This is a genomic window from Streptomyces sp. Ncost-T10-10d (assembly GCF_900091955.1).
Classification (GTDB): Bacteria; Actinomycetota; Actinomycetes; order Streptomycetales; family Streptomycetaceae; genus Streptomyces.
On sequence record NZ_FMDF01000218.1, the window covers coordinates 1 to 185646 of the forward strand.

At 70.3% G+C, this 185646-nt stretch carries 172 protein-coding genes and 12 pseudogenes; 93 read left to right on the forward strand and 91 right to left on the reverse strand.

Going from position 1 to position 185646, the window contains the following annotated elements; genetic code table 11:
• Positions 1–402 (reverse strand): annotated as a pseudogene (locus tag GA0115254_RS44985) (hypothetical protein); the annotation flags it as partial.
• Between the two features lie 487 nt (positions 403–889).
• Between GA0115254_RS44985 and GA0115254_RS37730 the strand changes: the two are divergent.
• Positions 890–1061, forward strand: a pseudogene (locus GA0115254_RS37730) (allophanate hydrolase subunit 2 family protein); the annotation flags it as partial.
• Positions 1062–1129: 68 nt separating this feature from the next.
• On the opposite strand, the gene GA0115254_RS37735 reads toward GA0115254_RS37730, so the two are convergent.
• A complete protein-coding gene (locus GA0115254_RS37735) occupies positions 1130–3412 on the reverse strand; it encodes a heavy metal translocating P-type ATPase (protein WP_093899765.1) in 2283 nt (760 codons plus the stop codon).
• A 253-nt stretch (positions 3413–3665) separates the two neighbouring features.
• Here GA0115254_RS37735 and GA0115254_RS37740 point away from each other — a divergent pair, with 253 nt between their 5' ends.
• Positions 3666–4355 carry a copper homeostasis protein CutC gene (locus GA0115254_RS37740; protein WP_093899766.1) on the forward strand — a complete coding sequence of 230 codons (690 nt, stop codon included), beginning with the start codon at positions 3666–3668 and terminating at the stop codon, positions 4353–4355.
• Positions 4356–4480: 125 nt separating this feature from the next.
• On the opposite strand, the gene GA0115254_RS37745 is transcribed toward GA0115254_RS37740, so the two are convergent.
• A complete protein-coding gene (locus GA0115254_RS37745; protein WP_093899767.1) occupies positions 4481–6553 on the reverse strand; it encodes a HelD family protein in 2073 nt (690 codons plus the stop codon).
• A gap of 362 nt (positions 6554–6915) precedes the next feature.
• Here GA0115254_RS37745 and GA0115254_RS37755 point away from each other — a divergent pair, with 362 nt between their 5' ends.
• Together GA0115254_RS37755 and GA0115254_RS44990 are read left to right on the forward strand one after the other, a co-directional pair.
• Positions 6916–7131 carry a hypothetical protein gene (locus GA0115254_RS37755; protein ID WP_093899911.1) on the forward strand — a complete coding sequence of 72 codons (216 nt, stop codon included), beginning with the start codon at positions 6916–6918 and terminating at the stop codon, positions 7129–7131.
• Positions 7132–7212: 81 nt separating this feature from the next.
• Positions 7213–7389: a hypothetical protein gene (locus GA0115254_RS44990; RefSeq protein ID WP_176740455.1), complete on the forward strand. Its 177-nt coding sequence runs from the start codon at positions 7213–7215 to the stop codon at positions 7387–7389.
• Between the two features lie 27 nt (positions 7390–7416).
• On the opposite strand, the gene GA0115254_RS37760 is transcribed toward GA0115254_RS44990, so the two are convergent.
• Together GA0115254_RS37760 and GA0115254_RS37765 are read right to left on the reverse strand one after the other, a co-directional pair.
• Positions 7417–9060 (reverse strand): DNA repair helicase XPB, encoded by a 1644-nt coding sequence (locus GA0115254_RS37760; protein WP_093899769.1) that lies wholly within the window; start codon positions 9058–9060, stop codon positions 7417–7419.
• A gap of 223 nt (positions 9061–9283) precedes the next feature.
• The gene (locus GA0115254_RS37765) at positions 9284–11743 is read right to left on the reverse strand and encodes a helicase C-terminal domain-containing protein (protein WP_093899770.1); all 2460 of its coding nucleotides are present in this window, start codon (positions 11741–11743) and stop codon (positions 9284–9286) included.
• A 75-nt stretch (positions 11744–11818) separates the two neighbouring features.
• Between GA0115254_RS37765 and GA0115254_RS37770 the strand changes: the two genes are divergently transcribed.
• A complete protein-coding gene (locus GA0115254_RS37770) occupies positions 11819–12883 on the forward strand; it encodes a chromosomal replication initiator protein DnaA (protein ID WP_093899771.1) in 1065 nt (354 codons plus the stop codon).
• A gap of 144 nt (positions 12884–13027) precedes the next feature.
• On the opposite strand, the gene GA0115254_RS37775 is transcribed toward GA0115254_RS37770, so the two are convergent.
• The 3 genes from GA0115254_RS37775 to GA0115254_RS37785 are packed head-to-tail and all read right to left on the reverse strand — an operon-like array spanning position 13028 to position 15965.
• Complete coding sequence (locus tag GA0115254_RS37775) at positions 13028–13882, reverse strand: ABC transporter ATP-binding protein (protein ID WP_093899772.1); 855 nt, start codon at positions 13880–13882, stop codon at positions 13028–13030.
• Positions 13879–14958: a FecCD family ABC transporter permease gene (locus GA0115254_RS37780; protein ID WP_093899773.1), complete on the reverse strand. Its 1080-nt coding sequence runs from the start codon at positions 14956–14958 to the stop codon at positions 13879–13881. Before GA0115254_RS37780 ends, GA0115254_RS37775 begins: the two co-directional genes overlap by 4 nt.
• On the reverse strand, positions 14955–15965 hold the full coding sequence (locus tag GA0115254_RS37785) for a FecCD family ABC transporter permease (protein WP_093899774.1): 1011 nt from the start codon (positions 15963–15965) through the stop codon (positions 14955–14957). The genes GA0115254_RS37780 and GA0115254_RS37785 overlap by 4 nt, the downstream gene beginning before the upstream one ends.
• A 117-nt stretch (positions 15966–16082) precedes the next feature.
• Here GA0115254_RS37785 and GA0115254_RS37790 point away from each other — a divergent pair, with 117 nt between their 5' ends.
• The 4 genes and pseudogenes from GA0115254_RS37790 to GA0115254_RS46960 form a co-directional block, all read left to right on the forward strand.
• Positions 16083–16709: an HAD family hydrolase gene (locus tag GA0115254_RS37790; protein ID WP_256102981.1), complete on the forward strand. Its 627-nt coding sequence runs from the start codon at positions 16083–16085 to the stop codon at positions 16707–16709.
• A 200-nt stretch (positions 16710–16909) separates the two neighbouring features.
• Complete coding sequence (locus tag GA0115254_RS37795; RefSeq protein ID WP_093899776.1) at positions 16910–18877, forward strand: transglycosylase domain-containing protein; 1968 nt, start codon at positions 16910–16912, stop codon at positions 18875–18877.
• Between the two features lie 23 nt (positions 18878–18900).
• A pseudogene (locus GA0115254_RS43570) lies at positions 18901–19032 on the forward strand (IS5/IS1182 family transposase); the annotation flags it as partial.
• 51 nt (positions 19033–19083) lie between these two features.
• Positions 19084–19242: pseudogene (locus tag GA0115254_RS46960) on the forward strand (HAD family hydrolase); the annotation flags it as partial.
• A gap of 45 nt (positions 19243–19287) precedes the next feature.
• On the opposite strand, the gene GA0115254_RS37805 reads toward GA0115254_RS46960, so the two are convergent.
• Positions 19288–19761 carry an ATP-binding protein gene (locus GA0115254_RS37805; protein ID WP_093899777.1) on the reverse strand — a complete coding sequence of 158 codons (474 nt, stop codon included), beginning with the start codon at positions 19759–19761 and terminating at the stop codon, positions 19288–19290.
• Positions 19762–19973: 212 nt separating this feature from the next.
• On the opposite strand from GA0115254_RS37805, the gene GA0115254_RS37810 reads away from it, so the two are divergent.
• From GA0115254_RS37810 to GA0115254_RS37830, 5 genes are all read left to right on the forward strand, one after another.
• Positions 19974–20825 (forward strand): helix-turn-helix domain-containing protein, encoded by an 852-nt coding sequence (locus GA0115254_RS37810; protein ID WP_093899778.1) that lies wholly within the window; start codon positions 19974–19976, stop codon positions 20823–20825.
• A gap of 11 nt (positions 20826–20836) precedes the next feature.
• Positions 20837–21025 carry a DUF397 domain-containing protein gene (locus GA0115254_RS37815; RefSeq protein ID WP_093899779.1) on the forward strand — a complete coding sequence of 63 codons (189 nt, stop codon included), beginning with the start codon at positions 20837–20839 and terminating at the stop codon, positions 21023–21025.
• The gene (locus GA0115254_RS37820; RefSeq protein ID WP_093899780.1) at positions 21018–21263 is read left to right on the forward strand and encodes a DUF397 domain-containing protein; all 246 of its coding nucleotides are present in this window, start codon (positions 21018–21020) and stop codon (positions 21261–21263) included. The genes GA0115254_RS37815 and GA0115254_RS37820 overlap by 8 nt, the downstream gene beginning before the upstream one ends.
• 32 nt (positions 21264–21295) lie before the next feature.
• Complete coding sequence (locus tag GA0115254_RS46965; RefSeq protein ID WP_370741014.1) at positions 21296–21487, forward strand: HAD family hydrolase; 192 nt, start codon at positions 21296–21298, stop codon at positions 21485–21487.
• A 201-nt stretch (positions 21488–21688) separates the two neighbouring features.
• Positions 21689–22093 (forward strand): toxin-antitoxin system YwqK family antitoxin, encoded by a 405-nt coding sequence (locus GA0115254_RS37830; RefSeq protein WP_093899781.1) that lies wholly within the window; start codon positions 21689–21691, stop codon positions 22091–22093.
• 29 nt (positions 22094–22122) lie between these two features.
• Here GA0115254_RS37830 and GA0115254_RS37835 read toward each other — a convergent pair whose 3' ends face one another.
• From GA0115254_RS37835 to GA0115254_RS37860, 6 genes are all read right to left on the reverse strand, one after another.
• The gene (locus GA0115254_RS37835) at positions 22123–23010 is read right to left on the reverse strand and encodes an alpha/beta fold hydrolase (RefSeq protein WP_093899782.1); all 888 of its coding nucleotides are present in this window, start codon (positions 23008–23010) and stop codon (positions 22123–22125) included.
• A 94-nt stretch (positions 23011–23104) separates the two neighbouring features.
• Entirely contained in the window at positions 23105–24511 is a 1407-nt protein-coding gene (locus GA0115254_RS37840) for a DUF6177 family protein (RefSeq protein ID WP_176740456.1), read from the reverse strand.
• A gap of 43 nt (positions 24512–24554) precedes the next feature.
• Positions 24555–25571: a hypothetical protein gene (locus GA0115254_RS37845; protein WP_093899783.1), complete on the reverse strand. Its 1017-nt coding sequence runs from the start codon at positions 25569–25571 to the stop codon at positions 24555–24557.
• Entirely contained in the window at positions 25568–27607 is a 2040-nt protein-coding gene (locus GA0115254_RS37850; protein WP_141720982.1) for a hypothetical protein, read from the reverse strand. The genes GA0115254_RS37845 and GA0115254_RS37850 overlap by 4 nt, the downstream gene beginning before the upstream one ends.
• 197 nt (positions 27608–27804) lie before the next feature.
• A complete protein-coding gene (locus tag GA0115254_RS37855; RefSeq protein ID WP_093899785.1) occupies positions 27805–28203 on the reverse strand; it encodes a DUF6507 family protein in 399 nt (132 codons plus the stop codon).
• Between the two features lie 303 nt (positions 28204–28506).
• Positions 28507–28731: a hypothetical protein gene (locus GA0115254_RS37860; RefSeq protein WP_093899786.1), complete on the reverse strand. Its 225-nt coding sequence runs from the start codon at positions 28729–28731 to the stop codon at positions 28507–28509.
• 210 nt (positions 28732–28941) lie between these two features.
• Between GA0115254_RS37860 and GA0115254_RS47295 the strand changes: the two genes are divergently transcribed.
• On the forward strand, positions 28942–29325 hold the full coding sequence (locus GA0115254_RS47295) for a cold-shock protein (RefSeq protein ID WP_093899787.1): 384 nt from the start codon (positions 28942–28944) through the stop codon (positions 29323–29325).
• A gap of 20 nt (positions 29326–29345) precedes the next feature.
• Here GA0115254_RS47295 and GA0115254_RS37870 read toward each other — a convergent pair whose 3' ends face one another.
• The 4 genes and pseudogenes from GA0115254_RS37870 to GA0115254_RS37885 all read right to left on the reverse strand — a co-directional run bounded on the left by GA0115254_RS37870 (position 29346) and on the right by GA0115254_RS37885 (position 32892).
• Positions 29346–30212 (reverse strand): 1,4-dihydroxy-6-naphthoate synthase, encoded by an 867-nt coding sequence (locus tag GA0115254_RS37870; protein ID WP_093899788.1) that lies wholly within the window; start codon positions 30210–30212, stop codon positions 29346–29348.
• Positions 30193–30918, reverse strand: a complete 726-nt coding sequence (locus GA0115254_RS37875; RefSeq protein ID WP_093899789.1) for a futalosine hydrolase — start codon at positions 30916–30918, stop codon at positions 30193–30195. The genes GA0115254_RS37870 and GA0115254_RS37875 overlap by 20 nt, the downstream gene beginning before the upstream one ends.
• Positions 30919–30958: 40 nt before the next feature.
• A complete protein-coding gene (locus tag GA0115254_RS37880) occupies positions 30959–31441 on the reverse strand; it encodes a DUF2771 domain-containing protein (protein WP_093899790.1) in 483 nt (160 codons plus the stop codon).
• A 27-nt stretch (positions 31442–31468) separates the two neighbouring features.
• Positions 31469–32892 (reverse strand): annotated as a pseudogene (locus tag GA0115254_RS37885) (MFS transporter).
• Positions 32893–33324: 432 nt separating this feature from the next.
• Between GA0115254_RS37885 and GA0115254_RS37895 the strand changes: the two are divergent.
• The 4 genes from GA0115254_RS37895 to GA0115254_RS37910 all read left to right on the forward strand — a co-directional run bounded on the left by GA0115254_RS37895 (position 33325) and on the right by GA0115254_RS37910 (position 40032).
• Complete coding sequence (locus GA0115254_RS37895; protein ID WP_093899791.1) at positions 33325–34260, forward strand: DUF3027 domain-containing protein; 936 nt, start codon at positions 33325–33327, stop codon at positions 34258–34260.
• Between the two features lie 316 nt (positions 34261–34576).
• Positions 34577–37783: a sacsin N-terminal ATP-binding-like domain-containing protein gene (locus GA0115254_RS37900; RefSeq protein WP_093899792.1), complete on the forward strand. Its 3207-nt coding sequence runs from the start codon at positions 34577–34579 to the stop codon at positions 37781–37783.
• Positions 37784–37972: 189 nt separating this feature from the next.
• Positions 37973–38905, forward strand: coding sequence for a hypothetical protein (locus GA0115254_RS37905; RefSeq protein ID WP_093899913.1), 933 nt, complete (start codon positions 37973–37975; stop codon positions 38903–38905).
• Between the two features lie 245 nt (positions 38906–39150).
• Positions 39151–40032, forward strand: a complete 882-nt coding sequence (locus tag GA0115254_RS37910) for a DUF5707 domain-containing protein (RefSeq protein ID WP_093899793.1) — start codon at positions 39151–39153, stop codon at positions 40030–40032.
• A 138-nt stretch (positions 40033–40170) separates the two neighbouring features.
• Here the strand turns inward: GA0115254_RS37910 and GA0115254_RS37915 are convergent, their stop codons facing one another.
• A complete protein-coding gene (locus GA0115254_RS37915) occupies positions 40171–42651 on the reverse strand; it encodes an HAD-IC family P-type ATPase (RefSeq protein ID WP_093899794.1) in 2481 nt (826 codons plus the stop codon).
• Between the two features lie 156 nt (positions 42652–42807).
• On the reverse strand, positions 42808–43113 hold the full coding sequence (locus tag GA0115254_RS37920; protein WP_093899795.1) for a DUF2530 domain-containing protein: 306 nt from the start codon (positions 43111–43113) through the stop codon (positions 42808–42810).
• 221 nt (positions 43114–43334) lie between these two features.
• Between GA0115254_RS37920 and GA0115254_RS37925 the strand changes: the two genes are divergently transcribed.
• On the forward strand, positions 43335–44789 hold the full coding sequence (locus GA0115254_RS37925) for an NCS2 family permease (RefSeq protein WP_093899796.1): 1455 nt from the start codon (positions 43335–43337) through the stop codon (positions 44787–44789).
• Here GA0115254_RS37925 and GA0115254_RS37930 read toward each other — a convergent pair.
• Complete coding sequence (locus tag GA0115254_RS37930; protein ID WP_176740457.1) at positions 44782–44997, reverse strand: ribbon-helix-helix protein, CopG family; 216 nt, start codon at positions 44995–44997, stop codon at positions 44782–44784. The two genes, GA0115254_RS37925 and GA0115254_RS37930, sit on opposite strands and share 8 nt — an antisense overlap.
• Before the next feature lie 145 nt (positions 44998–45142).
• On the opposite strand from GA0115254_RS37930, the gene GA0115254_RS37935 reads away from it, so the two are divergent.
• Together GA0115254_RS37935 and GA0115254_RS37940 are read left to right on the forward strand one after the other, a co-directional pair.
• Positions 45143–45583 carry a MarR family winged helix-turn-helix transcriptional regulator gene (locus GA0115254_RS37935; RefSeq protein WP_093899797.1) on the forward strand — a complete coding sequence of 147 codons (441 nt, stop codon included), beginning with the start codon at positions 45143–45145 and terminating at the stop codon, positions 45581–45583.
• A 95-nt stretch (positions 45584–45678) separates the two neighbouring features.
• The gene (locus GA0115254_RS37940; protein ID WP_093899798.1) at positions 45679–47013 is read left to right on the forward strand and encodes an MFS transporter; all 1335 of its coding nucleotides are present in this window, start codon (positions 45679–45681) and stop codon (positions 47011–47013) included.
• A gap of 77 nt (positions 47014–47090) precedes the next feature.
• On the opposite strand, the gene GA0115254_RS37945 is transcribed toward GA0115254_RS37940, so the two are convergent.
• The gene (locus GA0115254_RS37945) at positions 47091–47675 is read right to left on the reverse strand and encodes a Uma2 family endonuclease (protein ID WP_093899799.1); all 585 of its coding nucleotides are present in this window, start codon (positions 47673–47675) and stop codon (positions 47091–47093) included.
• A 100-nt stretch (positions 47676–47775) separates the two neighbouring features.
• Here GA0115254_RS37945 and thpR point away from each other — a divergent pair, with 100 nt between their 5' ends.
• Positions 47776–48348 (forward strand): RNA 2',3'-cyclic phosphodiesterase, encoded by a 573-nt coding sequence (gene thpR / locus GA0115254_RS37950; protein ID WP_093899800.1) that lies wholly within the window; start codon positions 47776–47778, stop codon positions 48346–48348.
• A 273-nt stretch (positions 48349–48621) separates the two neighbouring features.
• Here thpR and GA0115254_RS37955 read toward each other — a convergent pair whose 3' ends face one another.
• The gene (locus GA0115254_RS37955; protein ID WP_093899801.1) at positions 48622–49398 is read right to left on the reverse strand and encodes an alpha/beta fold hydrolase; all 777 of its coding nucleotides are present in this window, start codon (positions 49396–49398) and stop codon (positions 48622–48624) included.
• Between the two features lie 87 nt (positions 49399–49485).
• On the opposite strand from GA0115254_RS37955, the gene GA0115254_RS37960 reads away from it, so the two are divergent.
• Entirely contained in the window at positions 49486–50016 is a 531-nt protein-coding gene (locus tag GA0115254_RS37960) for a PadR family transcriptional regulator (protein ID WP_093899802.1), read from the forward strand.
• A gap of 95 nt (positions 50017–50111) precedes the next feature.
• Here the strand turns inward: GA0115254_RS37960 and GA0115254_RS37965 are convergent.
• Positions 50112–50969: pseudogene (locus GA0115254_RS37965) on the reverse strand (aldo/keto reductase); the annotation flags it as partial.
• Positions 50970–51053: 84 nt separating this feature from the next.
• Here GA0115254_RS37965 and GA0115254_RS37970 point away from each other — a divergent pair.
• The 4 genes from GA0115254_RS37970 (at position 51054) to GA0115254_RS37990 (ending at position 56503) form a co-directional block, all read left to right on the forward strand.
• A complete protein-coding gene (locus GA0115254_RS37970; protein ID WP_093899804.1) occupies positions 51054–52703 on the forward strand; it encodes a recombinase family protein in 1650 nt (549 codons plus the stop codon).
• A 1214-nt stretch (positions 52704–53917) separates the two neighbouring features.
• Positions 53918–55024, forward strand: coding sequence for an NAD(P)/FAD-dependent oxidoreductase (locus GA0115254_RS37980; protein WP_093899805.1), 1107 nt, complete (start codon positions 53918–53920; stop codon positions 55022–55024).
• Positions 55025–55226: 202 nt separating this feature from the next.
• Positions 55227–55499 carry a hypothetical protein gene (locus GA0115254_RS37985; protein ID WP_093899806.1) on the forward strand — a complete coding sequence of 91 codons (273 nt, stop codon included), beginning with the start codon at positions 55227–55229 and terminating at the stop codon, positions 55497–55499.
• 170 nt (positions 55500–55669) lie between these two features.
• A complete protein-coding gene (locus GA0115254_RS37990) occupies positions 55670–56503 on the forward strand; it encodes a recombinase family protein (protein ID WP_218105608.1) in 834 nt (277 codons plus the stop codon).
• 300 nt (positions 56504–56803) lie between these two features.
• On the opposite strand, the gene GA0115254_RS37995 is transcribed toward GA0115254_RS37990, so the two are convergent.
• The 4 genes from GA0115254_RS37995 to GA0115254_RS38015 form a co-directional block, all read right to left on the reverse strand.
• Complete coding sequence (locus tag GA0115254_RS37995) at positions 56804–57031, reverse strand: DUF7848 domain-containing protein (protein WP_093899808.1); 228 nt, start codon at positions 57029–57031, stop codon at positions 56804–56806.
• A gap of 295 nt (positions 57032–57326) precedes the next feature.
• Positions 57327–58145 carry a helix-turn-helix domain-containing protein gene (locus tag GA0115254_RS38005; RefSeq protein ID WP_107451487.1) on the reverse strand — a complete coding sequence of 273 codons (819 nt, stop codon included), beginning with the start codon at positions 58143–58145 and terminating at the stop codon, positions 57327–57329.
• Positions 58135–58659: a DUF6879 family protein gene (locus tag GA0115254_RS38010; protein WP_093899810.1), complete on the reverse strand. Its 525-nt coding sequence runs from the start codon at positions 58657–58659 to the stop codon at positions 58135–58137. The genes GA0115254_RS38005 and GA0115254_RS38010 overlap by 11 nt, the downstream gene beginning before the upstream one ends.
• Positions 58643–58849 carry a hypothetical protein gene (locus tag GA0115254_RS38015; protein ID WP_093899915.1) on the reverse strand — a complete coding sequence of 69 codons (207 nt, stop codon included), beginning with the start codon at positions 58847–58849 and terminating at the stop codon, positions 58643–58645. The genes GA0115254_RS38010 and GA0115254_RS38015 overlap by 17 nt, the downstream gene beginning before the upstream one ends.
• Before the next feature lie 172 nt (positions 58850–59021).
• Here GA0115254_RS38015 and GA0115254_RS38020 point away from each other — a divergent pair, with 172 nt between their 5' ends.
• The gene (locus GA0115254_RS38020; RefSeq protein ID WP_093899811.1) at positions 59022–60011 is read left to right on the forward strand and encodes an aldo/keto reductase; all 990 of its coding nucleotides are present in this window, start codon (positions 59022–59024) and stop codon (positions 60009–60011) included.
• Positions 60012–60153: 142 nt separating this feature from the next.
• Here GA0115254_RS38020 and GA0115254_RS43580 read toward each other — a convergent pair.
• From GA0115254_RS43580 to pip, 3 genes and pseudogenes are all read right to left on the reverse strand, one after another.
• A pseudogene (locus tag GA0115254_RS43580) lies at positions 60154–60309 on the reverse strand (aldo/keto reductase); the annotation flags it as partial.
• Positions 60310–60449: 140 nt separating this feature from the next.
• A complete protein-coding gene (locus GA0115254_RS38025) occupies positions 60450–62735 on the reverse strand; it encodes a peptidoglycan recognition protein family protein (protein ID WP_256102982.1) in 2286 nt (761 codons plus the stop codon).
• Positions 62736–62932: 197 nt separating this feature from the next.
• A complete protein-coding gene (pip, locus tag GA0115254_RS38030) occupies positions 62933–63901 on the reverse strand; it encodes a prolyl aminopeptidase (protein WP_370741018.1) in 969 nt (322 codons plus the stop codon).
• Between the two features lie 73 nt (positions 63902–63974).
• Here pip and GA0115254_RS38035 point away from each other — a divergent pair, with 73 nt between their 5' ends.
• From GA0115254_RS38035 to GA0115254_RS38050, 4 genes are all read left to right on the forward strand, one after another.
• Entirely contained in the window at positions 63975–64475 is a 501-nt protein-coding gene (locus GA0115254_RS38035) for a hypothetical protein (protein WP_093899814.1), read from the forward strand.
• A gap of 174 nt (positions 64476–64649) precedes the next feature.
• On the forward strand, positions 64650–65108 hold the full coding sequence (locus GA0115254_RS38040; protein ID WP_093899916.1) for a MarR family winged helix-turn-helix transcriptional regulator: 459 nt from the start codon (positions 64650–64652) through the stop codon (positions 65106–65108).
• Entirely contained in the window at positions 65105–65977 is an 873-nt protein-coding gene (locus tag GA0115254_RS38045) for an ABC transporter ATP-binding protein (RefSeq protein ID WP_093899815.1), read from the forward strand. Before GA0115254_RS38040 ends, GA0115254_RS38045 begins: the two co-directional genes overlap by 4 nt.
• Complete coding sequence (locus tag GA0115254_RS38050; RefSeq protein ID WP_093899816.1) at positions 65937–66800, forward strand: ABC transporter permease; 864 nt, start codon at positions 65937–65939, stop codon at positions 66798–66800. The genes GA0115254_RS38045 and GA0115254_RS38050 overlap by 41 nt, the downstream gene beginning before the upstream one ends.
• A 118-nt stretch (positions 66801–66918) precedes the next feature.
• Here the strand turns inward: GA0115254_RS38050 and GA0115254_RS38055 are convergent, their stop codons facing one another.
• Genes GA0115254_RS38055 through GA0115254_RS38070 form a run of 4 tightly spaced genes read right to left on the reverse strand, consistent with a single transcriptional unit; the run spans position 66919 to position 70400 of the window.
• Positions 66919–67989: a tetratricopeptide repeat protein gene (locus GA0115254_RS38055; RefSeq protein ID WP_093899817.1), complete on the reverse strand. Its 1071-nt coding sequence runs from the start codon at positions 67987–67989 to the stop codon at positions 66919–66921.
• Positions 67986–69308, reverse strand: coding sequence for an ATP-binding protein (locus GA0115254_RS38060; RefSeq protein WP_093899818.1), 1323 nt, complete (start codon positions 69306–69308; stop codon positions 67986–67988). Before GA0115254_RS38060 ends, GA0115254_RS38055 begins: the two co-directional genes overlap by 4 nt.
• A 43-nt stretch (positions 69309–69351) precedes the next feature.
• Positions 69352–69591, reverse strand: coding sequence for a DUF397 domain-containing protein (locus GA0115254_RS38065; RefSeq protein ID WP_093899819.1), 240 nt, complete (start codon positions 69589–69591; stop codon positions 69352–69354).
• Positions 69588–70400, reverse strand: a complete 813-nt coding sequence (locus tag GA0115254_RS38070; RefSeq protein ID WP_370741015.1) for a helix-turn-helix domain-containing protein — start codon at positions 70398–70400, stop codon at positions 69588–69590. The genes GA0115254_RS38065 and GA0115254_RS38070 overlap by 4 nt, the downstream gene beginning before the upstream one ends.
• An 82-nt stretch (positions 70401–70482) precedes the next feature.
• Here GA0115254_RS38070 and GA0115254_RS38075 point away from each other — a divergent pair, with 82 nt between their 5' ends.
• Together GA0115254_RS38075 and GA0115254_RS44020 are read left to right on the forward strand one after the other, a co-directional pair.
• Positions 70483–70911 carry a hypothetical protein gene (locus tag GA0115254_RS38075; RefSeq protein ID WP_093899821.1) on the forward strand — a complete coding sequence of 143 codons (429 nt, stop codon included), beginning with the start codon at positions 70483–70485 and terminating at the stop codon, positions 70909–70911.
• Positions 70912–71074: 163 nt separating this feature from the next.
• Positions 71075–72109, forward strand: a complete 1035-nt coding sequence (locus GA0115254_RS44020) for a hypothetical protein (RefSeq protein WP_093899822.1) — start codon at positions 71075–71077, stop codon at positions 72107–72109.
• A gap of 267 nt (positions 72110–72376) precedes the next feature.
• On the opposite strand, the gene GA0115254_RS38085 is transcribed toward GA0115254_RS44020, so the two are convergent.
• Entirely contained in the window at positions 72377–73834 is a 1458-nt protein-coding gene (locus GA0115254_RS38085; RefSeq protein WP_093899823.1) for an MFS transporter, read from the reverse strand.
• A gap of 165 nt (positions 73835–73999) precedes the next feature.
• Between GA0115254_RS38085 and GA0115254_RS38090 the strand changes: the two genes are divergently transcribed.
• The 7 genes from GA0115254_RS38090 to GA0115254_RS38120 all read left to right on the forward strand — a co-directional run bounded on the left by GA0115254_RS38090 (position 74000) and on the right by GA0115254_RS38120 (position 79687).
• Positions 74000–74455 (forward strand): MarR family winged helix-turn-helix transcriptional regulator, encoded by a 456-nt coding sequence (locus tag GA0115254_RS38090; protein WP_093899824.1) that lies wholly within the window; start codon positions 74000–74002, stop codon positions 74453–74455.
• A 272-nt stretch (positions 74456–74727) separates the two neighbouring features.
• Complete coding sequence (locus GA0115254_RS46975; protein WP_256102983.1) at positions 74728–75543, forward strand: hypothetical protein; 816 nt, start codon at positions 74728–74730, stop codon at positions 75541–75543.
• A 27-nt stretch (positions 75544–75570) separates the two neighbouring features.
• On the forward strand, positions 75571–76746 hold the full coding sequence (locus GA0115254_RS38100) for a sensor histidine kinase (protein ID WP_093899825.1): 1176 nt from the start codon (positions 75571–75573) through the stop codon (positions 76744–76746).
• Positions 76743–77474 carry a response regulator gene (locus GA0115254_RS38105; protein WP_093899826.1) on the forward strand — a complete coding sequence of 244 codons (732 nt, stop codon included), beginning with the start codon at positions 76743–76745 and terminating at the stop codon, positions 77472–77474. Before GA0115254_RS38100 ends, GA0115254_RS38105 begins: the two co-directional genes overlap by 4 nt.
• Before the next feature lie 125 nt (positions 77475–77599).
• On the forward strand, positions 77600–78232 hold the full coding sequence (locus tag GA0115254_RS38110) for a cysteine hydrolase family protein (protein ID WP_093899827.1): 633 nt from the start codon (positions 77600–77602) through the stop codon (positions 78230–78232).
• A 154-nt stretch (positions 78233–78386) separates the two neighbouring features.
• On the forward strand, positions 78387–79025 hold the full coding sequence (locus tag GA0115254_RS38115; protein WP_093899828.1) for a TetR/AcrR family transcriptional regulator: 639 nt from the start codon (positions 78387–78389) through the stop codon (positions 79023–79025).
• A 35-nt stretch (positions 79026–79060) separates the two neighbouring features.
• Positions 79061–79687 carry a helix-turn-helix domain-containing protein gene (locus GA0115254_RS38120; protein ID WP_093899829.1) on the forward strand — a complete coding sequence of 209 codons (627 nt, stop codon included), beginning with the start codon at positions 79061–79063 and terminating at the stop codon, positions 79685–79687.
• A 30-nt stretch (positions 79688–79717) separates the two neighbouring features.
• Here GA0115254_RS38120 and GA0115254_RS38125 read toward each other — a convergent pair whose 3' ends face one another.
• Positions 79718–80347, reverse strand: coding sequence for a histidine phosphatase family protein (locus GA0115254_RS38125; protein ID WP_093899830.1), 630 nt, complete (start codon positions 80345–80347; stop codon positions 79718–79720).
• Positions 80348–80403: 56 nt separating this feature from the next.
• Positions 80404–81090, reverse strand: coding sequence for a GDSL-type esterase/lipase family protein (locus GA0115254_RS38130; RefSeq protein WP_093899918.1), 687 nt, complete (start codon positions 81088–81090; stop codon positions 80404–80406).
• 58 nt (positions 81091–81148) lie between these two features.
• On the opposite strand from GA0115254_RS38130, the gene GA0115254_RS38135 reads away from it, so the two are divergent.
• On the forward strand, positions 81149–82138 hold the full coding sequence (locus GA0115254_RS38135; protein WP_093899831.1) for an SdiA-regulated/phytase-like domain-containing protein: 990 nt from the start codon (positions 81149–81151) through the stop codon (positions 82136–82138).
• Positions 82139–82179: 41 nt separating this feature from the next.
• On the opposite strand, the gene GA0115254_RS38140 is transcribed toward GA0115254_RS38135, so the two are convergent.
• Positions 82180–82974, reverse strand: a complete 795-nt coding sequence (locus GA0115254_RS38140; protein ID WP_093899832.1) for a TetR/AcrR family transcriptional regulator — start codon at positions 82972–82974, stop codon at positions 82180–82182.
• A 93-nt stretch (positions 82975–83067) separates the two neighbouring features.
• Here GA0115254_RS38140 and GA0115254_RS38145 point away from each other — a divergent pair, with 93 nt between their 5' ends.
• The 3 genes from GA0115254_RS38145 to GA0115254_RS38155 are packed head-to-tail and all read left to right on the forward strand — an operon-like array spanning position 83068 to position 85469.
• A complete protein-coding gene (locus GA0115254_RS38145) occupies positions 83068–84075 on the forward strand; it encodes an ATP-binding cassette domain-containing protein (RefSeq protein ID WP_093899833.1) in 1008 nt (335 codons plus the stop codon).
• Entirely contained in the window at positions 84072–84899 is an 828-nt protein-coding gene (locus GA0115254_RS38150; protein WP_093899834.1) for an ABC transporter permease, read from the forward strand. Before GA0115254_RS38145 ends, GA0115254_RS38150 begins: the two co-directional genes overlap by 4 nt.
• Positions 84900–84941: 42 nt before the next feature.
• Positions 84942–85469, forward strand: a complete 528-nt coding sequence (locus GA0115254_RS38155; RefSeq protein WP_093899835.1) for a GNAT family N-acetyltransferase — start codon at positions 84942–84944, stop codon at positions 85467–85469.
• Here the strand turns inward: GA0115254_RS38155 and GA0115254_RS38160 are convergent.
• Positions 85444–86055: a Uma2 family endonuclease gene (locus GA0115254_RS38160; RefSeq protein ID WP_093899836.1), complete on the reverse strand. Its 612-nt coding sequence runs from the start codon at positions 86053–86055 to the stop codon at positions 85444–85446. The genes GA0115254_RS38155 and GA0115254_RS38160 overlap by 26 nt on opposite strands.
• Positions 86056–86164: 109 nt before the next feature.
• Positions 86165–86668, reverse strand: coding sequence for a DinB family protein (locus tag GA0115254_RS38165; RefSeq protein WP_093899837.1), 504 nt, complete (start codon positions 86666–86668; stop codon positions 86165–86167).
• 84 nt (positions 86669–86752) lie between these two features.
• On the opposite strand from GA0115254_RS38165, the gene GA0115254_RS38170 reads away from it, so the two are divergent.
• On the forward strand, positions 86753–87163 hold the full coding sequence (locus GA0115254_RS38170; protein WP_093899838.1) for a DUF4259 domain-containing protein: 411 nt from the start codon (positions 86753–86755) through the stop codon (positions 87161–87163).
• A gap of 67 nt (positions 87164–87230) precedes the next feature.
• On the opposite strand, the gene serC is transcribed toward GA0115254_RS38170, so the two are convergent.
• The 7 genes from serC to GA0115254_RS38205 all read right to left on the reverse strand — a co-directional run bounded on the left by serC (position 87231) and on the right by GA0115254_RS38205 (position 93828).
• Positions 87231–88349 (reverse strand): phosphoserine transaminase, encoded by a 1119-nt coding sequence (gene serC / locus GA0115254_RS38175; RefSeq protein WP_093899839.1) that lies wholly within the window; start codon positions 88347–88349, stop codon positions 87231–87233.
• Between the two features lie 118 nt (positions 88350–88467).
• A complete protein-coding gene (locus tag GA0115254_RS38180; RefSeq protein ID WP_093899840.1) occupies positions 88468–89676 on the reverse strand; it encodes a cytochrome P450 family protein in 1209 nt (402 codons plus the stop codon).
• On the reverse strand, positions 89673–90953 hold the full coding sequence (locus GA0115254_RS38185; RefSeq protein WP_093899841.1) for a cytochrome P450: 1281 nt from the start codon (positions 90951–90953) through the stop codon (positions 89673–89675). The genes GA0115254_RS38180 and GA0115254_RS38185 overlap by 4 nt, the downstream gene beginning before the upstream one ends.
• Positions 90950–91600, reverse strand: coding sequence for a GTP-binding protein (locus GA0115254_RS38190; RefSeq protein WP_256102984.1), 651 nt, complete (start codon positions 91598–91600; stop codon positions 90950–90952). The genes GA0115254_RS38185 and GA0115254_RS38190 overlap by 4 nt, the downstream gene beginning before the upstream one ends.
• Positions 91581–91943 carry a DUF742 domain-containing protein gene (locus GA0115254_RS38195; protein WP_093899842.1) on the reverse strand — a complete coding sequence of 121 codons (363 nt, stop codon included), beginning with the start codon at positions 91941–91943 and terminating at the stop codon, positions 91581–91583. The genes GA0115254_RS38190 and GA0115254_RS38195 overlap by 20 nt, the downstream gene beginning before the upstream one ends.
• A complete protein-coding gene (locus tag GA0115254_RS38200) occupies positions 91940–92386 on the reverse strand; it encodes a roadblock/LC7 domain-containing protein (protein ID WP_093899843.1) in 447 nt (148 codons plus the stop codon). The genes GA0115254_RS38195 and GA0115254_RS38200 overlap by 4 nt, the downstream gene beginning before the upstream one ends.
• Complete coding sequence (locus GA0115254_RS38205) at positions 92383–93828, reverse strand: sensor histidine kinase (protein ID WP_093899844.1); 1446 nt, start codon at positions 93826–93828, stop codon at positions 92383–92385. The genes GA0115254_RS38200 and GA0115254_RS38205 overlap by 4 nt, the downstream gene beginning before the upstream one ends.
• 292 nt (positions 93829–94120) lie before the next feature.
• On the opposite strand from GA0115254_RS38205, the gene GA0115254_RS38210 reads away from it, so the two are divergent.
• Together GA0115254_RS38210 and GA0115254_RS38215 are read left to right on the forward strand one after the other, a co-directional pair.
• The gene (locus tag GA0115254_RS38210; RefSeq protein ID WP_093899845.1) at positions 94121–96976 is read left to right on the forward strand and encodes an FAD-binding and (Fe-S)-binding domain-containing protein; all 2856 of its coding nucleotides are present in this window, start codon (positions 94121–94123) and stop codon (positions 96974–96976) included.
• Between the two features lie 369 nt (positions 96977–97345).
• Positions 97346–98293, forward strand: coding sequence for a MarR family transcriptional regulator (locus GA0115254_RS38215; RefSeq protein ID WP_370741016.1), 948 nt, complete (start codon positions 97346–97348; stop codon positions 98291–98293).
• A gap of 145 nt (positions 98294–98438) precedes the next feature.
• Here the strand turns inward: GA0115254_RS38215 and GA0115254_RS38220 are convergent, their stop codons facing one another.
• Together GA0115254_RS38220 and GA0115254_RS38225 are read right to left on the reverse strand one after the other, a co-directional pair.
• A complete protein-coding gene (locus GA0115254_RS38220) occupies positions 98439–98624 on the reverse strand; it encodes a DUF397 domain-containing protein (protein ID WP_093899847.1) in 186 nt (61 codons plus the stop codon).
• On the reverse strand, positions 98621–99508 hold the full coding sequence (locus GA0115254_RS38225) for a helix-turn-helix domain-containing protein (RefSeq protein ID WP_370741017.1): 888 nt from the start codon (positions 99506–99508) through the stop codon (positions 98621–98623). Before GA0115254_RS38225 ends, GA0115254_RS38220 begins: the two co-directional genes overlap by 4 nt.
• Positions 99509–99672: 164 nt before the next feature.
• On the opposite strand from GA0115254_RS38225, the pseudogene GA0115254_RS38230 reads away from it, so the two are divergent.
• A pseudogene (locus tag GA0115254_RS38230) lies at positions 99673–100130 on the forward strand (ATP-binding protein).
• Between the two features lie 129 nt (positions 100131–100259).
• Here the strand turns inward: GA0115254_RS38230 and GA0115254_RS38235 are convergent.
• On the reverse strand, positions 100260–101189 hold the full coding sequence (locus tag GA0115254_RS38235) for a LysR family transcriptional regulator (RefSeq protein WP_256102985.1): 930 nt from the start codon (positions 101187–101189) through the stop codon (positions 100260–100262).
• Positions 101190–101339: 150 nt separating this feature from the next.
• Here GA0115254_RS38235 and GA0115254_RS38240 point away from each other — a divergent pair, with 150 nt between their 5' ends.
• Positions 101340–102317 carry an EamA family transporter gene (locus GA0115254_RS38240; RefSeq protein WP_093899850.1) on the forward strand — a complete coding sequence of 326 codons (978 nt, stop codon included), beginning with the start codon at positions 101340–101342 and terminating at the stop codon, positions 102315–102317.
• A 368-nt stretch (positions 102318–102685) separates the two neighbouring features.
• Here the strand turns inward: GA0115254_RS38240 and GA0115254_RS38245 are convergent, their stop codons facing one another.
• The 3 genes from GA0115254_RS38245 to GA0115254_RS44995 form a co-directional block, all read right to left on the reverse strand.
• Positions 102686–103282, reverse strand: a complete 597-nt coding sequence (locus GA0115254_RS38245) for an HAAS signaling domain-containing protein (RefSeq protein ID WP_093899851.1) — start codon at positions 103280–103282, stop codon at positions 102686–102688.
• Complete coding sequence (locus tag GA0115254_RS38250; RefSeq protein ID WP_093899852.1) at positions 103279–103653, reverse strand: PadR family transcriptional regulator; 375 nt, start codon at positions 103651–103653, stop codon at positions 103279–103281. Before GA0115254_RS38250 ends, GA0115254_RS38245 begins: the two co-directional genes overlap by 4 nt.
• 114 nt (positions 103654–103767) lie before the next feature.
• Positions 103768–103992 (reverse strand): hypothetical protein, encoded by a 225-nt coding sequence (locus tag GA0115254_RS44995; RefSeq protein WP_176740458.1) that lies wholly within the window; start codon positions 103990–103992, stop codon positions 103768–103770.
• Between the two features lie 158 nt (positions 103993–104150).
• On the opposite strand from GA0115254_RS44995, the gene GA0115254_RS38260 reads away from it, so the two are divergent.
• The 10 genes and pseudogenes from GA0115254_RS38260 to GA0115254_RS38305 all read left to right on the forward strand — a co-directional run bounded on the left by GA0115254_RS38260 (position 104151) and on the right by GA0115254_RS38305 (position 115547).
• Entirely contained in the window at positions 104151–104963 is an 813-nt protein-coding gene (locus GA0115254_RS38260; RefSeq protein WP_093899919.1) for a TIGR03084 family metal-binding protein, read from the forward strand.
• A gap of 65 nt (positions 104964–105028) precedes the next feature.
• Positions 105029–106732 carry an acyclic terpene utilization AtuA family protein gene (locus GA0115254_RS38265; protein WP_256102990.1) on the forward strand — a complete coding sequence of 568 codons (1704 nt, stop codon included), beginning with the start codon at positions 105029–105031 and terminating at the stop codon, positions 106730–106732.
• Entirely contained in the window at positions 106729–108336 is a 1608-nt protein-coding gene (locus GA0115254_RS38270) for an acyl-CoA carboxylase subunit beta (protein ID WP_093899854.1), read from the forward strand. Before GA0115254_RS38265 ends, GA0115254_RS38270 begins: the two co-directional genes overlap by 4 nt.
• Positions 108337–108344: 8 nt before the next feature.
• Positions 108345–110299 (forward strand): annotated as a pseudogene (locus GA0115254_RS38275) (biotin carboxylase N-terminal domain-containing protein).
• Positions 110300–110331: 32 nt separating this feature from the next.
• Positions 110332–110940: an IS607 family transposase gene (locus tag GA0115254_RS38280; RefSeq protein WP_093899855.1), complete on the forward strand. Its 609-nt coding sequence runs from the start codon at positions 110332–110334 to the stop codon at positions 110938–110940.
• Positions 110937–112358, forward strand: coding sequence for a zinc ribbon domain-containing protein (locus GA0115254_RS38285; RefSeq protein ID WP_218105609.1), 1422 nt, complete (start codon positions 110937–110939; stop codon positions 112356–112358). Before GA0115254_RS38280 ends, GA0115254_RS38285 begins: the two co-directional genes overlap by 4 nt.
• A 16-nt stretch (positions 112359–112374) precedes the next feature.
• Entirely contained in the window at positions 112375–113535 is a 1161-nt protein-coding gene (locus GA0115254_RS38290) for an acyl-CoA dehydrogenase family protein (RefSeq protein ID WP_093899856.1), read from the forward strand.
• Positions 113536–113621: 86 nt separating this feature from the next.
• The gene (locus GA0115254_RS38295; protein WP_093899857.1) at positions 113622–114368 is read left to right on the forward strand and encodes an enoyl-CoA hydratase family protein; all 747 of its coding nucleotides are present in this window, start codon (positions 113622–113624) and stop codon (positions 114366–114368) included.
• The gene (locus tag GA0115254_RS38300; protein WP_093899858.1) at positions 114356–114949 is read left to right on the forward strand and encodes a TetR/AcrR family transcriptional regulator; all 594 of its coding nucleotides are present in this window, start codon (positions 114356–114358) and stop codon (positions 114947–114949) included. Before GA0115254_RS38295 ends, GA0115254_RS38300 begins: the two co-directional genes overlap by 13 nt.
• Positions 114950–114962: 13 nt before the next feature.
• Positions 114963–115547, forward strand: a complete 585-nt coding sequence (locus GA0115254_RS38305) for a hypothetical protein (protein ID WP_093899859.1) — start codon at positions 114963–114965, stop codon at positions 115545–115547.
• Positions 115548–115629: 82 nt separating this feature from the next.
• On the opposite strand, the gene GA0115254_RS38310 is transcribed toward GA0115254_RS38305, so the two are convergent.
• Positions 115630–116739 (reverse strand): citrate synthase 2, encoded by a 1110-nt coding sequence (locus GA0115254_RS38310; RefSeq protein WP_093899860.1) that lies wholly within the window; start codon positions 116737–116739, stop codon positions 115630–115632.
• Between the two features lie 221 nt (positions 116740–116960).
• Here GA0115254_RS38310 and pdxH point away from each other — a divergent pair, with 221 nt between their 5' ends.
• The 3 genes from pdxH (at position 116961) to GA0115254_RS38325 (ending at position 120512) form a co-directional block, all read left to right on the forward strand.
• Positions 116961–117587, forward strand: a complete 627-nt coding sequence (gene pdxH / locus GA0115254_RS38315) for a pyridoxamine 5'-phosphate oxidase (RefSeq protein WP_093899920.1) — start codon at positions 116961–116963, stop codon at positions 117585–117587.
• 564 nt (positions 117588–118151) lie between these two features.
• Positions 118152–118865: a DUF4232 domain-containing protein gene (locus tag GA0115254_RS38320; RefSeq protein WP_093899921.1), complete on the forward strand. Its 714-nt coding sequence runs from the start codon at positions 118152–118154 to the stop codon at positions 118863–118865.
• A gap of 291 nt (positions 118866–119156) precedes the next feature.
• The gene (locus tag GA0115254_RS38325) at positions 119157–120512 is read left to right on the forward strand and encodes a PAS domain-containing protein (protein WP_093899922.1); all 1356 of its coding nucleotides are present in this window, start codon (positions 119157–119159) and stop codon (positions 120510–120512) included.
• Between the two features lie 73 nt (positions 120513–120585).
• On the opposite strand, the gene GA0115254_RS38330 is transcribed toward GA0115254_RS38325, so the two are convergent.
• The 4 genes from GA0115254_RS38330 to GA0115254_RS38345 are packed head-to-tail and all read right to left on the reverse strand — an operon-like array spanning position 120586 to position 124179.
• Positions 120586–121815: an ABC transporter permease gene (locus GA0115254_RS38330; RefSeq protein WP_093899861.1), complete on the reverse strand. Its 1230-nt coding sequence runs from the start codon at positions 121813–121815 to the stop codon at positions 120586–120588.
• Positions 121812–122594, reverse strand: a complete 783-nt coding sequence (locus tag GA0115254_RS38335; RefSeq protein WP_093899862.1) for an ABC transporter ATP-binding protein — start codon at positions 122592–122594, stop codon at positions 121812–121814. The genes GA0115254_RS38330 and GA0115254_RS38335 overlap by 4 nt, the downstream gene beginning before the upstream one ends.
• On the reverse strand, positions 122591–123631 hold the full coding sequence (locus tag GA0115254_RS38340) for a peptidoglycan-binding protein (RefSeq protein ID WP_176740459.1): 1041 nt from the start codon (positions 123629–123631) through the stop codon (positions 122591–122593). The genes GA0115254_RS38335 and GA0115254_RS38340 overlap by 4 nt, the downstream gene beginning before the upstream one ends.
• A 14-nt stretch (positions 123632–123645) precedes the next feature.
• Positions 123646–124179 carry a hypothetical protein gene (locus GA0115254_RS38345; protein WP_093899864.1) on the reverse strand — a complete coding sequence of 178 codons (534 nt, stop codon included), beginning with the start codon at positions 124177–124179 and terminating at the stop codon, positions 123646–123648.
• Between the two features lie 127 nt (positions 124180–124306).
• Between GA0115254_RS38345 and GA0115254_RS38350 the strand changes: the two genes are divergently transcribed.
• Both GA0115254_RS38350 and GA0115254_RS38355 read left to right on the forward strand, forming a co-directional pair.
• A complete protein-coding gene (locus GA0115254_RS38350) occupies positions 124307–125071 on the forward strand; it encodes a response regulator transcription factor (protein WP_093899865.1) in 765 nt (254 codons plus the stop codon).
• A pseudogene (locus GA0115254_RS38355) lies at positions 125068–126253 on the forward strand (sensor histidine kinase). Before GA0115254_RS38350 ends, GA0115254_RS38355 begins: the two are co-directional and overlap by 4 nt.
• A gap of 24 nt (positions 126254–126277) precedes the next feature.
• Here the strand turns inward: GA0115254_RS38355 and GA0115254_RS38360 are convergent.
• Positions 126278–127033 (reverse strand): SIS domain-containing protein, encoded by a 756-nt coding sequence (locus GA0115254_RS38360; protein WP_093899866.1) that lies wholly within the window; start codon positions 127031–127033, stop codon positions 126278–126280.
• A 218-nt stretch (positions 127034–127251) separates the two neighbouring features.
• Here GA0115254_RS38360 and GA0115254_RS38365 point away from each other — a divergent pair, with 218 nt between their 5' ends.
• Together GA0115254_RS38365 and GA0115254_RS38370 are read left to right on the forward strand one after the other, a co-directional pair.
• Entirely contained in the window at positions 127252–127944 is a 693-nt protein-coding gene (locus GA0115254_RS38365; RefSeq protein ID WP_093899867.1) for a metal-dependent transcriptional regulator, read from the forward strand.
• Between the two features lie 675 nt (positions 127945–128619).
• Positions 128620–129513, forward strand: coding sequence for an alpha/beta fold hydrolase (locus GA0115254_RS38370; RefSeq protein WP_093899868.1), 894 nt, complete (start codon positions 128620–128622; stop codon positions 129511–129513).
• Positions 129514–129566: 53 nt separating this feature from the next.
• Here the strand turns inward: GA0115254_RS38370 and GA0115254_RS38375 are convergent, their stop codons facing one another.
• The 5 genes from GA0115254_RS38375 to GA0115254_RS38395 form a co-directional block, all read right to left on the reverse strand.
• On the reverse strand, positions 129567–131219 hold the full coding sequence (locus GA0115254_RS38375) for a transporter (protein WP_093899869.1): 1653 nt from the start codon (positions 131217–131219) through the stop codon (positions 129567–129569).
• A complete protein-coding gene (locus GA0115254_RS38380) occupies positions 131216–132055 on the reverse strand; it encodes an ABC transporter ATP-binding protein (protein ID WP_256102986.1) in 840 nt (279 codons plus the stop codon). The genes GA0115254_RS38375 and GA0115254_RS38380 overlap by 4 nt, the downstream gene beginning before the upstream one ends.
• 46 nt (positions 132056–132101) lie before the next feature.
• On the reverse strand, positions 132102–134063 hold the full coding sequence (locus tag GA0115254_RS38385) for a zinc ribbon domain-containing protein (RefSeq protein ID WP_093899871.1): 1962 nt from the start codon (positions 134061–134063) through the stop codon (positions 132102–132104).
• On the reverse strand, positions 134060–134686 hold the full coding sequence (locus tag GA0115254_RS38390; protein ID WP_093899872.1) for an IS607 family transposase: 627 nt from the start codon (positions 134684–134686) through the stop codon (positions 134060–134062). The genes GA0115254_RS38385 and GA0115254_RS38390 overlap by 4 nt, the downstream gene beginning before the upstream one ends.
• A 67-nt stretch (positions 134687–134753) precedes the next feature.
• Positions 134754–135410 carry a bifunctional DNA primase/polymerase gene (locus GA0115254_RS38395; protein ID WP_093899923.1) on the reverse strand — a complete coding sequence of 219 codons (657 nt, stop codon included), beginning with the start codon at positions 135408–135410 and terminating at the stop codon, positions 134754–134756.
• Between the two features lie 331 nt (positions 135411–135741).
• Here GA0115254_RS38395 and GA0115254_RS38400 point away from each other — a divergent pair, with 331 nt between their 5' ends.
• Together GA0115254_RS38400 and GA0115254_RS38405 are read left to right on the forward strand one after the other, a co-directional pair.
• Entirely contained in the window at positions 135742–137124 is a 1383-nt protein-coding gene (locus tag GA0115254_RS38400; RefSeq protein WP_093899873.1) for a transcriptional regulator, read from the forward strand.
• 173 nt (positions 137125–137297) lie between these two features.
• Entirely contained in the window at positions 137298–138734 is a 1437-nt protein-coding gene (locus GA0115254_RS38405) for a hypothetical protein (RefSeq protein ID WP_176740460.1), read from the forward strand.
• A 69-nt stretch (positions 138735–138803) separates the two neighbouring features.
• On the opposite strand, the pseudogene GA0115254_RS38410 reads toward GA0115254_RS38405, so the two are convergent.
• Positions 138804–140083, reverse strand: a pseudogene (locus tag GA0115254_RS38410) (ABC transporter substrate-binding protein).
• Positions 140084–140257: 174 nt separating this feature from the next.
• Here GA0115254_RS38410 and GA0115254_RS38420 point away from each other — a divergent pair.
• Positions 140258–140704 carry an SCO4402 family protein gene (locus GA0115254_RS38420; protein ID WP_093899874.1) on the forward strand — a complete coding sequence of 149 codons (447 nt, stop codon included), beginning with the start codon at positions 140258–140260 and terminating at the stop codon, positions 140702–140704.
• 28 nt (positions 140705–140732) lie between these two features.
• Positions 140733–141611, forward strand: a complete 879-nt coding sequence (gene purU / locus GA0115254_RS38425; RefSeq protein ID WP_093899875.1) for a formyltetrahydrofolate deformylase — start codon at positions 140733–140735, stop codon at positions 141609–141611.
• A 95-nt stretch (positions 141612–141706) separates the two neighbouring features.
• Here the strand turns inward: purU and GA0115254_RS38430 are convergent, their stop codons facing one another.
• Both GA0115254_RS38430 and GA0115254_RS38435 read right to left on the reverse strand, forming a co-directional pair.
• Positions 141707–143020, reverse strand: coding sequence for a zf-HC2 domain-containing protein (locus GA0115254_RS38430; RefSeq protein ID WP_093899926.1), 1314 nt, complete (start codon positions 143018–143020; stop codon positions 141707–141709).
• Positions 143021–143070: 50 nt separating this feature from the next.
• Positions 143071–143661 carry an RNA polymerase sigma factor gene (locus tag GA0115254_RS38435; RefSeq protein ID WP_093899876.1) on the reverse strand — a complete coding sequence of 197 codons (591 nt, stop codon included), beginning with the start codon at positions 143659–143661 and terminating at the stop codon, positions 143071–143073.
• Between the two features lie 334 nt (positions 143662–143995).
• Between GA0115254_RS38435 and GA0115254_RS38440 the strand changes: the two genes are divergently transcribed.
• Together GA0115254_RS38440 and GA0115254_RS38445 are read left to right on the forward strand one after the other, a co-directional pair.
• Entirely contained in the window at positions 143996–144364 is a 369-nt protein-coding gene (locus GA0115254_RS38440; protein ID WP_093899927.1) for an STAS domain-containing protein, read from the forward strand.
• 80 nt (positions 144365–144444) lie between these two features.
• Positions 144445–144966, forward strand: coding sequence for an EF-hand domain-containing protein (locus tag GA0115254_RS38445; protein WP_093899877.1), 522 nt, complete (start codon positions 144445–144447; stop codon positions 144964–144966).
• Positions 144967–145021: 55 nt separating this feature from the next.
• Here the strand turns inward: GA0115254_RS38445 and GA0115254_RS38450 are convergent, their stop codons facing one another.
• Positions 145022–146617 (reverse strand): class I adenylate-forming enzyme family protein, encoded by a 1596-nt coding sequence (locus tag GA0115254_RS38450; RefSeq protein WP_093899878.1) that lies wholly within the window; start codon positions 146615–146617, stop codon positions 145022–145024.
• A 157-nt stretch (positions 146618–146774) separates the two neighbouring features.
• Between GA0115254_RS38450 and GA0115254_RS38455 the strand changes: the two genes are divergently transcribed.
• The 4 genes from GA0115254_RS38455 (at position 146775) to GA0115254_RS38470 (ending at position 151173) form a co-directional block, all read left to right on the forward strand.
• On the forward strand, positions 146775–147968 hold the full coding sequence (locus GA0115254_RS38455) for an amidohydrolase family protein (protein WP_093899928.1): 1194 nt from the start codon (positions 146775–146777) through the stop codon (positions 147966–147968).
• Positions 147969–147975: 7 nt separating this feature from the next.
• Entirely contained in the window at positions 147976–149130 is a 1155-nt protein-coding gene (locus tag GA0115254_RS38460) for an acyl-CoA dehydrogenase (RefSeq protein WP_093899879.1), read from the forward strand.
• A 7-nt stretch (positions 149131–149137) separates the two neighbouring features.
• Positions 149138–150118 (forward strand): acyl-CoA dehydrogenase family protein, encoded by a 981-nt coding sequence (locus GA0115254_RS38465; RefSeq protein ID WP_093899880.1) that lies wholly within the window; start codon positions 149138–149140, stop codon positions 150116–150118.
• A 518-nt stretch (positions 150119–150636) separates the two neighbouring features.
• Positions 150637–151173 carry an ATP-binding protein gene (locus GA0115254_RS38470; protein ID WP_256102987.1) on the forward strand — a complete coding sequence of 179 codons (537 nt, stop codon included), beginning with the start codon at positions 150637–150639 and terminating at the stop codon, positions 151171–151173.
• 50 nt (positions 151174–151223) lie between these two features.
• Here the strand turns inward: GA0115254_RS38470 and GA0115254_RS38475 are convergent, their stop codons facing one another.
• On the reverse strand, positions 151224–152150 hold the full coding sequence (locus GA0115254_RS38475; RefSeq protein ID WP_093899881.1) for a cyclase family protein: 927 nt from the start codon (positions 152148–152150) through the stop codon (positions 151224–151226).
• Positions 152151–152233: 83 nt separating this feature from the next.
• Between GA0115254_RS38475 and GA0115254_RS38480 the strand changes: the two genes are divergently transcribed.
• The 3 genes and pseudogenes from GA0115254_RS38480 (at position 152234) to GA0115254_RS38485 (ending at position 154309) form a co-directional block, all read left to right on the forward strand.
• Positions 152234–153148: an SDR family oxidoreductase gene (locus GA0115254_RS38480; protein ID WP_093899882.1), complete on the forward strand. Its 915-nt coding sequence runs from the start codon at positions 152234–152236 to the stop codon at positions 153146–153148.
• Between the two features lies 1 nt (position 153149).
• Positions 153150–153263 (forward strand): annotated as a pseudogene (locus GA0115254_RS43590) (acyl-CoA dehydrogenase family protein); the annotation flags it as partial.
• Complete coding sequence (locus tag GA0115254_RS38485) at positions 153260–154309, forward strand: Zn-dependent alcohol dehydrogenase (RefSeq protein ID WP_093899883.1); 1050 nt, start codon at positions 153260–153262, stop codon at positions 154307–154309. The pseudogene GA0115254_RS43590 and the gene GA0115254_RS38485, both read left to right, overlap by 4 nt.
• 242 nt (positions 154310–154551) lie before the next feature.
• On the opposite strand, the gene GA0115254_RS38490 is transcribed toward GA0115254_RS38485, so the two are convergent.
• On the reverse strand, positions 154552–156444 hold the full coding sequence (locus GA0115254_RS38490; protein ID WP_093899884.1) for an amidohydrolase: 1893 nt from the start codon (positions 156442–156444) through the stop codon (positions 154552–154554).
• A gap of 116 nt (positions 156445–156560) precedes the next feature.
• On the opposite strand from GA0115254_RS38490, the gene GA0115254_RS38495 reads away from it, so the two are divergent.
• A complete protein-coding gene (locus GA0115254_RS38495) occupies positions 156561–157577 on the forward strand; it encodes a LacI family DNA-binding transcriptional regulator (RefSeq protein ID WP_093899885.1) in 1017 nt (338 codons plus the stop codon).
• Between the two features lie 38 nt (positions 157578–157615).
• On the opposite strand, the gene GA0115254_RS38500 is transcribed toward GA0115254_RS38495, so the two are convergent.
• The 3 genes from GA0115254_RS38500 to GA0115254_RS38510 form a co-directional block, all read right to left on the reverse strand.
• A complete protein-coding gene (locus GA0115254_RS38500) occupies positions 157616–157861 on the reverse strand; it encodes a hypothetical protein (RefSeq protein ID WP_093899886.1) in 246 nt (81 codons plus the stop codon).
• On the reverse strand, positions 157845–158096 hold the full coding sequence (locus GA0115254_RS38505) for a DUF6400 family protein (protein WP_093899929.1): 252 nt from the start codon (positions 158094–158096) through the stop codon (positions 157845–157847). The genes GA0115254_RS38500 and GA0115254_RS38505 overlap by 17 nt, the downstream gene beginning before the upstream one ends.
• Before the next feature lie 276 nt (positions 158097–158372).
• Positions 158373–159356 carry a GlxA family transcriptional regulator gene (locus GA0115254_RS38510; RefSeq protein WP_093899887.1) on the reverse strand — a complete coding sequence of 328 codons (984 nt, stop codon included), beginning with the start codon at positions 159354–159356 and terminating at the stop codon, positions 158373–158375.
• Positions 159357–159530: 174 nt separating this feature from the next.
• Between GA0115254_RS38510 and GA0115254_RS38515 the strand changes: the two genes are divergently transcribed.
• Both GA0115254_RS38515 and GA0115254_RS38520 read left to right on the forward strand, forming a co-directional pair.
• Complete coding sequence (locus GA0115254_RS38515) at positions 159531–160763, forward strand: MFS transporter (protein WP_256102991.1); 1233 nt, start codon at positions 159531–159533, stop codon at positions 160761–160763.
• A 32-nt stretch (positions 160764–160795) separates the two neighbouring features.
• Positions 160796–161215 carry a ribosomal maturation YjgA family protein gene (locus GA0115254_RS38520; protein ID WP_093899888.1) on the forward strand — a complete coding sequence of 140 codons (420 nt, stop codon included), beginning with the start codon at positions 160796–160798 and terminating at the stop codon, positions 161213–161215.
• Here the strand turns inward: GA0115254_RS38520 and GA0115254_RS38525 are convergent.
• On the reverse strand, positions 161163–161498 hold the full coding sequence (locus GA0115254_RS38525) for a hypothetical protein (protein WP_093899889.1): 336 nt from the start codon (positions 161496–161498) through the stop codon (positions 161163–161165). The genes GA0115254_RS38520 and GA0115254_RS38525 overlap by 53 nt on opposite strands.
• 188 nt (positions 161499–161686) lie before the next feature.
• Between GA0115254_RS38525 and GA0115254_RS38530 the strand changes: the two genes are divergently transcribed.
• On the forward strand, positions 161687–163018 hold the full coding sequence (locus GA0115254_RS38530; RefSeq protein ID WP_093899890.1) for an MFS transporter: 1332 nt from the start codon (positions 161687–161689) through the stop codon (positions 163016–163018).
• A gap of 131 nt (positions 163019–163149) precedes the next feature.
• Here GA0115254_RS38530 and GA0115254_RS38535 read toward each other — a convergent pair whose 3' ends face one another.
• The 5 genes from GA0115254_RS38535 to GA0115254_RS38555 all read right to left on the reverse strand — a co-directional run bounded on the left by GA0115254_RS38535 (position 163150) and on the right by GA0115254_RS38555 (position 167437).
• Positions 163150–164073, reverse strand: a complete 924-nt coding sequence (locus tag GA0115254_RS38535; RefSeq protein ID WP_093899891.1) for an RNA polymerase sigma-70 factor — start codon at positions 164071–164073, stop codon at positions 163150–163152.
• Positions 164070–165275, reverse strand: a complete 1206-nt coding sequence (locus tag GA0115254_RS38540) for an NAD(P)/FAD-dependent oxidoreductase (RefSeq protein ID WP_093899892.1) — start codon at positions 165273–165275, stop codon at positions 164070–164072. The genes GA0115254_RS38535 and GA0115254_RS38540 overlap by 4 nt, the downstream gene beginning before the upstream one ends.
• Positions 165276–165574: 299 nt before the next feature.
• Positions 165575–166189, reverse strand: coding sequence for a flavin reductase family protein (locus GA0115254_RS38545; RefSeq protein ID WP_093899931.1), 615 nt, complete (start codon positions 166187–166189; stop codon positions 165575–165577).
• 163 nt (positions 166190–166352) lie between these two features.
• Positions 166353–166562 (reverse strand): DUF397 domain-containing protein, encoded by a 210-nt coding sequence (locus GA0115254_RS38550; RefSeq protein WP_093899893.1) that lies wholly within the window; start codon positions 166560–166562, stop codon positions 166353–166355.
• Positions 166559–167437: a helix-turn-helix domain-containing protein gene (locus GA0115254_RS38555; protein ID WP_093899894.1), complete on the reverse strand. Its 879-nt coding sequence runs from the start codon at positions 167435–167437 to the stop codon at positions 166559–166561. Before GA0115254_RS38555 ends, GA0115254_RS38550 begins: the two co-directional genes overlap by 4 nt.
• A 155-nt stretch (positions 167438–167592) precedes the next feature.
• Between GA0115254_RS38555 and GA0115254_RS38560 the strand changes: the two genes are divergently transcribed.
• A complete protein-coding gene (locus tag GA0115254_RS38560) occupies positions 167593–168033 on the forward strand; it encodes an ATP-binding protein (protein ID WP_093899895.1) in 441 nt (146 codons plus the stop codon).
• 339 nt (positions 168034–168372) lie between these two features.
• Here GA0115254_RS38560 and GA0115254_RS38565 read toward each other — a convergent pair whose 3' ends face one another.
• Positions 168373–169065, reverse strand: a complete 693-nt coding sequence (locus GA0115254_RS38565) for an anti-sigma factor family protein (RefSeq protein WP_093899896.1) — start codon at positions 169063–169065, stop codon at positions 168373–168375.
• Positions 169062–169571, reverse strand: a complete 510-nt coding sequence (locus tag GA0115254_RS38570; protein ID WP_218105610.1) for a sigma-70 family RNA polymerase sigma factor — start codon at positions 169569–169571, stop codon at positions 169062–169064. The genes GA0115254_RS38565 and GA0115254_RS38570 overlap by 4 nt, the downstream gene beginning before the upstream one ends.
• A 513-nt stretch (positions 169572–170084) precedes the next feature.
• Between GA0115254_RS38570 and GA0115254_RS38575 the strand changes: the two genes are divergently transcribed.
• The 3 genes from GA0115254_RS38575 (at position 170085) to GA0115254_RS46980 (ending at position 173422) form a co-directional block, all read left to right on the forward strand.
• Positions 170085–170780, forward strand: coding sequence for a hypothetical protein (locus GA0115254_RS38575; RefSeq protein ID WP_093899897.1), 696 nt, complete (start codon positions 170085–170087; stop codon positions 170778–170780).
• Positions 170781–171456: 676 nt separating this feature from the next.
• Positions 171457–172719: a vanadium-dependent haloperoxidase gene (locus GA0115254_RS38580; RefSeq protein ID WP_093899898.1), complete on the forward strand. Its 1263-nt coding sequence runs from the start codon at positions 171457–171459 to the stop codon at positions 172717–172719.
• Positions 172720–173032: 313 nt separating this feature from the next.
• Complete coding sequence (locus tag GA0115254_RS46980) at positions 173033–173422, forward strand: hypothetical protein (RefSeq protein WP_256102988.1); 390 nt, start codon at positions 173033–173035, stop codon at positions 173420–173422.
• 86 nt (positions 173423–173508) lie between these two features.
• Here the strand turns inward: GA0115254_RS46980 and GA0115254_RS38595 are convergent, their stop codons facing one another.
• Positions 173509–174417: an aminoglycoside phosphotransferase family protein gene (locus tag GA0115254_RS38595; RefSeq protein ID WP_093899900.1), complete on the reverse strand. Its 909-nt coding sequence runs from the start codon at positions 174415–174417 to the stop codon at positions 173509–173511.
• Positions 174418–174842: 425 nt separating this feature from the next.
• Here GA0115254_RS38595 and GA0115254_RS38600 point away from each other — a divergent pair, with 425 nt between their 5' ends.
• Together GA0115254_RS38600 and GA0115254_RS38605 are read left to right on the forward strand one after the other, a co-directional pair.
• Positions 174843–175763 carry a helix-turn-helix domain-containing protein gene (locus GA0115254_RS38600; RefSeq protein ID WP_093899901.1) on the forward strand — a complete coding sequence of 307 codons (921 nt, stop codon included), beginning with the start codon at positions 174843–174845 and terminating at the stop codon, positions 175761–175763.
• 9 nt (positions 175764–175772) lie between these two features.
• Entirely contained in the window at positions 175773–176669 is an 897-nt protein-coding gene (locus GA0115254_RS38605) for an RpnC/YadD family protein (protein ID WP_093899902.1), read from the forward strand.
• 117 nt (positions 176670–176786) lie between these two features.
• On the opposite strand, the gene GA0115254_RS38610 is transcribed toward GA0115254_RS38605, so the two are convergent.
• The 5 genes from GA0115254_RS38610 to GA0115254_RS38630 all read right to left on the reverse strand — a co-directional run bounded on the left by GA0115254_RS38610 (position 176787) and on the right by GA0115254_RS38630 (position 182651).
• Positions 176787–177455, reverse strand: coding sequence for a class I SAM-dependent methyltransferase (locus tag GA0115254_RS38610; protein WP_093899903.1), 669 nt, complete (start codon positions 177453–177455; stop codon positions 176787–176789).
• A gap of 186 nt (positions 177456–177641) precedes the next feature.
• Positions 177642–178646, reverse strand: coding sequence for a HEAT repeat domain-containing protein (locus GA0115254_RS38615; protein WP_093899904.1), 1005 nt, complete (start codon positions 178644–178646; stop codon positions 177642–177644).
• A gap of 6 nt (positions 178647–178652) precedes the next feature.
• Positions 178653–179321 carry a HEAT repeat domain-containing protein gene (locus tag GA0115254_RS38620; RefSeq protein ID WP_093899905.1) on the reverse strand — a complete coding sequence of 223 codons (669 nt, stop codon included), beginning with the start codon at positions 179319–179321 and terminating at the stop codon, positions 178653–178655.
• Between the two features lie 203 nt (positions 179322–179524).
• Entirely contained in the window at positions 179525–180355 is an 831-nt protein-coding gene (locus GA0115254_RS38625; RefSeq protein ID WP_093899906.1) for an enoyl-CoA hydratase/isomerase family protein, read from the reverse strand.
• 67 nt (positions 180356–180422) lie between these two features.
• The gene (locus GA0115254_RS38630; protein WP_093899907.1) at positions 180423–182651 is read right to left on the reverse strand and encodes an acetate--CoA ligase family protein; all 2229 of its coding nucleotides are present in this window, start codon (positions 182649–182651) and stop codon (positions 180423–180425) included.
• A gap of 336 nt (positions 182652–182987) precedes the next feature.
• On the opposite strand from GA0115254_RS38630, the gene GA0115254_RS44025 reads away from it, so the two are divergent.
• On the forward strand, positions 182988–183266 hold the full coding sequence (locus GA0115254_RS44025) for a hypothetical protein (RefSeq protein ID WP_141720985.1): 279 nt from the start codon (positions 182988–182990) through the stop codon (positions 183264–183266).
• A 113-nt stretch (positions 183267–183379) separates the two neighbouring features.
• On the opposite strand, the gene GA0115254_RS38635 is transcribed toward GA0115254_RS44025, so the two are convergent.
• Both GA0115254_RS38635 and GA0115254_RS38640 read right to left on the reverse strand, forming a co-directional pair.
• Positions 183380–183799: a hypothetical protein gene (locus GA0115254_RS38635; RefSeq protein ID WP_093899908.1), complete on the reverse strand. Its 420-nt coding sequence runs from the start codon at positions 183797–183799 to the stop codon at positions 183380–183382.
• A 220-nt stretch (positions 183800–184019) separates the two neighbouring features.
• Positions 184020–184478, reverse strand: coding sequence for a carboxymuconolactone decarboxylase family protein (locus tag GA0115254_RS38640; RefSeq protein ID WP_093899909.1), 459 nt, complete (start codon positions 184476–184478; stop codon positions 184020–184022).
• Between the two features lie 86 nt (positions 184479–184564).
• Here GA0115254_RS38640 and GA0115254_RS38645 point away from each other — a divergent pair, with 86 nt between their 5' ends.
• The gene (locus GA0115254_RS38645; RefSeq protein ID WP_093899910.1) at positions 184565–185440 is read left to right on the forward strand and encodes a sigma-70 family RNA polymerase sigma factor; all 876 of its coding nucleotides are present in this window, start codon (positions 184565–184567) and stop codon (positions 185438–185440) included.
• Positions 185441–185646: the final 206 nt, after the last annotated feature.

Consider the following 185646-nt stretch of genomic DNA (forward strand, 5'->3'; position numbering starts at 1 on the left):
CGTGTCGGGCGGGGCCTTGGTCGCGGTGTCGATGTCCTTGGCGGAGGACTCCTTGCCGTCCGAGACCTTCCCGTCGACCTCGTCCTTGATCTTGTCGGCCTTGCCGGACTTGGAGAACTTGTCGGCGTCGTCGAGGTTCTTCGGCGCCTGCGCGTCGATCGCCTTGTTCACCGCGTCGATGAACGCCTGCTTGTTGAACTCACCCGGCTTCGCCGCGTTCATCTTCTCCGCGTTCGCCGCCTTGCCCTGCGCCTCCCTGTCGTCGGGGGGCGCGACCGCCGCGTCCTGCGCCGACTTCGACTCGGTGGCGGCCGGGGCGTGGTGGGCCAGGCGGACCTTTTTCGCCGCCACATCGGCCTTGACCTTGCGGAACCCAGGGGCCTGGGCCGGCGATGGCTTCACGGGGGCGGTATAGCGCTGTGCGACCAGCCGCGACACCGCCGCATTCCCCGCCACGCGTTGCAGGCGTTGCAGGCTGCGGGGGTCGGGGCGGGGCGGTCGCCCGGTGGGCGGTGGGGTGGGGGTGCCTGCGAACGTGACACTTCGGGCGTGAGTGTCACGTTCTCCTGACGGGGGGTGCCCCCGCGGCCGGACACGGAGGCATTGTCGGGAGAGTCCTTCACCGCAGCGTGCCCTAGTACCCGGGGTACGAGCGGACATCATCGATCTGACCGAGTGTCCCCACCATGTGGCAAGTGTGGGGGCGAGAACGGCCGGAAGCGCGGGCGCCGGTGTGGAGGCCCGGGCAACGAGAACTGCCCGATGGGGCAGGTGTCCGGGCCGGGAGCCGCCCGGTCGTTGCATGGGCGACGGTGCGCCGAACCGGTCAGTGGCCGGGCGCGGTGTCCAGGGCCAGTGCGGCGAAGGTGGCCGGTCAGTGGTCCGTGCAGGCGCAGTGCTCGGCGCGATTCAGTTGCCGCCGGACGGGCGCCCGGTGGTGTTCCTCAACGACCATCCGACGAGGGGGGTGCCCGGTTGTCGGTGTCGTGCACGAAACCGCACTCGCGGGTGCGGCACAGACGGTGCCGGGAACCGGGTGCGGTTTCGTGCGGCCGGGCTGAGGACCGGCCGGCCTCGGCCGCCGCAGCCCCGTGCGGCCGGGACCGTGCGGCTGCCCCACGCCACCGTCCTACGCCGCAGCCCTGAACCCCCGCAGCCGCAGCGAGTTGCCGACCACGAAGACCGACGAGAACGCCATTGCCGCGCCCGCGATCATCGGGTTGAGCAGGCCGGCCGCGGCGAGCGGCAGGGCGGCCACGTTGTAGGCGAAGGCCCAGAACAGGTTCGTACGGATGGTGCCCAGCGTCTTGCGGGAGAGCCGGATGGCGTCCGCTGCGGCCCGCAGGTCCCCGCGCACCAGCGTCAGGTCACCGGCCTCGATCGCGGCGTCCGTGCCCGTACCCATCGCCAGGCCCAGGTCGGCCTGGGCGAGGGCGGCCGCGTCGTTGACACCGTCACCGACCATGGCGACCGAACGGCCCTCGGCCTGGAGGCCCTTGACGACGTCGACCTTGTCCTCCGGCATGACCTCCGCGTACACCTTCTCGATCCCGACCTCGGCCGCGACCGCCTCGGCCACCGCCCGGTTGTCGCCGGTGAGCAGGATCGGGGTCAGACCGAGGGCACGCAGCCGCTCGACGGCCTCCGCGCTGGTGTCCTTCACCGCGTCGGCGACTTCGAGGACCGCCCGTGCCTCGCCGTCCCAGGCGACCGCGATGGCCGTCCGGCCGGCGGCCTCCGCCGCGGCCTTCTGCCGGGCCAGTTCCACCGGCAGGTGGATCTCCCACTCGGCGAGCAGCTGCTCACGGCCGACGAGGACGGCGTGCCCCTCGACGATGCCCTGGACACCGAGTCCCGCGACGTTGGCGAAGTCCTCGGGGGTGGGCAGGGCGGCGCCGGTGCGCTCGGCGGCACCGGCGGCGACGGCCTGGGCTATGGGGTGCTCCGAGGAGTGCTCCAGGGCGCCCGCGAGCCGCAGCACATCGCTCTCGTCCGTACCGTCCGCCGTGTGCACGTCCAGCAGGGTCATCCGGCCGGTGGTGACCGTGCCGGTCTTGTCGAGGACGATCGTGTCGACGCGGCGCGTGGTCTCCAGGACCTCCGGGCCCTTGATCAGGATGCCGAGCTGGGCGCCGCGTCCCGTACCGACCATGAGAGCGGTGGGAGTGGCGAGGCCCAGGGCGCAGGGGCAGGCGATGATCAGTACGGCGACGGCGGCGGTGAACGCCGCGGTCAGGCCGGCGCCGTTGCCGAGCCAGAAACCGAGCGTGCCGAGCGCGAGGGCGATGACGACGGGGACGAAGACGGCCGAGATCCGGTCCGCGAGACGCTGGGCCGCGGCCTTGCCGTTCTGCGCGTCCTCGACGAGCTTCGCCATCCGGGCCAGCTGGGTGTCGGCGCCGATGCGGGTGGCCTCGACGACGAGCCTGCCGCCCGCGTTCAGCGTGGCCCCGGTGACGGAGTCGCCGACGCCGACCTCCACGGGCACGGACTCACCGGTGAGCATCGACGCGTCCACGGCCGATGCGCCCTCCACGACGGTGCCGTCGGTGGCGATCTTCTCGCCGGGGCGGACCAGGAACCGGTCCCCGACCTGGAGGTCGGCGGTCGGCACGGTCACCTCACGGCCGCCGCGCAGCACGGTCACTTCCTTGGCGCCGAGCTCCAGCAGCGCCTTGAGGGCCGCGCCCGCCTTCCGCTTGGAGCGGGCCTCGAAGTAGCGCCCGGCCAGGATGAAGGCCGTGACTCCGGCCGCGGCCTCCAGATAGATGTTCCCGGCGCCGTCGCTGCGGCCGATGGTCAGCTCGAACGGGTGGGTCATGCCGACCATGCCCGCCGTGCCGAAGAACAGTGCCCACACCGACCACAGGAACGCGGCCGAGGTGCCGACCGAGATCAGGGTGTCCATCGTTGCCGCGCCGTGCTTGGCGTTGGTCCAGGCGGCGCGGTGGAAGGGCCAGGCGGCGTACGTGACGACGGGGGCCGTCAGGGTCAGCGAGAGCCACTGCCAGTAGTCGAACTGGAGCGCCGGGACCATCGACATGGCGATCACCGGCACGGCGAGTGCGACGGCGGTGAGCAGCCGCTGCCGCAGGGGCCGCAGCTCGTCGGCCTCCGCGGCCCCGGGGGCGTCGTCCTCGGTACGTACCGGGGGAGCGGGCTCGTGCGCGGTGTAGCCGGTCTTCTCGACGGTGGCGATCAGGTCCTGTACGGAGATGTCCTCGCCCCGGTAGCTGACCTTTGCCTTCTCGGTGGCGTAATTGACGGTGGCCTCGACGCCGTCCATCCGGTTGAGCTTCTTCTCGATACGGGCCGCGCAGGAGGCGCAGGTCATGCCGCCGATCGCGAGCTCGACCTCTGCGGTGGTGCCGACGGCTGTTCCGGTGCCGGTTGTGGCGGTGTGCGCGGACACGGTGTCCTCCCTGGCGGAGAGTTGATACCCCTAGGGGGTATGCATTGCTGGTTCAGGTATACCCCCCACCCCTATAAAACGCAAGGGTGATCCGCCGTCGGGGCCCGGAGTGTGCGCGTCCGATCGCCTGATATGCGTCTGACCTCACGTATCTTCACGTCACGTCGAGGCTGCGCCCTCGACCGGCCGCCCCGTAGGCTGGTCATTGGACTAGACCTATTTTCATCGCTGCTTCCTGGAGGATTGGGATCACATGAGCAACCGTGCAGTCCTGGAGGTGATCGCTCTCGACGCGGGGGACGCGGTCGCTGCCCAGGAGGGTGGTGCAGACCGGCTCGAGCTGGTCACCGACATGGCGGCGGACGGTCTGACCCCGTCCTGCGCGACCTTCGCGGAGATCCGGGCGGCAGTGGACATTCCGCTGCGGGTGATGCTCAGGCTGGCGGACGGCTTCGCGGCCGGTGACATCGATGTGCTCGTGGCCAGGGCGCACGAGCTGCGGGCGGAGGGCGCCGAGGAATTCGTCCTGGGCTTCCTGGACGCCGAGGGCCACCCGGACCTGGTCGCCGTCGAGCGGCTCGTCGCCGAGCTGGACGGCTGCCGCTGGACCTTCCACCGCGCGATCGACCGGGCCGCCGACCGGGACGCCCTGCGCAAGCAGCTGGCGGACATGCCGGGCCTGGACACGTACCTCACGGCGGGTTCGCCCAAGGGCGTCGACGACGGCATCCCGACGCTGCTGGCCGAGGCGGCGCGCAAGGGCGAGCCCGGCTACGAGCCGCAGATCCTGGTGGGCGGCGGGCTCCGCCTGGAGCACCTGCCGGAGCTGCTGTCCGCGGGCATCGACGCCGTACACATCGGCGGCGCCGCGCGCCCGCACGGCTGGTCGGGGCCGGTGGACGCGGCGGCGGTACGCGAGTGGCGGACGGTGCTCGACGCGTAGCGGGGCGGGGCGGTGCGGGGCGGGCGCCCCGCGACGGGCTTGTTCCCCGACCCGCCCCTTCCCGTAACCGGGGCCCCGCCCCGGACCCCGCTCCTCAAACGCCGGAGGGGCCGGAACGCGCCGCGCTACACCAGGTGAGCCGGCAGTTCCGCCGCATGCACCACCGTCAGCCCCGACACCGCACGCGTCAGCGCCACGTACAGCCGGCGCAGCCCCGTGCGCTCGTCCGGCTCGCCGTCCACCACCGCGGCCGGCTCGTCCAGTACCACGTAGTCGTACTCCAGGCCCTTCGCCAGTGACGCCGGGACCAGGGTCAGCCGGGACTCGGCGCTCGTCTCCTCACCGGGGGAGAGGAACGCGTGGCCCGCCGCGGCCAGCGCATCGGCCAGCGCCGGAATCCGCGCATCGGCCGCGATCAGCCCGATCGACCCCTCCTGCCTCAACGACTCCTCGCACGCCGCCACCACCGTCGCGTCCAGCTCCGCCGGATCGCCCACCTCCCGTACCTCCAGCGAACCCGGCGACTCACGCACCGACTCCACCGCCGCGAGGCCCGGCGAGATCACCGGCAGCAGCCGTGAGGCGTACGCGATCACCTCGCGCGGCACACGGAAGCCCGCCGTCAGCTCCTCCACCACCGCGTCCGACTTGCCCAGGTGGTGCAGCGCCTGCGCCCAGCTCTCCGTCGACCACGGCGTCGTGCCCTGCGCGAGGTCACCGAGAACCGTCGCCGAACCCGTCGAGCAGCGGCGGCCCACCGCCCGGTACTGCATGGGGGACAGGTCCTGCGCCTCGTCGAGCACCACATGGCCGAGCGAGTGCGTACGCGCCACCAGGTCGTTCGCCTCGTCGATCAGCACCGCGTCCGCCGCCGACCATTTCGCGGACTTCACGCTGCGGACCGGCCTGGTCCACAGGATCGTCTTCTGCTCGTCCTCGGTGAGCAGCCCCTCCGCGTGCGCGGCCAGGAACTCCGCGTCGACGAGCAGCCGCAGCACCAGCTTGGCCGGTTCGACGGCCGGCCAGATCGCCTTCACGGCCGCCTTCACGGCGGGGTTACGGGCCACCGCGTTCTGCACCCGGTCGTCGGGCGCCTCGCCGGCCTCCTCCATCCGGACCAGGACGGAGTGCGCGATGCGCTGCGGAAGCGCCTCATGGGCGGCCCCGTACCGCATGTCGCGGGCCAGCAGTTCGGTGACGATCTCCTCCAGCTCGTACGCCGGCACCCGCCAGCGGCGCGAACCGCGCACCACCATCACCGGCTCCGTCGGCAGCGTCACATGTGAACGGATCGCCCGCCGCAGCACCTCCGCCATCCTGGCGTCGCCCTTGACGACGGCGGCTGCCGCCGAGTCCGTGCCGCGCACCTCGATGCCCGCCGTCACCAGATCGTCGACGGTCGCCTGCTTCACCTCCAGCTCGCCGAGGGCCGGGAGCACCTGCTCGATGTAGTGGAGGAAGGACCGGTTCGGCCCGATGACCAGCGTGCCGGTCCGGGCCAGGCGCTCCCGGTGGGCGTAGAGGAGATACGCGACACGGTGCAGGCCGACGGCCGTCTTACCGGTGCCGGGCCCTCCCTGCACGCAGACCGTCCCGCCGAGACCGCTACGGACGATCTCGTCCTGCTCCGGCTGGATCGTCGCGACGATGTCACGCATCGGACCGACACGCGGCCGTTCGATCTCCGCCTGGAGGAGCTTGCTGGTCTGCGCGGCCTCGGTGGGGTCGCTGAGGTGCTCGTCCTCGTACGCGGTCAGCTCACCGCCGGTGTAGCCGAAGCGGCGGCGCTGGCCGACGTCCTGGGGGTCCTTCTTGGAGGCCCGGTAGAACGGCTGCGAGACGGGGGCACGCCAGTCGATGACCATCGGGTCGCCGTCGGCGTCATGGACGTGGCGACGCCCGATGTAGAACTGCTCTCCCTCGGCACCCTCGGCCTGCTCGGCGCCGACCCGGTGCAGATAGTCCAGGCGGCCGAAGAAGAGCGGGGTGTGGGCGAGATCGGCGAGGGACTTGATGCGCTCGTCGATCTGGGCCTGCAGGACGGCCGCGTTGACCCAGTTCGCGGTGACATCGCGGATGTCGAGGGCCTGGGCGTCCTCGCGCATGGCGCGCAACGCGGAGCGGGACGCGGCGAGATGGGCGCGTTCACGAGCCAGGGGATCGGTGGTGGTGTCGCTTTCGTGTTCGTGCGCGGGCACGGTGTTGCCTCCGGCTTTTCAACGCAGGACGGCGGACCGCACCTCGCCCCCGGTTACGGCTCGGGGGTGACGCGGTCCGCTCGGGGATCGATCACGGGGTACGCACGCGGGTGTACGTACAGCTGTCGGCCGGTTTCCGTCCGGTCGGCGGCGCTCCCCCGGCTGCCGGCGATGGCCGGTACCACGGTGCGGGAGGCGGGCAGACCGGCGATTGTATCGACCGTCCTCGTCACGGTCGAACGGTTTTGATGCCGGGTCCGTCCCGTAGGGGACGCCGTGCGACCGGAGACCTACGCGCACCCCTTCAGGGTTCCGTCCGCAGGTCGATGCCTTCACGGGCCGGGCGCAGGACCATGGAGTACATGAGCACCGTCTCTCTGAACCCCCGCAGGACCGGCCCCGCGCACGGCGCGACCGCGGCCACCGGTCACCCGCACACCCATCGCGTCGGCGACGCCCTGCGTGCCGTCAAGGTCTACGCCCGCGCCGCGTTCGGCGTGCTCGTCCTCGGCGAGTACGCGGAAGAGGCGGGCGTCCACCGAGGCGTCCACCGAGGCGTTCACCGCCGCGAGCACTGAGTACGCACAACCTCCCCGGTGTGAGTATCCGACCGGAGGCGTCGCGGCCCTGCCCCGGGGCGCCAGGGCCACCCGAACATCATGTGGACCGCCGCCCGGGCGATTCCGTACATGACACCTCCGGGCCTGTTCGTCACCCGGGTTCTGCCGTGGCGCTCGCGCCGGACCGCGGCCCGTCGACGGGCCGCGGCCTTCGCGCCGCTGCCGCACGCGGCGATCGCGGCGGACCTGCTGCCGCTGTTGATCTTCCGTCACTGACCGGCGTACGCGGGCCGTTCACCGGCCTCAGCTGTCGGCCAGCAGCTCGTCCGCGTCCACGATCCGGTACGCGTACCCCTGCTCGGCCAGGAAGCGCTGGCGGTGCGCCGCGAAGTCCTGGTCGATCGTGTCGCGGGCGACCACCGAGTAGAACCGCGCCTCGTGCCCGTCCGCCTTCGGCCGCAGCACCCGGCCGAGCCGCTGCGCCTCCTCCTGCCGCGAGCCGAACGTACCCGACACCTGAATGGCGACGGTCGCCTCCGGCAGGTCGATGGAGAAGTTCGCGACCTTCGACACCACCAGGACGCTGAGTTCACCCTCCCGGAACGCGTCGAAGAGCTTCTCGCGCTGGGCGTTGCTCGTCTCGCCCTTGATCACCGGGGCGCCCAGATGCTCACCCAGCTCGTCGAGCTGGTCGATGTACTGCCCGATGACAAGGGTCTGCTCGCCCCGGTGCTTGCGCACCAGCGCCTCCGTCACCATCCGCTTCGTCGCGGTCGTCGCACAGAACCGGTACTTCTCCTCGGTTTCCGCGGTGGCGTAAGCGAGCCGCTCCGAGTCCGTCAGATTGACCCGCACCTCGACACAGTCGGCGGGCGCGATGTAGCCCTGCGCCTCGATCTCCTTCCACGGGGCGTCGAACCGCTTGGGCCCGATCAGCGAGAAGACGTCCGACTCACGGCCGTCCTCACGCACCAGCGTCGCGGTGAGGCCGAGACGGCGTCGGGCCTGCAGGTCGGCGGTGAACTTGAAGACGGGCGCGGGAAGCAGATGCACCTCGTCGTAGATCACCAGACCCCAGTCGCGGGAGTCGAACAGCTCCAGGTGCGGGTAGATGCCCTTGCGGCGCGTCGTCAGCACCTGGTAGGTGGCGATGGTGACCGGCCGGATCTCCTTGCGCGTACCGCTGTACTCGCCGATCTCGTCCTCGGTCAGCGAGGTCCGCTTCACCAGCTCGTGCTTCCACTGCCGGGCCGAGACGGTGTTCGTCACCAGGATCAGCGTGGTCGCCTTGGCCTGGGCCATCGCACCTGCCCCGACCAGCGTCTTCCCCGCACCGCAGGGCAGCACGACGACACCCGAGCCGCCGTGCCAGAACCCCTCGACGGCCTGCTTCTGGTACGGCCGCAGCGCCCAGCCGTCCTCCGCGAGCTCGATGGGGTGCGCCTCGCCGTCCACGTAACCCGCGAGGTCCTCGGCCGGCCAGCCCAGCTTCAGCAGCGTCTGCTTGATCTGCCCGCGCTCCGAGGGGTGCACGGCGACGGTGTCCGGGTCGATCCGTGCCCCGACCAGTGGCTGGACCTTCTTCGACCGGAGGATCTCCTCCAGCACGGGCCGGTCCGTGGAGGTCAGCACCAGACCGTGCACCGGATCCTTGGAGAGCGTGAGGCGGCCGTACCTGGCCATCGTCTCGGCGATGTCGACGAGCAGCGCGTGCGGAACGGGATAGCGCGAGTACTGCACGAGCGCGTCGACGACCTGCTCGGCGTCGTGCCCGGCAGCGCGCGCGTTCCACAGCCCGAGCGGGGTCAGCCGGTAGGTGTGGATGTGCTCGGGCGCCCGCTCCAGCTCGGCGAAGGGCGCGATCGCCCGACGGCAGGCGTCGGCCTGATCGTGGTCGACTTCCAGGAGCAGTGTCTTGTCGCTTTGAACGATGAGGGGTCCGGTCACGCGCTTCGGCCCTTTCTGCTGCGGGAACGGCCGGGAACGGCCAAACGTCCAGTGTGCCGCATGTGGGGGCCATGGGGCGGTGTGCTGCTCCACACAGGGACGTACGGTCCAGGGAGGACCGATGCCGCCACCGGGGCGACGGCCCCGGAACGATCGGACCGGCCGGACGACCGGAGTTCGGTGGCTGCCGTCGCCGCCGCGCCCGGCTTGAGCGACGTGAGCCTCAGGACGTGGCGTCGTCGGCCAGTTCGGCGACGCCGGTGATCCGGTGCAGCGGGTACGTGCGGACCTCGTCCGCCGTGTGGTCGTACGCGGTGACGAACCCGCCCTCGACCCGGACGGGGGCGATGACGCGCTGGCTGGCCGCGCCGTCCGCGTTGACGTAGCCGATCCAGAGCGCCGAGCCGGTCATCGCGGCGGCCTGGACGGTGGCGAGGGTCTCGGCGGAGGTCGTACGGGGCAAGGAGCCGGACGAGGCCGGGGGCGCGTCGGCCGGGTCCTTGCGGACCACCGTGGCGGCCGTGTCCCCGGCACGGATCGCCCTCACTGCCGCGCCGAGCAGGGTGGCGTCCGGGACCGGAGGGCCCTCGGGCACGGGGACGGGAGCCGTGCGGGGCGGGGTGCGGCGGGCGCCCGCGCGGGTGATCAGGACATCGCCCTCGGCGGACTCGGCGGCCGGCGCGTACCCCATCTCGCGCAGCCCTTCGAGCAGGGACGCCGGGTCGACCTGGGCGGCCAGGGCCGTCGGTGCGAGGCGGCGCAGGCGCAGGGTGGCCGAGCGCCGGTCGGCGAGGATCTCGTTCAGCACGGCCTCGTCGTCGCAGCGCACGTACGAGGAGGCGGCGCCGATCCGCAGATGACCGTGGCGGCGGGCGACGTCGTCGATGAGGTAGCTGAGCGGCTGCGGCACCGGCGTACGGCTGTGGGCGGCGAGGAACGCGTGCAGATCGGCCGCGGACTGTCCGGCGTCCAGGGCGCGGCGTACGGACCCGGGGGTGAACCGGTAGACCGTCGCGCCGCCCTTCGACTCGATGTCCGCGAGGGCGGAGAGCATGTCCGCCAGCGGGCGCTCCAGCGGGCCGGGGGCGACGGCCGTCAGGTCGGCCTGGAGCAGGACGTGGTTCAACGGCTCCGGGATGAGGGGCGCGAGCAGCGCGGCGGCCTCGGCCGGCCCGGAGTCGAGCAGGGCGCGGGTGTGCGCGGCGAGCGCGCCGCGGCCGGTGATGCCGAGGAGCTCGGACTCGTTGAGCGTCCACAGGGCGATCCGGGACCGCAGGTCGGTGGTGTCCCCGGCGGAGGCGGAGGCACCGCGCAGGGGGCGTTCCCAGCGGAGCCGGGCGAGCACGGTCTCCGGGTCGGGGGCGGTGCCCGGTTGCAGGGCGGCGAGGAGGGCCAGGACCCGGTGGCGCACCTCGGGGGCGGCGGAGCGGTCGAGGTCGGGGCCGAGGGCGGACAGGGCCCGGCCCTTGGCGTCCTGGCCGCCGACCAGACCCGGGGTACGGGTGGCGGCGAGCCAGGCGGTGGCGAGATGCACCCAGCGGTCCTGGGCGGGGAGTTCGGCCCAGTCGTCGTACGCGGGCGTCGGCGCGTACCGTTCGTCGGCCTCTCCGTCGGAGGCCAGCAGCCCGGCCGCGTAGGCGAGTTCGACCCAGAACGCGGCGACGGGCTCGGAGACGTCGAGGGTGGTGGCGGTCCTCTTCAGCTCGCGCACACTGAGCCCGCCGGAGCGCAGTATCGCGGGGCCGCCGCCGTTCCAGCTCTTCAGCAGCTCCTCGACGGTGCTCACCGCCAGGAACGCCTGGCCGGCCGCGGCGCTGTCCACGGCCTGTGGATCACGGTTCGCGACCGCCTCCACGGCGGGCGGCTGCGGTTCCGGCACGCGGTGGGCGCGTCCGGCCCGCAGATGCAGGGCGGCCTCGCGGGGCAGCACCACGGTACGGGTCGACACGGGCAGCAGCAGCCCGCGGTCGCGCAGCCATTTCACGGGCGGGGTGGGGTTCGGGGTGATCTCCCCGTACGGCGGCCCCCACACCAGCCGGTCCAGTACGGACAGGGCTTCGGCGGGGGCGGTGTCCAGCAGCTCACCCATCCTGGCCCGGTCGGTGAAGAGCGCGGACAGGGATGTCACGGCGGAGACCGGGTCATGGGTGGCGGGCAGTCCGGCGGTTGCCAGGATGTCCTGGAGGCGGCCCGGCGACATTCCGGCGGTCGCCTCCGCGACGGTCGGGCCCAGACCGGTCGGGGAGGGGTGCTGCGGGGAGGGCGCGAGGAGTTCGCGCGCGGTGCGCACCAGCCGCAGCCGGTCGTCCTCGCCCCAGACGAGGGCCTGTTCGCGCAGGGTGGTCAGGGCGGCGGGCAGCGCGTCCCCGATCGCCGTGTCCGCGTCGCCGCGGTGCTCGCCGTCGTCCCTGCCGTCGCCGGTGAGGAGGCCGAGCAGCGTCTCGTACGGGGCGGGGTCGGGGGCGACGGCGAGCGCCTCGGCGGTCTGCAGAGCGAACCGGTCGAGGTGTTCCAGGGCGCGTACGACGGAGGCGCGCGTGCCGGCTCTCGTCGCGAGCTGAGTGATGTCGCCCGGTACGGGGGTGAGGAGATCGGGGCGGGCACGCAGCAGCCCCGCCAACGACTCGTCGTCCCGGGCGCGGAGAGCTTCGGCGAGCGTCCGCGGTGGTGTGGTCATCCCCATCCGTCCCACGGTAGTCGCTCCGGACAGGCCCGAGGGCGCTACCGTCGGTGCAGGGCGCCAGAGGGGAACCATCGCGTGGGGATCGAGAGCGACCAGCTCGTCTACGACTATCTGAGCCGGATCGGGGACCTGGCACAGCAGCAACAGCTGTCCTCGGGGACCCGGATGAGGCTCGTTTCGACTCTCCGGGGCGAGATCGACCGGCAGCGCGGAACGCAGTCCGCGGACACCCCGGCGGCGGTCCGCCGCATCATCGGGAGGCTCGGGACACCGGACGAACTGGTCGCCGCTGCGGCCGCGTCGGCGGACGGGACGGTGGAGCTGCCCCAGCAGCCGGAACCCGCCGTGGGGGAGGGGCGCGGCATTCCCCGTCCGCGCAAGGGGATGCTCCGGAAAGACAGTTCCGGCAAGGGCGCGTCGCAGGCGCGGGCGGAGGTGCCGGACGGGGAAATGGACGGCGCGGCGGACTCCGTGGCTCCGGAAGCGGCGGCCGGTCGGGTGCCTTCGCCGCCGCACATGGCCGGTACGGACGAACTGGGGCCGTCCGGGAGCGAGCCCGACTGGTGGCGGATCGAGCCGGAGCCGTTCGGTGACGGGGTCGATGTGCCGGGGTTCGTCGGCGGTGTCGAGATCCCGGACATGATGAAGCCGCCGCCGGCCCGGGACGCCGTCCCGCGCCCGCGTACGGGCGACTCGGCGGACGACGGTCCGGCCGAGGACGTCGGCACCGACGAGGCCGCGCCGCGACGCCGACGGCTCCCGGGTCTCCGCCGCCGCGCCCCGCGCGAGTCGAGGGCCCGGGGTTTCTCCCACCCCTTCCTGCTGCTCGCCGCCGGGCTGCTGGTCGTGGGCGCCGTGATGGGTTCCTGGCTGGCCCTGGCGGGTGGCTGGCTGCTCGCGTACAGCTCGCGCAAGTTGTCCCGTGCGGAGGCGAAATGGGCCGCGATGGGGCTGCCCGGCGTGGTCGTGGCGGGCGCACTCGTCTGGCTCTGGGGCCGGACGGAGGGCCGCTGGGGCGAGCCGATTCCGCAGGACGGGATGGCGGAGGCGCTGAGCGGGGTGTGGCCGGTGGTGGTGCGCACGGCCGCGGTGGCGTCGGCGGTGTTCCTGGTGTGGCGGGCGCGGAAGCGGGTGGGGTAGGCGCGGGTGAGGGTCTCCCGGCCGGCCGGTTCCGTCCTCAGACGCCGGGCGGGCTTGATTTTGCCGCGCTTGCGGGGCACCGGTTCGCCGGGCAACCGTCCTGCCGGGTACCCGTCCGGGCCGCGCCGGAAAGCGGGGCGCGGGTCACGACGCCGGCGCGGCCTGCCAAGGAGCCCCCGGCACCACGAGCGGCGAACCCGTCACCGGGCACGGGACGATCACCGCGTCCAGGCCGAAGACCTCGCGCACGAGACCGGCCGTGACGATGTCGTTCGGGTGGCCCTCGGCGACGATCCGGCCCGCCTTCATGGCGACCAGGTGGTCCGCGTACCGGGCGGCCTGGTTGAGGTCGTGGAGCACGGTGACGACGGTCCGGCCGCGGGTGCCGTCCGCCGCCGGGGCGGTGAGCCGGCGCACCAGGTCCAGGACCTCCACCTGATGGGCGATGTCGAGGTACGTGGTCGGCTCGTCGAGCAGCAGCAGATCGGTCTCCTGGGCGAGCGCCATCGCGATCCAGACACGCTGACGTTGCCCGCCGGACAGCTCGTCCACCGACCGGTCGCCGAGCGCGGTGATGTCCGTACGCTCCATCGCGTCCGTCACCGCCCGCTCGTCCTCCTGGGACCACTGCTGCCACCAGTGCTGATGCGGCTGCCGGCCGCGGGCGACGAGGTCGGAGACGGTGATCGCCTCGGGGGCGACGGGGGTCTGCGGCAGCAGCCCGATCGACTGGGCGATCTTCCGCGTGGGGATCTTCGACAGCTCGGTGCCGTCGAGGAGCACGGCCCCGCCGCGCGGCTTGAGGAGCCGGCCGAGCGCGCGCAGCGTGGTCGACTTGCCGCAGGCGTTCGGGCCGACGATGACGGTGACCTGTCCGTCGGGAACGGCGAGGTCCAGCTCGTGGACGACGGTGCGGTCCTCGTAGGCGAGAGTCAGCTCCCGCACCGTGAGCCGGCTGGTCGCGGTCGCCGTGGTGTCGGACGTACGGGTCGAGCTCATGCAGTGCCTCCACTACGGCCGCGACCGCTGCCGTGGCCGCGGATGATCAGCCAGATCAGATACGGGGCGCCGACCGCCGCCGTCAGAACGCCCACCGGCAGCTCGGTGGGCGAGAAGAGCCTGCGTGCCAGCAGATCCGCGAAGACCACGATCACCGCGCCGAGCAGCGCCGAGCAGAACAGCGGGATCTGCGCGGTACGGGTCATCCGGCGGGCGATCTGTGGGGCGAGCAGCGCCACGAAGTCGACGGGACCGGCCGTCCCGGTCGCCACGGATGCCAGGACCACACCGAGGGCGACGAGCCCCAGCCGTACCCGTCCCAGACGCACCCCGAGGGCCGTCGCGGTGTCGTCGTCCATCGAGACGGTGCGCTGGGCGCGGGCGGCCCACAGGACGGCCGGCAGCAGGATCAGCAGCGTCCAGCCGATCGGTGCGGCCTCGGACCAGCCGCGGCCGTTGAGCGAGCCGGTCATCCAGATCTGAGCCTGCTGGGCGACCAGGTAGTCGCCCTTCGTCAGGAACAGTGTGGTGACGGACCGCAGCGCGATGGCGAAGCCGATGCCGATGAGGACGAAGCGGGTGGCGTGCAGCCCGCCGCGCCAGGCGAAGACGTACACCAGCGCCGCCGCGGCCACTCCGCCGATGACGGACAGATACGGCAGCACGGTGTACGAGGTGACGCCGAAGGTCATCGCGCCGACCGTGAGCGCGCTCGCCCCCTGGCTGATGCCGATGATGTCGGGGCTGGCCAGCGGATTGCGGGCGACGGTCTGGATCAGCGCACCGGCGATCCCGAACGCCGCACCGACCAGCAGCCCCACGACCATCCGCGGCAGCCGCAGCGTGCCGACGACCAGCTCGTCGGGGGACGGCCGCCCCAGGATCACCTTCATGACCTCGCCGGGTGCGACGAAGCTCTCGCCGACGCAGAGGTACGCGATACAGACGCAGGCCAGCAGGACGACGAGGACGGTGGCGACGACGGCCGCCCGCCGGTGCAGCAGGAACCGGCCCCGCGCCCCGATCCGTACGACGTGGTACCCGGCGGGCCGCACCCGGACAGTGGTGTCGCTCATGCGGGCACCGCCTTCCGGCGTACCAGAGTGACCAGGAAGGGAACGCCGATCAGCGCCGTCATCACGCCCGCCGGGACCTCGCTCGGCGGGAAGAGGATGCGGCCGATGACATCGGAGACGAGCAGCATGACGGGTCCGATCAGTGCCGCCATCGGCAGGACCCAGCGGTGGTCGCTGCCGACGATCGCGCGGGCGATGTGCGGGACGGCGAGTCCGATGAACGCGATCGGGCCGGCCGCCGCGACGCCGACACCGGTCAGCACGGTGGCCCCGATGCCGCCGACGATCCGTACCGTCGCGACCTTCTGCCCGAGCCCCTTCGCCACGTCCTCGCCGAGCGCCAGCGCATCGAGCCCGCGGGCGACGGACAGCACGAGCACGGTCCCGACCAGCATGAACGGCCAGATCTGCTGGGCCACATCGGCCTCGCGCCCGGCGATGGAGCCGACCTGCCAGAAGCGGAACTCGTCCAGCGCGGAGGCCTTGGTCGTCAGCACCCCCATCGTCACCGACACCAGCAGCGCGTTGATCGCGGCGCCGCCGAGGGCGAGTTTCACGGGGGTGGCGCCCCCGCGTCCGCTGGAGGCGATGGCGTACACGGCGACGGAGGCGATCGCCGCCCCCGCGAACGCGAACCACACGTATCCCGTCAGGGTGTGGATCCCGGCGTACGCGATGGCCAGCACCACGCCCACCGAGGCGCCCTGGCTGATGCCGAGGATGCCGGGGTCGGCGATGGGGTTACGGGTGATGCCCTGGAGCACCGTGCCCGCGAGGGCCAGTGCCGCGCCGACCATCAGCCCGATCAGGGTGCGCGGCACCCGCATGTTCCGGATGACTTCGGCGGCGTCGGAGTGCCCGCCGTGCAGCAGGGCGTCGAGCACCTCGGACGGGGGTATGGAGCGGGCCCCCACGGCAAGGCTGAGAAGTATCGCCACCAGCAGCGCCGCGACAGCCGCCGCCGTCGCGAGTGCGCGTCTGGAGCGGCGTGGTGCGGCGGCTGACATCGGACCCAATCGAAAGCGAAGCAAAGTTAGGCTTGGCTAAGTCTAAGCACCGCCATTCCGGGGCCCGAGGCCCGTACCGGGACCGCCGCCGTGCGCGGCCCCGTGACAATGGATTCCATGCCTGCGCACCCACTGACGGTCGGTTTCGACCTCGATATGACGCTCATCGACTCCCGGCCCGGTATCAAGGCCGCCTACCTGGCGCTTTCTGCCGAGACCGGGACGCCGATCGACACGGATCTGGTGGTGAGCAGGCTCGGCCCGCCGGTCGACGACGAACTGCGGAACTGGTTTCCGGCCGACGCGGTGGCCGCCACCGCCGACCGCTACCGGGAGATCTATCCCACACACGCCATCGTCCCGACCCCGGCGCTGCCGGGTGCCCGGGAGTCGATCGCCGCGATCCGTGAGCGGGGCGGCCGGGCGATAGTCGTCACCGCCAAGCACCTGCCGAACGCCGAGCTGCACCTGGCGCACCTCGGGATCGAGCCGGATGCGGTGATCGGTGGCCTGTGGGCGGAGGCCAAGGGCCAGGCGCTGCGCGAGCACGGGGCGGATGTGTACGTGGGCGACCACACCGGCGACGTACGGGGCGCCCGCACGGCCGGGGCGCTCTCCGTCGCGGTCACCACGGGCCCGTGCGACGCGGAGGAGCTCCGGGCGGCGGGGGCGGACGTCGTCCTGTCGTCGCTGACGGACTTCCCGTCCTGGCTGGTCGGGTACCTGGACGGGGACGCGGCGTAGGGCCTTCGGCGGGGGCGGATTCACTGAGCGCCGGCCGACAAGTGGGGTGTCGCGGACCGTTCCCCGAAAAGGTCGTCCGGTGCGGGGTCGCCACCCGTGTCGGACGGGGCCCCGAGACAACCTGATCGTGATCCGGAACATCTCCTCTCACAAGCCCGCACCACACCGGTGCGGGACGGTGAACGAGGAGCTGCCGGAGCATGGCCCGACGCCCCATCCGCCCCATCCGCCCGATCCGCCTTCGCGGGCTCCGTGTCGACTACCCCCGCCGGGGAAGAAGCAACTGGCGCCGCTGGGTCCCTTCGTGGCGGCAGGTGCTGAGCGTGATCCTGCTCGGATCCGGAGCGCTGGCCGGGCTGTTCGCCGGGGTCTACGCATCCGTCGACATCCCGGACGAGAACGCCGAGGCGCGCAGGCAGGGCACCGTCTACTACTGGGCGGACGGCAGCCAGATGGTGAGCGTGGGCGCGGTCGATCGGCAGAACGTCACGCTCGCCGACATACCCGATTCGGTGGAGCACGCGGTCATCGCCGCCGAGAACGAGACCTTCTACTCCGACCCGGGGGTATCGGCGAAGGGGATCGCCCGCGCGGCCGTCAGCATGGTCAAAGGCGGTGAGACCCAGGGCGGCTCCACCATCACCCAGCAGTACGTGAAGAACACCTATCTCAGCCAGGAGCAGTCGGCCACCCGGAAGTTCAAGGAGTTCTTCATCTCGCTGAAGCTGAGCAACAAGCAGAGCAAGAAGGAGATCCTCCAGGGATATCTGAACACCAGCTGGTTCGGCCGCGGCGCCTACGGCATCCAGGCAGCGGCGCACGCGTACTACGGAATCCCCGCGAAGGATCTCGACCCCAGCCAGGCGGCGCTGCTCGCGTCCCTGCTCAAGGGGGCGGAGCAGTACGACCCCGCAGGCGGCAAAGGCAACCACGAACGCGCCGTCGCCCGCTGGAAGTGGATCCTCGACCGTCAGGTGGAGATCGGCGCGATGACGAAGGCCGAGCGGGCCGCGTACCAGAAGTTCCCCGAGCCGAGGCCGGCCGCCAAGCCGACCAGCCTCGGTGGCCAGACCGGCTATCTCGTCGACATCGCCAACAAGTACATCAAGAAGCGCTCGGGCCTCACCGACAAGGACCTCTTCCGGGGCGGCTACCGGGTGCACACCACCTTCGACAAGGCCAGGGTGGGGCAGCTGGAACGGGCCGTGCGGAGCGTGCGCAAGCGCGACCTCGACCCCGAGAAGCGCCCCGAGGACAAGTACGTGGAGGTCGGCGCCGCATCCGTGCGGTCCGACGGGGCCGTGGTCGCGGTGTACGGCGGAGCCGACGCGGTCACCCACTTCGCCAACAACGCCGACACCGCGGGCGTCCCTGTCGGCTCGGCCTTCAAGCCCTTCGTGCTGGCAGCGGCCCTTCAGCACGGCGACGGGATCACCCTGGACAGCGGCTACGACAGTGAGGGGCGTCTGATCAAGGACGGCCCCTACGCGGCGCCCCCCGCCCCGCCGGGTGCCGGTCCCGGCCAGGTGATGGTCACGGCGCCGACGACCCTGCGCGATGCGCTGGTCAAGTCGTCCAACGCAACCTTCGCGCTGCTCGGCAAGGGCATCGGGCTGAAGAAGGTGAAGGAACTGACGGTATCGGCCGGGCTGCACGAGGAGAGCCTGGCCCGCCTGGACAAGTCCTTTCCCCTCGGCACGTCCACACCGAGCGCGGTCAGGATGGCGGACGCGTACACCGCCTTCAGTAACGACGGTATGAGGGCCGATCCCTACTCGGTGACCAGGATGACCCGGGACGGCGAGGCGGTCGAGGGCTTCGGGAAGCCCGAGCCGCGGCGCGCGATGGACGCCTCGGTGGCCAACGATGTGAACGACACCCTGGGGATGGTGGCCTGGACGCGGCTGAGCCGGGACGGGAAGTTCGCCGCGTTCGCCAGGCCCAAGGCTGCCGACGACCTCTCGGCGGGCGCGACCGGCGAGGACGACCGGATGAAGTCGGCCTGGTTCATCGGCCACAGCAAGGGGCTGACCACGGCTGTCACGATGTTCCGCAGCAAGCCGGGCACCCCTCAACTGCTGGGAATGCAGGGCGTGGGCGGACCCGATTCGGGGCGCGGCAATGTCTTCCCGCTCCGGATCTGGAGCGCCTACGCCATGGGGACGTAGGCCCACCCCCGTTCGCGATCCCCCCCGACGAGGGGGTCGGACGGTCGCGGGGCGGCCCGACCAGCACAATCCACCTCGCCGGTGAAGGCGGCTGCCGCCCCTTGGTCCTTCTGCTCACGCAGGGCCGGTGGGGCGCCGCCCTGCAGATGATCGAGAGCCCGGTCACCCCGTCCTGACGCCCCTGGACAACGCCCCTCACCGCCCAAGTGGGCGACCACGCCGGGGCCGTGCGGGGCGCCCGCACGGCCGGGGCGCTGTCGGTGGCGGTCACCACGGGCCCGTGCGACGCGGAGGAGCTCCGGGCGGCGGGGGCGGATGTCGTGTTGTCGTCGCTGACGGAGTTCCCGTCCTGGCTGGACGGGTACGCGGTGTGGGCCTTCCGGCGGGAGCAGGAGCGGGAGCGTGTGCTTTCACCCACGTCCGTCGCCCCACCCGTCCTGGGCCCGCTCCTCCGTCTTGGCCGCGCACTCCACCCAGAGCAGCTTTCCGCCCTGCCCCGGCAGTCCGGTCCCCATGGGGTACGCACCCCAGCTCTCGGCGTAGAGGGTGACGAGGTACAGCCCCCGTCCGCGCTCGGCGAGCTCCGCCGGGGCTTCGGCGCTCCATTGGAAGGGGGCGGGGATGTGCGGGTTGGTGTCCCAGACGCTCAGCCGGATACGACTGCGCCCGGCGTCGCGCAAGCGGAGGGAGTACGGCCCTGAGGAGTGCAGGTAGGCGTTGGTGACGAGCTCGCTCGCCAACAGTTCGGCGATCTCGGTGAGTTCGCGCATGCCGTGGACGCGCAGGATGGTGCGGAGGGTGGAGCGGGCCACGCCGGGGGCGCGGGGATCCTGCGGGAGTTGGAGGGTGTATGTCCAGGGCGGGGATACCGTGGCACTGGCCATGGAAGTCTCCGTTCACGGAGGGAAGTTGAATCACGGGTTTCCGGTTGTCCGGTGACGAGGCCGCTCCGTCGAGCGGGGTACTTCCGGGCGGGTGGCCTGGATCCAAATTAGCGGCACGCGACATAAAATATTTGCGAGATCGGCAATCGGTTGAGATATGCACTCGTGTGAGTGACGTTGCCAACATGTTCCTGATTAAGGAGAGTTGACACATGGCGTCCAGAAGCACCCCCGGCGTGCGACGCCTGCGCCTTGGGGTCGAGTTGCGTCGGTTGCGAGAACGCGCTGGGCTCACGGCCACTGAGGGCGCCCGGCTGCTCGGCATCAGCCAGGCCCAGCTCAGCAACATCGAGGCGAGTCGCTTCGGTGTGAGCGCGGAACGGCTGCGGGCAATGGCTCGCAACTACCGCTGCTCGGACTCCGCATACGTCGCAGGGCTGCTCGATCTCGCCGGGGAACGCTCATCGGGCTGGTGGGAGACGTTCCGCGAGGTCCTGCCCTCCCCTTTGCTGGACATCGCGGAACTGGAGCACCACGCGACCGGGCTGCGGTCCGCCAACACGTCCCATGTCCCGGGTCTCCTCCAGACCACGGACCATGCTCGCGAGATCTTCCGGCAGGTGGTGCCGGAGTTCTCTCGTTCGGACATCGAGCACCGCGTGAGTCACCGACTTCAGCGCCAGGTCCTCCTCGACCGACCGAGCCCGCCAACGTACCGGGCAGTCATTCATGAAGCTGCTCTCCGCGTGCCGGTTGGCGGCTCGGTCATCGCCAGGAACCAGCTTCGGCATCTGCTTGAGCAGGGCGAGCGGGAACACATCACGATCCAGGTAATCCCGTTCGCCATCGGCGCCTATCCCGGATCCGGGCAGACCATCCTGTACGTGCACGGCTCGGTGCCCCGCCTCGACACGGTTTCGCTGGATCAGTCACACGGCCCTGTCCTGGTGGATGCCGAGGCGGAGTTGGAGGCCTACCGTCTCCTGCTGGCACGCATGGAGGCCGTGGCGCTGGCGCCGGACAAGTCCCGGGACTTCATCCACAGTCTGATTGCCGACCAGTGAAGGAACCGGATATGCACCAGCACCCATGGCAGAGGTCCTCGTACTGCGGGCAGGGCGAATCCTGCCTACACGTCGCCGCGAGCAACAGCACAGTCAGCCTCACCGAGAGCAGCGACCCCACCGGGGCGATACTCCGCACCACACCCGCCGCCTGGGCCGCGCTCGTGCGCACCCTCAAGGAGAACCGCGCCCATGGCTGACATCCCCAGCGGCCTCACCTGGATCCGCGCCGCCCCCGAGGGCGAGGAGGGCCCCGGCCCCTGGATCGAGATCGCCTTCGGCCCGGACGAACTCGTCCACCTTCGGGAGACCGGCGACCCCGAGAACGTCGTGACGACGACCATGACGAAATGGGACGCCTTCACCAAGGGCGTCCTGGCCGGGGAGTTCGACCACTTCGCCGAGCTCGACGGCGAGGGCACGGTGGCCCCGGCCTGACCTCACCGGACAACGCCCCCTCATCGTCCAGCGTGGGCGACCACGCCGGGGACATGCGGGTCGCCCGCACGGCCGGGGCACTGTCGGCCGCGGTCGCCACGGGCCCCTGCGACGTGGAGGATCTCTGGGCGGCGGGCGCGGACGTCGTCCTGCCGACGCCCCTCCTGGACCTTGCGGAACTGGAACACCATGCCGAATGGTTGCGCAGCACCTCCTCGACATGAGCGAGCCGGACCACATTCGTGCTCCGGCTCCCCGAACAGATGCCGCCGTGCCTGGCAGTGCTCCTCGGGCGATCACGGCGATTTGGCAGAATCGGGCCGGACCGGATATCGCAAGTTGCCGTCAGCAGAAGGAACGTGCGGGCCGGCAGCCGACAGGATGCGCCCGTCGAACCAGACGGGCAAGACAGCTAGGAAGTCGCCATGGATCGATACCCGGCGGACCGCGTCGACTACCACGACGACGGCCTCAACTACCTGGACGATGTGCCCTTCACCGGGGTCGCGTTCACGGAGAAAGATGGCGCCCTCAAGTCCGAGGCGACCTACCGGGAGGGCCTGCGATGGGGGCCCACGAAGGAGTGGTATCCGTCGGGGCAGCCCATGGCGGACTCGACGTTCGCACGGGGGGAGCTGCATGGACGGGCCCGGGAGTGGCACAGGAACGGGCAGCTCGCAGAGGACGGCGAGTACGAGTACGGCATTGCGTTGTGGGCGAAGCAGTGGGATGAGAACGGTGTCCTCGAGGACGACTACGTGCTTACGGAATCCGACTCGGACCATCAGGCGCTGCTGCACTTCCGGGCGCTCTACGGCGGAGCGGCGTGACCGTGACAGGGCTGCCGCTCACGTGTCCTTCATGCGCGGCTGGAGTGTGCCTCGATGGCGTCGTTGATCTCGGGCCAGAGTTCGCGGGGGCGGTCGTGACCCATATCGGGGATCAACAAGAGCTTCGCTCCGGGCACGAGATCTGCGGTGCGTTCCCCGCCGCTGGGGTCGATCAGTGTGTCGTCCAGGCCATGGATCACCAGGGTCGGGACCCGAAGCTCCCGGAGCGCATGTGCGCGGGAACCACTGAGGATCAGCGCTCCGAGTTGACGTCCGACTCCGGCTGGGTAGTACGCGCGGTCGTAACTGTTGGCAGCCAGTTCACGAAGGGCTGCGGGGTCGCCATAGCGCTTGGAGGCCCATACCAGGTCTCTCTCCGCCGCTGCGATGTATCCCTCACGGTCCGCCGGCTTCGGACTGGAGATCACCGCCTGGGCTTCGGGAGTGGACCGGCCGTATTCGGGTTCGCCGGTCGAGGACATCATCGACGTCAGGGTCAGCACCCGCGTCGGCCGGCTGATGGCCATCATCTGGGCGAGCATTCCGCCCATTGAGGATCCGACCACGTGAGCTCGTTCGATTCCGAGCGCCGTGAGCAGGGCGAGGCCGTCGTCGGCCATGTCCTGAACCGTGTAGGGAACCATTGCGAGAGCGGACGGAATGTCTCCCGAGCTCACAGTGTCGATGAGTCGGCCCGTATCGACGGGATGACCATCGAACTTGGTGGACAGCCCGCAGTCGCGGTTGTCGTACCGGATCACGTAGCGGCCACGATGGGCGAGTGCGCGGCAGAAGTCCTCGTGCCAGGCGATCATCTGGGCGCTGAAACCCGTCACGAGCAGGACAGGTGTGTCGGAGGGGTCACCGAAGGTCTCGTACGCGATGGACACTCCGGGCGAGACTTCAACAATCGGCATGCTTGGAGTTTCCCAGCTTCGGCTGTCGGAGCGCACCCAGAATATCGGCGGCGCTTGACCTTCACGTCCTTCACTCAGGTCGCCGAAACCCTGCTCACTCCTCCTGCCGGGCGCCGTTCAGGTGATCGTTGAGCTGCTGGAGGCGCTGCCAGGCGGCGGGGTCGGTGCCGTCGCCGAGTGCGTAGTGCAGAGCGGGCCGGGTGGCCGGGCCGAGCCGGGCAGGCGTGATGCCGTCAAACACCCAGTGGTCCTGGTCGAGGCCGCGGTCGGCCACAGCGTCGGGGCCCAAGGTGAGGCCGACAGGTACCGGGGGCGGCTCGTAGTGGGCCGGGGTGGTCAGATCCGCGCGTGCGGTGCGGAGTTGGCTGATCATCGTGGCGAGGTTGCGCCCGGTCGCCAGGGACTCGGCCAGCTCGGGCAGGGCGTCCACCGGAGTGCTCTGGTCTGCATCGCAGCCGATGGCCAGCGTGATGTGCTCCTCGACGCCGGCCTGAGTACGGGCCGTGCGCACGGTGGCGATCGCCGGGCGGTCGGGCGCGCCGACGGCGACGATCCAGGTGGGCAGGGACTGTTGGGCGCGGGTGCGCGCCAGGTCGGTCAACTGTCGTGGCGACCAGGGGACGTTGATGGGTTCGGAGGTGGCCCACCCGGCGGGCGGGGCCCCGGTGAGCGTGCGCCATGCCTGCTCCAGAGCGCCGCCCAGGACGAGCCGCTCGTCAGCCGGGTGGATCGTGCGGATGGAGAGCAGCAGCTGCCGTTCTCCATCGGCGCCGGGGCGGGGGCGGAAGGCGTCCGCGATCCGGGGGCCGTCGCCGACGACCGGGACGAATCGCTCGCTGTGCCAGTGCAGCACGGCTCCGGAGAGCCCGTCGTAGTAGCCGCACTCGGGGTCGCGCACGACCCAGCGGGAGGGCAGCCCGTCCAGCAGTGTGCGGGCGGGGAAAGTGAGCCGGGTGCCGGGCGGGGTGACGAGTTGTAGTTCCCGCCCGGTGCGGACCGTGTTGCGCACCACGTCGGTCAGCCAGGTCGTGGCAGCGACGACGGGGCGGCCCTGGATGACGACGGCGGCCCTGTCGGTGAGCATGTCGACACCCATGGGGGCCGCCTCTGTGACGGCGCCTGCGAGATCGGTCACGACATCGGTATGACCGGCCTCGCGCGGCCAGACAGTGCCACCGTGCACAGCCGCCAGGCGCCCGGCGACGGACCCGGCCAGCCGTCCTGCCTCCTCCATAGCCGTGGTGGCCCGCGCCTCGGTCCACCAGACGGGCGACTCCGCATCCACGGCCGGTCCGAGCAACCGGCTGACCTCACCCGGCACTTGGACGTACCGGGGTGCTTCGAGCGACACCAGTGCCTGCCCGGCAGCGGTGCACAACTGAACGACGGACCCACCACCCGCCCGGTTCACGAGCAGATCGGGGCCACCGGCGTGCAACCCGGCAAGCAGCGTCTTGGTGTCCGGCATCTGCGGGGTGAGGGCTATGACGTCCTGAGTCATTGGCTGCTTCCTGGCACGAGAAATGGGGGGTGCGGGGCAGGTGTCAGTACCGACCCGACAGCTCTTCCAAGGCGTCCAGGGACGATGCCCCCTGGGGGGTGTCTTCAGCGATCACGCCGATCTCGGGTCGGGTCGGGCACTTGGCCAGCCAGTCCAGTGCCGCGAGCGGGGCGAGCCCTCGGTCGTGCGCTTCTCGCAAGCTCAACAGCCAAGCCGCTCCCACGTCGAACGCCTCGTCTCCGGCCGCAGTCCGAGGTACATAACCGGCGGCGGCGTCACCGACGGAAGCCCAGACGAAGCCGAGCGTCCGCCCGTCCCGCTGAATGGTGAAGTACCGGACCGGGTGCTCGGTGATCTGCTCGTACTCGTCTTCGGACTGTGGAATACGGGACTGCAGCAGATCTGCCCGGTTGAGGCCTTCGAATGTCCCCCAGGAATCGTCGTAGGCAGGACCCCTGCCCCTCAGGTCCTTGAAACCGGTCTCGTTTGGTGCCGCGTGGCGATTCTCGTCCCCGGGTTCGGGCGCACTGCCAAGCAGTGCCGAGACGCCCTGCAGCGCGGCAGCGAGCCGGGGAGCGTTCGCCGCGTACACCTCGGGCTGTTCTCGGTCGCGTGTGTCCATCGTCAGCCAGGAATCGGAGTAAGTCTCCAGCGTCAAGGAGAGCAGGCTTCCGCCCCAAACCTCCAGATGGATGGCGAACAGCTTCTCCGCGCGATGCTTGACCCCTGATTCCAGCCAGAGACCGGGACATTGGATTCGGACAATGACGAGATGGTTGCCCTCAAGTGCGTCTGCCTGCGCCACAGCTCGCGAAAGGTCCGTTCCGGGGCGGAGGGGCTCGGGCTCCAGATCCAGGCCGCGGAAATCGATGAGAACGTTCCGCTTATCCTCCATGGATAGAACCGACAGTCCAACTTTTCCTACGGGAACTGCAAGCTCGTTGGCGGCCAGGATGCCCCAGACCGCCAACGCGATTTCCGCCGCGCGAGCAGGCTGAAATCGACCGGTGTTCGGCCTGATTTCCCAATTCCATTCGCCAACAAGGCCTGAGGTGATCACAAAATGTCCTTGGGGTCGAGCTTGCTGCCGGGCGGGATCACGAGATTTCCATCCTCCAGGCGTATGACAAATGCGAGGCCCTCCCCCTTCGGCCCGCGCCCGCCGCGATGGATGTCCATCAGGGCATCGTACGAGCCGTTGGAAATCCAGTCTGCGAGAGTCCCTCGGCCACCGTCCACGAGCAGCACATGGTGGTCAGCTTCTGCTCTCGCCAACTGAAGCAAGTTATGGCCTCTGGTGATTTCGCTGACCGGATCCATGGGGTCGTTGAGGTGCTTCATCTGGTAGGCGTAGACGGCACCGGACTCGTCCTTGATGCGGATGTCCATGTCGGCACCGACCGGAACCTTCTGCTCAAAGTCGATGGAGTGCGCGGGCACGCCGCTCCTGACCAGGTCGTCTGCGAAGATGAGCTGGTCGGCACTAGGTTGGAACATTTGTTCCCTTTTTGCCCCCAAAGATGATATGACCTGCCCGAACTTGTCGCTTTGATTGAATTGCCCAGAGGCGATGACATCAGCGACCCGCTGGCCGTCGGGTTCCGAAGCGAGCCGGTCGAACACCCTGTCAAGGACATTGGGCTTCGGTCGTTCCTTGCCAGGGATTCCCTTGATCGCGTCACGAATGCGTTGTTCTGTCTCACCCCCGCGAACCATGGGTTGTCCATCGCCGTCCGGCGACGGACCGTCAGGCGTCGCGGGAACATCCCCGTCGGACCCACCGCGGCCGCCAGAGCCATGGGATGCGCCCGCTCCGTCCGGGGCTCCGTCGTTGGGGTGGCCGTCCGCGCCTCCGTGTTCCCCACCCTGCCCCTCACCCAGTGGATCAGCGTGATCACCATTTCCGCCGGGTGTGTCACGGCTCGCCTGTGGCGACCTGTGGTCGTCCGCGCGTGCCGAGTTCTCGCCTGTCCGAGCGCCCACACCGACCGGTTCGCGCTCGCCCTGCGGCCCGCCGACTCCCCGTTCGGCTGCCGAGGGTTCGTGCTTGGCCGGGTCCAGGTGGGGCTTGCCGTCCCGGTCGAGCGGGATGAAGTTGCCGTCCTTGTCGACCCGATAGCGGTCGCTGAGGTCGAGGGCGCCGTCCGGGAACTTCGTCTTCGGTATCTGGAGGTGGTCGCTGACGTTGGCCAGCACCTGGGAAACCTTGGGCAGGTCCGAGAGCGCCTTGGCGGCCTTGAAGGCGCCGCCGAGCGGGTCGAGGGCATCGCCGATCTTCGCCATGGTGCCGGCCGCCTTCGCGAACGTGCCGCCCTTGCCGAGCTTCGAGGCAGCGGCCAGCGGGCCGGAGGCGAGCGTGAGCAGGTTGAAGGAGACCACGGCATGGGCGCGGGCGGGATCCTCCTCCCACATGTCGTACGCGATGAACTGCTTGCCGAACTCCTTCGCGTACGCCTTGCTGTCGCGCTGCCAGTCGGACAGGTGCTCGTCCTGGCCGAACAGGTCCATGCCGTAGGCGTAGCCGCCGACGGCGGTGCGCTTGAGGCCGTCCCAGGCCTGGTCACGTTCTTGCTCCCCGTGGAAGCCGATCAAAGTGCCCAGGCCGTCGATGCCGCCCCAGATGCTGTCCTTGGCGATGCCGTCCCACGCCCAGCTCTTGGCGCCGTGCCCCCACCACTCCAGGCTCCAGCGCTCGTAGGTACGCTCTTCGGGGCTGCCCCACGGCAGATCCTTCACGTCCTTGAGCGCGTCGGCGGTCTGGCCGTACATGCCGAGTCCGTGCGTACCGTCGTCCACGACCCACTGCGGGCGGCACACGCCCGGACTGATCGCGTTGATCTTGTTGGCGGCGTTGCGCTCTGCCTCCTGGAAGCCCTCACGCGCCGCCACCACGCCATCCAGCAACGCCTGATGCGCGTCGGTCTTGCTCTGGTCCTCGGTCCAGTCGTCATCGCCCCGGACACTGTCGACAAAGGTGAACGCGTCCAGCTTCAACTGCCCCAGCCGGTCCGCGTGCGGCTTGGCCTCGAAGATGAACGTGTCCAGGGCATCGGCCAGCGCCTCGATGTCCCCGGCGAACTCCTCCGCCGTGTCCATCACCGGCTGCGTGGAGGAGAACAGCTTGTCGGCCTCGGGAGCCTTGTAATAGGCGGCCGTCGCCTGGAAACGGGAATGAACGTCCTTCCCGCCCGTCCGAATGCCCGCGGCGTGCGTACGCAGACTGGACGCGGCCTTCTCCAGCTGACCGAAGTCACCCGTGTACTGCGGTATCCCACCCGGTTCGATCACGCCCGCTACTCCCCGCCCCGGTGGCCGGGCTTCTGCCCGACCGCCCTGATCTCGGCGGGGGTAGGGGCCTTGGCCGCGTCGCGCTGGGCCTGGGCGGCCATGGCGAGGTCGCCCTCGATGTACTCGGTGGTGGCCTTGACCGTGCCGTCCATCGACTTCTTCGTCCGGGCCGCCATGAACCTGATCCGTTGCTGGGTGTCGGACACGAAGTTCGCCACCGCGGCACCGACCGGCCCCGCGGGCGCTTCACTGCAGTACGGACCACTGATCGTCCCCGCGTGCAGTGCGGCGTCCTCCACGCTCTCGCCGTAGCCCCTGACGTCCTTGCTCAGGTCCTCGGCGGCAAGCCCCACCAACGACAGAATGGACTCCACCCCACTCGGCCTGATGTCCCACCCCGTCATGCCAACCCCCCGGCCGATACGTTCGTCGACTGCCCTCAGTGACACGCATGCCACTGAGGGCAGGATCTTCATCTGTATCAAGGCACTCGTAGCATTGGCAACGCACTTCAAGCCAAACGCGGATCGCGTTGAGCGCGCAGCGTTGTCGTCGGGATGGTGCGACGACCGAGAACCAGCGCCGGATGAGCAGCTCGCGCCGCACTCCCCGTCCCTTTCCGCTGTCCCGCGTGACGGTGGTCGGGCGGCCGGGTCGGACGGTCTTCGGTGTTTGCGGCAGGGAAGATGCCTCGGGGGCGCCCCGCCCTACCGCTTCGGTGACCCGGCCCGCACCGAGCGCACCACGCCCGCCGCGGCGATCAGGAAGCCGACGCCCATCAGCATGCACAGCGACCACGCGATGGACGGAAGCGGATGGGTTCCGAGGAACAGCGGGGCCATCGTGGCCAGCGTGGCCAGTGCGCCGATGAAGAAGACGATCGCGCCGATCCGGACGAGCCGGTCACCTGCGCCAGAAGGAGTAGTGCTCACCCCGCCAGGGTAGTTCCCGACACGGATGACGCACCCCACGGCAGGCGGCGCGCACAAGCATGCACCGTTTCTGGACAGCAGTCCGGATGACCAGGCTTGACGAGGGGTACTTCACCTGGGGAGGCTTCTGCCAGCAGGGGAGCACCACCACTGGATAGCCTGACCTGCTGAGGCTTGTTCCGGCATACGGGTTGAGATGGGGTGCGTGCTTTGCCGACTGGCAAGGTCAAATGGTTCAACAGCGAGAAGGGCTTCGGCTTCCTCTCCCGCGACGACGGCGGTGACGTCTTCGTGCACTCCTCGGTGCTTCCCGACGGCGTCGAGGCACTCAAGCCCGGCCAGCGCGTCGAATTCGGCGTCGTCGCAGGTCAGCGAGGAGACCAGGCACTCTCGGTGGCGATCCTGGACCCGACCCCGTCCGTCGCGGCCGCACAGCGCCGCAAGCCGGACGAGCTCGCGTCCATCGTGCAGGACCTGACCACCCTGCTGGAGAACATCACGCCGATGCTGGAGCGCGGCCGTTACCCCGACAAGGCGGCCGGCAAGAAGATCGGCGGCCTGCTGCGCGCGGTCGCCGATCAGCTCGACGTCTGACCCCGGCCTCCCGGCCGATCTCAGACGAACGACAGCGCATCCGGGCCGAGGGGCGGTACCAGCCCCTCGGCCGCGGCGCGGGTCAGCAGTCCGCGGATCGCCGCGTAGCCGTCCTCGCCGAGGTCGGCGGTGAACTCGTTGACGTACAGCCCGATGTGCTGGTCCGCCACGGCCGGGTCCATCTCCTGCGCGTGCTCCAGCACGTAGGGCCGTGACGCCTGAGGGTCGTCCCAGGCCATCCGTACCGAGGTGCGCACCGACTCGGCGAGCAGCTTCAGCGTGTCCGAGCCCAGCGACCGCTTGGCGATGATCGCGCCGAGCGGGATCGGCAGCCCGGTCGTCTCCTCCCAGTGCCGGCCCATGTCCGCGAGGTTGTGCAGCCTGTAGTTCTGGTACGTGAAACGGGCCTCGTGGATGACGAGACCGGCGTCGACCTTCCCGTCGCGCACGGCGGGCATGATCTCGTCGAACGGCATGACGACGATGTCGCCGACCCCGCCCGGCACCACTTCCGCCGCCCAGAGCCGGAACAGCAGATAGGCCGTGGAGCGCTCACTCGGCACGGCGACGGTCCTGCCCGTCAGATCCGTGCCCGCCTCCTTCGTGAGGACGAGCGGTCCGCAGCCCCGACCCAGCGCCCCGCCGCACGGCAGCAGCGCGTACTCGTCGAGCACCCAGGGCAGCACCGCGTACGAAACCTTGAGCACGTCGAGTTCGCCACGCTCGGCCATTCCATTGGTGATGTCGATGTCGGCGAAGGTGACATCGAGGGCGGGCGCGCCGGGGACCCTTCCGTGCGCCCAGGCGTCGAAGACGAAGGTGTCGTTCGGGCACGGAGAGAAAGCGATGTGCAACGGATTCGACGGGTTACGAGTCGTTTCGTTCATGGTGGGTCCAACCTTCCAGTACAGGGATGAGCTTCCCGAACGCCCCGGTGAGTGCGGCCAGCGCGTCGCCGATGCGCCAGGCGTCCCGGTCACGCGGGCCGACGGCGTTGGAGACCGCCCTCAGTTCCAGCACCGGTACGCCCGTCCGTTCGGCGGCCTCGGCGACACCGAAGCCCTCCATGGCCTCGGCGGCGGCCCGAGGGTGCGCGGACAGCAGGGCGGCGGCGCGCTCGGCGCTGCCGGTCACGGTGGAGACGGTGAGGATCTCACCGGTGAGCGCGCCGGTGGCGGCGGCCACGTCCCGTACCAGCGACCGGGGCGGGAGGTACCGGTCACGGCCGAAGCCGAGTGCGGTGACGGGTACGAAGCCCTCGGGAGTCTCCGCGCCCAGATCCGCGGCGACGATTCTCCTCGCGACGACGAGCGAGCCGACCGGGGCCACGGGCGCGAATCCGCCGCCGATCCCGGCCGAGACGACGAGGTCGTACGGCCCGGAGGCAAGGCCGAAAGCCGTCGCGGCGGCCGCGGCGGCCGGTCCGGCACCGCCCGCGAGGACATCGACGACGACGTTGCGGCCGCCGGGGGCGTCGACGCGGTGGAGCCGAGCGCCCGGCACCTCGCGCGCGGCCACCTCGGACACGTCCCCGAACGCACGCGTGACCGCGTCCCGTTCTGCTGGGACAGCGGTCACGACGAGCACACGCACGGGGCGAATCCTCCGAGGTCAGGAGGGGGAGGAGCGAGGGTCAGGAGGTCTTCTTCAGCTCGAAGTGCCAGATGCCGGTGAGCTTCTTGCCGGTGGTCTCCACGATGCTGATCTGCGTCTTGTTGCTCGTGGTCTCGCCGGTCTGGCTGGAGAAGAAGGCGCTGCCCGGGATGGACCGGTAGGTCTTCTTGTACGGCTCCTGCTCGGCCTGCTGGCCGTTGATGAACAGCGTCCAGCCGTTGTCCGCGATCTCCGGGTCGACGCCGAAGCGGACCTTGTCGTCCATCGCGACCTCGACGGACTTCTCCGCCTTCTTGTTGAGGCAGCCCTGGATCTCGGACTCCTTGAGGGCCTTGCCGTCGTTGTAGCAGGAGGCCTCGGTGCTCACCACGGTGCCGCCGACCGTTACGGTCGCGAGCGGCGTCGGCTTGTCGCAGGCGGAGAGGACAAGGAGTCCCGCGGACACGGCACCAAGAGCGACGCCGATTCGACGGCCCTTACCGGAGAAGAACGCAACGGTCATGGGCCGAAGGCTATCGGTCGCTCCGGCTCACGCCACGCGGGGGTGCGGCGAGCCGCGTCGCGCGGCGCTCAGCAGCCCCCGTACGGACGTGGCGGCGCCCAGGGTGAGGATGCCCGAGGCGACCGACATGCCCAGTACGCCGTTGAGGGGGAGGGCGATGCCGATACCGCCGCCGATCACCCACGCCATCTGGAGCACGGTCTCGGACCGGGCGAACGCGGATGTCCGTACCTCTTCGGGCACGTCGCGCTGGATCATCGCGTCGAGCGAGAGCTTCGACAGGGCCTGGGTGAAGCCCGCCGTCGCGCTGAGCGCGGCGACCATGACGGTGCTGAAGAAGAGCGCGGCGAGCACGGCGACGCCCAGGGCCAGGGCCAGTACCGAGGCGACGATCATTTCGGGGCCGCGAGCCCGGAGCCAGGCGCCGACCGCCGTGCCGAGCGCGTTGCCGGCACCGGCCGCCACGCCCACGATGCCGAGCGAGACGACGGCGCTCTGCCCGGCGAGCGGCTGCTCGCGCAGCAGGAACGCCAGGAAGAAGATCAGGAAGCCGGAGAGGGCGCGGTGCGCGGTATTGGCCTGGAGCCCGTTCAGTACGGACGGCCCCACGGACCGCAGCCCCGGCCGCTTCTCGCTGTTCTTCTCGCGGCCCTTCGCCTTCCCGTTCGCCTTCCCGTTCCTCTTCGGTTCGGGCCGGGGGCCGTCACGCCGTACGGCGGCACCAGCTGGGCCTTCCGCTCGCCCTTCGAGGAGTCGACCTTGCGCGGCAGCGTGAAGGCGAGGACGGTCCCCCCGATGAAGATCACGCACGCGCCGTACAGCGGCCAGGCGGACCCGATGGTGTGCAGCCCCGCCCCGATCGGGGCGGCGATCCCGGTCGCCAGGAGTCCGGCCAGGGTGACCCGGGAGTTCGCCTTCACCAGGGAGAAGCGGGGTGGCAGCAGACGTGGCACGACAGCGCTGCGTACGACTCCGTACGCCTTCGAGCAGACCAGGACGCCCAGCGCGGCCGGATACAGCTCCAGGCTGCCGGTGGCGACCGCGCCCGCCATGGTGAGCGCGAGCACCGCACGGGCCAGCATCGCACCGGCCATCGCGGCGCGGCGGCCGTGCGGAAGATGGTCCAGGAGCGGGCCGATCACGGGTGCCAGGAGGGTGAAGGGCGCCATGGTGACGGCGAGGTAGAGGGCGACGCGGCCGCGGGCCTCGTCCGTCGGTACGGAGAAGAACACCGTCGAGGCGAGCGCGATCGTGATCATCACATCGCCCGCGCCGTTCACGGCGTGCAGTTCGATCAGTTTGCCGAGCCCGGACTCCCCGGCGCCGTGGGCGTGCGTCGCCTTCCGGATTCCTCTCGCGGTGCCGGTGAACGGGGTGCGGAGGGCATGACCGATCGTCCGGCCCGTCCTGCGGAGCGGGCCGGAATCCTTGTGCGACCTGGCGGAAGTCACTTCGTCATAGTGCCCCAGTCACTGCGGTGACGAACCGGGTTCGGTGAGGGGCACGGTGCACTCCGCCCTGTCGGGTCAGTGGTCCGCCCGGTCCGGGCACGGCCTGCCCGGACCGGGCAGGCCGGCGATTGTGACGGTTCCGAGGCGGACTTTGCACGGGACGCGACGCCGGATACGGCCTTGATTGGGACGGGCAGGTGGGCGGGGGGCGGCGGAGAGGGTAGCGTGCGTAGCGCGCCACCGGCGGTTGTTCTCGGCCGCGCGCCTATCGGCGATCCCGCAGAATGGATAGCAGAAGGTGCGCCCGAGGCAGGCACAACGGGTGTGGACGTCGACGCGGCCCTCAGGTCCGCTCCGCCCGCATCCGTCATGGCCGAATCGATGGATGTGCTGGCGCGCTCGTGAGACTGGCGTAGGAGAGAAGCGAGACCTGTGAGTGCTGCGACGACGCGAAGCCGTACGGCCCGTACCCCCGTTCCCGACCGTCTGTGCGCCGAGGCGGTAGACCTCGCCCGCGCTGCGGCCGAGGAAGCAGCCGCGCCGGGGGTCGTCGGTGAGCATGTGGCCGTGGTCTCCGAGGGGGACCGGGTCGTCACGCACTTCTTCGAGTGCGAGGAGCCGGGCTACCGGGGCTGGCGTTGGGCGGTGACCGTCGCCCGGGCGTCCCGCGCGAAGAACGTCACCCTCGACGAGACGGTGCTGCTGCCCGGCAGCGACGCGCTCCTCGCTCCGGAGTGGGTGCCGTGGAGCGAGCGGCTGCGTCCCGGGGACATGGGGCCCGGCGATCTGCTGCCCACCGAGGCGGACGACATCCGCCTGGAGCCCGGCTACACCGGCGAGGACGAGCCGCCGCCGAACTCCGTGGTCGCCGAGGTGTCACGTGAGATGGCCGACCTCGTCGACGCGGAGGACGCCGAGCTGACGACGCGCCCCGCGACGACGAGCCGGGGCTCGATGGCGGCGGTCGCGGAGGAGCTCGGCATGCGGCGGGCCCGGGTGCTGTCGCGGTACGGGCTGCACACGGCGGCCGACCGGTGGGACGAGGCGTTCGGTGCGAAGACGCCGATGGCCCAGGCGGCTCCGGCGTCCTGTGTCACCTGCGCGTTCCTGGTGCCGTTGGCGGGTTCGCTGAAGCAGGCGTTCGGGGTGTGCGCGAACGAGTTCGGTCCGGCGGACGGGCATGTGGTGTCGCTGTCGTACGGGTGCGGTGGGCATTCGGAGGCTGCGGTGATGCCGAAGCCTCCGAAGCCGGCGCCGCATGCGCTGGACACGATGCAGGTGGACGAGTATCCGTTGCGTCCGGCGCGGGACTCGGGCTCGGTCCCGGCGGAACCGGACGGCCCGACGGAGGACCTCGGCCACTCCTGACGGGGAGGGCGGGGCTCCCGGGCCTTCCGGGCGCGCCCGGAAGGCAAGCCTGCGGGCCCGCCCGGCGAACCGTTCTGTCCTCAATCGCCGGACGGGCTTGACTGTGCCGCTCGGGCTTGATTCCGCTGCCCGGGTACACCCGATTTCGCTGTCCGGGTACACCCGGCTCGTCCGGGCAAACCCCAGGCCGTCCACGTCGCCCCCGCGTGGAGCGCCGTTCGCGACACCCCGTCCGGCGAGAGGACCCGGTACCTTCAGGCGCACACTGGCGGCACGGGCAACGCGTAACCGGAAAGAGCGGAGTCAGAGCGTGAGCATGAATGCGACCGAGGGGGCCGACCCGTTCGGGACCGCACGGCTGCGACGCGGCGTGCTCGACGCCTGGGGCGCCGGCCCTGCCAGATTCCGCGAGGACGCCAACGCCGAGGAGGACCTCGCGCTCGGCGGCTACCGCGACCGCCTCGTCGTCGAGCTGGCCCAGAACGCCGCCGACGCCGCCGCCCGCGCACAGGTCCCCGGCCGGCTCCGCCTCACCCTGCACCCGGCGACCGCTGACGCCCCCGCCGCACTCGCCGCCGCCAACACCGGCGCCCCCCTCGACGCCACCGGCGTGGAATCGCTCTCCACCCTGCGGGCCTCCGCCAAGCGCGAGGGTCACGAGGGGGCCGTCGGCAGGTTCGGCGTCGGGTTCGCCGCCGTGCTCGCGGTGAGCGACGAGCCCGCCGTCGTCGGCCGGCACGGCGGCGTCCGCTGGTCCCTCGCCGAGGCCCGCGACCTCGCCGCGAAGGCGGCCTTCGCCAGCCCGGGGCTCGGCGACGAGCTCCGCCGCCGCGACGGCCACGTACCCCTGCTGCGGCTCCCGCTGCCCGCCGAGGGCACCGCACCCGACGGGTACGACACCGTCGTCGTCCTCCCGCTGCGCGACGGCGGTGCCGAGGACCTCGTGGTCCGGCTGCTCGACGCGGTCGACGACGCGCTCCTGCTCACCCTGCGCGGCCTCGACGAGATCGTGATCGAAACCCAGGACACCGTACGGACGTTGCGCCGGTCGCAGCACGGCCCGTACACCCACGTCGAGGACTCCGCGCACGGTACGCACCGCTGGCGCACCGTCACCCGGCACGGCCCCGTCGAACCCGCCCTGCTGGCCGACCGGCCCCGCGAGGAACGGCTGCGCCCGCACTGGTCGGTCACCTGGGCGGTGCCGGTGGACACGGAAGGCGCCCCGGTACGCCCCCGCACCGTCCCCGTCGTCCACGCGCCGACCCCCACCGACGAACCCCTCGGTATTCCCGCTCTGCTCATCGCGTCGCTGCCGCTCGACACCACCCGCCGCCACTTCGCACCGGGACCGCTCAGCGACTTCCTGGTGCAGCGCGCGGCCGATGCGTACGCCGAGCTGCTCGCCGACTGGCAGCCGGTGTCCATCGACACCATCGACCTCGTCCCCGGACCGCTCGGCAAGGGCGAACTGGACGGCGCCCTGCGCGGCGCGATCCTGGAGCGGCTGCCGCGCGTCGCGTTCCTGGAGCCTGCCGCCCCGCGCGCCGCCACCACCGAAACGGACCGGTGGGACACCTGGGACGCGCAGGCGGACGGCATCCGCGAGACCGCCACCACAGCGCTGCGCCCCATCGAGGCCGAGGTGCTGGAAGGCGTGGGCGCCGAGACCGTACGGGTGCTCGCCGAGGTCTTGCCGTGCCTGCTGCCCGCCGGGCTGGAGCGCCGCAGCGAACTGCGCACCCTCGGTATCGCCCGCGTCCCGCTGACCGAGGCGATCGACCGTCTCGCCGGTCTGGAGCGCGACCCCGGCTGGTGGCGGCGGCTGTACGACAGCCTGTCCGGCATCGACCCGGACCGTCTCTCCGGGCTGCCCGTCCCGCTCGCCGGTACACCGGAAGCACCGGACACCGAGACCCCGACCGCCCCCCGCACCGCCATCGGCCCCCGCCAGGTCCTCCTCCCGTTCCCCGACGCGCTCACCGGCCCCGTCCTGGGCCGCCTCGCCCGGCTCGGGCTGAAGGTCGCGCACCCGGACGCCGCCCATCCGCTGCTGGAGAAGCTGGGCGCCCTGCCCGCCACGCCCCGCGCCGTGCTGACGACCCCGCAGGTGCGGGCAGCCGTCGCCGGATCGCTGGACGCGGGCGAGATCTGGGACGAGGACGCACTGGACGCCGAGGAGCTCGCAGAGACCGTCCTCACCCTTGTGCGGGACGCGGAACTGGCACCGGGTGACGAGCCCTGGCTCGGTGCCCTCGCCCTTCCCGACGAGGACGGCGAACCGGCACCTGCCGGTGAACTCGTGCTGCCCGGCAGCCCGTTCGCGGCCATCATGCGAGAGGGTGAACTGGCGCTCTGCGACCAGGAACTCACCGACCGCTGGGGCGAGCAGCCGCTCACAGCCTGTGGTGTGCTTGCCACCTTCGCCCTCGTACGGGCCGCCGATGTCGTCCTGGATCCGGACGAACTGGAGCCCCGCGAGGGCGACTTCGCCGAACCCGACGACGCCGGGCTGCTCGACGCCGTGGACGTGTGGTGCGAGGACATCCTCGACCAGTTGCCCGACACTCCGGTGCCGCCGGTCGCGACCGAACTCGTCGCCGTTCGCGACCTGGACCTCGTCGACGACGACGCCTGGCCGCAGGCGCTCGCCCTGCTCGCACAGCCACCGTTGCGCGACGCGCTGACCCAGCCGGTGCGGGTGCTGCTGCCCGACGGCACGACGCGGTCCGTCCGCCCGTACACGGCCTGGTGGCTGCGCGACCACCCCGTGCTCGACGGCCGCCGCCCGGCCGGTCTGCGGTCCGCGGGCGGCGACCCGCGGCTGGACGGACTGTACGACTCCGCCGACGCGACCGGCTTCGACGACGCCCAGGTGCTGCGTGCCCTCGGCGTACGGACGTCCGTGACCGCCCTCCTCGACGAGCCGGGCGGCGCCGCCGAACTCCTCGGCCGGCTCGCGGACGGGGACCGTGTGGTCGGCCCCGTACAACTGCACTCCCTGTACACGGCCCTGGCCGATCTCGACCCGGAACAGGTCACGCTGCCCGACGAATTGCGGGCCGTGGTCGACGGCGAGGTCCGGGTCGTCGACGCGGCGGACGCCGTGATCGCGGACGCCCCGGATCTGCTGCCGCTCGCCGGAGGACTCCCGCTGCTCCCGGTCGCCCCGACACGCGCGGCCGATCTGGCCGAGCTGTTCCAGGTGCGCAGGCTCGGCGAGAGCGTCGAGGCGGAGGTGACGACGGAGGGCGAGGAGCACCAAGTGCCGGATTCGGTGCGGGTCCTGCTCGGCGCCGGAACCCCGGACGCGTACATCGAGCACGTCGAACTGCGCGCGGGCGGCGTCGAACTGGACTGGCGCCACACCCCCGACGGGACCGTGCACGCCGCCACGCTGGAAGGCGTCGCTGCGGGCCTGGCCTGGGCGGCGGGGCAGTGGCCGCGCCGCTTCGAGGTCGCGGCACTGCTGGAGGACCCGTCCCGTACGGAGGAACTGGCCCGGGACCGCTGGTTCGACTGACCGGCCGGTGAGGGGCCCGAGCACATCCGTGCCGGAGCCCGGGGCACCTGCACAAGAAATCCCCAACAGGCGCACAACCGTTCACATGTCCCGATGGTCTCTCCTGTGAAGCCATCAGGCTTCACAGACGATCTCGGGCCTGTGGGCGGACGACCTCCGCGGGCCCCCTTCTCCTGTTGGGGAATGAACATGCGCATTCGTGCCACCGTGGCCGCCGTAACCGGCGCCCTGGCTCTCTCCGCCCTTGTCATTCCGTCGGCGGCTCAGGCCGACGACGCGCACCGCTCGACCGTCAGCGACGTCGCGCGTGCCGCTCAGTCCACCGCCGCTGCCGGCTCCGGCGCCAAGTCCGGCGCGCGCTCCCTCGCGGCCGAGAGCACCCCCGGTCAGCTCGACCTCACCTTCTCCAAGTTCACGGTGAACGGCGGCAAGCCGATCGCCGTGGGCACCACCGCCACGAAGACCGTGCCGACCACGTTCACCGTGACGCACGCCGCCGATGTGAACATCTTCGCCTCGGACTTCAAGCTCGATGTCAACCTCTACCGTGGCTCGTTCGATGCTCCGACGAACGAGCTCTACGGCGATGTCGACCCCACCTGCAAGGCCGTGTCCTCCACGGTCGCCACCTGCAAGGGGCAGATCGCCATCTGGCCGCAGTACGACCTGATCGGCAACGCCGACGCCACGACGTGGAAGGCGACGGGCTTCGCCGTCGATTTCAACGGCGAGGACCCGATGAACCCCGACGTCAGCAAGATCGGCTTCGCGCTGCAGGACGGCCTGGGCACCACCCGTGTGCAGCGGCTGTCGAAGCTGACGGTGAACGCCGCTCCGGAGCCCGTGAAGAAGGGCGGGACGATCACGGTCACCGGCAAGCTGTCGCGGGCGAACTTCGACGACCTGAAGTACCACGGCTACGCCACGCAGCCGGTGAAGCTCCAGTTCCGCAAGAAGGGCAGCTCCACGTACACCACGATCAAGACGATCAAGTCGAGCAGCACCGGCACCCTGAAGACCACGGTCAAGGCGTCGGTCGACGGTTACTGGCGCTACAGCTTCGCCGGTACGTCCACCACCCCGGCCGTCTCGGCCGCGGGTGACTTCGTAGACGTGCGGTAATTTCCGTCGCGCCACATGCACCACTTCGGGCCGTGCCCGGGGACGGCTTTCGTTCCCGGGCACGGCCCGCCGCGTGGGTCGCCGCGTTTCTCACTGCGGGACGACACACTAGAACTCCACTGTGCGTACAACCCTTCACATGCGTAAGAGGTCTGGTCTTTCGAGTCAGCAGACTCTCAGACCCAACGGCCCCGCCCGGGTCGCACCACGTACCCGCGGGGCCCCTTTCTCCACTGGGGAAACATATGCGCATTCGTGCCACTGTTGCTGCCGTCTCCGGCGCCCTGGCCCTGTCCGCTCTTGCCGTTCCGGCCGCCCAGGCGGGCGACCACTCTGCTGCGAACCTGCACAAGCCGACGTCGGGTGCCGAGGTCTTCGGCACCGCCGCCAAGGGATCGTCGAAGGCCGCCGCGGCCACCCGCGCGGCCACGGCGGAACCCGTCATCTCGAAGGTCGTCGTCAACGGTGGCAAGGACATCGTCCTGGGCACCACCGCTTCGAAGACGATCTCCGTCTCGGTCACCGCGTCGCACGCGTCCGGTGTCGTCGACGCCTATGTCGACCTGTGGCACGGCACGGACCCGTCCTCCGAGAACACCATCGACGGGGCCATCCTGCCGAACGACCCGGCGAAGTGCACCAAGGTCAACGCGACGACCTCGACCTGCAAGCTGACCTTCACGGTCTACCCGCGCTACGACCTGTACAAGAACTCCCTGGCCGGCACCTGGCACGTCAGCGCGGGTGCGCTCGCCGGTAACGAGACCGACATCGCCTTCACCGACTTCTACAGCACCGCCCGCGTGCAGCGGCTGTCGAAGCTGACGGTGAACGCCGCCCCGGAGCCCGTGAAGAAGGGCGGGACGATCACGATCACCGGGAAGCTGTCTCGGGCGAACTGGGAGGACCACGCGTACCACGGCTACACCGGGCAGTCGGTGAAGCTCCAGTTCCGCAAGAAGACCAGCTCCACGTACACCACGATCAAGACCATCAAGACGAACAGCACCGGCAACCTGAAGACCACGTCCAAGGCCACGGTCGACGGTTACTGGCGCTACAGCTTCGCCGGTACGTCCACCACCCCGGCCGTCACGACCGCGGGCGACTTCGTCGACGTGAAGTAGTAGTTCCCGAAGCAGTTCCCGCGTACTTCCACGTACGCACCAGCACCACCACGCAGCACTCCGGGCCGTGTCCGGGGACGGCTTTCGTCCTCCCGGGCACGGCCCGTTCGCGTCCCGGGCCGCGGTCGCCGCAGGGCGCTACGCCGGGAAGCGGCGGCTGACCAGCCGCCAGGCGAACTCCAGGCCCGCCGCCGCCACCACCGCGATGCCCACCGCGGTCCACGGCATCGCCGCTCCCACCAGCTTCAGCGCGAAGAAGTTCTGCAGCCACGGCACCACCAGCACGATCACGAACGCCAGCCCCATCGCCGCCACCAGGCAGATCCGCCACCAGGTGTACGGGCGGGCGATGATCGCCAGGACCCACATGGAGACCAGGAACAGCGTGAGCGTGGCCACGCTGGTCTCCGCGTCCAGCGCACCCGTACCGGAGTAGTAGTGCCGGGCGATCAGATACGTCACGAAGGTGGCGACGGCGGCGATGACGCCCGACGGGATCGCGTACCGCATGACGCGGCGCACGAAGTGCGGATGGGCCCGTTCCTTGTTGGGGGCGAGGGCCAGGAAGAACGCCGGGACGCCGATCGTCAGCGTCGACAGCAGGGTCAGATGGCGCGGCAGGAACGGGTAGTCGACCTGGAAGCAGACCACCAGGATCGCCAGCAGCACCGAGTAGACGGTCTTGGTCAGGAACAGGGTGGCGACCCGGGTGATGTTGCCGATCACCCGCCGTCCCTCGGCGACGACGGACGGCAGCGTCGCAAAGCTGTTGTTGAGCAGCACGATCTGGGCGACGGCCCGGGTCGCCTCGGAGCCCGAACCCATGGAGACGCCGATGTCGGCGTCCTTCAGCGCCAGCACGTCGTTGACGCCGTCGCCGGTCATCGCGACGGTGTGGCCGCGGGACTGGAGCGCACCGACCATGTCCCGCTTCTGTTGCGGGGTGACCCGGCCGAAGACCGCGTTCTCTTCCATGGCCGTGGCCATTTCGTCCGGGTCGGTGGGCAGCCGGCGCGCGTCCAGGGTGTTCTCGGCGCCCGGCAGGCCGAGCTTGCCGGCGACCGCGCCGACGGAGACCGCGTTGTCGCCGGAGATGACCTTCGCGGCGACCCGCTGGTCGGCGAAGTAGGCCAGCGTCTCGCCGGCGTCCGGCCGCAGCCGTTGTTCCAGGACGACCAGTGCGTTCGGTACGGCTCCGGCGGCGATGTCCGGCCCTTCGAGCTCACCCTGCGCGCGGGCCAGCAGCAGCACCCGCAGCCCCTGCTCGTTGAGCTGCTCGATCTCGGCGAGCGCCGGGTCCTGCTCGGGCAGCAGCACATCGGGCGCGCCCAGGAGCCAGGCCGACGCCCGGCCGCCGCCCTCGTCGAACGCGGCGCCGCTGTACTTGCGGGCCGAGGAGAACGGCAACGATTGCGTGCACTGCCACACCTCCCCGTCCGGGTAGGCGTCGACGATGGCCTGCAGGCTGGCGTTGGGCCGGGGATCGGACGCGCCGAGGGCACCCAGCACGCGCTGTATGTACGTGTCGTCCGCACCGCCCAGCGCCCTGACCTCGGTGACGTCCATGCCGCCCTCGGTGAGGGTGCCGGTCTTGTCCAGGCAGACGACGTCGACGCGGGCCAGCCCCTCGATGGCGGGGAGTTCCTGCACCAGACACTGTTTGCGGCCGAGCCGTACGACACCGATCGCGAAGGCGACCGAGGTGAGCAGCACCAGGCCTTCCGGGATCATCGGGACGATGCCGCCGACGGTCCGGGCGACCGACCCCTTGATGTCGTTGTTGTTGACGACGAGCTGGCTGATGACCAGGCCGATCGCGGTCGGCACCATCATCCAGGTGACGTACTTGAGGATGGTGGAGATACCGGTGCGCAGCTCGGACTGGACGAGGGTGAAGCGGGACGCCTCCTCGGCGAGCTGTGCGGCGTAGGCCTCACGGCCGACCTTGGTGGCGGCGAACGAGCCGCCGCCCGCGACGACGAAGCTGCCGGACATCACGGGGTCGCCGGGCTGCTTCAGCACCGGGTCGGCCTCGCCGGTGAGCAGCGATTCGTCGATCTCCAGGCTGTCGGCCTCGGCCACCGTGCCGTCCACGACGACCTTGTCGCCGGGGCCCAGCTCGACGAGATCGCCGAGGACGATCTCGGAGGTGGAGATCTCGGCCGAGACCCCGTCGCGTCGCACCGTGGGTTTGGCCTCGCCGATGACCGCGAGGCTGTCGAGGGTCTTCTTGGCCCGCCACTCCTGGATGATGCCGATGCCGGTGTTGGCGATGATCACGAAGCCGAAGAGGCTGTCCTGGATCGGTGCGACGGACAGCATGATCAGCCAGAGCACGCCGATGATCAGGTTGAACCGGGTGAAGACGTTCGCGCGGACGATCTCGCGGACGGAACGGGACGAGCGGACGGGTACGTCGTTGACCTCACCGCGGGCGATCCGCTCGGCCACCTCGGCCGCGGTCAGCCCGCGGGTGCTCACGGCCGGGGCCGGCAGTTTCATCGGATGGACCGGATCGAGCTCGGACCCGGCGTCGATCATGGCCGGCCCGGGGCGGCCGGAAGTACCGGATGCCCCGGGGATCTGCTCGCCGAAGGAGTGGGGTGCCCGCTGCGTCATGGTTCCGACGGTACGGGTGGATCGTCCGATTCGGCCAATGGGGGTCCGAAGATCAGACCGGAGGAGGAGGGGATTGGTCCTGCGGTGGTACGGAGGCCCTGATGCCGGGCGGTGCCGGGCGGTGCCGGGCGACGGCACCCGAGGTGCCGGCCGGTTTCACGCCGTGGCGCCCGGCGTGCCCTCCGTATCCGTCCCGGCGCTCGGCGCGGAGGCCGCAGCCGCGGCTGCCCGCTTGATCGCGGCGTCGCGCCCCCGTACGTACCAGATGCCGATCAGGCCGAGCCCCGCACCGGCCAGGCAGGTCCACACCCACCACAGGTGCCCGTGGGCGTCGAACCAGCCGTAGAACGGCAGCTGGACCAGGAAGAGGACGAACCAGAGGATCGTGCCGCCGGTGATGGTGGCGACGACGGGCCCCTCCAGGGGCGCGGGTGCCTCGTGCTTCGGTGTCCACTTCGCCATGACCTCAGTGTATGGGCCCACCTGCGGCCCCCTCCCGTAGCCCGTAAAGACGCATGCGTAAAGACCGGCAGGCCAGCTGACGCAAGGGTCTACGCGCGGAGATAGCGATCTTCGCCTTATGTATTCATACTGAATCTGCTTACGGCTGACTCGAATTATTCGTGTGAAAGTCCAAAGCTGACCACTTTTAACCCCCCCTCTACGTACGACTGAGGTCATACATGTCCCCCTCGGCCACCGCTTCGGTCGACTCCAAGCAGTCTCCGGCTCCTCAGCCGCACAACGGCCTGGATCGTTTTTTCAAGATCTCCGAGCGGGGGTCGTCGGTTGCGCGCGAGATCCGCGGCGGATTCGCCACGTTCTTCGCAATGGCGTACATCATCGTGCTGAACCCGATCATTCTCGGTAGCGCGAAGGACATGTACGGGCATCAGCTCAACGGGGGGCAGCTGGTCACCGCCACCGTGCTGACCGCCGCGTTCTCCACGCTCCTGATGGGTGTCATCGGCAATGTGCCGATCGCGCTGGCCGCCGGCCTCGGCGTCAATACCGTCGTGGCCCTCCAGCTCGCTCCCAGGATGAGCTGGCCGGACGCGATGGGCATGGTCGTCCTCGCGGGCATCGTGGTCATGCTGCTGGTCGCGACCGGGCTCCGCGAACGTGTGATGCACGCCGTACCGAAGTCGCTCCGCAAGGGCATCGCGATCGGTATCGGCCTTTTCATCCTGCTGATCGGCCTGGTCGACTCGGGCTTCGTCTCCCGTATCCCGGACGCCGCGCACACGACCGTGCCGCTCCAGCTCGGCAGCGACGGCCACCTCACCGGCTGGCCGGTTCTGGTCTTCATCCTCGGCGCGCTGCTCACCCTCGCGCTGATCGTCCGCAAGGTGTCGGGCGCGATCCTGATCTCCATCGTCGCGATGACGGTCGTCGCGATGATCATCGATGCGGTCGCCCATCTGCCGGGCGAGGCGTGGGGTCTGACCGTCCCGCAGTGGCCGGGCAACCCGGTCGCCACCCCGGACTTCGGGCTGATCGGCAAGGTCAGTCTGTTCGGCGGCTTCGACAAGGTCGGTGTGCTCACCGGCATCCTGTTCGTCTTCACCGTGCTGCTGTCCTGCTTCTTCGACGCGATGGGCACCATCCTCGGCGTCGGCGACGAGGCGAAGCTGACGGACAAGGACGGCAACTTCCCCGGCATCAACAAGGTGCTGTTCGTCGACGGCATCGCGGTCGCCGCGGGCGGTGCGAGCTCCGCCTCGGCGGGTACCTGCTTCGTGGAGTCCACGGCGGGTGTCGGCGAGGGTGCCCGCACCGGCCTCGCGAGCATCGTGACGGGTCTGCTGTTCACGGTGTCGCTGTTCCTGACGCCGTTGGCGACCATGGTCCCGTCGCAGGCCGCCACCCCGGCGCTGCTGGCGGTCGGCTTCCTGATCATCTCGGGTTCGGTGCGGGACATCGACTGGAGCGACTACACGCTCGCCATCCCGGCCTTCCTGGCCATGCTGATGATGCCGTTCACGTACTCGATCACCAACGGCATCGGCATCGGCTTCATCGCCTTCTCCGTGCTGCGGGTCGTGGCCGGGCGCTGGCGCGAGGTGCCGGCGGCCATGTACGTGGTGTCGGCGGTCTTCGTCTTCTACTACGCGATGCCGGCCCTCGGCCTCACGTGACCTCTTCAGCCCTGATCCCTGCGGTCCCTTCCGGGCCGTAGAACTTCTCCGTCTCGTCGACGGCCGCCTTGAAGCGCTCGTCGAAGTCATCGCGAATGAGCGTCCGGACGACATAGTCCTGGACGCTCATTCCGCGTTTGGCGGCATGCTGCCTGAGCCGGTCGAGCAGCTCACCGTCTATCCGCAGGCTGAGCACAGTCGATCCCATGGCAAGCAGGGTTACGGCCCAGGAGGTCGTCTGGCGTCACTTTCCGGATCCGACTCACTCGTTCGGGTGATCGATTGGGTGATGTGGCTCTCGCGCGTGTAACACGAATGGTCTTTAGAGTAGGTAATGAGTTAGGCTAATAAACATGCCTGACCTGATCCACGACGGCGACAGTGCGGCCGCCGTGAGCTCCCTTCGCTCCGCCGTGATGCTGCTCGGCCGACGCCTGAAGCACCAGCGCGTCGACGAGTCGCTGAGCCCCACCGAGATGTCGGTGCTCGGCACGCTCGCCCGCTGCGGTTCGGCCACACCCGGTGAGCTGGCCCGCAAGGAACATGTGCAGCCTCCGTCGATGACCCGCATCGTCGCGCTGCTGGAAGCCAAGGGACTGGTCAGACTGGAACCGCACCCCGATGACCGTCGCCAGAAGATGGTCAGCCAGACCGAACAGGCGGAAGCCATGCTCGAAGAGAGCCGCTCCAAGCGGAACGCCTGGCTGACCACCCTCGCCGAGGGCCTGGACGAGGAAGAGTGGGAGACGCTGCGCAAGGCGGCGCCCGTGCTGGAGAAGCTCGCCCACCTGTAGCGGGGCCGGCCGCGCCGGACCACAGCCGGCGCACCGCCCGCACCGCCGCATCCCGTCAGTCAGCGAAATGTATACGCCCGAGGAGGCGAACCCTTTTGAGTACGGGATCCGGAGCAGACTCCGCCCCCGCACCGACTTCCACCCACGAGAGCAAGCCCGGCGGGACCTTCTCGTCGCTGAAGATCCGTAACTACCGCCTGTTCGCCACGGGCGCCGTGATCTCCAACACCGGTACCTGGATGTCCCGCATCACGCAGGACTGGCTCGTCCTGAGCCTCACCGGATCCGCCGCCGCCGTCGGCATCACCACGGCCCTCCAGTTCCTTCCGATGCTTCTCTTCGGCCTGTACGGCGGTGTCATCGCCGACCGTCTCCCGAAGCGGAAGCTTCTTCTCGTCAGCCAGGCGGCTCTCGGCCTGTGCGGGATCGCCCTCGCGGTGCTCACGCTCTCCGGTGTCGTCCAGGTGTGGCACGTCTACCTCATCGCGTTCCTGCTCGGCATGGTCACGGTCGTCGACAACCCGGCCCGCCAGTCGTTCGTCTCCGAGATGGTGGGTCCCGCCCAGCTGCGGAACGCGGTCAGTCTCAACTCGGCGAACTTCCAGTCCGCCCGGCTCATCGGCCCCGCCGTCGCGGGTGTCCTGATCACCACGGTCGGCAGCGGCTGGGCCTTCATGTTCAACGGCCTGTCCTTCGCGGCCCCACTGGTCGGCCTGACGCTGATGCGTACGAGCGAGCTGCACAAGGCCACCGTCGTGCCGCGCGCCAAGGGACAGCTGCGGGAGGGCCTGCGCTATGTCTCCGGCCGCCCCGAGCTGATCTGGCCGATCGTCCTGGTCGGCTTCGTCGGCACGTTCGGGTTCAACTTCCCGATCTGGCTCACGGCCTTCGCGGACGAGATCTTCCACGGCGGCGCCGGGATGTACTCGTTCTTCAACATCCTCATGGCGGCCGGCTCCCTCGCCGGCGCCCTGCTCGCCGCCCGTCGCCGCTCCTCAAGACTGCGGATGCTGGTGGCCGCGGGCACGGCGTTCGGCCTGCTGGAGATCGTCGCGGCCCTGTCGCCGTCCGTCTGGCTCTTCGCGATCCTGCTGGTCCCGATCGGCATGATCGGCCTGACGACCAACATCAGCGCGAACACGAGCGTCCAGATGGCCGCCGACCCGGCGATGCGCGGCCGGGTCATGAGCCTGTACATGATGGTCTTCGCCGGTGGTACGCCGGTGGGCGCCCCGATCGTCGGCTGGGTCAGCGACGCCTACGGGGTCCGTACGGGCATGGTGGTCGGCGGTGCGTTCTCACTGGTGGCCGCACTGGGCGTCGGTTTCATGCTGGCCCGCGTGGGCGGACTCCGCCTCAAGGTCGACCTCCGCCCGGGCCGCCCGCACGTGCGGTTCGTCCCGCGTGAGGAGCTGGCCACGGCGGCCTGAGGGCCGCCCGTGCGGCACACGGCACGGCCCCGACCGGTACCCACCCGGTCGGGGCCGTCCCGTGTGTCGGGGCGCGGTCAGTCGCGGGGGAACGTGTCGGTCCGGAGAGTGAGGCCGACGACAGTGTCGGTCAGGTCGATCGGGGTGCCGAAATCGAGGCTCAGCACACTGCGGTATTCGTCGTCCTTCGGCAGCGTGTGGAGGTGCCACGTGCCGGTGTATGGGTCGGCGATGACGTACACCGGGACGCCGGCGGTGGCATACGTGGCCTTCTTCGGGCCGTAGTCGTTGGCGGCGGTGTCCTTGGAGATCACCTCCGCGACGAACTCGATGTCCTGGTAGCGATACCGCCCCTTGGCGTCATGTGCGGCGTCCTCGGCCAGAGCCACCACGTCCGGGGCGAGGCCGTTGAGACGGCCCGGAAAGTCGAAGCGGACATCGGATGTCAATTGCTCCTCCCCGTACCTGGAGAGCAGCTGCCTGATGAGCGCCAGGATGATCCGCCAGTGGATGTCCCGCTGCGGCGACATGTAGATGTTCCCCTCGACGATCTCTACCTTGAATCCCTCGGGGGTGGGCTCAAGCCACTCGAACATCATGTCCAGAGTGCGCTCGTCGCTGCTGTCGGCCATCTCGATCCTGTCGGTCTCTACGACGGTCATCGTGCCGCTCCTCCCCGCTGCCGCACGGGCGCGGGCAGCCGCGTAGTACAACGATACGCACGGAGCCCGGGACACGCCGTTACGGTGCGACACTCTGCCCATGAGCAGCCTCAGACTCTTTGTCGCCGTTCTGCCGCCCGACCGGGCAGTCCAGGAACTGCGCCGTGCCGTCGACCCGCTGCGCGCGCTCCCCGGTGCCGGGAAACTGCGCTGGACCGGTACGCCCAGCTGGCACTTCACGCTCGCGTTCCTCGGGTCCGTGGACGAGGAGGTGCTGCCCGAGCTGCGTGCGCGCCTCGAACGGGCGGCCCACCGTACCGAGCGCTTCTCGTTGCGCATCCACGGCGCCGGCCGGTTCGGCGGGCGGGCGCTGTGGGCGGGGGCCGCGGGTGGGATCGACACATTGCGGCTGCTGGCCGAACGAGCCGACGCCGCCGCCCGCCGCACCGGCATCCCGATGGAGGAGCACCGCCGCTACAGCGCGCACCTCACCCTCGCCCGCAGCCGCACCGACGCCGACCTGCGCCCCTTCGTCGAGGCTCTCGGAGGCTTCGAGGGCACCCCGTGGGAGGTGGGTGAGCTCGCCCTCGTACGCAGCAACCTGCCGGTCGCCGGGGTGCGGGGCGAGAAGCCGCGGTACGAGACGATCGCATCCTGGTCGCTGGATCACTGAGACGGGCGGTTACGCTCGGAGGGTGGACCCGAAGACCAGAAACCGCATCATGGCCGCCGTGCTCGTGCTGATGTTCGTCGTCGTCGCCGTGGCAGCCGCCGTCGGAGCGTGACGTCAGCGGCCGTGCCCCGGGCGGCCGATCCGGACGACGGTCGCCGGCCGGGTGAAGAGGCCCATGACCGCGGCAAGGGCTCCGGCGACCACCAGGAGCGGTACGAACCGACCCATGCGCGCGATCCCGGGCCCGTCGCGTCCGACGCGTACCCCGCCGTCTCAGGCGTTGACGGCCGACGCCGTCTCCTTGGCGAACGCCTCCGGGTTGTCCAGCATGATGTTGTGCCCGCAGTCCGGGACGGCCACGACCCGTACCCCGTTCTCGATCAGCGTTTCCTCGCCGGGCAGCGGTCCGTTGTCCCGGGGGCGCAGATACGTACGCGGAATCTTCAGGTCCAGCAGTAGCTCGCGCATCGTCGGCGTGGTCCCGCGGGCGAGATGCACGGCGGTGCGGTGGAGTGCCTCGGGACCCGCGAGGCGCATGGTCGCCCACCAGTGGGGTCCCACCCGGTCGCGCACTTCCTCCAGGCCGCCGGCCAGGAACTCCTCCTCCGTGTACCGGGCGAGGCCGCTGCTGCCCGGCCGGGCCGGGTCCGGGGCGACCGGGTCCAGATTGGCGTCGACCAGCACCAGCCGGGCCACCAGCTGCGGGTGGCGGGCCGCGAGCACGATGGCCACCGCGCCGCCCATGCTGTGCGCGACCACGTCCGAGTCGTACGCGTCGGCCGCCTTCAGCGCAGCCGCCACCGCGTCGGCGTGTTCTTCCAGGGTGTAGCCGAAGTCCGTGGGGCGGTCGCTGATTCCGAAGCCGAGCAGGTCCATGAGCAGCGACCGGCTGTCGGCCAGCAGGGGATGCACGGCGCTCGCGGTGAAGTACGGGCCGGACGAGGCCCCGAGCCCGTGCAGATAGACCCGGGTACGGGGCGTGCCGGGACGGCCGGGGAGCTCCACCCATCGGATGCACGCACCGTCGGCCGTCACCTGAGCGTTCTGCATGTGTCCTCCTCCTGGCCCCGAAGGCGCTTGTCTCGGCGAGACTATATATCGGCACCGATGTATAACGCCATGGGGGAGGATGCTTGCATGCTGGAACTGGCCATCCTGGGATTTCTGTACGAACAGCCGCTGCACGGCTACGAGCTGAAGCGTCGGGTCGCCCACCTCACCGGACATGTCCGCCCCATCGCGGACGGCACGCTGTACCCGGCGATCAAGCGCCTGGAACGAGCCGGATGGCTGGAGCGCCGGACGGAGCCGGGCAGCAGGGCTGCCCCCCGGCACACGCTGACCCTGACCGAGGAGGGGCGCGAGGAGCTGCGGCGCCGGCTGCGGGAGGCCGACGAGACGGACATCAGTGACGAGAACCGCTGGTTCACCGTCCTCGCCTTCCTGCGTCATCTGTCGTCCTCGGCCGAGCAGGCGGAGGTGCTGCGGCGCCGGCTCGCGTTCCTGGAGGAGCCGAGCAGCTTCTTCTACGAGGGCGAGCAGCCGCTCGGCGCCGAGGTGTTCGAGGACCCGTTCCGGCAGGGTCTGCTGAGGATCGCCCGCGCGACCAGCCAGGCGGAGCTGAGCTGGCTCGGGGAGACGCTCAAGGAGCTCGACGCCTCGCTCTGACGCGGACACACAACGGGCCGCCGCCCCGTCCCCCGTTCGGGGGCGAGGGCGACGGCGGCCCGTACGTATCGGACGGACAGTCCGTCAGACCGTCCTCACCAGGCGAACGCCTCCGGCGACGGCCCCGGCCCCGGGAAGATCTCGTCCAGCGACGCCAGCATCTCCGCGGAGAGTTCAAGCTCGAGCGCCCGCAGCGCCGAGTCCAGCTGTTCCTGGTTGCGCGGTCCGACGATCGGCCCCGTCACCCCCGGCTGCGCGAGCAGCCACGCCAGGCCGACCTCGCCCGGCTCCAGGCCGTGCTTGTCGAGCAGGTCCTCGTACGCCTGGATCTTCTCGCGCTGCGCCGAGTTCTTCAGCGCGTCCGCGCTGCGGCCGGAGGCGGAACGCCCTGTCGTGCCCTCGCGCTCCTTCTTCAGCACACCTCCCAACAGCCCGCCGTGCAGCGGGGACCACGGAATGACGCCGAGGCCGTACTCCTGCGCGGCCGGGATGACCTCCATCTCGGCGCGGCGCTCCATCAGGTTGTAGATGCACTGCTCACTGACCAGGCCCAACGAGCCGCGCCGGGCGGCCAGTTCGTTGGCCTGGGCGATCTTGTAACCGGCGAAGTTCGACGAACCCGCGTAGAGGATCTTGCCCTGCTGGACCAGGACGTCGATCGCCTGCCAGATCTCCTCGAAAGGGGTGTTCCGGTCGACGTGGTGGAACTGGTAGAGGTCGATGTAGTCCGTCTGGAGCCGCTTCAGCGACGCGTCGACCGAGCGCCGGATGTTCACGGCGGAGAGCTTGTCGTGGTTGGGCCAGGCCTCGCCGTCGGCGGCCATGTTCCCGTACATCTTGGTGGCCAGGACCACCTTGTCGCGGCGTTCGCCGCCCTGGGCGAACCAGGTGCCGATGATCTCCTCGGTACGGCCCTTGTTCTCACCCCACCCATAGACATTGGCGGTGTCGAAGCAACCATTTTGACGCCATGAGGTTGATTGCATATTGTCACCTCTTGTGCACTGAAGGTGCCGCAGGGGAGAGGGAGAACGAGCATGGCGAGAGTTCTGGGCGTGATTCGTTTGTCGCGGGTGTCCGACGAGACCACGTCACCGGAGCGGCAGCGTCGGTCCATCCAGCGATGGGCCGACCAGGAGGGGCATGTCGTTGTCGGGTGGGTCGAGGACATCGACGTGTCCGGCGGAGTCGAGCCATGGAAGCGCCCGGAATTCGGCAAGTGGCTTCCCTCGATCATCGGGAAGGAGGCAAGTGCGATCGAGCACCGGATCGCGATGGAGGAGTCACGGGCGGACGAGTACGACATCATCTGCGCCCTGAAGATCGATCGTCTCTCGCGCCGCGTGCTGCATGTGCACACCCTCCTGGAGTGGTGCGAGAGGAACGGCAAGGAGGTCGCGACCGTCGAGGACGGGATCAACCTCAACACGCAGATGGGGAAGCTCCTTCTGAGCCTGATCGCTTCCTTCGCGGAGGGGGAGCTCGAAGCCATCAAGGCAAGGGCCAAGTCGTCCTACAACCACCTGGTGAAGGAAGGCCGCTGGCGCGGGGGCCGCACACCGTACGGCTACCGTGAGGAGAAGCAGGACACCGGCGAGGGCTGGAAGCTGGTCGTGGACGACTACGGGACCAACACGGCCGGAACGCTCCGCGAGATCGTTCGCCGTCTCATCGAGGGCGAGTCGGCGAACAGCATCGCGCAGTCGCTCAACGAGGACGTGACGAAGACGCCGACGTCACTCGACGCCCAGATGATCCGCAGTGGCAAGACCCCGAAGGGGAGCCGCTGGACAGCCGCGAACACGTCGAAGGTCGTGCGTTCCCGTTGCGTCCTGGGGCAGATGGAAGTGACCGAGGAGGTGATGGTCGACGGGGAGAAGGTGAAGCGCCGTCGAGTTGTCCGGGACGCGGAAGGCCAGCCACTCCAGCGCGCGGAACCCCTCATCACACAGGAGGAATGGGAGCTGGCCAACAAGAAGCTGGACGAGAACACCAGTAGGCGGAAGGGCAACCGTAAGGGCGGATCCCCCTTGCTCCGGGTCGCGTTCTGCACATGCGGGGAGCCCGCGTACCTCGGGCCCGGCCGTAGCTGGCCCTATTACCGTTGCGCTTCCCGCACCACGCACAAGCCGTGTCCGACCGGAAGTAAGGGGATCGCGGCGCACACCCTGGAGGACGCCGTGGAGAAGGCGTTCCTCCTTGCCGCCGGAGATGTCGAGATCGTCCGGAAGGTTTTCCGTCCGGGCGTGGACTACACGCGCGACATCGAGGAAGTGAACCGAGCTCTGGCAGATCTGCGGGAGGACCGTGAGGCGGGTCTGTACTCCAGTGAGCTGGGCAAGCAGGAGTACCGGGAAACCTACAAGCGGCTGGACGCACGGCGCGAACAGCTCCTCGCGCAGCCCACGCGTCCGGACGCCTGGGAGGAGATCCCGACGGGGGAGACCTATCGAGAGCGGTGGAGCAAGCTGTCGACGCAGCACGAGAAGGGAAAGGAACTCCGTGCCGCAGGAGTCAAGGCGGTCATCCACGCCGAGTCGATCACCGGGCTGACCGCCGCGCAGCTCATGGCGCCCGAGGGCCATGACGGGATGTGGCAGCACCCCGTCGAAAGGGTCCAGGTTCTGATCCCGATGGACTTCAAGCAGCGACTGCGCAACATGGCGGCGGTCCACAGCGAAAGCTGATCGAGGACAAGAAGCGATAGCGAGGGGCCCTGTGATCCGGGCCCCTCGGCGTTTGTAGGATGCCAAACAGGTCGCCGCCGTCGCTCCCGACTGCACGAGACCGAGTCCGGGCCCTACACCTCGGGCCACACCTGTGAAGAAGACCGTGCCGACCGTGGCCGGTCCACCCCCGCGAATAAAGGGAGGCACATGTCCCGCCGTCCGGCGGGGGCACTGGCGTACCCGTGTACGCCGCACAGGAGGGGAGCCGCGAACCTGTGGCAATCAACTTTGGCCATGACCGTCCTTGGGGCGGAGTCAGTCAGCGTGAGTATCGACGCATGGCGGAGAACGGCGCTCATCCGCTCGCGTACCGGGTGCACTTCGCCGCTCTCGGATGGGCGGATCGACAGGGGCATGCGGCATTCGACCCTGGCAGGCTGGCGCGCCTGCTCGGCAAGGACGGCAAACCCCTGTCCGACCAGAGCATGAACAATGCGATAGCCCGGGCGAAGAAGCTGGACCTTGTGTCACCCCGATCCGGCGCCGCTTGTCTCGTCCTTCCGCCGCACCTGTTCCAGAAGGGGAGGGGCGCACCGGTTCCGTGCCGTCCTCACCGTGACCGGTGACGGAATGTCGCACGTGTAGTCGGCACACACCGGACGTGTACTCGCATGGCGTCTGACCTAGGGAAACGTTCGTCTCCTCTCTTATCTTTTTGGGGTAAGTGGAAGGCGCGGCCGGAGGCCGCCGCAACGGGAAGACGGGAAGACGTAGCGCGGCCCCTTCGGGGTCGACAGGGGTAGCCACTTAGGTCAACGGCAAGCGGGGCGCGGCAGCGCCCCAGAGAAGCAAGCGACTCAGCGGAAGGGGCGGCCGGTAGGCCGCCGCAGGAGGAAGACGGCAAGCTCCTTTGCGGCCCCTTCCGGGGCCGACAACGAGCAGGACAAGGAAGCCGGCTGTGTGTAGGGCGCTGCCGCGCCCTCAAGCAGGAAGTGCCGAGGGCAAGGAGCCAGCGCAATGGGGCCGCTACGCGGCCACCTGGCCAAGCCTCGCAAACCGTTCACTCGGCGCAGCCTTTGACAGCCTTCCGCCGCTGAGCAGATGGCCTGGTAGCCGCGTATCGACCGAGGCGCCTCGGCGGCAGGGTGAAACTGCCGGCGAAGCGCTGTGGGCAAGGGGGAGTTTGTAATGCCCATGCTTTGGGGAGGGGGGCGTTCGTGCGGATCAGATCCATGAAGCGGCCTGAACGTGTAGCTGTCATCGGAGTTGGCATCCTCGGCTCCTGTGTGGGATGGAACCTGGCTCGGCATGGCGTCGAAGTGGTTTTCATCGACGAGGGGCAACCGGGCGAAGGCGTCACCAACTGGTCTTTCTCCTGGGTCAACGCCAGCAACAAGACGGTGCGCAGGTCCTACTTCGATCTGAACGTCGCGGGCATGGCGGCCTACCGGGAACTCGCCGACGTCATCGGGCCGGACTTGTGGTGGCATCCCGGCGGACATCTGCGCTGGGCGGACGAACCGGCGGCGGAGGCGAAACTCCTGGAGACAGCCGAGCTGCTGGCGGGCTGGGACTACCGGGTCGAAGTACGGACGGGGGCCGAGGTACGCCACCTGGAACCTGCACTAGCCGTACCCGACGAGGTTCCGGTCGCGTTCTATCCCGACGAAGCCTGGGTGCAGGGACGTCATGTAGTGGGCCGCCTGGTCGACCTGGCTGTCGCAGCTGGGGCCGAGCGCCGGTTCGGCACTGCGGTCCGCGGGATCGGAACCCGTTCCGACGGGGCCGTCCGGACGGTCGTCCTGTCCGACGGAAGCCAACTGGAGGTCGACGCCATCGTGAACGCGGCAGGCCCCAACGCCTCCCACGTCGCCGGGCTCGTCGCACGGCAGCTGCCGATGCGCTGGGAACCCGGAGCTGTCACACGGGTCGAGTGCGCCCAGGTCCCGGTTCACCACCCCATGCACGCACCTCACATCGAGATCCGCCCTGACGGAGACACTTCCATGGTTCTCCACAGCCGCGAGATCGACGCACTCATCGACACCGGCAAAGACTCAGCAGAACTCGGACGACTGCTCCACGAAGTGGCGCAACAAGTCGTTCCCGAACTCGGCAACGCCCGCATCACCCGGACACGGGTGTCCAACCGTCCGATTCCGGCCGACGGATTCCCCTCGGTGGGAGCAGTGCCGTCCGTGCCGGGCTACTACGAAGCCGTGACCCACAGCGGCATCACCCTCGGTCCCGTCATCGGCAGGCTGCTCGCCGCAGAGATCCTGAGCGGGAAGAGGGACGAGATGCTTGCGGACTTCCGCCCGGAGCGGTTCCTCACGTGACAGCCCAGACCTATCGTTGATCGGCATATCGCCTACGGGGCGTCGACGGGGGAACTCGGTCGCCGACTGGACGTCTGGACCCGCTTGAAAGCCCTGGAACCGTGGCAGATTCTGAGCTGCCAAGACACGGCGGCCGGTCACCTCTCCTTCCAGGGGTCATACCCCCTCCCCTTGTGCTGCCGTGGCCTCTACGCTCCGGCGCATGATCAAGCTGACGTGGGCCCTGGTGGGCGAGCATATGGACGAGTGGACCGGCGACGACGTCACGGAGGGACTGGCCGTTCTCGAAGCGAAGGTGAGCGCGGGGGTCGACGCGAGCGGGATGCAGGAGAGCGCCGTACGTCAGTGGCGTACGGACTTCCTCACGCCCGTGGTCGAGTCGCTGCGCGCCGAAGGGATGGGCGCTCTCGCACGGGGCGAGTCGTGGAGCAAGGCGGCCGGTCCGTTCCTGGCGTGCGCGTCGCCGGTCGCCTGACGTCCTGTTCGCGCCGTCGCGTAAGCGTGTCGCGCAAACGGTCGGTTGTGCGACAGTGCGCCACCCTCCTTCCTGTGTCCGGTTCGCCCCTGCCGGACTGTCGCATAACCCGTCGCGAAAGGTCACGTCCAGGTCTAGCTTTCACGACACGTATGTGCGACAGTCCCGGCGTGATCACGAACATCCCGGCCGAACAGGTCGAGCGCCACGACTGCCCCAAGTGCCAGGCTCCCGCCGGAAGCCCCTGCCGTACGGCTGCGGGCAAGGTGGCGTCCAGCTACCACATCGGGCGCTTCGCCCTCGTTCCCGCCCTGAAGGCGGAACTCACCGTGAAGACCCCCGCCGACCGCCACCCCGGCAAGAGGTGGACGCAAGGTGCCCCCGCCCCGCAGGCCCCCGACGTCGTACCAGGCGCAGCGATCCGGCTGGGGTACGCCCGGACGTCGACCGCCGGCCAGGAACTCCAGTCCCAGCTGGACGCGCTCGCCCGTGCTCACTGCACCCGCGTGTTCTCGGAACAGGTCAGCAGCCGTGTGAAGGAACGGCCCGAGCTTTCGAAGGTGCTCACCCTGGCGCGGGAGATCAAGACAGCCGCACCGCATCAGCCGGTCATCCTGACCGTGCTGGAAATGAAGCGACTCGCCCGCAGTGCAGCCGAGCTGATGACCCTGTCGTCCACCCTCCAGGCGGACGGCATCCAACTCGAACTCCTCTCCGGCCCGCTTCAGGGGGTCTACGACCCGCACGGCGCGGGAGCCATCGTCTTCGCCGTGCTCGCCGTCAGTGCGGAGGTGGAGAGGGAGGGTATCCGCGAGAAGACCATGGAAGGGCTCGAAGCCGCCGCCCGTAAGGGCAACGTGGGCGGACGCCCATCCGTCATGGACGACGACAAGCTAGCCGTGGCCCGCGCCCGGCACGCCAAGGGCGAAAGCGTCACATCGATCGCTAAGGGCTTGGGAGTTCACCGGGCCACCCTGTACCGCCACCTGGCGGAAAGCGCCTGAGGCGGGTGCAAAGACGTTCTGATGGACCCCTGGCGTACGCGTCGGGGGCATTGTCATGCCAGGCATGGGAAAGCCCCTGCCAGCCACGGGGCGACTGACAGGGGCTCTTGTCCCTCACCGCACACCGGACGGTGGTACGGCACCCCGCATACGAGGGCGGACCGGGGCGAGAGCCTGAGCACGTCAGCTCAGCCGGAGACACGTCCTGTCTCCTGCTCAGGGCTTGTCCGGTCGGGGGACAACTGGCCTGCCCCTACCGTCTCGCGCCGCTGCGATCACGGGAAGGGCAGGAGTTCGGCGTCACTCCGTCCGCACCACCAGGGCGAACGACGTGCAGACCCGCCGGAAGGACGTGTGTCCCGTCCGGCCGGTGTGACTCATGCACTCCACGTCCACCGCCGCGCCGTCCGGCGACGCGTTCGCCGTCCACTCGCAGGGGTACGCCAGGCACTCCGCTTCAAACGTGACGTCCGTGTCCGGGTGCTGGGTGATCCGGTGCTTCACGTAGCGCAGGATGGTACGGCTCACCGTTGCCCCCGTGTCCGGTGCGGATGGTTGCGGATCTCCACGTCCGCATCCGTCGCGGCCGACAGATCGCCCCGGTCCCTGGCAGCCTGCCTCTGTGCGGCCAGTGCGGTGCACACCCCGCAGTCCGGTGCGGGTGCGGGTGGAGTCCGGGGCAGGGACAGATGTACCGGCCCGTTCATCGTCGTTCTCGGATTGCTCACGCTTGCCGCCTCCCCGACCGAATGCCCTGAGCGAGCAACCAGTTTCAGCTGGAGAGCCGAAGTGGCCCACTTTTATTGGTGTTGTCGGGTAAAGATCACGCCCATTCCGCAAGGAGCGCCCGGCATTCGTCGCCCCATACCGCGTATCCCTCGTACCGCTGGAAATCCTCCCGGTACGCACTCACGTCTCGGTGGTCCCGGAGTATCAGCGCCCCGGTTCCCGTCTCCACGGTGGCCAGACGGCGGTCATAGACCGTGAACGTATTGAGGGGGCGCTCCGGGATGTGTCCGCCGAGGGGAATCACACCGAGGCGCACGTTCGGAATCCGGGAGACGGACACCAACCGGTCCAGCTGCATGGCCATCTCGATGGGCGGAAGCAACGGCCACCGTGCGGCCTGCTCCGTGAGCAGGAACGTGAACCGCTTCTCCGGATTGACCAGGACGCTCTGCCGCTCAAGCTTCTTCGCGATGGTCTTGGACTGGTCTCCAGGAACGTCGGCGATGCTCGCGCGTACGTACTCAGGGGTGGCGAGCAGGCCGGTAATCATGGAGAGCAGGAAGTAACGGAACTCCGTGGACACCGCCTCCAGGCGGGCAAGTTCGTTCTGTTTCTTGTCCAGGCCCCGACGGCGTGAGTTCCAGTGGTCCTGCCACTCGGTGTTCGCGGACCGGGCGAGAGCCAGGATCTCCGCCGCCAACGCCCCTTCCGCCCCGAGGGCGTCCAGGATCAGCTCGACGTCGACCAGGGCAGGGGTCAGCTTTCCGCTCTCGATGTTGCTGACCTTGGTCTGGCTCATGTTGCAATGCCTGGCGAGCCGGACCTGCGTCCATCCGGCTCGCTTCCGCTCTTCTTTCAGTGCCGCAGCCAGGTCCGATCTGGACTGGCCAAGGGCCGCCGGCTCAAAGGTCAAGGTCCTTCACGTACTCCTCGAAGGGGACCGACTCCTCGACCGCGATTCGCTGGAACTCGATGAACGGTTCCACCTCTCCCACATGCACTTCCCGGCTGATCTGCCTGCCGTCCGGGTGGTAGTTCATGAGCACCACTTCGGAGTGGTCGAACATCCAGAAGTCCTGCGCCCCAGCCAGGGGGTTGGGCCGGTCCGTGACATCGAGAATGCGGATCTGTTCCCCGGCCATGGCATGGGCCCTGTAGTAGTGATGAAACTCGAACCGCAGATACTCGGACAGCGGACGGGTGACGACGTGGACACGTCCTTGCACCCGCCCCTCGGCGGCCTGACGGCGAAGCCGGTCGATGTACTCGTTGGCCACGGTCGCGGGATCGATCCGAACGCCCGCCCTGAACGCAGCGAACTCCTCTTCCTCCTGCGGCATGAGGTACTGCGGCAACGTCTCCAAGCGCCACGCCTCCCGCGCGAAGCGCTCGAACCGGACCGCCCACTCCTCACCAGCCAAGAGCACGGAACGCCTCCCTCAACGTCTCCTCCGGGATCTCCACGAGCCCTTCCCCCTCCGGGGCAGCGAACACGTCGGACACATCACCCTGGACGACGAACGAGCCGGACGCGGTCCGGTAGACGTTCGGGCAGTCGTCCTTGCCGCACTCCCCGCTCCCGTTGCCGGTCAGCCGGGTCAGTTCCTCACGAGCCATGATGAAACCCCCTGTCCCGCGCGCCCCCTCGCAGGACGGCAACACGACCGTACGGAGGGGGTGCCATCACCGTCTATGCGCTCACACCAATATTCGCGATGTCGCATAAACAGGGACGGCCGACCGAGCGGCTCTTGCCTGGAGTGAGCTCAAAGCAGTTGGCTTGTGCTTCATGAAGTACACACAGCTCGGACGCACCGGACTCAAGGTCAGCCGCCTCGTCCTCGGGACGATGAACTTCGGCCCGCAGACCGACGAGTCCACCAGCCACGGCATCCTGGATGCCGCAATCGATGCAGGTCTGAACTTCGTAGATACCGCGAATGTGTATGGCTGGGGCGAGAACAAGGGCCGCACCGAGGAAATCATCGGGACCTGGTTCGCCAAGGGCGCGGAGCGCCGCGACAAGACGGTCCTGGCCACCAAGGTCTACGGCGGGATGGCCGGTGACGGCGAGCCCTGGCCCAACCACGACCGGCTCTCCGCGCTCAACATCAAGCGCGCCGTCGAGGCTTCGCTGAAGCGCCTGCAGACGGACTACATCGACCTGTACCAGTTCCACCACATCGACCGGCGGACGCCGTTCGACGAGATCTGGCAGGCCATCGACGTACTGATCAAGGAAGGGAAGATCCTCTACGCCGGGTCCTCCAACTTCCCCGGCTACAAGATCGCCCAGGCGAACGAGGCGGCCGCCCGCAAGGGCATGGTCGGTCTCGTCTCCGAGCAGTGCCTCTACAACCTCGCGGAGCGCCGCGCCGAGATGGAGGTCATCCCGGCCGCCCAGGAGTACGGCCTCGGGGTCATCCCGTGGTCGCCGCTGCACGGCGGTCTGCTCGGCGGCGTCATCAAGAAGGAGTCCGAGGGCAAGCGGCGCACTGCCGGCCGCTCGGCCGACGCCCTGAAGAACACCGAGGTCCGCGAGCAGGTCCAGGCGTACGAGAACCTCCTCGACAAGCACGGCCTGGAACCCGGCGAGGCCGCCCTCGCCTGGCTCCTCACCCGCCCCGGCGTCACCGGCCCGATCGTCGGCCCGCGCACCCAGGAACAGCTGGAGAGTGCGTTGCGGGCGCTGGAACTGGAGCTGTCGGAGGAGGTCCTGACCGGGCTCGACGAGATCTTCCCGGGTCCAGGGCCGTCCCCGGAGGCATTCGCCTGGTGAAGCAGGGAAGCTAAAAGAAGGACCGCTGCCTTCCGCCTGCCCCAAGGGCAGTGTGAGGCAGCGGCCCAACTGCGCTCATAGGCAGGCGCCCAGCCAAGACGACACTGTCCGCAAGCGAACTTGCAGACTGGCGTCAAAGTTGAATCTTGGAAGTGTCGAAGAAGTTCAGGCCCGTGTCCAGCGCCGCGTCCATGATGGCGTGGCTGTCCACCTCATTGGTCTGCGGGCCGAAGTTCATGGTGTCGAGGACGAGGCGGCTGACCTTGAGTCCGGTGCGTCCGAGCTGCGTGTACTCCATGGGCACCAAGCCAACGCCTTCGAGTCCGCTCGAAGCAAGGGTGACCCCGAACGCGCCCTGCCCCCGGCGGAGTGCCGGGGGCAGGGCGTTACGCGAATGCCTTACGCGAATGCCTTACGCGAATGCTTCGGCCGCTTCGGTCACTTCAGGTAGACGATGCCGTCGGTGGTGACCGTCGGCCGGCCCGATGTGGCCACGACGACGATCTTGACAGTGTGCTTGGCGCTGCTCGACCAGCTCTTCGTCCACAGCGCGTCGCGGTACTTGGTGGTGCTGGACTTCAGGTCCACCGTCGACACCTTCACACCGTCGACATAGACGTACACCTGGCCGGAGGTGGCGGCCCTGGAGGCCACCAGGGCGACCGAGCGGCCGGTGAACGTCCAGCTCAGGCTCGCGCTCTTCGACGAGCTGGAGTACGACTTGCCGCCGAGGTAGCTGGACGAGGACTTCGTCGTCCAGGTGCCCGTCTTCGTCGCCGAGCTCTCCTGGACGATGACCGGCGTGCCGGAGACCGATGCGGCGGCGGTGTTGCCCGCCTGGTCGTACGCGGTCATGGCCCAACTGGTCGCCACACCCGACTTCGCGGTGTGCGAGGCGCTGGTGGTCGTCGGTCCGTAGGTCTTGGCGAGGGGGGCGGTGAGCCTGACCTCCTTGAGCGAAGCGGCGTCGGTGGCCTTCCACTTCAGGGTGATGGGGACGGCCGTGGTGTTCACCGTGCCGGTGCCCAGGGCCAGGTTCGGCTTGGTGGTGAAGGCGGGCGCCGTCTGGTCGGCGACCACGGTGGCCGCGGCGGACGTGGTGACCTTGCCCGACTGGTGGGTGGCGCGGACCTGGACCTGGTGGCTGCCGACGGCCAGCGTGGCCTTGGCGGAGGTGGCGGTGCCCGTCGTGGTGGCGACGGACTTGCCGTCGACCAGCAGCTCGTACTTGGAGATGAACGCGCTCGGGGTGGTCGCCGACCAGCCCACGGTGACCGTGGACTTGGTGTAGTACGTCGTGCCCGAGAGCCCGGCGCCGGTCACCGACTTGACGGCCAGTCCGGTGACGGGGCCCGCGGCGAGGCTGCGGATCGCGGGCAGCTGCCCGTACAGCTTGGTGCCGGGGCACTCGGTCGCGAAGCCGTCGCGGTGGCCGGAGATCTGCTTGAAGGAGTACTGCGTACCGGCGGTGAACTTGGTGCCGGCGAGGTTGCTGCCGGTGGCGCCCGCGGTGAGCATGGTGCTGCCCGCCGGGTCGCCCTTGTACTGGCCCAGCTTCCAGGCGGCGATCCGGGCCACCGAGGTGGTCACCGCACTGGGGGCGGTCGTGTCCGTGTACGTGCCGAGGACCGCGATGCCGGCCGTCTGCCGGTTGAAGCCGTAGGTGTGTGCGCCGAAGACCGGCCGGTCCACCCCGCCCTTGCGGCCCTCGAAGACCGTCCCGCACTTGTCGACCAGGAAGTTGTAGCCGATGTCCTTCCAGCCGTTGGCCTGGACGTGGTACGCGTACACGCTGCGCACGACGGCCGCGGAGTCGGCGCACGAGTAGGTGTTGGTCCCGGCGGTGTGGTGGACGAAGACCGCCTTGACGGTGTCCGTGTACTCCGGTGCCTCAGGGCTTATCGACTCGTCGGCGCCCCAGCCTGCACGCGAGGTGATGGGCGGCTTGGGCACGGTCGAGGACGGTGCGGGCGGCAGGGTATCGGTCGGGGACGCACTCGCGGGCGCCGAGGGGCTCGGGCTCACCGGGGGAGTGGGCTGCACCGTGGCCGAGTCGGAAGGGCTCGGTGACGCCGGGTCGGACGGTGTCACCTCGGCGGGCGGTTCCGTGCTGTCGCTCGGCGCGGGCGGCTCGGTCGCGGCCGGGTCCGACGGGTCGGCGGAGGGGTCGGTCGTGGCATCGGCCGCGGGGATGTCGGCGGCGAAGGCCGCCGGGTCCGCGTTCAGGGTGCCGCTCCGGCCCGGGTCCACGGTGTCCAGCCGCAGCCCCGCGGGCAGCTTCGCGGAGACCTTGCCGCCCGCGTTGATCCGTACCTCGACACCGTTGGAGGGGCCCACCCAGCGAGGCTCGGTGCTCCCTCGTACGCCGGACCGGCCGGCCTCCGTACGCCCGTCGATATCGGTTTCGAGCGGCAGCCAGGACGTCCAGTTCCCGTTGGCGGCGGACCTGGTCCGTACCTCCACGGCTCCGGTGACCTTGGCCGCCGCGTCGGTCCAGGTGATGCCCAGCATGCTGAACGGCTTGGTGTCCCGCTTGCCGAGGGTGGCCGAGGTGCCGTCGCCGTCGACCTTCAGCGCGGTCGCGTGCACGTCGGCCTTGGTCGGGCCGGACTTGGCGTCGGCGTCCACCGAGGAGTTGCCCGTCACCCCCTCGAAGACCAGGGCACCCGCCACGGCGGACGTGGCCAGGGCAGCCGTGATCCAGATTCTTCGCTTCGATCTCAAGTCGTACCCCAGGGATCGTTTTCGGACATTTGGTTCGTCAGGCGCTGCGGCTGGCGACAGCTGGTCGCGAGGGGACCAGTGGGGGGTACGAGTGCTACCGCGCATGCAGCGGAGGCCTAGCTTGCCATGCCGCTCCGACAGCCGGACCCTCCCCCCCTGCTCCTGCCGTCCGCGGATGGCTCAAATTCCACTTGCGTTCACTGCCGGGCAAACCGGTCCAGCGCCGCCAGCACCGCCCGGCTCGTCGCCGGGCCGCCCAGATGCCCCGCATCGTCGATCACGGTCAGCTCCGCGTCCGGCCATGCCTTCGCCAGCTCCCACGCGGTGATCAGCGGTCCGCCCAGGTCGAACCGTCCGTGCACCAGCACGCCCGGAATCCCCGTCAGCCGCCCCGCGTCCCGGATCAGCTGCCCCTCCTCCAGCCAGGCGCCGTGGGAGAAGTAGTGCGAGCAGATCCGCACCAGCGCCAGCCGGTCGCGGCCGGGGCGCCCGCTGTACGGCGGCGGTCCGGCGTACGTCTCCTGGGAGAGCACCGCGTCCTCCCAGGCGCACCAGTCGGCTGTCGCCTTCTCCCGCACTCCGGCGTCGGGGCTTTCCAGCCGCCGGGCGTACGCGGCGAGGACGTCCGGGGTCGCGTCCCCCTCGGCCTCCGGCACTCCGGCCCGGAACAGGTCCCATGCCTCGGGGAAGATCTGGCCCGCCCCCCGGTACAGCCAGTCGATCTCCGAGCGCCGGGTCGTCGTGACGGCCGGGATCACGATCTCGGAGACCCGCTCCGGGTACTGCTCGGCGTACGCGAGGATCAGCGTCGAGCCCCAGGACCCGCCGTACAGGAGCCAGGCGTCGATCCCGAGATGCACGCGCAGCCGCTCCATGTCGGCGATCAGCCGGTCGGTCGTGTTGTACCGCATGTCGGCGGCCGGATCGCTCGCGTGCGGGGTGGAGCGGCCGCAGCCCCGCTGGTCGAAGAGGACGACGCGGTAGCGGTCCGGGTCGAAGTACTGCCGGGGCCGCTCCCTGCACCCCGACCCCGGACCGCCGTGCACGACGAGTGCGGGTTTTCCGTCCGGGTTGCCGCACGCCTCCCAGTACACGAGGTTGCCTTCCCCGACATCGAGCATGCCGTGCTCGTACGGTTCGATGGGCGGGTACTTCTCGTCCGGCATGCGGTCCACGGCGGTGGCTCCCTGGGCTCGGCGGGCAAAGGGGTCAGCGTATGGCGGGCGTAGCCTGATTGCCGTGAATTCCGCACCCCGGGTACTGGCCGTACTCGACGAACTGCTGACCGCCGCCGCCCACGACGACCGCGGTGCGCTGTGGCAACTGGCCGAGCAGGGCCGGGAGCTGGATGCCAATCTGGTACGTCTTCCGCCGGGCGCGCAAGTAGGTGAGCACCAGGAGGACGTCCTGGACGTCCTTCTCGTCGTCGTCGCGGGCAGCGGCCGGGTCGTCGCCGGGGGCGACGACGCGCTGAACCTGACGCCGACCAGCGTCGTCTGGCTGCCCCGCACCTCGCGCCGTGCGCTCGTCGCGGGACCGGAAGGGCTGGCGTACGTGACGGTCCACCGCCGCCGCCCCGGCCTGACCATCAAGCCGTCGGCCACGATGCCCCCGGTGGCGTACGAGGGCGGCGAGGCGCCCTGCATGCTGGACCGGGTCTGCCCCGGGTGCGGCCGGCTCTCGCAGGACCCGGAGCCGGTGTTCTGCAGCCGGTGCGGGGAGCGATTCGCCGACCGCTGACCGGGGCGGTACTACGCGTCGCCGCCCATTTGCCAGTCGGTCTTAGACCTCCGGTCACCCACCCGTTCGTCGCGGCGTGGATGCCGAGCCGGTGCCGTACGTTGCGCACCGTCTGATCGCTGCGCTGCAAAAACGATGGGGACATTAGCTCTCATACAGAGTTAAAATGGATTGGTGGTGGCGGGTGATCTGCCTGATGAGCTCGCCGGGCTTCTTCCCCGCATCCAGAGGCTCGCCCGGCGGCGGCTGTGGAGCGGCCTGCCGGTGCCCCGGCTGCGCGGGGCGCACGCCGAACTGCTGCGGCTGGTGGCCGACCGACCCGGCATCCGGATCTCCACAGCCGCACACAGTCTCTGTCTCGCACCCAACTCGGTCAGCACCCTGGTGAACCACCTCGTCGCCGAAGGACTGCTGCGACGGGAGAAGGACCCCGGAGACGGGCGGGCCGCGCTGCTGCATCCGACCCCCGCAGGGATCGGGAGGCTGAGCGACTGGCACGCCCGTCGCGAGGCGCTCTTCCGCGAACACCTGGCCGGACTCGACGCGGCCGACCGGGCGGCACTCGCCGCCGCACTCCCGGCCCTGCACAGACTCGCCGCCTCACTGCGAAGCGAAGAGGATGAGACCGCGTGACCACGGAAACCGCTCCCGCCCTCAACTGCACCGGTCTGAGCTACAGCTTCGGCGAGGCGAAGGCCGTCGACGGCCTGGACCTGCTGGTCGGCCAGGGGGAGGTGTTCGGCCTCCTGGGGCCCAACGGTGCGGGAAAGACCACGACGATGCGCGCGATCACCACGCTCCTGCCCGTACCGCCCGGCGTCATCGAGGTGTTCGGCCATGACGCGGCCCGGCAGAAGATGGCGGTACGGCGCCTGCTCGGCTACGTACCGCAGCAGCTGTCGGCCGATGCGAGCCTCACCGGCCGGGAGAACGTCCAGCTCTTCGCCCGCGTCTTCGACGTGCCCCGGCGCCAGCGCGCCGCGCGGGTCTCCCAGGCGCTGGACGCGGTCGGCCTCGGCGATGTCGCGCACCGGCTCGCCGCCACGTACTCCGGCGGCATGGTCCGCCGCCTCGAACTCGCACAGGCCCTGGTCAGCGCGCCCAGGCTGATGATCCTGGACGAGCCGACCATCGGCCTGGACCCGATCGCACGGGACAGCGTCTGGGACCGCATCACCGAGATACGGGTCGGCACCGGCATGACCGTGCTGGTCACCACCCACTCCATGGACGAGGCCGACCAGCGCTGCGACCGGCTCGCGCTGATGCACCTCGGCAGACTCCGCGCGCTCGGCACCCCCGCCCAGCTCAAGAGCGAGCTCGTCGCCCACCGCCGGGAATCGGGCGAGACGGGCCTTCCGTCACCGTCCCTGGAGGACGTCTTCCGCCACCACTCCGGAGCCGGACTGAACGACCCCGGCTCCGGCTCCGGTTCCGACGAAGGGAAAGGAGCGTTCCGAGATGTCCGCCGTACCCGTCGCACCGCATCCCGCCTCGGCTGAGTCCGTCCCGCCGGATCAGCGGTTCGCGTTGCTGCTGACCCCGCCGCCGCCCCGCACCGGCTGGCGCGTCGTCCCCGCGCGCGTCACCGCGATGTGCGTCGTCGAGCTGCAGAAACTGCGCCACGACCGGACCGAGATCTACACCCGCGCCGTCCAGCCCGCGCTCTGGCTGCTGATCTTCGGCGTGACGTTCTCCCGTATCCACGCCATCCCGACCGGCGGCGTCCCCTATCTCGACTTCCTGGCGCCGGGCATCATCGCCCAGTCCGCCATGTTCATCGCGATCTTCTACGGAATCATGATCATCTGGGAGCGGGACTCGGGAGTCCTCACCAAACTCATGGTCACGCCGACGCCCCGGACCGCCCTGGTGACCGGCAAGGCCTTCGCCGCCGGGGTGAAGGCCGTGATCCAGGCGGCGGTCGTCATCGTGATCGCCGCGCTGATCGGTGTCGGCATGACCTGGAACCCGTTGCGGCTGCTCGGCGTGGTCGTGGTGGTCCTCCTCGCCTCGGCGTTCTTCTCCTGCCTGTCGATGTCGATCGCCGGGATCGTCCTGACCCGCGACCGGCTGATGGGCATCGGCCAGGCCATCACGATGCCGCTCTTCTTCGCCTCCAACGCGCTCTACCCGGTCGCCCTGATGCCCGGCTGGCTCCAGGCCGTCAGCAGGGCAAACCCGCTGAGCTACCAGGTCGACGCCCTGCGCGGACTGCTCATCGGCACCCAGGCCCACCTGGGCCTGGATCTTGCCGTCCTCGCGTTCGCGGCGCTGGCGGGCATCGTCGCCGCCGGTTCTCTGCTGGGCCGCCTGGCCCGTTGAGCACTACGGAGGTGTCCCGGGAGCAGCAGCTGTTCGGTGATCAGCTCGCCTCGTCGGGAGGGAGCAGCGAGGACCGCAGCGTCTCGTGACCGGCGACCACGTCCTGCTGGGCCTCCGGTCACGCCTGTTGCGTGCGCGGCCGGTCGAACCAGATCGTCAGCAACGTAGGTACGAGACCCACCCAGAACAGCACCTGCGGAACACCCCGGTCCGCCCACGGTGCCGCCGCGATGGCCACCGCGCACAACGTCCCCAGCACCGCCTGTACCAGCACCAGCCGCGCCCAGAACATCCGCCGCAGCAACGACCGCACACTCAGCTGCACGCCCGCGCGCAGCTTCCGGTAGCGCCACCACGCGCCCAACGCCCAGACGACCCCGATCAGCGCCAGTACGTACACCCGGATGCCGAGCGGCAGCGGCAGCTCCTTGGCCTCCCCGTCGGACGGGAACAGGTCGATCGCCGCCCCCGCCAGCACCAGGCTCAGTACGGCAAGCCACCGGGTGCGGCGCAGCATCTGGAACACGGCCCGGTCCAGCCCCAGGCGCATCCGGTCCGAAGCGGGGTCGGCGGCCAGCGCGGACGCGTACACCTCAGCCCGCTGCTTCGGTTTCATGCCGGGCGCGGCAAGTTGCTTCTCCGCCTGTTGGCTCAGCGCCCAGGCGTCGTTGGGATCGATACGCAAGGTCTCGCGCACCGCGAGGTCGACGAGGTCGCTCCTGCCGTTGAGCAGCGCGGCCTTCCACAGCGAGCCGTACGCCCCGGTCTCCTCGGGCCCCAGCCGCACCGCCTCCTGCGCCGCCGCGAGCACCTCGGGCCAGCGCGGTTGCCAGGCGTTGAGCGCCTCGGCGAGCGCCATGTACGACTGCCAGTCATGCGGCGCGAGCCGTACCGCCTCCCGTGCCGCCGCCAGCGACTCGTCGGTGCGCCGCAGCCGACGCAACGCGTAGGTCCGGATGATCAGGGCGTTGACGTACTCGGGGTCGATTGCGAGCGCAGCCCCGGTCGCCTCGACGGCCTGCTCGTACTCCTTCAGCTGCTCATGGCACCGGCCCAGCTGGGACCAGGCGCGGACGTCCTCGGGGTCCTGAGCCAACCGCTTGGCCAGCATGGCCTTCGCCTCATCGACACGGCCCAGTACGAGCAGCGCGCTCGCCTGCTCGGTCAGCTCGTGCCCCGCCGTGGTCACAGCTTGCGCCTCTTCTTCAGATAGGCGAGCAACTCGTCATACATTCCGCCCTCGTTGGCGAACATCGCCACATTGCGCGCCGAGGCGAACCACGGATCGGTGGACGGCCGCACTTCCTTCGCCGCGCCCAGCAGATCCTTCATGTTGATCAACCGGACCACGCCGGTACGGGTCGAGTCGAGCAGTGCCCGCTCGGACGCGGATTCGCAGAGGTGGGCCAGATCGGCGCCGGACAGATCCTCGGTGACCTTGACCAGCTTGCCCAGGTCGACGGATTCGATCGGCCGGTCGCGCAGGTGGTAACGGAGGATCGCCTCGCGCGCGGGTGCGTCCGGCGGCAGCACGAGCAGCGTCCTGTCCAGCCGGCCGGGGCGCCGCAGCGCGATGTCCACGTCCCAGGGGACGTTGGTCGCGGCGAGCACGAACACCCCCTCGTTGGCCCCGCCGACCCCGTCCAGCTCGGTGAGCAGCTGATTGACGGTGTTACGCATCCCGCCGTGCTGCATACGGCTGCGCTTGGCGCCCAGCGCGTCCACCTCGTCGAGGAACAGCACGCACGGCGCCTGGCGGCGGGCCGTCTCGAAGACCTCGTGCATATTGCGCTCGGAGTTGCCCATCCACATGTCGAGCACATCGTTGATCGACACGGACATGAAGCTCGCCCCGAGCTCACCCGCGACGGCCCGCGCGATGAACGTCTTCCCGCACCCGGGCGGCCCGTACATCAACAGCCCGCCGCGCAGGCTCTTCCCGTACAGCCTGCCCAGTTCGGGGTTGCGCATGGGAGCCAGGAACGCCGCTTCGAGGCGGTCCTTGATCTCCTGCATGCCACCGACATCGGCGAGCGTCACGGAGCCGGGGGTGTCGACCTCCCAGGCGGTGGCGTCGCCCGGATCACCGCTGCCGTCGGCGGCGAGGGGCGCCTCGGGGGCGCCGGCCCCCGGGCCGGGAGCGGGGGCGGGGGTCACGAAGCGCGGCGGGACGGCGCCCGCGACCTCGTTCTCGGCGGCGGCCCAGTCGAATCCGGTGGAGGGGCGGTGTGCGGCGGGCTGCTCCGGCTTTTCGGCCGTCTCGGCCGTCTCGGCCTGCTCTGCCTTCTCATCGGCCGGGGCGGGCAGCCCCATGGCCCGCATCATGAGCGCCCGAGCACCCGCGTCCCCGGGCGCGTGCTGCAACGCGACGGCGGCCTCGGCGACGGCAGCCTCGCCCAGGCCCTCACCGAGCAACAACTCGGCGAGGTGCAGGCGCAGCGGTACGTCGGCGGGCGCCGCGGCGACAGCGGTTCGCATGCTCTGGATCAGGGGCGACTCGTTGGACATGCCAACACCCTACGGAGCGCGGCCGACAGCCGGTGACGCGGCCTTACTGCGCGACGTACGGGAGGAAGTCCGCCCAGGCAGCGGGGGAGAGGGCGAGGGCGGGGACGGCGAGGTCCTTGGAGTCGCGGACGTGGACGGACTCGGGGCACGTGGCGACCTCGACGCAGTTGCCGCTGTCGTTGCCGCTGTAGCTGGATTTGGTCCAGGCGACGGCAACCTCGACGCAGTTGCCGCTGTTCTCGCCGCTGTAGCTGGACTTGAACCAGTTGAGGTCGCTGCTCATACTTCCTTTGCCGCCTCTTCGATCACCTTCACAGACGCTTCCGGGCTGAGCGCCTGCGCCCGCAGAATGCCATATTTACCGAACAGGTTTCCCAGGTCGGGCTGTTCGCTGATGAAGAAGCTGCCGCCCTGGCCCTCGATGTAGGCGAGCTGGCGTCGTTCTTCCGTCTCCAGCAGGACAAATGGTCCGTCAAGGCCAACGTGGGTCTTGCGGTCTGGAGACATCACCTGAATCTGTACGTGTCGCAGCTGGGCGATCTCCAAGATGTGGCGGAGTTGCTTTCTGCGCACCTGAGGGCCGCCGATGGGACGGGTGAGAGCGCTCAGCTCCAGAACGAAACCGATATCCGGAGCGGGCTTGCGGGTGAAGAGACGTTGGCGTTCCAGGCGGGCCGAGACTCGCCCCTCGACCTCTTCGTCGTCGACCGACGGGTATGTATGGCTGAGTACCGTGCGGGCGTAGTCCTCGATCTGAAGCAGACCGGGCACCACGTGTGTTTCGTACTCATGCCGACTGGAGGCGCGCGACTCCTCCTCGGCGAACTCCGTGAACCACGAGGCCAAATGGCTGACTGGCAGCTTGGCCGCGGCGGCCAGCAGTGCACCTTGTGCACCCAAAACCTGGTCCGCGCACGGTACGAATTTCCCCTTCGGCGGCCGCTTCCCCCGCTCCACCATCGCCACCTGCGACTTGGAGAAACCAATCTTCAAGCCCAAGGCCTCCTGCGACAGCCCGACTCGGTCCCGGAAGAAACGCAACAACGCCCCGAACATCTCGGCGTTACCGCCCCCTTGACCACCGGAGTGCACAACCCCACCTCCCGAGTACACAACAGTGCACAGACGCCCTGTGTCCCTGGTCACGGTAGGTGTCGGCCGGGACGCTTTCCCCATGGAACGGAAAAGTTCACCCGCCCCGGTGCCCTCGTGGGTACCCGCGTCCGGACACGCCCTGCGATACGTCGGTATTCACTTCGACGCGGTACGGATCCCCGGCGTGCTCGGCGAGCAAGTCGCTTACGAGGTCATGCAGTTCACCGACTTCCAGGCGGGCCCGATCGTGCGGTCGAGGATCGGGGAGCGCAGCATGTACTTCCTGTTGCCACCGCGAAGCGCCCGCGCACACCGGTGGCCGTCGGGGGCGCAGATGATGGGGTGCTACGGGCAGAACGCGGCGTTCGTCGGGGTGCCTGCGCTGCACGGACTGACCTGGCCGCTCGACTGGCGCTCACTGCCCACGGCCGAGGCGCCGTTCGTGGATGCCGGCCTACTGCACGAACTGGTCCTGGAGGTGACGGCCAGGGGAGGGAAGGGGGCGTGAGGGACGTGAGATCCAGGTGAAAGGGGACAAGGCTCCCGCAGCCTGCGGTACGGTGATCGCGTCATAACGCTCTGTGTCGCACCTGCACCCAGGGCGGCCCCCGGGGGTGCTACCAACACCGCTCCGAGGGCCTTCACCACGAGTGGACAAGGACTCCACCGGGATGCTTCGGCATGCTATCGCGCCCTCGCGGCGTTACACGAAGGCTTCGCACGACGTCGTGCGCCATCCGCGTCTGGGCAGTGACGCGAAGGTTCTCCTCCTGCACGTACAGGGGCTTCCCGAAGACCAGGCCGGGCAGGCGCTCAGTGAGCATGCGAGGAAGCTCGGGATCACTGGACGGGCGTACCAGAAGGCCAAGAAGCAGCTGGCGGAGAACGGTTTCGTGCATGAGCGGCGGCGGCAGGTGGGCCGGGGGCACTGGGCCACCGACCAACTCTGCTCGAACGTCCCGCTCACGGCGGAAGAGGCCCGACGGGTCCTGGACGGGCTGGTGGTGGCGCCTGCACCCCAGCCGAGTGCGCAGGAACGGACGGTCGGTCAGCCGGGGATTCGGGCGGTCGGTGACTCACTACCGGTAGAAGAAGAACGTGAGAAGAACTATCCCCACCCACCCTCCGAAGCCGAAGCCGAAGCCGAAGCCGAAGCCGAAGCCGAAGCCGAAGCCGAAGCCGAACCCGAGTCCGAAGCCGAGCCCGGTCGCGACAGCACCCCTGACCCCGAACTGAACGTGACAGAACGGCTCCTGCTGTCACTTCGCCACGCGACACCCCAGCTGCACCTGGGAGTCCGCGAAGCCCGGGGGCTCGCCGAGCTGGCTGCGGAGTGGATTCGGCGCGGCATCACGACCACCGACTTACGCCGGGCCCTGACCAGCGAACTGCCCCCGGAGGGCGTGCGGTCAGCGGTCGGATTCCTGCGCCACCGCCTCGTACAGAAACTCCCGGAACCCCCGGCGCCCACCGATGCCCGCCCCGCGACACCACCCCGCGTCAGGGAACTCGTCCCCTGCGCCGGTCCTGGCGAGGATCACGTCTTCCGGGCGGTGGGCGACGAAACACACTGCGCCCCGTGCCGCCAGGAGGAGGCGCGGGCATCCTGGGCCACCCAAGCAGCCGCGTACGCGCAGCAGCCTCCCCACATCCCCTGGCGCGAACGAGTCGCTTCCCTCGTGGCGAACCCGGCCGAGACCGCCTGAAGGGCAGTCGGCGGTGCACCAGTATCAGCCGAGCCGGGGAACTGGGCCCTTCCCATCGGCAAGGCGGCCTGGGGACCCGCGGGCCGGTCGATGCTCGACCGTGTTCCGGCATCCGGCTGAACGTTCTCCCGCTCGCCGCTCGCCGCTCGCCGCTCGCCGCTCGGCCCGCTGCCCGGCGTCGGCGGAGGGGTGACGCCGGGCAGCGCGGATCGGCTTCCCCGCCGGGCTCGTGGCCCGGGTGGGGTGCCGCAACGGGTGTCGGGCCGGTCAGGCTTCGACAGCGGCCTGTTCAGGGGCGCGGGCCGCTTCGTCCTTCGCGGTGTCGGACGCACTGTGGCGCACCGCCGGGATGACGAGGGCGATCGCCGCGGCGACCAGGGCGACGCCGCAGCCGATGATCAGGCCGGTGCGGAAGCCGCTCTCCGAGGTGAAGCTGTGGCCGCCCGCCGTGGTGGTCAGCTGGGACAGGACCACGCCGATCACGGCCGCACCGATCGAGGTGCCGAGGGAACGCATCAGCGTGTTGAAGCCGTTGGCCGCGGCAGTCTCGGAGAGCGGCACGGCGCCCATGATCAGGGCCGGCATGGAGCCGTAGGCGAGACCCACACCGCTGTTGATGACCATGAGGGACAGCATCAGACCCCAGGCGGAGCCCATGAGGACGAGGGAGAGGCCGTACCCGGCGGCCAGGACCAGGGCGCCGCAGATCAGGGTGAACTTCGGTCCCCGGGCGTCGGTGAGCTTTCCGCCGAACGGAGAGACGATCATCATCATGACGCCGCCGGGGGCCATCCAGAGGCCCGCCGCCAGCATCGACTGGCCGAGACCGTAACCGGTGGCCGCGGGGAACTGGAGCAGCTGAGGCACGATCAGCATGCTGGCGTACATGCCGAAGCCGACGAAGATCGAGGCGACGTTGGTGATCAGCACGCGGGGGCGGGCCGTGGTGCGCAGGTCGACCAGCGGGTCACGGGTGCGCAGTTCCCACGCGCCCCAGGCGAGCAGCACGACGACGGCGGCGATGAACAGGCTGAGCGTCGTCCCGGAGGCCCATCCCCACTCGGCGCCCTTGGAGACGGCGAGCAGCAGGCAGACCAGGCCGACGCCGAGGCCGAGCGCGCCGGGTGCGTCGAAACGCTGCCCCTTGGCGCCGGCCGGGACGTCCGGGATGAGGAACCAGATCAGGGTGGCGATGGCCACGGCCAGGACGGCGGAGCCCCAGAACAGCACGCGCCAGTTCGCATACTGCGCGACGGCCGAGGCGATCGGCAGGCCGAGGCCGCCGCCGATACCCATGGACGCGCTGACCAGGGCGATGGAGGAGCTGAGCTTCTCGGCGGGGACCACGTCGCGGAGCAGGGCGATGCCGAGCGGCACCATGCCCATGCCCATGCCCTGCAGACCACGCCCGATGATCATGGGTACGACGGACGACGCGAGGGCGCAGACCACCGATCCCGCGATGAGGGGCACTGAGCAGGCGAGGAGCATCCGGCGCTTGCCCAGCAGGTCACCGAGGCGTCCGGTGACGGGCACGCACACCGCCCCCACCAGCAGGGTCACCGTGATCACCCAGGCGGCGTTCGCGGAGCTGGTGTGCAGGATCTGCGGCAGTTCCGCGATGAGCGGTGTGACCAGGGTCTGCATGATCGCGGCCACGATGCCGGCGAATGCCAGCGTGGCGATCACACCGTTCGCGCGGGTCGGTGCTTGGGGGGCTCCCATGTCGGGACTCCTCGGATGGCTGTCGGGTATCGAATTGCATCGTACATGACTTATGCATCATGCACATTATGTGCGCGATGCATAGTCATGTGAGAGGATGGAGCGGGGCCGCTCCGAAATGAAACGTGCCGGCGGCCCGGCAAGGAGCGAGAGGCAGCGGTCGCAATGGTCAGGGCTACGCAAGAGGTCGAGTACGAGCAGATGCTGCTCAGCCGCCATGGACTTCTGCATCACAGGAACGGCCGCCGCGAGGACAGCCGGCTGGAGCGGAGCGCCTACATCCTGCTCAGCCGCATCCGTGTCCAGGGGCCGATGTCCATCGGTGAACTGAGCGATGCGTTCGGGCTCGACGCCTCGACCCTCAACCGGCAGACCGCCGCGGCGAAGCGCGCCGGTCTCGTCGAGCGCATACCCGACCCCGACGGCGGCATGGCCCGTAAGTTCCGCATCACCGACGAGGGTGCGCGCATGCTCGATGAAGAGCAGGAGCGCAATACGAGCTCGCTGGACCAGATCATGTCCGACTGGTCCGAGGAGGACGTCTCGGCCTTCGCCGCGTACCTCAGGCGCTTCAACGCCGACATCGAGCGCCTGAGCGGACGCCGGTGGCCGCGCCCCTGATCCGACCCGTCAGTGGTGGCAACCGCGCGGCAGGTCCTGGAGGCGGCGGCCGCGAGCGACCCCGAGCCCGCCCGCACCCCACCCCGAACCGGACGTGACACAAAGGGCCCCCACTGTCACGTTCCCACGGGCACTCCGGTCTGCCCGAGCCGTCGCGTACGCGCAACAGCCTTCCCACACGCCGGGCGTCGCCGGTCATACCCAGGTCTGACGCCGTAATCCAGGCCCTGGTCCGATGTCGTGGAGGGGTCGGCCAGGACATGGTCGGCGGTATGACCGCCCTGCCACGGAACACCGCCCCCGACTCCTTGCCCGCAGCAACCGCGACGGCTGCCGCTCCCGCACACCCTTCCACCGCCCTCGGTCGCATGCTCCCGGTGGAGGCCATGGAGGCCTTTCCCGGCCGCTGGGTGGGCGGCGTCGCCCTGGTGCTGGGCCCGCTGCTCATGCTGGCCGGGGCCCTGGCGCGGGTCCGCTCCGACTTCTTCTTTCCCGCTCAACTCGCCGCGTACGAACGGAATCCCGGCCTGATGGCCATCTCGTACGCCCTCTTCGGCGTGGGCAATCTGCTGCTCTGGCCCGCCGTGGCCGTGCTTGCCGCCCGGATCGGGACGCGCAGTCCTGGCTGGGGCCTGTGGGGCGGAGTGCTGGCCATGTCCGGGCTGTTCGCCCGTACCTTTCACGCCGGGGCCGATCACATGGCTTTCCGGCTGACCGACGCCGAGGGCGCCGAGGCCGCCACCCGGGTTGTCTCCGAAACGTACGGTGTCTTCCAGATCTTCTCCGCGCTGAACCTCGCCATCCTGGCGGGCTGGCTGGTGCTCGCCCTCGGCGCCCGGCGCACCCGGATACTCGGCCCGGTACGCGCGTTCGCCCTCGCACTGATGGCGGCCCTGCCGTTGGGCGTGCTCAAGGGCACCACCCCGCTGTCACTGGTGGCCCTCGTGGGGCTGACCGCCGCCCTGTTGCCGATGGGCCTCGGAATGCTGCGGGAGGGCCCGCGGCCCAGCCGGGCCACCGTTCTGCGCTGGGTGCCGCTGACGCTGGTCACACTGGTGCTGATGGTCTTGCTGGGACAGGCGGGCTGAGTGGCCGGGGACAGATACGGTCATGTCATGAACCGCACGGTCGGCCGCCATCTCTACGCCGTCGACCTTGCGTCGGCTGTCGCCGTGAGCGCGATCTATGCCGGCTTTGCCGGCCTGACCGCAGCCGACGGGCAGCCGGTCTACGACGGCCCGGCCTGGCTCCTGTGGCTGATCGTCGCTGCCGTCGGTCTGCCCATCGCGTTGCGCCGCCGTTGGCCGCTGCCTGTCATGGGCGTCGTACTGGCGGCCCTCACCGCCGCTTCCGTTCTGGACCTGACGCGCGAACCGTACGCGGCGGCGGGCCTGGCCGCCTATCCGGTGGGCCTGGCGGAGCCTGCCCGCCGCTCGGTGACGGCGCTCGCCGTCGCGCTGCCGGTGGCGGCCGGCGGGGTGTATCTGGGCGAGGCGGTGATCACCCCGGCCGGGGACCGGCAGGGAGCCGCGGGCCTGGCCGCCCTGGTGCTGGTGGTGATCGGCGGCGCCTGGACGGCGGGCTTCGTCGTACGCTCGCGCCGGGCCGAGGCACAGCGGCATGAGCAGCGACGGGCCGAGCGCGCACTCGACGAGGAACGGCTGCGCATCGCCCGCGAGTTGCACGACATCGTGTCGCACAACCTCAGCCTGATCGCCGTCAAGGCGGGCGTCGCCGCCCATGTGGCCCAGGCCGATCCGCAGGAGGCCCGCGCCGCGCTCAAGGTCATAGAGGAGACCAGCAGGGCCGCACTGACGGAGATGCGCCGCACTCTTGGCGTACTGCGCACGGAAGGTGCCCCGTTGAGGCCGGCGCAGGGCCTCGGTGACCTGGCCCGACTGGCCCAGGACGCGTGCCGGGCGGGCGTCGACGCGGACCTGACGGTCCGCGGGGCGGAATCCCTCGCGGAGGGTGCACAGCTGACGGTGTACCGGATCGTGCAGGAGGGGCTGACCAATGTGGTCAGGCACGCTTCGCCGACTCGCTGCCTGGTCACGGTCGAGGTCGAGGTCGCGGCGGACGGCGGAGAGGCCGTCCGTATCGATGTGGTCGACGACGGGCCTTCGGACGGCACCCGCCCACCGGCCCGGGAACTGCCGGGCGGGCATGGCCTGATGGGCATGCGGGAGCGTGCACTCATGTACGGCGGGAGCTTCGAGGCCGGTCCGCGGACCGAGGGCGGCTTCGCCGTGTCCGTACGGCTTCCGATCGACGGAGGGAGCCCGTCATGACCGGGCCGACAGTTCCCGGGCAGGCCGGACCGGCCTCCGCGGGCCCGGATCCGGGCCCCATCCGCGTCCTCATCGCCGACGACCAGGCCATGGTCCGCGGCAGCTTCCGCGTCCTCGTCGACCACACCCCCGGCCTGACCGCCGTCGGCGAGGCGGCGACGGGCGCCGAAGCCGTCGAACTCGTCCGTCGCGCACAGCCGGACGTCGTCCTCATGGACATCCGTATGCCCGGCCTGGACGGCATCGAGGCCACCCGCCGCATCTGCGCCGATCCGTCCACGGCCGGAGCCCGCGTCCTCATCCTCACCACTTTCGACCTGGACGAGTACGTCTATGCCGCCCTGCGCGCGGGCGCTGCGGGCTTCCTCCTGAAGGACACACCGCCGTCGGAGGTTCTGAACGCCATCACCGTCATCGCCGCCGGAGACTCCCTCCTCGCCCCCTCGGTCACCCGCCGCCTGATCGCCGACTTCGCCCGCCGCCCCGAGCCGGGCCGCCCCCCGGCCCGCACCCTCGACGGCGTCACGGACCGTGAGCTGGAGGTCCTGAGCCTGATCGCCCGCGGCCTGTCCAACACGGAACTGGCGGAGCACCTGCACCTGAGCCTCGCCACGGTCAAGACCCACATCGGACGCCTGCTGTCCAAGCTCCGGGCGCGCGACCGCGCACAGTTGGTGATCGTCGCCTACGAGACGGGCTTGGTGGCCTCGGGCCGGCCCGGCCTGTGACGTTGTCGTCGGCGTGGCCCGTGGGAATGGTGTCGCCCACTCCGCCGCAGGGGAGGCGGCGACCTCGCTTGCCACCGGGTCGAAAACACGTAGAGGTGCACGGCGTCGGCGGACATGATGACGGCATGGACAATCGTGCGCTTCCCGTAGAGGCCCTGCTCGTTGTGGACGTTCAGAAGGCGGCCGTCTGCGGTGACAGGGCAGTACCCGGGACGGCCCGGCTCCTGGACCGGACGGCGGACCTGATCGCACGGGCGCGAAGGAGCGGGGCGCTCGTCGTCCACATCCAGAACGACGGGCCGGCCGGAGCGGGCGACGAGCCGCACACGCCCGGTTGGGAACTCCACCATCCTGTCGAGCCCGGCCCCACCGAGGTCGTGATCCGCAAGACCGAGGACAACGGGTTCGACGGGACTTCGCTGGGCGGTCTCCTGACCGAATCGCAGGTGCAGGCGCTCGCCATCTGCGGTGTGATGTCGGAGATGTGTGTCCAGGCGACGGCCCGCGCAGCCCTGGCGCTGGGATATCGGGTCGTCATGCCGCACGACGCCCACGCGACGCAGGACATTCCGGCGGCCCCCGGAATCAGCGACCGCATCCCGGCCGCCACGGTCTCGCGGGTCGCCGAATGGGCTCTCGGTGACGAGCTCGAAGTCACCGCTCACGCCGCAGACGTCATGTTCACGGCCCAGTCGGTAGCGCGCCCGGGGCGGGGCGCAGACGCAGCGGCAGCGGCAGCGGCATGCACACCTCAGTAGATCCAAAATTCAGACGGTAGCAGCAACGATTCGATGGGCAATCGGACTTGACCGAAGCACCGCCCTACGCGCGGCCGAGCGCGTGGCGGTGACACCACCGGCGGGGCAGAGCGTGGAGAGTGGGGGCAGCGGTACGGACGACGAAGGAGGACCGATGGTGGGTGTCGTGGCGAACCAGCGGAACAGGGCGGTGGGACAGGCCGTGGAGGGTCCGGGAGCACGGGACCGACTCCTGTGGGCCGGACGCCAGTTGTTCGCCGCGTACGGGTACGCGCACACGAGCGTCGAGGCTCTGTGCGAGCAGGCGAAGGTGCCCGTCCACATCTTCCAGCAGGAGTTCGTCTCGCGGGAGGTGCTCCTGATGGCGATCTATGACGAGGTGGCGACTTACGGGCTGCGCGCCGCCGAGAACGCGCTGATGGCCGAGGGCATGGAGGACTGCCCGACGGCGGAACGGGTCCGGCTGCTCTTCGACGCCTATGTGAAGGCGGTCACCGAGGACCCGCGCGCGGCCCGGGTGGCGTTCGTCGAGGTGCTGGGGGTGAGCCGGGAGGTGGACAAGCACCTCGCGACATGGCGGGCGATGTGGATCGACTTCCTGACCTCCGAGGCCGAGCGTGCCGTGCGACGCGGTGAGGCGGTGGCGAGCGACCACACCGTGACCGTCACCGTGCTGAACCACTCGGTGGACGAGCTCATGGCTCATCACGGCCGCCGCCCCAGGCAGGTCGACGCCGAGTGGCTGACCGATGAGCTGACGCGTCTCTCACTGGCGATGATCCTGCCGTCCTGACACACCTCGTTGCCGGTGCGGCAAATAATGGGGGGATGGATGAACAAGACGGAGAGCGCGGAGAGCGTACGGACGACGAGATCTCGTCCGTCCTGACAGGCGTCGGGCCGCGGCTGCGCGCACTGCGCCAGGAACGCGGCACGACCCTGGCGCAGCTCAGCGAGACGACCGGGATCTCCCTCAGCACCCTCTCGCGCCTGGAATCGGGCGGCCGCAAACCCACGCTCGAACTGTTGCTGCCCCTGGCCAAGGCGTACGGGGTGCAGTTGGACGAACTCGTCGGCGCACCCGCCACCGGTGATCCACGCATCCATTTCCGCCCCTTCACCCGGGACGGCATGACCTTCGTGCCGCTCACCCGGCACCTGGGCGGGCTGCACGCGTACAAGCAGATCCTGCCCGGCGGTCGCGGGGCGACGGGTCCGCTGGAGCAGCGGGTGCACGAGGGGTACGAGTGGGTGTACGTACTGGCGGGGCGGTTGCGGCTGGTGCTGGGCGAGCACGATCTGGTGCTCACGGCCGGCGAGGTCGCCGAGTTCGACACGCGTACGCCGCATGCGTGGGCCAGTGCCGGGCCCGATCCGGTCGAATTCCTCAGCCTGTTCGGGCAGCAGGGGGAGCGGATGCATGTGAGGGCCCGGCCCACGGGGTCGGAGCGCTGACGTGCCGGGAACCCGGTGACGGGCGGGTTCTCAGAGGCGGGGGCCGGGCGGGAAGCCCGTCCAGCGCAGCTCGTCGGGCAGGTGCCGCATGTCGTTGCAGACCAGGACCGACACCGGGCGGTCCGGGCTGTAACGGATGACCGTCAGTGACGCATTGCCGTGGTTCAGACCGAGCCAGCGCCATTGCGGTGCGGCCATCGCGTGCCGCACCAGCCACGCCACCAGGAAGTTGTGGGTGACGACCAGTTCGTGGACGTCCTCGTCGCCCGCCACCGGGCCGGTGTACGCCTCAAGGGCCCGGCGCGCCAACTCCGGTCCCTGGAGGCGCTCTTCGGCCGTGCACGGTTCGAGGAAGCGGAGGAGGGCGTCGGCGCAGTTCGTCGGCAGTTCGGCCCGGTCCGGGAAGTGCGGGACGTAGTCCCCGGCGGTCTCCGCCATCTGGAGGGGAACGTCGCCGAGCTGTTCGCCCATCAGCCGCGCGGTCTCGACGGCCCGGGGCAGCGGGCCGTGATGCACCGCCGAAATGGGGTGCTCGCGGAGCCGTCGGCCGAGCAGGTACGCCTGGCGGCGGCCGTTCTCCGTCAGCCCGCCGCTGTCCGTCTCCGCCTCCGCCTCGCCGTGCCGCGCGAGATAGAGATAGCGGGTGGCCATTCCTGTCATGTCCCGGGTCCTTTGGTTTCTGCGCAGCGGCTACGCGTGCCGACTACGGAGGCCGGCTACGGACGGGCCGCGTACGGGCCGCCCAGGCCCCACGCCTGGTGCATCGCGTCGGCGAACGCGGCCGCCAGCTTGTGTTCGCCGGTGGGGCCGGGATGCGTTCCGTCGTACGTGTCCTTGTGGATGTCGTACCCCGGCGGGCGGGAGGCCAGCAGGATCGGGGACATCGGGTGGTCGAGGTCGGCGACGGCCTTCGCCAGGAGATCGTTGAAACGGTCGCACTCGGCGGCGAACGGGGCGTCCGACTCGGCTCGTATGTTCGGTATCACGGGCAGGAGCACCATCTTGACGTGCGGGTTCGCGGTGCGGGCCGCCGTGATGAACGCCCTTGCGTTCAGGGCGGTCTGACCGCTGTCCGTATAGAACCCGAGGTCTATCAGGCCGAGCGAGACGAGCAGGACGTCCGTGCGGTGCTCGGTGACCGTGTCGGCGACAGCCGGGGCCATGTGCAGCCAGCCCTCACCCCAGCCGGCCAGATGGGTGCGGGCCTCGGCGGGAAAGTCCGGTGCGCCGTACTCGTGCGAGACAGGGGTGTTCGTACCGGTGTCGTACAGCTCGCTGCGCGGGCCGACGATCGCGAACGGGGCACCGAAAGCGGAAGCGAGGTGCTGCCACATCCGGTAGCGCCAGGTGAAGTCGCCGGCGCGGCCGATCGTCATGGAATCGCCGACAAACGTGAAACGCATGGCGTCATCATCGCGGATCATTCATCCGACCTGCGACGTGACGATGGACACTTGTGTCATGCGTTCGTACCTGACTGTGTCCGGAGCCGCCGCGTTCCTCCTCCTCGCCGGGGCGGCTCCCGCCGTCGCGGCCGGAGACGGAGCCGATCGGAGCTTCACGATCGAGGACCCCCGGATCACCGAGTCCAGCGGCCTCGCCGCCAGCCGCGCCCACCCCGGCGTCTACTGGACGCACAACGACAGCGACGACGGGCCGTACGTCTACGCCGTCGACTCCCGCACCGGGAAGACCGTCGCGACGATCACCCTGCGGGGGGTGGGGCAGCCGCGCGACGTGGAGGCCATCTCGCTCGGACCCGACGGCAATCTGTACGTCGGTGACATCGGCGACAACCTGAACGGCAGCTGGGACCACGTCTGGATCTACCGCTTCCCGGAGCCGAAGCAGCTGAAGGACGCGACGGTCCGTGCCACACAGTTCGATGTGAAGTACGCGGACGGACCGCGCAACGCCGAGGCGCTGATGGTCCACCCCACGACCGGGCGCGTCTACATCGCGTCGAAGAACGAGGACGGCGGCGGACTGTACGAGGGCCCGGCCGAGCTCACCACCGGCGCCACCAATGTCTTCCGACGGGTGGGTGAGGTGCCGTGGGTGACGGACGGGGCGTTCTCGCCGGACGGCAAGGAGCTGGTGCTGCGCTCGTACTTCAGCGCCCGTGGTTACGCCTTCAAGGACGGCAGGCTCGGCACCGACCACGCGGTCCAGGCACCGCTGCAGCGGCAGGCCGAGTCGGTGACCTACACGGCGGACGGCTCAGCGCTGATGTTCGGCACGGAGGGGGAGCGGAGCGATGTGGTGCGGGTGGACATCACCGGCGGCAGCGGCGGTGGTGTCAGCAAGTCGCCGTCGAAGGACGGAGGTGGTGCGTCGTCCTTCGACGGTGACGGGAACGGCGAGATGAAGGGCACCACTCTGGTCGGGGTATTGGTGCTCGCCGCCGTGGGCGCACTCGTCCTCAGGAACCGGCGTCGTCACCGCGGCTGACCGTCGGCCGGCCTCCACCGGTGCACGGCCCGGGCCCCGCGTCACCCCTTGGCGCGCCGCTCGACGAGCACTTCGAAGCCGTCGATCAGTCGTTGCAGGCCGAACGCGAAGTGGTCGATGTCGTAGCTGAACGCGTCCTCGGAGAGCGCCGCCATCAGCGGATAGTCGCCGCTCCTCATGGCCCGCTCCAGATAAGGGCGCTGATCCTCCCAGAAGGCGTCATTGCTCAACCCGGTCTGCTGCACGGCCTCGGTGGCCTGGAGCCGGGTGCGGGCGATGCCCTCCACGAAGCTGTTGACCGTGATGATCGTCGAGATCAGCTCCGGGTCGGTCAGACCCATGCCCCTGATACCGGCGAGGGCCCGTTCGAGACCCCGCAGGGCGCTGGGGCCGAGGACCGTACGCGCCTGGTTGATCTTGAGCAGCCAGGGGTGGCGGCTCAGCTGCTCCAGGTAGGTGCGGGCCATGGCGTCGAGGGCGGCGCGCCAGTCCGCCGGCCCGTCGGCCGGGGCGTCGGCCGGGGCGGCGTCCAGGGGTTCGCCCAGGACGTGGTCGAGCATCAGGTCGAGCAGCTCGGCCTTGCCGGGGACGTACCGGTAGAGCGACATCGTGCCGGTGCCCAGATCGGCGGAGAGCCGGCGCATCGAGAGGGCGGCCAGGCCCTCCGAATCGGCGATCGCCACGGCGGTGGTGACGATCCGGCCGAGTGTGAGAGCCGGTTTGGGGCCGCGGCTGGGGCGGTCGCCGGTGCCCCAGAGGAGCTCCAGGCTGCGCGCGATATCGCCGCTGCCGGCCGTCGTCCCGTCCGCCCCGCCCGCTGAATCGCTCTTCGTCATGGGTTCAGCGTAAGCCTCTGGACAAGAATTGAGTACGATGTACTCTCATCTGGGTACAGCGTACTCAATTCATTGGGTGAAGGGGGTTCCGTCATGGGTGTGAGCGGATATGCCGTACGTGCCGAAGGGGTCATGAAGCGGTACGGAGGCAAGCGCGGCGGGAAGCGGGGCAGCGAGGAGAGGAGGGCTCTCGACGGATTCGATCTGGCCGTCCGGCCCGGCACCGTGCATGGGCTGCTCGGACCCAACGGGGCCGGCAAGACCACCGCTGTACGCGCCCTGTCGACGCTGCTGCGGTTCGACGGCGGGCGGGCCGAGGTCGCCGGGCTGGACGTGGCGCGCGAACCTCGTCGCGTACGCACGAGGATCGGGCTCACCGGGCAGTACGCCGCCGTCGACGAGATCCTGACCGGGCGGCAGAACCTGGAGATGTTCGGGCGCCTCTTCCGCCTGGGCGGCGCGCACGCCCGGCGACGGGCCGCGGAACTGCTGGAACAGTTCGACCTGCGCGACGCCGCCGACAAGGGGGTCAAGGGATACAGCGGCGGCATGCGGCGCCGCCTCGACCTGGCGGCATCGGTGATCCTCGCTCCTCAGGTGCTGTTCCTGGACGAGCCGACGACAGGGCTCGATCCGCGGGGGCGGGGTGAAGTCTGGGGCAGCGTAAGGGCGTTGGTGGCGGACGGTACGACGGTGCTGCTCACCACCCAGTATCTGGAGGAGGCCGACCGGCTCGCCTCGCGCATCACCGTCATCGACCGGGGCCGGGCCATCGCCGACGACACCCCGGACGGGCTGAAGAACCGGGTGGGGGGCGACCGGATCGAGGTCGTCGCGGGCGAGACGGCCGACCTGCCCGCAGTCGTCAAGGCCGTGGAACGGGTCGCGGGCACCGGCCCTGTCGTCTCCGACGAGGTGGCCCGCCGCGTCCACGCCCAGGTCGCCGACCGGGTCGCCGCGCTCACCGAGGTCGCGCGCACCCTCCAGGACGAACGCATCGGGGTCGAGGACATCGGACTGCGCAGACCGAGCCTCGACGACGTGTTCCTGAGCCTGACCGGACACCGTACAGAGGCGCTCGAAGAGGAGGTGACGGTGTGACCGCCGTCGAACTGCACACGGCCGGCCCCGCACGCGGCCGACTTCACTGGGCGCTCGCCGACAGCTGGAACGTCACCCGGCGCAGCCTCACCCACTACCAGCGCCAACCAGCGGCCATCATCTGGCAGTTGGGATTCCCGATCCTCTCCGTGCTGCTGTACGGGTATGTCTTCGGCAGTGCCATGAAGGTGCCCGGAGGCGGCGACTACCGGGCGTTCCTGATGCCGGGCATGTTCGCCACGACCATGGCCATGGGCTTCATGAACACTGCGATGGCCATGGTGACCGACGTCGGCAAGGGCGTCGTCGACCGGTTCCGCTCCATGCCGATGGCGCCGTCCGCGGTCTCCGCCGGACGCGGCCTCGCCGATCTGCTGGTCGCCGTCGCCGAGCTGACGATCCTCGCGGCGACGGCCCTCGCGATCGGCTGGCGCGCGGACGGCGGCCCGGCTGCCGCCGTCGGCGCGTTCGGACTGCTTCTGCTGCTCCGGTTCAGCCTGATCTGGGTCGGCGTCTGGCTGGGACTCCTGGTCCCGAACGCGGAGTCGGCGGGCGGTCTGTACGCGATCGCGTTCCCGGTCATGATGATCTCCAGCGCCCTGGTCGCACCCTCCCTGATGCCGGGCTGGCTGGGCACCGTAGCCGCCTGGAACCCGATCTCGTCGACGGTCACGGCAACCCGCGGACTCTTCGGCAACCCGGTGGCGGGCGGCGGCACCTGGGTGGAGGAACACGCCCTGTTGATGGCGGTGGTGTGGCCGCTGGTACTGACCGCGGTGTTCCTGCCCCTGGCGGTGCGGCGGTTCCGGCGCCTGAGCCGCTGAACCGGGGGCGGGACGGCGCGGCGCGCGTAGGGTCGGGCACCTATGACGAACCATCGGCCCGAGGCCTTTTCCACCGAGCGGCTCGACGCACTGCCGCTGCGCGCCGCGCACGCCGAGGAGATGGCGACGGTCCTCGCCGACCCGGCCCTGCACACCTGCGCGGGCGGCGCCCCGGAGGACCTGGACGCTCTCCGGGCCCGCTACACCCGCTGGGAGTCCGGTTCCCCCGGCCCTGCCGAACACTGGTGGAACTGGGTACTCCGGGTCCGCGCCGACAGCTGCCTGGCAGGCTGGATCCAGGCCACGGTGACGGGCCCGCAGGCCGAGATCGCCTGGGTCATCGGTACCGAGCGGCAGGGCCTGGGCTATGCCAAGGAGGCGGCGACGGGCCTGGTGACGCACCTGCTGGACGGGGGCACGATCCGTACGGTCGTCGCGCACATCCACCCCGACCACACCGCATCCGCCGCGGTGGCCGCGGCTGCGGGACTCGTGCCCACCGACGAGTGGGAGGACGGGGAGCGGCGGTGGCGCCGCGCGGACGTCACTTCCGGTGCTGCCCGGCCTTGAGCAGGTCCGCGACATCGAGAGTGACCTCGGCGCCGATGGACGCAGGGAGCGTGACCTGCTGGCCCGGGGCGTACACCTGGTGGCTGTCGTACCCGTCGGCGAGGGGCTCGGTCAGGACGTGGACCCGGCCGTGCTTGCGGTCGACGATCACATAGACCGGGATCTTGGCCTCGGCGTACGCGGTGACCTTGGCGCGCAGATCGTTGTTGTAATTGCTCGACGTGACTTCCACGACGAGACGGAAGACCGCAGGGTCGTAGCAGTTGTTCTCCAGCATATGGTCGTCGAAGTCGGCGTCGACGAGGGACAGGTCGGGGATCACGTAGTCCTCGGGCCCGCCAGGCAGCCACAGGCCGATCCCCTGGAGGACCTCCGTCTCGCCGTCATCGAGCCCTGCCGCGATGAACGGCCGCATGAGCTTGGTCAGCGCACGGGCATGGGGGCCATCCGGGGGTGGGGCCACGGTGATAACGCCTCCGATGATCTCGACGCGGTAACCCGGATGCTGCTCCATGAGCCTGTTGGCCACGTCGAGCTGCGATTCCGGCTCACCGTCACAGGGGTGCTCGACTGCTGCTGCAGACATTGCGGGCCTCCTGGTGGGTGGTGTCGAGAGCATCATCGTAGGACGGTGTGCCTCCACGTGTCCCGTTGGTGATCGTCCACTCGGCCGAGTGAACGAGGCGTGCCAGGCCCTATGCGGATGCGCTCTGCGGGTGCGTGCCCGTCGCCCCGTCGATCAGCTCGCGGACGATGTCCATGTGCCCGGCGTGTCGTACGACGTCCTCCAGCATGTGGATGAGCACCCAGCGCATCGACACCTTCCGCCCGTCCCACGCCGTACCGATCGCGTCGAGGGGGATCTCCTCTATCGCCCGGTCGGCGGCGGTGCGGGCGCGGGCGTAGAACGCCAGGATGTCGGCGGTCGTCTCGTCCGGGGCGACCGTCATGTCCTGCGTGTACGCGTCGAACCAGAGCTTCTCCGTCTCGCGGCCGAACGGCGTGCAGAACCAGCCGTACTCGACCGTCGCCAGATGCTTGACCAGGCCCAGCAGATTCGTGCCCGTCGGGGTCATCGGGCGGCGCAGCTGCTCGTCGTCGAGGCCGTCGAGTTTCCACAGCACCGCGTCGCGGTGCCGGTCGAGGGCGATGTGCAGGGACTCCTTCTCGCCGCCGGTGCACGGCACGGTCTTCGTCATGCGAGGACCGTAACAACGGGCACTGACAGGCCCGTTGTCAGTGGTGGTTGCGAGGATGGCCGGACCATCGAAGAAGGGGGCGCCATGGGCACCTGGGACATCGGCCATTTCGACAACGACACCGCAGCGGATTTCTCGGGGGACCTGGACGACGCCCCGCAGGGCAAACGTGCGGAGCTGATCCGGGACGCTCTGACGGATGTCGTCCGGACCGAGGACTACCTCGATTCCGACGAGGCCGTCGTGGCCGTGGCGGCGGCCGCTCTGGTGGCCGCGCAGTGCCCGGGCGGGGAGCCCGTGACGACCGCGTACGGTCCGGACAAGCCGCTTCCGGAGCTGCCCGTGGAGCTGCGAGGCCTCGCCGTTCAGGCCCTCGACCGGGTGGTGGCCGAGCCGTCCGAGCTGCTGGAGCTGTGGACCGAGGGCGGGGACGGGGAGCAGTGGAAGGACGGAATCGGCCGGCTCCGGGCGGTCCTCGCGCAGGCGGCGGGGTGAGGAACGGCGAGGGACCCCTGGTACGGATCCGTGTACCGGGGGCCCCTCGGAGATGTACGGCTGCTCGTTACAGCTTCTCGATCACGTAGTCGATGCAGGCCGTCAGCGCCTGGATGTCCGACGGGTCGATCGCCGGGAACATCGCCACGCGCAGCTGGTTGCGGCCCAGCTTGCGGTACGGCTCGGTGTCGACGATTCCGTTGGCGCGCAGCACCTTGGCGACGGCCGAGGCGTCGATCTCGTCCGCGAAGTCGATCGTGCCGATGACCTGCGAGCGCTTCGCCGGGTCGGTGACGAACGGGGTCGCGTACTTGGACTCCTCCGCCCAGCCGTACAGGTTCCGCGCCGAGGTGGCCGTGCGGCGGACCGTGAAGTCCAGGCCGCCCTGGGTGTTCATCCACTTCAGCTGCTCGTTGAGGAGGAAGAGCGTGGCCAGGGCCGGGGTGTTGTACGTCTGGTTCTTGAGGGAGTTGTCGATCGCCGTCGGCAGCGAGAAGAACTCCGGGATGTGCCGGCCCGACGCGTGGATGCGCGCGGCGCGCTCCAGGGCCGCCGGGGAGAACACGCCGATCCAGAGGCCGCCGTCGGAGGCGAACGACTTCTGCGGGGCGAAGTAGTAGACGTCCGACTCGGTGATGTCGACCGGCAGGCCGCCCGCACCGGAGGTGGCGTCCACCAGGACCAGGGAGCCCTCGTCGGCGCCCGCGACGCGCTTGACCGGCGCGGCGACACCGGTCGAGGTCTCGTTGTGCGTGAACGCGTAGACGTCGATGCCCGCCTCGGCCTGCGGGTCCGGGTGGGTGCCCGGGTCGGAGGCGATCACGGTCGGGTCGGCCAGCCACGGGGCGAGCTTGGCGGCCTTCGCGAACTTCGACGAGAACTCGCCGAAGTTGAGGTGCTGGGACTTCGTCTCGATGAGCCCGTGCGTCGCGATGTCCCAGAAGGCGGTCGAGCCGCCGTTGCCCAGGATCACCTCGTAGCCCTCGGGGAGGGAGAAGAGGTCGCGCACGCCCTGACGCACCGCGCCGACCAGGTTCTTGACCGGGGCCTGGCGGTGGGACGTACCGAGAAGAGACGTACCGGTGGCGGCCAGCGCGTCGAGCGCCTCCGTCCGCACCTTGGAAGGACCGGCGCCGAAGCGTCCGTCGGCGGGCTTGATGTCAGCGGGAATCTGGATATCGGCCACGAACCGGAGCGTAGTACCTCACGGACACGGTCGAGGACCGTGTCCGTCGGATGAGACACCTGCTCCGGTCCGTGGACCGCGTGCGTTCCGGTCCGCGGACCGGGTGCGAGAGGCCGGGTCAGCCCAGTTCGACCGGCAGGTCGTACAGGTCGTTCTGGGTGACGATCGGCTTGTTCCGCAGCTCGGACGCCGGGACGGCGAGCTCCAGTTCCGGGAACCGCTCGTACAGCGCGGGCAGCGCCACCCCCGCCTCCAGCCGGGACAGTGCCGCACCCGGGCAGACGTGCGGGCCGTGGCCGAACGCGATGTGGCGGTTGGGGGAGCGGGTGATGTCGAAGTCACCGGCCGTCGGCCCGTGCTGCGCCTCGTCGCGGCCCAGGGCACCGAAGGAGACGATCAGCGCCTCGCCCTTCGGCAGGACCTTGTCGCCCACCTCGATGTCCTCCGTGGCGAACCGGATCAGGACATGGGACGTGGGGGTGTTCCAGCGCAGGGTCTCCTCGATCACGTTCTCCCACGGCACCTGTCCGTTCAGCACCTGCTTGCGCTGCTCGGGGTGCGTCTGGAGCGCGACGACCGCGTTCACGATCAGGCTGATCGTGGTCTCGTGACCGGCCGCGATGATCAGCTGGAGGGTGTTGACGATCTCCTCGTCGGTGAGGTGGTCACCGTCTTCGGAGGCCGCGATCAACGCGCTGGTGAGGTCGTCGCCCGGGTTCTCCCGCTTGGAGTCGACGATCTTCGTGAAGAGCGCGCCGAGGTCCGCCATCATCTGCGGGACCTCCTCCGGAGGCGTCTGCGTCGAGAAGAACTTCTCGAACAGCTCCTTCAGCCGCGGGTGGTCCGCGCTGTCCACGCCCATCAGCTCGCTGATGACGTTCATCGGCAGCGGGTACGCGAACTCCGCCTTCAGGTCGACCTTCTCGCCCCGGGGCAGCGCGGCCAGCCGGTCCAGGCTCGCCGTGGTCAGCGCCTCGATGCCGGCCCGCAGCCGCTCCACCCGCTTCACGGTCAGCGCCTGCGCGACCAGCGTGCGCAGCCGGCGGTGGTCGGCGCCGTCGACCGTGAGCATGGAGCGCCCCGGGTTGGCGAGGCCGATCAGCGGCCAGTCCATCGGTATCTCGCCGCGCTGCCAGGCACTCCAGACGTTGATGTCCTTCACGATCCGGCTGTCGGTGAGCAGCTGGCGGGCCTCCGCGTGGCGGGTGACCGCGTAGCAGTGCACCCCGCCCGGCAGTTCCACCTCGGCGAGCGGGCCCGCCGCCCGCAGCCGGGCACTCTCGCCGTCCAGGTCGGCGACGAAGGGGTCGAGGGCGATCCGGGTCATCTCTGGCCTCCGATGGCGGTGGTGACGGTGGTTCCGACGGCAGGGGTGGGCGTGAAGGTCACCGGCAGGTCCGTCAGGCCCCGCAACCACGGGGACGGGCGCCGGGTGAGCTGTTCGGCGGGGACGGCGAGGTCGATGTCCGGGAGCCGGTCCAGCAGCACCTCGATGCCGGTACGGGCGATGACCTCGGCGGTCTCCTGGGCCGGGAACGGACAGCGGTGCTCACCGTGGCCGAAGGAGAGGAACGCGTTGTTGCCGCCGGTCAGCGCGGAACCGTCGGTGCGGACCTGCGGGTCCGCGTTGGCGGCGGCGATGCCCAGCAGCAGCAGGTCGCCGGCCTGGATGTGGCGCCCGCCGAGATGGGTGTCGCGCGACGCCCAGCGGCCCGCGACGTTCTGCGTCGGGGTGTCCTCCCAGAGCACTTCGTTCATGGCCTCGGCGACGCTGTGCCTGCCGCCCGAGAGGGAGGCGGCGAACCGGTCGTCGGTGAGCATCAGCCGCAGCGAGTTGCCGATCCAGTCGGCGGTCGGCTGGTGGCCCGCGGCCATCATGACCATCAGGTCCTGGGCGATCTCCTCGTCGGTGAAGTGGCCGCGGTCGGCGATCATCCGCGAGACGACGTCGTCGCCGGGCTCGGCGTGCTTGTCGGCCAGCAGCTGGAACATGGACGAGGCGAGGTGCTGCTGACCGGCCAGCGCCCGCTCCCGGCCGTCGATCATGTCGTTGAGCGAGCCGACGAGCGCGTGGCCGATGGTGTCGCTGAAGCCGTAGATCTTCGCCAGGACGAGGGCGGGCAGCAGCATCGTGTACTCGGCGATGATCTCCGTCCCGCCCGTGGAGCAGAACCGGTCGACGAGACCGTCGGCGAACTCCTCCGCGTACCGCTTCAGCGCGAACGGGTCGACGGCCTCCAGCGCGCTGCTGATCATTCCGGCGCGCTCGGTGTGCCGCGGGCCGACCGTGTAGAGGATCGACGGCTGCTTGCGGCCGATCATCGGCAGCAGCGGCCAGTCGTCGGGGATGCGGTCCCACTGGTTCCACAGGTCGGAGTCGCGGCTGAACAGCACCGGGTCGCTGGTCAGCTGGTGCAGTTCGCGGTAGCCGAGCACGAGCCAGGCGGGGATGTCGCCGTCGAGGACGACGGGTGCCACGGCCCCGTGGTCACGGCGCATCTCCCGGTACAGCCGGGTCGGTTCGGTCTGGAACCGGGGGCCGGAGAGCGGGGCGCGGCCCTGGGACGCGGGGCAGCCGGGGGCCGGCGCCGGGGGCTGGGTCACGAGGTGGGCTCCGGGGTCTTCTCCGGCGTGATCTCCGGACGGGCGGCGGACGTGGCGGAGGCATGGCCCTGGGACAGGGCATGCAGGTACTCGACCAGCGTGATCAGTACGTACTTGCTGGACGAACGGTCCCGGGCGTCGCACTCCACCAGCGGTACGTCGTCCGAGAGGTCGAGCGCTTCCCGTATCTGCTGTTCGGTGTGGAGCGGGCCGCCGAAGTCGTTGCACGCCACGATGAACGGCGTGCCGTGGTGCTCCAGGCGGTCGATCGCGTACCAGGAGTCGGCGAGCCTGCGGGTGTCGACGAGGACGACGGCACCGAGCGTGCCCGAGAACAGCCGGTCCCACAGGAACCAGAACCGTTCCTGACCGGGGGCGCCGAAGAGGTACAACACCGAGCGCTCGTCGAGCGAGATCCGGCCGAAGTCGAAGGCGACGGTCGTGGACGTCTTCGACTGCACACCGTCGAGATGGTCGACGGCCTCGCCCGCGCGGGTCATGGTCTCTTCCGTGTTCAGCGGACGGATCTCGCTGACGGAGCGGACCATGGTGGTCTTGCCGACACCGAAGCCGCCGACGACGACGATCTTCAGTCCGTTGTCGGCCGTCGCCTGCAGGGCGGCACGGTCAGAGGTTGCGGAGTCCAACGAGCACCTGTTCCAGGATGTCGGGGTCGGGGAGCCGGTCCGCGACACGGGCGGTACGGGGGTGACGGGCGCTGATCCGGCCGGTGTCCAGCAGATCGGACAGCATGATCCGGACGATGCTGACCGGCAGGCCGAGGCCCGCCGCGATCTCCACGACCGCGGTGGGCCGCGTGCACATCCGCAGGATCGTGACGTGCTCCGACTGCATGCCGGGGGTCGGCTCGCACTCGGAGACGATCAGCGTCACCAGGTCGAAAGCATCCGAATCGGACCGGCTGCGGCCACCGGTGAGGGTGTACAGCCGGTCCGGGTCGTCGTCCCGGCCGGGACGGGGGCGGGTCATACGTTCGCTGTCGCGTCGACGACCGCGGCGGCCTCGGGGGCCGAGGGGGAACGCGGCGGGGCGCTCAGGTGCTCGCCGAGCTGCTCGACGAGTTCGCTCATGTTGTGGCCGATGAGGCCGACGTCGGCGTCCTCCGAGGCGACGACCGCGAGATGGGCGCCCGCGCCGGCCTCGACGATGAACAGCACACCGCCGTAGAACTCGGCCATCGCGGACCGTACGCCGCCGGTGCCGTCACCGAACTCGACGGACGCGCCGTGCGACAGGCTCTGGATACCGGCTGAGATCGCGGCCAGTTGGTCGGCCTGGTCGACGGAGAGCTCGGGGGTACGGCACAGCTTGAGTCCGTCCCTGGACAGGACAAGGGCGTGGCGGGTGCCGGGGGTGCGCTCCAGGAGCCCCTCCAGCAGCCAGTTGAGCTTCTCGTCGGTGGTCGCGGTCATCGGGTGTTGCCTTCTTCCGGGTGCGGGGAGTTGGCCCGAACAGCCTGGCGGAAGCTGCTGAAGCGGGCTGCCTGTTCCTTGGGGTCGGCGGTACGGGGCCGGGGAGTTGCGGTGGCACCGCCCGTGTGGGTACGGGCCTCGGCGGCGGCGAGGGTGCGGCCGCGGGGGCGCTTGGGGAGTCCGCTCTCGCCGAACCGGGGGAGGTTGCCGGTGGTCTCGGACGCGGGGGAGTCCGAGGAGCCGGGGACGGCTTCCGTTGCCGTCGCGGCAGCCGTTTCGTGCGTGGGCTCCGGCTCGGGCCTCGACTCGGACGTCGGCTCGGATGCCGGCCGGGACGCCGGCTCAGGGACCGGGGCCCGGGTGAGGAGCTCCTGCGGAAGCATCAACAGGGCGCCCGTGCCGCCGCGCGCGGACGGCCGGAACGACACGGTCAGACCGTGCTTACGGGCCAGCCGGCCGACGACGGCGAGGCCGAGCCGGGTGCCGGAAAGACCCGTCAGATCCTGGTCGGTGGCCGACACCGCGCGCTCGGCGCGGCGCAGCTGGACCTCGCTCATGACCAGGCCGCTGTCCTCGACGGTCAGGACGATGCCGGCCGGCACCTCCTCGACGTACACATGGACCTCCGCCGTGGGCGGCGAGAAGTTGGCGGCGTTGTCGAGGAGTTCGGCGAGCGCGTGCATGACGCCCTCGGCGGCGTGGCCGGCGACCGCGACATCGCTCGTCGAGTGGAGACGTACCCGCTGATAGCCGCTGATCCGGCCCATCGCGCCGCGCAGGATCGACTCCATCACGATCGGCTTCGCCCAGCGCCGTCCGGAGCGGGCGCCGGTCAGCACGGCGATGGAGTCGGCGAGCCGGCCCGCCTGGGCGGTGCGGTGGTCCAGATGGAGCAGATCGCCGAGCACGTCCTCGGCGGCGTGCCGGTGCTCCATCTCGCGCAGGTCGGCGAGCATGCTGGTGGCCAGGGCCTGCATCCGGCCCGCGGCGTTGGCGCAGGCGGCGACCGCGGCGGAACGCTCGGTGTCGCTGCGGGCGGCGCGGGCGCCGAGCCGCTGGACATCGGCGGTGAGCCGTTCGGTATCGGCGGCGGCCTGCGAGGCGATCCGCGCCGTCTCGGCCTCGGCGGCGGCCTTGATCCGGGCGGTCTCGGCGGTGAACCGCTGGCCCTCGACCGCGGAGGCGGAGACGAGCCGGCTGATCTCGCCGGTGAACCGCTGGGTCTCCGCCGCGAGACGGGCGCGCAGCCGGTTCGCGGTGGCGCGGGCATGGACGGCGGCGGCCACTGCGGTGGACAGCACCACGGCGGCGGCGCCCGCCCCCCAGGCCAGCGTGGTCCGTACCGAGTCGGGGGAGGCGACGACCGCCCACAGGCACAGGGAACCGGTGACGGCCAGTGAGATCAGCAGGGCCGGTGCGGTCGGCCGGGATGAGGGGCTCAAGTGCAGTCCTTGGGGGCGGACGGGGTAAACGGGACGGGCAGGGCAGGAGGGATCAACAGGCCTGATCGGGGCAGTTCGGTACGGCACGGACGAAAACGGCAACTGGAGCTGATAATTCCAGGGCAAGTCGTGGTCACTATATGAGAATTGACGCTCTATTTGGGAAGCTCTTGTGGCGTTCTCTGTCACGTATGTGACTACGCGTCCGACGTATTCCGACGTATTGACGTATTCGGGGGAATCGCGCGGGCGCGGGGCCGCCGAGTGACCGGATCAACGGCATCCTGGGCCCATGGCCGCACATCGCAAGCCGTCGGAATCCGCCGCACTCGCGCAGGCGCTGAGCGCCGCGGTCCGAGGAGAGGTCGACTTCGGCCCCACGGCGAGGGCGTTGACGACGATGGACGCCTCCAACTACCGCCGCGTACCGCTCGCCGTCGTCACCCCGCGCGATGCCGACGACGTGGCCGCCGCGCTCGCCGTCTGCCGTTCACACGCCGTGCCCGTGGTCCCACGCGGCGGCGGCACCTCCATCGCCGGTCAGGCCACCGGCACCGGCGTCGTCCTCGACCTCACCCGCCATATGCGGAAGATCGTCGAGCTGGACGCCGAATCCCGTACAGCGGTCGTCCAGCCGGGAGTGATCCTGGACGACCTGCGCACCGCCGCCGCCCCGCACGGCCTCACCTTCGGTCCCGACCCCTCCACGCACAGCCGCTGCACGCTGGGCGGCATGATCGGCAACAACTCCTGCGGCGCGCACTCGGTCGCGTGGGGCACCACGGCCGACCATGTGCGCGCCCTGACCGTGGCCCGCTACGGCGGCGACACGCTGCGTCCGGGCCGGGCAGGGGAGGGGAAGGCCGAACCGCCCGCCGGGCTCGCGGGACTCATCGGACTCCCCGAACTCATCGGCGAGAACCTCGCCCTCCTGCGCACCGGATTCCCCGAACTCCCGCGCCGTATCTCCGGATACGCCCTGGACGCACTCCTGCCCGAGCGCGGAACCGATCTGGTCCGTGCCTTCTGCGGCAGCGAGGGCACGCTCGGTGTGGTGACGGAGGCGACCGTAGGGCTGGTCGAGGCACCGGCGGCCCGCGCGCTCGCCGTACTCGCCTACGCCGACGAGTCCGCGGCCGCCGAAGCCGCCTGCGGCCTGCTCCCGTTCCACCCCCTGACCGTGGAGGGCATGGCCGCCGATCTCGTGCGGGAACCGGCCGGGCTGCCGCGCGGAGGTGCCTGGCTCTTCGTCGAGACCGGCGGCGCCACCCCGGCCGAGGCGCGGGCGCACGCCGGGCGCATCCTCCGTGCGGCCGACGCGTCGGCCGGCAGGGTCGTCACCGACCCTGCCGGACAGCGGGCCCTGTGGCGCATCCGCGAGGACGCCGCCGGCACCGCCACGCGGATGCCGGACGGCACGGAGGCCTGGCCCGGCTGGGAGGACTGCGCCGTACCACCCGCCCGGCTCGGCCCGTACCTCCGCGACTTCCGTGCCCTGCTCGCCGCCCACGGGCTGCGCGGCGCCCCGTACGGGCACTTCGGCGAAGGCTGCGTCCACGTGCGGATCGACTTCGACCTGCTGGCCCCCGAGGGAGTGGTCCGCTTCCGCCGCTTCTCCGAGGAACTCGCGGACCTGGTCGTCGCGCACGGCGGATCACTGAGCGGGGAACACGGCGACGGCCAGGCCCGGGCCGAACTGCTCCCCCGCATGTACGGAGACGAACTGGTCGCCCTCTTCGCCCGGTTCAAGAACATCTGGGACCCGTACGGCGGCATGAACCCCGGCATCCTCACCCACCCCGCCCGGCTCGACGAGAACCTCCGCTTCGAGGTGCTGCCGAAGCGCCCGGTGGACGTCACGTTCGGCTACCCGCGCGACGGTGGCGACTTCTCCGCGGCGGTACGCAGATGTGTGGGCGTCGCCAAATGCCGCACGGCGGAGCCGGCGGGCGCGGGCGTGATGTGCCCGTCGTTCCGGGCGACCGGCGAGGAGGCCCACTCCACCCGCGGCCGGGCCCGCCTGCTGCACGAGATGCTCGCGGGCGAGGTGATCACGGACGGCTGGCGGTCGACGGAGGTGCGCGACGCGCTCGACCTCTGCCTGTCCTGCAAGGGCTGCCGCAGCGATTGCCCGGTGGGTGTCGACATGGCCACGTACAAGGCGGAGTTCCTGCACCACCACTACCGGGGGCGGCTGCGCCCGGCCGCCCACTACTCGATGGGACGGCTGCCGGCCTGGCTGCGTGCGGCGGCCCCGTTCGCACCTGCCCTGAACGCCCTGGCCCGGGTCCGCCCGCTGGCGGCCCTGGCCAAACGGCTGGCGGGCATCGCTCCGGAGCGGACGCTCCCGGTACTGGCACGGGAGACGTTCACCCGGTGGGTCCGGCGGCACCGGGGCAGGGGGGCGGTGATCCCGCCGGGCAACCGGGCGGTCGGTCTCTGGCCCGACACCTTCACCAACCACCTCTCGCCCGAGGTCGGGCGGGCGGCGGTCCGGGTCCTGGGGTCGGCGGGCCGGACCGCCCTGCTGCCGGGCCGAGGGCTGTGCTGCGGCCTCACCTACGTATCCACGGGCCAACTGAACAAGGCCCGCAAGGTCATGCGCCGCACCCTGGACCGGATGGGCCCCTCCCTGGGCGACCCACTGGTCGTCCTGGAACCGAGCTGCGCCGCCACCCTCCGCACCGAACTGCCCGAACTCCTCCCCGACGACCCGAGAGCCGCCGAACTGGCCGCTTCGGTAAGAACATTGGCCCAGTACCTGGAGGAGTACGCCCCCGACTGGCAGCCACCCCGCCTGAACCGCCCGGTCACCGGGCAGACCCACTGCCACCAGCACGCGGTCCTGGGCGACGCGGCGGAACGCCGACTGCGCGAACGGGCCGGACTGACCGGTGAGTTGAGCGGCGGCTGCTGCGGACTGGCCGGAAACTTCGGCTTCGAGCGGGGCCACTGGGCGGTGTCGGCGGCCTGTGCGGAGGAGGCCCTGTTGCCATCGGTGCGGGCCGCGGAGCCCGGTACGGAGTTTCTGGCGGACGGCTTCTCCTGCCGTACGCAGCTGGAGCAACTGGGCGGTGTGCGGGCCCGGCACCTGGCGGAGGTGCTGGCGGAGGGACTGCCTCCCGAATCGGGCACTTCCTGCGGCTGAGGCGCGGGGCGACCGGAGCCCGAGCTTCGGGAGCCGGGAGCCGGGAGCCGGGTTTCGAGCCTCGGGGAGGGCTTGTTCACTCTTTCGTGGGTGTGGGGAGGGGCTCGGGGCCGGGTCTTGAGCTTCGGGCTTCGGGGGCCGGGGGCCGGGCGTCGGGATTCGAGCGGTGTCGTACAACCGGTGGGTGAAAGAAGGGGGTTGGGGAAACCTCCCCGCCCTCCCCGACCTGTCACGGCCAGCAAGTATGACTAATCGTGACCGACTTGCGGCGCGGATTCGCGGCTGCTTACGGTGCCCAACGTAACGACCCCGACGCGGTGTTCTCACCACCGGCCGGGGTCTGACCCCAAGATCGAAAGAGGCGATCCCGTGGCTGTTTCAGACCTTAGCCCTACCCCGCGCGCCTCCGCATCCTCGCGCTCCCATCCGAAGGCCAAGCCCGGTTACGGAAAACGATCCGTGCCGGATCAACGCCCGCCCCACGAAGGTGATTTCGCGATGCTGCCCGAGCGTGAGCGGCACATCGCCGGTTACGTGGACGCGCTGCCCGAGGGTGCGGCGATGGATATCAAGTCGCTGGCCCGGAGTCAGCCGTTGTACGGGCAGATGGCCGTCGGCAGCGCGTTGCGGGCCCTGGGCGTGGCCGGTCATCTGCGGCATGTCCGGTGCCTGAGCGGCGAGGGCGGCCAGGTCCGCTGGGTCACCCGCACCTTCTGGTCCCGGGCCGCCCGTGACAACGAGTGGTGGGACGCCTTCCTCGCCGCCGAGGAGCGACGCTCCGCGCCGCAGGAGGCCGCCGCGCCACCGCCCCCGTGGGTTCATGCCGTCCCCGCCGCGTCCGAAGCGCCCGCATCCGTACCGGCGCAGCCGCCCATCGCGGCAGTGCCGCAGCAGCGCACCGCAGAGCCCGAGCCGCAGCCGGAGCCGGAGCCGGAGGCGACCGTGGACCGGCCCTCTCCCGCTTTCCTCGTTCTGGCCCGTCTCGGCCGTACCGACTCCCGCCTGGCCCTCTCGGCGGCGGACTGTGCGGCACTGGAGCAGGCGGCTGCCGAGTGGTTCGCGCGCGGTGTGGACGCCGACTACCTGACGCGCGTCCTCACCGCCGGGCTTCCCGCGTCTGTCGACTCGCCCTTCGGCTTCGTCCGCCGCCGTCTCCGCGACAAGCTCCCGCCCCGTCTGCCCGCCGCAGCCCCGGCCGTGCCGGGAACTCCCGTACGCCGTCTGATCATCGAGTGCACCGAGTGCGGCGTCCCAGGGAGGCCCGAAGCGTTCCGCGACGGCCTGTGCAGGCCCTGCCGCCAACTCGACCCGGCCTGACCGGCCCGACCGGCCGGGCCGCGCGAACTGCTCGCGAACTTCGGACCCAAGGAGTCCGGCGCCCTGCCCCAGCTCATCGTGGACGCCGCCTGCCCGGTGAACGGCAGCGCCCCGCGCCGGACGGGTCCGGCGCGGGGCGTGAGGGTCAGCCCTGGGCGGCGTAGGAGACGAAGTCGTCCCATGCGGTGGCAGAGAGGGCGAGCTCGGGGCTCAGTTGGTCCTTGGAGTCCCGGACGTGGATCGCCTGCGTCCCCTTCGCCACCTCGACGCAGGCGTCACCCTGCGAGCCGCTGTAGCTGCTCTTGAACCAGGCCAGTTCGGACGTGCTCATAGCGCTCCTCGCAATCGCTTCAGCAGGCCCAGGGAGTCCTCTGCGGTCAGGGCCTGCGAGCGCAGTTTCGCATAGCGGTGCTGGAGGAGACTGATCTCTTTCGCGTTGGCGATCAGCCGTCCGTTCTGCTGGCCCTCCGAGTAAGCGAACCACCGGTTCTCGGGAGTCTCGGCCAGCATGATCGGCCCGTCCAAGCCCGCGTGCGTCGGCCTCCGCGTCGGCATCACCTGAAACTCCACGTTCCAGTTCCGCGCGATCAACTCCACCAAGTGGTCGAAGAGTTCCCGCGTCACCGCCTCCCCGCCCGTCCACCGCTCCAGCACCGCCTGCTCCACGATGAAGCTGAATGCCGTCGGCGGCTTCCGTGTCACCGCCAGCAGCTCCTGTCGTGCCAGTCGCGCCGCGATCCGCTGCTCCAGTTCCTCCGGGTCGGGCAGCGGCGGCACGTTCAGCGACACCGCCCGCGCGTACGCCTCCGTCTGCAACAGGCCCGGCAAGACCCGGCACTCGTACGTGTACAGGCTGATCGCCGTCGTCTCCACCCGTGCCCATTGCCGGAACCAACTCGCCAGTCCCGCCTGCCGTGTCAGATGTGGCGCCGCCTTCCGTAGCGCGCCGGTGTTTCCGAGCGCCGACTCCGCTCGCTCCACGAAGTCGCGGTCCGGCATCCGGCGGCCCTGCTCGATCGAGGCGACGGTGTGCTTGGAGAAGCGCACCAGGTCGCCGAATTCCTCGCGACTGAAGCCCGCGTGCTCCCGTAAAGCCTGGACGAACGCGCCGAACGTGCGCAGACTGTCCGACACCCCCGGCTCGGCGCCGGCTCCCGCGCCCGTTCCTCCTGCCGTCGTTCCCGCAGCGCCGTCGTCCGTGTTCTCGTAGGCCACAGTCGGCCACCTTTCGCGCGCACCCGCCCCGCCGTACCGCTTCTGACTCGGCTCCATCGTCACGCCGGGTGATGCGTACTGTCCACTGATTGTGTGCGTACGCTGACTCAGCGTACGTGCGTCGGTCCTGGTGAACCCCTTTGCGCGCCCTGTGTATTGGGCGCATGAATCCACCGTCCACCCCCGCGACCGGTCAAGCGCCCCTCACCGTAGGTGTGTTCGTCCAGCGCTTCAGCTCCACCCCGCGCGGCGCACGCCTCGCTCGCCGGCTCGTGCTGCACCAGCTCGACGCCTGGGGTGTACCGCACGGCAGCGGGGCGTCCGACACCGCCGCCGTGCTGGTCGCAGAGCTCGCCGCCAACGCCGTCACGCACGGCCGCGTCCCCGGCCGGGACTTCGAGGTCACCGCCAAGCTCCTTGGCCGGACCCTGCGCATTGAGGTCTCCGACGCCCGGGGCGAGCTCCGGCCCCCCGCCCCGGCGCGCCACGCCCCGCGATGCCGCCGCTGGCGGAGACCGGCCGGGGCATGCTCCTGGTGGAGGCGCTCGCCGACCGGTGGGACGTCCTCGACCGCGTGCCCGTCGGCAAGACGGTGGTGGCCGAGCTGGACCTGCCGCACTGACGGCCCCGGATGCCGCACCGGCGGCCCCGCACGTCGCGCTGACAGGCGCCTGTGACGTCCGGTGGTCGAGGAGTGAGCCGGGGCGGGCGGGGGCGCTCCCCCGGCCGTCCGGTCCCGTGCGGGAGTTCCTCAGTCGTCGGTGGCGTCCCGCCCCACGATCTCGCGGGCGAGCGCGGCGAGCTTCGGCAGCGCGGGGTGGCCGGGGGCGTCGCGCCGGGCGAGCAGCACCGGGACGGTCGGGGCGTCGACGAGCGGGCGGTAGGCGACCCCCGGGTGCGGGTGCATTTCGGCGGTGGACGCGGCGGAGACCCCGGCGCCGCGCCCCGCCGCGATGGCGGTCAGCCAGTCGTCGGTGTTGGCGACGGTGAGGGTCGCTGCGGGCCTGGAGTCCGGCGGCCACAGATCCACGGTGGTGGTGCCGGAGACGGTGTTGAGGACGACGGTGCCGCCCGCCAGATCGGCGAGACGGAGCGTGGCGCGGGCGGCGAGCGGCCCGTCCGCGGCGACCGCCGCCACCCGGTCCTCCTCGAACAGCACCTCGGTGACGAGCCCCGGCGCCTCGACGGGGCCCCGCAGCAACGCCGCATCGACTTCGCCGCGGGTGAGCCCGGCGGTGCGGTCGTCGATCCGCAGCAGTTCGAGCGGGGTCTGCGGATACCGCTCCTGCCAACGCCGGAGCAGGGGTGTGGTGTACGGGCCGAACGCGGACCAGGCGTGCCCGAGCCGCAGCGGCCAGTGGCGCAGTCCGCCGGAGTCGAGCGCCTCGTCGAACGCGGCGACCGCGGCGGCGGCCCTGTCCCGGAAGGCGACGCCTTCGGGGGTGAGGACGAGATGGTGGGTGGACCGGTCGACGAGCCGGATGCCGAGGTGCTGCTCCAGGGCGGCGAGGGTGCGGGAGACCGCGGGCTGGGTGAGGCGGAGGCGGGCGGCGGCGCGGGTGACGTTGCCCTCGTCGGCGATCGCGAGGAAGGCGCGCAGATGGCGGACCTCGATACCGCGGCCGGAACTCCGGCCCGCAGCGTTCCCGGTACGGCCGTCACCGCTGCGTCCAAGGCTCATGCGCGGGAAGCATAACGGGAGCCCAACGGGCATTTCACGTGCCACGCGGAGGTACCTACCGTAAGGGGAGGTACCGCACGGCGAAAGTGCAGTATATTCAATCAGCTAGTGCATTGAAATGCACTGCCGGATTCGGGAGGAACACCGCAGGTGAACGACCAGCGCAGTGCAGCAGGGGCAGCGGCCGCGGAACAGGCCGCGGCCGTCGCCGTGCCGGAGGCGGTGTCCGCCCTGGGCGGGGCGGCAGGTCCTGCACGCCCCAAGGGCCGAAGGGCGGCACTCGCCCCGGTCGCGCTGGTGGTCGCGGGCGGGCTCTCCGTCCAGTTCGGCTCCGCGGTCGCGGTCCTGCTGATGCCGCGGGCCGGCGCGCTCGGGGTTGTCAGCCTGCGCCTGGCCGTCGCCGCGCTCGTCATGCTGATCGTCTGCCGCCCGAAGCTGCGCGGCTACTCGCGCGCCGACTGGGGCACGGTCCTCGCGTTCGGGGTGGCCATGGGCGGCATGAACACACTCTTCTACCAGGCCGCCGACCGCATCCCGCTGGGCGCGGCCGTCACCCTGGAGGTGCTGGGCCCGCTGGCCCTCTCGGTGATCGCCTCCCGCCGCCTGGTCAACGTGGTGTGGGCGGGCCTCGCGCTGGGCGGTGTCGTGCTGCTGAGCGGGGGTGGCTTCGACCGCCTCGATCCGGTGGGCGCCGCGTACGCACTGGGCGCGGGCGCCTTGTGGGCCACGTACATCGTCTTCAGTGCCCGCACCGGCCGCCGCTTCCCCCAAGCGGACGGCCTCGCCCTGGCCCTGGTGGTCGCCGCGCTCCTCTCCCTGCCCCTCGGCATCCTGGAGTCGGGCTCGAAACTGCTGGTCCCGTCCACGCTGGGACTGGGTGCGGCGGTGGCGCTGCTGAGCTCGGTCCTTCCGTACACCCTCGAACTCATGGCGCTGCGCCGCCTGCCCGCGCCCACCTTCGCGATCCTGATGAGCCTGGAACCCGCGATCGCGGCCACGGCCGGCTTCCTCATCCTCGACCAGGCCCTCTCCACGACGGACGCCCTGGCCATAGCCCTGGTCATCGGGGCGAGCATGGGCGCGGTGCGAAGCCAGGTGCGGGTCGGGAAGCGCCGCGACCACGCCTGAGGGCCCGCCCGCGCCCCGCCCGCACTCCGCTACCAGCTGCCCCGGACACTCGACGCGTCGACCCGTTTCCGTCGCCCGGAACGAGCCGCACGCCCTCCGCTGCGTGCGGCCGGTCCACCGGCCCGCCGCGCCTCCTGGGCTTGCTCCTGATCCGAACGGGAAGTGAGTTGTGACGTCGATCGAGTGCGCGGCGACGGCCCCGGCGCGTGGGCAGCTTGTGCGGCGCCAGCGGTCGGGCGTAGCCGCAGCCGGGCAGCCGCGCGACTCGGAGGCCCTCCCGGACCAGGGAGCCGTTGCTGCCCTCGGGGTACGCGCAGTCGCGTGCCGGGTCGATCCGCTTGTCGACCTCGATGTGCCGGCGGCCGCGCTCAGGCGCGGCGGACCCGCCAGAGCCATGCTGCCGTGCCAGCCATCAGGGCGAGCATCGCCAGGTTGGCCAGGAGGGCCGGGGTGCCGGCCTCCGGGCCGCCACTGGACAGGTTCCAGGTGGCGATGATGACAGTCGGCAGGACGGCGGCGAGCAGTACGCCGGTGGTCTTCTGGGCGGCGGTCCAGTGCACCGAGGTGCACAGGAGTACCGCGCCGACGACGCGGAACAGGACGCCGAACAGCGGGCCGGGGAGGTCGGGGAAGACCATCATGAACGGCATCGAGAGGGTGAGCATCAGGAGCGGGACCAGGGGGTGCACCTTGCCGCGCCGGGCGGGTGCACCGACACCGCCCCGGGTCGAGGCCCCGGCGGCCCCGTTCCCCGCCTCGGACAGCGCCGTCGCCGCGATCGTGCGAGGGTCCCCCAGCTCCGCCAGGACCTCGCCGATCGCGGCATCGGGGCGTTCGGCGCGCGTCACCTCGATGTGTTCGGCGAGGTCGGCGAGGAGTTCCTGGCGACGGTCGGCGGGGAGCGCGGAGGCCTCGCGCTCGACTGCGGAGAGGTAGTCGCGTACAAGGTCGGTGGCGGTCTTCATGCGAGGTCTCCGGTGGAGGGGTGCGGGGTGGTCAGGAAGGCGTCGACGGCGTTGCGGAAGCCGGGCCAGACGCGGGTGAACTCGTCGAGTGCGGCCCGGCCGCTGTCGGTGAGCGCGTAGTAGCGACGGGGTGGTCCGGAGGCGGACTCCTGCCAGGTGGTGGTGACCAGGTCGTCGCGGCGGAGCCGGGAGAGCAGCGGGTAGACCGTGCCCTGGCTGGTGGCCAGGGCACCGGAGTCCTCCAAGGCATGGAGGAGTTCCACGCCGTAGCGGGGGCGGTCCCGCATCAGGGCGAGTACGCAGTACTCCAGGACACCCTTGCGCAGCTGGGTGGCTGCCCGGGCCTGCTTGGTCGAATCACCTGGTTCCATGCGATGCAAGATACCTGGTGGGGCAAGGGGATCGGAAGGGGGGATGCCCTTGCTCCATCGGTCTGGCGGTGTTGACGCTTGCGAAGGCCCGGCCCTGCCTGAACGCGGAGCCCTTCACCCCGGAACCGTGAACCCCTCGCCCTGGGTGAGGCCGGGATCGAGGGCCCGGTCATGTTCGAGGAGGGCGCGGGCGCCTCCAGCCGCCTCCACCCGCTCGAGCGCCCGAAGTTCGGCAAGCTGCTCGTCTACGCGCGGCCGGGTGGCACCGTGCACATCTCCGAGACGTTCCGCCTCGTGCGCGGCACCCAGCACATCCTCGACGTGCTCGACGTCCTGCACGGGGCCGCCTCGCCCTGCGCGCCCACGACGGCGCGTTCGGGCGCACGGCCTGCCGACGCCCCGGTGGCGGGACAGAAAATAATGCAAGCATGCTTGCTTGTTTATGGGTCCGCTGCCATGCTCCTGGGCACACCGCCTTGCCCCGAGGGGAGTGCACTGTGCCCGATGTCGCCGCCCTGCTCGACGATCTGCGTGAAGAGAGCCAGGAACTCGACGTACTCGTACGGGAGTTGAGCACCGGTAAGTGGGTCGCGCCGACCCCTTCCCCCGGCTGGAGCATCGCGCATCAGATCGCCCATCTCACCTGGACCGACGAAGTCGCGCTGCTGGCCGCCACCGATGCCGACGCCTTCGCCCGGGAGGTCACCAAGGCGATGGAGGCCCCCGAATCCTTCGTCGACCGGGGTGCCGAGGAACTGGCCGTGCTCGCCCCGGACGCGCTCCTCGCGCGGTGGCGGGACGGGAGGGGGCGGCTCGACGCGGTGCTGCGGGCCGCTCCGGCCGGTGTTCGTATCCCCTGGTACGGGCCGCCGATGAGCGTCGCCTCGATGGCGACCGCCCGGATCATGGAGACCTGGGCACACGGCCATGACATCGCCGACACCCTCGGCGTCACCAGGACCCCCACCGCCCGGCTGCGGCACGTCGCCCGGATCGGTGTGCGGGCCAGGGACTACGCCTACCTGGCGCGGAGGATCGCGGCGCCAGAGGAGGAGTTCCGGGTCGAACTGACAGCACCCGACGGCGAGTTGATCACGTTCGGCGCGCAGGACGCGCCGCAGCGCGTCACCGGGCCGCTGGTCGACTTCTGCCTCCTCGTCACCCAGCGCGCCCACCGCGACGACCTCGCCGTCATGGCCGTCGGGCCTGACGCCGACCGGTGGCTCGACATCGCCCAGGCGTTCGCCGGGCCCGCCGGACCCGGCCGCGCACCCCGGGGAGGCGGTGCACCGAAGGGAGACGACGAGTGACTGGACCGCGTACCCCGGCCGACCCGTCGCAGACGACCGAGAAGCCGCCGCGGACGACCGGACCGCTGCGGATCGGCAACGCCTCCGGGTTCTACGGCGACCGCTTCGACGCCGTACGCGAGATGCTCACCGGCGGCCCCCTCGACGTCCTCACCGGGGACTATCTCGCCGAGCTGACCATGCTCATCCTCGGCCGGAGCCGGCTCAAGGACCCCGCACACGGGTACGCCACCACCTTCCTGCGCCAGCTCGAAGAGGGCCTCGGGCTCGCCCACGAGCGCGGCGTGAAGATCGTCACCAATGCCGGAGGGCTCAATCCGGCAGGACTGGCCGACGCCGTGCGGGAGTTGGCACAGAAGGTGGGAGTGCCCGTACGGGTCGCCCATGTGGAGGGCGACAGCCTCCCCGTACCCGAGGGCTTCCTCACCGCCAACGCCTACCTCGGCGGCGCGGGGATCGCCGCCTGCCTCACCGCGGGCGCCGATGTCGTCGTCACCGGACGGGTCACCGACGCCGCCCTCGTCACCGGGCCCGCCGCCGCGCACTTCGGCTGGGGACCCGACGACCACGACGCCCTCGCCGGGGCCGTCGTCGCCGGACACGTACTGGAGTGCGGAACCCAGGCCACCGGGGGGAATTACTCGTTCTTCCGGGGCCATGACCTGCGCCGGCCCGGCTTTCCCGTAGCCGAGCTCCATGCCGACGGGTCGTCCGTCATCACCAAGCACGACGGCACAGGCGGTGTCGTCGACATCGGCACCGTCACCGCCCAGTTGCTGTACGAGACCGGCGGCCCCCGGTACGCCGGACCGGACGTCACCGCCCGGCTCGACACCGTACGGCTGACCCAGGAAGGCCCCGACCGGGTACGGATCTCCGGCGTGCGCGGCGAGGCCCCGCCGCCCACACTCAAAGTCGGCCTCAACCGGCTCGGCGGCTGGCGCAACGAAGTCGTCTTCGTACTCACCGGGCTCGACATCGAGGCCAAGGCGCAGCTCGTCAAGGACCAGTTCGCACAGGCGCTCGACCGGTCCCGTACCCGCCCCGCAGAGGTTCGCTGGGAGTTGGCCCGGACCGACCGGGCCGACGCCGACACCGAGGAGAGGGCCTGCGCCCTGCTCCGGCTCGTCGTCCGCGACCAGGACCCGGAGGCCGTCGGACGCGCGGTCTCCGGCGCGGCGATCGAGCTCGCCCTCGGCAGCTACCCGGGCTTCCATGTCACCGCCCCGCCCGGAAAGGGCGCACCGTACGGGGTGTTCGAGGCAACGTACATACCGGCCGGCGAGGTCCCGCACGTCGCCGTCCTGCCGGACGGGCGGCGGGAGAGTCAGGAACATCCCGCGCGGACGCAGCCGCTCCGGGAAGCCGCGGAGCCGTCGCTGCCCGAGCCCCTGCCGTCCGCCGGACCCACCCGGACCGCCCCGCTCGGCCGGGTCGCGGGTGCCCGCAGCGGTGACAAGGGCGGGGACGCCAACGTGGGAGTGTGGGCCGTCGGCGACGGCGCCTGGCGGTGGCTGGCCCATGAGCTGACCGTCGAACGGTTCCGGGAGCTGCTTCCGGAGACCGCCGGTCTCACCGTCGTACGCCATGTCCTGCCGAACCTGCGTGCCCTGAACTTCGTCGTGCAGGGGCTGCTCGGCGAGGGCGTCGCCGCCCAGCACCGGTTCGACCCCCAGGCCAAGGCGGTGGGGGAGTGGCTGCGCTCCCGGCACCTCCCCATTCCCGTATCGCTGCTGGAAGCCGCCCACGCACCGGAGGTGAACGCATGACCGTCCTGCCCACCGGGCTCGACACCGCGAGCCCCGAATACGCCGCGAACCGCGCGGCCATGCTGGCCAAACTCGACGAGCTGGCCGGTGAGCACACCAAGGCGCGGGCGGGCGGCGGTGAGAAGTACGTCGAGCGGCACCGCTCGCGCGGAAAGCTCCTGGCCAGGGAGCGGATCGAGCTGCTGATCGACGAGGACACCCCGTTCCTCGAACTGTCGCCGCTCGCCGCTTGGGGCAGCGACTACGCGATCGGCGCCTCGCTCGTCACCGGAATCGGGGTGGTGTCGGGCGTGGAGTGCCTGATCACCGCCAACGACCCGACCGTACGCGGCGGCGCCTCCAACCCCTGGACCCTGAAGAAGGCCCTGCGGGCTAACGAGATCGCCTTCGCCAACCGGCTGCCCTGCATCAGCCTCGTCGAGTCCGGGGGTGCCGATCTTCCGTCGCAGAAGGAGATCTTCATCCCGGGCGGGGCGCTGTTCCGCGACCTCACCCGGCTGTCGGCGGCCGGCATCCCGACCGTGGCCGTCGTCTTCGGGAACTCGACCGCCGGTGGGGCGTACGTCCCCGGCATGTCCGACCACACCGTCATGATCAAGGAACGGTCCAAGGTGTTCCTCGGCGGGCCGCCGCTGGTGAAGATGGCGACCGGCGAGGAGAGCGACGACGAATCGCTCGGCGGCGCCGAGATGCACGCCCGCACCTCCGGGCTCGCCGACCACTTCGCCGTCGACGAGCAGGACGCGCTGCGCCAGGCCCGCCGGATCGTCGCCCGCCTCAACTGGCGCAAGGCACACCCGGATCCGGGACCGGCCGAACCGCCGAAGTACGACGAGGACGAGCTGATCGGCATCGTGCCCGGCGATCTGAAGGTGCCCTTCGACCCGCGCGAGGTCATCGCCCGGCTCGTCGACGGCTCCGACTTCGACGCGTTCAAGCCGCTGTACGGGACCAGCCTGGTGACCGGATGGGCCACGCTTCACGGCTATCCCGTCGGCATCCTCGCCAATGCGCAAGGCGTGCTGTTCAGCGAGGAGTCGCAGAAGGCCGCCCAGTTCATCCAGCTCGCCAACCAGCGCGACATCCCCCTGCTCTTCCTGCACAACACCACCGGCTACATGGTCGGCAAGGAGTACGAGCAGGGCGGCATCATCAAGCACGGCGCGATGATGATCAACGCGGTGTCGAACTCCGGGGTCCCGCATCTGTCCGTGCTGATGGGCGCCTCGTACGGGGCCGGGCACTACGGCATGTGCGGACGGGCGTACGACCCGCGCTTCCTCTTCGCCTGGCCCAGCAGCAAGTCCGCCGTCATGGGGCCGCAACAGCTCGCCGGGGTGCTGTCCATCGTCGCCCGCGCCTCCGCCGCCGCCAAGGGACTGCCGTACGACGACAAGGCTGCCGAGGCCGACGCCGGGCTGCGCGCCATGGTCGAGCAGCAGATCGAGTCCGAGTCGCTGCCGATGTTCCTGTCCGGGCGGCTGTACGACGACGGGGTCATCGACCCGCGCGACACCAGGACCGTCCTCGGGATGTGCCTGTCCGCGATCCACACCGCCCCGGTCGAAGGCGCCCGCGGCGGCTTCGGAATCTTCCGGATGTGAGGCCACAGATGATCTCCACACTGCTCGTCGCCAACCGGGGCGAGATCGCCTGCCGGATCTTCCGCACGTGCCGTGCGCTGGGCATCGCCACCGTCGCCGTGTACTCCGACGCGGACGCCGGCGCATTGCACGTACGGGAGGCGGACACCGCCGTACGGCTGCCGGGCGCCGCCCCGTCCGACACCTATCTGCGCGGCGACCTCGTCGTACGCGCCGCGCTCGCGGCGGGCGCCGACGCCGTCCATCCCGGGTACGGCTTCCTCTCCGAGAACGCCGGATTCGCCCGTGCCGTGCAGGACGCCGGTCTCGTCTGGGTGGGGCCGCCGGTCAAGGCCATCGAGCTGATGGCGTCCAAGACCCGCGCCAAGGAGCTGATGGCCGCCGCCGGGGTGCCGCTGCTCGCGCCCGTCGACACGGAGAAGGCCACCGCCGACGACCTTCCGCTGCTGCTGAAGGCGGCGGCGGGCGGCGGCGGACGCGGCATGCGGATCGTACGGGAACGCGCAGATCTGTCGGGCGAGTTGATAGCCGCCTCCGCCGAGGCCGCTGCCGCCTTCGGGGACGGCGAGGTCTTCGCGGAGCCGTACGTGGAGCACGGCCGGCACGTCGAGGTCCAGGTCATGGCCGACGAGCACGGCGGGGTCTGGGCGCTCGGCACCCGCGACTGCTCGCTCCAGCGCCGCCACCAGAAGGTCATCGAGGAGGCCCCCGCACCCGGCCTCGACGACGCGCTGCGGACCCGGCTGCACGATGCCGCCGTGGCTGCGGCCCGCGCCGTCGGCTACCGGGGCGCGGGCACCGTCGAGTTCCTCCTCGCCGCCGACGGACGGCCGTACTTCCTGGAGATGAACACCCGCCTCCAGGTCGAACACCCCGTCACCGAAGCCGTCTTCGGGCTCGACCTCGTCGCCCTGCAACTGCGCATCGCGGAAGGCGAACCGCTGCCCGCCACCGCACCCCCCGAGCCGCACGGCCACGCCGTCGAGGCCCGGCTCTACGCCGAGGACCCCGCCCGCGACTGGCAGCCGCAGACCGGAGCACTGCACACGCTGGAAATGCCGGACGAACCCGGACTGCGCCTCGACACCGGATACACCGGCGGCGACACCATCGGCGTGCACTACGACCCGATGCTCGCCAAGGTCATCGCCCACGCCCCCACCCGGGGCGAAGCCGTACGCCTCCTCGCCCGCGCCCTGGAACGCGCCCGCATCCACGGACCGGTCACCAACCGCGACCTGCTCGTACGGTCCCTGCGCCACCCCGACTTCCGCGCCGCCCGCCTCGACACCGGCTTCTACGACCGCCACCTGAACACCCTCACCCCCGCCCCGGACGAAGCGGACCACCGCACCGCCGCCCTGGCCGCCGCCCTCGCCGACGCCGCCACCCGGCACCACGGCCCCGGCCCGCCCGCTTCGGCGCCTGGCGCAACATCTCCTCGCAACCCCAGGTCAAGCGCTACCGCACCGAACCCGACGGCACCGAACACCAGGCCGCCTACCGCACCACACGCACCGGCCCCGTCCCCGAAACGGGAGAACGGGTCATCGCCGCCCGCCCCGGTCACGTCACTCTCGAAGTCGGCTCCGTCACCCGCCACTTCGCCATCACCTTCCACCGGGACCAGGTGTACGTGGACACCGCCACCGGCTCGTACACCTTCACCGCCCTGCCCCGCTTCACCGACCCCACCGACCGGACCGCGCCCGGTTCCCTGCTCGCCCCCATGCCCGGCACCGTCGTCCGCATCGCGGACGGGCTCGGGGCCGGGGCGGCGGTCGAAGCCGGGCAGCCACTGATCTGGCTGGAGGCGATGAAGATGGAACACCGCATCCTCGCCCCCGCCTCCGGCACCCTCACCGCACTGCACGCCGCCCCCGGCCTCCAGGTGGAGGTCGGCGCCCTGCTCGCCGTCGTCGCCGAACCCGCAGACCCTGAGGAGGTGGGATCTAGTGTCTGATTCTTGCCTACTCATGCGCAGAGTTGGGTACGGTGATCAGCATGTACCGGATCAGCGAGTTCGCACAGCGTGTTGGTCGCTCCGCTTCCACTGTTCGAAGGTGGGAGCGCGAGGGCCGTATTGCGCCGCAACGCATATCCGGACAGCGGTACTTCACCGACGCCGACGTGCGGCAGGTGCTCCAGCCCGGATTCGACGAGTCAGCGCGTCAGACCATCGTGTACTGCCGGGTGTCCTCGCCTGGACAGAAGGACGACCTCGCCTCGCAGGTACAGGCGATGGAGGAGTTCTGCCGGGGTCGCGGTCTCGCTGTCGATCAGTGGATTCGCGAAATCGGCGGCGGCATGGACCTCCAGCGGAAGAAATTCCTCGCTCTGATGGATGCGATCGAGCGGGGCGAGGTCGGCACGTTGGTGATAGCGCACGAGGACCGGCTCGCCCGGTTCGGGTTCGACTACCTCGAACACGTCGCGCGGAAGAACGGCTGCACCATCGTGGTGGCGAACCAGGAATCGCTGTCCCCGCAAGAGGAGATGGTGCAGGACCTACTGACTGTCGTGCACACCTTCTCTCGTCGCCTGGGCGGGCTTCGACGCCACGAGATGACGCTCAAGGACGAGCTGGCCAGCGGTGGCCGGTGAAAGTCACCCGTATCGCTTACTCGAAGAACCTCAACCAGGGCAAGTACGCCCAGCTCGACGAGCAGGCGCGACGTCTCGGCGCGGTCCGCTCGCTCGTGTGGCGTCTGTACGGGTCGGTCAGCGGCCTCGCCTGGTCGGACCGGCAGATCCGCGATGTGTGGATCGCCGACGGCACCGCACAGACCTTCGACGTCCTGGCGAACGCGTGGAAAGAGACCGTGCGGGATACGGTCGCCGACATCACCGCGAACCGAGAGGCGGCCAAGGTCAAAGTCCGCAGGGCGATCAACCAGCGCACCAAGGACGAGGGCGAGCGGAAGCGCCTGTTCACCTCACTCAAGCGCGAGACGTGGGCCGACGACCCATTCCTGGCTCGGCAGATGCGCCGGCACTGGAAGCACGGCCGGAACCGAACCCACAACCAGATCGTGGTCCGCGCCGACCAGTACAAGACCTTCACCCTCACCGCGGGCGGAAACATCTGGCTCGCGGTACCCGGACTGGAGCGTCGGCAGCTTGTCCGTATCCCGCTGAACACCACGGTCGCTCCGACCGGCACCCTGCGGCTGGTCCTGCGCTCGGGCAGGGTCGAGGTGCACTACGCCATCGACGCGGAAGACATGAAGTCCTCCCAACGTCCCGTCGGCACCCGCACGATCGGCGTGGACAAGGGATATTCGGAAGTCCTCACCGATTCCGACGGCCGGCACCACGGCACGCAGCTGGGCGACCTGCTGACCTCCGAGTCCGATCACCGAAAGGTCAAGAACGCCCGGCGGGCCAAGATCCGTAGCGTCGCGGAGAAGGCTGAACAGCGCGGCGACCACGCCAAAGCTCGGCGTATCCGAGACAACAACCTCGGTGCCATCAAGCGTGACCGGCGCTCCGATTCTTGGCGTTGTCGCGTCCGTGATCTGACCTTCAAGGCCGTTCACGCTGTCGCCGACAAGGCGAGCCTGATCGTGGCCGAAGATCTCACCAAGACTTTCGCCAGTGGCAAGAAGCTGGGGAAGAACACCAACCGGCGACTCGCCGCGTGGACCAAGGGTGTCACTGCGGAAGCGCTGGAAGCCGTGTCGGACCGCAGAGGTTCTGCGGTGCGGCTGGTCAATGCTGCCTACACGTCACAAGTCGTCCCCTTTACGAACATCCCTGGTGTCCGCAAAGGAGACCGGCTTCACTGCACCGAGTGCGGGGCCGTGTGGCAAGCCGACCATGCCGGAGCGGTCAACATCCTGCACAGAGAAGGTGATCCCGACATCACCCTGTTCACCCCGCACACACGGGTCAAGCAGCTCTTGCAGGAACGTACCGACCGCCAACGGCCCCGACTGCCGATGGGCCAGGACTCCAGCACCAGGCATCTGTGCCGGTGCGGAGAGCGAAATATCCGACTGATGCTCAACTCTGAGCAATGAGTAGGAAGCAGAACGCATGAGCACCGTCCTCGAAACCGAAGAGCACCAGGCCCTGCGCGCAGCCGTCGCCGCCCTCGGAAAGCGCTACGGGCGGGACTACATGACCTCCGTCGTACGCGACGGAGCCCACCCGCGCGAGCTGTGGAACGAAGCCGCCAAGCTCGGCTATCTCGGCGTGAACCTTCCCGAGGAGTACGGCGGCGGAGGCGGCGGAATGGCTGAACTCTCGATCGTCCTGGAGGAGTTGGGTGCGGCCGGCAGTCCGTTGCTGTTGATGGTCGTCTCCCCGGCCATCTGCGGCACCGTCATTGCCCGCTTCGGCACCGAAACCCAGAAGCGGCAGTGGCTCCCCGGCCTCGCCGACGGCAGCCTCACCATGGCCTTCGGCATCACCGAACCCGACGCGGGCTCCAACTCCCACCGCATCACCACCACCGCCCGCAAGGACGGCGAGGACTGGCTGCTCACCGGGCGCAAGGTCTTCGTCTCCGGCGTCGACATCGCCGACGCCACCCTCATCGTCGGCCGCACCGAGGACGCCAGGTCCGGCAGGCTCAAGCCATGCCTCTTCATCGTCCCGCGCGACGCACCCGGCTTCCGGCGCTCGCAGATCGACATGGAACTCCACGCCCCGGAGAAGCAGTTCGAGCTGGTCCTCGACGACGTGCGGCTGCCCGCCGACGCCCTCGTGGGCGATGAGGACGCCGGACTGCTCCAGCTCTTCGCCGGGCTCAACCCCGAACGCATCATGACCGCCGCATTCGGCATAGGCATGGGCCGCTACGCACTCGCCCGCGCCGTCGAGTACGCGAAGACCCGCCAGGTGTGGAAGGAACCCATCGGCTCCCACCAGGCCATCGCCCACCCCCTCGCCCAGGCCCACATCGAACTGGAACTGGCCCGGCTGATGATGCAGAAGGCCGCCCGGCTGTATGACGACGGCGACGACATCGGTGCCGGTGAGGCCGCCAACATGGCGAAGTACGCGGCCGGCGAAGCCTGCGTCAAAGCCGTCGACCAGGCCGTGCACACCCTCGGCGGCAACGGCCTCACCCGCGAATACGGCCTCGCGTCCCTGATCACGGCGGCCCGCGTCGCCCGGATCGCACCCGTCAGCAGGGAAATGATCCTGAACTACGTGTCCCACCAGTCCCTGGGCCTCCCCAAGTCGTACTGACGCAGAACATTCCGTCTCTCCACGCCGCAGCTGCCCACCGCGGCTCCCGCCGCGTCCGGGAAGTCCCGCGAGAAGGAGACCGACACATGACGCCGCTCGCCGAACCCACCCACGACCGGGGCATCACCACCCTCACCCTCGACTCACCGGCCAACCGCAACGCACTCTCCGCGCAGCTGGTCGGCGAGCTCTCCACCGCCCTGGACGCGTGCGCGGCCGACGACACCGTACGAGCCGTCGTCCTCACCCACACCGGCAACACGTTCTGCGCGGGCGCCGACCTCACCGGACCGCCCGATCCGGCAGCCTTCGTCGCCCTGATGCGGCAGATCGTCGCACTGCCCAAGCCCGTCGTCGCCCGGGTCACGGGACACGTCCGGGCGGGCGGCCTCGGACTGCTCAGCGCCTGCGACATCTCCGTGGCCGGCCCCGGCGCCTCGTTCGCCCTCACCGAATCCCGGCTCGGCCTCGCCCCCGCCGTCATCTCCCTGCCCCTGCTGCCCCGCACCGACCCACGCGCCGCCGCCCGCTACTACCTCACCGGCGAACGCTTCGACGCGACCGAAGCGGCCCGCATCTCCCTGATCACGATCGCCGTCGGGTCCGCCGAGGACATCGACAAGGCACTCGTACCCGTACTGGACGGACTGCGAAAGGCCTCACCACAGGGGCTGGCAGCATCGAAGGAGCTGGTCACAGCTACTGTGCGGAAGAGTTTCGACCAGTACGCCGAAGACCTCATCGCCCGCTCGGCAGCACTCTTCGCCTCCGCCGAGGCAGGGGAAGGGATGACGGCCTTCCTCGAACGACGGGACCCAGCATGGGTGTTGTGACGCCCTCCACCGACAGGACCCCCAAGCAGGACCGCAGCCGTGCCACCCGCCGACGACTCCTCGAAGCCGCGGTCGCCTGCCTCGCCGAACACGGCTGGGCAGGCTCCACCGTCTCCGTCGTCGCCGAACGCGCAGGCGTCTCGCGCGGCGCCGCCCAGCACCACTTCCCGACCCGCGAGGACCTGTTCACCGCAGCCGTCGAATACGTCGCCGAGGAACGCTCCGCCGCCCTGCGCGCCCTGCCCGTCCAGGGCCGCACAGCCGTCGTCGCCGCCCTCGTCGACCTCTACACGGGCCCGCTCTTCCGCGCCGCACTCCAGCTCTGGGTCGCCGCGTCCAACGAGGAACAGCTCCGCCCCCGCGTCACCGAACTCGAAGCCCGCGTCGGCCGCGAGACCCACCGCATCGCCGTCGAACTCCTCACCGCCGACGAAACCAGGCCCGGCGTACGCGAAACCGTCCAGGGCCTCCTCGACATGGCCCGCGGTCTGGGTCTGGCCAACGTACTCACCGACGACACCGCCCGGCGTCAGAGGGTCGTGGCACAGTGGGCGGCGCTGCTGGACGACGCACTCAACTGACCCCGGGGGACCTGTGGGCGACCACTTCCAGACGATCGTCGACCTCGACGCCACCGAGCAGGACGCCGCACGACTCGGCACCGGGCTCCTCGACTGGCTGATCGCCGACGGAATCGTCAGCGCCGAGCGCACCGACTGCGTCCTCGACAACGACGGCTACGGCAACGCACCCGGTCCGAACTACGCCGAGGCCGTCGACGACCCGGAACCGGTCGAGCTGTGGAGCAACGGCCTCCACGTTGCGACCGGACGCACCGTCTTCGACAGCGGCCAGGGCGACGCGGGAGCCGCCACCTGCCCGCTCTGCGCCACCGAGATCCGCCTCGTCGACGACACCTGGTGCCCCGTCGACAGCGCCTGGGCCCCGTTCGCGGGCCGGCTCGGCGACTGGGCGAACGGCGGCGAAGGCATCGTGGAGTGCCCCTCCTGCCACAGGCCCTCCGGCATCGACCGATGGAGCTGGGAGGACGACTACTACGCCTGTGGGCAGCTCGGCCTCACCTTCTGGAACTGGGCGGAGCTGACCCACGGCTTCGAACAGCAGGTGCGGCGGCGCCTCGGCGGACACCGCACCGTCACGCTCCGCGGCAAGCTCTAGACGAGCAGGCCGGGCGAGACCCCGCGGACCTGTCCGGGGCCCCGCATCCGGATCACGCCGGGCTCGCGGGGCACCGGGACCGTCAGTTCCCCAGATCCGTGATCTGCGCGTACCCCTCGATCTCCCGGGGATCACGCGGCCCCGGCCCGACGTACCTCGCCGACGGCCGCACCAGCCGCCCCGTCCGCTTCTGCTCCAGGATGTGCGCCGACCAGCCCGCCGTACGCGCACACGTGAACATCGACGTGAACATGTGCGCCGGAACCTCCGCGAAGTCCAGCATGATCGCCGCCCAGAACTCCACGTTCGTCGCCAGCACCCGGTCCGGGCGACGCGCGTGCAACTCCTCCAACGCGGCCTTCTCCAGCGCCTCCGCCACCTCGAACCGCGGCGCGCCCAGCTCCTTCGCCGTACGTCGCAGGACCCGCGCCCGCGGGTCCTCCGCCCGGTAGACCCGGTGGCCGAAGCCCATCAGCCGCTCGCCCTTGTCCAGGGCCTTCCTCACATACGCGGTGGCATCCCCGGTCCGCTCGATCTCCTCGATCATGCCGAGGACCCGGGACGGCGCACCACCGTGCAGCGGCCCCGACATCGCACCCACCGCACCCGAGAGCGCCGCTGCCACATCGGCGCCGGTCGACGCGATGACCCGGGCGGTGAACGTGGAGGCGTTCATGCCGTGCTCGGCGGCCGACGTCCAGTACGCGTCGACCGCCTTGACGTGCTTGGGGTCCGGCTCACCGCGCCAGCGGATCATGAACCGCTCGACCACGGACTGCGCCTTGTCGATCTCGCTCTGCGGAACCATCGGCAGGCCCTGCCCACGCGCCGACTGGGCGACGTACGACAACGCCATCACCGCGGCCCGCGCCAGATCGTTGCGCGCCGTCTCCTCGTCGATGTCGAGCAGCGGCTTCAGACCCCACACGGGAGCAAGCATCGCCAGCGCGGACTGCACATCGACCCGGATGTCCCCGGAGTGCACCGGGATAGGGAACGGCTCGGCCGGGGGCAGCCCCGGGTTGAACGCCCCGTCGACCAGCAGGCCCCAGACATTTCCGAACGACACATGGCCGACGAGATCCTCGATGTCGACACCGCGGTAACGGAGCGAACCGCCTTCCTTGTCCGGTTCGGCGATCTCCGTCTCGAACGCGATGACTCCCTCTAGTCCCGGTACGAAGTCGGACATGGCGGCTCCCTCGGTCGGCGGCTGTACGGAGGCCACAGTGGCCTGCCCCAAGATATTGGCGGGTTCCCACGACGCGGGGAAGCGTGACATCCGGCACAGCTTCCCGTTTCACCGGTGACGGATTGATGCCCCTCCTTGCCGGGCAGACTCGGCCGCTACGGCAGGATGACCCCGTGCCCACCGCAGACTCCCCCTCCGATTCCACCACCGATCCGGCCGCGATGCGCGAGCAGTACCGCTCCAAGGCCTTCACCGAGGACACGCTGGCCGCCGACCCCATGCAGCAGTTCGCCCAGTGGTTCCGGCAGGTGGCCGTGGGCGGGTTGCTCCACGAGCCCAACGCCATGGTGGTCTCCACCGCCACCCCCGAGGGCCGGCCGTCCTCACGCACGGTGCTGTTGAAGAAGTACGACGAACGCGGCTTCGTCTTCTTCACCAACTACGAATCCCGCAAGGGCCGCGAACTGACCGCCAACCCGTACGTCTCGCTGCTCTTCCCCTGGCACCCGATGGCCCGCCAGGTCGTCGTCACCGGCACGGCGGCCCGTGTCGGCCGCGAAGAGACGGTCGCCTACTTCCGCACCCGCCCGCACGGCTCCCAGCTGGGCGCCTGGGCCAGTGCCCAGTCGACGGTGATCGGCTCCCGCGACGAGCTGATCGAACGCTACGAGGAACTGGCTGCCCGCTACCCGGAGGGCGAGCATGTCCCCGCGCCCCCTCAGTGGGGCGGCTTCCGCGTGGTCCCCGACACGATCGAGTTCTGGCAGGGCCACGAGAACCGGCTGCACGACCGGCTGAGGTACGTACGCGAGGGCCAGAAGTGGCGCGTCGAGCGCCTGTGCCCGTAGAAAACCCCTCCGGACACGCAGAAACCCGCAGGCTCTGGTCCCTCCTTGCGGAGGAGCCGGCCGGACTTACCGGCGAGCCTGCGGGTCGGTGACTGCTTGGGTTTCGGCAGACAGCCTGCCGAGGTGCACTGTGTGCGACGACGGGCTGTCAGCCCGCAGCCACCTCACGAATCCGATAAGACTGCACTTTTCGGATCACCTCCTTTCATTCGCTGGCAGCAGCCTAAGAACCCTCGGAGAATGTCTCAACCTATTTATTCGGTGGCTTCTTGCTGGTAGCTGTACGCGTATCCGTCGGCACGCTGCAGCAGCCGCGATGGGTTGCCACCGGGGCCCGGGTGCTGCGGCTGCCGGAGCCGCTGGATCTCTCGTAGCGTCCCGGCGACTCGCGCGGTCCCGGACATGCCCCTTGAGCTGGGGTTGGTGCAATCCAACGCCTTTTCCTGGAACCGAAGTTGCTGAGACAGAACCAGGACACTCACAGGATCATTTCAGGATCGACCCGGCCCTAGTGTCATCGGTGTCAGCAGGAAACACCGCAACCGACAGCCGCTGGAGATCATGATGCGTTCGCGTCTCGCCGCCCGTTCCGCCCGTCTCGTCCTGGCCGCCGTGGCCGTGACGGCCCTCGCCGCCACCACCACCGCCTGCGACGCCGACGACGCCGCGGACGCCGGCAGCTCCACGGCCCCCTCCGCCGTCGCCTCCGCCGACAGCGGCGGGAGCGACAGCTCCTCCAGCGACAGCCCCTCCACCGGCGGCTCCGGCACCGGCGGCTCCGGTTCCGGCGGCTCCACCACCGGCGGCTCCGGTTCCAGCGGCTCCACCGACAAGGCCGGCGACTCCGGCGGCGGCAAGAAGGGCGGCTACGGGCAGTCCTGCGGCACCAACGACCTGGACTTCAAGGTCACCTCGGAGTCCCAGGCCGGCGGCTACTACCTCGTCACCGCCAAGGCCAAGTCCGGCATCACCTGCTACCTGGACATCAACACTCCCAGCGTGTCCTTCGGCTCCGGCGCCGACGGCGTCGCCTCCCCCGTCGGACAGGGCGGCGAAGACCCCATCAAGCTCACCGGCTCCGCCGTCGCATACACCGGTATCAGCCCCAAGACCACCAACAGCAATGCCGGCAAGGAGTTCGAGCACGTCATCATCGCCACCACCGACGACGATCCCAACCCCGCCGAACTCAAGCTCCCCGACACCGCCAATGTCGACAAGCCCATCGTCACCAACTGGGCCACCAACCGCGCCGAGGCCATCCCCGTCATCGTCTGACACCTCCGCGCCGGGCAACCACCCCACTCCACTCCACGCTCGTCCCGGACCCCGACGTGCCGTCCCGGCAATCGCAGCGCCCCCTCGCCTTCACGGATCCGCAGTCGTCGCCCGATCACGCCCCGAACGTCCTGGGCGCCGTCAGTGCTCGTGCACATCTGCGGAGGCTCGAGCGGCCGGATTCCGCGCCGGAGGGGAGCGGATTTCAGAGAAGTCGGTGTGCGCTGGGTCACGTTCGAGTTCAATGGTCTGACGTGCGGTAATGCCGGATACGTCCTGCGGGGGTACGGGATGAGTGCGTCCACAGGCAGCGGGACGACCGACGCGCTCGAACCCGAAGAGGGGCCGAGGGCAGGGCCCGGGACCGAGCTGCTTGCGGCGCTGCTCGACGGGATGGACGCGGCGCTCTGCGCGTTCGACGCGGACGGCACCATCACCCACTGGAACCGTGAGGCCGAGCGGATTCTGGGCTGGTCCGCCGAGGAGGCCGTGGGCCGGCCCGGGTTTGCCGGGTGGGCGGTGCGGCGGGCGGACGCGGGGGAGGTGCAGGGGCGGCTGATGGCGGCCATGGAGGGTGCCGGTCGCCGGGTGCATGAGTTCGCGCTGCTGCGCAAGGACGGCGGGCGGGTGCTCGTGCGGACGCAGTCGGCGGGAGTCCGGGGCGCGGACGGGAAGCCGGCCGGGGTGTACTGCGCGTTCGGGGAGGTGCAGGCGCAGATCGACCTGGAGCGGTCGATCGCGCTGAGCGAGGCGCTGTTGGAGGACGCGTCGTGGGGTGTGGTGCTCGTCGACGCCGATCTGCGCCCGACGGTCGTCAACGCGCACGCGGCACGGGCACTGGGCGGTGGGCGTACGACCCTGCTGGGGCGCCCGCTGGGGGAGCTGATCGTGCAGGGCGTCGAGGATCTGGAGGGCGCCCTGCAGCACGTACTCGCCGAGGGCGCGCCGACGGCGCTCGCCGAGCTGTGGGTGACGTTGCGGACGGCGGAGGGGGATCGGCGGCGTTGCTGGCGCAGCGGCTTTCTGCGGCTGGCGTCGCCGCTCGCGGAGGAGCCGGTCCCGTTGGGGACCGGCTGGCTGTTCCAGGACGTGACCACGGAGAAGCTGGCAGCGCAGGAGGCGGACCGGGTGCGGTTCCGCTCGAACCAGCTGCACCGGGCTTCGCGGTCGGCGTCCGAGTGCGAGGACCCGATGGAGGCGGCGACGTCCTGCCTGGACTATGCGCTCGCGGGCTTCGCCGACCATGCGCTGGTCGATCTGGTGGCGGGGGAACGGCTGGTACGGGTGGCGGCGACCCCGTCCGGTGAGCCCGGTCCGTGCCTGCCGGTGGCCGACGGCGGTATTCCGCTGCGGTACGCGGCGGGGCACCCGGCTCTTCAGGCGGTGGACCGTACGGGTTCGGTACGGGCCAGTGCGGGGGCGGGGCCCGGGGCCGGGATGTGGGCGGCCGAACGGCAGTGGCCGGAGGATTCGGTGCACGCACTGTGCGCGGTGCTGCGGAGCAGGGGGCGGACGCTGGGCGTGGTGACGTTTCTGCGCTCCGCCCATCGCATGGCCTTCGAACGCCCCGACGCGGCGTACGCGGAGACGGTGGCGGCCCGGGTCGCGGGGGCGGTCGACCTGGCGCAGGTGACGAAGCGGCCGTAGGCGACGCGGTCCGGCCAGGGGTGTGCCGGGCCCCGTCGCGGAGCCCGGCACCGCCCCCGGCCGGAGCCCGTCCTCACGCCGCGTGCAGCGCCAGCGTCGGTGAGAGACGGGACGCCCGCACCGCCGGGTAGAGGCCCGCGATCGTGCCGATCACCAGCGTCGCGCCGAAGCCGCCGCCGACCGCCCACGGCGGCACCACCCAGGGCAGCCCGCCGGAGTACGCGTACACCCCGGTCGCCGCCGCGCCGAGCGCCACGCCCGCCAGGCCGCCCAGGCCGGAGAGCATCAGCGACTCCGTGACGAACTGGATGCGGATCTGGCCCCGGGTCGCGCCGAGCGAGCGGCGCAGCCCGATCTCGTACCGCCGCTCCAGCACCGAGATGATCATGGTGTTGGCGACCCCGACGCCCCCGACGAGCAGCGCGATGCCGCCCAGGCCCAGCAGCATGCTGCTGAACGCCCCTTCGGTCGCCGCCTTGGCCTGGAGCGCCGACGACGGGTCGGTGACCTTCACGTTCTGCGGGTTCTGCGGGTCGACCGTCGCCGCCATGACCTTGCGCACGTCCTGCACCGCCGCGTCGGCCGAGCGCTCGTACACCGATGTCGGGTGGCCCTCGAAGCCCAGCAGGCGCTTCGCGCCCTCCCAGCCGACCAGTGCGGAGCGTTCGATCTCCGGGGCGAGCGGCAGCGGGGCGAGGATGCCGACCACGGTGAAGTACCGGTTCCCGATCCACACCTGCTGGCCCGGAGCGGTGATGCCGAGACGCTCCGCGGAGACATGGCCGAGCACGACGGAGGGGTAGCGTCCGGTCGCGTTGTTGAGCCAGCTGCCGCTGTGGACCTCGCCGCGCAGTACCCGCAGCAGGTCGCCGGTGGTCGCCTTGACGATGATCCCGCCCGTGTCGTCCTTGTCGATCTTCTCGTTGCGGCGTGCGGTCGTGTCGAGGTCGGCGGTCGCGCCCACCTCCTGGACGCCCTTGATGCGGCCCACCATCCCGACGGCGTCCTCGGGCAGCTTGACGTCCTGCCCGGCGAACATCGAATCGCCGGGGGAGGCCACGAGCAGGTTGGTGCCCAGCTTGTCGAGTTCCCGGAGCAGCTGGGCCTGGCTGGAGGCGGAGATGCCCACCACCGAGATCATCGTCGCGATACCGATGGCGATGCCCAGGGCGGAGAGCACGACCCGCATCGGCCGGCTGCGCAGCCCCGCCGAGCCGACGTGCAGCACGTCGCGGGGGCCGAGCCGGGCCGCTTTCAGCCGCCCCCGGCCGCCGGCGTCGCGGTCCGCGCGCCGCGCCCTCACTGGTCCGCTCCCGTCGCGGCGGCGGAGCGGTGGTTTCCGGAGCCGTCGCGCACATCCGTGGATGGAGCGCGCATGCCTGTGGACGGATCGTGTCCGTCCACGGACGGATTGCGTACGTCCGCGACCACCTGGCCGTCCCGGATGCGCACCTCGCGCGGCAGGTCCCGGGCGATCTCGGTGTCGTGCGTGATGACCGCGATGGTGGCGCCCTCCCGGTTGAGATCGCGCAGCAGCTTCATCACCGCTTCCCCGGACGCCGAGTCGAGCGCCCCGGTCGGTTCGTCGGCCAGCAGCAGCGCGGGTTCCCCCACGACGGCCCGCGCGATGGCGACCCGCTGCTTCTGTCCGCCGGAGAGCTGGTGCGGCTTGTGGTCGAGGCGGTCGGCGAGCCCGACCCGCTCCAGCGCTTCGGCGGCCCTGCGGCGGCGTACGGCACGGGACAGGCCCGAGTACAGCAGGCCCTCCGCGACGTTGTCGCGGGCGCTGACGCCCGGCACCAGGTGGAACGCCTGGAAGACGAAGCCGACGTGCTGGGCACGCAGCGCGGAGAGCCTGCGGTCGGAGAGCGCCGCCACGTCGTGCCCCGCGATGTGGACGGACCCGGCGGTGGGGCGGTCCAGGGTGCCGATGATGTGCAGCAGCGTGGACTTGCCGGAGCCGGACGGGCCGACGATGCCGAGGAGTTCGCCCTCCTCGACGGTGAGGTCCACCCCGCGCAGGGCGGCGACCGGGCCCGGGTACTCCTTGGTGACGCCCCTGAGGCCGACGACCGTGTTCATATCTTCGGCACCCCGACCTTCATGCCCTCGCGCAGCCCGCCGCCGGACACCTCGACCCGGCCCTCGGCGAACATGCCGAGCTCGACCTTCACGTCGCGGACCCTGCCGCCCTGGACGACCTGGAGGCCGAAGCCGCCGCCGGGCAGCGCGAGCAGCGCGTTCACCGGGACGCTGAGGACGTCCTTGTGCAGCTCGCCGGTCAGGTTCACCGTGACCGGCGCCTGGTCGAAGCCGCCGACCTTGTCCGGCTTGTCGAAGGAGACGGTCAGCGTGACCTTGGGGCTGTTGTCCTGCGGGTCCTTGCCGGGCTTCGCCGTCCGGCCGACCGAGGAGACCGACCCGGCCGCGCTGCTGCCGTCCGGCAGATCCACGGTGACCTTGGTGCCCGCCTTGGCGAGCCGGCTCTCGGTGACGTCGAGCTCGAACGTCACGATGCGCTCGGAGCCGGTCGTGGTGAGGACCGGAGCGCCGGGCTGGGCCAGTTCGCCGACGGCTGCCTCGACGCTATTGATCCGGACCTCCGCCGGGGAGAAGGCGATGTCCTGCGGCCCCACCGTTCCGGTCCGCTCGCTGTCGTGGGACTTCTGCCAGCGCTTGACGGCGGCCGCGGTCAGCTCGGTGTACTCGTCGTCCGGGGTGAAGCCGGTGTAGCCGAGTTCCGCGAGATTGCGCTCCAGCTGCTCCACGTCCCGGCCCCGGTCGCCGGGCTTCAGAGTCCGGTACATCGGTCCCGAGCCGTACATCAGCCACACCGCCCGGCCGTCGACCTCGTACAGCCGCTCGTTCCGCTTGACGGTCGAGCCGGTGCGCGGGGTCCAGGTCGTGGTGCCCGCCGCGCCCGCGTTGACCTTGCGCTGCTTGTCGTAGCCGAGCGTGCCGTCCGCCTGGGCGCTGTCGCGCAGGTCGCGGCGCTCGACCGCGGCGGTGGCCGGGGGCAGCCCGGTGTTCCTCGGGCCGCCCGTCTCCCCGGCGGAGCCGAACTGGGTGAGAGCCAGTGACCCGGCCGCCACGGCGAGTACCGCCGCGGCGGCCACCATGACGCGCCCGCGCCTCACCGCCCGGCGCTTTCGCACGCCGCGTTGGCCTTCTCGAACTTCTTCATGTCCTTCTGCTGCACCGACGGCGCCTGTGCCATCCCGCCGTCGAACTTCGGGTCGGGCATGTCGATGCCGTTCTTGCGCATGCACCGGGCGAAGGCGAGCATCTTGTCCTTCTGGGCCTGGGTGATCTCCTTGGCCCCGCCGCCGACCGCCTTGTCCTGGCAGGCCTTGAACGCCTTCTCCATCTCTGTCTTGCTCTTGCCGCCGCCCTTGATGGTTATTCCGCGGCTGTCCTCGCCCGGCTTCGGCTCCGGGATGTCCAGGCCCTGCTCCCGCAGGCACTTGCGGTGCTCCAGGGCCTGGTCCTCGTTCGTCTTCTTGGTGCCCGAAGCGGATCCGCCGCTCTTGGTTCCGCTTCCGCTTCCGCCGCCGTCGCCCGAGCAGGCGGTGGCCGACAGGACGACGGCGGCGGCGATCAGGCAGGCGGCGACGACGCCGCGGCTTTGTGTGCGGGAGGTGGTCCGGCGGGAAATGGTCGGGTTCATGAGGGCTCCTCGTCCGTTGCTGACAGGCCAGGTATGAACGGCTTGAGCGTGCGTGAGGACCCGGTTTCGTTTCTCTCAGCCCGGATGCTTACACCGACGAAACATCGCTTTGGGTTACACAGGACTCATGCGTGTGCTGGTGGTGGAGGACGAGGAATTCCTGGCAGGGATGATCGCCGAGGGGCTGCGCCGCGACGCCGTCGCGGTGGACATCGCCCCCGACGGCCGGGCGGCGCTGGACCGGCTTCGGTTCGGCGCGTACGACGTGATGATCCTCGACCGCGATCTGCCGGGGCTGCACGGCGACGAGGTGTGCCGGCGGGTCGTCGGCATGCGCCTGCTGACCCGGATCCTGATGCTCACCGCGTCCGGGACGGTACGGGACCGGGTGGCCGGCCTCGGGCTCGGCGCCGACGACTACCTGACCAAGCCGTTCGCGTACGACGAACTCCTCGCCCGGGTCCTGGCGCTCGGCCGCCGTGCCCGCCCCGCTCTCCCGCCGGTCCTTGAGCGGGCCGGGCTGACGCTCGACACCGCACGCCGCCAGGTCTGCCGCGACGGCCGCTACCTCTCGCTCTCCCGCAAGGAGTTCGCCGTGCTGGAGACCCTGCTGCGGGCCGAGGGCGCGGTCGTCAGCGGCGACGACCTGATCGAGGAGGTGTGGGAGGAGGACACCAGCTACCGCACCAACGCGGTCCGGGTCACCCTGTCCAAGCTCCGCGCCAAACTGGGCGCGCCCCCGGTGATCGAGACGGTCCCGGGGGCCGGCTACCGCATCGGGGACGGCCTCGCCGACGGGCCGGGGGACCACGGCCCCGCGACCGGACCGGTGAACGGGCCGGCGGACCAGCCGGACGACGGCTCCGCGAACCGGCCGGGGGAGAGCCGGTGAGGAGCGAGCGCGCCCGGCTCACCGCGCTGTACGGCGGGCTGCTGGTGCTGGCCGGCGCCCTGCTGATGGGGCTGGTCTACCTGCTGGTCAGCGAGCGCCTCTATGCCAGTGTGCTGACCGCGGTGGCCCCGGCGGTCCCCGACGGGGCCACCGCCTCCGCCGTCCGGTCGGGCGTGGCCTCCACGCCCGAGCCGCCGTCGTCGGACTGGGCGCAGACCGTGGTCATGGAACCCGGGCAGTACGCGGTGGCGAAGAGGGTCACCACCGCGGCCGGGGACGCCGCGCTCAACCAGCTGCTGACGGTCTCCGGGGTCTCCCTCGCCGTCTACTCGGCGCTCTCCGTCGCGCTCGCCTGGTGGATGGCGGGCCGGGTGCTGCGGCCGGTCGGCGTCATCACCGCCCGCGCCCGCCGGCTCTCCGGCAGCAACCTGCACGAACGCCTCGCGCTGAAGGCCCCGCCCGGCGAGCTCAAGGAACTGGCCGACACCTTCGACGGGATGCTCGACCGGATCGAGGAGCTGGTCGCCGCCCGGCAGCGGTTCGCCGCCAACGCCGCCCACGAGCTGCGCACCCCGCTCGCCGTGCAGCGGGCCGCAGCCGAGATCGGCCTCGCCGACGACCCGCCGCCCGAGAAGGTCGCCTGGATCCGGGACAAGCTCATCGACACCGCCGCCGGCAGCGAGCAGCTCATCGAGGGACTGCTGCTCCTCGCGGTCTGTGACGAGGGCCTGCGACGGCGCGAGCGGGTCGGCCTCGACGCGACCGCGGCCACGGTGACCGAGGCGCTGGAGGCGGAGGCGAAGGCGCGGTCCATCACCGTCGAGGCGGAGGCCCGGCCGGTGTCGGTCGAGGGCGACCCGGTCCTGCTGGACCACCTCGTGCACAACCTGGTCGCCAACGCGCTGCGCCACAACCACCCCGGCGGGTCGGTACAGGTCCGGGTGGGGCCGGGCGGTCTGGAGGTCGCCAACACCGGGCCGGTGGTGGACCCGGCGACCGTGCCGCTGCTGTTCGAGCCGTTCCGCCGGGCGCAGGCCCGCCGCCACGCTCCCGGCGAGGGGGCCGGTCTGGGGGCTCTCCATCGTGGCGTCGATCGCGAGGGCGCACGGCGGCGAGGCGAGCGCGACGGCGAACCCGGGCGGCGGACTGACGGTCCGGGTCGTGCTGCCGACGTGCCCGTAGCGGGCGGCCGGCGGCCCGGCGTGATCAGCGGCGGTAGAAGATCCGGTCCCGGTACTCCGTCATGACGCGCCCGTTCCACTCGTGACCGCCGTCGACGTTCCCGGAACGTAGCATCGGCGGCTCGATCCCCCGTGCCACGAGCTGCTCCGCGGCGGCGGCCATCATCGCCTGCATCACCGCACTGGTGACCACCGTCGACGCGGGCGCGAACGGAGCCTCGATGCCCTCGACGGTCAGTTCCGCGTCGCCGATGGAGATCTTGCTGTCGAGCACGATGTCGCAGTGGTCCCGCAGGAAGCCGCCCGAGCCGTGCCGGGACCGGGTGCCGTCCGCGTACGCCACCGAAGTGACGCCGATGACTTTCAAGCCGAGCGCCCGCGCGTTCATCGCCATTTCCACGGGGAGCGCGTTGCGCCCGGAGAGCGAGATGATCACGAGGACGTCGCCCGCCTCGGCGGGGCTGGAGTCGAGCACCGCTCCCGCCAGCCCGTCGACCCGTTCCAGCGCCGAGCCCAGGGTCGCCGGCATGACGTCGACCCCGACCGTCCCCGGCACGGCCAGCAGGTTCATCAGGGCGAGTCCGCCCGCCCGGTAGACGACATCCTGCGCGGCGAGCGAGGAGTGCCCGGCGCCGAAGGCGAAGAGCCGGCCGCCCGCGGCGACGGTGTCGGCGATCGCGGCACCGGCGGCCGCGATGTTGCCGGACTCCTCGTCGCGTACGCGCTCCAGCAGGCCGATCGCTGCATCGAAGAACTGACCGGCCAGCTTGCTGTCGCTCATCGAGGAGGCCCTTTCCGGCGGGGAGAATGGTCCGTGGGGTGTCCGTGCCGCGGATCACGTTGCGGTCTGGACCAGTGGCCTGTCAATAGCGCCCACGCTGCTCCGCCGCCCAGCGTTCGGTCGGCACGGCACGGTTGTCAGCGGTATGCGTCAGAATTGGGTCAGGGCCAGCGCGCAGCGCTTACGACGTTTTCATGTCACAGCATCGAGGGGCACGAATGTCCGGACTGATCGACACCACGGAGATGTATCTCCGCACCATCCTCGAACTCGAAGAGGAAGGTGTGGTCCCCATGCGCGCCCGGATTGCGGAGCGGCTGGACCAGAGCGGCCCGACGGTCAGCCAGACCGTGGCGCGCATGGAGCGCGACGGCCTGGTGCAGGTCGCGGGCGACCGCCACCTGGAGCTGACCGACGAGGGGCGCCGCCTCGCGACCCGCGTCATGCGCAAGCACCGGCTCGCCGAGTGCCTGCTCGTCGACGTGATCGGCCTGGAGTGGGAGCAGGTCCACGCCGAGGCATGCCGCTGGGAGCATGTGATGAGCGAGGCCGTGGAGCGGCGGGTGCTGGAGCTGCTGCGCCACCCGACGGAGTCCCCGTACGGGAATCCGATCCCGGGCCTGGAGGAGCTGGGCGAGAAGGCCGAGGCCGACCCGTTCCTCGACGAGGGCATGGTGAGCCTGTCGGAGCTCGACCCGGGTGCCGAGGGCAAGACGGTGGTCGTGCGCCGGATCGGTGAGCCGATCCAGACGGACGCCCAGTTGATGTACACGCTGCGGCGGGCGGGTGTTCAGCCCGGTTCCGTGGTCAGCGTGACCCAGTCGCCCGGCGGGGTACTGGTCGGCAGCAGCGGCGAGGCGGCGGAGCTGGACGCCGAGATCGCCTCGCATGTGTTCGTGGCCAAGCGCTGACGGGTGCCGCGACGGGCACCGTTGACAGGGCGCCGCCGACCGAGTGCCGCAGGGCGCTGAAGCGTGGCGTCCGCTTTCCGTTTTTCCGCCGGGAATTGCAGCGCCCGGACGGATCCCGTGCCAGGCTGTGGCTGAGGCATACCTGAGAGTGTCGGCCATCTGGTCGCGCGGCCGGGGAGGGAGCAGGCGCATGCACCCGTCGTACTGGCATGTCCAGCCTGTCCGGCCCGCGCACCGAGAGGTCGCTGCCGCGGTCCCGGCCGCCCGCGATCCGCGCCCGGCCGCCCATGAAGCCCATGCCGCCGCCCGCGGTACCCATCCCGCCGCCCGCGAAGGTGTTGTGGCGCCAGCCGCTCCCCGAACGACCGCTCCCCGAACAGCAGAGGGCCCCGGCGCCTTGCGGCGCCGGGGCCTGTCCTCCCCTGTTTCGACCCGGAGCCCCGAGCTCTCGAGGTCGATCCCCACGAGCCCTCATCCCCGAGTGGCCCGCCTCCCGGAGAAGATCTCCCCTCCGGGAGCGCCGTCAATCCTTGAAACCGGTCACTCGAACGAGGGGTGTTGGGTGCCGGAACCCGGTTTTCGAATAAAGGTTCGATAGTCTGGCGTGACGCGACCACACGGTGATCGAGCGGTGATCAAGCGGTGATCGAGGACCAGAAGGGGGTGCCAGAACATATGGTGCGGCGCATCGATGTGACCGGGACCGACGGCGTACGCCTCGCGGCCTGGGAGTTCGCCGACCCGCCCAAAGGGCGCACGGAGGGCGAACGCGCCCCCGGGGTCTTATTGCTCCACGGTTTGATGGGCCGGGCCTCCCACTGGGCCTCGACCACCCGCTGGCTCGCCGAGCGGCACCGCGCCGTCGGCCTCGACCAGCGAGGGCACGGCCGCAGCGAGAAGCCGGCCGAAGGCCCGTACACCCGTGAGGCGTACGTCGCCGACGCCGAGGCGGCGATCGAACAGCTCGGCCTCGCCCCCGTCACCCTCGTCGGGCATGCGATGGGAGCGCTCACCGCCTGGCAGCTCGCCGCGAAGCGCCCCGATCTCGTCCGGGCCCTGGTCATCTGCGACATGCGGGCCTCCGCGCTCGGGGCGGCCTCGCAGCGGGAGTGGGAGGACTGGTTCAAGTCCTGGCCGGTGCCGTTCGCGACGCTCTCCGACGTGCGGAAGTGGTTCGGCGAGGACGACCCCTGGGTGGAGCGGCCCAGCCCCGCCCGCGGCGAGTTCTTCGCCGAGGTGATGGCCGAGCGGGCCGACGGCTGGCGCCCCGTCTTCTCCCGTCGCCAGATGCTCCAGTCCCGCGCGACGTGGGTGTTCGACGCGCACTGGGAGGAGCTGGCGCAGGTCCGGTGCCCGGCCCTGGTGCTTCGCGGCCTCGACGGCGAGCTGGGCCGGGCGGAGGCCCAGGAGATGGTCCGCGTACTGCCGCGCGGACAGTACGCGGAGGTGGCCGACGCCGGCCATCTCGTCCACTACGACCAGCCGGAGGGCTGGCGAGCGGCGGTCGAACCCTTCCTGGAGCAGTTCGCCGAGGACCCCCAGGCCGACCGCGAGCCCGTCTCTTCTTGAGATCGGCCGAGAGATCGGCCGGCAAAGAGAGACAGGCTCTGCGGAGAAAGCTCTCAGCCCTTGCTGACCGCCGCCAGGATCTCCGGGAGCCGGTTCGCCGTTCGGGGAGCGGCGAGCCTCAGCCCCGCCCAGGAGATCAGCGCCCCGTACACCGCCCCCGCGGGCAGCAGCAGCCACAGCCACTGCTCCATGTCGGCGATATACAGCCAGATCGTCGCCACGATCACGGGTGCGCAGAGCAGCGCCGACGAGATCATGCCGCCGAAGATCGAGATCCAGGCGAGCCCGGCCTGCCCCGGTGCCACGTTCTTGAACGCCCCGTCCTGCGGGATCGAGTACGGGAAGTTCGCCGATGCCACCGCACCCGTCGCCAGCATCGCACCCAGCATGGCGAACGACAGCCCCATGACCCCCGGCAGCGCATCCCAGTCGCCGAGGATCGCTGCCGTCACCACTGTCACCGCAATCGTGTACGGCAGTGTGATCAACAGCAACGCCAGAGCCCGCGCCCGCAGTTCGAGGTATGCGTCCCGGGTGGAGGAGATGGTCTGTGCCACCATCCAGAACGCGGAGGTGTCCTGCCCGAACTGGTTGTACATCTGCATGCCGAGCATCCCGGCGGCGAAGCAGGCGAAGTAGAGAGAGCCGGTGCCCTGCAACGCGTTGAGCATCGGCACGATCAGTCCGATCGCCAGCGCCGTGACCCAGGCGGCCTTGGTCTTCGGGTCGCGTGCGATGTACCGCAGACTGCGCTCCATCACGGGGCCCGTACGCCCCTGGGGCAGCAGTGCGGAGAGTGTGGAGCCGCCCTTGCCGGCCTTCTCGCGGTTCGGCCCGGCAGCCGCCAGGGTCGAACCGTCCGGGGTCGTCATCAGCTTCACCAGGCTCCGCTGCCACAGCCACAACAGCGCGAGCAGCGCAGCCACGGACAGCAGCAGCTGTACGGCGGCCTGCCCGTACGAGCCCCGGGACGCCGAGTCAACCGCCCCGATCGCCGAGGCGGGCGGCAGCCAGCGCACCACGTCCGCGACCGGATCGAGGGTGGAGAGTCCGCCCGCCCGGCCGAGCCGTTGCGCACCGAAGTTGACGACCTGGAAGCCCACCGCGATCAAGAGCCCGCTGAGCACCGCGAGATCGCGGCCCTTGCGTGAGGTCAGCAGCCGGGTGTTGGCCGTGGCCACGGCCCGTGTCAGCGCGACGCACACCAGCAGAGTGAGCGGCGCGGCCACGACGGCGAACACCGCACCGGCCGTCCCCTGCGCCACCGCGATCACCGAGCCGGCCGCCAGACAGAGCGTGAACAGCGGACCGATCCCGACCAGTGACGCCATCAGCAGCGCAGCGATCAGCGGGCGCGGCCGCAACGGCAGCATCACCAGACGGCTCGGGTCGAGGGTTTCGTCACCGCTGGGGAAGAACAGCGGCAGCACGGTCCAGCCGACCGCCAGCACCCCGGCGAGCAGGACGACGAGGGAGTCGGCATGGGCGTTCCCCCGCAGCGCGATCAGCGCGATCAGCTGGCCCGCGGCGATCAGCAGGGCGAGGGCGACGGAGGTGATGTACGCGGCCCGTCGGCCGGCCGACTGCCGCAGCCCATTGCGCACCAGGGTGAGCTTGAGCCGTACGAACACGGGGACGAGCCCCTCGCCGCTGCTCGTGCTGTCCCGGCCGGGGGCGGTTCCCGCAGGGGCGTCGAGCACGCTCATCGGTCGCCGCCCAGCCAGTCCAGGGACTCGCCGGTGGTCCGGGAGCCCGCGCCGACGAGTTCGAGGAAGGCGTTCTGCAGCGAGGACGCCTCGCCGCGCACCTGGGCCAGGGTGCCCTGGGCCCGGATCGTTCCGGCGGCCATGACGGCCACCCAGTCGCAGAGGGACTCCACGAGCTCCATCACATGGCTGGAGAAGACGACGGTCGCCCCCGAGCGGGTGTACCGCTCCAGGACCTCACGGATGGTCTGTGCCGACACCGGGTCGACGCCCTCGAACGGCTCGTCCAGGAAGAGCACTTCGGGGTTGTGCAGCAGTGCGGCGGCGAGTCCGATCTTCTTCCGCATACCGGTCGAGTAGTCGACGACCAGTTTGTGCTGGGAGCCCGCCAGATCGAGTACATCGAGCAGCTGGGTGGCCCGTTTGTCGACCTCGGTGCCCGGCAGTCCGCGCAATCGTCCGGTGTACGCGAGAAGTTCGCGCCCCGAGAGGCGTTCGAAGAGCCGCAGCCCCTCCGGGAGCACACCGATCCTGGACTTCACCTCGACCGGGTCGCGCCACACGTCATGACCGCCGACCTCGATCAGTCCCTGGTCGGGGCGGAGCAGTCCGGTGATCATCGACAGAGTGGTGGTCTTGCCCGCTCCGTTGGGCCCCACGAGACCGATGAACTTGCCTGCGGGCAGCTCCAGATCGATCCCGGCGACCGCGGTCTGTTCGCCGAACCGCTTCCACAGCCCCTGTACGCGAACGGCGGGCGGCGCCGTCGGCACTCCGCCCGCCTCTCCCGCTTCCCCCGGCCGCGCTGCTCTGTCGGTCTCTGTCCGGTCCTGCATGATGTAAGCCTTTCGGTGTCCCCGTGTATGCGGACAGCGTCTCTGATCAGCTAAGCGATCCCATGCGAGACATAGTGTCTGACGTGGGATCTGCCCACCTGGGTGGGGAAGCATGAGCGTGGAGATGGAATCCCGCGCCCAGTGCTGCTCCTCGTGGCCGGTGGCCGGTGGTGGGTGTGCTGGTCGTGATCACGCTCTGGTGCCGGTGGGCTGCGCGGGGCAGCGGGGTCCGGTCCGTTGGTGCGTGTCCCTCCGGACGCTGGCCAGCGGGGCCGCACAGGCGGGCTGCTGGGGAGGGAACCTTGCGTCGCCTGGGCGCGAGGTGGTTGGTTCGTGGCCGGGTGGGTCCGGTCTTCGACCGGTCCTTCCGGCTGATCGGGACGGTCGTGATGATGGCCTTGGCTTCGAGCTTGTTGACCACAGCGCGGATCACCATGGCGCCGATGGCGCGGTCCGTGACGGTCTTGGTCTGGTGGGTGAGTCCGCGTGCTGCGATACGGCGCCAGGCGCCCTGGTCGCGGTCGCCCTGCCAACCGCAGGACTGGTTGGGGCAGATGGCCCACTTCCAGCCGGACACGGTGGGGCGGTCGGGGGCCTTGCGGTGCCTGAGCGGTGTCAAGCAGTGCGGGCAGTGCCTGGAGGTGTTGCGCGGCGGCACGGTGACCACGGCGATACCGGTCTCGGCGGCGAGATGACGCATGCGGACGACGATCTGCCCGCGCACGGTCTGCGACATGCGGGTGTTGTGGGTGCGGCCCATGCCGCCCGCTTCCATCGACCGCAGGTCTTCCAGGTAGATGACTGTTGCTCCGGCAGTGATGGCCTGGTCGACAGCCCAGCGGGCAGCACTCCAGGCCAGTGCTTCGTTGAGGTTGGAGCGGCGCTCACAGACGCGCTGGATCTCCTCGGCCAGCAGTGCCGCCTTCCCGTCCAAGGCGGGGTCAGCGAGTCGGGCGTAGTGGTCGGTCTTGACGTGCAGCCGCTCGGAGATGCGGCGGAGCCGGCACTGCTTGGCGAGTACCCCGGCGGCGCGGAACTGGGCTCCCGCTCCGAGGGCGGTGATGCGGCCATCCTGGTGGAGTTGGGCAGTGCCCGCACTGAGAAGGGTGTTCAGGCCCCAGTCCACGCCCAACGCCACGGTGTGGCCGGTGCGGCGGGTCTTGGGAACGGGGTAGGTGTAGGCGAGGTCGGCGCGCACTTTGTCGCGCACGATCCGCAAAGTGGGCAGGTGCAGCACGGCGTTCGCCGGAATCGTCGGCGGCAGGGTGACGGGGCAGGCCACCCACGTCCAGTCCGCGTACTTCTGCGGGTCGGGCCGGGTGGGGAGCTGCAAGCGCAGCAGCGCCCGCTGCCCGTCGTCGGATCGTTCGATGGTGGCCTGCTGCCCGTCACATGCGGACAGCAGCAGCATGCGGGCCACACGCGAAGTGGACTCCAGCTCGAACAGGTGGGCTGGGAGACGGCCGTGCTTGCGCAGATACGCGGCGATCTGGCGGGTGCGGGACCGGATGATGCTGGACGGCAGATGTTCGCCGCCCGGTATCGCCCCGCGCACCGCCTCCCACTCGTCGGGGGTGCGCTTGGCCGGGTCGGCAGGCCAGCTCGCCAGGACCCCGGCACACACGTCGGCACGCCACTTCACGGACCGCAGGGACCGCCCGGCGGTCTCTTGGGCCATGCGCACGATCCGGTCGTTGACCTTCACACCCTCCGGTGCGCAGACGGTCCAGCCCAGGCGGCGCAGCGCCATCCACGCGTTCGACGGCAGCTGCCTTCCCCCGGGGTCCTCACCGTAGGCCAGCGTGTCCACGTCGGCGGTGTTCCAGTGCTCGGCCAGCAGCGCTTCGGTCATGCCCGCCACGAGGTCGGCACACCAGCCCACCCGTTCCGCCAGAGCAGCGGAGGTGAGGACTTCGCCGGTCTTTTCGTCCACGCCCGACCGGACGAGGGCGCGGACACAGGCGGTGCGGGAGGTCTCGCCGTCGGCGAGGGGCAGTTTTCGGCTCACGAGGCCCTGCCCTCGTTGCTGCACTGGCCGGACTCGACCAGTAGCCGCTTGCGGTTCTCTGCACTGCGCATCCCGTACAGCCGCCCGGCGAACGTGGTGACCAGAGCGATGAAGTCCTCCAGCAGCTCATCCCGGCCGCCGAGCTTCTTCGGGTGCAGCACCTCCACGGTGACGCCGTACACGGCGAACAGGCGCTTGAGCCAGCCGACCCCGAACCTCGCGAGCCGGTCCTCGTGCGTCACCCGGACCACGGTCACGGAGCCGTCCGACACCATCGCCAACACCCGGTTCAGACCGGGGCGGTTCTCCTTCAGGCCAGAGCCACGGTCCCGGACGACCTTGACGATCTCTCCGGCAGAGGTGGCCCGAAGCTCCTGCTCCTGGGTTTCCAGAGAGGACTCCTGCCCCAAGGAGCCGGAGACGCGCACATACAGAACCTCCCGACGGGGGTGGGAGGATGCGGAGGCGCTGCCGCGCTTCATGTTCTCCACATCGATCGAGGAGAACCGGCGCTCACGACCAACCCACGTGAACGGGATCTTGCCGTCGATGGCCCACTGGCGAAGCGTCATCGGGTGTATCCCGAGACGCTTCGCAGCCTTGGACATGCGCAGCAACTCCATGCACGCAACTATATATGCACAACGCTAGGGATAACTAACGAAGTTGATGAGCCTACGAAAGGGCACCTCAGGAACGGCGTGCTCGTGCGTCGGCTGCTTCCCTCGCACAGGCGTAGGCGAGCGGGTCGATGAGCTCCTCCGCGTCCGGCAGCCACCGGTTGGAGGCGGTGGGACGGCGGGCCCACTGCACCGCCCCGCGTCCGCCGACCCGGGTCGGCGGCCCCGTCACGTAGTGGCCGTCGCCGCGGCCGACGAGGTCGATCGCGGCTGCCCGCCAGCCCGACTTCCTTACCAGATCGTCCACATCGGCCGCCGTGCCCGGCAGGACGAAGAAGAACATCCGCCGGTCGGGGGCGCGGGTGACGGGCCCGAGCGGTACGTCCATCCGCTCCATCCGGGCCAGGGCGAGGAAGCCGGCGGACTCCGGTACGTCGATCGCGTCGAAGGAGCGACCGGTGGGCAACAGGATCGACGCCCTGGAGTGTTCGGACCACATCCGGCGGGCCGCGGCACCGCTGCCGGTCGCCTGTCCCGCCCAGTCGGGTCCGGTGGGGTGCGCGCCGGGGAAGGCGCAGTCGGCGTCACCGCATGAGCACCGCTCGGCCCCCTCCGCCGCCTCCAGCCAGGTGCCGGGGCACACGTCCCAGTGCTGCTCGTCCGCGTACCGCACTGCGGCGTCGAGCAGTTGCTCGTTCCGCTGCGGGGGGATCTTCGTGGCTTCCATGACTCCGATGGGCTCTTCGACTCCGATGGGCTCTTCCACGAACAGCACAACTACCGCCCCCACATGGGGTTACGGGCGCGGCGGGCATGGTCAGGGCTCATCGATCCGGCATGCAGGGCGCATGGATGCACGGGTGGGGGCGCGCGTGAGGCCGTGTCCGATCGGGCGGGTAGCCAATGAGGGGCAACTCCGGAACGGTCGGCCTCTGTCATATGCCGACATGAATGACAAGGAACGCGTCGTACGTGACGAACACGATCTATGTGTGCATTTTCCGTGTATTAGCCGGGCAGTGATCCGCTCATGGATCACTGCGGCCTCAGGGGGAAACATGGCAGCCAGGCCTCTCGTCGCCCGCCAGCCGAACGAACGGCTTCAGGCGCTCATTCAGGAAGCCGGATGCTCCAACGCCGGCCTCGCGCGCCGCGTCAACATGGTCGGCGCGGAGCGCGGGCTCGATCTGCGTTACGACAAGACCTCCGTGGCCCGTTGGCTGCGTGGACAGCAACCACGCGGCAGGGCATCGGGAATCATCGCCGAGGCGCTCGGCCGCAAGCTCGGCCGTACGGTCACGATCGACGAGATCGGCATGGCCAACGGAAAGAACCTGGCGTCCGGCGTCGGCCTGCAGTTCGCCCCGACCGTGATCGGGGCGATCGAGCAGGTCTGTGAGCTGTGGCGCAGTGATGTCGGCCGCCGCGAATTCCTGTCCGGTTCGACGATCGCGTCGTCGGCGCTGGTCGAGCCCAGCCGCGACTGGCTGATCACCGGCGCCGACCCGCAGGTGGCCCGGGCCGCCGGGGCCCGCGTCGGTACGTCGGACGTGGAGGCGGTACGGGCGATGACGGCCGCGCTCGTCGACCTCGACCACCGGTTCGGCAGCGGACATGTGCGGCCGGTCCTGGTGCACTACCTGAACAGCGTGGTCTCCGGGCTGTTGTCGGGGGCGTACCGCGAATCGGTCGGCCGGCAGCTGTTCGCGGCGGTCGCGCGGCTCACCGAACTCGCCGGGTACATGGCGGTCGACACGGGCCAGCCGGGGCTCGCCCAGCGCTACTACATCCAGGCGCTGCGCCTGGCGCAGGCGGCGGGCGACCGCGCGTACGGGGGTTACGTACTGGCCGCGTCGATGAGCCACCTCGCAGCGCAGCTCGGCAACCCGCGGGAGATCGCCCAGCTGGCCCGGGCCGCCCAGGAGGGCGCGCGCGGGCGTGTCACCCCGCGGGCGGAGGCGATGTTCTACGCGGCGGAGGCGCGCGGGCACGCCCTGCTCGGCGACGCCCGCACCTGTCAGGCGGTGACGGGACGGGCGTTGACGGCCATGGAGAGTGCCGAACCGGGCACCGGGGACGACCCCGACTGGATCGCCCACTTCGACCACGCCTATCTCGCCGACGAGTTGGCGCACTGCCACCGTGACCTCGGGCAGGCGGAGGCGGCCGCGCGCCGGGCGAAGGAGTCCCTGGACGGCCACCCGGAGTCCCGGACCCGCCGCCGCGGCATCGGTCTGGTGCTCCTTGCCACGGCCCAGGTCCAGCTGCGCGAGGTGGAGCAGGCCTGCCACACGGGCACGCGGGCGATGGAGCTGCTGGGCTCGGTGCGCTCCAGCCGGGGAACGGAGTATCTGGACGATCTGCAGCAGCGACTGATGCCCTACGGGGACGAGCCGGCGGTACGGGAGTTCGGGGCGCGGCTGGAACTCCAGGCGGCGTGACCGGGGCCCGGCCGACGGAGTGCGACCGGGCGCCCTCTTAACTGCGTCTTGAGAGCGCTGGGTGTTACAGCACCTGTGAAGGGGTGGTGAGTGACATCACGCGCTTGGCGAAGGGCGGCAACCACCCGATAGCGTGAGCCGACGATTCCGTAGGTTTACACGTAGGAGTCCCGGTGACGCAGAGCGGACAGGGTGACGAGCAGCAGCTCCCTGCTGTACGGCCCGCGCACGAAGGTGTCGTGCTGCCCGCGGGTGGCGGCGAGCCCTGGATACCGGGGGGGCCCGCGGATCAGGGCGCCCCGGCGGGCGGCCAGCCGTGGGGGCAGCCCTGGGGGCCGCAGACGGCGCACCAGGACGCCTTGTCGCAGCCTCAGCCACAGGCACATGCTCAGGGGCACGGGGCGTACGGGCAGGGGGCGTACGGACAAGGGCAGTACGGTCAGGGGCAGCCGGCGCAGGCGTACGGGCAGCCGCAGGCCCAGCCGCTGCCTCCCGCACAGCCCCAGCAGCCGTACGCGCAGCCGTTGCCGCCCGAGGCCGTGCCCGGCATGGGCATGGGCGGGGACGCGGATGCCACGCAGTACATCGCGCCGGTGCCCGCCGGGCCCGCGCCGGGCGGGCTGCCGCCGGAAAGCCCGGCGGAGGCCACCCAGTTCCTCGACCACGGAGCGCCGCAGCCGCAGCCGTACCAGCAGCCCCAGGCGCCTGCGCACGGCGGCGACGCCGAAGCGACCCAGTTCATCCCGCCGGTCCCCGGTGGCGCCCCGTACGGCATCAGGCCCGGGGCCCCCGACGAGCGGCAGCCGCCCGCCGAGTTCGACAACCTGTTCCGCAACGACGGGCCCGCGGGCGCCACCCAGCAGATGCCCCGGTTCGACCCCGCGCAGCAGCCCCAGGGCGCCTATCAGCCCCCGCAGGCCCCGCAGCCCCAGTACCAGCCCGTGGACGAGGGTCCGCAGGGACGGTCCGGGCAGCCCAAGAAGCGGGCGCACGTCACGCTCATCGCTGCGGTCGTCGCCGGCTGCGCCGTCGTCGGCCTCGGCGCGGGCGCGTTGATGAGCGGTGGCGACGGCAAGGGCGCGGACAACAAGCAGCCGGTGGCCGCCGCCGGTTCACCCGACGGCCGGCCCTCCACGCAGACCGCGGCCGATCCGGCTAAGCCGCAGGCCGAGGCGCTCGACAAGCTTCTGGCGGACAGCAACAACAGCCGCGCCGCGGTCATCGGGGCCGTCGAGAAGACCAAGAGGTGCGCCGACCTGGACCAGGCCGTGACCGATCTGAAGGGCGCCGCCCAGCAGCGCCGTGATCTGGTGACCCGGCTCCAGGGGCTGACCGTCGACAAGCTGCCGGACCACGAGCGGCTGACCGCCTCCCTCACCAAGGCCTGGCAGGCGTCCGCCGCCGCCGACGAGCACTACGCCTCGTGGGCGGGCCAGGCCAAGGAGGGCAAGAAGTTCTGCAAGCACGGCAAGGCCCGGACGACCTCCGAGTTCCAGCAGGCCAACGTGAAGAGCGGCGAGGCGAGCAAGGCGAAGCAGGAGGCGTCGGGGCTGTGGAACTCGATCGCGTCGAAGTACGGGCTGACCCGGCGGGCGGCGACCGAGCTCTGACCCGGGGCTCGGTATCGGGCCCCTCCGGCGGTTGAGGAGCGGGGGTCCGGGGGCATGGCCCCCGGTACCTCACCCCTTCGCGCTCGCATCCGACAGAGTCTTCGTCACGTCCACGAACCCCTTCTTGTCCGCGACGAGCCGCCCGTCACGCACCACCTGAAACGTCACCCTGGTGTTCACGACGCGCGGATACGCGGACGAGCCGAGCATGTCCTTGAAGCCCCAGCGCAGTACCGGCGTGAGGCCGCCGGTGTCGACCGGGGTTCCGTGGTTGAGGGCGGAGGTGAGCTTCCAGGCGGTGATCTGCGGGGCGTCGATCGCCTTCACGAGTTCGTTCAGCGCGGTGTACGCGATCCAGGTGGTCTGGACGCCCGTGTCGTCCGGGTCGATCCGGTTGTCGCCGAAGGCGTGCTTACGGATCACCTCCCGCATCCGGTCCCAGCGGGCGTCGCCCGATTCCGGGTACCAGCCGGTGATGTACGCCCCCTCGAACGGGCTCTTCCGGCCGCCGGTGCTGTCGATCAGCGACTGCCCGACACTGCCGAGGACGGACGAGGTCCCTACGCTCCCGGACGACGGTTCGAGCCGGCGGAAGGAGTCGAAGAACGTCTCCGTACCCTCCCCGAGCACGCTGGTCACACAGCCGCCGCTCGTTCCCGCCGCCTGGAGCGCCCGCCCGGCGGCCTCGTCGTACGAAGTGGCCGACTCCGCCGCCCGGATGTCGGCGGGTTCGGGCCGACGGGCCTCGGCGAGTCCGGTCTTGAGGAGCCAGGCCTGGCCGTCGCCGGCCAGGGTGTCGGGCCGTACCACGGACACCCGCTCGCAACTGCGTGCGAGCTGCTGGGCATTGCCCGCGAGCAGCGCCGGCTGGCCGCCGTTGACGGGGTAGGAGACGTAGCTGCTGAACTCTTCGACGGAGGCCCCGTAGCCGCCGATGTAGGGGATTCCGGCGGTCTCCAGCGGCGCCATGAACGAGGACCCGTGACGGCTGTACGAGCCGACGACCGCCACCGCCTGCTCCTTGACGGCCAGCCGGGCGCAGTTTGCCGCGCCGATCGAGGTGTCCTGCTCGTCGCAGGTGACGACGCGCAGCTTGTGTCCGTCGAGCCCGCCGCTGTTGTTGACCCAGCGGGCGTACGTGCGCGCCATGGCGGTCATGCCCGCCATGTTCACCGTGCCCGGTTCCGTGGCGCCGCCCGGCGCCCACGTCACGACGGTGAGAGGCTCCCTGGAGCCCCCCGAAGCCCCAGGGAGCGCACCGCAGCCGGTGACCAGCAACGCCCCGACCGCCGCCGTACTTGTGAGGAGCTTGTAGGGGCGGGGGAGGTGAGGCGTCGCCGTCCGGTCATGGGCATGAACGTTTCCGCCCGTGGGGTAACGCCGCTGTGTGCTCCGCGCAACGCTCGGTGACATCCAGGTGAATTGCGGGGGCCTGCGCGGGGAGCCTGGAAGGGAACGTACGATCGACAACCGTGCAGCAAGGTTCGGAGAACACTTCCCGTCGCGGCCGTCGCTCCTCCACCATGGGCGGCATGCCGCTGAATGACATGCCCTGGTGGCGCTGGCGCAGCAACGTGCGCTCGGCGCTGCACATGCTCTCCGACCCCGTCTTCCACCACGAGTGCTGGCTGGCCGGCCAGGAAGGGTACGGCGACGTCACCGACGCCGTGTACCGCCTGGTCGAGGACACCTGGCTGGACAACTGGTCCGCCGAGAAATACGTCGGGACGATCTTCCGTGACTCCGGCGAGTCCGCCCTCGTCGACGTCGCCGTGCTCCGGGTGCTGCGCATCATGCACCAGGTCGGCGCGGACGCACCCGTGTCGGCGTATCTGGAGCACCACGGCTGGCCGGAGGCCGTACGGGCCGCCCGCGAGGCCCATGTGCTGCTCGCCACCAACGACGGCGACGACCCGGACGCCCCGCCGCGCTCCCTGGATGTGCTCCGCATCATGACCAGAACGGCCTGACAGTGGTCCGGTGTGGCACGCTACGAGGATGACCGCGCCGCAGCCTGCTGAGACCACCCCGGACCAGTACGTCCTCACACTCTCCTGCCCGGACAAACAGGGCATCGTGCACGCCGTGTCGAGCTATCTCTTCATGACCGGCTGCAATATCGAGGACAGTCAGCAGTTCGGCGACCACGACACGGGTCTGTTCTTCATGCGTGTCCACTTCTCGGCGCACAGCCCGGTGACCGTGGAGAAGCTGCGGGCCAGCTTCGCCGCGATCGGCGACTCCTTCCGGATGGACTGGCAGATCCACCGGTCCTCGGAGCGGATGAGGGTCGTGCTGATGGTCAGCAAGTTCGGGCACTGCCTCAACGACCTGCTGTTCCGCTCCCGGATCGGGGCGCTGCCGATCGACATCGCCGCCGTCGTCTCCAACCACACGGACTTCGCCGAGCTCGTCGCCTCGTACGACGTTCCCTTCCGGCACATTCCGGTGACCAAGGAGAACAAGGCCGCAGCGGAGACGGAGCTGCTGGATCTGGTCCGCGAGGAGAACGTCGAACTGGTCGTCCTCGCCCGCTACATGCAGGTCCTCTCGGACGATCTGTGCAAGCAGCTGAGCGGCCGGATCATCAACATCCACCACTCCTTCCTGCCGAGCTTCAAGGGAGCGAAGCCGTACCACCAGGCGCACGCCCGGGGCGTGAAGCTGATCGGTGCGACGGCGCACTATGTGACGGCCGACCTCGACGAGGGGCCGATCATCGAGCAGGAGGTCGAGCGGGTGGGCCACGGCGTCACACCGGACCAGCTGGTCGCCATCGGCCGCGATGTGGAGTGCCAGGCGCTGGCGCGGGCGGTGAAGTGGCACGCGGAGCGCCGCATCCTGCTCAACGGCCGCCGCACGGTGATCTTCTCGTAGGACCCGGGCCGGGCGGGACTTTGCGGGCCCGGCCCAGCATGGCGCTGACGTTCTTGACCGGGCCCGGGAGCCCGGCCAAGAACGTCAGCACCCTCCTAGAGCCGGCTCAGCGACGCGGCCGCGAAGAGCACGTCGCGGATCGCCTCGCGGTCGCCCTCCTGACCGGCCGCAGCCTCCACCGGCGGCACATGCCCGGCCACCAGCTGGCAGAACTCGACTCCGTCCAGCGCGACCTGCGCCACCGCGTGCGCGGGCGAGCCGACCGCGGCCGGGGAGTCCAGCGGGATGTACCAGTCGCCGCCGCCCGAGCCCTCGACCTCCAGATGCAGCGAGCGGCCCGGTGAGCCGGCCGTCACCAGATGGCGGGCCGGCCCGGCCAGCCCCGACCTGCGGCGCTCGGCAAGAGCCGCCGGAAGGAGCCGGGCCGCCAGGTCGATCATCCGGTTGAGATGGGCGGCCGACGGCGCCTCGTACGGATAATCCACCGCCTCCGCGATGTCGCCGCCGTGCACCCAGCATTCGAAGGCCCTGTCCAGCAGCGAGTCGTGCATCGGAAGGGCGAAGTCCCCGTACGAGACGGAGAGTTCGGCGACTTTGCGACCGGCGAAGGACACCGTACGGATGAGGGCGTGGCTCTGCTCGCGCCATGGGCCACGGATCGCACGGGTGAGTGGCCGCCGGGCTCCCGACCAGTACTTCTCCGTGCGTGCGCCGGGCGAGAGCGGCCAGTCGACGCCCCGGCCCAGGACGCCGTCGCCGAGCGGTACGTCGATGCCGAGGGCGGTGCCGATCAGTCCGTCGACGGTCATGAGGTGGCCGATGACGCCCGCCACCGTCGTCTTGCGATTGACCGCCTGCTCGCCCTCGAACCACTTCAGCCGCACCGGGGCGTGCCACTCCGAGCCGCCGATGTCACGCAGCAGCGCGTCGAGCCGCGCGGTCTCCGCGTCGTACGGGGCGGCCCAGTCCGGCACCGGGATGTCGGCCGGGCGGCGGCTCAGGCAGGTGTCGATCACCCGGGAACGCAGCGCCGGATCGAGATCCAGGCTGCGGTCGGTCTGCAGCAGGCCGACCGCGTCGCGCAGCCGCAGCGCCTCGTCCGCACACACGGCGCACACGGTCAGGTGTGCCTCGACGGCCTCGGTCTCCTCCGCCGAGCAGGCGGCCAGGGCCCAGGCGCCGAGGAGGGCCTTGAGGACGCGATGGGGCAGCACGAGCGCCGGTGCGGCGGGCGGGTCCGAAGGGTCCAATGGTGCCACGGCGGATCCCGGTTCCGGTGCCGTCGGTCGCTGGGCCGGCCGCGGCTCCTCGGGCCCGGTCGCGGGCACGGGCGGCGGCAGGGGGAAGGCGTCGAGGTCGAAGTCGTCCGCGGCGGCCCGGGGGCCCGGTATGCGCGGCGCGCCCCGCATCCCGTCGTCGCGTCCGTCCCCCTCGTGCCCGTTCGAGTCGTCGTCACCGGTCACAGCGGCCGTCCGTATCCGGGCGGCGACGACCCCTCCAGCGGGCGGGTGTGCGCGGTGGAGAGCAGTTGCAGCCCGAGCCGCAGCCGTCGGCGGGCCTCGTCCTCGGTGACCCCGAGGTCGGCCGCAGTCTGCCGGTAGTCCCGGCGCTGGATGTACGCGAGCTCCAGTGCGGCCCGCAGCGGGGCGGGCATGGACGCCACGATGTAATCGGCGCGGGCCGCGGCCGTGGCCCGGCGCACCCGCTCCTCCAGACCGGCCCGGGCCGCTGCCCCGGTCTCCTCGTCCGTACCGCCCGGGAGGCTGTCCTCCTCGCGCAGCCGCCGCACGGACTGGCGGTGCGTGAGCCGGGCCACCCAGGACCGCATCGAGCCCTGCTTCGGGTCGTACGCGTCCGGGTTCTCCCACACGTAGCCGAAGACCTCGCGGGTCACCAGATCGGCGGCGGTCTCGTCGTCGAGCATCCGATGGGCCTGGCTGTGCACGAGCGAGGCGAACCGGTCGTAGAGCTCGCCGAGAGCAGCCGCCTCACCGCGCGCCAGCCGCTGCTGCATCTTGCGGTCCCAGCGGGGTGGTGCGTTCTTCGGCATACGACCCCCAGCCCTGTTCCCCTCGTCACATCGAATGTAGTCGGCGGCACCCACGATGCGCGCCCTTTACGGCAAGTACGCCCCTGACGAGGCGCGGGATGGTAGGGAATGCGCCATCCACCGACGACGGTCCCGATTGTGTCCCGCCGGGCGGCCGGGTGTTTCATGGGGCTGCGGCGGGGGCAGCCGCGAGAAGGAACGGAAACTTCCGGAACGTCGGAATCCCGGCAACGAGAGGCCCAGTCGCGTGAGGAATCCTTGTCCTCGTGGAAACCACCCACCGGCTGCAACCACCCACGCCTCCCGGCTCACCCAGGAACGTTCCCGGACGCCACTGAAAGTGGCCGAGACCGTGCAGGGCGAGTGGACCGTGCTGCGCATACGGGGCGAACTGGACCTGGTGACGTCGCCCGTCGTGCGCCAGTCCGTCCATGACGCGGTCGCCGTCGGCCGCCACGATGTGGTGCTCGACCTCTCCGAGGTCCTGTTCTGCGATTCCAGCGGTGTCGGCGTACTGATCGCGGCCCGCCGTCTGATGCGCTCCTGCGGGGGCCGGCTGCGGCTGATCCTGCCGGCCCGCGGTGCGGAAGAGGGTTCCCACGTCAACCGGGTGCTCGCCGCCCTCGGTGTACGCCGTCTCTTCGACGTCTACCCCGACCGGCACGCGGCCGTCGACGACGAGGCCCGGCCGCTGTCGGCGTGAAGCCCGTCCATGACCAGGTTGTCGCACCGGTGGCGCGCGTAAGTGACACGCGACGCCTGTCGGCGCCGTAGGCTCCCCGCATGGACAGCGCAGAGTATGAGCGCAAGATCGCCCTCCGCTTCGCCGCCTTCGACCAGGACGGCAACGGATGCATCGATCGCGCGGATTTCAGTGCCGCCGCGGCCCGTCTGCTCACCGAGTTCGGTACGACGGCCCGCTGCGACAAGGGCCAGGCGCTCTACACCGGGGCCGAGGCCTTCTGGCAGGGCATGGCGGGCATCGCCGACGTCGACGGGGACCAGCGCGTCACCCGTGAGGAGTTCGTGGGCGGGGCCGTGAAGCGGCTGCGCGACAACCCGGAGCGCTTCGCGGAGATCGCCCGCCCCTTCCTGCACGCCGCGCTCGCCGTGGCGGACCAGGACAACGAGGGCGCGGCCTCCGTACCCGCCGTGGAGCGAGCGCTGAAGGTGCTGGGCGCGAGCGCGGAGTCGGCGGCCTTCGCGGCGCGGAGCCTGGACGCGGACCAGGACGGCAAGGTCGGCGAGAACGATGCGGTGGCGGCGTTCGCCGCCTACTTCACGGTGATCGCGCCGGACACGTAGCCGGTCGGTCCGGCAGCCGGTCGTCCTCAACGGCCGGACGGGAGCCGATTCGTCCTCACTCGCCGGACGGGCTCGTGAGATGCCCTCGGACCTCGGGCCGGCCGGGGGCGGAGAACCGCTCCCGCAGCCGGTACTTCAATATCTTCCGCAGCGCCTCGTTGCGCGGCAGCGCCGCCACCACCTCCAGCTGTTCCGGCAGCTTGTGCACGGAGAGCCCCTCCGCCCGCAGGTAGCCGGTGATTTCCGGCAGGGTCAGCGGGGCGGCGCCCGCCGGCTGTTCCACGACCGCGCAGACGCGTTCGCCGCGCTCCGGGTCCGGCAGCCCTATCACCGCCACGTCCCCGACGCCCGGGTGCCGGTGCAGCAGGTCCTCTATCTCCTTGGCGGAGATGTTCTCGCCCTTGCGGATGATGATGTCCTTCAGCCGCCCGGTGAGCACCAGATGCCCGCCCGCCTCGACATGGCCGACATCGCCGGTGATCAGGAACCCGTCCGCGTCGAAGGCCGCCGCTGACGCCTCGGGGTTCAGATAGCCCTTGCAGACGGCCTCCCCGCGGAGCCGTACCTCGCCGTCCGTGCCGTACGGCAGCGGCTTGCCGTCCTCGTCGGTGATCCGTATCTCCATGCCCTCGGGCGGGCGCCCCTCCGTCTCGGCGAGGTGTTCCGTCGTGTCGTCGGGGGCGCCCATCGTGATCATGGGGACCTCGGTCATGCCGTACCCGTGGGTGAGCTGGATGCCCATCTCCCGTACCACCGCGTGGTAGATCTCCGGCGGTTTGGGCGCCCCGCCGCCCGCCAGCAGCCGCAGGGTGGGGATCAGCTTCCGGTCCGGTGCCTTGCGCTGTTCGGTCAGGAACATCGAGTAGAACGCCGTGGACCCGCCCGCGACCGTCACCCCGTGGCGCCGGTAGCCCTCCAGCGCGTCCGGCATCGCGAAGTGCTCGAAGAGGACGGCCGGGAAGCCGTACAGCAGCAGCATCACCGCATAGTCCGGCCCGCCGACGTGGGCGAACGGGAAGGCCACCGAACCGACGTCGTCCGCCGACAGACGCAGCGCGTGGGCCAGGCAGGAGCCGCCCGCGATCAGGCTGCGGTCGGTGTGGAGGACCCCCTTCGGGTCGGAGGTGGTGCCCGAGGTCCAGTAGATCCAGCGCACCGCCGTCCCGTCGGCGGGCGGCGGCGGCAGTACGGACGGGTCGCCGTCCGGCAGCGACTCGTACGCCTCGAAGACCAGCGGCGGGTGGGCGGCCTCCGCGGCCAGTCGGTGCGCCATCGCCGTGTGGTCGAAGCCGCGCCAGGCGCCCGGCACGGCGAAGAAGCCGGCCTTCGACTCGCGCAGGGCGAACCCCGCCTCGCGGTCCCGGTAGAACGGGATGACGGGCGACTGCACGGCCCCGATCCGGGTCAGCGCGAACGACAGCAGCACCGTCTCGATCCGGGTCGGCAACTGCCAGGCGACCACGCCGCCGGGGCGCACGCCCATCCCCCACAGCCCGGCCGCGACCCGCTCGCAGCGGCTGCGCAGCTCGCCGAAGGTGAGGGTGCGGTCGTCCTGGATCAGGACGGGGCGGTCCGGGGTCAGTGCGGCCCGGCGTTCGATCAGTTCCCAGAAGGTGCCCGATGCGCCCAGGGCGTGCGCGGTCTCGTTCACTGCGTTCCCCGCTCCCTCGTAACTGACGGGTAGTCAGATCGTGTCGAGAGCGTAGAGCGCTGCGCCTTGTCGGTCCAGGGGTGCGGAGCTAGCCTGAGTGCCGAAAGCGAATCTGACGAACCATCAGATGCGTGCAGTGTGCGCCGAAGGGGACACCATGACGGAACTGCCTCGGATCGTCAGCGTCGACGACCATGTGATCGAGCCGCCGCACCTCTTCTCGACCTGGCTGCCCGCCAAATACCGCGAGCGCGGCCCGCAGCCGCTCACCGCGGGCATCGGCGAGCTGGCGTACACAGGGGGCAAGTACGTCATCACGATGGACCCGGACGGGCCGCCGACGGACTGGTGGATCTACGAGGACCTCAAGTTCCCGTACAAGCGGAACATCGCCGCCGTCGGCTTCGACCGCGACGACATGACGCTGGAGGGGATCACCCGCGCCGAGATGCGGCGCGGCTGCTGGGACCCGGCCGAACGCCTCAAGGACATGGACCTCAACCATGTCGAGGCGAGCCTCTGCTTCCCCACCTTCCCGCGCTTCTGCGGCCAGACCTTCGCCGAGGCGCAGGACAAAGAAGTGGCGCTCGCCTGCGTCCGCGCCTACAACGACTGGATGGTGGAGGAGTGGTGCGGCGACAGCGGCGGCCGGCTCATCCCGCTCTGCATCATCCCGCTCTGGGACATCGACCTGGCGGTGGCGGAGATCAAGCGGAACGCGGCGCGCGGGGTGCGGGCGGTGACCTTCTCCGAGATCCCCACCTATCTCGGGCTGCCGTCGATCCACACCGGCCACTGGGACCCGTTCTTCGCGGCCTGCCAGGAGACCGGCACGGTCGTCAACATGCACATCGGGTCCAGCTCGCAGATGCCCGCCGCCTCGCCCGATGCCCCGCCCGCCGTACAGGCCAGCCTCTCCTTCAACAACGCCATGGCCTCGATGATGGACTTCCTGTTCAGCGGGGTGCTGGTGAAGTTCCCACGGCTGAAGCTTGCCTACAGCGAGGGCCAGATGGGCTGGATCCCGTACGCCCTGGAGCGCGCCGACGACGTCTGGGAGGAGCACCGGGCCTGGGGCGGGGTGCGCGATCTGATTCCCGAGCCGCCGTCCACGTACTACTACCGGCAGATGTTCTGCTGCTTCTTCCGCGACAAGCACGGCGTCGCCTCGCTCGATGTGGTCGGACGGGACAACGCCACCTTCGAGACCGACTACCCGCACGTCGACTCGACCTTCCCGCACACCAAGGAGGTCGCCCTCGACCACGTCAAGGGACTGGACGACGAGACCGTCTACAAACTGATGCGCGGAAACGCGATCCGGATGCTCGATCTGGACCTGGACAAGTAGGCGCGCGGTGGATCTCGCGTACACGGAGGCCGAGGAGGAGTTCCGGGCACGGCTGCGCGAGTGGCTGGCCGCCGTGCTGCCGTCACTGCCCGTGAAGCCCGGCCCCGACGACTGGCCCGGGCGCCGCGCATACGACACCGCCTGGCAGCGGATGCTGTACGACGCGGGCTACGCGGGCCTGCACTGGCCCGTCGACGCGGGCGGACAGGGCGCCACCCCGACCCAGCATCTGATCTTCCTGGAGGAGACCGAGAAGGCCGGCGCCCCGTACGTCGGCGCGAACTTCGTCGGGCTGCTGCACGCCGGGCCCACGATCTCGGCCGAGGGCACGGCCGAACAGCGGGCGCGCTGGCTGCCGCCGGTGCTGCGCGGCGACGAGATCTGGTGCCAGGGGTTCAGCGAGCCCGACGCCGGCTCGGACCTCGCCGCGCTGCGGACCCGTGCCGTGCGCGACGGCGACCACTACGTGGTGAGCGGGCAGAAGATCTGGACCTCGCACGCGGAGGTCGCCGACTGGTGCGAGCTGCTCGTGCGTACGGACCCGACGGCGCCCAGGCACCGCGGGATCAGCTGGCTCGCGATGAGGATGGACGCCCCCGGTGTCACCGTCCGCCCGCTGCGCACGCTCGCCGGGTCCACCGAATTCGCCGAGATGTTTCTCGACGAGGTGCGGGTGCCGGTCTCCCACCGCATCGGCGATGAGAACGACGGCTGGCGGGTCACCATGGTCACCCTCTCCTTCGAACGCGGTACGGCATTCGTGGGCGAGGTCGTCGCCTGCCGCCGCACCCTGGCCGCCCTGGCAGCCGAGGCGCAGAAGAACGGCCGCTGGGACGACCCGGTCCTGCGCCGCAGGCTGGGCAGGCTGAACGCCGAATTCCGGGCGCTGTGGCGGCTCACCCAGTGGAACGTCAGCGAAGCGCAGAGCAGCGGCGGCGTCCCGGGCACCGGCGGCTCGGTCTTCAAGCTGCGCTACTCGCACGCCCGCCAGGAGCTGTACGAGGCGGCCGCCGAGGTGCTCGGCGCGGACGCGGCCGATCTGGACCGGGAGTGGGCCGTGGACCGGCTCTCCTCGCTCTCGTACACCATCGCCGCGGGCACCTCGCAGATCCAGCGGAACATTGTCGCCGAGCGGATCCTCGGCCTGCCGAAGGGGCGGTGAGCGGACTGTGGACTTCCAGCTCTCGGACGACCAGCGGGCCCTGCGGGCGGGGGTGCGGGAACTCCTCGCCGGGCGCTTCGGCAGGGACCGGATGCGGGCGGCTCTCGATGACGGCACGGGCATCGACCGGGCCCTGTGGCGGGAGCTCGGCGAGGCCGGGTTCTTCGCGCTGCGGCTGCCGGAGACGGAGGGCGGTGTCGGGCTCGGGCTGCCCGAATCGGTCCTTCTCTTCGAGGAGGCGGGGCGGTCGCTGTTGCCCGGACCGCTGATCGCCACCCACCTCGCCGCCGGTGCGGTGAAGGGGGCGGCGGAGGGCGAGACGGTGGTCGCGGTGCTGGACGCGGGGCAGCCGGTGGGGCACCTGGGGGATGCGGACGGTCTGCTCGTACTCGGGCCGGGGGAGGCGCGGACCCCGGGGCCGGGTCCGGAGCCGGGGGAGGCGCGGGTCGTGACCGGCGGGGCACTGCGGGATGTCGTACGGGAGGCCGTGCCGGTACGGTCGCTCGACCCGTTCACGTCCCTGTGGCGGGTCACGGGTCCCGTCGGGCCCGGCGAGCTCCTGGCCGGCGGGGCGCGGCTGCGCGACGAGGGAGCCCTGCTCGCCGCCGCCGAACAGCTCGGCAGCGCCGCCCGTACGACCGAGATGGCCGTCCAACACGCCGGTGAACGTGAACAGTTCGGTTCGCCGATCGGGTCCTTCCAGGCGGTCAAACACCTGTGCGCCGGGATGCTGGTCCGCGCCGAGCTGGCCCGCAGCGCCGTCTACGCGGCGGCCGTGACCGCGGACCGGGCCGAGATCGCGGGCGCCAAACTGCTCGCCGACGATGCGGCGGTCCGCAATGCGCGCGACTGCCTTCAGGTGCACGGCGGAATGGGCTTCACCTGGGAGGCAGACGTTCATCTGCACCTCAAGCGGGCGTGGCTGCGGTCCGGGCAGTGGCTGACGGCGGCGGCGGCCGAGGAGGCGCTTGCAGCCGACCTGTGCTGATTGCGCATGGGTTCCGTGGAGGCTTCGGGCGCGGTGACGGCGGGTGCATGCGGGACACATGCTGGTGACAGGCAGGCCGCTGAGCCTCACGCTGCGGAGTTACGCAGTGGAGTCGGTGGGTTCCGATGCCGGCTTGTGTCCTTTGCGTGATTCGTCACGGGGTGGAGTCGGCGCCGGGCTCAGGTACGCTCCGTTGGATGCGAGAGGTTCTGGAATCGGATGATCCGGATGTTGCCCGTGCGGCGACTCCGGTCCGGAAGAGGTGCCCTGCTCGCATTCCACGCAGAAGCGCCGGGCCTGCCCGGGAGACGACTCCCGCAGCCTCGATGTGCCTCTGTTCGACTCCCCGCAGCGCGCGTCGCACAGTATGCACCACGCGTACTCCTTCGCGCTGGAATATGCCCGAAGCGCTTGTTGCGGTGACTGTACGTCAACCATGCTGTCTCGTAAGGGAATCACGTTCCGTGACCCTGAGGAGGCGCGAGGCGATGTGTCCGCCGGTTCGGATGGTGTGAGCGGTGCAGGTGCTTCAGGTTCAGCTGGAGGTCGGGCCGGATCCCGCGGAGGTCGGGAGGGCCCGTAGATGGGCGCGATCGAGACTGGTCGGGTCCGGGATAAGAGACGACGAGCCGCTGGCCGAGACGCTCATCCTGCTGATCTCGGAGCTGGTCACCAACGCGGTCGTCCACACCGGCTGTCCGGCCGTGCTGCGCATGCTGTTCGGCGCGGCGGAAACGGCGGGGACGGCCGGGACCGTACGGGTCGAGGTGGCCGACACCAGCTGTCGTCCGCCGCAGCAGCGCCACGCGGCGGGCGAGGACACCGGCGGCCGGGGCCTTGAGCTCGTCGACGGCCTCGCGGACCGCTGGGGCTGGCAGCCGGAAGGTGCCGGGAAGCGCATCTGGTGCGAGGTCGACCGGGGCGCCCCGGTGATCCAGGTGGTGCCGGTGCACCCGGGCACGCAGAGCGTACAAGGTGTTCATGGCGCACCGGGCGCGGCGGATGCGGACCGTGAGGCGTACGAACCTTCGCGGGTCATCACGCATCGCGCATAAAGGCTGAAGCGGTCGGTCCACGTTGCGGTACGGCGTCGGCCCGAGCCCCTTCAGAGGACGGCGACCGGGGCTACCGGGGTGCCGGTCGCGCCGACGAACGGTTCCGCCATCGCGGAGAGCAGGAAGCTGTACCGCTTCTCTTCCGCACAGGCTGTGGACAACTTTTCCAGGTTCCAGTTCTGGCCCTGCAGCATGCCCATCTCGACCAGGTCCAGCGCATGCACCCCCAGCCACAGATCCTCGATCTCGGGCGGGAAGATCTCGAAGGTCAGGGTGTCATTGGCGACTGCTGCGACATCGCGCGCACGGAACCACTCGGGCGTCCTGATCGAGAGACCGGGCGACGGATAGGCGTACGCATGCTTGTCGCCCGCCAGATAGGCCTGCACCTGCCCCGTCCGTACGAGCACGATGTCACCGGCCCTGACCCTGACCCCCGCCAGTTCCTCGGCCGCGTCCAGGTCCTCGGGGGTGACGGCATGGCCGCCGGGCAGCCTGTCCGTGCCGTGTGCGCGTGCCACATCGAGCAGCACCCCGCGCGAGACGATGTGCGGTGCCTTGTCGATCCCGCTGAACTGCGCGCCGCCGTGCGCGGTGATCGTGGCGGCCGGGCGGCCGTTGTAGATCTTTCCCGAGTGCGAGGCGTGGGTGAGAGCGTCCCAGTGGGTGGCCGTCTGCAGGCTCAGGACGGCCGTGTCGTCGCTCGTGGCGACGGTGCCGGGGCCGAAGAGCTCCTGATTGATCTGGATCATGGTGTGCAGCGGATTGATCCGCCCGGGGATCAGCCCGCTCTGGACGCCGTCCTGCTGGAGGGGGAGCGCGAGCGGGATGCGCAGCCCGGTGCGGACGGCGGCGACCGCCTCGCGTACGACCGCGTCGGTGATCAGGTTGAGCGTGCCGATCTCGTCGTCGGCACCCCAGCGGCCCCAGTTGTTGACCCGCCCCGCAATGTCGTGGAACTCGGCCGGCAGTGACACGGGGCCTCCCGGGGCTTGTGCTCGTGGACCTGATGACCCATAAAATCTAACGGTCCGTCAGAAACCGTGGGAAGGGTCCGGGCATGGGGAACTTCTTGGCAGGCAAAGTGGTCGCCGTGACGGGTGCCGGGCGCGGCATCGGGAGGGCGGTCGCGCTCGCGGCGGCGGCCGAGGGGGCGAGGGTCGTCGTCAACGACTACGGCGTCTCCATCGAGGGCGGCGAGCCGAGCAGCGAGATAGCGGAGTCCGTCGTCAAGGAGATCGAGACGGCGGGCGGCGAGGCGGTGGCCGTCGCCGACGACATCTCCACGATGGCGGGCGGGCAGCGGATCGTGGACACGGCGCTCGCGCAGTACGGGCGGATCGACGGGGTCGTGTGCGTGGCCGGGATCCTGCGGGAACGGATGCTGTTCAACATGTCCGAGGAGGAGTGGGACCCGGTGGTCGCCACCCACCTCAAGGGCACCTTCACCGTCTTCCGGGCCGCGTCGGCGGTGATGCGGAAGCAGGAGGACGGCGGCACGCTGATCGGCTTCACCAGCGGCAACCATCAGGGCAGCGTCGCCCAGGCCAACTACAGCGCCGCCAAGGGCGGGATCATCTCGCTGGTACGGAGCGCGGCGCTCGGCCTGCACAAGTACGGCGTCACGGCGAACGCCGTCGCCCCGGTCGCCCGCACCCGGATGTCCGCCAATGTGCCCATGGAACTCAAGGAGATCGGCGAGCCGGAGGATGTGGCGGCGCTCGTCGTCTACCTGCTCAGCGAACGGGCCCGCAAGGAGAAGATCACCGGCCAGGTGTACACGATCGCAGGGCCGAAGATCGCGGTCTGGGCCCAGCCGAGGGAGCTGCGGGCGGGGTACGCGGAGGGGGCCTGGACCCCGGAACGGATCGCGGACTTCCTGCCGGGGACGGTGGGCACGGACCCGATGCCGATGCTGGCGCAGCTGGAGGAGATGGCGGCCGCGGCGGCGGCGAGGGCGCGGCCGAACGCGTGAGGCGCAGCGCCTGTTCCTGTTCACCCGGTCCGACACCATCTACGGCGGCTCGGACGGGATCCAGCGGAACATCATCGCCGAGCGGGTGCTCGGCCTACCGAGGGAGCCGAGATGAGAGGCGTCGTCTTCGACGGCAAGCGGACCGAGGTCGTCGACGATCTGGAGATACGCGATCCGGGCCCCGGTGAGGTGCTGGTGGCGGTGGCAGCGGCCGGGCTGTGCCACAGCGATCTGTCGGTGATCGACGGGACGATTCCGTTCCCGGCGCCGGTGGTCCTCGGACACGAGGGCGCGGGCGTGGTGGAGGCCGTCGGTGCGGGCGTCGGCCATGTGGTGCCCGGCGACCATGTGTCGCTGTCCACGCTGGCCAACTGCGGGGCGTGCGCCCAGTGCGACCGGGGCCGGCCGACGATGTGCCGCAAGGCGATCGGGATGCCGGGGCAGCCGTTCTCGCGGCGCGGGAAACCGCTGTACCAGTTCGCGTCCAACTCGGCCTTCGCCGAACGGACTCTGGTCAAGGCCGTGCAGGCGGTGAAGATCCCCGCCGATCTGCCGCTCACCTCGGCGGCCCTGATCGGCTGCGGGGTGCTGACGGGAGTCGGAGCCGTACTCAACCGGGCGAAGGTCGACCGGGGCGACACGGTCGTGGTGATCGGCACGGGCGGCATCGGACTCAACGTGATCCAGGGCGCCCGGATCGCGGGGGCCCTGACGATCGTCGCCGTCGACGCCAACCCGGCGAAGGAGGCGGTGGCGCGGCAGTTCGGTGCGACGCACTTCCTGACGTCGCCAGAGGGCGTACGGGAGATCCTGCCCGGCGGTGCGGACCACGCCTTCGAATGCGTGGGCCGGACAGAACTGATCCGTATCGCGATCGATCTGCTGGACCGGCACGGCCAGGCGATCCTGCTGGGTGTTCCCGCGGCGACGGCCGAGGCGTCGTTCCTCGTCTCGTCGATGTACCTGGACAAGTCGATTCTGGGCTGCCGGTACGGCTCCTCGCGCCCGCAGCGGGACATCGCGCTCTATGCGGACCTGTACCGGGAGGGCAGTCTGCTCCTGGACGAACTCGTCACCGAGACCTATGCGGTGGAGGACTTCGCCAAGGCGGCGGACGACGCGCACCACGGCCGGGTGGCACGGGGCGTGCTGGTGTTCTAGGGGGCAATCCCGTGCAGTTGGCGCCGGGTGTCCGGTGTCAAGGGGTGCGGGTGGCCGGCCGGGTGGGTCCGTGGGGTGGAGCTTCGGCGCGCCACCGGCCCGGCGGTGAGACACCGCCGGGCCGTGCCGTGGGGGCGCCGGAAAGCGAGCGGCCGGCGCACGCCCCTGCCGGACGGCGTTCCGTGTGGGGCGTGACCCGAATGGGCGCCGTTCGCCGAGCAGGGGCGCGGAGCCGAGGTCCGCTACGGCCGGTCGCCGCCGCAGCCGCAGGCGCTGTGTCGTCCGCCGTGCACCGCCGCGTATGCCGACGGACGGGGCGCGGTGGCGGCCCGGTCGAGTCGCGCGGCCGCGGCCTTGCCCGCCGAGGTGCGCGCGTCGTGGACGACCCGGCCGCCCACCAGGGTCAGCTCGACACGGGTGTCACTGATGTCCGCCACCGGGCATCGCGTCACATCACGGTCGAGAACGATCAGATCCGCGGCCAGACCGCGCCGGACCGTTCCCGTCAGATGGTCCATGCGCAGCTGCCACGCCGTCCCGTGCGTGTGCATGCGCAGCGCCGACGTACGGCTCAGTCCCTCCAGCTCCCGGTAGAGCGGCCCGTCGCCCTCCGCGCCCGTGCGGTCGATCGCCGTCCGGACCTGGTTCCACACCTGGAGCGGATCCACCGGCCAGTCCGAGCCGCCCGAGAGCCGGGCCCCGTGCCGCTCCAGGGAGCGGGCGGGGTACATCCACCGGTGCCGCTCGGGCCCGATGTACGGCAGGAGGGCGTCCATCGTCCATGTGTCCTGTTCCGCCCACTGGAGCTGCATGCAGGCCACCACGTCCAGTGCGGCGAACCGCCCCAGATCCGCCGGGTCCACCAGCTGGAGGTGTGCGATGGTGTTCCGGGCGTTGCGCAGCCCGGTCGTGCGCCGCGCGTACGCGTATCCGTCGAGTGCCGTGCGCACCGCGCGGTCGCCGAGCCCATGAGCGTGCATCTGCCAGTCGGCCCGGTTGAAGGCCGCGGTCAGCCGCCCGTAATCCTGCCCGGAGACATACAGCTCACCCCGGTTGTCCGTCGGGTGTCCGGAGCCGTCCAGATAGGGCTCCAGGAGCGCCGCGGTCTGCGCCGGGTACTCGATCACCCCGTCGAGGAACACCTTGCTCGTCCCGAACCGCAGCCCAGGTACGTCCCGGAACGCGCGCTGCAGCCCGCGCGCATAGGTGAGCGCTGCCGCCGGGTCCTTCGCCAGCTCCGTGTCGATCTTGATCGCGGGGACGATCCGCTGCAGCAGCTTCCCCGCTTTTGCCAGGGCCTGGTACGTCGTCAACTGACTCCGCCCGACTGCCGCGTCCATCATCGTGGTCACCCCGGAGGCCGCCGCCTGGGCGAGGACCCGGGAGCAGGCGGCGACCAGTTCGGCCTCGCTCGGCTCCGGGATGTGGCGGGTCACCAGATCCTGGGCGTCATCCTTGAGCACCCCGCTGGGCTTCCCGTCCGGCCCCTTCACGATCTTTCCGCCCACCGGATCGGGGGTCGCCGCGGTGATGCCCGCGATCTGAAGGGCGCGGGCGTTGACCCAGGCATTGTGGCCGTCGCCCCCGAGGAGGGCGATCGGGCGGCGGGTGGGGAGGGTGTCGAGCAGGGAGTGGTGGGGCAGGGTGCCCTGCGGCAGCAGCCCGACCGGGTTCCAGTCCGAGACCACCAGCCAGCCGTCGGGCTCCTGGCCGGGCGTGTCCTTGAGGAAACCCGTGAGGATCGCGAGGAGTTGCTCGGCGGTCGTCTCGGCGCCCTCCAGGGAGGGGCGCAGCGAACGCTCGCCCGCGCCGAGCGGGTGCACATGGCCGTCGTGGATGCCGCTCATCACGGTGGCCCCGCGCGCATCGAGGATCTCGGTGTCCCGTCCGGCGAGGCGGCGCAGTTCGCGGCCCCGGCCGGTGGCGAGAATCCGGCCGTCGCGCCCGACGGCCACGGCCTCGACAGGGCGGGCGCCGGGCAGCCCGGTGAACACCCGTGCGTTGTGGATGACCAAGGCCGCGGAACCCCGCTGCGCGGCACCCCGCTGCGCGGCGGCTGCGGGGCCGGCCGCCGCACCCACCAGTCCGGCCGCACCCGCGGCGAGCACGCTCCGCCGGGCGAAAGAAGAAGTCATGACCACTCCAAGGGTTGTTGGGCTGCGTTGCTGTGGCCGGACCCTCATTGATTAACGCCGTAACCAGAACCCACCCCGTACGACGGAATCCGCACCGCAATCCCTACGATGGCGCCATGTCAGGGCCCACCCTCGCCGATGTCGCCCGCGCCGCCGAGGTCTCCACCGCCACCGTCTCGCACGCTCTCAACGGAACCGGCCGGCTCGCCGACGCCACGCGCCGCCGGGTCCGCGAGGTGGCCACCGCGCTCGGCTACGGCGCCCGGCGGACCCCGCGGGCCGGGGGGACCCTGGGCGTGGCCGTCACGACCTACGCCGGATCGGCCTGGAACTTCCTCGAAGTCCCGTACTTCGCCCGGCTCCTGACCGCCGCCACCGCCACCGCGCACGCCCACGGCTACGCCCTGACCATCCTCCCCGCCACCCGCGGTGCCGAGACGCCGTGGCACACCCTCACCGTGGACGGCATGCTGCTCCTCGACAGCCCCGCGGGCGACCCGGTGCTGCGTGCCCTGCGCGCGCGGGGCATCCCGCTCGTCTTCGACGGCCGGCCCGTCGATCCGAGGCCCGGGGACGTCTGGGTCGACAACGACCACACCGCCACCACGCGCGAGGTCCTCGGCCACCTGGCGGCCTCGGGCGCCCGGCGGATCGCCCTGCACGCCGGGTACGGCGACGAGCACTACACCCGGGCCGTGACCCACGCGTACGAGCAGTGGTGCCGCGAGCACGGCCACAAGACGCTGTTCCTCACCTGCGACCCGTACGACACCCCGGGCCACGCCTTCGACGCGTTCTTCGCCGCCCGCGCCTGCGACGCGGTCTACACGGTCTACGACCCCGGCGGCCGCCAGGTTCTGGCTGCCGCGGCCCGCCACGGCCTGCGGATCCCCGACGACCTCCTCCTCGTCTGCGCCAGCGAGGACCCGGCCTACGCCGAGAACGATCCGCCGGTGAGCACCGTGACCCTGCGTCCTACGACGATCGCCGAGACCGCGGTGACGGCCCTGGTCTCCCGCCTGTCTCCCACCGCCCCGCCACCACCCCCCGGCGCCATGACCGTTCCGGCGGTCCTGCACCCCCGCGGCTCCTCATGCCGCCGCACCCGCCCCGGCCGACAAGGGCCACCGTGATCCGACGGGCGGCCCGCACACGACCGCGTTGCCGTCGGTCAGTCGCCGAAGGCGCTGCTGTCGCGCGGGGTGACGTCGGGACGCGTGTTCACGGACCACATGTGGGTGCACTGCGGGCACTGGAGGTGAACGACCGGTCCGTTGTTGGATATCAGATAGCGCCAGTGCTCACGGCAGGTACGGAGGTCGGCGCAGTTCTCGCAATGACGGGCGTCGTCGCAGACGGGGCAGGGCATCCAGGCGCGGCGGGCCACATCCGCGTGCGGATCAATCGGCAGTCGCACGACCCGGCCCCCTTCCCGGCAGGACGCCGGTCGCCACCAGCAGGTCGTAGGTGCGCTGCTGTTCGGCGTCCAGGCCCGAGTAGAGGAGCGCGTACGCCTCTTCCTCGCCCTGGAGGGCGGCGATCGGGTCCCAGTCGGGCCCGATTGCGGTCACGACCTCGGCCCGGCGCCGAGCTTCCTCGAACGTCAGATCGATGGCGAAGGGTATGAGGCTGTCTGGATTTCCCTTATTCATGGCGAAACTTCCGAAGTGCCGGTGGTGCTTCATATGCCTATCAGGCGGAAGCGGGAACAGGGAAGGGTGACCTAAGTCGCTCTGGGGCGGAGCGGCCCCGGGTTCCTGGGGGAGGAGCCCTCGGATCGGTCGGCGGGGGTGGGGTGTTGCCGGCGACGGGACCCCGACGGCGGACGTGGTCCACGGGCGGCACTGTGACGTACTTCATGGGGTCGTCCAGGGCGTCGGGGCGGGGCGGTCCGAGCGGTGCGGAGGGGCAACGGCCGGCGCGCCCGGTCAGGCCTTCCCCGCACGAAACGTGCGCCGGTACGCCGTGGGGGACACCCCCAGCGCCGCCTGCAGATGCTGCCGCAGCGACGTGGGCGTCCCGAAGCCCGCGTCCCGCGCCACCTGGTCGATCGACAGGTCCGTCGACTCCAGCAGCTGCCGGGCGCGTTCGACCCGCTGCCGGGTCAGCCACTGGACGGGGCTGACCCCGACTTCCTCCCGGAACCGACGGGTGAACGTCCGTACGCTCATCGACTCCTGCTGCGCCATGTCGCGCAGCAGGATCGGGCGCTCCAGGCGGCCGAGTGCCCAGGTGCGCGCGGAGGTGGTGGTCGCGAACTGCGTTTCATGCACGGGGCGTTGGATGTACTGCGCCTGCCCGCCGTCCCGGTGCGGGGGCGCTACCGTGCGGCGGGCGACGTCATTGGCGACGGCGGTGCCGTGGTCGCGGCGCACGATGTGCAGGCAGAGGTCGATTCCGGCGGCGACCCCGGCGGAGGTCAGGACGTCCCCGTCGTCGATGAACAGGACGTCCGGGTCGACCCGTACCTCGGGGAAGAGCTGCTGGAAGTGCTCGGCCGACGACCAGTGGGTGGTGGCGGGCCGCCCGTCGAGATATCCGGCGGCGGCCAGCACGTAACTGCCTGTGCAGATGGAGACCATCCGGGTGCCCGGCCTGATGCGTGCGAACGCGGCGGCCAGCTCGTCGGTGAGCCTGCCCTCCGTGTAGACGGGGCCGAGTTCGTAACTGGCGGGGATCACGATCGTGTCGGCGGCGGCCAGCGTCTCCGGGCCGCGTTCGACGTTGATCGTGAAGTCCGCGTCGGTGCGGACCGGGCCCGGCGGGCGGATGGAACAGGTCACGACTTCATAGAGTTTGCGGCCCTTGTTGTGCGGTTCGAAACCGAGCGATCGGCCGAAAATCCTTTGTGGGATGCCCAGTTCGAAGGGGAGCAGCCCGTCGAGGGCCAGGACGGCGATTCGGTGCGGCATTGGCGGACTCCCTTCACCCCTAGTGGTATAGACCTTCAACTGGTACATGTCACTGCCGTGAAGGAAAAGTCAGCAGAGCACCCGCGCATTCCCGCCGTTCGCAGCGAGAGCCCGTCGCCCCTTTTGCCCGGCTCTTCGAGTGAGGAGCCGCTGGGCGACGGCCTTGGCGCGGGCCTGAGCAAGGGCCTTGGTGCGGGCCTGGGCGACATCCGGCCCGCCGAGCTCTGGAACCGTAATTTCCGGCTCTTCTTCGTTGCCCGTACCGCCGCGCTCTTCGGTGACGGCATGATCCCGGTGGCGCTCACCGCGGGCCTGCTGGGGGCCGGCCGGCCGCACTCGTCGGTGGGGTTCGCGCTGGCGGCCTGGATGGGGCCGCTGGCGCTCTTCGTGCTCTTCGGCGGCGTACTGGCGGACCGGTTCACCCCCCGCCGGATGATGATCATCGCCGATGCGCTGCGACTGGTCGGGGCCTCCGTGCTGGCGGTCTCCTTCGCGGTCGGCAACCCGCCGCTGTGGGCGGTGTACGCGCTCAGCGCGGTGGCCGGTGTGGGCGCCGCGCTCTTCCAGCCGGGCGTCGCCTCGACCGTGCCCCGGGTCGCCCCGGACGTGCAGCGCGCCAACGCCGTGCTCCGGGTCTCCGAGGCGCTGATGACCATGGCGGGACCGGCCTTCGCGGGCATGCTCGTCGGGTTCGCCAGCGCCGGGGCGGTCTACGCGGCGAACGCGTCGACGTTCCTGGTCTCCGGACTCTGCCTCTTCCTGCTGCGACTCGCCCCGGCCCCGGCGGACGAGGTGCACCGCGGTACATTCGTCGCCGAACTGGCCGACGGATGGCGGGAGTTCCGGGCCCGCAGCTGGCTGTGGGGGGTGATCGCGATCTGGACGGTGTACGGCTTCACGGTGCTCGGCCCGATGCTGCCGCTCACCGCGGTCCAGGTCACCGAGGCGCACGGCTCGGGGACGTACGGCGTGATGATGGCGGTGAACGGCGCGGGCAGCGTCGTCGGCGGGCTGCTCGCCCTTCGCCTGAGACCGCGCCGCCCGCTCACGGCGGGCGCCGTCGCGCTGACCGCGGTCTGCGTGAACCTGGTGGTGCTCGGCCTCGGGCTGTCGGTGGCCGCGCTCGGGGCGGGACAGTTCGTGGCGGGTGCGGCGTTCGCGTTCTGGCTGGTGATGTGGTCGACGACGGTCCAGACCCATGTGCCGCCCGAGGCGCTGAACCGCCTGCACGCGTACGACGTGGCGGGCTCCCTGCTGATGCTGGCGGCGGGCCGGGCACTGGCGGGACCGGTCGCGGACCGGCTGGGCGCACCGGAGGTGCTGCTGGCCGGAGCGGTGATCAACCTGATGGTGGTGGCGGTACTGCTGGCGGCCCGGCCGATCCGGCGGCTGGAGCGGATCGGGTGAGCGGGGGCGGGCCGGAGGGGACGGTGCCCCGGGTGGCGCGGACGGCGTCACGGGCACGCGGGGTCGCGGCCGGGGCCGCGGCGCTGACCGTCGTCGCCGGGCTCGGCGTCAGGGCGTTCGAGGGCGGCGACGTCGCCAAGTACGCCGGGGACGCCCTCTACACCGTGCTGATCTGTTTCCTGGTCGCCGTGGCCGCGCCCCGCGCCCGGCCGGTCGTCAAGGCCGGAGCGGCGCTCCTGTTCAGCTGGTCGGTCGAGCTGCTGCAGCTGACCGGGCTGCCCGCGGAACTCTCCCGCCACAGCGCGGTTGCGCGGCTGGTGCTGGGCTCGACCTTCAACGCCCCCGACCTGTTCTGGTACGCGGTGGGGGCGGGGTTCGCCTGGGCGGTGGTGGCCCCGGCTACCGCTGCTGCTTCGCCCGCTCGCGCTCCTCGGACTTCTGCATCTCGATGACCTCGAAGACATGGGCGCTGGTCTGCCTGCGCACACTGCCCGCGACGAGCAGTGCCGTGCCGAGGACGGACAGGAGGGCGGAGATCCCCAGAAGGGTGAGCTGCTTCGGCACCTCGGTGACCGCCTCGCACTGCGAGACGCGGTAGCAGTACGCGTCCCACTGTTCCGCCAGCAGGAAGCCCAGCCAGATCCACAGGGCGCAGGCGACGAGCAGCAGCACGGCGCCCCAGGTCTGCATCAGCACGGAGCGGTGGTGGAACTGCTGGCGTGCTGCCCACTGCATGAGATCCCCCGGTTCGGTGCGCGACGAAGTCGAAGCGGCGGGCGCACCGCCCGCCGACCGACAGGTGATCGTACGCGCATACGAGCCCGTTCGGGCCGGAAGGCATCGGTCGCCATGGCCCGATTCCTGCGAAGCATGTCCCTCCGGCCACTCGTGAGGGTGCACGCCATGACCCGAAGCTGAGTGACGTGACCCAGACAACCGAAAGCGCCGCCCGGGCCGACGACCGGCAGGCCACCCCCGCAGCCCCCCCCGGGCGCTCCCGCCGGCGCGTTCACCGCGCCTGGATCGTCGCCGTCGTCACCTTCGTGACGATCATCGGCGGCGCCGCCTTCAACTCCCTGCCCGGCCTCCTCATCGACCCGCTCCACACGGAATTCGGCTGGTCGCGCGGTGAGATCGGGCTCGCCGTCTCCATCGACATGGCGCTGTACGGGCTCACCGCACCGTTCGCCGCCGCGCTGATGGACCGCTTCGGCATCCGACGGGTCGTCGTCGTGGCCCTTTCCGCGGTGGCGGCCGGGGCGCTGGCCAGCGTCTGGATGACGGCCTCCTGGCAGCTGATGATCTATTGGGGGCTGCTCGTCGGCCTCGGCACCGGCTCGATGGCGTTGGCCTTCTCGGCGACGGTCACCAACCGCTGGTTCGTCGCCCGGCGCGGCCTGGTCACCGGCATCCTCACCGCGGCGGGCGCCTCCGGCCAGCTGGTCTTCCTGCCGCTGTGCGCCTGGATCGTCGAGGAGCACGGCTGGCGCCCGGCCTCGGTGACCGTGGCCCTCGCCGCCCTGGTCGTCGTTCCGTTCGTCTGGCTCCTGATGCGCGACCACCCCTCGGATGTGGGCCTCGCCCCCTACGGCGGCACCTACGTGGAGAAGCCCGCACCCGCACGCGGGGCGGCGAGGCGCACCGTACGCGTCCTGTTCGACGCCGCCCGCACCGGGCCGTTCTGGCTGCTGGCCGGTACGTTCGCGATCTGCGGGGCCTCGACCAACGGTCTGATCCGTACGCACTTCGTGCCGTCGGCCCACGACCACGGCATGCCCATCACCGCCGCGGCCTCGCTGCTCGCCGTCATCGGGGTCTTCGACATCATCGGCACGGTCTTCTCCGGCTGGCTCACCGACCGCTTCGACGCCCGTCGGCTCCTCGCCGTCTACTACGCGCTGCGCGGCGTCTCGTTGCTCTTCCTGCCGATGCTGATGGCGCCGACGGTGCATCCGCCGATGGTGTTCTTCATCGTCTTCTACGGTCTGGACTGGGTCGCCACCGTCCCGCCGACGCTGGCCCTGTGCCGCGAGCAGTACGGCGAGGACAGCGCCATCGTCTTCGGCTGGGTCCTCGCCTCTCACCAGGTGGGCGCGGCACTGGTGGCGTTCCTGGGCGGTGTGGCGCGCGATGCGTTCGGCTCGTACGACATGGTCTGGTACGCGTCGGGGGCGCTGTGCGCGATGGCGGCCCTGATGGCGCTGGTGATCCGGCGGGTCCGGGAGCCGTCGGGCGCCGCCGCGGTACTTGGCTGAGGGTGCCGGGCACGAACGGACGCCGACGGGCGCCCGGTGCCGGCCGGTCTCGGGCGGAGAGGTTCTCGGCGACCGTCAGGAGGACATCGAGGGTCACCGGCCCCTGCGGTGGCAGCACGCGGCGACGACGCTCACTGTGTCCCGATGTCGTACGTGGTGCCCTCGGCGACGGCGTGGAGTTTGTCCGGGTTGGCCACGTTGTGGATGGCGGTGATGCGGCCGTCGGCGTCGAAGTCGAAGGTGAGGGTGGCGATCACGCGTCCCGGCGCGCTGAACACCATGCCCGGGCCACCGTTGATCTCGACGAGTTCGGCGTTCATGTCGGCGGGCTCGATGCCCTGGTAGGTGACCGTGCCGATGGCTGCGAACCAGGCGGCCACTGTTTGTGCTCCCACGACCGGGCGCAGGGCCTGGCGGACCTTGCCGCCGCCGTCGGTCCACAGGGTGACGTCCGGGGACAGCAGTTCCATCAGGGTGTTGATGTCCCCGCCGGTCGCGGCCGCGAAGAACCGCTCGGTGGCCTCGCGCTGCCTTGAGCGGTCGGTGGTGAAGCGTGGCCGCCGGGCCCGCACGTGCTCGCGGGCTCGGTGCGCGGCCTGCCGCACCGCGGCTTCGGATCGCTCCACCGCCTGAGCGATCTCGGCGTGGCTGAAGTCGAAGACCTCCTTCAGCACGAACACCGCGCGCTCCAGCGGGCTGAGCGTCTCCAGCACCACCATCATGGCCATCGACACGGACTCGGCGTCCGTTACGGCCTCGGAGGCATCTCCACCGGTGAGGATGGGTTCCGGAAGCCACGGCCCCACATAGGTCTCCCGCTTGTGCCGGGTGGAGCGCAGCCGTCCCAGCGCCAGGTTCGACACGATCCGCGTCAGGTACGCCTTGGGGTCGGCCACCTGTGAGCGGTCCGCGGCCGACCACTTGATCCAGGCGTCCTGGACCGCGTCCTCGGCATCGGCTGCGCTGCCGAGGACGCGGTAGGCCACGGAGAACAGCAGCCGCCGGTGCTCGTGGAAGACCTGCTGGCCGGGGTGGTGGGCGGACAGGTCGTTCACCGGGCCTCCCGGACCCGGGTGGAGCGGCCGCCGCGGGGCCAGAACGCGCCCGAGGCGGGCATCTTCTTCATACGGCCGTAGGTCGGCCAGGGCGAGGCGGTCACCGTCTCCTTATACCTGGCCGCCATGCGGCCAGTCAGATGAATTGATCGCGGGCTGTCATCGGGGCGGGTGAACTGCACGACCGCGTCGTGCCGCCCCAGGCTGACCGGCGTGTGGTAGTAGCCGAAGCGGAATGGCTTGGGCTGCTTGCCCTTGAGTACACGGTCGATCGACAGCGCGGCGTGCACACCGGTCGGCATTCCGCCCTGGCAGGTGCCGTGCATGACGCCGTAGCCCTGGCGGATCGCGGCCGCGTCGCCGATGGCGTACACCTCCGGGTGGGACACCGACCGCAGCGCGGCGTCGGTGACGATGCGTCCGCGCTCGTCGACGGCCAGCCCGGCAGCGGCCGCCAGCGGCGACACTCGCGTACCGCTCGTCCACAACACCACGTCGGCGGCGATGCTCTCCCCGCCCGCCAACTCGATCCCGTCGGGCAGCACCTTGGCCACCTCGTCCCCGGCACGTACCTCGACACACAGCCGGTCGAGCGCGGCGTGCAGATACGCCTTGGCCTTCGGGTTCATGGCCGCACCGGGTTCCTGCCGGCCCAGCAGCACGACGTTCAGCGCCGGATGCCGCTCGGCGATCTCCGCGGCCGACTCGACGCCGGTCAGCCCGCTGCCGCCGACCACCACCGTGCCACTGCCGAGCCGCCCCAACCGGTCGGCCAGCAACTCGGCGTCCTGGGCGCTGCTCAGGGTGTACGCGTGGTCCTCGACACCCGGCACCGCCGACGTGTCGGCGACCCCGCCCAGCCCGTACACCAGCGTGTCGTAGCGCAGGACCCGGTCGTCGTCGATCCGCACCGTCTTCGCGTCCGCGTCCACAGCCGTCACCCAGCCGCGCACGAACTGTGCCCCCGTACCCTCCAGCATCTCCGGGATGCTCAGCTCGGCGAGCTGCTGCCCGGTCGCCGTCATGTGCAGTCGCAGCCGCTCGGTGAACCGCTCCTGCGCATTCACCACGACGACCTGCACGCCCTCGCGCCCCTTGACCCGGGCCGCGAGCTGGATGGCCGCGGCCATCCCCGCGTAACCCGCCCCCAGAATCACTACGCGGTGGGTGGTCGTCATGCCGGCCTCATGCTGTGCGCTCATTGTTCCGTCCTCTTCCACTCGCTGCTGACGACCACCAGATGGAAGATGCCGCCCCGTCTGTGACATGAGGTGGATGTGATGCGCGACATAGTCGAGGTCGGCAGGCCGCCGGAGGCTGCCGAAGGGGTCCGGGAAGCCGCACCCCCCGGAGGACGTATCAGCCCGCCGCGCCGCTTCCGGCGGCGCTGAAGCTGCGGGATCTGCTGCAAGGCGCCGTCGGCTGAACCGCCGTCCGCCGGGCACGATCGGGCCCGTGGTGCGTGTTCACCCGCCGGTCCGGGCCGGGTCGCGGTGAACGCTCACCCGCCGAGTGGCCCGAACCGCCCGAACGCCCCCCGGTGGAACAGCAGCGGACCGTCCCCGTTCGCCGCCCCCAGTGCCTCCACCCGGCCCACCACGATCAGATGGTCGCCCCCGGTGTGGACGGCCTGGATGCGGCAGTCGACCCAGGCCGGTACGGAGTCCAGCAGTGGCGACCCGGTCGCGGGAGCCGCCTCGTACGCCACCCCCGCGAACTTGTCGGCCCCGCTCACCGCGAAGCTCCGGCACAGTGCGCCCTGGTCCGCGCCCAGGATGTTGACGCAGAAGGCCCCGGCGCGGGCGATGCGAGGCCAGGTCGTCGACGTACGGGCGACCATGAAGGTGACCAGCGGTGGGTCGAGGGAGAGCGACGCGAACGACTGGCAGGCGAAGCCCGCCGGCCCTCCCGCGTCGTCCGGATCGTGCGCGGTGACAATGGTGACCCCGCTCGCGAAGTGCCCCAGTACGCGCCGGAATTCGGCCGGGTCGACCGGCAGCCGCTCACCCTCGGCGACGGCCCGAAGATCCGGGCGCGGCAGCGGGTCGACCGGCGCCGTCCCTGCGGTGGTGGCGGCGCCGACGGACCTGAGGTACCGGACGGCGGTGGCGGCCATGCCTGCGTGTCCCATCACGCCTTCCATTGAAACTGACGGAACGTCAGATAGGAAGGGTGAGGGAAGAGGGTTCCGTGCGTCAGAGGCCGCGAGTCCCGCCGCTGAGCCGGACTGAGGCGCACCCCGAACTCGCCCGGGCCGAGGCCGGGGCGAGTCTTCAGGGTCAGCTTCCGGCGGCGTACGTCACGAAGTGTGCCCATGCGTCGAGGGTCACGGCGAACCGGGGGCCCTGCGCGTTCTTCGAGTCGCGGACGTGGACGGTGCTGGGGGTGGTGGCGACCTCGACGCAGTCGTTGCCGTCGCTGCTGTCGCTGTAGCTGCTCTTGAACCACGCCAGCTCGGAGCCGTTCTCAGCGGAGGTCTTGCCGATCATGTCTCTCCCAGCGCTTGCTCGATGAAGGTCAGCGACTCCCGTGGTGTGAGAGCCTCGGCCCGGATGATGCCATACCGCAGCTCAAGGACCCGGAGCTGTCGCGGATCAGAGACGGGGCGCCCGCCGTGCACGCCATCGGTACGCCCCACCCCAGAGCCATCGTCGAACTTCAGCACCTGGATCTTCCCGCCTGTTCCGGGGTGGTCCCAGCGGTCGGTCGGCATCACCTGAATCTCGACGTTCCGCATCTGCCCCACCTCCAACAGGTGTTCAAGCTGCTGGCGTCGCACCATTGTCCCTCCGATCGGGCGGCGCAGCGTCACTTCTTCCAGGACAAAACTGAGATCCGGTGCCGGTGATCGGTCGAAGATGGAACGCCGGGCCGTGCGTGCGGCCACCATGCGTTCCAACTCGTCCTGGGAGTACGCAGGTCGGCGCGTCCCGAGCAGCGCCCTGGCGTGCTCCTCCGTTTGCAGGAGACCGTGCAGGTTGTGGTCGCCGTACGACAGTAGCTCGACCGCCCGCGCCTCCATCCGCGCCAGATCCCGAATCTTCTTCGGGTACCGGACCTCCGCCACGTCCTTCTTCATCGCGGCGATCAGCCCACCCGCCCCCAGCACCTCGTCCGCCCTGTCCAGATACTCCTGGCGCGGAATCCGTTTCCCGGCCTCGACCTTGTAGACCTGGTCCTCCCCGTACCCGATCGCCACGCCGAACTCGGCCGCCCGCATACCGGCCGCCTCACGTCGCAGCTTCAGCTGCCGCCCCACCGTGGCGACGACCGCCGCACCCGACTCGTCGTCCGGGTCGACGTCCCAACCGGGCTCGTCCGCCTCGCCCCCGGGTCGTTCCGTACTGTTCGCATCCACCTGCATCCGCGCCACCTCCGACGTGCCGTCACACCTCGACGCCCTCTACCCGCACGCCCCCTCCGGACAGCCCGGACAGCTCCGGACAACCACCGGACAGTCACCGTACGCATCCAGTCGATCACTGGTCAGCGTATGCGTGCCCGGCCACGCTGAGTGACGTGAAACAAGAAATCACCCTCGCTCAACCCCCCACCCCCGGCCGCACGTTCACCGTGTTGCTCTCGCCCACCCGCCGGGGAGCCAGGCTGGCCCGGCTGCTCACCGCCGCGCATCTGGGCGAGTGGGGGATCCCGTCGGAGTCGGCCGTGCAGATCGTCGCGGAACTGGCCGCCAATGCCGTGGTGCACGGCCGCGTACCGGGCAGGGACTTCCGGCTCGACCTCACGATCCACGAAGGAGGCGCGCTCCTGCGGATCGAGGTGAGCGACGCCCGTGGCGAATGCCTTCCGCCCGGTCCGGGCGGCACGGCCGTCCCGGACGGTGACTGCGAGTCCGGACGCGGCCTGTTGATCGTCGAGGCGCTCGCGGACCGTTGGGGCGTCAGCCCCGGTCCCGTCCCCCGCAAGACCGTCTGGGCCGAGCTCGACCTCGTACCGTGACCGCCGCCGCCGGGTCGCGGATGTTCACCATCCGGCGGGCTCCGGGGGCGCCGCTCGGTCGGAGCACGAGGCCGCCCGGCCGTCGTACGACACGCCCTGACCAGCGAACTTCCGCCCGAAGGGCTGCGTCGGCAGGCCGGTTGAACAGGAAGGAGGAATCGCGGTGAGGTGGCTTGAGTGCGGCGCCGCGTCCGGTTGCCCCGGGTCGCACGTGCTGGGGCAACTGCTCTGCACGGGCAACGGTGTCTGGCCAGTGCTGTTTCGCGCCGCGTCAGGGCAGGCGGGACCATCTCGCGGGCTCGGCAGTGGAGCGGACCGCGGGATGGTGGTCGAGGCAGGTCAGAGTGGTCGGGTCGTGGCGACCATGCGTCCCGCCTGGTCCATCACGGAGATGGACCGGATGTCGGGAAGGTGCAGGGCACTCGCCCCCGTCACGGCGGCGCTGCCGTTGGGAGTGATCGCCCAGGTGGCCGCCTGCTCCTTGCGGCCGTCCACCGAGGAGACCTGGAGGATGAAGGGTCCTGATCCTCCTGCGGGCAGGTCGGCCAGAGTGACGCTCACCGCAGTGCCCCAGGGCTTGGCCGTGAGCGTGGCACGGCCGGACACGGAGTACCCGGCGGCCGAGGTGAAGGCCGTGGACGGGCCGGTCGACTGCCGGAACGGCAGCATCGACCCCAGTCCGAGCCCGGCAACCACAATCAGGGCCGCAGCCAATGCCAGCCACTGCCGACGAGCCCGGCGCCTGCGTGCGACATCGGCCGCGCGGACCTGCTCCAGCAGGCGGTCGAGCCCGGTCGGCGAAGCCGGGGGCGCCGCATCGGTGTCGGTCTCACGCGTGGCCCGGGGGCGGGGCGCGGACATACCCGGGGCGCGGCGGAGCAGTCCAGCCAGCGGGGCCGAGCGCGCGAGCTCGTCACGGCATTCCTGGCACGTGGGCAGGTGGGACTCCAGAACGCGGCGGTCGGTCTCGCTGAGACCGCCCAGCACATACGCGCCGATCAGCATGCGCACGTCATCATGGTCGGTGCTCACCGTAGAACTCCCATTTCTTCAAAGGCTGCGCGCAGGTTGCGTACCGCGTAGTAGGCGCGGGACTTGACCGTTCCCTCCGGGATCGTGAGCCGTGACGCGGACTCGGCGGTGGTCAACCCCTCGAAGTACAGCGCCTGGATCACGTCACGATGCTCGCTGGACAGGCGTTCCAGCGCTGCGGCGATCACGTGCCCCTCCAGCGCCGCCTCCACATCATCGGCAGAAGGTACAGCCGCGAGTGCCTCGTCGTCGTAGAGCGGTTCCGGACGCCGCTGCTCAGCGCGCCAGCTGTCGGTGAGCACGTTGCGGGCGATCGTGAAGAGATAGGAGCGGATGGTGGCGTGGCGTGGCTCGATCCTGGTGATGCTGCGCCACGCCCGCAGCAGCGTCTCCTGCACGACGTCCTCCGCCTGCTCAGGACTGCGCACGTACCTGCGCACGAAGGAGAGAAGCACATCGTGGTGCTCGGTGTACAACGCAGTCATCAACTGTTCGTCCGGCGTCACGCTCGATGTCCTCGTCTCGCAGGCTGGGGTCGCTCGGAGCATCGCCGGGCCCGAACTGCAGGCGGCGGACAGTCCGCGCCCTGGGGAGGCGCGGAACCGGATCCGATCCATCCGACTCACTTCCAGACATGACCGCATCGGCTGCGCCGTCTTCGAGGACGGCTGCGACATGCGGTTCTTGTGTCCTGAGGCACTGATCGTGTGCCCTTGCCGCTGCGTATACGACGAGCCGGGGGTTCGAGTTCACCCACAGGCAGCGGATGAACTCGGGTACTCGCCGTCCGTCGGAACGAAGGCCTGCCGACGCTCTTTGTAGCAGGGGTGTGCACGGGAGCGCGGACACGGGTCGGGAGTCGAGCCCACGGGCGCGCCGGACGGCATCCTCGTCCCCGCAGCCTTGACGGACGCCGGACGATCCGACCTTGTGCGACTTGGCCGACCTGAGGGCTGAACCGAGTGCCGCAGGTGGTCGTACACATGGCCGCAAGCCTCCCAACACTCAGGAGACACGTCATGAGGAAGAAGAAGCTCGGCTGGGCCCTCGGCGCGAGTACGGCCATGATCCTCGGCCTGGGCGTCGCGGCCTCCGGGCTGTCCAGCGCGAACGCCTCGAGCCTGGACAGGTCCGCCTCCACCGCAAGGCACCCGGTCAAGGTGGAGGTCCTCTCACCCAAGCGCGGGGACAACGCGGGCGTGGAGGGCAAGGGCTGGATCGTGGACCTGAAGCTCTCCTTCCGGGGCAAGAGCCTGGCTGGGACCGGCTACAACGGGCTCCAGCTCACCGGCCCGGCCGCGCACAACAACATCGCCCCCTTCCCCGGCACCTTCTCCACCGGCCAGGACGACAAGATCCCTGGACTGGTCGTGCTGGACTCCACCACCAACAGCACCCTCCCCGGCTTCTCCGGGCCCGGCACCAACCTGGCCAACCTGTTCAACCTCTCCGGCGTCACCGACCGCACCCCGCACAAGACCGAACTGTGGGACACCTGGATCGTCGGCGCCCCCATCGTGGGGCAGAACGTCGACACCACCCTGACCGTGGCCGTCGTCGACGACCTCAACCACGACGGCGTCTACAACGACGCACCCGGCGTCGTGAAGGACCTCGACGGCGATGGGAAGATCGGCGCCAAGGACCTGGACCTGATGGGCGTCGCCTCCAACGTCGTCACCGTTCCCTTCCACATCAACGCCGACCCCGCCTGAGAGTCCGTCGGGTGACCTCCGTCCGGAGAGCGGACGCGGGCGGCATGGTGCGTGTGATTCCAAGGCACCGGGCGGGCCTCGGACGGGGGCTCCCCAGCTCGAACGAAGTGGAGAGCTCGGGGAAGGGGCTACTGGGGCATGACGGCAATGCCGGAGGGTGCCCCTGGCCCTCAAGGCCTTGGGGGAGTGCATGCCAGGGCGCGGCCGCCCGATCAGAGGTCACCCGACAGGCTCTGAACCCCGCCGGGTCAGGAGGGCGCCGCTGCTGGGCCTGTGAACAACTGCGCGTGTGCCGCAGTGCGCGCCGGCGCTGATGAGACGCAGCGGCGACGATGTCGCCTCGCCCGTCTTCGTCCGCTGCTCCGTACGCGGTCCCCTGCGGACACCCGCTATCCGGCTGCGGACATGTCCGGGCACTTCCTGGGCTCGCCCGTTTCCCGGACACGTCATTGCCGGCGCCCGTCCGGCCACGCCGAAGGCCGCCCCTGCCCGCAGCGGCGTCCCCGCACGGCACCGTGCGCCGCAGGTTCCCGGGCCAAGGCCCCACGGCTTCGTCCGGGAACCTGCTGCGGCCCGTGCAAGGTCCTCGATTCTCTGCGTCCCGTCGCACATGACTGCCAGACGGACGGGCCGACACCCCGGCCCCGCCCCACCCCCACCATGAGGAGCTACCTGCATGAACTCCCCGAAGACCCGTGTGGCCCTGGCGGCCTCCACGGCACTGCTGGTCGCCTCCGGCGCGGCGCCGAGCGTCGCCGCCGCCCCTGCGCCCGGGCACGGTCGCACCTCCGTGGCGCTCGCCTGGTACGACACCACGGCCGACACGGTCGCGGCGGCCGGATCGTCACTCCCTCCGGTGACCAACAGCCGGACCTGGGCGGTCGGTTGGATCGCGGCGGCACGGGCCTTGCACCATGTGCCGTCCGGGGTCGACCGCAGGGACTACCAGGACGCGGCCCTGGCTGCCGCGGTGCACCGCGCCCTGGTCGAGCTGGTGCCCACCCGTGCCCCGGAGTTGGATGCCGCCCTGCAGCAGACCCTGGATCAGACCCCCGACGGCCCGGCCGAGACCTTGGGCGCCGCAGCCGGCGAACGCCAGGCGCTGGAGGTCCTGAACGACCGTGAGGGAGACGGCCTCGACGCGGCCTCGGTGAACGCCCCGTTCACCGTGCCGCCGGCCGCGCCCGGCGTCTGGCAACCCACCCCGCCCGCGTTCGCCCCCGCCATTCAGAACGGCACCCGGTTCGCCCGGCCCTTCCTGCTGAAGAGCGCCGGCCAGTTCCGGCTGCCCGCGCCTCCCGCTCCGACGTCCAAGCGGTACCGGACCGACCTGAAGGAGGTTCGAGACTTCGGCGCGCTGAACAGCACCATGCGCACCGCGCGGCAGACCGACACGGCCAACTTCTGGTTCGACTCCTCGCTGACCCTGTGGACCAAGCCGATTCGCGTCGCGCTCGCCGCCACCTCCCACCAGCCGCTGCGCAAGCAGGCCGAACTCGTCGCCCTGGCCAACGCCACGCTGGTGGACACCCAGATCGCCACCTCCGACAGCAAGTACACCTACCCGCTGTGGCGCCCCGTCACCGCGATCCGAACAGGCGTCGGCGAAGTCCCTGCCGACCCGTCATGGAACCCGCTGCACACCACCCCGGCGCACCCGGACTACCCCAGCGGCCACAACACCTACGCAGGTGCGGCGGAAACCGTTCTCACCGCCCTCGCAGGACCGCGCACGGCCCCGTTCACCCTGACCAGCGGCACCGCACCAGGCGTCGTCCGTACCTACACCGCATGGCACCAGCTCACGCTGGAGAACATGGACGCGCGGGTCTGGCTCGGCATCCACACCCGACTCGCGGACGAGGCCGGGGTCACACTGGGCACCGATGTCGCCAGGTACGGCCTGAACCACGCACAGGCGCTGTTCCAGGAGCACTGAATCGGCCGGGCGAACACCGCCTAGACCACACGCGGTCCGCGGTGTTCCGGCGTATCGCATCGTTGGAGAAGCGGGCGGGTGGCCCGCTGTTCGACCGGCTCGCCAGGGGCGTGCGGTTGAACCCTGCCGGGCGCGCCGCACCGTCGTGCCGTGGAGGTGCTCGACGCCTGGCACGGGCGGAGCACGAGCTGACCATGATCCGTGCGGCACACGGCGGAACGCTGCGTGTGGCGGTGTTCTCCGCACGATCGACCTGCGTGAACTACGCGACGAGGCATGGCGCCAGGACGCGCCCGCCGACCGGCCTCCCACGATGCTCACCGAGGCCTGTGCCAGGGCCGGTTTCAGACCGTGGAAGATCACCGGAATCGCGGAGTGGACCGGGAAGTTCGGCCATGTGGCCGCGGGCCTGGGAGTCGCGCTGGTCCCCTCGTTGGCGGCCTGGGCGGTTCTGGCCGGACTCTCCCTCTGCCGGCTCGGCGATCCCGCCCGGTGCCGGACCGTGCCCGATCCGGCGGGCACGGCGGGCCCGGACGGCGTCTCCGAATCCGGGCGCGGTCCGCTGATCGTCGAGGCGCTCGCGGACCGTCGGGGCGTCAGCCCCGGACCCTTCCTCCGTATGGCCGTCTGGGCCGAACTCGATTGTCCTGTCGCTTCTGAGCTGGCAGCCGACAGGTCTCCAACCTGTGCGATTGCCAGGTGATTTGGGAATCGAGCCGGATGTCGTTCTCAAACGGGCTGGCTTTTGCGGAACTGGAGCTCGTGGTTGATGTTCCATCCGAGAGCGGTTCACCGCTCGCTGGCAGCTTCCAGGATCGTGTGAAGACGTGACAGGCATTCGCTGACGAAGAGGGGGTAGGTGCCCGAGTAGTACGACACCCCGCTGACTCCGACAGCGATGGCCCACGCCCGGGCACGCAGCCAGGTCACGTCGTCGAGGCTCATGGCGTCCCAGTACGTCTGTCGGGCCTGGGGTGGAAGATCCCACAGAGGTGAGTGCTCGGCGTCGGGAAAGCCGACCGAGAGGCATCCGAAGTCGATGACCCCGTGCAGCTTTCCTTGCTGGACCAGAAGGTTGCTGGGTTTGAGGTCTCCGTGGAGCCACACCTGGCGGCCGGACGGCTCGGGCAGGGCGAGCGCACTCTGCCACAGCTGTCGCAGGTGTGGGATGTCCAGGTCGACGCCCTCGATCGTTAGGCAGTTGTCTAAGCACACGCTGATCCAGCGGTCACAGGCGCGCAGGCCACCGCCGCGGTACCAGCTGAGTTCTTCCTGCCGAGTGGCTCCCATCAGGGGGACGGAATGCAGGCTCTGCACGATCGCCGCAAGGTCGGCCCCGAAGGTGGGCCAGTCGGTGACCGAGCCCGGGCCGGCTTCATCGCCGTCGATCCAGCGGTACACCGACCAGGCGAGCGGGAATGCGGAACTCGGAGTGCCCTCGTGCACTGGCTCCGGGATGCGGCAGGGAAGATGTGGCGCCAGCCGCGGCAGCCATGTCTGCTCCTTCCGTACGGCCTGCGCGTTGTCCGGGGTGCGTGGCAGCCGCATGAGCAGCTGGTCGCCGAGCCGGTACATCGTGTTGTCCGTGCCCGCACCGGCTGGCGAGATGGTGAGGTCGGCCCATTCCGGCCGTTGCTGGCGCAGCAGCGACCGGACCACCGCCTCGTCCGCATGGATCTCGTTCTTGTGAAGTGTCATGGTGAGAGCCTTCTGCCCGGGCTTCGCCGCCGCCAGTGATTTTCCCGAGACGATCGCCCTTCGGAACCCGATCCACTGAGAATCCGCCAGGCCAGGTGAGACCAAGTGGGAATCTGCCAGCTTCGGGAGGACAGGGCCTCGTACCGTGACCACCGCCACCGGGTCGCGAATTTCCGCGATCCGGTGGTCCGCGACGCGGCTCCGCGCGACATCAAGAACCTTGAAGAACCAGGGAAATGAACCTTCCCAACCCCACCCTGCCACCCGTCACCCACATGGGTGAAAATGGCCAACTTAGCTGGATATCAGGCTGATTGGCTGGCATATGCTCGCCGCGACGAACATCCCCCAGACATGCGACGGCCCCCGGCCGGGACGGCAATCCCGATCGAGGGCCTGACCAACGAGGAAGAGAAGCCTTCCCGATGGATACCCAGCAGATTAGCGCGCCCTCGCGCGCCTCGTCCGGTGTCGTGCACGACAACTCCCGGCACACCAGCAGATTCACGGTCGTGGGCAACCACCTCACCCAGCACCGCGAGCTCTCCCTCACCGCGATCGGGCTCGCCGCACACATCCAGTCGCTGCCTGCCGGGGTCGGGATCGGCATCAAGGACCTTGCCGACCGCTTCCCGGAGGGCGAGGCCCGGATCGCCGCAGCGTTGCGCGAACTCGAAGCCCACGGCTATCTGCGACGCACCCGGACGCGTCTGGCCAACGGTCGGATCGTCACCCGTACGGTCTCCTGCAACCAGCCTTCGGACCACCGGCGCACGGACGCCCTGCCGGGCCGCGACTGCCCGCAGCGTACGGTCCGCCCGCCTACGCTCGTCCGGCCCTGTAGCGAGCCTGAGCCCGACGACGCGCATCCGGCCAGGTCCAGGACCCGGACCCACACCAAGCCCGCGCCCCGTCGTGAGCCCGCGCCCCTGCTCGTACCGAAGCCGGCCTTCCCCGCCGCGTCCCTCCTACGGACCGCGACCGACCTGCTCGCCGGGCTGCACCATCAGGACCCGCGCCTGCTGCTCTCCGCGCAGGACGTGGAGGCCCTGGCGCCGGGGGTCGCCGCATGGCTGGAGCGCGAGGCCGGTCCCGCCGCCGTACAGCACGCCCTGACCGCCGACCTTCCACCCGAGGGGATGCGACGCCCCGCCGGTCTCCTCGCTCACCGGCTCACCGCCCGGCTTCCGTCACCGCCGCCATTCCAGGCCCCGGCAGATACCCCGCCCCGGCCGATCCCGCTGCAGAACTGCGAGGGCTGCGACCGGGCATTCCGCGCGGCGGGGCCAGGAGAGTGCTCCGACTGCCAGACCGACAGCTCCCGTCCGACCGTTCAACAACTCTAGGAAACCCACATGGTCAGCTCGTCCCACGAGGCGATGCACCGCATCTTCCAGGAGTACCCGGGCCTGTTCTCCCGCGTCTCCGAGGTGCTGGGGGTCGCGATCGGCCCACCTGCCTCAGCTACCGTCATGCCCACCGACCTCACCGAGAACCGGCCCCTCGAACGCCGTGTCGACACCCTGCTGCGCATCGACATGGAGGATGACCGGTCCTATCTCCTGGCGATCGAGGCCCAGGGCAAGAAGGATCCGGACAAGCCGGCGAGCTGGATGTACTACCTGTCATACCTCCAGGCGAAGTACAAGCTGCCGCCCATGCTGCTGGTCGTCTGCCAGGACCGAGCCACCGCCGAATGGGCGACGCGCCCGTTCACCGTCGGCCACCCGCAATTACCCGTGCTCACCCTGCAAGCACTTGTCGCAGGCCCGCACAACATGCCGGTGATCACGGATGTGGCCGAGGCCCGCAAGGACTTGGCGCTGGCCACGCTGGCCGCGATCACACACGCAGGCGATCCTGACATCGGTGCCATACTGAAAACGCTGTCGACCGCTCTGCGCGACGTACCGGAAACCATCGCCGACCCCATCGTCGAACTCACCGCACAGGGCCTGGGCAACCGCCCGGCCGCACAACAGTGGAGGAACCTGGTGGCCGTGGACCTTTCTTTCTACAAGTCATCCCTCTCGGAAGAAATCCGGGACGAGGGCCGCGCAGAAGGTCGTACGGAAGGTCGTACGGAAGGTCTCGCGCGGGGCATCCTGCTGTTCCTCGCCCAGGCCGGTATCGACGTACCCGACGAGGCGCGCGAACGCATCACGGGCTGCACCGACCTTGACGTTCTGAGCCGCTGGCTCCTGCGCGCCCCCACTGCCGCAACCGTCGAGGACGTCTTCGCAGTGGGGTAGCCGCAGCCGACGAAGAGGAGCGTACCGGCACCTCTCAGGCGGTAGGGCGTAGCGGAAGGACAGGCCGGAGGAGCCTTGCCCGGCAGGGGACCCTGTGCCGCTCCCCACGCCTGGTTCTCAGCCGGGTTGCTTGGCCATGATGACCAGGCCCGGACCGGTTTGCTCATCTGCAGGGAGCCGAAGTTCGGCGACCGGGCGCAGCCCGGCCTGCTCGATCAGGTCCACGAGTTGTTCCGGTCGCCATTTGTGTGTCGTCCAACGAACGGGTACGCCTCCGTAGGCCTCGGTGCGCACCGCGTCTTCGTCGCCGACGTGTGTTGCGGTGATGAAGTGTCCGCCCGGCTTCAACGCGCGCGCGAACAGGGCGAGAACCTGAGGAAGGACTTCACGGGGGAGGTTGAACAGTGACCACCACCCGAGCACGCCGCCGAGGGACGCTTCACCGAGGTCGAGGTCGGTGGCGGAGGCGACGCTGAAGCGGCATTGCGGATGAAGACGGCGCGCGTTCTCGATCATGCGAGAGGAGAGGTCGACCCCGGACACGTCGAGTCCGCGTTCGGCAAGATAGGCGGTCACCGTTCCGGGTCCGCAGCCGACGTCGAGGACAGGCCCGAGCTCGCTCACAGTGTCGGCGAAGGCGTCGATCGATGCCTTGAGCCATGGATGGCTACGGATGTCGCCGACTCCCGTCGTCACCACCATGTGGGCGTAGTTGTCGGCCACGCGGTCATAGGACTCACGGACCACGTCGAGATCGGCTGGGCGGTCAATATGATGGGCGCGCATCGGCCAACGATAGTGTGCCACGGCCGTAGTTGAGGCACAGGAAGCAGCGCTGAGACCGATATCGGCCGCTGAGCCCGCTGTTCCTGTGGCCGTCGGTACGGTCGGGGCCTCGGCGATGCCGTGGCCCTGTCGGCGGTGACCGGCAACAACTGGGCCCCGCGCACACAACACCCCAGGAAAGATTCGTCATCGGGCGTTGCGTATCCCGAGAATGTACGCCGCAGTAAGCGCAACGGCACGGTCTTCGTCATGTGACAGATCTGCGAGGGCACGTGACGCCGTGACCCCCGGGATATCCGCGAGCGCCTGTGCCAGCCGTCGACGTACAGACGATTCAACGGTGCCGTGGGCGAGGCAATCGACGAGCCCGGTAGCGATCTGCTCCGCCAACGCGGGACGACTCGCCAGCGCGCTCAGTGCATCGGCTGCACCGACTTCATGCGTCTCCTCGACGACCATGTCGATGAGCGTCGGGATCGCGTCGGCTGCTCCACGCGCCCCGAGCGTCAGAGCTGCATACCTGCGGACCACGATGTCGGGGTTCGTGAGGGCGTCCTGCAGCAGTGCGGTCGCCTCACCGTTCGGAATCTCGGCGATGGACTGGACGGCACGTTTCCGCACCTCGGCCACTGGTGAGCCGAGACCCTCCGCCAGCAGCGCCAATCCGCCGTCGTCCGATCGTGCCAAAGCCCATCGAAGGGCTCCGGCGACGTTCGGGTCCGTCTCGCTCAGCACTGCCTCGACCAGCGCTTCCACGGGCACCGGAACCTCTTCGACCGAGGACAGGGCCGCGCGCTGGCGCGTCCCAGCGCTCTTCGACCCCAACGCCTGGAGGAGTGCGACGATCTGGAGGACGTCCTCCCAGCCGGCGGGTTCCGCGGCACCGATCCGGCAGAGTCGCGTGAGCAACTCCGTCTCACCCGCAATGCGTTCACGCGTCTGGCGGATGAGGTCGTCGACGAGCTCCGAGGGCGTGAAGCCCTGATCATCGAGCACGCGCCTGACGTCACGCAGCGACAGCCCCAATGACCGCAGGCTCTCGATATGGAAGATCCGTCGGATGTCCTCGTCGGAGTACTCGCGATAGCCGGCGTCGGTACGACCCGTTGGCCGCACCAGGCCGAGCGAGTCGTAATGCCTGAGCATGCGGGCGCTGACCCCGGACCGTCGCGCCACATCACCGATCAACACGGCCCATCACCCCTCCTGGCAGGTCCTGCCGAGGGCTACGACGCGCTTCGCCTCCTCGATCGCGAACTCGAATCCGGCATCCGGGTCGCGCAACAGCCGTTCCGTGGCGATCGCGTGCGCCCGCACGCGAGGGTCGCGATCCGTCGTCGCAGCGCGCAGAGTCGGCAGAATCACCTTACCGAGCGCGATCAGCGCCCGGCTGAGGCTCAGCTGCGTCTCGCGTTCGCCGCGTCCGAGCTGTGTCGACAACACTGCGGCCAACTCGGGCTCTTCACCTTCGGGCACGAGCACGACCGCTGCCCGCCAGGCGCTCCGCGCCACCTCATCGTCGGCGTCGGACAGAAGCGCCCGTGTGATCGCCGGCCACGCCTGCCGATCCCCGATCTTGGACAGCGTGTGCAACGCCTGGCTTCGAGCCTGCGCACGCTCCGAGCGGACTTCATCGAGAAGCTCTGGGACCGTCATTGATGCCGAGTGGCGGGTGAGTGCCCACGTAAGCATTTCGCGCACATAGAACTCGGGTTCGATCGCGCATCGTTCGATGAGCTTGTCGATGAACCGCGGGTCAGGGGTCGTGCCGGCCGCCAGCGCTGCCCGCAGCCGCACTGACGAGCGGCTGTCCTCCAGTCCCTGGAGAGCTCGAATCGTTTCCGTGTCCTGTTTCGGCATGGTCACGGGACCACCTCCTCGACACAGTGAAGACCTTGTCACTGTGTCAAGGTCAAGCGGAGCCGTGCCGCGGGATCAGCAGGCGCCCTCTGTCCACCGAGTTCGGTGCGTGTCAGGTCGGATGAGACGTGCGTGACGACATGAGGCACATTCATGTGTGCGCCGAGATCACGCAACGTCACGCATCACGAGTCATGACACGGGGCCGCTCACAGTCCCCGGTACTTCGGCGTACGCCGTTCAACGAAGCTCGCCACGCCCTCGTTGGCGTCCTGCGTCGTCATATTGATCTCCTGGGCCATCGCCTCGGCCGCGAACGCCGTCGCCCGGTCGGAGTCCGGAGAGGCGTTCACCAGCTGCTTGGTGAGGGCGATCGCGCGGGTCGGCCCGTCGGCCAGGCGCTGGGCCCACGCGCGGGCCGTCGTCGTCAGTTCCTCGTCCGGGACCACCCGGTTGACCAGGCCCAGACGCTCCGCCTCCCTCGCCGGGAGCGAGTCGCCGAAGAACATCAGCTCCTTGGCGCGCTGCGGGCCGATCAGGCGCGGCAGCAGATACGCGCCGCCGCCGTCCGGCACGAGGCCGCGGCGTACGAACACCTCGATGAACTTCGCCGAGTCGGCGGCCAGCACCAGATCGCAGGCGAACGCGAGGTGGGCGCCGATACCGGCCGCAGTGCCGTTGACGGCCGCGATCACCGGCTTCTCACAGTCCAGGACCGCGGCGATCAGGCGCTGAGCGCCGAGCCGGATCGTACGGGCGACATCGCCCGGCACCCGGTCGCCCGTCCCCGGGGCGCCGCGCAGGTCGGCGCCCGCGCAGAAGCCGCGGCCGGTGGCGGTGAGGACGACGGCCCGCACCGTCGGGTCGGCGGAGGCCCCGGCGAGCAGGGCGATGACGCGCTCCCGCTGGTCCCAGGTGACGGCGTTCATCGCCTCGGGACGGTTGAGCGTGATCCAGGAGACGCCGTTGTCAGTGGCGTGGAGTACCAATGAGTCAAGCGGGTCGGTGGACTCGGTGGTGTCTTCGGGGGAGGACGGCATGAGGCAGCTCCTGGGTAGGTGGGTCGGCCGTTGGCGCGGCCGTCGAGGCGGTCGGCGGGGTGACCGGTCAGCGGCAGACGGCGAGGGCGTCCAGCGCCACCGCGCCCTGCCCGCGGCCCAGCACCATCAGCGGGTTGATGTCCAGCTCGGCGAGGTCGTCGCCCAGTTCCAGCGCCATCCGCTGCACCCGCAGCACGACCTCGACGAGCGCGTCCACATCCACCGGCGGACCGCCGCGTACGCCCTCCAGCAGGGCCCGGCCGCGCAGTTCGCCCAGCATGGACCGCGCCTGGTCCTCGCCGAACGGCGGCACCCGTACCGCCGCATCGTGCAGCACCTCGACCAGTACGCCGCCGAGCCCGACCGTCACGGTCGGCCCGAACAGCGCGTCCTGCGTGACACCCACCATCATCTCGATGCCCCGCTCGACCATCTGGCAGACCAGGATGCCGTCCAGCTCGACGTCCTCGTACCGCGCGATGTCGGTCAGTTCGCGGTACGCGTCCCGCACCTGGCTGGCGGAGGTGAGCCCGACCTTGACCAGACCCAGCTCGGTCTTGTGCGCGAGCCGGGCGCCCGACGCCTTCATGACGACCGGGTAGCCGACCAGCCCCGCGGCCCGGACGGACGCCGCGGCGCTGGTCACCAACTGCTCGCGCGGAACGCGGATTCCGTACGCCCGCAGCAGCTGCTTCGCCGCGTGCTCGCTCAACTGGTGACCCGGGCGCATCAGTGCCTGCGCCTTGCGGAACGAGGGCGACGGCGTGCGCGGCGCCTCGTCGAAGGGGGAGCGGTAGGAGGTGGCGAACCGGTGGTGGTCCAGATAGGCCTTCACGGCGGTGATGCAGTTGCCGAAGGTACGGAAGGTGGCGACGCGGGACGAGCCGAGCAGCGTCGTGCGGTACGCGTCCTCCGTCCCGACGGGCGATCCCCACACCACGCACACCAGCTTGTCCGTGGCCTCCGCCGCGTCCACCAGGTCCTGCGCGAGCCGGTCGCTCATCGGGGGGAAGGGGCCGGTGATCGGACAGATCAGCACTCCGACGGCGGGGTCGGCGAGGATCGCGTCGATGATCTTCCGGCCGCGCCAGTCGCCGACCGGATGGCCGCCGTTGTCGACCGGGTTCGCCACGTTCAGATAGTCGGGGATCCACTCGTGCAGCTCGCGCTGCTTCTCCACGGACAGGGTGGGGATCTTCAGACCCGCGCCGGTCGCCAGGTCCGAGAAGTGCGCGCCCGTGCCGCCCGAGATCGAATACACGACGACCCCGTCGGCCTGCGGCTTCCGCGCCCGGGCCAGCAGGGCCGCGGTGTCCTGGAGCTCGTCGAGCCCGTCCACCCGGATCACACCGAACTGCCGCATCGCCGCGTCCACCACCTGGTCGGCGCCGGTGAGCTTGCCGGTGTGTGAGGCGGCCATCCGGGCCCCCGTCTCCGTACGCCCCACCTTGACCGCCACCACCGGAACGCCGGCCCGCGCCGCCCGGTCCGCGGCCAGCAGAAAGGAGCGCCCGTCCTTCAGCCCTTCCACGTAACAGGCGATGGCCCCGACCTCCGGGCGCTGTGAGAAGTACGAGATGAAGTCGGCGGTCTCCAGATCCGCCTCGTTGCCCGTGGGCGCCCAGTGCGAGAGCCGCACGCCCAGCTCCTGAAGGGTGTAGACGGGGCGGCCCTGGTGACCGGACTGAGTGATCAGTGCGATGGCCGGCCCGTCCAGATCGTCCCGGAACTCCTCGAAGGCGTTGAGGTTGGTGTTCGGCCCGAGCAGCCGCAGCCCGGACCGCTCCACCGCCGCGGCCAGCCTGGCCTGGGCGGCGGCGCCCTCCTCACCGGTCTCGGCGAACCCGGAGGCGAAGGCCACGGCGAACTTCACCTTGGACTGTGCGAGTTCCTCGATCACCGGGAGCGGATCACCGACCAGCAGCACGGCCAGATCGACCTGCTCCGGCAGGTCCGCGACGGAAGGAGAACAGGCCCGCCCGAACACGGACTCCCGACTGGGATGCACGGGATACAGCCGCGCCCCGACCCGCTCGGCCCAGCCGATCAGCTGTCGGGTGATCCCGGTATTGGGCCGCCCTTCGGTGTCGGACGCGCCGATGACGGCGACGGACTCGGGCCGGAAGAACCGGTCCAGATCCGGCACGGGCGCGTGCAGCGGGCGGCCGCTGACATCGAGATCGCCCTCCGCGGCGGCGGCCGCCATGCTGTGGACGATGGCATGCGGCTCTTCGCCGCAGGCCACCACCCTGGCGCGGAAGTCGGTGGTGAGGGTGCCGTGAGTCGATCCAAGCATCGTTCCGCCCACTCCTGCTCGAAGTCCGTCGGGTGCTCGTGCCCGGCCAGCCGAAAGCTGACGCTCTGTCAGGTTACTGAACTGACGGCCCGTCAGGAATGGGTGTGCAGGCAAAGGCTGATCCGGACGCCCGGATGAGTGGGTGGGATCGTTGGAACTGTGCGAGCTCGGGGAAGCGTGCGTGCCACTCCCTATGAGTCTGCGACTCCACCGTCGGTGGGACGTTGCCCGACTGGATACTCCGCTTGACGTGATCAGCGAGCCGGAAGAGCCAGTCCTGACTTCGGACTCGGCCGGCCCGGCGTCCGGCACTGGACAGAACTCGCCGAGGCGCAAGTGCAGGACGGTATGTTTGCGGGCGTACGCGCGCAACTGGAGTTCGGCTACCGACACGGCTCAGGGGTGGGTGTGGTGCATGTGTGCGCGCAACGGGTCGCTCGGCCTGTCGACCCTGTCGCCTGCGGGCTGACCTGCGTAGGCGCGCATCGGCTGATTCGACTTGCTGCAGAGGTGATCGAATTCGAGCGGCTTCATGGATGCGTGGACAGCCTCGGGGGCCTGTCCGGCGAGTCGCTGCTGAGCGTGCTGATCGTTCCGGTCGGCGGGGCAGGGTGACTTGTCGAACGAAGGCTGTGACCGTTGCTGCCGTACGTCTGCGACCCCGGTCCTGACCCGCCGGACGATCCCTAGGGCAGCCTACAGGGCAGGCCGTTTTGCCTTCCGGTGGGCTATTTTGACCGGTAGCAAGCTGATTCGACGGTGACCTCCAGGAGGTCCGGGGCGTTTCCGACTTTGCTCGCTTTATGCAACCGTACGTCGACTGCGAATTCACCCCCCTTGGACTCCGCGACGATCTGCGGGCTCTTGGCCTTGCTGCCGTCCACGCCGTCCTGGACGATCTTCCAGCCGTCTTTCGGGAGCTCGACCCGCAGGCGGTCCATGCCCCTTTGCGTGTCGGCGTAGGGGGCCTTGTAGATGCTCCAAGGGTGACGTGCGCGGTAGATCTCCTCGTCGGAGTCGTAGCCCGAGCAATGCGACGTCATCGCACCCGTCTCCGTTACTTTCCCCTTGATGTCGAGAATCTCGAGAATTCGACTGGATGTCCTCTCGACGCCCGCCTTTACGGTATCGGCGTCTCGTGTCTTCATCGCCGCCTCCTTTCCGTTCGAGCACGCCATCGCCAGCGCGCACGTCGCGATAATGAACCCGAGTTTCGAAATTCGCCTATTCAAGTTGCACCTTGTCATATTGACCGGCAATGACGGCTGCCTGATTGCGTATGCTGAGAGAGTTGTCATCGAAGAATCCGGTGTGTCCGCTGGAGTCGCTCGCCATGATGTTCCCGCCGGGGGTAAGAGCCGGCTGGGCTCAGCCCCAGGTCTTGCCGGCCGGTTCCTTGATGGTTCGGTTGATCCGGTTGAAGAAGTTGGTCAGCGCGATCTCCAGGTTGATCGCGCCGATCTGCTCCTCAGTGAAATGGGCGTTGACCTCTTCCCAGATTTCGTCGGTGACGCCCGGCGCACCGTCCTGCAGCCGGGTGGCGGCCTCGGCCAGCGCCAGTGCCGCACCCTCCGCATCGGTGTAGAACGGCGCCTCACGCCACGCCGCCACGTTGTGCAGCCGCTCGTCGGTGTCACCGGCCTTCTTCCCCCCGGCGACACTGGCGTAGACGCACGCCGAGCAGCTGTTGATCTGGCTGGCGCGCAGGTGGACCAGCGCGAGCAGCTTCGGGTCGACACCCCCGGCGGCGATCGCCGTCTGAAGGTGCTGGATCGCGGTCCACACATCGGGGTTGTTCGTGTTCTTGCTCTTGAGCCGGTTTTCCATGTGGGAGTGGTCTCCTTCATCGGGTTACGTTGCGGCGCCTGTGCGCGTCATCCCTATGACGGAGCAGCTTCCAGGGAGGTAACAACATGGCCGGCACCCATCCCGCGGACCCGATCGCCGAGGCATTCGAGTCCCACCGTGACCGGCTCCGCGCCGTCGCCCACCGCATGCTCGGATCACATGCCGACGCGGAAGACGTGGTCCAAGAGGCGTGGCTGCGTCTGTCCCGCCAGGACACCGACACCATCGACAACCTCGGCGGCTGGCTGACCACCGTGGTCGGCCGCATCAGCCTCGATGTCCTGCGGTCGGGCCGGATGCGCCCAGAAGTCTCCTTCGATGACCAGCTACCCGAATTCACCGTGACGCTCGACGACGCTCCTGCTCCGGAAGACCTCGTGACACTCGGGGACTCCGTCGGCCTCGCGCTTCTCACGGTCCTCGACTCGCTGCGCCCTGACGAACGGCTGGCGTTCGTGCTGCACGACGTGTTCGCCGTGCCCTTCGCGGAGATCGGCACCATTCTCGGCAAATCCGCCGACGCGACCAAAATGCTCGCCAGCCGCGCCCGCAGGAGAATACAAGTCGCCCAGCAGCCGGCAAGCGCAGGACGACAACAACACGAGGTGGTCCAAGCCTTCCTGGCCGCGGCCCGCGACGGTCAGTTCGAGCAGCTGCTGCAGGTCCTCCACCCCGAGGTGAAGTTCACCGTCCACACCCCGAACGGCACGTTCGTCACGCTCGGCGCCACCGAAGTCGCCACCCGCGCCCGAGTGGCTGGCGGCGCGGCACGAGGACATGCGGCGACCGTCAACGGCCGCCCAGGCGTCATCTCCTGGAGCAAGGACGGCACCCCGCTCTCCCTCCTCGCCTTCACTGTCGCCGACGGCCACATCACCGAGATCACCGCCGTGGTCGACTCGGCCAAGCTCGCGCTCATGGATCTGCCGGACCCGGTGTGACTCCCTACCGGCGAAGGCCGCGCATACTCGAAGCGGTCCACGCCTGATCCCGCAGAGACGTCGAAGTTAGACCGACCGGCAAATGGGGGGTGGGAGAAGGAGCGGGGCTGGGTGCGTGCAGCTGCAAGGCGGAGGAGGGAGGCAACGCGGAGCGTTGTTGACCGACGACAACGCCGCAGGTGTGCGTGCCCAGCCCCGCGACGCCG

Excerpts from the sequence above, each read along its gene's own strand:
- GA0115254_RS38400 (WP_093899873.1), top strand. The coding sequence starts at position 135,742 with ATGGCAGCCAGGCCTCTCGTCGCCCGCCAGCCGAACGAACGGCTTCAG.
- GA0115254_RS38245 (WP_093899851.1), bottom strand. The coding sequence starts at position 103,282 with ATGAAGACCGCCACCGACCTTGTACGCGACTACCTCTCCGCAGTCGAG.
- GA0115254_RS37870 (WP_093899788.1), bottom strand. The coding sequence starts at position 30,212 with ATGAACGAAACGACTCGTAACCCGTCGAATCCGTTGCACATCGCTTTC.
- GA0115254_RS38435 (WP_093899876.1), bottom strand. The coding sequence starts at position 143,661 with ATGCCGAAGAACGCACCACCCCGCTGGGACCGCAAGATGCAGCAGCGG.
- GA0115254_RS38540 (WP_093899892.1), bottom strand. The coding sequence starts at position 165,275 with ATGAGCGCACAGCATGAGGCCGGCATGACGACCACCCACCGCGTAGTG.
- GA0115254_RS38545 (WP_093899931.1), bottom strand. The coding sequence starts at position 166,189 with ATGGCCGCCACCGCCGTCCGGTACCTCAGGTCCGTCGGCGCCGCCACC.
- GA0115254_RS38605 (WP_093899902.1), top strand. The coding sequence starts at position 175,773 with ATGGTCAGCTCGTCCCACGAGGCGATGCACCGCATCTTCCAGGAGTAC.
- GA0115254_RS37980 (WP_093899805.1), top strand. The coding sequence starts at position 53,918 with ATGAAGCGGCCTGAACGTGTAGCTGTCATCGGAGTTGGCATCCTCGGC.
- GA0115254_RS38390 (WP_093899872.1), bottom strand. The coding sequence starts at position 134,686 with ATGGAGTTGCTGCGCATGTCCAAGGCTGCGAAGCGTCTCGGGATACAC.
- GA0115254_RS37970 (WP_093899804.1), top strand. The coding sequence starts at position 51,054 with ATGGCGAGAGTTCTGGGCGTGATTCGTTTGTCGCGGGTGTCCGACGAG.
- GA0115254_RS37810 (WP_093899778.1), top strand. The coding sequence starts at position 19,974 with ATGGCGTCCAGAAGCACCCCCGGCGTGCGACGCCTGCGCCTTGGGGTC.
- GA0115254_RS38165 (WP_093899837.1), bottom strand. The coding sequence starts at position 86,668 with ATGACGAAGACCGTGCCGTGCACCGGCGGCGAGAAGGAGTCCCTGCAC.
- GA0115254_RS37925 (WP_093899796.1), top strand. The coding sequence starts at position 43,335 with ATGTCCCCCTCGGCCACCGCTTCGGTCGACTCCAAGCAGTCTCCGGCT.
- GA0115254_RS37780 (WP_093899773.1), bottom strand. The coding sequence starts at position 14,958 with ATGAGCGACACCACTGTCCGGGTGCGGCCCGCCGGGTACCACGTCGTA.
- GA0115254_RS44990 (WP_176740455.1), top strand. The coding sequence starts at position 7,213 with ATGTGGACCGCCGCCCGGGCGATTCCGTACATGACACCTCCGGGCCTG.
- GA0115254_RS38310 (WP_093899860.1), bottom strand. The coding sequence starts at position 116,739 with ATGTCCGACTTCGTACCGGGACTAGAGGGAGTCATCGCGTTCGAGACG.
- pip (WP_370741018.1), bottom strand. The coding sequence starts at position 63,901 with ATGCCGGACGAGAAGTACCCGCCCATCGAACCGTACGAGCACGGCATG.
- GA0115254_RS38580 (WP_093899898.1), top strand. The coding sequence starts at position 171,457 with ATGAACTCCCCGAAGACCCGTGTGGCCCTGGCGGCCTCCACGGCACTG.
- GA0115254_RS38250 (WP_093899852.1), bottom strand. The coding sequence starts at position 103,653 with ATGGAACCAGGTGATTCGACCAAGCAGGCCCGGGCAGCCACCCAGCTG.
- GA0115254_RS38340 (WP_176740459.1), bottom strand. The coding sequence starts at position 123,631 with ATGGTGGCCGCCGCGGCGGTACTCGCCGTGGCGGCCGGGTCACTGGCT.
- GA0115254_RS38555 (WP_093899894.1), bottom strand. The coding sequence starts at position 167,437 with ATGCAGGTGGATGCGAACAGTACGGAACGACCCGGGGGCGAGGCGGAC.
- GA0115254_RS37960 (WP_093899802.1), top strand. The coding sequence starts at position 49,486 with ATGCTGGAACTGGCCATCCTGGGATTTCTGTACGAACAGCCGCTGCAC.
- GA0115254_RS46980 (WP_256102988.1), top strand. The coding sequence starts at position 173,033 with ATGCTCACCGAGGCCTGTGCCAGGGCCGGTTTCAGACCGTGGAAGATC.
- GA0115254_RS37840 (WP_176740456.1), bottom strand. The coding sequence starts at position 24,511 with ATGACTCAGGACGTCATAGCCCTCACCCCGCAGATGCCGGACACCAAG.
- GA0115254_RS37930 (WP_176740457.1), bottom strand. The coding sequence starts at position 44,997 with ATGGGATCGACTGTGCTCAGCCTGCGGATAGACGGTGAGCTGCTCGAC.
- GA0115254_RS38335 (WP_093899862.1), bottom strand. The coding sequence starts at position 122,594 with ATGAACACGGTCGTCGGCCTCAGGGGCGTCACCAAGGAGTACCCGGGC.
- GA0115254_RS37775 (WP_093899772.1), bottom strand. The coding sequence starts at position 13,882 with ATGAGCTCGACCCGTACGTCCGACACCACGGCGACCGCGACCAGCCGG.
- GA0115254_RS38525 (WP_093899889.1), bottom strand. The coding sequence starts at position 161,498 with ATGCAGTGGGCAGCACGCCAGCAGTTCCACCACCGCTCCGTGCTGATG.
- GA0115254_RS38360 (WP_093899866.1), bottom strand. The coding sequence starts at position 127,033 with ATGAGCGACAGCAAGCTGGCCGGTCAGTTCTTCGATGCAGCGATCGGC.
- GA0115254_RS38235 (WP_256102985.1), bottom strand. The coding sequence starts at position 101,189 with ATGAGCCTTGGACGCAGCGGTGACGGCCGTACCGGGAACGCTGCGGGC.
- GA0115254_RS37765 (WP_093899770.1), bottom strand. The coding sequence starts at position 11,743 with ATGGGGATGACCACACCACCGCGGACGCTCGCCGAAGCTCTCCGCGCC.
- GA0115254_RS38060 (WP_093899818.1), bottom strand. The coding sequence starts at position 69,308 with ATGTCCAACGAGTCGCCCCTGATCCAGAGCATGCGAACCGCTGTCGCC.
- GA0115254_RS37945 (WP_093899799.1), bottom strand. The coding sequence starts at position 47,675 with ATGACCGTCGTAGAGACCGACAGGATCGAGATGGCCGACAGCAGCGAC.
- GA0115254_RS38635 (WP_093899908.1), bottom strand. The coding sequence starts at position 183,799 with ATGAAGACACGAGACGCCGATACCGTAAAGGCGGGCGTCGAGAGGACA.
- GA0115254_RS37920 (WP_093899795.1), bottom strand. The coding sequence starts at position 43,113 with ATGGCGAAGTGGACACCGAAGCACGAGGCACCCGCGCCCCTGGAGGGG.
- GA0115254_RS38365 (WP_093899867.1), top strand. The coding sequence starts at position 127,252 with ATGTCCGGACTGATCGACACCACGGAGATGTATCTCCGCACCATCCTC.
- GA0115254_RS37900 (WP_093899792.1), top strand. The coding sequence starts at position 34,577 with ATGAATGCGACCGAGGGGGCCGACCCGTTCGGGACCGCACGGCTGCGA.
- GA0115254_RS38645 (WP_093899910.1), top strand. The coding sequence starts at position 184,565 with ATGGCCGGCACCCATCCCGCGGACCCGATCGCCGAGGCATTCGAGTCC.
- GA0115254_RS37910 (WP_093899793.1), top strand. The coding sequence starts at position 39,151 with ATGCGCATTCGTGCCACTGTTGCTGCCGTCTCCGGCGCCCTGGCCCTG.
- GA0115254_RS38145 (WP_093899833.1), top strand. The coding sequence starts at position 83,068 with ATGGGTGTGAGCGGATATGCCGTACGTGCCGAAGGGGTCATGAAGCGG.
- GA0115254_RS38320 (WP_093899921.1), top strand. The coding sequence starts at position 118,152 with ATGCGTTCGCGTCTCGCCGCCCGTTCCGCCCGTCTCGTCCTGGCCGCC.
- GA0115254_RS38455 (WP_093899928.1), top strand. The coding sequence starts at position 146,775 with ATGACGGAACTGCCTCGGATCGTCAGCGTCGACGACCATGTGATCGAG.
- GA0115254_RS38050 (WP_093899816.1), top strand. The coding sequence starts at position 65,937 with ATGTCCGCCGTACCCGTCGCACCGCATCCCGCCTCGGCTGAGTCCGTC.
- GA0115254_RS38300 (WP_093899858.1), top strand. The coding sequence starts at position 114,356 with ATGGGTGTTGTGACGCCCTCCACCGACAGGACCCCCAAGCAGGACCGC.
- GA0115254_RS38210 (WP_093899845.1), top strand. The coding sequence starts at position 94,121 with ATGGCCGCACATCGCAAGCCGTCGGAATCCGCCGCACTCGCGCAGGCG.
- GA0115254_RS38120 (WP_093899829.1), top strand. The coding sequence starts at position 79,061 with ATGGATGAACAAGACGGAGAGCGCGGAGAGCGTACGGACGACGAGATC.
- GA0115254_RS37955 (WP_093899801.1), bottom strand. The coding sequence starts at position 49,398 with ATGCAGAACGCTCAGGTGACGGCCGACGGTGCGTGCATCCGATGGGTG.
- GA0115254_RS38350 (WP_093899865.1), top strand. The coding sequence starts at position 124,307 with ATGCGTGTGCTGGTGGTGGAGGACGAGGAATTCCTGGCAGGGATGATC.
- GA0115254_RS37790 (WP_256102981.1), top strand. The coding sequence starts at position 16,083 with ATGCCTGCGCACCCACTGACGGTCGGTTTCGACCTCGATATGACGCTC.
- GA0115254_RS38135 (WP_093899831.1), top strand. The coding sequence starts at position 81,149 with ATGCGTTCGTACCTGACTGTGTCCGGAGCCGCCGCGTTCCTCCTCCTC.
- GA0115254_RS38575 (WP_093899897.1), top strand. The coding sequence starts at position 170,085 with ATGAGGAAGAAGAAGCTCGGCTGGGCCCTCGGCGCGAGTACGGCCATG.
- GA0115254_RS38480 (WP_093899882.1), top strand. The coding sequence starts at position 152,234 with ATGGGGAACTTCTTGGCAGGCAAAGTGGTCGCCGTGACGGGTGCCGGG.
- GA0115254_RS38610 (WP_093899903.1), bottom strand. The coding sequence starts at position 177,455 with ATGCGCGCCCATCATATTGACCGCCCAGCCGATCTCGACGTGGTCCGT.
- pdxH (WP_093899920.1), top strand. The coding sequence starts at position 116,961 with ATGCGCGAGCAGTACCGCTCCAAGGCCTTCACCGAGGACACGCTGGCC.
- GA0115254_RS37820 (WP_093899780.1), top strand. The coding sequence starts at position 21,018 with ATGGCTGACATCCCCAGCGGCCTCACCTGGATCCGCGCCGCCCCCGAG.
- GA0115254_RS38015 (WP_093899915.1), bottom strand. The coding sequence starts at position 58,849 with ATGGCTCGTGAGGAACTGACCCGGCTGACCGGCAACGGGAGCGGGGAG.
- GA0115254_RS37785 (WP_093899774.1), bottom strand. The coding sequence starts at position 15,965 with ATGTCAGCCGCCGCACCACGCCGCTCCAGACGCGCACTCGCGACGGCG.
- GA0115254_RS38395 (WP_093899923.1), bottom strand. The coding sequence starts at position 135,410 with ATGGAAGCCACGAAGATCCCCCCGCAGCGGAACGAGCAACTGCTCGAC.
- GA0115254_RS37795 (WP_093899776.1), top strand. The coding sequence starts at position 16,910 with ATGGCCCGACGCCCCATCCGCCCCATCCGCCCGATCCGCCTTCGCGGG.
- thpR (WP_093899800.1), top strand. The coding sequence starts at position 47,776 with ATGAGCAGCCTCAGACTCTTTGTCGCCGTTCTGCCGCCCGACCGGGCA.
- GA0115254_RS38110 (WP_093899827.1), top strand. The coding sequence starts at position 77,600 with ATGGACAATCGTGCGCTTCCCGTAGAGGCCCTGCTCGTTGTGGACGTT.
- GA0115254_RS38085 (WP_093899823.1), bottom strand. The coding sequence starts at position 73,834 with ATGGGAGCCCCCCAAGCACCGACCCGCGCGAACGGTGTGATCGCCACG.
- GA0115254_RS38160 (WP_093899836.1), bottom strand. The coding sequence starts at position 86,055 with ATGTCTGCAGCAGCAGTCGAGCACCCCTGTGACGGTGAGCCGGAATCG.
- GA0115254_RS38370 (WP_093899868.1), top strand. The coding sequence starts at position 128,620 with ATGGTGCGGCGCATCGATGTGACCGGGACCGACGGCGTACGCCTCGCG.
- GA0115254_RS38295 (WP_093899857.1), top strand. The coding sequence starts at position 113,622 with ATGACGCCGCTCGCCGAACCCACCCACGACCGGGGCATCACCACCCTC.
- GA0115254_RS38420 (WP_093899874.1), top strand. The coding sequence starts at position 140,258 with ATGGGCGGCATGCCGCTGAATGACATGCCCTGGTGGCGCTGGCGCAGC.
- GA0115254_RS38595 (WP_093899900.1), bottom strand. The coding sequence starts at position 174,417 with ATGACACTTCACAAGAACGAGATCCATGCGGACGAGGCGGTGGTCCGG.
- GA0115254_RS37805 (WP_093899777.1), bottom strand. The coding sequence starts at position 19,761 with ATGGCCAGTGCCACGGTATCCCCGCCCTGGACATACACCCTCCAACTC.
- GA0115254_RS38125 (WP_093899830.1), bottom strand. The coding sequence starts at position 80,347 with ATGACAGGAATGGCCACCCGCTATCTCTATCTCGCGCGGCACGGCGAG.
- GA0115254_RS38020 (WP_093899811.1), top strand. The coding sequence starts at position 59,022 with ATGAAGTACACACAGCTCGGACGCACCGGACTCAAGGTCAGCCGCCTC.
- GA0115254_RS38075 (WP_093899821.1), top strand. The coding sequence starts at position 70,483 with ATGGAACGGAAAAGTTCACCCGCCCCGGTGCCCTCGTGGGTACCCGCG.
- GA0115254_RS37935 (WP_093899797.1), top strand. The coding sequence starts at position 45,143 with ATGCCTGACCTGATCCACGACGGCGACAGTGCGGCCGCCGTGAGCTCC.
- GA0115254_RS37915 (WP_093899794.1), bottom strand. The coding sequence starts at position 42,651 with ATGACGCAGCGGGCACCCCACTCCTTCGGCGAGCAGATCCCCGGGGCA.
- GA0115254_RS37880 (WP_093899790.1), bottom strand. The coding sequence starts at position 31,441 with ATGACCGTTGCGTTCTTCTCCGGTAAGGGCCGTCGAATCGGCGTCGCT.
- GA0115254_RS38375 (WP_093899869.1), bottom strand. The coding sequence starts at position 131,219 with ATGAGCGTGCTCGACGCCCCTGCGGGAACCGCCCCCGGCCGGGACAGC.
- GA0115254_RS38155 (WP_093899835.1), top strand. The coding sequence starts at position 84,942 with ATGACGAACCATCGGCCCGAGGCCTTTTCCACCGAGCGGCTCGACGCA.
- GA0115254_RS38600 (WP_093899901.1), top strand. The coding sequence starts at position 174,843 with ATGGATACCCAGCAGATTAGCGCGCCCTCGCGCGCCTCGTCCGGTGTC.
- GA0115254_RS37985 (WP_093899806.1), top strand. The coding sequence starts at position 55,227 with ATGATCAAGCTGACGTGGGCCCTGGTGGGCGAGCATATGGACGAGTGG.
- GA0115254_RS38290 (WP_093899856.1), top strand. The coding sequence starts at position 112,375 with ATGAGCACCGTCCTCGAAACCGAAGAGCACCAGGCCCTGCGCGCAGCC.
- GA0115254_RS38100 (WP_093899825.1), top strand. The coding sequence starts at position 75,571 with ATGAACCGCACGGTCGGCCGCCATCTCTACGCCGTCGACCTTGCGTCG.
- GA0115254_RS38625 (WP_093899906.1), bottom strand. The coding sequence starts at position 180,355 with ATGCCGTCCTCCCCCGAAGACACCACCGAGTCCACCGACCCGCTTGAC.
- GA0115254_RS37755 (WP_093899911.1), top strand. The coding sequence starts at position 6,916 with ATGAGCACCGTCTCTCTGAACCCCCGCAGGACCGGCCCCGCGCACGGC.
- GA0115254_RS38195 (WP_093899842.1), bottom strand. The coding sequence starts at position 91,943 with ATGACCCGCCCCCGTCCCGGCCGGGACGACGACCCGGACCGGCTGTAC.
- GA0115254_RS38180 (WP_093899840.1), bottom strand. The coding sequence starts at position 89,676 with ATGACCCGGATCGCCCTCGACCCCTTCGTCGCCGACCTGGACGGCGAG.
- GA0115254_RS37835 (WP_093899782.1), bottom strand. The coding sequence starts at position 23,010 with ATGCCGATTGTTGAAGTCTCGCCCGGAGTGTCCATCGCGTACGAGACC.
- GA0115254_RS38495 (WP_093899885.1), top strand. The coding sequence starts at position 156,561 with ATGTCAGGGCCCACCCTCGCCGATGTCGCCCGCGCCGCCGAGGTCTCC.
- GA0115254_RS38630 (WP_093899907.1), bottom strand. The coding sequence starts at position 182,651 with ATGCTTGGATCGACTCACGGCACCCTCACCACCGACTTCCGCGCCAGG.
- GA0115254_RS37740 (WP_093899766.1), top strand. The coding sequence starts at position 3,666 with ATGAGCAACCGTGCAGTCCTGGAGGTGATCGCTCTCGACGCGGGGGAC.
- GA0115254_RS38200 (WP_093899843.1), bottom strand. The coding sequence starts at position 92,386 with ATGACCGCGACCACCGACGAGAAGCTCAACTGGCTGCTGGAGGGGCTC.
- GA0115254_RS38220 (WP_093899847.1), bottom strand. The coding sequence starts at position 98,624 with ATGAGCACGTCCGAACTGGCCTGGTTCAAGAGCAGCTACAGCGGCTCG.
- GA0115254_RS38130 (WP_093899918.1), bottom strand. The coding sequence starts at position 81,090 with ATGCGTTTCACGTTTGTCGGCGATTCCATGACGATCGGCCGCGCCGGC.
- GA0115254_RS38380 (WP_256102986.1), bottom strand. The coding sequence starts at position 132,055 with ATGCAGGACCGGACAGAGACCGACAGAGCAGCGCGGCCGGGGGAAGCG.
- GA0115254_RS37855 (WP_093899785.1), bottom strand. The coding sequence starts at position 28,203 with ATGACGGGGTGGGACATCAGGCCGAGTGGGGTGGAGTCCATTCTGTCG.
- GA0115254_RS38090 (WP_093899824.1), top strand. The coding sequence starts at position 74,000 with ATGGTCAGGGCTACGCAAGAGGTCGAGTACGAGCAGATGCTGCTCAGC.
- GA0115254_RS38140 (WP_093899832.1), bottom strand. The coding sequence starts at position 82,974 with ATGACGAAGAGCGATTCAGCGGGCGGGGCGGACGGGACGACGGCCGGC.
- GA0115254_RS38485 (WP_093899883.1), top strand. The coding sequence starts at position 153,260 with ATGAGAGGCGTCGTCTTCGACGGCAAGCGGACCGAGGTCGTCGACGAT.
- GA0115254_RS46975 (WP_256102983.1), top strand. The coding sequence starts at position 74,728 with ATGACCGCCCTGCCACGGAACACCGCCCCCGACTCCTTGCCCGCAGCA.
- GA0115254_RS38065 (WP_093899819.1), bottom strand. The coding sequence starts at position 69,591 with ATGAGCAGCGACCTCAACTGGTTCAAGTCCAGCTACAGCGGCGAGAAC.
- GA0115254_RS38345 (WP_093899864.1), bottom strand. The coding sequence starts at position 124,179 with ATGAACCCGACCATTTCCCGCCGGACCACCTCCCGCACACAAAGCCGC.
- GA0115254_RS38550 (WP_093899893.1), bottom strand. The coding sequence starts at position 166,562 with ATGATCGGCAAGACCTCCGCTGAGAACGGCTCCGAGCTGGCGTGGTTC.
- GA0115254_RS38430 (WP_093899926.1), bottom strand. The coding sequence starts at position 143,020 with ATGCGGGGCGCGCCGCGCATACCGGGCCCCCGGGCCGCCGCGGACGAC.
- GA0115254_RS38505 (WP_093899929.1), bottom strand. The coding sequence starts at position 158,096 with ATGAATAAGGGAAATCCAGACAGCCTCATACCCTTCGCCATCGATCTG.
- GA0115254_RS38115 (WP_093899828.1), top strand. The coding sequence starts at position 78,387 with ATGGTGGGTGTCGTGGCGAACCAGCGGAACAGGGCGGTGGGACAGGCC.
- GA0115254_RS37850 (WP_141720982.1), bottom strand. The coding sequence starts at position 27,607 with ATGGACACGGCGGAGGAGTTCGCCGGGGACATCGAGGCGCTGGCCGAT.
- GA0115254_RS38325 (WP_093899922.1), top strand. The coding sequence starts at position 119,157 with ATGAGTGCGTCCACAGGCAGCGGGACGACCGACGCGCTCGAACCCGAA.
- GA0115254_RS38640 (WP_093899909.1), bottom strand. The coding sequence starts at position 184,478 with ATGGAAAACCGGCTCAAGAGCAAGAACACGAACAACCCCGATGTGTGG.
- GA0115254_RS37815 (WP_093899779.1), top strand. The coding sequence starts at position 20,837 with ATGCACCAGCACCCATGGCAGAGGTCCTCGTACTGCGGGCAGGGCGAA.
- GA0115254_RS38490 (WP_093899884.1), bottom strand. The coding sequence starts at position 156,444 with ATGACTTCTTCTTTCGCCCGGCGGAGCGTGCTCGCCGCGGGTGCGGCC.
- GA0115254_RS38170 (WP_093899838.1), top strand. The coding sequence starts at position 86,753 with ATGGGCACCTGGGACATCGGCCATTTCGACAACGACACCGCAGCGGAT.
- GA0115254_RS37905 (WP_093899913.1), top strand. The coding sequence starts at position 37,973 with ATGCGCATTCGTGCCACCGTGGCCGCCGTAACCGGCGCCCTGGCTCTC.
- GA0115254_RS38510 (WP_093899887.1), bottom strand. The coding sequence starts at position 159,356 with ATGCCGCACCGAATCGCCGTCCTGGCCCTCGACGGGCTGCTCCCCTTC.
- GA0115254_RS37830 (WP_093899781.1), top strand. The coding sequence starts at position 21,689 with ATGGATCGATACCCGGCGGACCGCGTCGACTACCACGACGACGGCCTC.
- GA0115254_RS38445 (WP_093899877.1), top strand. The coding sequence starts at position 144,445 with ATGGACAGCGCAGAGTATGAGCGCAAGATCGCCCTCCGCTTCGCCGCC.
- GA0115254_RS38105 (WP_093899826.1), top strand. The coding sequence starts at position 76,743 with ATGACCGGGCCGACAGTTCCCGGGCAGGCCGGACCGGCCTCCGCGGGC.
- purU (WP_093899875.1), top strand. The coding sequence starts at position 140,733 with ATGACCGCGCCGCAGCCTGCTGAGACCACCCCGGACCAGTACGTCCTC.
- GA0115254_RS38270 (WP_093899854.1), top strand. The coding sequence starts at position 106,729 with ATGACCGTCCTGCCCACCGGGCTCGACACCGCGAGCCCCGAATACGCC.
- GA0115254_RS44020 (WP_093899822.1), top strand. The coding sequence starts at position 71,075 with ATGCTTCGGCATGCTATCGCGCCCTCGCGGCGTTACACGAAGGCTTCG.